206 protein-coding genes and 2 riboswitches (2 of these 208 only partly in view) are annotated in these 230686 nt (G+C 57.8%); of the genes, 177 read left to right on the forward strand and 29 right to left on the reverse strand.

All coding sequences use genetic code 11. From position 1 onward, the window contains the following. From GT003_RS03290 to GT003_RS03300, 3 genes are all read left to right on the forward strand, one after another. On the forward strand, positions 1-99 hold the 3' portion of the coding sequence (locus GT003_RS03290) for a sugar ABC transporter ATP-binding protein (protein WP_161694411.1). The gene continues 1422 nt to the left of window position 1, outside the view; 99 of the gene's 1521 nt are visible here — the last part of the coding sequence; its start codon lies off the left edge, out of view; it ends in the stop codon at positions 97-99. Positions 100-110: 11 nt separating this feature from the next. Next, positions 111-1286 (forward strand): sugar ABC transporter permease, encoded by a 1176-nt coding sequence (locus GT003_RS03295; RefSeq protein ID WP_161694414.1) that lies wholly within the window; start codon positions 111-113, stop codon positions 1284-1286. A gap of 223 nt (positions 1287-1509) precedes the next feature. Then, on the forward strand, positions 1510-3075 hold the full coding sequence (locus GT003_RS03300) for a histidine kinase N-terminal 7TM domain-containing diguanylate cyclase (protein ID WP_161694416.1): 1566 nt from the start codon (positions 1510-1512) through the stop codon (positions 3073-3075). Between the two features lie 81 nt (positions 3076-3156). On the opposite strand, the gene GT003_RS03305 is transcribed toward GT003_RS03300, so the two are convergent. Then, a complete protein-coding gene (locus tag GT003_RS03305; protein ID WP_161694418.1) occupies positions 3157-3615 on the reverse strand; it encodes an Lrp/AsnC family transcriptional regulator in 459 nt (152 codons plus the stop codon). A gap of 295 nt (positions 3616-3910) precedes the next feature. On the opposite strand from GT003_RS03305, the gene GT003_RS03310 reads away from it, so the two are divergent. The 8 genes from GT003_RS03310 to GT003_RS03345 all read left to right on the forward strand — a co-directional run bounded on the left by GT003_RS03310 (position 3911) and on the right by GT003_RS03345 (position 12276). Further along, on the forward strand, positions 3911-5305 hold the full coding sequence (locus tag GT003_RS03310) for an amidohydrolase family protein (RefSeq protein WP_346266554.1): 1395 nt from the start codon (positions 3911-3913) through the stop codon (positions 5303-5305). A gap of 95 nt (positions 5306-5400) precedes the next feature. After that, positions 5401-6399, forward strand: coding sequence for an aromatic ring-hydroxylating dioxygenase subunit alpha (locus GT003_RS03315; protein WP_161694420.1), 999 nt, complete (start codon positions 5401-5403; stop codon positions 6397-6399). A gap of 23 nt (positions 6400-6422) precedes the next feature. Then, entirely contained in the window at positions 6423-7193 is a 771-nt protein-coding gene (locus GT003_RS03320; RefSeq protein WP_161694422.1) for a phytanoyl-CoA dioxygenase family protein, read from the forward strand. Positions 7194-7383: 190 nt separating this feature from the next. After that, positions 7384-7692: a phasin family protein gene (locus GT003_RS03325; protein WP_161694424.1), complete on the forward strand. Its 309-nt coding sequence runs from the start codon at positions 7384-7386 to the stop codon at positions 7690-7692. A gap of 13 nt (positions 7693-7705) precedes the next feature. Then, complete coding sequence (locus tag GT003_RS03330; RefSeq protein ID WP_161694426.1) at positions 7706-9379, forward strand: ABC1 kinase family protein; 1674 nt, start codon at positions 7706-7708, stop codon at positions 9377-9379. A 224-nt stretch (positions 9380-9603) separates the two neighbouring features. After that, positions 9604-10614 carry an ABC transporter substrate-binding protein gene (locus GT003_RS03335; protein WP_161694428.1) on the forward strand — a complete coding sequence of 337 codons (1011 nt, stop codon included), beginning with the start codon at positions 9604-9606 and terminating at the stop codon, positions 10612-10614. 5 nt (positions 10615-10619) lie between these two features. Next, positions 10620-11495 carry an ABC transporter ATP-binding protein gene (locus GT003_RS03340; protein ID WP_161694430.1) on the forward strand — a complete coding sequence of 292 codons (876 nt, stop codon included), beginning with the start codon at positions 10620-10622 and terminating at the stop codon, positions 11493-11495. Then, positions 11476-12276, forward strand: coding sequence for an ABC transporter permease (locus tag GT003_RS03345; RefSeq protein ID WP_239565618.1), 801 nt, complete (start codon positions 11476-11478; stop codon positions 12274-12276). The genes GT003_RS03340 and GT003_RS03345 overlap by 20 nt, the downstream gene beginning before the upstream one ends. Here GT003_RS03345 and GT003_RS03350 read toward each other — a convergent pair. Next, a complete protein-coding gene (locus GT003_RS03350; protein ID WP_170312120.1) occupies positions 12227-13033 on the reverse strand; it encodes a class I SAM-dependent methyltransferase in 807 nt (268 codons plus the stop codon). The genes GT003_RS03345 and GT003_RS03350 overlap by 50 nt on opposite strands. Positions 13034-13265: 232 nt before the next feature. On the opposite strand from GT003_RS03350, the gene GT003_RS03355 reads away from it, so the two are divergent. Further along, positions 13266-13724: a DinB family protein gene (locus GT003_RS03355; protein WP_161694434.1), complete on the forward strand. Its 459-nt coding sequence runs from the start codon at positions 13266-13268 to the stop codon at positions 13722-13724. A 133-nt stretch (positions 13725-13857) separates the two neighbouring features. Here the strand turns inward: GT003_RS03355 and GT003_RS03360 are convergent, their stop codons facing one another. Both GT003_RS03360 and GT003_RS03365 read right to left on the reverse strand, forming a co-directional pair. Further along, entirely contained in the window at positions 13858-14931 is a 1074-nt protein-coding gene (locus GT003_RS03360; RefSeq protein ID WP_161694436.1) for a phosphodiester glycosidase family protein, read from the reverse strand. After that, on the reverse strand, positions 14928-15350 hold the full coding sequence (locus GT003_RS03365) for a hypothetical protein (protein ID WP_239565617.1): 423 nt from the start codon (positions 15348-15350) through the stop codon (positions 14928-14930). The genes GT003_RS03360 and GT003_RS03365 overlap by 4 nt, the downstream gene beginning before the upstream one ends. Positions 15351-15648: 298 nt before the next feature. Here GT003_RS03365 and GT003_RS03370 point away from each other — a divergent pair, with 298 nt between their 5' ends. The 9 genes from GT003_RS03370 (at position 15649) to GT003_RS03410 (ending at position 32684) form a co-directional block, all read left to right on the forward strand. Then, positions 15649-17478 carry a sensor histidine kinase gene (locus GT003_RS03370; protein ID WP_161694438.1) on the forward strand — a complete coding sequence of 610 codons (1830 nt, stop codon included), beginning with the start codon at positions 15649-15651 and terminating at the stop codon, positions 17476-17478. Beyond that, positions 17471-19117 (forward strand): response regulator transcription factor, encoded by a 1647-nt coding sequence (locus tag GT003_RS03375; RefSeq protein ID WP_161694440.1) that lies wholly within the window; start codon positions 17471-17473, stop codon positions 19115-19117. The genes GT003_RS03370 and GT003_RS03375 overlap by 8 nt, the downstream gene beginning before the upstream one ends. Before the next feature lie 145 nt (positions 19118-19262). Further along, positions 19263-20762 carry an ABC transporter substrate-binding protein gene (locus GT003_RS03380; protein ID WP_161694442.1) on the forward strand — a complete coding sequence of 500 codons (1500 nt, stop codon included), beginning with the start codon at positions 19263-19265 and terminating at the stop codon, positions 20760-20762. 131 nt (positions 20763-20893) lie between these two features. Next, positions 20894-21829 carry an ABC transporter permease gene (locus tag GT003_RS03385; protein WP_161694444.1) on the forward strand — a complete coding sequence of 312 codons (936 nt, stop codon included), beginning with the start codon at positions 20894-20896 and terminating at the stop codon, positions 21827-21829. 320 nt (positions 21830-22149) lie between these two features. Continuing rightward, positions 22150-23064 (forward strand): carbohydrate ABC transporter permease, encoded by a 915-nt coding sequence (locus GT003_RS03390; RefSeq protein WP_161694446.1) that lies wholly within the window; start codon positions 22150-22152, stop codon positions 23062-23064. Positions 23065-23102: 38 nt separating this feature from the next. Further along, the gene (locus tag GT003_RS03395) at positions 23103-24428 is read left to right on the forward strand and encodes a glycoside hydrolase family 125 protein (RefSeq protein WP_161694448.1); all 1326 of its coding nucleotides are present in this window, start codon (positions 23103-23105) and stop codon (positions 24426-24428) included. Continuing rightward, complete coding sequence (locus GT003_RS03400; RefSeq protein WP_161694450.1) at positions 24421-27606, forward strand: beta-galactosidase; 3186 nt, start codon at positions 24421-24423, stop codon at positions 27604-27606. The genes GT003_RS03395 and GT003_RS03400 overlap by 8 nt, the downstream gene beginning before the upstream one ends. A gap of 63 nt (positions 27607-27669) precedes the next feature. After that, positions 27670-30468 carry an alpha-mannosidase gene (locus tag GT003_RS03405; protein ID WP_161694452.1) on the forward strand — a complete coding sequence of 933 codons (2799 nt, stop codon included), beginning with the start codon at positions 27670-27672 and terminating at the stop codon, positions 30466-30468. Positions 30469-30920: 452 nt separating this feature from the next. Further along, a complete protein-coding gene (locus GT003_RS03410) occupies positions 30921-32684 on the forward strand; it encodes a putative bifunctional diguanylate cyclase/phosphodiesterase (protein ID WP_161694454.1) in 1764 nt (587 codons plus the stop codon). Positions 32685-32854: 170 nt separating this feature from the next. Here GT003_RS03410 and ytxJ read toward each other — a convergent pair whose 3' ends face one another. The 4 genes from ytxJ to GT003_RS03430 all read right to left on the reverse strand — a co-directional run bounded on the left by ytxJ (position 32855) and on the right by GT003_RS03430 (position 36179). Continuing rightward, positions 32855-33202, reverse strand: coding sequence for a bacillithiol system redox-active protein YtxJ (ytxJ, locus tag GT003_RS03415; protein WP_161694456.1), 348 nt, complete (start codon positions 33200-33202; stop codon positions 32855-32857). A gap of 105 nt (positions 33203-33307) precedes the next feature. Further along, entirely contained in the window at positions 33308-35236 is a 1929-nt protein-coding gene (locus GT003_RS03420) for a glycosyl hydrolase family 18 protein (protein ID WP_170312121.1), read from the reverse strand. Between the two features lie 227 nt (positions 35237-35463). Beyond that, entirely contained in the window at positions 35464-35742 is a 279-nt protein-coding gene (locus GT003_RS03425; protein WP_161694458.1) for a YxcD family protein, read from the reverse strand. A gap of 2 nt (positions 35743-35744) precedes the next feature. Continuing rightward, on the reverse strand, positions 35745-36179 hold the full coding sequence (locus GT003_RS03430) for a hypothetical protein (RefSeq protein ID WP_161694460.1): 435 nt from the start codon (positions 36177-36179) through the stop codon (positions 35745-35747). 131 nt (positions 36180-36310) lie between these two features. On the opposite strand from GT003_RS03430, the gene GT003_RS03435 reads away from it, so the two are divergent. Next, positions 36311-36841 carry a DUF309 domain-containing protein gene (locus tag GT003_RS03435; protein WP_338045844.1) on the forward strand — a complete coding sequence of 177 codons (531 nt, stop codon included), beginning with the start codon at positions 36311-36313 and terminating at the stop codon, positions 36839-36841. Positions 36842-37028: 187 nt separating this feature from the next. Here the strand turns inward: GT003_RS03435 and GT003_RS03440 are convergent, their stop codons facing one another. Further along, on the reverse strand, positions 37029-37592 hold the full coding sequence (locus GT003_RS03440) for a beta-class carbonic anhydrase (RefSeq protein WP_161694462.1): 564 nt from the start codon (positions 37590-37592) through the stop codon (positions 37029-37031). Between the two features lie 70 nt (positions 37593-37662). Continuing rightward, positions 37663-37983 carry an iron-sulfur cluster biosynthesis family protein gene (locus GT003_RS03445; protein WP_161694464.1) on the reverse strand — a complete coding sequence of 107 codons (321 nt, stop codon included), beginning with the start codon at positions 37981-37983 and terminating at the stop codon, positions 37663-37665. A 110-nt stretch (positions 37984-38093) separates the two neighbouring features. Here GT003_RS03445 and GT003_RS03450 point away from each other — a divergent pair, with 110 nt between their 5' ends. After that, entirely contained in the window at positions 38094-39620 is a 1527-nt protein-coding gene (locus tag GT003_RS03450; RefSeq protein ID WP_161694466.1) for a carboxypeptidase M32, read from the forward strand. 106 nt (positions 39621-39726) lie between these two features. Here the strand turns inward: GT003_RS03450 and GT003_RS03455 are convergent, their stop codons facing one another. Further along, positions 39727-40593, reverse strand: a complete 867-nt coding sequence (locus GT003_RS03455; RefSeq protein ID WP_161694468.1) for a helix-turn-helix transcriptional regulator — start codon at positions 40591-40593, stop codon at positions 39727-39729. Positions 40594-40752: 159 nt separating this feature from the next. On the opposite strand from GT003_RS03455, the gene fabF reads away from it, so the two are divergent. The 19 genes from fabF (at position 40753) to GT003_RS03550 (ending at position 64695) form a co-directional block, all read left to right on the forward strand. Beyond that, entirely contained in the window at positions 40753-42000 is a 1248-nt protein-coding gene (gene fabF, locus GT003_RS03460; protein WP_161694470.1) for a beta-ketoacyl-ACP synthase II, read from the forward strand. Positions 42001-42217: 217 nt separating this feature from the next. Beyond that, on the forward strand, positions 42218-43231 hold the full coding sequence (locus tag GT003_RS03465) for an aromatic acid exporter family protein (protein ID WP_338045843.1): 1014 nt from the start codon (positions 42218-42220) through the stop codon (positions 43229-43231). Between the two features lie 136 nt (positions 43232-43367). Next, positions 43368-43922, forward strand: a complete 555-nt coding sequence (locus GT003_RS03470; protein WP_161694472.1) for an outer spore coat protein CotE — start codon at positions 43368-43370, stop codon at positions 43920-43922. A 136-nt stretch (positions 43923-44058) separates the two neighbouring features. Further along, positions 44059-45462 (forward strand): putative amidoligase domain-containing protein, encoded by a 1404-nt coding sequence (locus tag GT003_RS03475; protein WP_161694474.1) that lies wholly within the window; start codon positions 44059-44061, stop codon positions 45460-45462. Positions 45463-45612: 150 nt separating this feature from the next. Continuing rightward, positions 45613-48453, forward strand: a complete 2841-nt coding sequence (mutS, locus tag GT003_RS03480) for a DNA mismatch repair protein MutS (RefSeq protein WP_161694476.1) — start codon at positions 45613-45615, stop codon at positions 48451-48453. A 65-nt stretch (positions 48454-48518) separates the two neighbouring features. Further along, a complete protein-coding gene (mutL, locus tag GT003_RS03485; protein WP_161694478.1) occupies positions 48519-50837 on the forward strand; it encodes a DNA mismatch repair endonuclease MutL in 2319 nt (772 codons plus the stop codon). After that, a complete protein-coding gene (locus GT003_RS03490) occupies positions 50834-51604 on the forward strand; it encodes a class I SAM-dependent methyltransferase (RefSeq protein ID WP_161694480.1) in 771 nt (256 codons plus the stop codon). The genes mutL and GT003_RS03490 overlap by 4 nt, the downstream gene beginning before the upstream one ends. After that, positions 51601-52614 carry a tRNA (adenosine(37)-N6)-dimethylallyltransferase MiaA gene (gene miaA, locus GT003_RS03495; protein ID WP_161694482.1) on the forward strand — a complete coding sequence of 338 codons (1014 nt, stop codon included), beginning with the start codon at positions 51601-51603 and terminating at the stop codon, positions 52612-52614. Before GT003_RS03490 ends, miaA begins: the two co-directional genes overlap by 4 nt. Then, positions 52611-52850 (forward strand): RNA chaperone Hfq, encoded by a 240-nt coding sequence (gene hfq / locus GT003_RS03500; protein ID WP_090635997.1) that lies wholly within the window; start codon positions 52611-52613, stop codon positions 52848-52850. The genes miaA and hfq overlap by 4 nt, the downstream gene beginning before the upstream one ends. A 302-nt stretch (positions 52851-53152) precedes the next feature. Further along, positions 53153-55900: a transglycosylase domain-containing protein gene (locus GT003_RS03505; protein ID WP_161694484.1), complete on the forward strand. Its 2748-nt coding sequence runs from the start codon at positions 53153-53155 to the stop codon at positions 55898-55900. Between the two features lie 50 nt (positions 55901-55950). Beyond that, the gene (locus GT003_RS03510) at positions 55951-56673 is read left to right on the forward strand and encodes a peptidylprolyl isomerase (RefSeq protein ID WP_161694486.1); all 723 of its coding nucleotides are present in this window, start codon (positions 55951-55953) and stop codon (positions 56671-56673) included. Positions 56674-56986: 313 nt separating this feature from the next. Further along, complete coding sequence (locus tag GT003_RS03515) at positions 56987-57541, forward strand: ribonuclease FAU-1 family protein (RefSeq protein ID WP_161694488.1); 555 nt, start codon at positions 56987-56989, stop codon at positions 57539-57541. Then, positions 57538-58227, forward strand: a complete 690-nt coding sequence (locus GT003_RS03520) for a YdcF family protein (RefSeq protein ID WP_338045842.1) — start codon at positions 57538-57540, stop codon at positions 58225-58227. The genes GT003_RS03515 and GT003_RS03520 overlap by 4 nt, the downstream gene beginning before the upstream one ends. Positions 58228-58337: 110 nt before the next feature. After that, complete coding sequence (locus tag GT003_RS03525) at positions 58338-59321, forward strand: AAA family ATPase (RefSeq protein ID WP_161694490.1); 984 nt, start codon at positions 58338-58340, stop codon at positions 59319-59321. 117 nt (positions 59322-59438) lie between these two features. Next, entirely contained in the window at positions 59439-60731 is a 1293-nt protein-coding gene (gene hflX, locus GT003_RS03530) for a GTPase HflX (RefSeq protein ID WP_161694492.1), read from the forward strand. A 56-nt stretch (positions 60732-60787) separates the two neighbouring features. Continuing rightward, positions 60788-62047: a methionine gamma-lyase family protein gene (locus GT003_RS03535; protein ID WP_161695278.1), complete on the forward strand. Its 1260-nt coding sequence runs from the start codon at positions 60788-60790 to the stop codon at positions 62045-62047. A 61-nt stretch (positions 62048-62108) separates the two neighbouring features. Continuing rightward, on the forward strand, positions 62109-62519 hold the full coding sequence (locus GT003_RS03540; RefSeq protein WP_161694494.1) for a MerR family transcriptional regulator: 411 nt from the start codon (positions 62109-62111) through the stop codon (positions 62517-62519). Between the two features lie 57 nt (positions 62520-62576). Continuing rightward, complete coding sequence (glnA, locus tag GT003_RS03545; protein ID WP_161694496.1) at positions 62577-63905, forward strand: type I glutamate--ammonia ligase; 1329 nt, start codon at positions 62577-62579, stop codon at positions 63903-63905. A gap of 328 nt (positions 63906-64233) precedes the next feature. Beyond that, a complete protein-coding gene (locus tag GT003_RS03550; protein WP_161694498.1) occupies positions 64234-64695 on the forward strand; it encodes a hypothetical protein in 462 nt (153 codons plus the stop codon). Positions 64696-64792: 97 nt separating this feature from the next. On the opposite strand, the gene lexA is transcribed toward GT003_RS03550, so the two are convergent. Next, on the reverse strand, positions 64793-65413 hold the full coding sequence (lexA, locus tag GT003_RS03555; RefSeq protein WP_161694504.1) for a transcriptional repressor LexA: 621 nt from the start codon (positions 65411-65413) through the stop codon (positions 64793-64795). Positions 65414-65600: 187 nt separating this feature from the next. On the opposite strand from lexA, the gene GT003_RS03560 reads away from it, so the two are divergent. The 5 genes from GT003_RS03560 (at position 65601) to GT003_RS03580 (ending at position 68787) form a co-directional block, all read left to right on the forward strand. Next, positions 65601-65981, forward strand: a complete 381-nt coding sequence (locus tag GT003_RS03560) for a LysM peptidoglycan-binding domain-containing protein (RefSeq protein ID WP_161694506.1) — start codon at positions 65601-65603, stop codon at positions 65979-65981. Positions 65982-66186: 205 nt separating this feature from the next. Continuing rightward, positions 66187-66384 carry a DUF896 domain-containing protein gene (locus GT003_RS03565; RefSeq protein ID WP_161694508.1) on the forward strand — a complete coding sequence of 66 codons (198 nt, stop codon included), beginning with the start codon at positions 66187-66189 and terminating at the stop codon, positions 66382-66384. Positions 66385-66420: 36 nt separating this feature from the next. Next, positions 66421-67407: an aldo/keto reductase gene (locus tag GT003_RS03570; RefSeq protein WP_161694510.1), complete on the forward strand. Its 987-nt coding sequence runs from the start codon at positions 66421-66423 to the stop codon at positions 67405-67407. A 51-nt stretch (positions 67408-67458) separates the two neighbouring features. Next, positions 67459-67980: a hypothetical protein gene (locus tag GT003_RS03575; RefSeq protein WP_161694512.1), complete on the forward strand. Its 522-nt coding sequence runs from the start codon at positions 67459-67461 to the stop codon at positions 67978-67980. Between the two features lie 21 nt (positions 67981-68001). After that, complete coding sequence (locus GT003_RS03580) at positions 68002-68787, forward strand: HAD family hydrolase (protein ID WP_161694515.1); 786 nt, start codon at positions 68002-68004, stop codon at positions 68785-68787. Between the two features lie 301 nt (positions 68788-69088). Here GT003_RS03580 and GT003_RS03585 read toward each other — a convergent pair whose 3' ends face one another. Beyond that, positions 69089-69625: a 1,2-dihydroxy-3-keto-5-methylthiopentene dioxygenase gene (locus GT003_RS03585; RefSeq protein ID WP_161694517.1), complete on the reverse strand. Its 537-nt coding sequence runs from the start codon at positions 69623-69625 to the stop codon at positions 69089-69091. Positions 69626-69854: 229 nt separating this feature from the next. Here GT003_RS03585 and metH point away from each other — a divergent pair, with 229 nt between their 5' ends. The 18 genes from metH to GT003_RS03675 all read left to right on the forward strand — a co-directional run bounded on the left by metH (position 69855) and on the right by GT003_RS03675 (position 92731). Continuing rightward, the gene (gene metH, locus GT003_RS03590; protein ID WP_161694520.1) at positions 69855-73292 is read left to right on the forward strand and encodes a methionine synthase; all 3438 of its coding nucleotides are present in this window, start codon (positions 69855-69857) and stop codon (positions 73290-73292) included. Between the two features lie 176 nt (positions 73293-73468). Beyond that, a complete protein-coding gene (gene rnz / locus GT003_RS03595; protein WP_161694523.1) occupies positions 73469-74410 on the forward strand; it encodes a ribonuclease Z in 942 nt (313 codons plus the stop codon). Between the two features lie 194 nt (positions 74411-74604). After that, positions 74605-76851 carry a DEAD/DEAH box helicase gene (locus tag GT003_RS03600; RefSeq protein WP_161695280.1) on the forward strand — a complete coding sequence of 749 codons (2247 nt, stop codon included), beginning with the start codon at positions 74605-74607 and terminating at the stop codon, positions 76849-76851. 90 nt (positions 76852-76941) lie between these two features. Beyond that, positions 76942-78441, forward strand: coding sequence for a ribonuclease H-like domain-containing protein (locus GT003_RS03605; RefSeq protein WP_239565615.1), 1500 nt, complete (start codon positions 76942-76944; stop codon positions 78439-78441). 5 nt (positions 78442-78446) lie between these two features. Beyond that, the gene (locus GT003_RS03610) at positions 78447-79271 is read left to right on the forward strand and encodes a TIGR01457 family HAD-type hydrolase (RefSeq protein ID WP_161694525.1); all 825 of its coding nucleotides are present in this window, start codon (positions 78447-78449) and stop codon (positions 79269-79271) included. 19 nt (positions 79272-79290) lie between these two features. After that, positions 79291-80133: an Fpg/Nei family DNA glycosylase gene (locus GT003_RS03615; protein ID WP_161694527.1), complete on the forward strand. Its 843-nt coding sequence runs from the start codon at positions 79291-79293 to the stop codon at positions 80131-80133. A gap of 6 nt (positions 80134-80139) precedes the next feature. After that, a complete protein-coding gene (locus GT003_RS03620; protein WP_161694530.1) occupies positions 80140-80970 on the forward strand; it encodes a deoxyribonuclease IV in 831 nt (276 codons plus the stop codon). Positions 80971-80977: 7 nt separating this feature from the next. After that, positions 80978-81286, forward strand: a complete 309-nt coding sequence (locus tag GT003_RS03625) for a cyclic-phosphate processing receiver domain-containing protein (protein WP_161694533.1) — start codon at positions 80978-80980, stop codon at positions 81284-81286. A 19-nt stretch (positions 81287-81305) separates the two neighbouring features. Then, positions 81306-82088 carry an ABC transporter ATP-binding protein gene (locus GT003_RS03630; protein ID WP_161694535.1) on the forward strand — a complete coding sequence of 261 codons (783 nt, stop codon included), beginning with the start codon at positions 81306-81308 and terminating at the stop codon, positions 82086-82088. Then, positions 82085-83101, forward strand: a complete 1017-nt coding sequence (locus GT003_RS03635; protein ID WP_204798860.1) for an SAM-dependent methyltransferase — start codon at positions 82085-82087, stop codon at positions 83099-83101. The genes GT003_RS03630 and GT003_RS03635 overlap by 4 nt, the downstream gene beginning before the upstream one ends. Positions 83102-83208: 107 nt before the next feature. Beyond that, positions 83209-84897: a serine/threonine-protein kinase gene (locus GT003_RS03640; RefSeq protein WP_161694538.1), complete on the forward strand. Its 1689-nt coding sequence runs from the start codon at positions 83209-83211 to the stop codon at positions 84895-84897. Positions 84898-85093: 196 nt separating this feature from the next. Beyond that, positions 85094-85792, forward strand: coding sequence for a response regulator transcription factor (locus GT003_RS03645; RefSeq protein WP_161694541.1), 699 nt, complete (start codon positions 85094-85096; stop codon positions 85790-85792). Continuing rightward, a complete protein-coding gene (locus GT003_RS03650) occupies positions 85789-87147 on the forward strand; it encodes a HAMP domain-containing sensor histidine kinase (protein WP_161694543.1) in 1359 nt (452 codons plus the stop codon). Before GT003_RS03645 ends, GT003_RS03650 begins: the two co-directional genes overlap by 4 nt. Before the next feature lie 24 nt (positions 87148-87171). Next, entirely contained in the window at positions 87172-88035 is an 864-nt protein-coding gene (locus GT003_RS03655) for a carbon-nitrogen hydrolase family protein (protein WP_161694545.1), read from the forward strand. 37 nt (positions 88036-88072) lie between these two features. Next, positions 88073-88738 (forward strand): GNAT family N-acetyltransferase, encoded by a 666-nt coding sequence (locus GT003_RS03660; protein ID WP_161694548.1) that lies wholly within the window; start codon positions 88073-88075, stop codon positions 88736-88738. A 46-nt stretch (positions 88739-88784) separates the two neighbouring features. Further along, the gene (locus GT003_RS03665) at positions 88785-89453 is read left to right on the forward strand and encodes a GNAT family N-acetyltransferase (protein WP_161694550.1); all 669 of its coding nucleotides are present in this window, start codon (positions 88785-88787) and stop codon (positions 89451-89453) included. 50 nt (positions 89454-89503) lie between these two features. Next, positions 89504-90277 carry an MBL fold metallo-hydrolase gene (locus GT003_RS03670; protein ID WP_161694553.1) on the forward strand — a complete coding sequence of 258 codons (774 nt, stop codon included), beginning with the start codon at positions 89504-89506 and terminating at the stop codon, positions 90275-90277. A 429-nt stretch (positions 90278-90706) separates the two neighbouring features. Beyond that, positions 90707-92731: an endonuclease MutS2 gene (locus GT003_RS03675; RefSeq protein ID WP_161694555.1), complete on the forward strand. Its 2025-nt coding sequence runs from the start codon at positions 90707-90709 to the stop codon at positions 92729-92731. A 78-nt stretch (positions 92732-92809) separates the two neighbouring features. Here the strand turns inward: GT003_RS03675 and GT003_RS03680 are convergent, their stop codons facing one another. Further along, positions 92810-93451, reverse strand: a complete 642-nt coding sequence (locus GT003_RS03680) for a thiamine diphosphokinase (protein WP_161694558.1) — start codon at positions 93449-93451, stop codon at positions 92810-92812. 227 nt (positions 93452-93678) lie between these two features. On the opposite strand from GT003_RS03680, the gene GT003_RS03685 reads away from it, so the two are divergent. Then, the gene (locus GT003_RS03685) at positions 93679-94374 is read left to right on the forward strand and encodes a trimeric intracellular cation channel family protein (protein WP_161695286.1); all 696 of its coding nucleotides are present in this window, start codon (positions 93679-93681) and stop codon (positions 94372-94374) included. Continuing rightward, positions 94371-94853, forward strand: a complete 483-nt coding sequence (locus GT003_RS03690) for a low molecular weight protein-tyrosine-phosphatase (RefSeq protein ID WP_161694561.1) — start codon at positions 94371-94373, stop codon at positions 94851-94853. The genes GT003_RS03685 and GT003_RS03690 overlap by 4 nt, the downstream gene beginning before the upstream one ends. 98 nt (positions 94854-94951) lie before the next feature. Here GT003_RS03690 and GT003_RS03695 read toward each other — a convergent pair whose 3' ends face one another. Beyond that, positions 94952-95692 carry an alpha/beta hydrolase gene (locus GT003_RS03695; RefSeq protein WP_161694563.1) on the reverse strand — a complete coding sequence of 247 codons (741 nt, stop codon included), beginning with the start codon at positions 95690-95692 and terminating at the stop codon, positions 94952-94954. A 281-nt stretch (positions 95693-95973) separates the two neighbouring features. On the opposite strand from GT003_RS03695, the gene pdhA reads away from it, so the two are divergent. The 11 genes from pdhA to GT003_RS03750 all read left to right on the forward strand — a co-directional run bounded on the left by pdhA (position 95974) and on the right by GT003_RS03750 (position 108936). Further along, the gene (pdhA, locus tag GT003_RS03700; protein ID WP_161694565.1) at positions 95974-97041 is read left to right on the forward strand and encodes a pyruvate dehydrogenase (acetyl-transferring) E1 component subunit alpha; all 1068 of its coding nucleotides are present in this window, start codon (positions 95974-95976) and stop codon (positions 97039-97041) included. A gap of 41 nt (positions 97042-97082) precedes the next feature. Further along, entirely contained in the window at positions 97083-98060 is a 978-nt protein-coding gene (locus tag GT003_RS03705) for an alpha-ketoacid dehydrogenase subunit beta (protein WP_161694568.1), read from the forward strand. A 57-nt stretch (positions 98061-98117) separates the two neighbouring features. Next, complete coding sequence (locus GT003_RS03710) at positions 98118-99449, forward strand: 2-oxo acid dehydrogenase subunit E2 (RefSeq protein ID WP_161694571.1); 1332 nt, start codon at positions 98118-98120, stop codon at positions 99447-99449. A 4-nt stretch (positions 99450-99453) separates the two neighbouring features. Next, a complete protein-coding gene (gene lpdA, locus GT003_RS03715; protein WP_161694573.1) occupies positions 99454-100869 on the forward strand; it encodes a dihydrolipoyl dehydrogenase in 1416 nt (471 codons plus the stop codon). A 130-nt stretch (positions 100870-100999) separates the two neighbouring features. After that, positions 101000-101488 carry an acyl-CoA thioesterase gene (locus GT003_RS03720; RefSeq protein WP_161694575.1) on the forward strand — a complete coding sequence of 163 codons (489 nt, stop codon included), beginning with the start codon at positions 101000-101002 and terminating at the stop codon, positions 101486-101488. A 41-nt stretch (positions 101489-101529) separates the two neighbouring features. Continuing rightward, positions 101530-102492 (forward strand): thymidylate synthase, encoded by a 963-nt coding sequence (locus GT003_RS03725; protein ID WP_161694577.1) that lies wholly within the window; start codon positions 101530-101532, stop codon positions 102490-102492. A 42-nt stretch (positions 102493-102534) separates the two neighbouring features. Further along, complete coding sequence (folA, locus tag GT003_RS03730; protein ID WP_161694580.1) at positions 102535-103032, forward strand: type 3 dihydrofolate reductase; 498 nt, start codon at positions 102535-102537, stop codon at positions 103030-103032. Between the two features lie 204 nt (positions 103033-103236). Continuing rightward, on the forward strand, positions 103237-104724 hold the full coding sequence (locus tag GT003_RS03735) for a glutamate synthase subunit beta (protein WP_161694583.1): 1488 nt from the start codon (positions 103237-103239) through the stop codon (positions 104722-104724). A gap of 86 nt (positions 104725-104810) precedes the next feature. Then, positions 104811-105128 (forward strand): hypothetical protein, encoded by a 318-nt coding sequence (locus tag GT003_RS03740; protein ID WP_161694585.1) that lies wholly within the window; start codon positions 104811-104813, stop codon positions 105126-105128. Between the two features lie 55 nt (positions 105129-105183). Further along, positions 105184-106311: a glucosaminidase domain-containing protein gene (locus GT003_RS03745; protein ID WP_161694587.1), complete on the forward strand. Its 1128-nt coding sequence runs from the start codon at positions 105184-105186 to the stop codon at positions 106309-106311. A gap of 150 nt (positions 106312-106461) precedes the next feature. Then, complete coding sequence (locus tag GT003_RS03750; protein WP_161695289.1) at positions 106462-108936, forward strand: type IA DNA topoisomerase; 2475 nt, start codon at positions 106462-106464, stop codon at positions 108934-108936. A gap of 78 nt (positions 108937-109014) precedes the next feature. Here GT003_RS03750 and GT003_RS03755 read toward each other — a convergent pair whose 3' ends face one another. Further along, positions 109015-109755 (reverse strand): HAD family hydrolase, encoded by a 741-nt coding sequence (locus tag GT003_RS03755; RefSeq protein ID WP_161694590.1) that lies wholly within the window; start codon positions 109753-109755, stop codon positions 109015-109017. Between the two features lie 355 nt (positions 109756-110110). After that, positions 110111-110332: a hypothetical protein gene (locus GT003_RS03760; RefSeq protein WP_161694592.1), complete on the reverse strand. Its 222-nt coding sequence runs from the start codon at positions 110330-110332 to the stop codon at positions 110111-110113. A 172-nt stretch (positions 110333-110504) separates the two neighbouring features. On the opposite strand from GT003_RS03760, the gene GT003_RS03765 reads away from it, so the two are divergent. From GT003_RS03765 to GT003_RS03820, 12 genes are all read left to right on the forward strand, one after another. After that, positions 110505-111230 (forward strand): phosphonate ABC transporter ATP-binding protein, encoded by a 726-nt coding sequence (locus tag GT003_RS03765; protein WP_161694594.1) that lies wholly within the window; start codon positions 110505-110507, stop codon positions 111228-111230. Between the two features lie 2 nt (positions 111231-111232). Beyond that, positions 111233-111748, forward strand: coding sequence for a GNAT family N-acetyltransferase (locus tag GT003_RS03770; protein WP_239565681.1), 516 nt, complete (start codon positions 111233-111235; stop codon positions 111746-111748). 76 nt (positions 111749-111824) lie between these two features. Continuing rightward, the gene (locus GT003_RS03775; RefSeq protein WP_161694599.1) at positions 111825-112442 is read left to right on the forward strand and encodes a DUF3298 and DUF4163 domain-containing protein; all 618 of its coding nucleotides are present in this window, start codon (positions 111825-111827) and stop codon (positions 112440-112442) included. Positions 112443-112470: 28 nt separating this feature from the next. Continuing rightward, positions 112471-113049 (forward strand): response regulator, encoded by a 579-nt coding sequence (locus GT003_RS03780; RefSeq protein WP_161694601.1) that lies wholly within the window; start codon positions 112471-112473, stop codon positions 113047-113049. Between the two features lie 157 nt (positions 113050-113206). Beyond that, the gene (locus GT003_RS03785) at positions 113207-114913 is read left to right on the forward strand and encodes an amino acid permease (protein WP_161694603.1); all 1707 of its coding nucleotides are present in this window, start codon (positions 113207-113209) and stop codon (positions 114911-114913) included. Between the two features lie 257 nt (positions 114914-115170). Beyond that, on the forward strand, positions 115171-115830 hold the full coding sequence (locus GT003_RS03790; protein ID WP_161694605.1) for an MOSC domain-containing protein: 660 nt from the start codon (positions 115171-115173) through the stop codon (positions 115828-115830). A 22-nt stretch (positions 115831-115852) separates the two neighbouring features. Then, positions 115853-116881 carry a phosphotransferase gene (locus tag GT003_RS03795; protein WP_161694607.1) on the forward strand — a complete coding sequence of 343 codons (1029 nt, stop codon included), beginning with the start codon at positions 115853-115855 and terminating at the stop codon, positions 116879-116881. 135 nt (positions 116882-117016) lie between these two features. Continuing rightward, positions 117017-117937, forward strand: coding sequence for a polysaccharide deacetylase family protein (locus GT003_RS03800; RefSeq protein WP_161694609.1), 921 nt, complete (start codon positions 117017-117019; stop codon positions 117935-117937). A 218-nt stretch (positions 117938-118155) separates the two neighbouring features. Beyond that, positions 118156-119166 carry a 2-oxoacid:acceptor oxidoreductase family protein gene (locus GT003_RS03805; RefSeq protein ID WP_161694611.1) on the forward strand — a complete coding sequence of 337 codons (1011 nt, stop codon included), beginning with the start codon at positions 118156-118158 and terminating at the stop codon, positions 119164-119166. Positions 119167-119208: 42 nt separating this feature from the next. Continuing rightward, entirely contained in the window at positions 119209-121515 is a 2307-nt protein-coding gene (locus GT003_RS03810) for a thiamine pyrophosphate-dependent enzyme (protein WP_161694613.1), read from the forward strand. Between the two features lie 121 nt (positions 121516-121636). After that, positions 121637-121924 carry a hypothetical protein gene (locus GT003_RS03815; RefSeq protein ID WP_161694615.1) on the forward strand — a complete coding sequence of 96 codons (288 nt, stop codon included), beginning with the start codon at positions 121637-121639 and terminating at the stop codon, positions 121922-121924. A 29-nt stretch (positions 121925-121953) separates the two neighbouring features. Then, on the forward strand, positions 121954-122484 hold the full coding sequence (locus tag GT003_RS03820; protein WP_239565614.1) for a hypothetical protein: 531 nt from the start codon (positions 121954-121956) through the stop codon (positions 122482-122484). An 86-nt stretch (positions 122485-122570) separates the two neighbouring features. Here the strand turns inward: GT003_RS03820 and GT003_RS03825 are convergent, their stop codons facing one another. Beyond that, positions 122571-123566 carry a YpdA family putative bacillithiol disulfide reductase gene (locus GT003_RS03825; protein WP_161695293.1) on the reverse strand — a complete coding sequence of 332 codons (996 nt, stop codon included), beginning with the start codon at positions 123564-123566 and terminating at the stop codon, positions 122571-122573. Between the two features lie 301 nt (positions 123567-123867). Between GT003_RS03825 and GT003_RS03830 the strand changes: the two genes are divergently transcribed. Beyond that, complete coding sequence (locus GT003_RS03830; protein WP_161694617.1) at positions 123868-124401, forward strand: ADP-heptose synthase; 534 nt, start codon at positions 123868-123870, stop codon at positions 124399-124401. 49 nt (positions 124402-124450) lie between these two features. Here the strand turns inward: GT003_RS03830 and GT003_RS03835 are convergent, their stop codons facing one another. Then, positions 124451-124615 (reverse strand): hypothetical protein, encoded by a 165-nt coding sequence (locus GT003_RS03835; RefSeq protein ID WP_161694619.1) that lies wholly within the window; start codon positions 124613-124615, stop codon positions 124451-124453. A gap of 144 nt (positions 124616-124759) precedes the next feature. On the opposite strand from GT003_RS03835, the gene GT003_RS03840 reads away from it, so the two are divergent. From GT003_RS03840 to GT003_RS03930, 19 genes are all read left to right on the forward strand, one after another. Then, entirely contained in the window at positions 124760-126508 is a 1749-nt protein-coding gene (locus GT003_RS03840; protein WP_161694621.1) for an ABC transporter ATP-binding protein, read from the forward strand. Between the two features lie 78 nt (positions 126509-126586). Then, positions 126587-128395, forward strand: coding sequence for an ABC transporter transmembrane domain-containing protein (locus GT003_RS03845; RefSeq protein ID WP_161694623.1), 1809 nt, complete (start codon positions 126587-126589; stop codon positions 128393-128395). Positions 128396-128560: 165 nt separating this feature from the next. Further along, complete coding sequence (locus tag GT003_RS03850) at positions 128561-128833, forward strand: hypothetical protein (RefSeq protein WP_161694625.1); 273 nt, start codon at positions 128561-128563, stop codon at positions 128831-128833. Between the two features lie 297 nt (positions 128834-129130). Beyond that, positions 129131-130414 carry a serine--tRNA ligase gene (gene serS, locus GT003_RS03855; protein ID WP_161694628.1) on the forward strand — a complete coding sequence of 428 codons (1284 nt, stop codon included), beginning with the start codon at positions 129131-129133 and terminating at the stop codon, positions 130412-130414. A 91-nt stretch (positions 130415-130505) separates the two neighbouring features. Next, positions 130506-131471 (forward strand): AAA family ATPase, encoded by a 966-nt coding sequence (locus tag GT003_RS03860; RefSeq protein ID WP_161694630.1) that lies wholly within the window; start codon positions 130506-130508, stop codon positions 131469-131471. Positions 131472-131500: 29 nt separating this feature from the next. Next, a complete protein-coding gene (locus tag GT003_RS03865) occupies positions 131501-132595 on the forward strand; it encodes a DUF58 domain-containing protein (RefSeq protein WP_161694632.1) in 1095 nt (364 codons plus the stop codon). Continuing rightward, positions 132592-133893, forward strand: coding sequence for a DUF4129 domain-containing protein (locus tag GT003_RS03870; protein WP_161694635.1), 1302 nt, complete (start codon positions 132592-132594; stop codon positions 133891-133893). Before GT003_RS03865 ends, GT003_RS03870 begins: the two co-directional genes overlap by 4 nt. An 85-nt stretch (positions 133894-133978) precedes the next feature. Further along, positions 133979-134329, forward strand: coding sequence for a hypothetical protein (locus GT003_RS03875; protein ID WP_161694637.1), 351 nt, complete (start codon positions 133979-133981; stop codon positions 134327-134329). A 225-nt stretch (positions 134330-134554) separates the two neighbouring features. Beyond that, positions 134555-135640, forward strand: a complete 1086-nt coding sequence (locus tag GT003_RS03880; RefSeq protein ID WP_161694639.1) for an XdhC family protein — start codon at positions 134555-134557, stop codon at positions 135638-135640. After that, the gene (locus GT003_RS03885; RefSeq protein WP_161694641.1) at positions 135588-136226 is read left to right on the forward strand and encodes a nucleotidyltransferase family protein; all 639 of its coding nucleotides are present in this window, start codon (positions 135588-135590) and stop codon (positions 136224-136226) included. Before GT003_RS03880 ends, GT003_RS03885 begins: the two co-directional genes overlap by 53 nt. Before the next feature lie 109 nt (positions 136227-136335). After that, complete coding sequence (locus GT003_RS03890; protein WP_161694643.1) at positions 136336-137217, forward strand: FAD binding domain-containing protein; 882 nt, start codon at positions 136336-136338, stop codon at positions 137215-137217. Between the two features lie 51 nt (positions 137218-137268). Then, a complete protein-coding gene (locus GT003_RS03895; protein WP_161694645.1) occupies positions 137269-139731 on the forward strand; it encodes a molybdopterin cofactor-binding domain-containing protein in 2463 nt (820 codons plus the stop codon). Between the two features lie 16 nt (positions 139732-139747). Continuing rightward, positions 139748-140254 carry a (2Fe-2S)-binding protein gene (locus GT003_RS03900; RefSeq protein WP_161694647.1) on the forward strand — a complete coding sequence of 169 codons (507 nt, stop codon included), beginning with the start codon at positions 139748-139750 and terminating at the stop codon, positions 140252-140254. Further along, the gene (locus GT003_RS03905; RefSeq protein ID WP_161694649.1) at positions 140251-140736 is read left to right on the forward strand and encodes a deaminase; all 486 of its coding nucleotides are present in this window, start codon (positions 140251-140253) and stop codon (positions 140734-140736) included. Before GT003_RS03900 ends, GT003_RS03905 begins: the two co-directional genes overlap by 4 nt. Then, on the forward strand, positions 140733-141233 hold the full coding sequence (gene uraD / locus GT003_RS03910) for a 2-oxo-4-hydroxy-4-carboxy-5-ureidoimidazoline decarboxylase (protein WP_161694651.1): 501 nt from the start codon (positions 140733-140735) through the stop codon (positions 141231-141233). The genes GT003_RS03905 and uraD overlap by 4 nt, the downstream gene beginning before the upstream one ends. 22 nt (positions 141234-141255) lie before the next feature. Further along, complete coding sequence (gene pucL, locus GT003_RS03915; RefSeq protein ID WP_161694653.1) at positions 141256-142266, forward strand: factor-independent urate hydroxylase; 1011 nt, start codon at positions 141256-141258, stop codon at positions 142264-142266. Further along, on the forward strand, positions 142263-142610 hold the full coding sequence (gene uraH, locus GT003_RS03920; protein ID WP_161694661.1) for a hydroxyisourate hydrolase: 348 nt from the start codon (positions 142263-142265) through the stop codon (positions 142608-142610). The genes pucL and uraH overlap by 4 nt, the downstream gene beginning before the upstream one ends. Positions 142611-142747: 137 nt before the next feature. Then, positions 142748-142957 carry a hypothetical protein gene (locus GT003_RS03925; protein ID WP_161694663.1) on the forward strand — a complete coding sequence of 70 codons (210 nt, stop codon included), beginning with the start codon at positions 142748-142750 and terminating at the stop codon, positions 142955-142957. Between the two features lie 206 nt (positions 142958-143163). Continuing rightward, positions 143164-144501, forward strand: a complete 1338-nt coding sequence (locus GT003_RS03930; protein WP_161694665.1) for a beta-propeller fold lactonase family protein — start codon at positions 143164-143166, stop codon at positions 144499-144501. Positions 144502-144734: 233 nt separating this feature from the next. Here GT003_RS03930 and GT003_RS03935 read toward each other — a convergent pair whose 3' ends face one another. After that, a complete protein-coding gene (locus GT003_RS03935) occupies positions 144735-145505 on the reverse strand; it encodes an alpha/beta hydrolase (protein WP_161694667.1) in 771 nt (256 codons plus the stop codon). A gap of 137 nt (positions 145506-145642) precedes the next feature. On the opposite strand from GT003_RS03935, the gene GT003_RS03940 reads away from it, so the two are divergent. Together GT003_RS03940 and GT003_RS03945 are read left to right on the forward strand one after the other, a co-directional pair. Further along, entirely contained in the window at positions 145643-146599 is a 957-nt protein-coding gene (locus GT003_RS03940) for a serine hydrolase domain-containing protein (RefSeq protein ID WP_161694669.1), read from the forward strand. A gap of 185 nt (positions 146600-146784) precedes the next feature. Then, positions 146785-148521, forward strand: coding sequence for an ABC transporter ATP-binding protein (locus tag GT003_RS03945; RefSeq protein WP_239565679.1), 1737 nt, complete (start codon positions 146785-146787; stop codon positions 148519-148521). Between the two features lie 114 nt (positions 148522-148635). On the opposite strand, the gene GT003_RS03950 is transcribed toward GT003_RS03945, so the two are convergent. Continuing rightward, positions 148636-148791 carry a DUF1540 domain-containing protein gene (locus GT003_RS03950; protein ID WP_161694673.1) on the reverse strand — a complete coding sequence of 52 codons (156 nt, stop codon included), beginning with the start codon at positions 148789-148791 and terminating at the stop codon, positions 148636-148638. Positions 148792-148953: 162 nt separating this feature from the next. Between GT003_RS03950 and GT003_RS03955 the strand changes: the two genes are divergently transcribed. Then, a complete protein-coding gene (locus tag GT003_RS03955) occupies positions 148954-150228 on the forward strand; it encodes a chloride channel protein (RefSeq protein WP_161694675.1) in 1275 nt (424 codons plus the stop codon). A 140-nt stretch (positions 150229-150368) separates the two neighbouring features. Here GT003_RS03955 and GT003_RS03960 read toward each other — a convergent pair whose 3' ends face one another. Further along, positions 150369-150842 carry a C40 family peptidase gene (locus tag GT003_RS03960; protein WP_161694677.1) on the reverse strand — a complete coding sequence of 158 codons (474 nt, stop codon included), beginning with the start codon at positions 150840-150842 and terminating at the stop codon, positions 150369-150371. A gap of 244 nt (positions 150843-151086) precedes the next feature. Between GT003_RS03960 and GT003_RS03965 the strand changes: the two genes are divergently transcribed. From GT003_RS03965 to GT003_RS04025, 13 genes are all read left to right on the forward strand, one after another. Then, on the forward strand, positions 151087-151626 hold the full coding sequence (locus GT003_RS03965) for a hypothetical protein (RefSeq protein WP_161694679.1): 540 nt from the start codon (positions 151087-151089) through the stop codon (positions 151624-151626). A gap of 61 nt (positions 151627-151687) precedes the next feature. Beyond that, entirely contained in the window at positions 151688-152017 is a 330-nt protein-coding gene (locus GT003_RS03970; RefSeq protein ID WP_161694688.1) for a metal-sensitive transcriptional regulator, read from the forward strand. A gap of 136 nt (positions 152018-152153) precedes the next feature. After that, complete coding sequence (locus tag GT003_RS03975; protein WP_275589125.1) at positions 152154-154361, forward strand: heavy metal translocating P-type ATPase; 2208 nt, start codon at positions 152154-152156, stop codon at positions 154359-154361. Between the two features lie 50 nt (positions 154362-154411). Further along, positions 154412-154612 (forward strand): cation transporter, encoded by a 201-nt coding sequence (locus GT003_RS03980; protein WP_161694692.1) that lies wholly within the window; start codon positions 154412-154414, stop codon positions 154610-154612. A gap of 122 nt (positions 154613-154734) precedes the next feature. Beyond that, positions 154735-156684: a helicase C-terminal domain-containing protein gene (locus tag GT003_RS03985; protein WP_161694694.1), complete on the forward strand. Its 1950-nt coding sequence runs from the start codon at positions 154735-154737 to the stop codon at positions 156682-156684. 59 nt (positions 156685-156743) lie between these two features. Next, on the forward strand, positions 156744-157469 hold the full coding sequence (locus GT003_RS03990) for a DsbA family protein (protein ID WP_161694696.1): 726 nt from the start codon (positions 156744-156746) through the stop codon (positions 157467-157469). After that, positions 157466-157951: a disulfide oxidoreductase gene (locus GT003_RS03995; protein WP_239565613.1), complete on the forward strand. Its 486-nt coding sequence runs from the start codon at positions 157466-157468 to the stop codon at positions 157949-157951. The genes GT003_RS03990 and GT003_RS03995 overlap by 4 nt, the downstream gene beginning before the upstream one ends. Before the next feature lie 257 nt (positions 157952-158208). Further along, positions 158209-161103 carry a 2-oxoglutarate dehydrogenase E1 component gene (locus GT003_RS04000; protein ID WP_161694698.1) on the forward strand — a complete coding sequence of 965 codons (2895 nt, stop codon included), beginning with the start codon at positions 158209-158211 and terminating at the stop codon, positions 161101-161103. Positions 161104-161136: 33 nt separating this feature from the next. Then, complete coding sequence (odhB, locus tag GT003_RS04005) at positions 161137-162423, forward strand: 2-oxoglutarate dehydrogenase complex dihydrolipoyllysine-residue succinyltransferase (protein ID WP_161694700.1); 1287 nt, start codon at positions 161137-161139, stop codon at positions 162421-162423. 222 nt (positions 162424-162645) lie between these two features. Next, the gene (locus GT003_RS04010; RefSeq protein WP_161694702.1) at positions 162646-163962 is read left to right on the forward strand and encodes a deoxyguanosinetriphosphate triphosphohydrolase family protein; all 1317 of its coding nucleotides are present in this window, start codon (positions 162646-162648) and stop codon (positions 163960-163962) included. A gap of 74 nt (positions 163963-164036) precedes the next feature. Next, complete coding sequence (locus GT003_RS04015) at positions 164037-164273, forward strand: hypothetical protein (RefSeq protein WP_161694704.1); 237 nt, start codon at positions 164037-164039, stop codon at positions 164271-164273. A gap of 70 nt (positions 164274-164343) precedes the next feature. Beyond that, positions 164344-165261: a hypothetical protein gene (locus GT003_RS04020; protein ID WP_161694706.1), complete on the forward strand. Its 918-nt coding sequence runs from the start codon at positions 164344-164346 to the stop codon at positions 165259-165261. Positions 165262-165461: 200 nt separating this feature from the next. Next, complete coding sequence (locus tag GT003_RS04025; protein WP_161694708.1) at positions 165462-165980, forward strand: glutathione peroxidase; 519 nt, start codon at positions 165462-165464, stop codon at positions 165978-165980. Between the two features lie 105 nt (positions 165981-166085). Here the strand turns inward: GT003_RS04025 and GT003_RS04030 are convergent, their stop codons facing one another. After that, complete coding sequence (locus GT003_RS04030; RefSeq protein WP_161694710.1) at positions 166086-166841, reverse strand: response regulator; 756 nt, start codon at positions 166839-166841, stop codon at positions 166086-166088. A 177-nt stretch (positions 166842-167018) separates the two neighbouring features. On the opposite strand from GT003_RS04030, the gene GT003_RS04035 reads away from it, so the two are divergent. The 5 genes from GT003_RS04035 (at position 167019) to GT003_RS04055 (ending at position 174213) form a co-directional block, all read left to right on the forward strand. Continuing rightward, the gene (locus GT003_RS04035; RefSeq protein ID WP_161694712.1) at positions 167019-168275 is read left to right on the forward strand and encodes a sensor histidine kinase; all 1257 of its coding nucleotides are present in this window, start codon (positions 167019-167021) and stop codon (positions 168273-168275) included. A gap of 106 nt (positions 168276-168381) precedes the next feature. Further along, a complete protein-coding gene (locus GT003_RS04040) occupies positions 168382-170724 on the forward strand; it encodes a hypothetical protein (RefSeq protein ID WP_161694714.1) in 2343 nt (780 codons plus the stop codon). A 1-nt stretch (position 170725) separates the two neighbouring features. Beyond that, entirely contained in the window at positions 170726-171802 is a 1077-nt protein-coding gene (locus GT003_RS04045) for a DUF6786 family protein (RefSeq protein ID WP_161694716.1), read from the forward strand. A gap of 14 nt (positions 171803-171816) precedes the next feature. Then, positions 171817-172518: a PIG-L deacetylase family protein gene (locus tag GT003_RS04050; protein ID WP_161694718.1), complete on the forward strand. Its 702-nt coding sequence runs from the start codon at positions 171817-171819 to the stop codon at positions 172516-172518. 39 nt (positions 172519-172557) lie between these two features. Next, a complete protein-coding gene (locus GT003_RS04055; protein ID WP_161694720.1) occupies positions 172558-174213 on the forward strand; it encodes a hypothetical protein in 1656 nt (551 codons plus the stop codon). Positions 174214-174223: 10 nt separating this feature from the next. Here GT003_RS04055 and GT003_RS04060 read toward each other — a convergent pair whose 3' ends face one another. Next, positions 174224-175555, reverse strand: a complete 1332-nt coding sequence (locus GT003_RS04060; RefSeq protein WP_161694722.1) for an APC family permease — start codon at positions 175553-175555, stop codon at positions 174224-174226. 67 nt (positions 175556-175622) lie between these two features. Further along, positions 175623-175732: riboswitch (guanidine-I (ykkC/yxkD leader) on the reverse strand. Positions 175733-175844: 112 nt separating this feature from the next. On the opposite strand from GT003_RS04060, the gene GT003_RS04065 reads away from it, so the two are divergent. Further along, positions 175845-176066 (forward strand): cold-inducible protein YdjO-related protein, encoded by a 222-nt coding sequence (locus GT003_RS04065; protein ID WP_161694724.1) that lies wholly within the window; start codon positions 175845-175847, stop codon positions 176064-176066. Between the two features lie 160 nt (positions 176067-176226). Here the strand turns inward: GT003_RS04065 and GT003_RS04070 are convergent, their stop codons facing one another. Continuing rightward, on the reverse strand, positions 176227-177006 hold the full coding sequence (locus GT003_RS04070; RefSeq protein WP_161694726.1) for a DNA-3-methyladenine glycosylase family protein: 780 nt from the start codon (positions 177004-177006) through the stop codon (positions 176227-176229). A 166-nt stretch (positions 177007-177172) separates the two neighbouring features. On the opposite strand from GT003_RS04070, the gene GT003_RS04075 reads away from it, so the two are divergent. From GT003_RS04075 to GT003_RS04125, 11 genes are all read left to right on the forward strand, one after another. Next, positions 177173-177811 (forward strand): bifunctional transcriptional activator/DNA repair enzyme AdaA, encoded by a 639-nt coding sequence (locus GT003_RS04075; RefSeq protein ID WP_204798859.1) that lies wholly within the window; start codon positions 177173-177175, stop codon positions 177809-177811. Continuing rightward, complete coding sequence (locus tag GT003_RS04080; RefSeq protein WP_161694730.1) at positions 177808-178323, forward strand: methylated-DNA--[protein]-cysteine S-methyltransferase; 516 nt, start codon at positions 177808-177810, stop codon at positions 178321-178323. The genes GT003_RS04075 and GT003_RS04080 overlap by 4 nt, the downstream gene beginning before the upstream one ends. Positions 178324-178378: 55 nt before the next feature. Next, positions 178379-178675 (forward strand): DUF6509 family protein, encoded by a 297-nt coding sequence (locus GT003_RS04085; RefSeq protein WP_161694733.1) that lies wholly within the window; start codon positions 178379-178381, stop codon positions 178673-178675. Positions 178676-178806: 131 nt separating this feature from the next. Next, a complete protein-coding gene (locus GT003_RS04090) occupies positions 178807-179133 on the forward strand; it encodes a hypothetical protein (RefSeq protein WP_161694735.1) in 327 nt (108 codons plus the stop codon). Positions 179134-179344: 211 nt separating this feature from the next. Next, positions 179345-180223, forward strand: coding sequence for a radical SAM/SPASM domain-containing protein (locus GT003_RS04095; RefSeq protein WP_161694737.1), 879 nt, complete (start codon positions 179345-179347; stop codon positions 180221-180223). A gap of 24 nt (positions 180224-180247) precedes the next feature. Beyond that, positions 180248-182182, forward strand: a complete 1935-nt coding sequence (locus tag GT003_RS04100) for an LTA synthase family protein (protein ID WP_239565612.1) — start codon at positions 180248-180250, stop codon at positions 182180-182182. Positions 182183-182315: 133 nt separating this feature from the next. Beyond that, positions 182316-182449, forward strand: a riboswitch (guanidine-I (ykkC/yxkD leader). Between the two features lie 52 nt (positions 182450-182501). After that, positions 182502-183224: an urea amidolyase associated protein UAAP1 gene (locus GT003_RS04105; RefSeq protein ID WP_161694739.1), complete on the forward strand. Its 723-nt coding sequence runs from the start codon at positions 182502-182504 to the stop codon at positions 183222-183224. A gap of 128 nt (positions 183225-183352) precedes the next feature. After that, positions 183353-184003: an urea amidolyase associated protein UAAP2 gene (locus GT003_RS04110; protein WP_161694741.1), complete on the forward strand. Its 651-nt coding sequence runs from the start codon at positions 183353-183355 to the stop codon at positions 184001-184003. A 172-nt stretch (positions 184004-184175) separates the two neighbouring features. Beyond that, positions 184176-187829 carry an urea carboxylase gene (uca, locus tag GT003_RS04115; RefSeq protein ID WP_161694743.1) on the forward strand — a complete coding sequence of 1218 codons (3654 nt, stop codon included), beginning with the start codon at positions 184176-184178 and terminating at the stop codon, positions 187827-187829. Then, positions 187826-189634, forward strand: coding sequence for an allophanate hydrolase (atzF, locus tag GT003_RS04120; protein WP_161694745.1), 1809 nt, complete (start codon positions 187826-187828; stop codon positions 189632-189634). Before uca ends, atzF begins: the two co-directional genes overlap by 4 nt. Before the next feature lie 193 nt (positions 189635-189827). Further along, positions 189828-190409: a hypothetical protein gene (locus tag GT003_RS04125; protein WP_161694747.1), complete on the forward strand. Its 582-nt coding sequence runs from the start codon at positions 189828-189830 to the stop codon at positions 190407-190409. 84 nt (positions 190410-190493) lie between these two features. Here the strand turns inward: GT003_RS04125 and GT003_RS04130 are convergent, their stop codons facing one another. Beyond that, positions 190494-191114, reverse strand: coding sequence for a biotin transporter BioY (locus tag GT003_RS04130; RefSeq protein ID WP_161694749.1), 621 nt, complete (start codon positions 191112-191114; stop codon positions 190494-190496). Positions 191115-191206: 92 nt separating this feature from the next. On the opposite strand from GT003_RS04130, the gene GT003_RS04135 reads away from it, so the two are divergent. The 3 genes from GT003_RS04135 (at position 191207) to GT003_RS04145 (ending at position 195885) form a co-directional block, all read left to right on the forward strand. Next, positions 191207-194047 carry an ATP-binding cassette domain-containing protein gene (locus tag GT003_RS04135; protein WP_161694751.1) on the forward strand — a complete coding sequence of 947 codons (2841 nt, stop codon included), beginning with the start codon at positions 191207-191209 and terminating at the stop codon, positions 194045-194047. Positions 194048-194107: 60 nt separating this feature from the next. After that, positions 194108-195172: a M42 family metallopeptidase gene (locus GT003_RS04140; protein WP_204798858.1), complete on the forward strand. Its 1065-nt coding sequence runs from the start codon at positions 194108-194110 to the stop codon at positions 195170-195172. A gap of 71 nt (positions 195173-195243) precedes the next feature. Then, positions 195244-195885, forward strand: a complete 642-nt coding sequence (locus tag GT003_RS04145; RefSeq protein WP_161694753.1) for a hypothetical protein — start codon at positions 195244-195246, stop codon at positions 195883-195885. A gap of 150 nt (positions 195886-196035) precedes the next feature. On the opposite strand, the gene GT003_RS04150 is transcribed toward GT003_RS04145, so the two are convergent. Further along, complete coding sequence (locus GT003_RS04150) at positions 196036-196974, reverse strand: DMT family transporter (RefSeq protein WP_338045841.1); 939 nt, start codon at positions 196972-196974, stop codon at positions 196036-196038. An 89-nt stretch (positions 196975-197063) separates the two neighbouring features. Next, complete coding sequence (locus tag GT003_RS04155) at positions 197064-197843, reverse strand: YheC/YheD family protein (RefSeq protein ID WP_161694755.1); 780 nt, start codon at positions 197841-197843, stop codon at positions 197064-197066. 169 nt (positions 197844-198012) lie between these two features. On the opposite strand from GT003_RS04155, the gene GT003_RS32095 reads away from it, so the two are divergent. From GT003_RS32095 to GT003_RS04235, 17 genes are all read left to right on the forward strand, one after another. Beyond that, positions 198013-198159 carry a hypothetical protein gene (locus GT003_RS32095; RefSeq protein WP_170312125.1) on the forward strand — a complete coding sequence of 49 codons (147 nt, stop codon included), beginning with the start codon at positions 198013-198015 and terminating at the stop codon, positions 198157-198159. Positions 198160-198288: 129 nt separating this feature from the next. Beyond that, a complete protein-coding gene (locus GT003_RS04160; RefSeq protein WP_161694757.1) occupies positions 198289-198717 on the forward strand; it encodes an SRPBCC family protein in 429 nt (142 codons plus the stop codon). A gap of 1 nt (position 198718) precedes the next feature. Further along, positions 198719-199060 carry an ArsR/SmtB family transcription factor gene (locus tag GT003_RS04165; RefSeq protein WP_161694759.1) on the forward strand — a complete coding sequence of 114 codons (342 nt, stop codon included), beginning with the start codon at positions 198719-198721 and terminating at the stop codon, positions 199058-199060. Between the two features lie 80 nt (positions 199061-199140). Beyond that, complete coding sequence (locus tag GT003_RS04170; protein WP_161694761.1) at positions 199141-199953, forward strand: MBL fold metallo-hydrolase; 813 nt, start codon at positions 199141-199143, stop codon at positions 199951-199953. A 60-nt stretch (positions 199954-200013) separates the two neighbouring features. Beyond that, a complete protein-coding gene (locus tag GT003_RS04175) occupies positions 200014-200745 on the forward strand; it encodes an ABC transporter ATP-binding protein (protein WP_161694763.1) in 732 nt (243 codons plus the stop codon). After that, entirely contained in the window at positions 200745-201503 is a 759-nt protein-coding gene (locus tag GT003_RS04180) for an ABC transporter permease (protein WP_161694765.1), read from the forward strand. The genes GT003_RS04175 and GT003_RS04180 overlap by 1 nt, the downstream gene beginning before the upstream one ends. A gap of 52 nt (positions 201504-201555) precedes the next feature. Beyond that, on the forward strand, positions 201556-202476 hold the full coding sequence (locus GT003_RS04185; RefSeq protein WP_161694767.1) for an aldo/keto reductase: 921 nt from the start codon (positions 201556-201558) through the stop codon (positions 202474-202476). Positions 202477-202654: 178 nt separating this feature from the next. Continuing rightward, positions 202655-203929 (forward strand): D-alanyl-D-alanine carboxypeptidase family protein, encoded by a 1275-nt coding sequence (locus tag GT003_RS04190; protein ID WP_161694769.1) that lies wholly within the window; start codon positions 202655-202657, stop codon positions 203927-203929. A gap of 94 nt (positions 203930-204023) precedes the next feature. Continuing rightward, positions 204024-204311 (forward strand): HesB/YadR/YfhF family protein, encoded by a 288-nt coding sequence (locus tag GT003_RS04195; RefSeq protein WP_161694771.1) that lies wholly within the window; start codon positions 204024-204026, stop codon positions 204309-204311. Positions 204312-204344: 33 nt separating this feature from the next. Further along, entirely contained in the window at positions 204345-204860 is a 516-nt protein-coding gene (locus GT003_RS04200; RefSeq protein WP_161694773.1) for a DUF6886 family protein, read from the forward strand. Positions 204861-204947: 87 nt separating this feature from the next. Next, positions 204948-205823, forward strand: a complete 876-nt coding sequence (locus GT003_RS04205; RefSeq protein WP_161694775.1) for a LysR family transcriptional regulator — start codon at positions 204948-204950, stop codon at positions 205821-205823. Positions 205824-206030: 207 nt separating this feature from the next. Continuing rightward, positions 206031-206942 carry an arginase gene (gene rocF / locus GT003_RS04210; protein ID WP_161694777.1) on the forward strand — a complete coding sequence of 304 codons (912 nt, stop codon included), beginning with the start codon at positions 206031-206033 and terminating at the stop codon, positions 206940-206942. A gap of 59 nt (positions 206943-207001) precedes the next feature. Beyond that, on the forward strand, positions 207002-208210 hold the full coding sequence (locus GT003_RS04215; protein ID WP_161694779.1) for an ornithine--oxo-acid transaminase: 1209 nt from the start codon (positions 207002-207004) through the stop codon (positions 208208-208210). Positions 208211-208238: 28 nt separating this feature from the next. Beyond that, positions 208239-209177, forward strand: coding sequence for an arginase (rocF, locus tag GT003_RS04220; RefSeq protein WP_161694781.1), 939 nt, complete (start codon positions 208239-208241; stop codon positions 209175-209177). 310 nt (positions 209178-209487) lie between these two features. Next, positions 209488-210402, forward strand: a complete 915-nt coding sequence (locus GT003_RS04225; protein ID WP_161694783.1) for a proline dehydrogenase family protein — start codon at positions 209488-209490, stop codon at positions 210400-210402. Positions 210403-210428: 26 nt separating this feature from the next. Continuing rightward, positions 210429-212003 (forward strand): L-glutamate gamma-semialdehyde dehydrogenase, encoded by a 1575-nt coding sequence (gene pruA, locus GT003_RS04230; RefSeq protein ID WP_161694785.1) that lies wholly within the window; start codon positions 210429-210431, stop codon positions 212001-212003. Positions 212004-212382: 379 nt separating this feature from the next. Beyond that, complete coding sequence (locus GT003_RS04235) at positions 212383-213786, forward strand: NAD-dependent malic enzyme (RefSeq protein ID WP_161694787.1); 1404 nt, start codon at positions 212383-212385, stop codon at positions 213784-213786. A 124-nt stretch (positions 213787-213910) separates the two neighbouring features. On the opposite strand, the gene GT003_RS32100 is transcribed toward GT003_RS04235, so the two are convergent. Then, positions 213911-214057 carry a hypothetical protein gene (locus GT003_RS32100; RefSeq protein ID WP_170312126.1) on the reverse strand — a complete coding sequence of 49 codons (147 nt, stop codon included), beginning with the start codon at positions 214055-214057 and terminating at the stop codon, positions 213911-213913. A 278-nt stretch (positions 214058-214335) separates the two neighbouring features. Here GT003_RS32100 and GT003_RS04240 point away from each other — a divergent pair, with 278 nt between their 5' ends. From GT003_RS04240 to GT003_RS04305, 14 genes are all read left to right on the forward strand, one after another. Beyond that, positions 214336-215400, forward strand: a complete 1065-nt coding sequence (locus GT003_RS04240) for a Gfo/Idh/MocA family protein (RefSeq protein ID WP_161694789.1) — start codon at positions 214336-214338, stop codon at positions 215398-215400. A gap of 70 nt (positions 215401-215470) precedes the next feature. Beyond that, positions 215471-216577, forward strand: a complete 1107-nt coding sequence (locus GT003_RS04245) for a Gfo/Idh/MocA family oxidoreductase (RefSeq protein WP_161694791.1) — start codon at positions 215471-215473, stop codon at positions 216575-216577. A gap of 163 nt (positions 216578-216740) precedes the next feature. Next, complete coding sequence (locus GT003_RS04250; RefSeq protein ID WP_161694793.1) at positions 216741-217544, forward strand: sugar phosphate isomerase/epimerase family protein; 804 nt, start codon at positions 216741-216743, stop codon at positions 217542-217544. Between the two features lie 22 nt (positions 217545-217566). After that, positions 217567-219006: a sulfatase family protein gene (locus tag GT003_RS04255; RefSeq protein ID WP_161694795.1), complete on the forward strand. Its 1440-nt coding sequence runs from the start codon at positions 217567-217569 to the stop codon at positions 219004-219006. Further along, positions 218999-219997, forward strand: a complete 999-nt coding sequence (locus GT003_RS04260) for a Gfo/Idh/MocA family protein (RefSeq protein WP_161694797.1) — start codon at positions 218999-219001, stop codon at positions 219995-219997. The genes GT003_RS04255 and GT003_RS04260 overlap by 8 nt, the downstream gene beginning before the upstream one ends. A 31-nt stretch (positions 219998-220028) precedes the next feature. Continuing rightward, positions 220029-220589 carry an adenylyl-sulfate kinase gene (gene cysC / locus GT003_RS04265; RefSeq protein WP_161694799.1) on the forward strand — a complete coding sequence of 187 codons (561 nt, stop codon included), beginning with the start codon at positions 220029-220031 and terminating at the stop codon, positions 220587-220589. A 1-nt stretch (position 220590) separates the two neighbouring features. Beyond that, complete coding sequence (locus tag GT003_RS04270) at positions 220591-222015, forward strand: sulfatase family protein (protein ID WP_161694801.1); 1425 nt, start codon at positions 220591-220593, stop codon at positions 222013-222015. 58 nt (positions 222016-222073) lie between these two features. Beyond that, positions 222074-222955, forward strand: a complete 882-nt coding sequence (locus tag GT003_RS32980) for a helix-turn-helix domain-containing protein (protein ID WP_161694803.1) — start codon at positions 222074-222076, stop codon at positions 222953-222955. A gap of 19 nt (positions 222956-222974) precedes the next feature. Next, on the forward strand, positions 222975-224405 hold the full coding sequence (locus GT003_RS04280; protein ID WP_161694805.1) for a sulfatase-like hydrolase/transferase: 1431 nt from the start codon (positions 222975-222977) through the stop codon (positions 224403-224405). Positions 224406-224647: 242 nt separating this feature from the next. Then, entirely contained in the window at positions 224648-225673 is a 1026-nt protein-coding gene (locus tag GT003_RS04285) for a HoxN/HupN/NixA family nickel/cobalt transporter (RefSeq protein WP_161694807.1), read from the forward strand. Between the two features lie 68 nt (positions 225674-225741). After that, positions 225742-226017, forward strand: a complete 276-nt coding sequence (locus GT003_RS04290; RefSeq protein ID WP_161694809.1) for a YqkE family protein — start codon at positions 225742-225744, stop codon at positions 226015-226017. Between the two features lie 658 nt (positions 226018-226675). Further along, positions 226676-228520: a ribosomal protection-like ABC-F family protein gene (abc-f, locus tag GT003_RS04295; protein WP_161694811.1), complete on the forward strand. Its 1845-nt coding sequence runs from the start codon at positions 226676-226678 to the stop codon at positions 228518-228520. A gap of 200 nt (positions 228521-228720) precedes the next feature. Next, positions 228721-229470, forward strand: coding sequence for an alpha/beta hydrolase family protein (locus tag GT003_RS04300; RefSeq protein WP_161694813.1), 750 nt, complete (start codon positions 228721-228723; stop codon positions 229468-229470). 246 nt (positions 229471-229716) lie between these two features. Further along, positions 229717-230686, forward strand: partial view of an ABC transporter substrate-binding protein gene (locus tag GT003_RS04305; RefSeq protein ID WP_161694815.1) — the 5' portion only. The gene runs 383 nt beyond the window's last position; 970 of the gene's 1353 nt are visible here — the first part of the coding sequence; the start codon lies at positions 229717-229719; its stop codon lies off the right edge, out of view.

Genomic DNA, 230686 nt, shown 5'->3' on the forward strand with positions numbered 1-230686 from the left:
AGCGACCGCGTGTACGTCATGGCGGAAGGAAGAATAACGGGCGAGCTGTCCATCGAGGATGCCGACCAAGAGAAGATCATGCATTTTGCAACGCAATAGGGGGAAGACAGATGAATTTATACAAGGAAGCCAGATCATTGATCAAAGTCAACATTCGTGAATACGGGATGTACATCGCGTTATTCGTCATTATGCTTACCTTCTCCATCATGACGGACGGCCTGTTCATGTCTTCGCGGAATATCAGCAATCTGTTGGACGCGACGGGCTATATCGCCGTGCTGGCCGTCGGGATGACGCTCGTCATCGTCATTCGGCATATCGATCTCTCCGTCGGCTTCGCCGCGGGGTTCATGGGCGCCATCGCCGCCATCTTCATGTCGCAGCTCGGCGTTCCGTTCTACTTCACGATTCCGATCATTCTCGTGATGGGCGTCGTGATCGGGATGTTCAACGGATTTCTCGTCGCTCAACTCGGAATTCCGTCGTTCGTCGCCTCGCTGGCCGGCATGCTCATCTTCAGGGGCGCGCTGCTGCGGGTAACGGAGAAGACCGGCACGATCAACGTCGACGACGACCATTTCAACGCCATCGGCAACGGGTACATTCCGTCGCTTGCGACGGTTGGCGGGCTGAACCTGCTCTCCCTGATCTTCGGTGCCGTCGTCATTATCTTCTATCTGTACAGCGAGTTCTCGAAGCGTCGCAACAAGCTGCGCTACAACTTCGAAGTCATCTCCGGCGGCATGTTTGCCGTGAAACTGGTATTCGTCTCTGCCATCATTGCATATATCACGTACATTATCGCGGGATATAACGGCTTCTCGTGGACCGTTATCATCATGCTCCTGATCGTCGTCATCTATCACTTCCTTACGACGCAAACCGTGCTTGGGCGGCATATTTACGCCGTCGGAAGCAACCCGGAAGCGGCGCATCTGAGCGGGATCAGCGTGAAGAAAATCACGTATATCGTATTCGGCTCGATGGGCATGCTGTCCGCATTGTCCGGCATCTTGTTTACGGCCCGGCTGCAATCGGCGACGACGACGGCAGGCACCCTGTTCGAGCTCGATGCGATCGCCGCAGCCTATGTAGGCGGCGTATCCGCGGCCGGCGGCGTCGGCAAAGTGACGGGCTCCATCATCGGCGCGATCGTCATGGCTTCCTTGTCAAGCGGCATGAACCTGCTGGGCGTCGGCATTTCGTACCAGTACATGATCCGCGGCGCGGTGCTCGCGATCGCCGTCATCTTCGACGTCATGACCCGCAAGCAAAGAGCGTAACGCGTTCGTAATACGGCCGGCGACTGTTGCGAAACAGCCGCCGGCCGTTTGCGTTCTAGGGTCGGGCATTGCGAAGTTCCGCATGCACGAATGCCGGCGAGAATAAAGTTGGTCGAAAATCCAAAATAGCTCATGACATCCCCATGCCAGTGTGGTACCATGAAATCGACTTTTTTCGCCTAATAGTTACAAAAATCCACAATGAACTTCATGGGAGCTGACGATGGGGTCTTCACTTACGATGTATATTTCGCTTGTCGCGACCTCGGGCGTATTTACGCTGTTTCTCTGTTTATATGCCTATTTGAAGCGAGAAGAAATGGCCGGCGCAAGGACGTTCATGCTGTATACGACCGCGCAGGCCATTTATATTTTTTCGGTGGCGTTCGGCATGGCAAGCAGTACGCTGCAAGACATTGAGAACTGGAATATCGTCCAGTATGTCGGAATGGCGCCTGCGCCTGCGCTCGGCCTGATCGTCGTGCTGCAATATACCGGCAAGACCGTGTCCCGCAGGATGGCGGCGGCGCTGTTCGCGATCCCGGTCCTGTCCATCGTCATGGTTGCCACGAACGAGTATCATCATTTGTTTTATAAGTCGCTAAGCGTCCGTGCAGGCTCGTCGCTGCCGTTCACAGATATTGTTATCGGCCAATTCTATGTCGTGCACGGCGCGTTCACGTTCGGTTCCATGCTGGCCGGCGTCGTGCTGCTCGTTCGCAAATGGCAGAGCACGAAGAAAGCCTACCGCCTGCAGCTCGTGACGCTGATCGTCGGGCAGTTTCTCCCTATGGCGGGAGCGTTCGTCTATTTGATGGGCATGGTTCCGAACGGGATGGATCCGGTACCGGTCATCCTGTGCGTCACGTCGGCGATGTACATCTGGGCGATCGTTTCCACGCGGATGCTGACGATCGTTCCGATCGCCAAGGAAAGCATCTTCGAGAGCATGGGGGACGGCGTCATCGTGCTTGACAGCGCGGACCGTCTGATCGATTTCAACGGCGCCGCCAGCCGCATGCTGCCAGGACTCGGCGTCGGCCTGATCGGCCGGACTTTGGATGAAGCGTGGATCGCAATGACCGGCTCGCCGTTTCCGCTGAACACGCATGCGGACGTCGAGCAGGAGGCCATGAGGTGGCAGGCTAAGGACGGTTCCTATGCCTTCTACCAAGTTCGTACGTCCGTCGTGCGCGGCCGAGTCGGCGAATCCATCGGCAGTCTCTTGATGCTCATCGACGTGACGGAGCCGCGGAGATTGCAGGAGCAGCTGGAACGGCTGGCTTATCATGACGGCTTGACGAAGCTGCTGAACCGTACGTCGTTCATCTATCGCGGCAAGCAGCTGCTCAGGGAAGCGCAGGAGAGCGGAACTCCGGCATCGGTCGTGCTGTTCGACATCGACTTCTTCAAGCGCATCAACGATACGTACGGGCATGAGACCGGCGACTTCGCGATTCAGCATGTGGCTTCCGTCGTCAATCGGCTGCTTCCCCCGAATGCGTTGTTCGCCAGATACGGCGGGGAGGAGTTCGTTTTCTTCCTTCCCGCGGCAGCGCGATCGGGAGCGGGGGAATTGGCGGACCGAATCCGCGCCGCGCTTGCCGCCGAGCCGCTTCAAGCGGACGGCGAGACGATCGCCATCACGGCAAGCTTCGGGGTATCGCAGTCCGGCAGCGACGGCGCGACGCTGCAGGCGCTGCTGAAGAACGCGGATATGGCGCTGTATGAGGCGAAGCGGGAGGGACGTAACCGCGTTCGCTTGTTCGAGGAAGCGTATCCGGCGTGAAAGCAAGGCAAGGAGAAGGGGGCGGCTGCGGCTGCCTTCTTTTTTCATTGCAGGTTCCGGTGGTGGCTGGAATAACCGGATTCAGAGCTCCAACCCCGTACCCTGCTTGAATCTTCGGATCACCATATGCGTATTGACCCCTACGATCCCCTCCAGCACATAGATCTTCTTGAATAGGAACTGCTCCAGCGCGCGTTCGTCCTGAAGAAGGGCATGCATATGCAGCAAGCTGGGTCCCGTCATCTGATAGATGCTGATCACCTCCGGCTCTCGCGACAGCAGATCTCCCGCCTGCTCCACGAATCTTGGCTCTACCTCCACCTCGAAGAAAGCGGAGACGAACTTTCCTAATCGCGCCGCGTTCAGCCGAACCGTAAAATTCTCGATAATGCCGTCCTCGATCAGCGCATCCACGCGCTTCTGGATCGCAACGCGCGATAGACTCAGCAGCTCGCCGATTTTGGAATAGGACATTCTTCCGTTCTCGTGCAGCAAGCGGATAATATCTTGGTCGATTGCATCCATTTGAGGCAGAAACATAGGCATCACTCCCCGAAAAAATAAAATATTACGTTTTGATAGCTTACGTAATGATTGCGTGAGGTTTAAGTTTCGATTATCTATTTCCTGCGTGAAGAGCGGAATGATTTGTAAACCAAAACGATCGAATTGCTTTATGAATGAGGCGATAATCCGCTATGATGGTTTACAAAACGGATTGACTCAAAGAGGAGATGCCAAATATAATTATGTCAGATAAGATTACATAAATAAATAGAAATATCGTGAAGTCAAGTGATTTTAGCGCCAAACTGGCCTATATCTAACTTAGGATGTGATTTGTTTGGCAAAGACGCTCATTCGAAACGGCACGGTCATGACGATGAACGACGGGCTGGACGTTTTCCCGGGCGGATATGTCTATATTGACGGTTCTCGGATCGCGGAAGTCGGCGTTTGGCCCGGGGATGGCTCCAAAGACGCGCTGCTCGCACTGGCGGATACGGTCATCGATGCCGCCGGCAAAGCGGTTATACCGGGTCTGGTCAACTGTCACACGCATCTGTTTCAAACGTTCATGCGCGGCGTGTCGGACGATCTGCCCTTGGCGCAGTGGCTGCGGCAGATTATATGGCCGGCGTCGCTCGCAATGGAGGAAGAGGATTTCTATCTGGCGGCCATGATCGGCTGCATCGAGAACTTGAAGTCCGGTGCGACGTATGTGATGGATCATCATTACATTCATACGCATCCCGGTAACGACGAAGGCGTGCTGGAAGCGATGCGGCAGTCCGGCATCCGAGGCCATATGGCGAGGGGCGGCGTCGATCTTAGCTATGAGCCAAGACTCCGTGAAAGCGCCGAAGAGATATTCGCCAATACCGATCAACTGCTGGACAAATGGCAGGGCGAGGGGGAAGGCCGAATTGCCATCGCAATGGGACCGCTGAACCTGTACGGCTGTTCGGAGGAGTTCTTAAGACTCGCCGCCAAGTACGGCGAACGAAACGGCTTGATTACGCATATCCACTTGTCGGAGACGAGGGAGCAGATCGAGAACACGCTCGAGCGGTTCGGTTTGCGCAACGTGGAGCTGGCGGAGGAGGTCGGGCTGCTCGGCCGGCAAACGCAAGTGGTGCATGGCGTATGGCTGAACGACGCCGAGCTCGACATTCTCGCAAGGCGCGAAGCGACGGTCGTTCATTGTCCCGTATCCAATATGTATCTAGCCTCGGGGGTCGCCAGGGTGCCGGATATGCTAGAGCGCGGCATCAATGTTGCGCTTGGAACCGATGGTCCCGGGAGCAACAACTGCCAGGATAATCTCGAGGTGCTGAAGTTCGCCGCTTGCCTCCACAAGGTGGACCGGCTGGATTCCACGCTGATGCCGCCGATGGGGGTGCTGCGGATGGGGACGCGTAACGGCGCGAAGGCCGTCGGCAGGGAGGAAGATCTCGGCAGTCTGGAGCCGGGGAAGAAGGCGGATATCGTCGTTATCGAGCTGCAGAAAGCGCATATCGCGCCCGTTCATCGGGTCAGCTCCGCGATCGTGTACAACGCCAACGGCAACGACGTCGATACGGTGCTGGTTAACGGGCGGGTCGTCGTCAGTCATGGCCGATGCACGCTCGTGGACGAGATGGAGATCATCCGCAGAGCGCAGGCGCGCGTCGACGTGCTGCGGAGCAAGCTGGCGCCGTCCTATCCTGTCTTCGGCAGCGTAGAGTAGACGCGCTTAGGGACAGGCACGTCGCGAGTCGCAAGCATCTAAACACAGCCGACACGATCGATACAAGATACAAGATATCCGGGGAGAGTGAGCATATGATGACGGAAACGCTGAAGGATAATGTGCTGGAGAATGAATGGCATCCCGTATGTATCGCGAGCAAGCTGAACGGCGCACCGCTTTCGGTTACGATCCTTGGCGAACGCGTTGCCGTGTTCCGCGCGGCGAGCGGCGGCGTCTATGCGCTTCGCGACCTGTGCGTGCACCGCGGGGCGATGCTGTCGAAGGGAAGGGTGGAAGGAGATAATCTCGTCTGTCCCTACCATGGCTGGAAATACGACGGGAGCGGCGCATGCGTATGCATTCCGGCGCAGGGCAAGTCGGACACGATCCCGCTTCGAGCCCGTGCGGAAAACTATCCTTGCATGGAGAAATACGGCCTTGTATGGGTATGCATCGGCGAACCGTCTGCCCGGCTGCCGGATTTCGAGGAATTCGAAAATCCCGATTACCGCCCATTAGTCTGCGGGCCATATACGGTTCATGCCGCAGGTACGAGGGTCATCGAGAACTTTACGGATTTCGCTCACCTGATGTTCGTGCACGGCGGTCTGCTCGGCCATCCGGATTATGCGGAAGTACCGGACTTCAAGGTCTACAAAGAGCAGGACCGCGTCTATACGAGCGAGGTGCCGATCTTCCAGCCCGTGGCCCACTCCGGCTCCGAGGCGGAGGAAGGAACGACTTACGTCTACGTGAAAGAAGTGTTCCGTCCGCTAGCGGGCCGGTTGTCGAAGCGGGATGCGGCCACGGGAGAGACGCTTTGGATTCTGCTGACGGTGCTGCCTGTGACCGAGAAGGAATGCACGGCGTACATGGCCGTCTCGCGCAACTACGGCTTCGACGTGCCGGATGAACAGTTTATCCGGTTTCAGGATACGGTATTCGAACAGGATGCCTGGATCATCGAGACGCAGAAGCCGGAGCTGCTTCCGCTCGATCTGCAGCAGGAGCTGAACCACAAGGCGGATGTGTTGTCCGTCGCGTATCGGCGCTGGCTGATCGAGCTTGGCGTCAGAATCGGCATGGCCTAATATCCTATAGGGAGGCGGAAGCATTGACTTATCGGGTGACGGACGAGCAAGCGAGATTTTACAAGCGCGAAGGTTTCGTTCAGTTGGACGGCGTACTGACGGAGCAGCAGCTCGAGGAGCTGGCGGCTTGTCTGGAAGAGGTCATGCGCGATCATGCCGATGGCGGAGATAATCCGGAGCTGGAACGCGTGCTGCGAATGAAAATGAATACGTGGCGGGACTCCGGCGGCATGGCGAAATATTCGCTCAGCCCCTATCTGGCTGACATTGCCTTGCAGCTAGCGGAGTCCTCCGGCTTGCGGTTGTTCCATGACCAGGCGTTTTGGAAAATGCCCGGGGATTCCAAAGCGACGCCCTGGCATCAGGACGCGACGTACTTCCCGATGAAGGAATCTGACGTCATGACGATGTGGATTCCGCTCGAAGACGTCAACGAGACGAACGGCTGCCTGTCCTTCGTACCGCGCTCGCATCGGGCGGGCAAGCTGGACAACGTCGATTTCGTCAAACCGGTCGACCTATTCGAGCTGGCGAAGGATACGGCCGCCGCAGGCCATGAACCGGTGGCGGTTCCGCTCAGGCGAGGAAGCTGCACCGTGCATCATGGGCTGACCTTCCATTACGCCTATGCCAATCGGACGGATAAGCCTCGCCGAGTGCTTACGATCGTATACATGCCCGAGCATGCGACGTTCGATGGGAGCAGCAGGCATCCGCTTACGATGGGACTGAACTTGAAGGACGGCGATGCCATTACCGGGAACTTGTTCCCGGTGCTTGCGCGCCGCGGTTGATACGCGAAGCTTGATCGGGTCCGTTCCGGAATGAGGGGATGGGGCGGTCAGGCTTTTTTTCATGTGGCCGGCCATTGGTAAGGGCGGGAATCCGAGGGTATAATGGAAGCATATCTTAGTTACTATCGTCCATCATGTGCAGACCGTAATTGCGTACCACCATTTTAGCTTCGAAGGAGACGTGAATCGGATGAAGGATACGATCGGGAAAGCGATTTCGTTAGGATTGGGACTGGCGCTTGCAGGCAAGGAACAGGTCGAGAAAACGTTCGACGAGCTCGTCAAGAAAGGCGAGGTCAGCAAAGCGGAATCCAAAGCGCTCGTCGAAGAGCTGCTCGCCAAAGGCGATGAGCTGCGCAAGCAGGTAGAGACGATGGCCCGCGAGCGCATGCAAGCGCTGCTCGGCGAGAACAAGCTGGCCACGAAGGAGGATATCGCCCGAATCGAACAGCGCCTGGATGCGCTGGAGCGGGAACGCGTGAATCCTTCCGAGTCATGATCGGGGGCAAGTCATGAATCCGGGGAAACGGCTTCGACAATTGCAGCGATATCGAACGATCGCCTCGGCGCTGGCGCGCAACGGGCTGGGATATGTCTCCCATGAGATGGGACTGACCGATAAGCTGTTTTTCTTTCGCAGCGAGGCGCAGAAGGAGCTTCAGGCCAAAAGCCTGGGAGAACGCATTCGGCTGCTGCTCGAGGAGCTCGGTCCAACCTTCGTCAAGCTGGGACAGATCGCCAGCACGCGGCCCGATCTGATTCCGGCCGACATCGTGACGGAGCTGGAGCGCCTGCAGGACCATGTGCCCGCTTCGCCGTTCGAGGACGTCGCCGCCATCCTCGAAGAGGACTTGGGCGCGCCGATCGATCAGCTGTTCCGGTCCTTCACCGCGGAGCCGCTGGCGGCGGCTTCCATCGGTCAGGTGTACCGCGCTACCCTGCAGGACGGGACGATGGTCGCGATCAAGGTGCAGCGGCCCGCGATCGGGAAGCTGATCGAGACCGACTTGGATATCTTGGCGGACTGGGCACGGCTCGCCGAGAGTACGATGGAATGGGCGCGAATCTACCGGCTCCGCGAGATCGTGGATGAGCTCGGCCACGTGCTGCGCAGAGAGCTGGACTACTCGCTGGAGGCGCGCAATGCGGAACGCTTCATCGCCCAAAGCGAGAGTCAAGAGCATGTTCACGTGCCGGAGATCTTCTGGGATTACTGCTCGAAGCGCGTCCTTACGATGGCTTACGTGGACGGCATCAAGCTGTCCGACCGTCTGCAGCTGGAGCGCGCGGGGCTGGATACCCGCGAGCTGGCCGACCGATTCGCGACGACGATCCTTCATCAGATTCTCGTTGCCGGCTTGTACCACGGCGATCCCCATCCCGGCAACGTCCTGGCGCTCTCGGACGGCCGGCTGGCGCTTCTGGATTTCGGCATGGTCGGCCGGCTTAATCCCAGCATGAAGAAGCAGTTCGTATCGTTCGTCATCGCGCTGCGGAACCAAAGCTCGAAAGGCGTCATGCGGGCCATATCGAGCATGGGCGTCATACCAGAAGACGCGGATATGGAAGCGCTCGGCGCCGACGTCGACGAGATGAGGGAGAAATACTACAAGGTTCCGCTCGAGCGGATCGGTTTCGGCGAGATCGTGAACGATCTGTTCTCGCTGTCGTTCCGCCACCGGATCCGCATTCCCTCCGAGCTCACGCTGCTCGGCAAGGCGCTGCTGACGATGGAAGGCGTCGTTACGGCGCTGGATCCCAATTTCAGCGTGTTCGACGTGGCCGAGCCTCTCGGGCGAAAGCTGTTCCTGGAGCGGATCGACCCGCGCAACATTTGGAGGAATTGGGTCGAGGACGTGCCGGAGATGATCGATTTGATCAGCGACGTGCCGCTGAGCCTGAAGCAGCTGTCCCGCATTATTCGGCAGGGAAAGCTGCGCGTCGAGGTTGCCTCCCCTCAAGTGGACATGCTGACGAAGAAGATGGACCGGATCAGCAACCGTTTGTCGCTCAGCATCGTGCTGCTGTCGCTCAGCATCCTGATGGTCGGACTGATCATTGGCGCCGCGTTGAGCCATACGCAGACGATGATATGGCATATACCGATCATCGATATCGGATTTATCGTCGCGTTGGTCATGTTTCTGTGGCTGATCGCGGCCATGATTCGTTCCGGCAGGATCTGATAAGTGAGGTAGACGTCAGCTAGAGTAACGCGAGCCGATATTTTGGAAATGAAAGGGCATTTGAATACGAACATCGGCCTGGAGCCTTGAATAGGATATTACCTATTCAAGGCTCTTTGCGCGCTGCGGGGGCTTGCGCAGATATACCGGATCCGGGCGGACCGTTGATATAGAGCATGGGTGCGTGCAAGACAGACAATGACGATAGCAAAGGAGAAATCAACATGCGCAAACTGGTTAAACCGACGCTGCTGCTGCTGGCGGTCCTGCTGCTGGCGATGACGGCCGCTTGCGGCAAAAGCTCCAAGTCGGATGAGCTGACGACGGTCAAATTCTCGGAAGTCATCCGTTCGATCTTCTATGCGCCGCATTACGTGGCGATGTCGCAGGGCTTCTTCAAGGAACAAGGCTTGAACGTCGACATGAATACCGCGCAAGGCTCCGACAAAGGCGCTGCCGCGCTTATCGCGGGCACGGCAGACATCTCCATGGTCGGACCGGAGACGACGATCTATATCTACAACCAGAAGGGCGATAAGACGCTGAAGGTGTTCCACCAGCTCACCGCGAAGGACGGTTCGTTCCTGCTCTCGAGGGAAAAGCTGGACAATTTCACGTGGAGCGACCTCTCGGGCAAAACCGTCATCGGCTGGAGACCGGGAAGTTCCCCGCAAATGGTGCTGAACTCGCTGCTCCTGAAGGAGCAGGTTACGGACGCGAACGTCATTACGAACATCGCATCTCCTGCGATGGCCGGCGCGTTCACGAGCGGCCAAGGCGACTTCATCCAAGTGTTCGAGCCTGTCGCTTCGACGTTGGTTAATGCAGGCAAAGCGTATTACGTCGCTTCGCTCGGCGAAGATTTCGGCGCGTATCCGGAGACGTCTTACGTCGCGACTTCCGACTATATCCAGTCGCATGCGGACATTATCAAGAAATTCACGGCCGCCGTTGCCGAAGGCGCGAAGTGGCTGAACGCCGCATCCGACGAAGAAATCGTGGCGGCGCTCAAGCCATTCTTCGACGGTACGACGGATGAGCTTATTCTGCAATCGGTTAACCGTTATAAAGCACAGGATACATGGCCGACGGATCCCGTCCTCACGCAGGAGCAATTCGATATTCTTCAGAACGTGCTCGTGGAGAACGGCGTGCTGAAGGCGGAGGAGAAGGTAACGAAGATGGATGACGTCGTCGACATGAGCTTCGCGAAGCAGCTCGGAAAGTCGGACTAACGCCGATGGCACGCAGGGAGATCGGTGCTTCGGGGCTGGGACGGGAGCAAGGGCAGGGGCAGAAGCAGGAGCAAAAGCAGGAGCAGAAGCAGGAGCAGAAGCAGGAGCATATCCGGCTGGAAGGCGTCGGACTTCGCTATTTTACGCCGAGAGAAGAGACCGAAGCGCTGCGCGGCATCTCGCTTTCGATCGGCCGGGGCGAGTTCATCAGCATCGTAGGGCCGAGCGGCTGCGGCAAGAGCACGCTGCTCTCGCTCATCTCCGGCATGCTGCGGCCGACGCAGGGAACCGTGACGATCGACGGGGCGGAAGTGGCGGGTACTTCGGATAAAGTGGGCTATATGCTGCAGCATGATCATTTGTTCGAATGGCGGGACGTGCTGGGCAACGTGACCGTCGGGGCGGAGATCCGCCGGATGAAGAAGGAGGACGCGAAGCGCAAAGGCGAGGAGCTGCTGAAACGATACGGACTCGGCGATTTCATACACCATGCGCCAGCCCAGCTGTCCGGAGGCATGCGGCAGCGGGTGGCGTTGATCCGCACGCTCGTCGCGGAGCCGGACATCTTGCTGCTCGACGAGCCGTTCTCCGCGCTCGACTACCAGACGCGGCTGACGCTGTCGGAGGAAGTGTTCCGGATCATCAAGGATCAGAACAAAACGGCCGTGCTCGTGACGCACGACCTGTCCGAAGCGATCAGCATGGGGGACCGCGTGCTCGTCATGTCCAAACGCCCGAGCACGATCGCGGCCGCTCATGACATCGTATTCGACGAGGGCGATAACCTGTCCCCGTGGAGCAAGCGGCAGGCTTCCCGGTACCATGACTATTTCAATACCATATGGAAGGAGCTGGATGACCATGACGTCCCCGCTTTATGACCGCTACCTGCGCGCGCAGAAGCGCAGGCAGCGGCTGATCTGGCTTGCGCGGCTTGCGCTTCTGGCGGGTTTCCTTCTGCTATGGGAGTTCGCGGCCAGGTGGAAATGGGTGGATTCCATGCTCACGAGCAAGCCGTCTCAGCTGTGGACGTCGTTTCGCGAGCTCGCGATGGAAGGCAGCTTGTTTCATCACTTGTGGATTACCGGACAGGAGACGCTCGTCGGGATCGCGGTCTCCATGGCGATCGGGTCGCTGGCGGCCGTCTTGTTCTGGTGGTCGACATTCGCGTCGAAGGTGCTCGATCCGTATATGGTCGTATTGAACGCGTTGCCCAAAGTCGCTCTCGGACCGATATTTTTCATCTGGCTTGGCGACCATTATTCGGTGTACGGCATGGCGGTCGCGATCTCCGTGATCGTGACGATCATCATGATCGAGAGCGGCTTCAAGGAGATCAGCCGCACGAAGCTGAAGCTCATGGAGTCGTTCGGCGCCACCAAGCTGCAAATGCTCGGCATGGTGCTGCTGCCGGCGAGCGTTCCGCATTTGATCGCGACGCTAAAGGTGAACGTCGGCTTGACGCTGGTCGGCGTCATCATGGGCGAATTCCTATCCTCGAAAGCCGGCCTCGGTTATTTGATTATTTACGGCGGACAGGTATTTCAGATGAATCTGGTCATGGTCAGCATTGCGCTGCTGGCACTGCTGTCGGTCGCATTGTACGGGCTCGTTAATCTGCTCGAGCGGTATGCGAGGAAGAAGTATCACCATGAGGCTTGATGGCCAGGATGCGCAGCCGCTTGTAATCCACATGCCAGGAGCCGTCCCGGAATAAGGCAGCCCGCGCCTTCGATGCCACGGTGTCGAACAGGGCTTCCTTCTGCCGGGCGGTGAATTCCTTCACGAAATCGTCGGCGAATCCAGCCAGCCAGTGGCGCAAGCCGCCATCGCCGTCCTTCATCATCGTCGGCCGGTCGAAATGAAAGGCGGCCTTCACGGCGAAGCCTTGATCTTCCAGGAGCTTGCTGTACTGCGCGATGCTCGGGAAGTACCAGGGATTCCGCGAAGCGGCATCGATGCCGTAGTCTTCGGCCAACGACTCGGCGAGGGCGGCGATCACCGTCTCGACATTGCCGCGTCCGCCGAATTCGGCGACGAAACGGCCTCCGGCAGCGAGCGCGTTCCACACGCAAGTTACCACTTGCTCGGGCTGCTTCATCCAGTGCAAGGCCGCATTCGAGAATACGGCATCGTACGCGACGTCGGTTGTGAAATCCTCGGCATTGGCGACGCGGAAATCCAGATGCGGATATTTAAGCCGAGCCGCAGCGATCATATTGTCCGATAAATCCATGCCGGTTGCGTTCGCGCCCGATTGGGCGATCGTCTCCGTCAAATCTCCCGTGCCGCAGCCTAAATCGAGAATGCGTTCTCCGCTTACGGGCTGGAGCAGCCCGACGACGCCTTGTCCGAATTGCGATACGAAGCCCAGCTTATCGTCGTATGCGCCTGGATTCCACTCGTTGATAGAAGTCATCTCGATCACCTCATATCGTTGATGAGGCTATTGTCTCATGGACGGCGTTATTCGTGAAATATAAGAAAGAAATGATCTCTATAGATTTGACCTATCAATCGGCTGCTCCAACGGCAGGTAGAGGGGACGGCCGCGCGCGGAAAGATGAAATGCGTCCTTCAGTTCGATATAATGGTAGAGCTGCTGAAAGCAGTCGACGGCACTTTATCCGTAAATCGAAGGAGCGCTTGGAATGACGAACTTGGATGAATTTATCGGCGGATGGCTGAGCCACCGCAAAGTTTTGCATGAGATGCTGAAGGACGTCACCACGGAGCAGCTGCAATTGAAGCCGTACGAGAAAGGCATGTCGCTGTCGGCGCTTGTCCTGCATATCACGGGCGCGATGGGCATGTTTGCCGCGACCGCGAAGAACGGTACATACACGAAGGGCGAGCCTTCGCAGCCGTTTACGACCAGCGACGAGCTGCGCGCGAGCATCCTCGCGGATACCGAGCACACCGAAGCGGTGCTTAGATCGCTGACGCCGGAGCAGTTGAGCGCATCGATCGATTTCTTCGGTCGTTCGTTGTCCGGCGGAGCGTTGCTCCAGAACGGAAAAGAGCATGAAATTCACCATAAAGGACAATTGTTCATCTACCTCCGGATGGCCGGAATCGAACAGCTGCCGTTTTACGTCAGCAAAGGGTAGACGGACAAAGAACCGTGTGTCCTAGCACAACCAAAAGACCACTTCAGCCGAAGTGGTCTTTTGGTTGTGCCGATAAACTGGCAAACGACGGCAATTCACCGATGCCACGATAGTCCGTCCTGACTTGCCCGGCTTATTTAAAGAACAAGAAATGCGTCGGCACTGGACGGAGCCGGCCGTCCGACGGATGATTGACGACGCGGCCGTTGAAGACGAGCGTCGACGAGCCGCCGCCGTCGAGGTTGTAGCCGTCGATCGCGCCGAAACGCTGCAGCAGGATCTGCACTTCTTCGAGCGTCGCGCCGGAGCTGCCGTTCTCGTTGCGGCCGTCGATGACGAGGAAGAGCAGCTGGTTGTCCTTGTAGTTGGCGACGACGGTCCGCGGCGCGCGCAGCGGGCTCGTCTGCCACTTGGACGGAATCGTCGATGTTCTGCCGTTCTGCAGCAGTACCGGCACGAAGGAAGCGCCGAACTTCGGATTCTGCTTGTCCAGCTGCTCGCGGCTCGAATATTTGCCGCCGATCAGCTCGAGGTTGTCGTTCAAGCCGACGAAGAAGAGATCCTTGAACGACGGATCGAAGCCGTTCAAATAGCTGCCGTTCATCACGGTGGTGCTGAGCGGATACCGTTTGCCCCCATCGTCCGCGAAACCGCCGGCATTCACGCCGGCGATTGCGCCATAGCGGCGGGCCGCAGCCAGCGTCGTCTCTGCGCCGCCGTTCTTGTCCTGCCCGAGCACCATCTTCATCGCATCGGGCGTCTTTAACTTTACCTTCAGCGCATAGCCGCTGAAATATTGCGCATGAATCGTGAACAGCTGCGCGCGGATGTTATCGGACTGGATCTGCTGCGCGGGGGATCCGATTTTCAACGTAATACGGCGGTCGTAGATCCGGTAAGGCCTGTCGGCCTGCGAGTCGGACAGCGTGACGATGGCATTCATGCTTCGGCCCGTTGCCGTGTAGAGCGCGATCGATTTCTTGAGCGACTTCGCGGTCACGAGCGCCTTCTGCTTTGCCGAGTCGAGGCCATCCGTGAGTTTACCGGTGTCCGCCGGCACGTTAACGTCCGACAACGCCTGCTTCGGGAAGGCGCTGTCCGGAAGCGTGATCGACAGATCCGCGGCCAGCAGCCAGATTACCAGTCCGATGAACGGCGCGCAGGCCAGCAGGCAGAAGCGGTTGATTCGTTTGACGGTCAACGTCATTTCAACACGTCCAGACTTTTCTGCAGCTCGGCGAGCTTCTTCTGCACTTGGCTCAGCTGCGTAAACAGCTTATTGCTGTTGTCCGTCTTGGAATTCGTGTTATCCTTCGTGAATTCCAGCAGCTCGTTCAGCGCGTCGACTTTGCCTTGAACCTTGGTCAGCTCGCCGGCGAATTGCGTTTGCATCTGCTTCAGCTGCGCGTCGTAGTCCTTCTGCATCGCCGTGATCTGCTGTGAGGTTTGCGCGGCGATATCCTGCGTCATCTTGGCTTTCACTTGACCGGTATACCATATGGTACCGAAGACGCCGCAGCCGATCAGCAGCGCCCATACGGCGAGAAATAACGGGACGGACGGCTTGGACCTGCGGGACGTGCGTTCGGTTGAGCGCTGCGCCGCCGATTGCAAATTCGTTTCCATGTTGTGCTTCACTCCTAATGACCTCAAATTGCGAAATGCGGGTAATCCTGCGTCTTCTGGCAACGTGCCTACCAACGGAAACTATATTCTACCACAAAAATAGTAGAAGAGCAGGCAGCGCGATTGGCGGCGAATCCTCCTGCGATGCGCATGCTCAACGGGCATTCGCGGCCGGCATGCATCTCCCGCGACTGAACAGACGAGAATAAGCGGGAACAGGTTGCGAATAGGCGAGGCTTTCGCTTCATGTTATAATGTCGGAAATCTAACCCCGAATTTCGAGAGAAGGCAGCCCGGATTGCGATTCCAGAAGATTTACCGCAGCTATATTCAGAATAACCTGTTCGTCAAAGTCATCCTCGTCTTCGCGATTATCGTGAATCTGACGATCATTACGCTCTCTTATTTTCTATTTAACCTGATGTCCTCGTCGATCGCGGACAGCGAGCTGAACAACCAGAAGCAGGCGATGGAACGGGTCAACCGCTACATGGAGCAAAAATACGAAAGCGTGCAAAGCATCATGCAGAACGTGTACCGCAACAGCGTGCTGGCGAGCAATACCTCGTATTTCCTCCAGCATCCCTATAACGACTATGCGCAGTATTTGCTCGACCAGAATTATGCGGGCGGCAACGCGAGCGCCATCGATATATTAAGCTATCTGGCGGACAAGCTGGACGCGGATCCGGACATTCAGAACATCCTGCTGTACAGCACGGGGAAACGGCAGCTGTACGCATTCAGCCGTAACGGCTCGCGCAAGCTGTATTCGACCAATCCGACCCGTTCGTACATTCCGGAGATCATGGCGGCGGAGGGGCCGGCGGCAGGTACGCCGAACGTATGGATCCGCACGCTGCTCGGCCAATGGAATGCGCAGCTGTATGCGATGCGCACCCAAGTGAACGATAACAATACGCTGCAATCGATCGGGAAGCTCCTCGTATATTTCGACGCGGGCATGGTGAGCCGCTCGCTCGATCAGAAGCAGACGCCGTTCAAAGGCGAAATCCTGGTGCTTACGCCGGACGGGCAGGTGATGTCCGATTCCTCGAACCGTTATTACGGGAAGCCCTATCCTTACATGAAGCAGCTGGGTTCGCTCAAGACGTCGGACATGCTGGACGAGCCGTCGTACATCTCCACGCTGACGCAGAACAAAGCCGGCTATCTCGTCGTCGGCATCATGCCGAAGCGAACGGTGGCGGAGGCTTACGCGGGAATCAAACGCACGATTATCCTGATCAGCGCCATTTGCATCGTCGTGGCCGTCATCGTCCCGTCGGTGCTGGTCGTCAATATTTCGCGCCGGACGAATCGGATCGTCCATTTCATGCGGAAGGTGGAGGGCGGCGACTTGAGCGCCCGCCTGCAGGATCAGCGGGAAGACGAGCTCGGTCAAATATCCCGCAGCTTCAACGACATGTTGGACGAGCTGGGCCGGCATATCGATCGGGAGTATAAATCGGAGCTGCGCCTGAAGCAGACGGAGCTCGCGGCCCTGCAGGCGCGGGTGAACCCGCATTTCCTGTACAATACGCTGGAGGTCATCCGGATGCGGGCCATGTCGCAGGGCGCGGCGGACGTAGGCGAGATGATCTACAGCCTGGCAGCGCTGTTCCGCAATTCGGTCAGCAGCCGGACGGAGAGCACGCTCGGCGAGGAGCTGGAGATGTGCCGCTTATATTTGGAGCTGTTCCGGATTCGCTACAAGGACAAATTCGCCTACGAAATCGATTGCGCGCAGGAGCTGCTGCCGATCCTCGTGCCGAAGCTGCTGCTGCAGCCGGTCGTGGAGAATTACATCGTGCATGGCATGGATTCGAGGCGCAAGGACAATTTGCTGACGATCGAAGCGGTCCAAGCGGAAGGCATGGTGTTCGTCCAAATCCGCGACAACGGCAAAGGCATTCAACCGGACAAGCTGGCTGGTCTCCGGAAGAAGATCCGAGCGCCCGAAGTCGAAGGACAGGACTCCTTCGGGCTGCGCAGCGTGCACGATCGCATCCTGCTCATGCACGGGCCGGCATACGGATTGCATATCGAAAGCGCGCTAGGGAGCGGGACGTCGGTGATCGCATACTGGCCCGCGGCGCAGAAGAGAGAGGAAGCTGGGGATGTATAAAGTGTTACTCGTGGACGATGAACCGTTCATCACGGAAGGTCTGAGCGACGCGGTGGATTGGTCTGCCTTCGGCCTCGAAGTCGTCGGCAGCGCGGAGGACGGCGAAGAAGCGCTGGAGCGGCTGCGCGAAGTGAACGTGGATCTGCTCATCACGGATATTTCCATGCCCATCATGAACGGCCTTGAACTGATCCGGGCAGCCCGGGAGCTGCAGCCGCAGCTGAAGGTGATTATTCTGAGCGGCTACAACGAGTTTGATTATTTGAAAGAAGGCATGCGGCTCGGCATCGAAAATTACGTGCTGAAGCCGATTCGCTTCGAGGAGCTGGAAGCGACGCTGGAGGGTACGGTGCGCAAGCTGGATGCGGACAAGCCGATGCCTGCCTTCGGCCGGGACGAGATCGGCATTCTGCGGGATAACGTCATGACCCGCTGGGCAAACGGACGGATCGCTTTCCCCGAATTGGCGGAGCGAACGTCGCTGCTCGGCATCGACCTGTCGAAGCCGTACGCGGCGCTGGCGATCATGCGCTTCGGTCCGGTTATGGGCCATGCCGCTGCCTCTTTCCATCCGACCGCCGCTGCGGATTCAAGCGAGGCGGCAGATGCGGGCAACGCCGTCGCGGAGCAGGAGGGTTCAGCCGATCTAGGCAGCCCCTGGGAACGAAACAGCTCCGCCGAACCCATCGCCGACCTCCTGTCTATCTCGTCAGAGGAGCTGTTGGTCATTCCGTTCCATAACGAAGACGGCGACTTGGTCGCGGCCTGCTGCATAGACGGAAGCGAGCAGGCGAAAGCTAAGCTCACGGAAACGCTGGAACGGCTGGCAGCAATCTGGGAGAGCCGGCAATGGCAGCCACGCATCGCCCTGGGCGAGACCGCGCCGATGGTGGATGCTGCCGTCAGCTATGGCCAGGCGCGCAAAGCGCAGCAGTTTTTCCTCGTGCTCCCGGAACGGCAGTTGATCGATTACGCGCGGATATCGGCGGAGACTTCAGCGCTGCCTACGGAATTATTCGAGTGGGAGCCGTATGCGAAGGCGATTACGGCGAAGGACAAGGATGAGCTGACGCGGCGGATCAAACGCGATTTCGCGGTCATCCGGGCACTGGAGGGTCTGCATCCGGCACGGGCGAGAGGCGCTGCCGTCGAGCTCATGATCCTGATGAAGATGGAAGTCGACAAGCTCCGCCGGGCCGACACGGCGGATGTCTTCAAGGAGCTGCTCGACAGCGCGGTCTCCGCGGAGTCGCTCGCCGGCGTGGAGGATGCGCTGGCGACGGCTGCTTTCTTCGCGGCCGACTCCTTCTCCGGCGAAGACATGAGTCCGGTCGTCAAGCAGGCGCTGCGTTATATCCATGAGCATTACGAGGAGCCGCTGACGCTGAAGTCGCTCGGACTGCAGTTTCATATCCATCCCAACTACCTGGGGCAGCTCTTTCACAAGCAGACGAGCGATACGTTCACCGATTATTTGAATAAATACCGCATCGAGCGGGCCAAGGAACTGTTGGCGGACAGCCGGCTGAAGGTCAGCGAGATCGCCAGGCAGGTCGGGTATTGGGAGACCGGTTATTTCTATAAACAATTCAAGAAGCATGTCGGCATGGTGCCTGGCGAATATAAGGAGCTGCTGTGACGCCGATGCGCCGCATGCGGTTCCTTTCTTTAATTTGTACACGGATTCTTTGTTTTCTATTATTTTTGAAACTGGTTTCATCTTCTAAGATGAAGAAGAAGGAAGTTTCGACATGATTCTACACAGACATTAGGGAGGCTATACCATGAGAACGACCCGTAAGAAAGCAGCAATCGGACTGACGTCCGCCATGGCTGCGATGCTTTTGCTAAGCGCATGCGGCAGCAATGGGGGCAATAACGGCAACACGGCCGCCGACAATTCGGCATCTGGCAACGGCGGCGCGGAGCCGGTTGAATTGAACTGGTACACGATCGGCACGCCGCAGAAAGACGTCGACAAAGTCATGGATGCGGTCAGCGCGTACACGAAAGATAAAATCGGCGCCACGGTCAAAATGACGATGATCGACTGGGGCGATTATAACCAGAAGCTGCAAGTCTTGACGGCTTCCGGCGCGGACATGGACATCATGTTCACGGCGGCATGGGCATTCGATTATGTGCAAAATGCGCGCAAAGGCGCTTTTGCCCCGATCGACGATCTGCTGAAGCAATACGGCAAAGGCATCACGGACACGCTGGATCCGGCCTTCCTGGAAGGCTCCAAGGTTGACGGCAAGAACTACGGCATTCCGGCTTACAAAGAGCTTCCTACGGCCGAGGTATGGCGCTTCAACAAAACGCTTCTGGACGAAAACAAGCTGAGCATAACGGGCATCAAGACGCTCGAGAGCCTGGAGCCGCTGCTTAAGACGGTGAAGCAGAACAATCCGGACGTCACGCCGCTGCAAGTGGACAAGAACTACACGCCGTATATTCCGTACGACTACCTGATCGAGAAATTCCCGCTGGCCGTCAAGCTCGGCGACACCGGCTACAAAGTCGTGAACGTCTTCGACACGCCGGAGATGAAGCAAGCGCTCAATACGATGCATAAGTACTACCAAGCCGGCTACATCCCGACCGAAGCCGCGACGCTCGAATCGTCCTCGGACGTGCAAGCAACGGGCAAATGGTTCGCCGATAAAGCGACCACGCAGCCTTTCGCGGACAACGTATGGTCGACGAGCTACGGCTACCCGATCGTTTCGACGCCGATGAGCGATGCCCTGATCTACAACTCGTCGGTCATGGGTTCCATGCAGGCGATCTCCGCGAACTCGAAGCATAAAGAGAAAGCGATGGAGTTCCTGAACCTGCTGAATACGGATCCGGTGCTTCGCAACATGGTCGACTCCGGCATCGAAGGCACGCACTACAAGAAAACCGACGGCGACTACATGGAGAACCTGCCGGAATCCAAGAACTACGACATGCCGACGTTCGCGCTCGGCAACATCATGCTGACGTACTTGAACCCGGGCGATCCTGCCGACAAATGGGCGCAATTCAAAACGTACAACGCGGCAGGCAAACCTGCAGCGCTGCTCGGCTTCAACTTCGATCCGACGAAAGTATCGAGCGAAATCGCAGCCGTGCAGAATGCCAAAGAAGCGTTCTGGGCGCCGCTTATGACGGGAACGGTCGATCCGGTTAAATATTTGCCGCAAGCGATCAAGAAGATGAACGACGCGGGCCTCGGCAAAATCCTGACCGAAGCGCAAACGCAGCTCGACGCTTGGAAAGCCACGCAAGGCAAGTAAGCACTACCTGCACGAAGCAGGCTGTTCTCATACCAAGGAAGGGCGAATGTTCCGCATTCGCCCTTTTTTTGGGAGGAGCACGCGACGCCGCGGCGCCGCGAACCGACTTTGCCAAGAAAGGGTGACCCCCGATGAAAGCCCTAGGGCGTTTCTTCAAAGACATAAACCGCAATAAAGCCTTGCTGTTGATGGTGCTTCCGGCAACCGTCTGGTTTATTTTCTTCTCGTACCTGCCGATGCTCGGCACGATCATTTCGTTTAAGGAATACCGCGTACACGGCGGATTTTTGTCCAGCATCATCCACAGTAAATGGGTCGGCTTCGATAATTTCAAGTTCCTGTTCAGCACGGACGACGCTTACATCATCACGCGCAACACGCTGCTCTACAATATCGTGTTCATTCTGATCGGACTCGTTCTGGCGGTGGCCATGGCCATCGTGCTCTCCGAAATCGCAAACAAACGGCTGGCGAAATGGTACCAGACCGGCATGTTCATGCCGTATTTCTTGTCCTGGGTCATCGTCGGTTATTTCGTATATAGCTTCCTCAGCTTCGATCGGGGCATGATCAACAAGATCGCGGCATCCTTCGGCATGGACGCGACGCAGTGGTATTCGGAGCCGAAATACTGGCCGTTCATCATCGTGATCGTGTTCTTATGGAAATCGCTCGGCTACAACAGCGTCGTGTATCTGGCGGCCATTCTCGGCATCGACAAATCGTTGTACGAGGCCGCGATGATCGACGGCGCGAACAAATGGCAGCAGATTCGCAACATCACGCTGCCGATGCTGGCGCCGCTCATGACCATTCTGACGCTGCTGGCCATCGGACGCATCTTCTATGCCGACTTCGGCTTGTTCTACCAAGTCACGCGCGATTCCGGGACGCTCTACGGCGTTACGAACGTTATCGACACCTATGTATACCGCGGCTTGAAGACGACCGGCGAAATCGGCATGAGCACGGCGGCGGGGCTGTATCAGTCGTTCGTCGGCTTCGTGCTCGTCATTACGTCGAACTACATCGTGCGGAAGTTCAATAAGGACAACGCGCTGTTCTAAAGCTGATTGGTTTGCGTTCTACGACGGAGGTGGGAGAATGCAGCATTCAGCTACTTCGTAAGCATAGGGATTGGTTTGCGTTAACCGACGAGCCAAAGGATTTTCGTGATAAAAATCCGCTTCGAAGGCATGACCTGCGGTCGCTATGGGTCTCCACTCGCTGTTGTATTCCGCATTTCTTTGATTATGTAAGTGAGTAGATGTAGAAATACGGATACAAAGGCGACCGCTGACGCTGTTCCGACTCCATACCGACACTCCGGTCACAAAAATAAACGATAGACCTCTCAACCTACGCTAACCAGAAAGGAGCAACTTTCATGGCTTCCATAAGCAAACCGCAGGATTTCCACCGGCTGTCGCCGTTCTGGAACGTCTTGTTCAATCTCATCGCCGGCATCTTCGCGCTGGCCTGCGTATTCCCGTTTCTGTTCGTCATGATCATCTCGTTCACGGACGAGAAGACGCTCGCCCGGAACGGCTACTCCCTGCTGCCGGAGAAATGGAGCGTCGACGCCTACAGCTATTTGTTCAAGGCAGGCGATCAACTGCTGCGCTCCTACGGCGTTACGATTCTCGTGACGGTCGTCGGCACAGTCATCAGCCTGATCATGATCTCGCTGTTTGCCTACGCCATCTCGCGCAAAGGGTTCAAATACCGTAATTTTTTCTCCTTCCTGGCTTTCTTCACGATGCTCTTCAACGGCGGGCTCGTGCCGAGCTATATCGTGACGACGAGGCTGCTCGGCCTGGAAAACTCGCTCTGGGCGCTCATTCTGCCGCTGGCGGTCAATGCGTTCTACATCATGATCATGCGGACGTTCTTCTCCACGATGATTCCGGACGCGATCGTGGAATCCGGTAAAATCGACGGCGCTGGGGAGTTCGGGATCTTCTTCCGCCTGATCGTGCCGCTCGCGCTGCCGGGCCTGGCCACGATCGCGCTGTTCAGCACGCTCGGGTATTGGAACGACTGGTTCAATGCGCTGCTTTATATCGACGACCCGAATCTGGTTCCGCTGCAATCGATGCTGATGCGGATCGAGAACAGCATGCAGTTCATTCTCGCGAACAGCAACAACACCTCGCTCGGCGTAGGCGTCCTGCAGTCGATGCCGCAGGATACGTCGCGAATGGCGATGGTCGTGCTGGCGACCGGGCCGATCGTGCTCGCCTACCCGTTCTTCCAACGGTACTTCGTCCAAGGTTTGACAGTGGGCGCCGTTAAAGAGTAAGGTCATTGATGGAAAAAACGAGGGAGAGATAACCAGACATGGAACAATTCAGATTACCGAAAATCGACATGCCGGCACTGCCGCTGCCGCAATCCATCCAGGACGTGCTCGCGGAAGCCGAGACGAGACTGGCGCACCGGCCGAAGCTGCTGCAGCTGTTCAAGAACTGTTTCCCGAATACGCTGGAGACGACGACGAAGCTGCTTGAGGATGGAACGACGTTCGTCATCACGGGCGATATTCCGGCGATGTGGCTGCGCGACTCCGTCGAGCAGGTCATGCATTACGTGCCGTTCGCCAAGGAAGACGCCGATCTGCAGCGCATCATCAGCGGGCTGATCAAGCTTCATATGCGCGATATCGTCATCGATCCGTACGCGAACGCGTTCAACGAAATGGCGAACGACTGGCATTGGAACACCGACGACAAGACCGATATGTCGCCATGGGTTTGGGAGCGCAAATTCGAGCTGGATTCCATCTGCTTCTCGATGCGCCTTGCGTTCGCCTATTGGAAAGAAACGGGCCGCGCGGATATCTTCGACGCGGACTTCAAGATCGCGATGCGCACGGCGGTCGATCTGTGGAAGCGGGAGCAGCTGCACTTCGAGCGTTCGCCGTACCGTTTCGAGCGGGACAACGGCATCATGCACGACACGCTCCAGAACGATGGCCGCGGCATGCCGGTCAATTATACGGGCATGGTCTGGTCGGGCTTCCGTCCAAGCGACGACGCCTGCGATTTTCACTACAACATCCCGGATAACATGTTTGCCGTCGTTACCCTCCGCCAAATGCGGGAAATCGCCGAGTTCGTGTTCCGCGACCTGTCGTTCGAGCAAGAAATGGCGAAGCTCGAGCGCGAGATCGACCACGGCATTCAGCTATACGGCATCTACCGTCATCCGGAATTCGGACCGATCTATGCGTACGAGACGGACGGCTTCGGCAGTCATTGCCTGATGGACGATGCGGGAACGCCCGGACTGATCTCGATTCCGTATCTCGGGTACGTAGACGCCAGCGATCCGATTTATAAGAATACCCGCCGTTTTGCCCTCAGCAAAGAAAATCCGTTCTATTACGAAGGCACGGCGGCCCGCGGCATCGGCAGTCCGCATACGCCTCCGGGCTATGTTTGGCACATGGCGTTGTCCATGCAAGGGCTCACGGCTTCCTCGGACGAGGAGAAGCTGGCGATGATCGCGCTGCTCGAAGCGACGGACGCGGACACCGGTTATATGCATGAAGGCTTCCATTCGGACGATCCGGCCGTGTTCACGCGCAAATGGTTCGCTTGGTCCAACAGCTTGTTCTCGCAGCTGGTGTACAAGGCGATGAAAGCGGGGCTGCTCGATGCCTAGATTGACGGTCCGATCGACGCAAGCGGCCCGACTGACGTCTCTACCGGTCGGCAAAACGATTCTCTTCTACGACGGCGCCTTTCCGGGCGCCGCTGTCGTAGATCCGGCAGCATTGGAGCAGCTGCGAGGGATCGGCGACGTATGCACGGCTGATGAGCTGGCGGACCGCTTGCGCGAAGCGGACGGCGGCGTATTTGTCTCGCTGCACGCGCCGTATTTTCCAAGCGCGAGCTGGGAGGCGCTGCTGGATTTCTTGAAGCGCGGCGGAGGCTTGATCAGCGCGGGCGGCGCTCCTTTTCGTCTGCCCGTAAGTAAAGAAGCGGATGCATGGGTGATCGAACCCGAGCAGACCGCTTATCATCGCCAGCTGCGCATTCACGAGCTGCTGCCCGTACAGGCTGCGCCCGTAGCGACGCTCGCGGCGGCGATGGATATTCCGTTGTTCCAAGGCAGCGAGGCGCTGTTCGACCTGTCGGATACGTGGAACCTGGTGCCGCATGTCACGAAGACAAGCGATCTGCCGCATCAGATGGGATCGGCAGGTCCGATGGACGCGCATATTTACCCGCTGCTGAAAGGCATCTCCGCCGAAGGCAGGGAAGTTGCCGCTCCGGTCGTGCTGTGGGAGAACACGAAGGGCGACTTTGCCGGCGGACGCTGGTTGTTCGTCAATCATGCGCTTGGCGCGGAGTTCTTCGCGCGAGGCGGAGCCGCGGCATTGCGGGAGTGGGCGGCATACTGCGCGGCCGGCGTGACCGAACTGTGGCTGAAGCCGAGCTATGCGTCCTACGAGCTGAACGAACGGCCGATGCTGACGCTGCAAGCGCAGAAGCTGAGCCGCGGCGGCGAACATGGCGCCACTCCGGCGCGCAGGACGAGCTGGACGTTTACGGTTCAAGTTCACTATGTGGACGTAGAGCCGGCGGCGTTCCTGGATGTCCATCAAGCGGACGTCGGACGGGCGCTCGAGCTGGTGCGGATTCCGCTCCCGCTTGATCTGCAAGCCGGTTATTACCGCGTAACGTGCACGGCTGTCTCCGCAGAAGGCGAGACGCGAGTGCTGCGCCAAGGCTTCTGGGGAACGGACCACGCGCTGCTTCGCTCGGGCGGCCTGCTGACGCGCGGGCGGGATTATTTCGAGAAGGACGGCCATCCGATGCCTGTCGTCGGCATGACGTACATGACGTCCGACGTTGCGCGCAAGTTCCTGTTCCTGCCGAACGCGGCGGTATGGGACCGCGACATGGCGCAAATGCGCAAAGCCGGCATCAATTGGATTCGGACGGGGATTTGGACGGCGTACCGCAACGTCATGCAGGTCGACGGCCATGCGTCCGAGGAGGTGCTGCGTTCGATCGACGCCTTCTTCATGACGGCGAAGAAGAACGGGCTGCAAGTGACGTTCACGTTCTTCTCGTTCACCCCCGAGGCGTGGGAAGGGGTCAATCCGTATCTGGATCCGCGCAGCGTGGAAGCGCAGAAGCGGTTCATTCAATCCATCGTCAGCCGCCATCGCGACACGACGAACGTCGACTGGGATTTGATCAACGAGCCGTCGATGTTCGATCCGCCGCGGATCTTCTCGGACGGGCCGCGGTCGACCCGCGACCGCTTCGAACGCGAGGCCTATACCGCTTGGCTCGCGGAGCGGCACGGTTCCGTCGCGCGGCTGCGCGAACGCTGGGGGATGACGCCCGGCGAACTGCCGGACTTCGCTTCCGCCGCCATTCCGGAGCCGGAGGACATCAATTTCGACGTGCAGGACATGCACCAAGGCAAGCGGGGAACGCGCTGGCTGGATTACGTCTTGTTCTCCATGGAGATGCATAACCGCTGGGCAAGCGAACTCGTTAATGCCATTAAGGAAAGCAACCCCGATCAGCTGGTCACCGTCGGCCAGGACGAAGGGCTGGGGGCGCAGCGTCCATCGCCGTTCTTCTACGAAGAAGCGGTGGATTATACGACCGTTCATTCCTGGTGGCTGAACGACCATCTGCTGTGGGACGGCATCTTCGCCAAGACGGCGAACAAGCCGAACGTTATTCAAGAAACAGGCATCATGTACGTGGAGACGCCGGCGGGTTTCGCGAAGCGTTCCGAGGAAGAGCTGCGCGCCATGCTGGAACGCAAGTACGCGTACGCTTTTGCAACGGGCGGAGCGGGCGCGGTGCAGTGGATATGGAACACCAATTTCTACATGGACAACGCGAACGAGTCCCATATCGGCGCGCTGCGCGCGGACGGAACGGAGAAGCCTGAAGCGGACGTATCTTACCGGTTCGGCAGCTTCATGGCGGATATCCGCGACCTGTTTCATGAGCGCGAGCTCGAGGACGTGGCCGTCGTATTCCCGTACTCCAACGACTTCTCGAACCGCAAGCTGGCGTTCGACGCGACGACCCGCTTGACGCGCGTGCTGGGCTACGAGCTGAAGATGCCGTTCCGCGGCGTGTCCGAGTATCATCTCGACGCGCTCGAAGCGGCGCCGGCGAAGCTGATCATCGTTCCGTCGGCGCATAACTTCGACGACGAAGCGTTTGCGCAGCTGCTGGACATCGTGGACCGCACGGCGGCGACGCTGCTCTTCACCGGGCCGCTCGGACTCGACGCCTATTGGCGCCGCTCGGATCGGCTCGCGGCAGCGTTCGGCGAACGGAAGCTCGGCAACGTCGTCCGCGAAGAACGGGTGAACATCGGCGAGAAGGCGTACCCGGTATCGTACGGCCAACGGCGAATTGCCGAGGTGCTCAAGGAAGCCGTCGCGAGCGACGGATCCGTTCCCCCAGGGGCGGACGGGATCGTCGAAGCGGCATGCGGCGACGGCCGCTTGATCTGGTGTCCGCTCCCCGTGGAGCTGAACGAGCGCACCGAGCCGATCGCGGCTTTGTACGCGCATGCGCTTGAAGCGGCCGGCTGCCAAGCCGAACTGACTTGGCTTCGAGGCGGCGACTTGCCCGGCGTTTACGGCCGGAGCCTTCGTTTCCGGGACGGCGAGCTCTTCGTCTTCGTATCCGAGTACGCGCATGATGCGCCTATCGAGGTTCGGGCGGCGGGAACCGGCAGGACGTATTCCTTCGTACTGGAGCGGGAGCGGGCAGTGATGTTCGCCGTGGATTCGGACGGCCGCGTCACGTCGGTCTATCGGCCCGATGAAGTAGTCGTGCAGACCCAGGCATAAGTAATAGGCAGCGCGCATGAACTCGGCAATATATAATGCATGGTCAAGCAGCAAATGAGATTTATGCAGGAACGAACGGAATCAGGAAGGGTGACATTCATCTTGGCGAACGCAGAGAACAGAAGAACGGCGCATATCATCTCGCATACCCACTGGGACCGCGAATGGTACCTGCCTTACGAGAAACATCACGTCCGGCTGATCGCGCTGATGGACACGCTGATGGACACGCTGGAGAACGATAAGGAATATCGCAGCTTCTACTTGGACGGACAGACGATTATTATCGAGGATTACCTGCAGGTGCGCCCCGATCAGCGGGGACGGCTGGAGAAATGGATTCGCGAAGGCCGCATCCACATCGGGCCTTGGTACGTGCTGCAGGACGCGTTCCTGACGAGCAGCGAAGCGAACGTGCGCAATCTGCAGATCGGGCATCAGGACGCCGCGCGTTACGATACGATCGCCAAAATCGGATATTTCCCGGACACGTTCGGGAATATCGGCCAAGCGCCGCAGCTTATGCGGCAGGCGGACATCGACAACGCGGTGTTCGGCCGCGGCGTGAAGCCGACGGGCTTCAACAACACGGTATCGGATGCCGCTTACGAATCATCCTTCTCGGAGCTCGTCTGGGAAGGTCCGGACGGCTCGCGCGTACTCGGGATTTTGTTTGCCAACTGGTACAGCAACGGCAACGAGGTGCCCGTCGACGAGGCGGAAGCCAAGGTCTACTGGGACCGCAAGCTTGCGGATGCCGGCAAATACGCCTCGACGGGCCAGCTGCTGTTCATGAACGGGTGCGATCATCAGCCGATTCAGACGGACCTGTCCGAAGCCATTCGCGTGGCGGGCAAGCTGTATCCGGACACGGACTTCGTCCATTCGAACTTCCCCGATTATCTGGCCTCGCTGCGGGCGTCGCTGCACGATAAGGAGCTGTCGGTCGTTCGGGGCGAGCTGCGCAGCCAGCGGACGGACGGCTGGTCGACGCTCGTGAACACGGCTTCGGCCAGAGTGTATTTGAAACAAATGAACCAAGTCGGGCAGACGCTGCTGGAGAAGGTCGCCGAGCCGCTCGCCGCGTTCGCGCATGCAGCCGGCCGGGCGAAGTACCCGCAGCACTTGCTCACGTACGCTTGGAAGACGCTCATGCAGAACCATCCCCACGACAGCATTTGCGGCTGCAGCGTCGATGAAGTGCACCGCGAGATGGTTACCCGGTTCGATAAGAGCCGCCATGTCGCGGAGACGATCGTGGACGACAGCGCGCTTGCGCTTGCCGGCGCCGTCGATACGAGCGCGTTGGCCGCATACGGCCGGGACGCGCTGCCGCTCGTCGTGTTCAATACGACGGGATGGAACCGCAGCGGCGTCGTGGAGGTCGAGCTGGACGTTGCGCGCGTCTATTACCGGGAAGGCATCAGCCCGAACGAAATGATCCGCATGATGAAGGGCATCGCCGTCACCGGGCGCACGCTCGTCGATTCGGACGGCAAGGCCATAGCCTGCACGATGGAAGATCTCGGCTTGCAGTTCGACTACGAGCTGCCGGATGACAAGTTCCGCCAGCCGTACTGGGCGCGCCGCGTGAAGCTGACGTTCGAAGCGGCCGAAGTGCCGGCGCTCGGGTTGAAAACCTTCGCTTGGGTGCTCGATTCGGCCGACGCGGCAGCGGAGACGTCGCTCGTGACCGGAGCCCGCTCGATGAGCAACGGAAATCTAAGCGTCGACATCGCCGAGGACGGCACCTTGACGGTGACGGACTTCGCAAGCGGCCGCACGTACCGCGACCTGTTGATCTATGAAGATGCCGGAGACATCGGCAACGAATACATGTTCAAGCAGCCGGATGCCGAGCCTGCGCTCACGACCAAAGGTTTCGCGGCGGAAATCCGCGTCATCGAGGACAGCGCCTGCCGTGCGGCGTTCGAAATCGTGCATCGCTGGTCCGTTCCGGCATCGGCCGACGAACTGTTCGAGCAGGAGAAGCAGGAAGCGGTCTATTATCCGGAGCGTAAAGCCGGACGCTCGGCAGCGCATGTGCCGTTCACGATCCGTTCCGTCGTCAGCTTGGAGCGTTCCGGGACCGGCGTGGGCGTCAGCGTCTCCTTCGATAACCAAGCCAAAGACCACCGCGTCCGCGCATTGTTCCCGACGGACCTGATTACATCCGTTCACCGGGTCGACGCGATCTTCGAGGCCGCGGTTCGGGACAACGAACCGGCAGCCGAGTGGGAGAATCCTAGCAATGCGCAGCATCAGCAGGCTTTCGCCGATGTCAGCGACGAGAAGCAGGGGCTGACCATCGCCAACAAAGGCTTGAACGAATACGAAGTGCTGCGCGACGGCCGCAACACGATTGCGGTTACGCTGCTTCGTTCCGTTGCCGAACTCGGCGACTGGGGCGTCTTCCCGACGCCGGAAGCGCAGTGCCTCGGCATGCAGACGGCCGAACTGCTGATCCTTCCGCATCAAGGGGATGGCGCGGTATCCGGCGCATTTGCATCGGCATATCAATTCCAGACGCCATGGACTTCCGTGCAGACTGGTGTTCATGGCGGCACGCTCGCGCCCGTTCATGCTTTTATGGCATGGGAAGGCGAAGGCATCGCCTTCTCTTCGGCCAAAATCGCGGAGGCGTCGGGCGATCTCATGCTGCGCTGGTTCAACCTGCGGCCTGAATCGGCAGTGCTTGACGTGCGGCCGAATGTTGGCGTGGCCGCGTCTGCGTATAAGAGCGACGTGCTTGAACGCGCTGGCGAACGCTTCCGGTCGGCGGAGGGCGATGCCGCTGCGGCGTTTACCGCGGAGCTCGGTCCTTGCGAGATTTTCACGGTCGGCATCGTATCGGAGAGATAGCTTAAGGTATAGGTGGAATCTACCACGAGCAGCGATAAACGTTCGCTTGCCGGTTAGAAAGGGGTCAGCTTCGGCTGGCCTTTTTTATTTTGCTTTTTCTTTAGTTGTCATTTCTTTTGCATTTTTATGTATGCGCGCGGAGGAAGGCTTCTCTCGGCCGGAGAAGTTAATAGGTATCATGGGCTGTGATCGTCTTGTAAGGACTTGAGTGCGCCATAGTTGCGTATATCGCGTTAACTTCGCACAAGTTTATTCGAGATGGGGCCGAAGAATTACGGAATTCGACGTAATTCGCTAATTTTGGATACGAATAGTTCCTAAAGACTAGGTAAAGTATTGCGATTTCATTGAAAAATGTCGAATAAAAGGTATAATTTAACACGACGGTCATTTTCCGATCCTTATACGCGTAGTTCGCAGGTCGTGGTACAAATACTGCTGGAGGTGCTCGCTTGATATTCGATGGTCATCTCCTTGTCATACTGGTTCTGCTCGCGGTTCTCCTATTCTTGCCGATCATGATGCATCGCAGAAACCGCTCTCGGAAGGAGAACCGGACGGCGAGGAAGTACGAAGTGCTGTATCAAATGTCGCCGGCGCCGATTCTCATCCTGGACCGGCATGCCCGCATTCATGAAGCGAACGCCAAGGCGGAGGAGATGTTCGGCTTCGCTCAGGAAGCGCTCCGAAACGACGCTTTCGAGACATTCTTCGCTCCGGAAGAGCGTTCATTGTTTCGCGATCTGTATTTTTCGGAGTTCCCGAACATTAGCTGGCAGGGCAGGGAAATGGCGATGCAGGGAGCGGCAGGCGAATTAATCATCGTGCTGATCGACATGGAAACGATGGAGGAGAACGGGGAGTCCTACGCGATCGCGATCATTCGGGATATCACGCTGCGCAAGAGCATCGAGAAACGGTCCGATTATCTCGCGCGCCACGATATGTTGACCGGCTTGCCGAATCGGTTTGCATTCCAGCAGGCGCTGTCCGAAGCGCTTGCCGCCAAGAACGACGCCTCGACGTTCGATGCCGTGCTGCTCGTCGACCTGGATCGGTTTAAGCTCATCAACGATACGCTCGGCCATCAATGCGGCGATGATGTGTTGAAAGTCATCACGGAACGTTTCCGCGGATGTCTGACCGGCCATTCGCTGCTGGCTCGCGCGGGCGGGGACGAATTCATGGTGCTCGTGCGCGGAGCGGCGGAGTTCGATGACATCATCCGTTTGGCGGAGGAGCTGCAGGACGTGCTGGAAGCGCCGGTGTCTCTGCTCGGAAGCGATTATTATATGACGGCGAGCATCGGAATCAGCTTGTTCCCCGGCGACGGCGATACGGTGGATGCGGTCATCAAGAATGCGGATATTGCGATGTACCATGCCAAAACCAGCGGCGGCAGCCAATATCGCTTATTCTCCAAAGAGTTGAATGCGTCGATCAAACGCATGGTCGATATGGAAGCGAGTCTGCGCAAGGCGCTGGACGAGAATGAATTTTATGTGCTGTACCAGCCCCAGACGGATATCGAGAGCGGGGTTATGATCGGGGCGGAAGCGCTGGTGCGCTGGAATTCCAAGGATTACGGCGTCGTTTCGCCGGCGGATTTCATTCCCCTGGCGGAGCAGACCGGGTTGATACTGAAGCTTGGCCAATGGGTGATGCAAGAAGCCTGCCAGGAAGCCAAGCGCTGGGAACGGGCAGGGCGGGCGTCCATGACCGTGTCGGTCAACGTCTCGGCGAAGCAGTTCATGCAGCCGGATTTCGTGGACATGGTCAAGGGCATCCTGAAGGAAACGGGATTGGATGCTCGGAAGCTGTGCATCGAAATTACCGAGAGCGTCGTCATCGACAAGCTGAAGTTTACGCTCAAGATGCTGGATGAACTGGTCGCGCTCGGCGTCGAGATATCCATCGACGATTTCGGGACGGGGTATTCCTCGTTGAGCCTGCTTCGCCAGCTGCCGATATCCGTCATCAAAATCGATCAGTCGTTCATCGCCGAGATGGTCGATGTCCATTCGGTTCGTTCCGTCGTGGCCGCCATGATCACGATGACGCATCATCTCGGCAAGACGGTCGTCGCCGAAGGGATCGAATCGGATCAGCAGATGACCTGGCTGCGGGAAATGGGCTGCGATAAAGGGCAGGGCTATTTCATCGACAAGCCGCTGTCGGCCGATCTCATGCAGACGAGAATGCGCAAAACGTCTTGATCGAACGCGGAATCGAATTGGAATCTGAATTGGTTTGTTAATGTGATTGAACGAATACGGCACGAATACGGAACGAATACGGCATAAAGGAAGCCCCGGCAGCAAGCGTACATACGCTTGTTGACCGGGGCTTCTGGCTTGGAGCTTTGAGCTTGGACTGCTTGCAGCGATTAATTCATAACCGCCTTCATATGCGCTTCCGTGATGGACCAGTGGGAAGCCGTCCAATACTTGGCTTTGTCTTTCACGAGAATGATTTGCGGCGATTCGTGCTTGACCGAGATGTCTTCGGCGATCTGATTGGAGACCGGCCGCGACTCGATGACTTTCACGAGCACGTAGTCCGTATCGCCGGGAGCCTCTTCGCCGTTCAAGTAGTTCGTGAATTCATTGTACGCGTTCGCGCTGACCGGACAAGTCGTGCTATGTTTGAACACGACGAGCGGGCGGGAGGCGGAGCCTTCGAGCGCGGCGTTCCATTCCTCAATGGATTGGATTTCTTTGAATGGCTGGGACATGTCGCATTCTCCTAACTGTTATGAAATGAGTTACAGTACTTCTTGCTCATCATCATACCACAACGGGGAATGCTTCACCACTCTTGAACGAGCGCTCCGCTGCCGCTATTTCTGCCGGAGCAGCATGCTCCACAGATCGGACTGTTCATAGCCGAGCCGCCATGCTGCAACGCCTGCCAAATCATACTTTTGCGCGATGGAGATGCGGGCTTTCATGGTCGCGGGCGTCTCCGCCCAGAACACGTGCGTATAGCCGTCCGCGCCGTTATACCTGTATTTGACCTGTCCGGAAGCAGCGTCGTACGTGCCGGACGCGCCGGTGGTTTGGATCAGCTCGGCGATGCTCTTCATCAAGATGGCTTGGCTGCCGGCAAGCTTGCCGGAGGCGTCGATGCGCCATTCGCGAACATAGAACGGAACGCCGAGCATCAGCTTGGCGCGCGGGACGCCGTAAGCCAGGAACTGCTTCACGCCTTCTTCCGTCCAGGCGAGCTCCGCGACGGAACCTGCCTCGTCGCTTCCCTGCCAATGCTGATCGTAGGCCATGATCATGATCATGTCCACGATGCCGGCCAGCGCGGCTTGATCGTAGGCAGTCTTGGCATCCCATGCGACGTCGCCGCGCGGCAAGTCGACGGAAACCGTCAGTCCGGCTTGATGCGCCGCGGACGCGAGCGAACGAATGAATGCGGTGTACAGCGCGCGGTCGCCGCCGGCGAGCCCTTCGAAGTCGACGTTGACGCCTTCCACGTTCAGCGCCGACAGCTTGGCCACGAGCTTCGTGATGAACCGCGTCTTCGCCGCGGCATCGCGCAGGAACGCGCTGGTCAGCTTGCTGTCGAATTGATTGCTGACCAGCGGCGTCAGCTTGATGCCGGAAGAGCGAAGCGAATCGACGAGCGACGCATCGGAAGCGTCCGTGATGGAGCCGTCGGCTGCGGCGAGCTCGAACCAGGAAGGGGAGTCGATATCCAGTCCCTGCGTCTGGCCGATCTGCTCCAGTACCGTCTGCGTGCGGGAAGAGCCGTTCCAGGCGAGATAGAGCAGCTGCTTGGTGTTGTCCCATACGGTGCGGCTGTCTGCCGTAACGACGATGCTGTCCCTGTATTGCGCCGCATACGGAACGGCGCTCTTCAGCGCGTGGAAGTTCTTGAGCAGCTTGTTGCCTTGGAAGACGGATAAATAAGGCATGTTCGTCCACCAGGGCACGCCGTCCTTCAAGACGGTAGAGCCCGATAACGTTTTGGCATACGCGATCGCGCTATAAATACTAGTGTAAGAGCCCAGCACGGGACCGGACTGGATAACCGTGTAGGAAGGTTCATTGCGATGCACGACTTGATTCGTCGACGTATTGACGACGGTACTGCCGGGATGGCTGGCCGAAGCGCGGATGGCATCCAGCAGGAAGCCGTACGTTTTGGTTACGACCGGTTCGCCGTCCTTCGCCACGCTGTATTTCGGTGCCGCCGCGCGCTGCGCATTCTCCTGGGCGACCGTCAGATTGTCCCATACCCACTGGTTGGCGGCCAGGTCCATGATATGGCTGTTGGCAAAGGACTTGGCAGCCTTCTTCGCCTCGGCAAGGGTCGCGAACGACCAGGAATCGGAGGTTTTGTCGCCTTGGTATAGGCGGAAATTCGGGAATTCGGCTTCAATGAAGCCCGGCGCTTCCAGGTCGCGGATTTGAGCGAATCGTTTGCCGGCGGCGTAGCGTTTCGCTTCCGCCAACGTCGTGAATTCGCGGCCCGGGGAAGAGATGCCGTACTCGTACACCTTGTACCTCGGGAAATTGTCCCACACCCATTGGCGGCCGGTAATTTTCTCGACGTGGGAATAGGAGAATGATTTGGCATAAGTAATGGCGCCGGCGCTCGTCGTGAATTCGCGAAGCGCTTTCTCGTTCTGATAGACGCGATAGTTCTTCGTGCTGTCGGAGGCGGCATTCGCATCCGATGCGGCGAACGTAGTCAAGCCGGCTTGCAAGGCCAAGGAAACGGCGATAACGGAATTCCATTTGATTCGATTCTGCATATGCGTGTACGTTCGCTCCTCTCTCAAACTACGCAGTTAGACGCGATATGTTGGGAGAGGTTGCGATATTGGTTGCGAGATTCGACAATTTTCGAATAGAAAAGGACGGGGAGGCTGTCGAAAAGGCCGTAAGACGATTCCGGCGGCACAAAAAAACGGGGCAGCGTGAGCTGCACCCGTCGGCGATTTTTGCTGTTTGACGTATTCTTGAAGCCTGGCGCGCTGCATCAGTCTTCAATATCCGCCCAAAATTCCTCGTCCGCATCCAGCGTAATCTGGGAGCGGAATTTGCGAAGCTGGTACTGCTTCAGCAAATATTGCTCGATCGCCTCCAGCAGGTTCGCCTCGACCAGATACTGGCTTCGGCCCTTCACCCATACCTCGGCGGTATAGCCGTATTCTTCCTCCCATGACAACTGCACTTCGACATCCGTCGGCGAGACGCCCCTGCGTTCTGCCATATGGAGGCAAACGGCATTAATGATCTCGTCGGTGTAGATCCGCATCCTTAATAAGGTCTCCGATGATCGGGATTCGCGGGCTTATTCCGGTTTCGGAAGTAGCGGACGATACCGAGAATCAGTACGATGCCGACATAGATGGCGAGTATATTGATTAGAAAACCGAATATGTTGCCGAGGAAGCCCATGTTGCCGAACAAGCCGCCGAACATCAAGCCTGCCAGGCCGCCGATCATAAGTCCCTTCATGAAGCCGCCGCCGCTGAAAAATCCGCGGTTCGCGTTCGTCGCCGTACCCGATTTCGTCGTGCCCGAGGTACCCGACGTGCTTTTGTTTACGTTGTCCGCCGGTTTGGACGGCGTCGTGGTGTAGCTCTTCTTCGGCGATTTGAAGCCGCCGCCGCGCGGTCTGGCATCTGCGGATCCGACGCTGACCACGAAGAACAGCGCGAACGCCATCAAAATCATAATCCCCTTCTTCATCTGCAAGTCTCCTCCTGTTTTTCATAAGCTGATAGGCTTATTGCACTTCAGTACAATTACGTCTAATATAATCAAAGGTTTCAGTTTTCATTCCCGTTTCGGAATAATGGCGGAATAAATGGGGGATCCAGGTGGACAATGGACGGTATCCGGACGACTACGAGTCGTATTTATATGAATTTCATGCAACGAGAGACTATTTTGAATGCCATGAGCTGCTCGAGGACTATTGGAAGGCGAATCCCGGCGATGGGTACGGCCATGCTTGGGTCGGCTTGATCCAACTCGCCGTCGGGTCCTATCATCATCGCAGGGACAATCTTCACGGCGCGTCGAAAATGTACCGCCAAGCGTTCCGCCGGCTCGAAGCCGGGCAGCTTAACGAACTCGGCATCGACGGACAAGAGCTGTTGTCCCGAATCGATCGGAGGATCGCCGCGGCGGAGAACGGAGAGACGTTCGCGGATCTGATGATTCCAATCGTCGACGAGGCGCTGCTGGAGCGGCTCCGGGCATCTGCTGAAGCGAACGGCATTGCTTGGGGGGCGCCGAGTTCCGCCGATCAGGCGTTAGTGCACAGGCATATGCTGCGCGACCGCAGCGACGTGATAGCCGCCAGAGCGGCTGCGGCAGCTCAGAGAAGCCGTCCGAGCAGCGGCTGATACTTGCTTGCGGCGGCTGATGCCAACTTGGAGCTGCAGTGCCTCGGGCAGCCCGTTCGTATGGCAATGTGCGGTAAGCGGGCAATACATTCTGCATTGCCATGCATAAGAGAATACGGCAGCATGCAAAAAGCTTAGCGCCGCGAGGAGGTCATCCTTGCGATGCTAAGCTTTTTTGGGATGCATGTTAAGCTTGGTAGCCGTCAACCACGAGATCCAGCTTGCCCGTGGTCGGGTGAATGATCATGCCGTGCACGGGGGTGCCCGGCGGCAGAAGCGGATGGTTCTTGATGATGCCGACGCTTCGTTCCACGCTGTCCTGCACGTTGTCGAAGCCGGTCAGCCAACGCTCCAGGTGAATGCCGGAATTGTTCAACGTATCAATGGTGTTCTCCGAGATTCCGCGTTCCTTCATATGCGAGAGGACCACCTCGGAATCGAGTCCGGTCATGCCGCAATCGTGGTGGCCGATGAGGATGACTTCTTGGGCGCCGAGCTCGTAGACGGCGACCAGGATGCTTCGCATGATATTGCCGAACGGCTGCGTGACGATCGCGCCCGCGTTTTTAATGATTTTGGCGTCGCCGTTGCGCAGGTTCAGCGCCTTAGGCAATAGCTCCGTCAGCCGCGCATCCATGCAGGTGACGATGGCGACTTTTTTATCGGGAAACTTCGTGGTCAAGTATTGCTCGTATTCGCGGTTTTCCACGAATTGTTCATTAAAGGCTAAGATGTTTTGTACAGTGCTCAAGCTGGTTCCTCCTCGCGAAATATCCCGCAGTATGTAGTTATTTTCTCTTTTGGCGCCTCTTGCCCGGTTGTTATTGCTTGATGAAGCGTAAATTCGAGGTATAAATTTGGCTGTCGCTCTTCAGGACGAACGCATTGCGCGCCGCCTGAAAATCGATCTTGAGCTCGGGCTCGAAGAACACCTCGTAGTTGGGCTCGTACCATACGGAATAGGGCGTTCCCTCGCCCAGCGCATCGTTCGGATCCGGCCCGTTGACCATCAGGAGCGTCGGCACGCCGTTCATGACGCAGCCGCAGCCCTCAGTGTCGTACAGAAGCTTCAAGCTCTTGCTGGCGTCCGCAAGCGGTTCGGCCAGTTTCTCCACGGCGCTGGGAGTAAAAGTAAAATGCATGATCAGGACTCCTTTCCGCGAAATGAATGGCAACCTAGGATTAAAGTTGATTATACGGTTTGCAAAAAGTATGATCAAGTAGGAGCGGGAATAACGACGATGGAAAGGTGATGATCGCATTGACGGCAACGCAGGAAAACGAAGCGCTGGGATCGTTTATCGAACGCATCGGATTGATCAAGAGCTATGAAGAAGCGCTGGCGGTACTTTATTGGGATTTGCGCACGGGAGCGCCCCGCAAAGGGATGGACGTACGTTCGGAGGCGATCGGCAACCTGTCCGGCCAAATGTTCAAGCTCTCCACCGCGCCGGAATTAGGCGAATGGCTAAGCGCGCTCGAGAAGCCGGATACATACGAAACGTTGAACGAAGTGCATCGGCGTCTCGTCTCGGAGACGCGCAAGGACTATGACCGCAGCGTCAAGATCCCGCCGAAGCTGTACCAGGACTACGTCGTCCTGACGTCGCAGGCGGAATCGATGTGGGAAGAGGCCAAGACGAACAGCGACTACGCGTCGTTCGAGCCGTTCTTGGACAAAATCATCGCTTATACGAATCAATTCATCGATCTGTGGGGCGTCAAGGGCACGCGCTACGACACGCTGCTCGATGCTTACGAACCGGGCATGACGACGGCCGAGCTCGACCGCGTATTCGGCGGCTTGCGGGAGAAGCTCGTTCCGCTGTCCGCGGCAATCGCGGCATCGCCGCATCAGCCGAAGACCGGATTCCTGCAGCAGAAATACCCGAAGGAAGCGCAGAAGAAATTCAGTCTGTTTATTTTGGAGCAAATGGGCTTCGATTTCGCCGCGGGCCGCCTGGACGAAAGCGCCCATCCGTTCGCTACGGGCCTGAATCCCGGAGACGTTCGAATCACGACGCGCTATCTCGAAGGCGACGTGACCAGCGCGCTGTTCGGCACGATTCACGAAGGCGGGCACGCGCTCTACGAGCAGAATATCCGCAAGGATCTGGTCGGCACGACGCTCGCGACGGGAACGTCGATGGGGATCCATGAATCGCAGTCGCGGTTCTGGGAGAACGTAATCGGCCGTTCGATGAGCTTCTGGAGCCGATATTACGGCGATTTGCAGCAGCATTTCCCGGGCCAGTTGGACGTCTCCATGGAAGAGTTCTACCGTGCGACGAACGTCGTGGAGCCGTCGCTCATTCGGATCGAAGCGGATGAATTGACCTATAATCTGCACATCATTATCCGTTATGAGCTGGAGAAGCTGATCTTCAACGAAGGGGCGAAGGCCTCCGAACTGCCGGCGTTGTGGAACGCCAAATACAAGGAATACCTTGGCATCGAACCGCAGAACGACGGCGAGGGCGTGCTGCAGGACGTGCACTGGTCAGGCGGCGCGTTCGGCTACTTCCCGTCGTACTCGCTCGGCAATATGTACGCCGCTCAGATTACCGATACGCTCGAGCGCGAGCTGCCGGACTTCTGGTCGCTCGTGGAGCAGGGCAACCTGCTACCGATCAAGGAATGGCTGACGGATAGGATTTATCAGTACGGCAAGCTGAGAACCCCATCCGAATTGATCGAGGGCATTACCGGCAAGCCGCTGGATCCGGATTATCTCGTCCGGTACCTGCAGAAGAAGTACGCGGCTATTTATAAACTGTAACGACCGGTTCGCAGCCCGCGAGACCGCTTTCGCCTATGGCGAGGGCGGTCTTTTTTATGGGGAAGGGGCAGTCAGAGTTAATCTGCGAACAGAGCCCGAAGGCTGATCATGGCAGCTCGGGCTCGTGGCCCTGCTGTTCCTTGTCCATGAGCCGTTTGAGCTTCGACTCCGTCGGCGAGTCGGGCGCGGGCGTATAGATGCTGCATCTCAGATCGTTGTTGCCCTGCAGCTGAAGCGAGGTTAGATGGAACAGCATCTTGCCTGCCTTGGCATGACGAAATTCGATCAGCACCTCCGGCGCCGCGCTTACCCGGCTTTTCTCCCAGAGCGGATTAAAGTCCGGGTAGGCGGCGATCATATCTCGCAGGAACGAATCATACCAGTCGTCATCGACGTATTGGCCGTAATAGGCGCGGAAGATGGCGAGGAACCCGCTGACGAAATGCTCCCAGTTGCCGGCGAGGCGGCGGAATTCCTTGCGTTCGAACAGCAGGGCGATCATATTGCGCCGCTGTTCCGGAATCAGCTCGAAATCCATGAACACATGCGCGGCGGCTTCGTTCCAGCCGACGATATGGCAGTGCCTGTCGGAGATGATCGTCGGGCATGTTCGCAGCTCGTCCAGAATCCGGCGCAAAGGCGGATTGATACGGGCGGTTTCTTCGCGGAGCGCGGTGGTGCCGGCGCCTGTTTCGAGCGCGAGGGCGAACAAATATTTGCGTTCGTCGGGATCGAGGCGAAGCGCGGAAGAGACGGCTTCGAGCACGGAAGCGGACACCTTGATGTCGCGGCCCTGCTCCAGCCACGTATACCAGGTCGGGCTGACGCCGGCGAGCTGCGCGACCTCTTCGCGGCGCAGTCCGGGCGTCCTGCGGCGAGGACCGGGCGCCAGTCCCGCTTCTTCCGGCGTCCGCTTGGCGCGCTGAGCCATCAAGAAACTGGAGAGGGCTTTCAATCTCGCATGTTGATTCATGGACAGACTCCTATCATTCGGTATGACGTGCTTATTCGCATGGCTTGCTGCGGATATCGTGGTGGTGTTAGTAATTATACTAGGATAAACGCCAACTTGTAATAGGATAACATGTATGGCAACATAGCACCACAAGGGTAGTTCAAGGAGGAGAAAGAGATGGAGAAGGTTGTCATTACGGGCATGGGCGTCATATCCCCGCTCGGCAACGATGTTCATGCGTACTGGGAGGCTTTGAAGCGGGGAGCATCCGGCGTTGCCGCGATCGATCGTTTCGATGTGTCCAACCAAAAGGCTCGCATTGCGGGGCTCGTCAAGGATTTCGATGCCGAAGCGTTATTTGGCAAGAAGGAAGCAAGGCGCATGGACCGCTTTTGCCAGTATGCGCTTGCGGCGGCCGATCAGGCCTGGACAGATGCCGGTCTCGGCGCTGCGGACATCGATGCCGAGCGCGTCGGCGTCTACGTCGGTTCCGGCATCGGAGGCTTGGAAACGCTGCTCGCGCAAGATGCGGTTCTTGCCGGCAGGGGACCCGACCGCGTCAGTCCGACGCTTGTCCCGATGATGATCGCCAACATGGCTGCGGCGATGATCAGCATCCGATACGGGCTGCACGGCCCGACGCTTGCGCCGGTTACGGCCTGCTCGGTCGGCAATACGGCGATCGGCGAAGCTTACCGCTTGATACGCCATGGTTATGCGGATGTCGTCATCGCCGGCGGGACGGAAGCGGCGGTGAACGAGATTTCGCTCGCCAGCTTCGGGAACGCAACGGCGTTGTCGACGCGCAATGAGGAACCCGCCAAGGCCAGCCGGCCGTTCGACAGCGGGCGCGACGGGTTCGTCATCGCGGAGGGCGCGGGCATTCTGGTGCTGGAGTCCGAGTCGCATGCCCGCAAGCGGAAGGCGCGGATGCACGGCGAAATTATCGGCTACGGCGCGAGCTCCGATGCTTATCATATGGTAGCGACGCATCCCGAGGGCTTCGGACCTTACTTGGCCATGAAGGCGGCATTGAAAGAAGCGGGAATCGGCGAGGATCAAGTGGACGTCATCTTCGCTCATGCGACGAGCACGGAGATCGGCGATCTGTCGGAGACGCGGGCGATCAAGCGGACGTTCGGCGACAAGGCTTCCGGGATTCCGGTAACGGCGGTGAAATCGATGACCGGGCATATGCTCGGCGCCGCAGGCGGCACGCAGGCCGTCGCGCTTGCGAAGAGCCTGCAGGAAGGCATCATTCCTCCGACCATCAATCTTGACCGGCCCGACCCCGAATGCGATCTTGATTACGTGCCGCATGAGGCAAGGCGCGCGGAGCTCTCGATCGGCATAAGCAACTCCTTCGGCTTCGGCGGTCACAACGCGGTTATCGTGGTCAAAGCGGTTGACTCGTCCCAAGCGTGAAGGGTACCATAGAAGAACAAGCCAAAGCCGGAGCGGAATGCTCGCGGCTTTTTCGATCGATGAGCGGGCGGAGGATTCCGCATGTATCCTTTCTATTACAAGAGGCGGGAGCCCGCGGCATCTTCCCCTTTCTAATGAGGCGAAATTCCGCGCTTTTCATTCGACGGCTGGCGTCCTTCGTCCATTTATCATCCGCATCTGTTAAGGAGAGCGCTGCATGTTGGGAATTCGAGTAATCAAGACCGCGATTGCCGCGCTGGGAGCGCTGTATACCGCATATTATCTGGGACTGAATCCGGCGCTGTCGGCCGGACTGCTCGCGATCCTCGGCGTCGAGGTGACTCGGCTGCGGGGGCTGAAGAGCGCGTTCACGCGGTTCATGGCTTCGGTGATCGGCCTCTTCTTCGCTTCGGTCCTGTTCATGACATTCGGCTTTCATCTCTGGACGATTTCCATTTTCATCTTGCTCGCGTTTCCGATTCTCTCCCGCGCCGGCTTGAAGGACGGCATCGCTACGAGCTCCGTCATCGTCTTCCATGTCTACGCCCGGGAAGAAGTGACGCTTTCGCTCATCGGCAATGAGGTCATGCTGCTGCTTACGGGGCTGGGCTGGGCGACCCTCATTAATTTGATCTACATGCCGAAGGATCAGCATATATTGGTAGAGCTCCGGCATAAGACGGAAGAGAATTTCGCCATCATTTTCCGCACGCTCGCAAGAACGCTTCGCGATCCGTCCTTCGTCTGGGGCGGCGAGGAGCTGCTCTTCGCGGGCCGCGCGATCGAAGAAGGCATCCGCCGCGCGGAGATCAGCCGGGAGAACCGGATTTGGCAGCATGGGAACGACTATCGCCGCTACTGGTCCCGCTATTTCGATATGCGGCAGCAGCAGCTGGAAGCGATCGGGACTATGCTGGGTCAGCTCGCCTTCGTCTACGAGAAGCTGCCTCAGGGCGAATTGACCGCCGAGCTGTTCGATCATCTATCCGGCGACGTAAAGTCGGAGGTGTACGAAGGCGGCGTGGAAGAACGGATCAAGACGCTGGAAGGGCGTTTTCGGGCGATGCCGCTTCCGGCGACCCGCGACGAGTTCGAGATGAGAGCCGCTTTGCTGCATCTGCTGCTGGAGCTGAAGCGGTATCTGGCGATCGCCAAACGGCTCAAAAAGCAAAAAGACAGCCTGAAGACTGCCTCCGAACGCGGAATCGTCAAGGCCGATACGAGCGAATAGACGATAGGGGAAGCGGGCAAAAGCCGTTTCTTCCAAAGCGTCTATAAAATTTGTACAGGTCAAAAAGAAATAGTCACCCTAGACGAATGTCCTGCATACACTTTAATTGAATGATTGTATGGAGGAGGTTAGATCGATGGCTTATGCAGATAAACAGCTTAAGGCTAGAGAAATAATTACCAAAGCTGTCTGCGGGAAAGGACGTAAATTTTCCACAGTAACCCACAACGTAACGCCGCCTCATCATCCCACTAGCATACTGGGCGCGTGGATTATCAATCATCAATACGAGGCGGTCCGTTCCGGAGACGGGATCGAGGTTATCGGTACTTACGATATCAACATTTGGTATTCTTACAACAAAAACTCCCAAACCGACGTAGCAAAAGAAACGCTGTCTTACGTTGAGCATGTGCCGCTTTCCTATCTGGATCCGAAGCACCGGGCTTCGACCGAGGAAGTGTCTGCGGAGTCGACGCAAGAGCCAAATTGTATCGAGGCCAACATTTCGTCCAGCGGTTCCGGCGTCGTCCTTCGCGTGGAGCGCGAATTCGCGGTGGAACTGGTAGCCGAGACGAAAATCTGGGTAGCGACGCTGCCTGGCGGCTCCGAAGACGGGAAAGATTACGAGTACGGAGACGACGGCGACTTCGAGGATTTGGATCCGGAGCTGCTCGACGACGAACTGTAATTTTCGCGGGTTACAGGTCTGATGTATCGTATGCGCAAGCAGGGAAAGATTCGAGGGCGAGAGCCCTCTTTTTTTTCCAAAAATATGCGCATGCGGAAGAGGCCGGGAAATCGAACGGGGGACGGAGGGTTGGCTTGTGGCGGGCAGCGTGTGGCTGTGGGATGGAAAAGCGTGCCGGCTGAGCGCCGGCGGAGTCAAGCCGGGAGACGCAGGCGCCGGTCCGGCTGACGGAGATGCCGTCATCATAGCCGGGGAATCTTCACTGGGACGAGTCGATAGCAGCGCTTGCGGCGGCCGCGTTCTGGTCTTGAACGGGGGCGCCGCGGCGTTCAGCGCTTGGACGCGGGACCAAATCGATCGCCGGCTGCGCCGATCCGGCGCTGCCGTGCTTGCGCCGGAACGGAAGGCGATTCGCCGATTCGACGTCTCGATGTTTCATTTGCTGCCCCTTGCGGTGGAGAAGCTGCTGGCCGGGGGACGAGCTCCGGATGCAGCCGGAGGAACTGCCGAACGAGCGGCGGCAATGCCGGAAGAAGACGCGCGCTACAGGCCGATCGTGCGATTGGCTGCGCGAGCCTTGCATGCCTGCGGCCTCGATAACGGCATCGTCGAGATCGCGGACGACGGGAGCGGGAAGTGCTTCGTCGCGGCCGTCCGGCTCCCGTCATCGACCGCGTACCGCGCCGGTATTTGGCGGCAAGCGGCGGCTGCGCTGGCGGCGGAGCTGCATGCAGCCGAGCTTGCAAGAAACGCGGGGTCGGCTCCGGGTATTTTGCTCGGCGCCGACCCCGAGTTCGTGCTGCTCGCGCAGAACGGCCGCATCGTATCCGCCGCGCGCTATTTGGCAGACGGGCACGGAGCCGGCTGCGACGCGGTCCTGGTCGGCGGCGCGGTCAAGCATCCGATCGCGGAGCTGCGTCCGGCGCCTTCGCCGACGCCGGACGGCTTGGCGCGGAATCTGCGCCGGCTGCTGCGGGATGCGGCGCGCCGGATTCCCGACCAGCCGCCGCTTCGCTGGGCGGCGGGCGGAATGCCGGCCGCGGGCTTCGCGCTCGGCGGCCACATTCACTTAAGCGGGGTGCCGCTGACCGGCCGGCTGCTGAGGCAGTTGGACAGCTACGTGGCGTTCCCGCTCGCGATGATCGAGTCGCCGTCCGAGCGGGCAAGGCGCCCTCGCTACGGCGCGCTCGGCGATTTTCGCCTGCAGCCGCACGGAGGCTTCGAATACCGGACGCTGCCGAGCTGGCTGGCGTCGCCGCTGGCCGCGAAAGCGGCTTTCGCGCTGGCGCTGCTCTGCGCGCGCGAGAGCGAGGCGCTCGGGTATTTGCCTTCGGAGGAAGAGCGATATATCGAGGCGTATTACATGGGAGACCGAGAGACGCTTGCCGGGTGTTTGGAACCGTTGGCAGCGTCAATGGCGGCCGTGCCTTCCTATGCGGAACTTGCCCGGTGGATCGAACCGCTTCTGCGGGCGGTCAGGGAGGGACGGATCTGGGATGCAGCCGGCGATTTCCGTGCCAAGTGGCGGGTAGACGCCTAGATCGGTCTATCGTCATGTTTATCCCTATGTTCATCTAGAAGTTTATCGTTCCATCCATAGAATGGCCGAAGCGCTCCATGAGGGGGCGCTTTTCTGCTATAATGGAGCTCTGGTGTTTAACGCACGATCATTAACCATAGGAGGGGCCGCATGTCTGCTTATACCCCGATGATTCAACAATATTTGGCGATCAAGGAGGGCGCGCGTGACGCGATCCTCTTCTTCCGCCTGGGCGACTTTTATGAAATGTTTTTCGATGACGCGATCCATGCGTCGCGCGAGCTGGAGATTACGCTGACCGGACGCGAGGGCGGCGGAGAGAAGAAGATTCCGATGTGCGGCGTGCCCTATCATGCGGCAGAAGGCTACGTCGCAAGGCTGATCGAGAAAGGCTTCAAGGTTGCGATCTGCGAGCAGGTAGAGGATCCTTCGGCGGCCAAAGGCGTCGTCCGGCGCGAAATCATACGCGTCGTGACGCCGGGCACCGTCATGGAGTCGAAGTCGCTAGCCGAGAAGGCGAACAATTTCATCGTGTCTGTATCGGAGCTCGAAGGCGTCTACGGCGTGGCTGCCTGCGATCTGACGACGGGCGAGCTGTACGTCACTTCCTTCGCGGCGGCTGCCGAGTCGCTGGCCGATGAGATCAACGTCTATCATCCGGCGGAAATCGTCGGCGACGCTTCCGTTCTTGGGCTGCTGCGCGAAACTTCGGCGGGCTGGAATCGTCCCGTTCTGTTCACGGACCGCGTACCGATGGCGGAGGAGATGCTCCGGCAGCAGTTCGGCCAATTGGAGCTGGCCGCGCTGGCGCCGGCGCGGCATCGGGCGGTCAGCCTGCTTACGGGCTATCTGGACGAGACGCAGAAGCGTTCGCTCGGCCATGTGCGCCGAATTTCGGTCTACGAGCCGAATCAATTCATGGTGCTGGATCCGTTCACGCGCCGCAACCTGGAATTGACGGAAACGGTGCGGGACCGCAGCAAGAAGGGCACGCTGCTCTGGCTGCTCGACCGGACGCGGACATCGATGGGCGCGCGACTGCTGCGCAGATGGATCGACAAGCCGCTGCTGTCGAAGACGATGATCGACGAACGGCTCGAGGCGGTAGAGAAGCTGTACCTCAGCTTCATTCTCAGGGACGAGCTACGGCGGGAGCTGAACGAAATCTATGACTTGGAGCGGCTTGTCGGCCGAGTCGCTTACGGAAGCGCGAACGGTCGGGATCTTAACGCGCTCAAGACGTCGCTGCAGCATGTGCCGGCGCTCACGGCGTTGTGCGCGGAATCGGATTCGTCCACGCTCCGCAAGCTGGTCGCCGGCGTGGACGGCTGCGCGGACCTGGCGGCGATGATCGAGACGGTCATCGTGGACGAGCCGCCGGTATCCGTTCGCGACGGCGGACTCATCCGCACGGGCTACGATGGTCACCTGGACGAGCTGCGCGAAGCCAGCGTGAACGGGAAGAAATGGCTCGCGGAGCTGGAGCGCAGGGAAAGGGAAGCGACCGGCATCAAGTCGCTCAAGATCGGCTACAACAAAGTGTTCGGTTACTACTTGGAAGTGTCCAAGGCGAACATCGGCAGCCTGCCGGAAGGACGGTACGAACGGAAGCAGACGCTGACGAACGCGGAACGCTACGTCACGCCGGAGCTGAAGGAGAAAGAGGCGCTTATTCTCGAGGCCGAGGAGAAGATGGTCGACCTGGAGTACGGCATTTTCATCGAGCTCCGCGACCATCTGACCGCGCATCTGCATCGCCTGCAGAAGCTGGCCGAAGTCATCGCCGCGCTGGACGTCTATCAATCTCTCGCGACGGTCAGCGGCGAGCAGCGCTACGTGAAGCCGAACGTGACGGAGAGCTATGACTTCGTCGTCGCGGAAGGCCGTCATCCCGTCGTGGAGGCGGTCATGGAGGGGTCGGCGTTCATCGCGAACGAGACGAAGCTCGAGAAGGCCGATTCGTCGATGCTGCTCATCACCGGACCGAACATGGCGGGTAAGAGTACCTATATGCGCCAGGTGGCCCTCATCAGCATCATGGCGCAGATCGGCTGCTTCGTGCCGGCCAAGCAGGCGGAGGTGCCGCTCATCGACCGCATCTTTACGCGCATCGGCGCCGCGGACGATCTCATCGGCGGCCAAAGCACGTTCATGGTGGAGATGAAAGACATTCAGATCATGACGGAGAAGGCGACCGCGCAGAGCCTCGTCATCATTGACGAACTTGGCCGTGGCACGTCGACGGGCGAAGGCATGGCAATCGCGCAGGCGGTCATCGAGTTCGTCCATCACGAGGTGGGCTGCAAGGCGCTCGTATCGACGCATTTCCATGAGCTGGCCCATCTGGGCGATTCGCTCCCGCATCTGGCGAACGCCTGCATGGCCGTTCAAGAGACCGGAGATAACGTCACGTTCCTCCGCAAGCTCGTGCCGGGAGCTGCCGGCAGCAGCTACGGCATCTATTGCGCGCAGCTGGCCGGACTTCCGAGCAGCATCATCGGCCGCGCGTACTCGCTATTGGAAGTGCACGCCCGTCATGAAGCGGCTGCCGCTGCCTCGGAGCTTCCTTTTGCCCCGAGTTCGGCAGGGAAAGATGCGCAGGGAGCGGCATCCGCGTCCGCGGCGAAGCATGCAAGCGAGGGTATCCGATTTGGAACAGCTTATGCCGCCGCCGAGAAGTCGGCTGTCTATGCCGCTCCAGCCGCGGAAGCGCCTGCAGCCGGTTCACCTGCGACGGGTGCCGGACTTACAGGGGAACCTGCCTCGCCTTCAGCTGCTGCAGCGACTGCATCCGAATTCGTGCAGCTGTCGATATTCGAGGAGCCTGCACCCGTCGCCGCGGCTTCGGAATCGGGCAAATTGCGCAAAGCTTCTCCGCGCGCCGAACAACTGGCCGAGCAGCTTCGCAAGCTTGATCTGTTCAACTTGACTCCGATGCAGGCCATGCAATGGATCAATGACATGAAGCTGAAGCTGAGCGAAGAGAAATAAGCACGCTGCTACCCGCGCAGGTGTTCACATAATCCATGGATTGTAAAAAAAGGAGGTTCGGCAACATGAGCAAAATCCGCATATTGGACGAGCAGCTGGCCAACCAAATCGCTGCGGGCGAGGTCGTGGAACGGCCATCCTCCGTCGTGAAGGAGCTGGTCGAGAATGCCGTCGACGCCGGCAGCTCCGCGATCGACATCGTCATCGAGGAAGGCGGTCTGACGCTGATCCGCGTGACGGATAACGGCTCCGGCATCGAAGGCGACGACATCCATACGGCGTTTTACCGCCATGCAACGAGCAAAATCTCGTCCAGCAAAGATTTGTTCCGCATCGCCAGCCTCGGATTCCGCGGCGAAGCGCTGCCGAGTATCGCGGCGGTTGCCAAGGTGGAATGCCTGTCCGCCCCGGACGGCAGCGGACTCGGCCGCAAGCTCGTGATTGAAGGCGGCACGATCATCGCCAACGAAGAGACGAACGCGCCGCAGGGAACGGACATCAGCGTTCGGGAGTTGTTTTACAATACGCCCGCGCGACTGAAATACATGAAGACGATCCAGACGGAACTGGGCCATATCGCCGATTACGTGAACCGGCTTGCCTTGGCGCATCCCGGCATCGCCTTTACGCTCAAGCACAACGGCAGCACGCTGCTGCGCACGCTCGGCAGCGGCGACAGGCTGCAGACGTTCGCCGCCATCTACGGAACCGCTACGGCGAAAGCGATGCTGCCCGTAGAAGGGGAACATCCCGATTACGAGCTGCGCGGCATTATATCGAAGCCGGAGCAGACGCGTTCCAATCGCAACGGCATCACGATTGTCGTGAACGGCCGTTATATCAGGAGCTTCGTCCTGAATCAGGCGATGATGCAGGCGTATCACACGCTGCTGCCGATCAACCGGTTTCCGCTAGCGGTGCTGGAGCTCGGCATGCATCCGTCCCTGCTGGACGTGAACGTGCATCCTTCCAAAATGGAAGTCCGTTTCAGCAAGGAAGCGGAGCTGCGGGAATTCATCGAGGATGCGATCAGGCGCGCGCTCGGCAAGCAGCGGCATATTCCGGGGCCGGCGGCGCCTGCCGAACGCTCGAAGCCGGCTTTTATTCAGGATCGCATCTCGTTCCATCAGCCGGAACCGGAAGCTTCCGCCTACGGTGCTTCAATGACGCCGCCGGTGCCGCCGAGAGACGATCAAACCGTTCTAGGATCATCGGATCCGAGCCGCCCGGCAACCGGGCCGTCCAGTGCCGGGCAATCCATGACGGGCAGCCCAGCAGCGGGTAAAGCTCCTTCAGCTGCACGTCCGGCTTCCGCCCAGGCTATATCGCCCCTCGAAGTTGCAGCCGCGCTGGAGAAGGCGGAGCAGTCGTTCGGCATCCGGGCCGCCGACAAGCCGTGGGCGCCTGCACCGGCGCGAGGGTCATCGCAAGCGCCTTGGGCAGGCAGCGAGAAGACGAAGCCGTCGATTCCCCGCGATGCGACGGAACGGTTATATTCGCCGCCGGCCGCGCAGCGCGATCCATGGCGCGCGCAGGAATCGCCGGCAGCGGGAAGCGGCTACGCTGCTTCCGATGCGGCGTTCGATGCGGCATCTGATGCGGCAACCGCTACTGGCCATTCCGCCGAAATCGCGCGACCGTCAAGTTCTGCTGAACGGAGGGATGCGACCGACATGGATGACCCGGCGCGTAGTATAGACCGCACGCGATTCAATGATCAGGGGGCGGCCGTTGCTTCGCCTGCTGCTTCATACGAGTCCGTATCCGAAGCCGAGCCATCCGCAGCTGCGCACCCCGCATTCCCCGAGCTGTACTGGATCGGACAGCTTCACGGTACCTATATCGTGGCGCAGAACGAAGAAGGTCTCTTCCTTATCGATCAGCATGCCGCGCATGAACGGATCCATTACGAGTATTTCCTGGCCAAATTCGGCCGGCCTGAGCAGGCGAGCCAGCAGCTGCTCGTGCCGCTCACGCTTGAATTTACGGCAGCCGAGGCGGGGGCCCTGCGCGGAAAGCTGCATTTGCTGCAGGAAGCGGGCGTAGAGCTGGAGCCGTTCGGCGCCAACACGTTCCTTGTGCGTTCCTATCCCGAATGGCTTCCGGCGGGTCAAGAAGGCGATGTCATCGGCGAGATGACGGATTGGCTGCTGCAAGAGCGGGGCGCCGTCGATGTCGGCAAGCTGCGGGAGAAGTCGGCGATCATGTGCGCGTGCAAAGCGTCGATCAAAGCGAATGACCGCCTGACGCGCGAAGAAGGGGAAGGGCTGCTCCGGCGGCTGGCCGCGTGCGCGATGCCGTATACATGCCCGCACGGACGGCCGATCGTCGTGCACATGACCACTTACCAGCTGGAGAAAATGTTCAAGCGGGTGATGTCATGATCGTGACGACGGCTCAGAAGCCGACGCCGGAGCAAACTGCCTACGCGCAAGCGATCGCAGCCGAGCTGGAAGGACGCTTCGTGCCTCGCAAGCAGGATTCGCTGCAGCTGCTGGGACGCAAATACGAAGACCCGGTCCTCCTTGTTGCAGACGACCGCGGACTGCGCTATTATGAGGATTCGAAGGAACCGTTGTATTTTCATCCCAGCATGGCGTACGTCCGCGTCAAGCGGATGCGCAAGGGTGAACGGGACCCGTTGATCGCGCTGACCGGCTGCCTCCCGGGCGATTCCGTTATCGACTGTACGGCCGGCCTGGGATCGGATTCGATCGTGTTCTCTTACGGAGTAGGAGCGTCTGGCAAAGTGACGGCGCTCGAGAGCGAGCGCGTATTGTACACGGTCGTGCGAGAAGGACTCCGGTCGTATCGGACGGGGCACGAGGACGTCAACGACGCGCTTCGCCGCATCGGGATGCGCTGCATCGACCATCTGTCGTACTTGAAGCAGCAGGCGGACAAGAGCGCGGACATCGTCTATTTCGACCCGATGTTCCGCCATCCGCTGCACGATTCTTCCGCCCTGGCGCCTCTCAGGGGACTGGCCAACGGCGCGGCGCTCAGCGAAGAATCCGTCAAGCAGGCACTGCGCGTCGCGCGCAAATGCGTCGTATTGAAGGAGCACGGAGACAGCGGGGAATTCGAGCGTCTCGGCTTCGAGAAGCGCCATCGCAACAAAATCGCATACGGAGTGATTATTCCATCATGAGCCCAGCCTCCCAAGAGCAAGCGAATGCGAGACCGAAGCTGCTCGTGCTGATCGGGCCGACGGCAGTCGGCAAGACGCGCATGAGTCTGGACATCGCCAAGGCGTGGAACGCCGAAATTATTTCCGGTGACTCCATCCAGGTTTACGCCGGCATGGACATCGGCACAGCCAAGATCAAGCCGGAAGAACGGGAGGGCATTCCCCACCACTTGATCGACATATGCGATCCTACGCATCCGTTCTCGGTCGCGGAATTCCAGGAGCGCTGCGCCGCGCTTATCCCGGACATTCTTAGCCGCGGCAAGCTGCCGTTCATCGTAGGCGGCACGGGCCTCTACGTAGAATCCGTCGCTTACGGCTATGATTTCGCCGAGGTGGGTTCCGACGATGCCTTTCGCGAGGAGATGAGCCGCTTTGCGCTCGATAACGGCGCCGATGCGCTCCACGACAAGCTGAGGGCCGTCGATCCGGAAGCCGCGGAACGACTGCATCCCAACGACCAGCGCCGGGTGATCCGGGCAATGGAAGTGTTTCATTTAACGGGCACGACATTTACGGAGCAGCAGCAAGGACAGAAAAAGACATCGCCTTACGAACTGTGTATGGTCGGGCTGACGATGGACCGCGCTGTTCTGTATGCCCGCATCAACGAGCGTGTCGAGGCCATGATTGCGGAAGGCTTGATCGAGGAAGTTCAGGGCTTGCTGGACCGAGGCGTACCCGCTGACGCCGTCTCCATGCATGGTTTGGGCTATAAGGAGATCGTGCTTTATTTGCAGGGACATCTTACGCTTGAAGAAGCGGTCGAGCTGCTGAAGCGCGATACGAGGCGGTTTGCCAAGCGGCAGCTGTCCTGGTTTCGGCATATGCCGGATATCCATTGGATCGACGCCTGTGAAAATTTTAACGAGAATTTGCAAGCGATTCATGCTATAATAGCAGGAAAGTTTAGGCTGGAACTCGAATATACTTTTAACCAACCTTTTGACGATGGGGGTAACGCGCAATGAACAAATCTATCAACATTCAGGATACGTTTCTGAACCAACTTCGCAAAGACAGCGTGCCGGTAACCGTGTATCTGACGAACGGTTTCCAAATCCGCGGTGTCATCAAAGCATTCGACAACTTTACGATCGTTATCGACAGCGAAGGCCGCCAGCAAATGGTGTACAAGCATGCCATCTCGACGTTTACCCCGCAGCGCAACGTATCGCTCATGCAGGTTCAAGACAACGAAGCGTAACCAACCGACAAGCATGTTTTGAAACCTTTTTGAAGCATGTTTCGTTTAATTGGATATCGGCACGAAAAAGCAGCCTTGCGACGTGCGGGGCTGCTTTTCTATTGACGGGCGGTTTGGTGCGCCGCGCACGCGCTCGCCGATTGGCAGGAGGGGTGCTTGCACAACCCCGGGGAAGCGCGGCCGCAGCCGCTTTTTTGGGCGGGGACGACCTGTTTCATTCCATCCGTTGCCGTTTACACATATAGGGTATAAATAGAGAGAAGAGGCTGACTCGCGATTCGAATTGGAGGGGACCCTGGCTCATGGCAGAAGGACCACGCAGCATGAAGAACGGCAAGAACGAGAAGAAAGGCAAGACGAAGAAGAAACGCAATAAACGCAAGCTCACCGTATGGCTGTTTTTCGGTGCGGCTATCGCGATCGTATGCGGCATCATCGGATATATGCTCATCATTTTGAACGGCGAACGGATTCTCGCCGACAATCAGGATAAATTGATTCTGCCGGAAGCGTCCACGATTTACGACGGTTCGGGCAAGGAAGTAACGAAGCTGGGCGCGAACCGCGAGAACGTGGAATACGCCGACATGCCCCAACTGATGCGGGATGCCGTCATCGCGACGGAGGATCAACGCTTCGAGAAGCATTTCGGCATCGATCTCTATTCCATCGGGCGCGCGGTCGTGAAGGACGTCGTGGCGCGCAGCGCCGTTGAAGGCGGCAGTACGATCACGCAGCAGCTCGCGAAGAACTTGTTCCTGACGCAGGACAAAACGTTCTTCCGCAAAGCGACGGAAGCCTCCATCGCCGTAGCGATCGAGCACAAGATGACCAAGGACGAGATCATCACGATGTACCTGAACCGGATTTACTTCGGCAAAGGCGCATGGGGCGTGAAAGCGGCGGCGGATTATTACTTTAATACCGATCTGAAAGATTTGAAGCTATGGCAGATCGCGACGCTGGCGGCCATCCCGAAAGCGCCCGCGACGTACAATCCGATCAATCATGCGGATAAATCGAAGGAGCGCCGGGCCGTCGTCCTGCAGCTGATGTACGATCAGAAGTACATCACGAAGGAAGAGATGGATCAAGCCAAAGCCGTCGATTACAAGCCCGTCCAGCATTCGAAAGACACGGAGACGTATCAAGCGTTCGTCGATTATGCCATCGACGAGGCGGAGAAGGTCAGCGGGTTGACCGAGGAAGAGCTTCGAAGCTCCGGCTATAATATCTACACCACGTTGAACACGAAGGCGCAGCTCGCGATGGAGAAAGAGTTCGAGGACGACAGCAACTTCGAGAAGAGCGTCGACGAGCAGCAGGAACAGGCCGCGATGATTATCGTGGATCACCGCACCGGCGAGATCCAAGGAATGGTCGGCGGGCGCGATTACGTCAATAAAGGGCTGAACCGCGTGAACGTTCCTCGGCAGCCGGGCTCGTCGTTCAAGCCGATTACGGTTTACGGGCCCGCGCTCGAGTCGGGAGATTGGTTCCCGTGGTCGACGCTTCAGGACGTGAAGAAATGTTACGGATCGTATTGTCCGTCCGACTCCAACAAAGTGAAGTACGTCGGTAACATCAGCATGCAGCAATCGATCAAAGAATCGCGGAATGCGTCGGCGGTTTGGCTGCTGAACGAAATCGGCGTCAAGGCGGGCTTGAATTTTGCCAAGGACCTCGGCTTTAAGCTGGACAGCTCGAAGGACCGCAACTTGGCGATCGGCCTGGGCGGTTTGACGTACGGGGTGACGCCTTACCAGATGTCGGCCGCATACAGCGCATTCGCCAACGACGGCAAGACCGTCGATCAGCATGCGCTGATCAAGATCACGGACAGCGAAGACGAACCGGTCTATACGTATCGGGCGCCGGACTCCAAGCAAGTCATGAAATCGTCCACGGCCCGCTACATGACCGATATTTTGCAAGGCGTATTAGAGCGGGGCGGTACCGGCGTCAATGCGCGCATCGACCGTCCGGTTGCCGGCAAAACGGGCACGACTCAAAACGGGATTCCGGGTCTTAGCAACGGATATAACCGGGATGCCTGGTTTGCGGGCTATACGCCTGAATGGACAGCGGTCGTCTGGATGGGCTATGATCGTACCGATAAGAATCATATGATCAAGAAGAGCAGCGAGCAGTCGGCTGCCATGTTCGGGAAAGTCATGAAGGAAGCGATGGAAGGCGTTCCGAAAGGCAGCTTCACGAAACCGGCCGACGAAGAACATGAAGAGAAGCCTCCAGTCGGCATCGCGAACTTCAGCGCCGTCTATAACGATCAGAAAGCGGCCGTACAGCTCGCCTGGTCGCCGGTTGATGGCGAAGGGATTCAATATCGCATATTCCGCAAAGCCATCGGCGAGACAGAGTTCTCTAAGAACATGGATTCGCTGACGGCGACTGGAGTTGATGATCTGAACGTTGCGCCAGGCATGAGCTACGAGTATTATGTAGTAGCCTATGATCCGGCGAAAGACATGGAAGGTACGCCGTCGGCAACCGTGAAAGTGGATATTCCGGAAGCCGAGATCACGCCGCCTCCGACGGATCCGGGCAATAATCAGCCGGGCAACGGCAATGACGGCGAAGACGGGAACGGCGGCAATAACGGTGGAGGCAATAACGCCGGAGGCGACAACGGCGGCGATGGGAATACGCCGGGCAACGGCACCGAAGGCCCCGGGAATGGGAATACGCCTCCGGATCAAGGCGGCAATAACGGCGGTCAGACGCCGGGCGATGGCGGTCAAACGCCGGGTAACGGCGGCGGGAATACGGGACAGCCGGGAGGTAATGGCGGCACCGGGAACGATAGCACCGGCGCCGGCGCCGGAACGGATCCAGGAACAGGCAGCGGCGACGGGACGAATACCGGAACCGGCACAGGTACCGGAACCGGTACAGGCACCGGAACCGGAACAGACGGCGGCAGTAATAACGCCGCCGGGGACGGCGCGAATCCTGCAAACGGCAAGAAACTGGCGCCTAAGGGAACCGGCATGAAAACGGACGACGGCGCGGCGAATCTAGATACGCCATAACGCCTTTCACGAATTAAACGGCTAATCAAGACTGCGGAGGTTAATCGAAGATGAATATGAAGAACCGGACGGCGCTCACCGTTGTCCTGTCCGCCATGCTGCTCGTAGCATCGGCATGCGGAACCAAACCAGAAAATGCGGCCCAGAATCAAGGCAGCACGAACACGCAGACGGAAACTTCGGCAAGCGGCGGCACGAACAGCGAGAACGACGCCGACGGCGAAGCAGGCACGTCGAAGCAATGGTCCGAGAAGCCGAAGATGGCCATCGACACGTCCAAATCGTACAGCGCGGTGTTCAAGACGAACAAAGGCGACTTTACGGTAGAGCTGTACGCGAAGGATCGCCCGGAAACGGTCAACAATTTCGTGTTTTTATCGAAGGAGAAGTTTTATGACGGCGTGAAGTTCCACCGGATCATTCAATCCTTCATGATTCAAGGCGGAGACCCGACTGGCACGGGAGGCGGCGGCCCGGGGTATACGATCCCGGACGAACTGGATTCCAAGTATAAGTACGAGGAAGGCGTCCTCGCGATGGCGAAGACGAGCGCTCCGAACTCCGGCGGCAGCCAATTCTTCATCTGCTCCGGTGCGGATGCCGCGGGTTTGAACAATACCCCCGACTATACGATCTTCGGAAAGGTAACCGCGGGCATGGACGTCGTGAAGGCGATCGCTGCAACGCCGGTCGAGATGGATGCCAGCGGGAGAGAAGCGAGCGTGCCGACGGAGGACGTTGTCATTAATACCATTGCGATCGAAGAGAAATAAGGTTGTCTTACGAGGAGAACGGCTGGATGCCGTTCTCTTTTTGTCTCTGCATGGAGCAATCAAGTTCAATACGTTGCATTCGTCCTGTGCTGCGTCGCATAACACTGGAATGGCGCTCGGTGCGCCGTTGAAGAACGAGAATGCCGTGCCGCCTTGTCCTGGGACAAAGCGGGGCTTGGTTTATTTTCGGGGGTCGCTGGAGATGGCCGCTCGATTGTGGTAATCTTTTTTTAATGAGGGAATTCTACCCTGCTGTCTGTATCCATTTCCGCGCAGCAATTGAAGCGAGATCCTAACGGAAAGGTCGTTCCGTATGAAGCGAAAATTTTCTGACCGAGCCAATTGGCGCCGCATTCTGCGTAGAAGCTATACGTGCTTGACCATGGACGGGGATGAGTTTAAAGGATTGGTGACCTTCTATCGGATTCATGAATTGCGTGAACCATTGTGGAAAGAATACAACGGGCGCAAGCTATGCCTGGCCGATCGAGGTTATTTATGGATGCAGCATTTCCCCCGGGGCGAACATTTCGTCGTAACGACGATGTTCGACGATAAGAACCGCGTCGTTCAATGGTATATCGATATTTGCAAGACGCAAGGACTGACCGACCAGCAGGTTCCGTGGTTTGACGATTTGTACCTCGACGTCGTCGTGCTGCCGAGCGGGGAGGTCTTCCTGCTTGACGAGGATGAACTTGAGGAAGCCGTCATGCAGGGAGCCGTAACGAACAAGGATGCCGCATTGGCGCGCAAGACGGCGGGGAGATTGCTCTCCACGATACGAAATGGACGGTTTCGCTACTTCACGCTCAGTTTGAAGCATCGCAAGACGCTTGCCCAGAGCGGGGAACTCAGCGAATCGTGACGCCTGCAGCTCCTCCGAAGCGCTCGCCCAAACGCCCAAAACGCAGCTCCCGCAGACGATTCCGTCCGGTCTTCCTGCTTCTGCGAATCTGCGTTTGGGCCGCTGCCTTGGGCGTGCTTTGGTGCGCATACCTATTATGGCTCATTATGGGCTACGAGCCGCCGAAGACGGTTCCGAAAGCGGATGCGGCCATCGTCTTAGGCGCGGCGTTATGGGCCGATCAGCCAAGCCCCGGCTTGCGGGAACGGCTTGACAGCGGCTTGGCTTTGTACAAGCAGGGCAAGGTGAAGCATTTGATTCTGACCGGCGGACTCGATCGCAACGGATCGAAGCTGACCGAGGCGGAGGGCATGCGCAACTATTTGGCGGCCCATGGCGTGCCGGCTTCCGACATGGTGCTCGAGAATAAGGCCAGGAGCACCTACGAGAATCTGCTCTTCAGCAAGCCGCTCGCCGCCAAACGGGGCTGGAGCAAGCTGTTGATCGTGACGCATGCCTTCCATGCGTCCCGTGCCAAGGATATCGCGGATTATTTGGATTATCCGGCGGATACGGCCGCGGTCGGATACAAATCGAAGGTTCTGCCGATGGCGTTTACTTACACGCGCGAAATACTCGCATTCACCAAATGGAAGCTGGACGAGCAGTTTATGCGGCTCGGATTGCGGCTTCCCGACCCGTTCTGAATCCCCGCGAAGCGCGACTAAAATCTGTTAATATGGCTGTCATCGATAGAATACAATGGATTATGCGCGTCTGGCAGGTGATCCATTGAAGGATAGGTGATGATGCAGATATGGACGATCGAGTCGTAAATTCGGGCGGAAGCGGCAGCGGCCGGCCGGCCCGCCAAATCAATGTAGTCCTTCGCACCAGCGAGCCTTATGCGATCGCGAGCAGTTCCCCTCCTCAGCTGGAGGCCGAGATGGTTCAGGCGGCAAGGCCGCTCACCCCGGGAGATCCGTTCCACGATATTCAGCGCGATCTGGATCCGATGGTCGGGCTCGAGAACGTGAAGCAGCTGGTCTATGAAATTTTTGCGCTGCTCCAAATCAGCCGGATGCGTTCGGATGCCGGTTTATCGGGCGGCTCGCATGTGTACCATATGATATTTACGGGCAATCCCGGTACGGGCAAGACGACGATCGCCCGCATTGTCGCGAAGCTGTTCCAGAAGATGGGCGTCTTGACCAAGGGACATATGATCGAAGTGGAACGCGCGGATCTCGTCGGGGAGTATATCGGCCATACGGCGCAGAAAACGCGCGATCTCGTACGCAAAGCGCTCGGCGGCGTGCTTTTTGTGGACGAAGCGTACAGCCTCGCGCGCGGCGGGGAGAAGGACTTCGGCAAAGAGGCGATCGACACGCTGGTCAAAGCGATGGAGGACTATCGCAATCAATTCGTGTTGATCCTGGCAGGGTATCCGCTGGAAATCGAGCATTTCTTGATGACGAATCCCGGCCTGCCGTCGCGGTTTCCGATTCAAATCGAATTCCCTGATTATTCGGTCGACCAGTTGATCCAGATCGCGGAGCTGATGGCAAAGGAACGGGACTATACGCTGATGCCGCAGTCGATATTCAAGCTTCGCCAGCATTTGATGCAGGAGAAGACGATGTCGATGTTCGCCTTCAGCAACGCGCGGTACGTGCGCAACATTATCGAGAAGGCGTTTCGCCATCAGGCGGTCCGTTTGATGAGTCAATATCCCGCCGGTTCGCCGGGGAAGCAGGAACTGATGTCCGTGCGGCCGGAGGACTTGAAGTGGGAGAAGTGATAGCAAGAAATTTGAAGCCGGGGAAGCAGTCTCGGAAGATTTGAACTGGTGACGTAATAACTGGAAGCTGAAGCGGAAGAAGTAACAGCTGTGACTTGAAGGAGCTGTAAAAGCAGAATGCGGCAAACAACTTACGATACGGAGACGGACGTGCAGGACCGGGCGATTCTCGTCAGTCTGGTTACGCCGAACATCAAACGAGGCTCGGGAGATCCGGAGCATTCGCTGCAAGAGCTCGTCAACCTTGCCGAAACCGCAGGCGTGGAAGTATTGACGTCGATGACGCAAAACAAGGAGAAGATCGATACCAAGTGGTTTATCGGCAAAGGGAAAGTCGAGGAGCTTCGGGCGGCCGCGGAAGAGCTGGGCGCAACGACGGCTATTTTCGATCAGGAGCTGTCGGGCGCGCAGGTGCGTAACCTCGAGGAAGCGCTGGATATGAAAATCATCGACCGTACCCAGCTGATTTTGGATATATTCGCGCAGCGTGCCAAAACTAGAGAGGGCATCATTCAGGTCGAGCTGGCCCAGCTCAGCTACTTGCTGCCCCGGCTGTCCGGCCACGGGAAGAACCTCTCCAGGCTTGGCGGGGGGATCGGGACGCGAGGTCCGGGCGAATCGAAGCTGGAAACCGACCGCCGCCACATCCGCGATCGAATTACGGACTTGAAGCATACGCTGGAGGAGGTCGTCCGCCATCGTACGCTTCATCGCGAGCGCAGACGGAAATCCGGCGTGCAGCAGGTCGCCTTGGTCGGTTATACGAATGCCGGGAAATCCACGCTGCTCCGCGAACTCACCCAAGCGGATGTGTACATAGAGAACCAATTGTTCGCCACGCTCGATCCCACCTCGCGCAATCTGAAGCTGCCGAGCGGCATGGAAGTGATCCTTACGGATACGGTCGGCTTCATCCAGAATCTGCCGCATGACTTGATCGCCGCCTTCAGGGCGACGCTGGAAGAGGTATGCGAGGCGGACTTGGTTCTTCACATTATTGATGGATCCTCCGTGATGCGGGAGGAGCAAATCGCCGTCGTCGAGCGGATATTAGGCGAGCTTGGCGCAGCGGACAAACCGCAGCTGATGATCTACAACAAAATCGATCTCTGCGGGCTGGATGGTCCGCAGCTCCTGCCGGCGAACGGGCCGGGCACGCTTGCGATCAGCGCGTATAACGGCAATGATCTGCAGCGCCTGCTCGAAGCCGTTCAGGAGAAACTGGTAGGCGCTACGCGGACGTTCGCGCTGCCTGCCGATCGCGGCGATCTGATCGCACTCGCCTACCGGACGGGTGAAGTGCTGGGACAAGATGTAGAAGGCGACCACTTGATCTTACGGATACGCCTGAATAAACAGGATTACGAGGTGCACGGGTATAAGCTGGAGGACTATCTCCTGAATCCCTAAGCACGCTGCGAATATGAGGAGAGACTCGGACAGTGAAACGGCAAGGAAGCAACTGGTTGGCTTTGACGAAGCGGGCGGAGGCTGCCGAAGAGCAGGCCGCCCCTGTTTTTCGTTCCATCGACGGCATCGCCGAACGCAATCAATGGAAAGTTATCGATGCGTTCCAGAAACATCGGGTAAGCGATTTTCATTTTAACGGCTCGACCGGGTACGGCTATAACGATACGGGCAGAGAAGTGCTCGATCTCGTCTATGCCGACGTCATGGGAGCGGAAGCCGCGCTCGTGCGGCCTCATTTCGTATCCGGCACCCACACGATCAGCTGCGCGTTGTTCGGGCTTCTTCGTCCCGGAGACGAGCTGTTGTACATTACGGGCCGTCCATACGACACGCTGCATAAGGTGATCGGAAAGCCGGGGGATGGGAAGGGCTCCTTGCAAGACTTCGGGATTACATACTGCGAGGTTGCGCCTCTGGCTGACGGCTCGATCGATTGGGACACGGTCTCGTCCAAAATCACGGAACGAACGCGCGTCATCGGCATTCAACGCTCGCGCGGCTATGACTGGCGCGCCTCTTACACGGTCGCGCAGATTGGCGAGATGACGGAACGGGTAAAAGCTTTGAAGCCGGACGTATACGTCTTCGTGGATAACTGCTACGGAGAGTTTACGGAAGAGCTGGAGCCGACGCAGGTCGGCGTTGATCTGATGGCCGGCTCGCTGATCAAGAACCCTGGCGGCGGAATCGCGCCGACAGGCGGTTATGTCGCCGGTACCAAGCATGCCGTGGAGTTGACGGCATACCGGCTGACGGCGCCGGGAATCGGCGGCGAAGTGGGCGCGACATTGGGAACGCTTCGCGCGATGTATCAAGGACTGTTTCTTGCGCCGCATCTCGTCGGACAAGCGCTCAAGGGCAGCGTCTTCGGCGCGGTCATGTTCGAAATGCTGGGCTTCGAGAGTAACCCGCGCTTCGACGCGCCGCGGACCGATCTGATCCAAGCGATTCGGTTCAAAGACGCCGAGCAGCTCATTGCGTTCGTGCAGGGCGTGCAGCGGGCTTCCGCGGTGGATTCCCATGTCGTGCCCGAGCCGTGGGACATGCCCGGTTACGAGCATCCCGTCATTATGGCCGCGGGCACGTTCATGCAGGGCGGCAGCCTGGAATTATCGGCAGATGCTCCGATACGCGAGCCGTATATCGCTTATATGCAAGGCGGGCTTACGTATGCCCATGTCAAATACGGTGTTCTGAATGCTTTAGCCATGCTAGCCGATCGTGAGTTGGTTGTAATTAAACCTCACACAACTTGACACGTTTTTGGCATGGCGTTACAATGAAAGCATATATCAGACACTGGAAGGTTGATGCGATATGGGTGACGAAATACGCAGAAATATGGCGCTTTTCCCGATCGGCATCGTCATGAAGCTGACCGACTTGACCGCCAGGCAGATCCGTTACTACGAGCAGCATGAATTGATCGTTCCTGCCCGTACTTCCGGCAACCAGCGGTTGTTCTCGTTCAACGACGTGGAGAGGCTGCTAGAGATCAAATCTTTGATCGAGAAGGGCGTCAACATCGCCGGTATCAAACAAGTGATGAATCCGGTTACGAAGGAATCGGAGGACGCAACCGTCGTCAGCGAGCTGTCCGAAGTGAAGCGTCGAGAATTGTCGGACGCGCAGCTCCACCGGCTGCTGAAACAGCAGCTTCTTGAGAAGAGACCGGGCAAGGCCTCGCTCATTCAAGGCCAGCTGTCCCGTTTCTATAACAAGAAATAATGACACCGCAAGTTATCTTTATCCCCATCTAACCACAATACCAGAGGAGCTGATTCCGTGAGCTACACGAAAGATGACATCAGACGCATTACGCAGGAACAAAACGTTCGGTTCATTCGTCTGCAATTTACCGATTTGCTCGGTACGATCAAGAACGTTGAAATTCCCGTCAGTCAGCTTGAGAAGGCGCTTGACAACAAAATGATGTTCGACGGTTCTTCCATCGAAGGTTATGTGCGGATCGAAGAATCCGACATGTACCTCTACCCGGATTTGGATACTTGGGTCGTATTCCCGTGGGTAGCGGAAGATCGCATCGCCCGATTGATATGCGACGTTTACATGCCGGACGGAACGCCTTTCGCCGGCGACCCGCGCGGCATTCTGAAACGCGTCCTTAAAGAAGCGGAAGAGCTGGGCTTCACGTCGATGAACGTCGGTCCGGAGCCGGAGTTCTTCTTGTTCAAGACGGACGCTAACGGCAATCCGACCACGGAGCTGAACGACCAAGGCGGATACTTCGACCTTGCGCCGATGGACCTTGGCGAGAACTGCCGCCGCGAGATCGTGCTGACGCTGGAAGAGATGGGCTTCGAAATCGAAGCTTCTCACCACGAAGTAGCCCCCGGCCAGCACGAAATCGACTTCAAATACGCGGATGCCATCAAAGCGGCCGACCAAATTCAAACGTTCAAGCTCGTCGTCAAAACGATCGCGCGCCAGCATGGCCTGCACGCTTCGTTCATGCCGAAACCGCTGTTCGGCGTAAACGGCTCCGGCATGCACTGTCACCAATCGCTGTTCCGGGGCAACGTGAATGCTTTCTACGACGAGAGCGACAAGCTTGGCCTCAGCCAAATCGCGCGTTACTACATGGCCGGCGTGCTTCGTCACGCGCGTTCATTTGCGGCGATCACGAATCCAACGGTCAATTCGTACAAGCGTCTTGTGCCCGGTTACGAGGCACCTTGCTACGTGGCTTGGTCGGCAAGCAACCGCAGCCCGATGATCCGTATTCCGGCTTCCCGCGGTCTGAGCACCCGGATCGAAGTGCGCAGCCCGGATCCGGCGGCGAACCCGTACCTGGCACTGGCCGTCATGCTGAAGGCAGGATTGGACGGCATCCACAACAAGCTGCCGCTTCCGGCTCCTACGGACCGCAATATCTACGTCATGACCGACGAAGAGCGGATCGACGAAGGCATTCCTAGCTTGCCGGACGATCTGAAGGAAGCGCTCACCGAGCTTCTTCGCAGCCAGGTCATCTGCGATGCGTTGGGCGATCACGCGCTGGCTCACTTCTATGAATTGAAGGAAATCGAGTGGGATATGTACCGCACGCAGATCCACGAGTGGGAACGCGATCAGTATTTGACGCTGTATTAGCATTCAGCAGCCCTTGGCGCCGATAGCGCCAAGGGCTTTTTTGCGTTATTGCCGTGTGTTTGCGTTCTGCTTGGTTGCTTACGTTCTGTACGGGTTGTTGCTTTCTGCTCCGTTATTGTACCGCGATAGGAAGGTTTGACGTACCGCACTTGTGCGTCCGCCGATGCATACAATGCCGCATAGGCATGATTGAAAGGATGTGGCTCATGTGACGGGGAAGGCAAAGGCAAAAACCAAGACGTTTCAGGTCAGCGGATCGGTACTCTCCCGAGTAGCTGCCAGCATGATCCCTTTCTACAGGAAGATTGCAGGCGATAGAGCCTTTGCATTGCGTTGGTCGAAGGCGGTCAGGAAGGCCGATTTGGATGCGCTGCTGGCCATGTTCAAATCAGTCGTCAAGACGGCTAAGCTGAACAGCTTCTCGGTTAACGGCATCGGGTATTTCGTCGACTTCGCATTTGAGGAACCGGTGCTGCAATATACGAACGGAACGACCATTCCGCCCGGTTCCACGCAGTTCACGTTCTCCACGCCTATACATCAAGCGATCGCAAGAGCCGTTCTTCCGTTCTATCGAGCGCTTGCATCATCGAAGTCGTATGCAGCAGCGCTCGCTGCCGCAATCAATGGGAATCATGCCGCGCGCGTTCGCTCTCTCATTCGCCGGAAGGTGCCGACCGCTGCTTTGAAATGCATCCAGATTCGTTTCTCGGGGCTATTCCTTGACTTCGCCTATGCGAGCAGCAAGTTTACTTACCGTAACTTGTTATTCCGAGAGATTACAGGCTAATGCCAGAACTGTACGTGGAAGAAGAGTAGAAGCAAGATAAAAAGGGGCAGTCACGACGCTTGGTTAAGCGGTGACTGCCCCTTCGATTACGATGAATTTAGTGAATGTCGCGGAAGAGACCAATGACTTTACCAAGGATGCTGACGTTACGAAGGCGGATCGGTTCCATGGTGGAATTCTCAGGCTGCAGACGGATATGATCCTTTTCTTTATAGAAGGTTTTGACCGTCGCTTCGTCGTCTTCGGTCATGGCTACGACAATGTCGCCGTTCGATGCATTCTGCTGCTGGCGGACGATGACATAGTCGCCGTCATGGATGCCTGCTTCGATCATGCTCTCGCCGATAACGCTCAGAATGAACACGTTATGGTCGCCCACTTTATCGGCAGGGAGCGGGAAGTATTCTTCGATGTTCTCCGTCGCGGTAATCGGAACGCCGGCGGTAACTTTACCGACGACTGGCACCTTGGCGATCGCAAGCGGGAAGGGGAGCTCGTTGTTGTCTCCATCCAAAATTTCGATTGCGCGCGGCTTCGTCGGGTCGCGGCGGATCAGGCCCTTCTTCTCCAAGCGGTCCAGATGGCCGTGTACGGTAGAACTGGAAGCCAGGCTGACCGCTTCGCCGATCTCGCGAACGGACGGCGGATAGCCCTTCTCCCGAACTTCCGATTTGATGAATTCGAGTATCGCCTGCTGGCGGTTAGAAAGTTTCGACACCGGAATCACTCCAAAAGATTCATTTGTGTCAAATTATAGCACAGAACCGGAGTTCGTACAAACATAAGTTCGAGAAACATAGGTTCGTATTTTCGTGCGAACAAACGTTCTAAAAAGGGTTGACTGCAAACGGATGTTCGTGTTATTCTGAAATCACAAAATAGAACAAACGTTTGGGGTGCTGATCATGATGCAAACAATATCTTCATACTCAACTGCTTATAAAGGAAATGCTGCTCAAGTTCGGAAGGCTGACCGTACAAGAAAGGATCGTTCCGTTGAGCGGGTACTTGTCAGAATCGCAGCTGCATCGTTGCTCTTCGTGCTCTTGTTTGCGGGATTATCATTATTAACGGGACATGCCGACGGCGAGCGTCCCGCCGGACCAAGCGAGGCCGAACAAGTCATTACGGTTGGCTCTGGCGATACGCTTTGGGAGATCGCAAGCAGCATCCGCCACGAAGGCGACGATATTCGACGCATCGTATTCGATTTGCAGAAGCGCAATAACCTCGATTCCAGCGAGCTGAAAGCCGGACAAACGCTCATCATCCCTTTAAGCAGCTAGAATGCTTTCTTACATTATAGGAACGCGTAATCGATACGCATGAAACAGGAGGCCGAACGGGAACGCGTTCAGCCTTTTTTGTTTTTTCATAGCGCTGCTCCGTCAAGGAGGGAGTCAGGCGCGCTTGCCTTGACAATGGGCAATTAAAAATGTCAAAGTAAAGAATGTGATGTTGACCAGTATGACGAGAGGAGCGTTACTAGACATGGAAAAAATCATTGCTCGCATCAACGAGCTTTCCAGAAAGAATAAAGCCATGGGCTTGACACCGGAAGAGCAGGCGGAACGCGACGAGCTTCGCCGCATCTACTTGGATAATTTCAAACGTAACTTCCGCAATCAACTCGATACGATTAAGTACGTGGAAGACGAAGAGGACGGCGGAGATTCGATCAAGCATTAGGAAGAACGGTCCACCTATCGATGAGGAGGGAAACCAATGCAATATCGGCTATTAGGCCGCAGCGGGCTCGCGGTTTCGGAACTATGCCTGGGCACGATGACCTTCGGCAATACGACAAGCGAATCGGATTCCATCGCGATGATGCATGATTTTCTCGACAGGGGCGGGAACTTCCTGGATACCGCCAACGTATATGTACAAGGCCGCTCGGAAACGATCGTGGGCAAAGCGATCAAGAACAGGCGATCGGATGTCGTGCTTGCCACGAAAGTCCGGTTCATGACCGGCGAGCATCCGAACAGCGGCGGCGTCTCGCGCAAGCATATCATGGATGCGGTCGAAGCGAGCCTGAAGCGGCTGGATACCGATTATATCGACCTCTACCAAGTTCATGTATGGGATCATGCAACGCCGATCGAAGAAACGATGCGCGCACTGGATGATCTGATTACGGCAGGGAAAGTGCGATATATCGGCTGTTCGAATTTCTTTGCATGGCAGCTCATGAAGTCGCTTGCTGTCAGCGACCGCAATCATTATGCCCGCTTTATATCCATTCAGCCGCAATACAGCCTTGTCAGCAGGGAAATGGACCGCGAGATGCTGTCTCTCTGCCTCGAGGAAAATGTCGGCATCATTCCATGGGCTCCGCTTGGCGGAGGCTTCCTAACGGGGCGCTATTCCAATGAAGAACCGACAGCCGGACGGTTAACGGCGAAGCAAGGAGAGAGCTCCTGGGCTCTTCGGGCGACGGAGAAGAATTTCGCGATTCTCGAAGCGGTGCGAGCTGCCGCCGAAAGATTGGACAAGACGCCATCGCAAGTGGCATTAGCTTGGCTGCTGCGTCGTGAGGGCATCACCTCTCCGATCTTCGGCGCAAGCACGCTGGCGCAATACGAAGACAATATGGGTGCCATTGGCTGGACAATGCCGGACGAGGTGTGGCAGACGTTGAACGAAGTCAGCGCATTGCCTAGCGAATACCCGAACCGGTTTATCGCGAAGTTCGCCCGGCCGTTTTAACGGAACCATTGCAAGATGAGAAAGGCTTGAGCATGTTAAGGGGGATCAACCGTGTCGAGATCGTGGCAGCGTAAAGTACAGAAAAATCAAGAGCAAATTAACAAGCAGCGCAAGAAACACGGGCAAAGTCCGCTGATGGCGGCAAAATCCAGCAAAGAGGGTCTCGATACGTATCGGGGCCGCAGTTATCTGATGCCGGCCTTTTTGCTGCTCTTCATCTTGTTCTACGTCATCGTAACCGTCACTTCGAAGGAATTCAAGCCGGACGACACGATGTTCTGGGTGACAATCGGGCTGTATATCTTGCTCGCTGGCGTGTTCACGCTGCGCAGGCCGTATCTGTCCGTGGGCCGCGACTTCGTGCGTTCCCGCCGGATGACAGGGGACCGCGACGTGAACGTTTCCAATATTAAGGGGATTACCTCTCAGAAGGGATACGTCATCATCGAGCAGCACAAAGGCGGCAATTGGGTTTACTCCCGCGTCATGAACCGTTACCCGACCGAGGTCATGGCGGTTCGTCTGAAAGCTTTCGCGGAACAGCACGGAATACCGTTTACCGAAAAACAATAAGAGTGGAGTGCACGAGAGACCATGGCTAAACAAGCAGTTCTGTTCGATTTGGATGATACGCTGTTGTGGGATGACCGCAGCGTGCAGGAAGCGTTCGACGCGACCTGCGAGGCGGGCGCCGCTCAAACCGGCGTAGATGCGAAAGCGTTGGAAGAAGCAGTTCGCCGCGAGGCTCGCGGGCTTTATGAATCGTATGAGACTTTCCCGTTCACCAAGATGATCGGCATCAACCCGTTCGAGGGACTGTGGGCGAATTTCCTTGAGGGGGAGCAGGAAGAATTCCGCAAGCTTCAGCAGCTGGCACCCGGTTACCGCAAGGATGCTTGGACGCGCGGGCTGCTGGCTCTCGGCATCGATAACGAAGCGCTGGGTGCGCAGCTGGCCGAGCAATTCCCGGCTGAACGCCGCAAGCGTCCTTACGTTTACGAAGAAACGTTCGCCGTGCTGGACAAGCTCAAGGGCAGCTTCAAGCTGCTGCTGCTGACCAACGGCTCCCCGGATCTGCAGCGCGAGAAGCTGGCCGGCGTTCCTGACATCGTCCCTTACTTCGACCATATCATCATTTCCGGCGAATTCGGGAAAGGCAAGCCATCCGCGGATATCTTCCGTCATGCCTTGGAGAAGCTCGGCATCGAGCCTGAGCACGGCATCATGGTCGGCGACAAGCTGACAACGGATATCCTCGGAGCCAATACGATCGGCATGACGTCGGTGTGGGTGAACCGGCACGGCATGAAGCGTTCCGATGAAATCATTCCTACGCATGAAATCAAGCATTTGGAAGAGCTGTTACCGCTGTTAGCGTAAGCCTTTATGCTGCTATGCTCCCTTGCTGCGGTTGCAAAATTGTTCTATATGCACAGGGGCTAGCTAATCATTACGGATTCAACAACAAATAAAAGGAGACCTATCTAACGACAGGTCTCCTTTTATTTCTGTTTTTTAAAATAGTGAGCGTTAGCGGGAAGTGACCGGAGGTCGGGATGAAGTCGTAGCAGCGTAAGCGGTCGCCTTTGCATCCGAATTTCAACCTTTAATGGTCTTATACAATCAAAGAAATCCGGAGACAACAGCGAGCGAAGACACATTCCGACCGCAGGTCATGCCCTTATGCGAACGAAGGATCCTCGATATTGTTCGCGACCCAACCATCCTTCTCGATAAACAAGCGAACGGCAATGATTTCGCGATTGTCCATCAACGTGAAGAAATGCGCTTTGTTCTCCGGAACGGAGATCACGTCGCCGGCTTCCAGCTCGACGTCGAAGTAACCCGTCTGCTCGTCGCCCTTGATGATGAAGATGCCGCGTCCCGATACGATGCCGCGGATTTCGTCTTCCGTATGCGTATGGATTTGCTCGAATTTCTTCAGCAGGTCTTCGATATTCGGCGTCGCGTCCGACAGGGTAATGACATCCCAGATTTGATAGCCGCGGCGTGCAGCCAAGTCGCGAATCTCGGAGTCGTACGTCGAGAGGACCGTGGCTTTCTCCTCGTCGTTCAGGACGAATTTGTTCTGTAGCTCGGCCGGGAGCTTAGCGGCATCCCAGTGTTCGTACAATACCTCTTGCTTGTCTAGAAACGCGCGGACGTTCTCTTCGCCGGAAATGCGTTCGTTCGTACTGCGAATACGGATTTCTGCCATGTTTATCCCCTGCTTTCAACTTCATTTCGTAATTCCGATAAGAATAATTATAAAACAATTTGGCTGGTCTGTCGACTGAGCGGCCGATGCGGGCCTGCAAGGTTGAAAATGCCTTTTCACAAGGGGCGAATTCTGATAGAGTATAAGGAAATGATTTTTAGCTGAACCTTGAGCGGGCCTTGATAAAGGTTCGGCTTGCGAGCGGCAGCTTCGGAAGGGAAGTGCATCGATGACGAAACCCACAATACAAGAAACGATGGCGAAACGCATATTGATTTTGGACGGCGCAATGGGAACGATGATCCAGCAGCGCGACTTGGGACCGGACGATTTTGGCGGCGAAGAGCTGGAGGGATGCAACGAAATGCTCGTGCTGACCCGGCCGGACGTCATTCAAGATATACATGAGGCGTATTTGGCCGCGGGCGCGGATATTCTCGAGACCAATACGTTCGGCGCAACGGGCGTCGTGCTGGCCGAATACGATATTCCGGAGAAAGCGCGCGAGATCAACCTCGCGGCAGCCAAGCTGGCGCGCGCCGCGGCGGATAAATTCTCGACGCCGGACAAGCCTAGATTCGTGGCGGGCGCGCTCGGTCCGACGACGAAGACGCTGTCCGTTACGGGCGGGGTGACGTTCGATAAGCTCGTGGAAGATTATTACGAGCAGGCACTGGCGCTGATCGAGGGCGGCGTCGATGCCATGCTGCTCGAGACCTCGCAGGATACGCTGAACGTCAAAGCCGGCACGATCGGCATTCACAAGGCATACGAGGAGACGGGCGTTACGCTGCCGCTCATGATCTCGGGAACGATCGAGCCGATGGGCACGACGCTTGCAGGGCAGAACATCGAATCCTTCTACATCTCCCTGGAGCACATGAATCCGATTTCGATCGGTTTGAACTGCGCCACGGGCCCGGAATTCATGCGCGACCACATTCGTTCGTTGTCGGCAATTGCCCGTACGGCGGTCAGCTGTTATCCGAATGCGGGGTTGCCGGACGAGAACGGCAACTATCATGAATCGCCTGCGTCGCTCGCGAAGAAGATCGCCGATTTCGCCGCGAACGGCTGGTTGAACATCGCCGGCGGCTGCTGCGGTACGACGCCGGAGCATATTCGCGCCATGGCCGAGACGCTTGCGAACTATGAGCCCCGTAAGCAGTACGGCGAGCATCCGCCTGCCGTTTCCGGTATCGAGACCGTCTTCATCGAAGAGGACAACCGGCCGATCATGATCGGCGAACGGACGAATATTTCCGGTTCGCGCAAATTCAAGCGGCTGATCAAGGAAGAGAAGTTCGACGAAGCGTCCGAAATCGCCCGCGCCCAGGTAAAGGGCGGCGCGCATGTCATCGATATCAATCTGCAGGATACGGATATCGACGAAGAGTACGCGGTGCACCGGTTCCTGCCTGAAGTCGTGAAGAAGATCAAAGTACCGCTCATGCTCGATTCGACGTACGACCATATCATCGAGCTGGGGCTTAAATATTCGCAGGGCAAGGCGATTATCAACTCGATTAACCTCGAGGATGGCGAATCGAAGTTCGAGAAGATTTTGCCGCTCATTCATCGTTACGGCGCTGCGGTCGTCTGCATTCTTATCGACGAGCGCGGGCAGGCGGTCTCGAGAGAAGCGAAGATGGAAGTGGCGACGCGTTCGTACGAGCTGCTGACGGAGAAGTACGGCATGCAGCCGGAGGATATTATTTTCGATCCGAATATGTTCCCGGTCGGTTCCGGCGATCCGCAATACATCGGCTCCGCGGTAGAGACGATCGAAGGAATCAAGATGATCAAGGCCAAATATCCGCGGGCGAAGACGATCCTCGGCTTGAGCAATATCTCCTTCGGCTTGCCGGATGCGGGCCGCGAAGTGCTGAACTCGGTGTATCTGTACCACACCACGAAAGCCGGTCTCGACTACGCGATCGTCAACACGGAGAAGCTTGAGCGTTATGCGTCCATCCCGGAAGAAGAGCGCCGCTTGGCCGAAGACCTCATCTATAACACGAACGACGAGACGCTTGCGGCGTTCGTCGCCGCTTTCCGCGAGAAGAAGGTCGAGAAGAAGGAGAAGGTATCCTCGCTGACGCTGGAGGAACGTCTCGGCTCGTACGTCGTGGAAGGCACGAAGGAAGGCTTGTATCCCGACCTCGACGAAGCGATGGGCAAGTATTCGCCGCTCGAAATCATTAACGGGCCGCTGATGCGGGGGATGGAAGAAGTCGGCCGGTTGTTCAACAACAACGAGCTGATCGTCGCTGAGGTGCTGCAGAGCGCCGAAGTCATGAAGGCATCGGTAACGTATCTGGAGCCTCATATGGAGAAGACGGAATCCGCGGTCAAAGGAAAAATCATCCTTGCGACCGTCAAAGGCGACGTGCACGATATCGGCAAAAACTTGGTTGAGATCATTTTGTCCAACAACGGCTACAAAATCATCAATCTGGGGATCAAGGTCCCGCCGGAGCAGTTGATCGAAGCCTACCGCAAAGAGCCGGTCGACGCGATCGGCTTGTCCGGACTGCTGGTCAAATCCGCGGCGCAAATGGTCGTGACGGCACAGGACTTGCGCAATGCCGGCATTGACGCGCCGATCATGGTCGGCGGCGCCGCGCTGACGCGGAAGTTCACGAAGACGCGGATCGGCCCCGAATATGACGGACTGGTTCTGTACGCGAAGGACGCGATGGACGGCTTGGATATTGCCAACAAGCTGATGAATCCCGACATGCGCCTCGCGTACGAGGAAGAAATGGCCGCCTTCAAAGCGAACGGCGGCGTGGAAGAAGAAGAGAAGAAGCCGCTTCCCGAACTGACCCGGGCGGTGAAATCGAACGTATCCGCGGATGCGCCGGTATACATTCCGCCGGACCTCGAGCGCCACGTCCTGCGCAGCGTGCCGATTCCGCATATCGTGCCTTACGTGAACATGCAAATGCTGCTTGGCCATCACCTGGGACTGAAGGGCAACGTCGATGCCCTCCTCAAGGAAGGCAACGAGAAAGCAGTCAGTCTCAAAGCAACCGTAGACGCCCTGCTGGATGACGCGGCCAAAGGTGAATTGCAGGCGCATGGCATGTACCGTTTCTTCCCGGCCCAATCGTCGGGCAACGACATCATCGTCTACGATCCGCAGCAGCCGGGCGTGGAGATCAAACGCTTCACGTTCCCGCGGCAGCAGGTGGAGCCGTATCTGTGCCTCGCGGATTTCTTGAAATCCGTTGACAGCGGTATAATGGATTACGTAGGATTCCTCGTCGTAACGGCAGGAGAAGGCGTCCGCGAGAAAGCGAGCGAGCTCAAGGATAAAGGCGACTATTTGCGCTCCCACGCCCTGCAGTCGGTGGCGCTCGAAGTCGCGGAAGCGATGGCCGAACGCGTCCATCATCTCATGCGCGATACTTGGGGCTTCCCGGATCACCCGGAGATGACGATGAAGCAGCGCCACGGTGCCCGTTACCAAGGCATTCGCGTATCGTTCGGCTATCCGGCTTGCCCGAATCTCGAGGACCAAGGACCGTTATTCGAGCTCATGCATCCGGAAGACATCGGCGTGCAGTTAACCGAGGGCTTCATGATGGAACCGGAGGCATCGGTATCCGCAATGGTGTTCTCGCATCCGGAAGCGCAATATTTCAACGTAGAAAAAGCATAAGCCGAAAGTTGGCGTACCCTCCAGAGCATGGTATGAACCGTGCCCTTTGGAGGGTATTGTTATAAGTATTGCAGATCGAGCTTGCCGTATTGATAATCGTGTCAGACGTATGGAACAGCAGTTTTGGAGTATCGAAAATCCGATATCGCAATTCGCATAGGAATGGAGGAGACGACGTGCATCTTACGTTTCTCGGCACCAGCGCAGGCAGGCCGACCAGAACCCGCAACGTCACATCGATCGCCCTGTCGCTGCCCGAACCGCAATGCGCCTTCTGGTTGTTCGATGCCGGCGAGGGCACGCAGCATCGCATGCTCGGCACCAAGCTCAAGCTGAACAAGCTGGAGCGAATCTTCATCACGCACATGCATGGCGATCATATTAATGGCCTGCCGGGCCTGCTCAGCAGCAGGAGCTATTTTGAAGGCGCGGGTCCGCTGGCGATCTATGGCCCGACCGGCCTGAGCAGTTACTTGAACGGCATCTTCGAGTTGACCGGCGTGCATCTGAATTATGAGCTGAACGTCATCGAAATCAGCGCGGGCGAGGTCGTCGCCGACGACCGGTATATCGTGGAAGCCGCAGAGCTTCAGCACCGCATGCCTTGCTTCGGCTACCGGATTACGGAACGGCCGCAGTTCGGTCAGCTCAACTTGCGCCGGCTGGCGGAGTTGAACGTTCCGCCGGGACCTTGGTACGGCAGGCTGAAGCGAGGCGAGGATGTCGCGCTCCAGGATGGGCGGACGATCAGGGCATCCGATGTCGTCGGCGATATGCAGCCGGGGCGCGTCGTTACGATTCTGGGCGACACCCGTCCTTGCGGGAACGCGGTCCTGCTTGCGAAGCAGGCGGATCTGCTCGTTCACGAAGCGACGTTTGCGGGAGGGCTCGAAGAAAAGGCTGCCTCGTACGGCCATTCGACGTTCGCGCAAGCAGCGGAAACCGCCAGGGACGCGGGAGCGAAGCGGATGATCGTGACTCACTTCAGCTCTCGGTACGACGACGAGCAGGTGGCTGAACTGGCGAACGGCGTGAAAGAAATTTTTGCGGGGATCGAGCCTGCCGTGGAAATGATCGATTTTCACGTGTCTAAACCTTCACGAACGTCAGAAGGTTGAGCATTCCGTTACTGGATAGTTGCAGCGCTATGAACCGACTAGGGTTGCGCCCTCGGATAGGAGTCGAAGCCATTCGGCCCGTTCGGGGGCTTTTTTGCGTGCCGGTTCACCGCTGCCGTGCTTTTTTGACTTCTCGCTAGTCAAGCGAACAGATATTCGCTAAAATGGTGCATATAAGAGGTGAGCCGTTTATGTTGAAAAAGAAAATTTTGCCGGAGCTGATCCAAGAGCTGCGCAGTAACGATAATGTCATCCACTGGCATGAAATAGAACCGCGAGAAGCCAAAGCAAGGCCGATACCCGAAAGCGTGGATGCCCGTATTCGGGATGCGCTCGTCCGGCGCGGCATAACGGAGCTGTATACGCATCAGCATTCTGCCTATGAGGCGGTGGACAAGGGCGAGAATATCGTAGCCGTCACGCCGACCGCTTCGGGCAAAACGATGTGCTATAACCTGCCCGTGCTGCAGGCGATCGCCTCCGACGATTCGAGCCGCGCGCTGTATATTTTCCCGACCAAGGCGCTTGCGCAAGACCAGAAGAGCGAATTGAACGAGATCATCGGCGAGATGGGCATCGATATCAAGAGCTACACCTACGATGGGGATACGTCCCCGACCATTCGGCAGGTCGTACGGAAAGCCGGCCATATCGTCATCACGAATCCCGATATGCTGCATTCGGCGATCCTGCCGCATCACACCAAATGGGTGAGCCTGTTCGAGAACCTGAAATTCGTCGTAATCGACGAGCTGCACACGTACCGCGGGGTTTTCGGCAGCCATGTGGCGAACGTGATCCGCAGACTAAGACGGATTTGCAAGTTTTACGGAAGCGACCCCGTCTTCATCTGCACGTCGGCGACGATCGCGAATCCGAGAGCATTGGCCGAGCAGCTAACGGGCTGCCAGATGCGATTGATCGATGACAACGGAGCGCCGAGCGGACGCAAGCATTTTGTATTCTATAACCCGCCGATCGTCAACAAACCGCTCAATATTCGCAAGAGCGCGACGGTCGAGGTCAACCAGCTGGCCCGCGATTTTCTCCGTAACAAAATCCAGACCATCGTTTTCGCGCGGAGCCGGGTGCGCGTCGAATTGATTCTCAGCCATATTCAGGAGCTCGTCCGCAACGAGTTGGGCGCCAAATCGATTCGAGGCTACCGCGGCGGTTATCTGCCGAAGCAGCGGCGGGAGATCGAGCGGGGCCTCAGGGACGGCGAAATCATCGGGGTTGTCAGCACGAACGCTTTGGAGCTCGGCATGGATATCGGGCAGCTGCAGGTATGCATCATGACGGGCTATCCCGGCAGCATCGCGAGCACGTGGCAGCAGGCGGGCAGGGCTGGCAGGAGGCACGGCGAAGCCCTGATCGTCATGGTAGCGAGCTCTACGCCTATCGACCAGTACATCGTCCAGAATCCGGACTATTTCTTCGAACGCACGCCCGAATACGCCCGCATCAATCCGGAAAATCTGCTAATTCTCGTGGATCATCTCAAGTGCGCGGCTTACGAGCTGCCGTTCAAGGAAACGGAGTCCTTCGGCCCGCTCGACGTAGCGGATATCATGGAATATCTGGTTGAAGAACGGGTGCTGAACAAGAACAAGGATACGTTCTACTGGGCGAATCTCGCATTCCCGGCAAGCAATATCAGCCTGAGATCCGCTTCCCAGGAGAACGTCGTCATCATCGATCAATCCGTGACCGGCGACGTCAAGATCATCGGAGAGATGGACCGCTTCAGCGCCATGACGCTGCTGCACGACGAGGCGATCTATCTGCATCAAGGCGTGCAGTTCCAGGTGGAGAAACTGGACTGGGACCATAAGAAAGCCTACGTGCGCGAGGTGGACGTCGAATATTACACGGACGCCAACTTGGCGGTGCACACCAAGGTGCTGGAAATCGACCGGACCAGCGAACGCACGGCGGGCACCATTCATTACGGCGACGTCAGCGTGACGGCGATTCCTACGATTTTCAAGAAAATCCGGCTTTCCAGCGGCGAAAATATCGGCAGCGGGCCCATTCACCTGCCGGAACAGGAGCTGCATACGAGCGGAACGTGGCTGGAGATCCGCGATGTCGATTCCCGGCTCGGGACGAAGACGCTGGAGCAGTTGCTGCTCGGCATCGCAAGCGTATTGAGCCATATCGTTCCGGTGCTGGTCATGTGCGATCGCAGCGACGTGCATGTCGTGGCGCAGATCAAAGCCGATCATACCGGCCTGCCCACGATCTTCATCTATGATCATTATCCCGGCGGCATCGGGCTTGCCGACGACGTGTATAAACGGTTCGACGAGGTAAAAACAGCCGCGGGCGATTTGATTCGGAGATGTCCGTGCGAAGACGGCTGTCCGTCCTGCATCGGCTCGGACATCGAGGGCATGGACGCGAAGAAGAAAAGTTTGCTGTTGTTGGAGGGGTTGTAATATGCGGGATTGTTTATCCATGCTCATTTCACTTCCCGGTCTGGCTCCATGGAGACAGACGCAGACGGCAGCGAAATCGGAGGTAATCGTATGAGCGGCCTAAGAGACCGGCTGCTTCGGCTTCGCAGCACGCAGGCCGCGCAGGCGGAACGGCTCGCGGGCATGCCGGAAAGTCCTGCGGCGTCTTCCATGGAAAATCCGGTGCCGTCATCCATAAACAGTCCGATGCCGTCATCAATGGACAACCCGATCGATACTTCAGCCGTGGTGCCCGGCCCCGATATTGCCGATGGCGTTGCCGTGCATGCTTCGATCGCATTCAACAATGGCGTGCTGCGGACGTCCGCTGGTGACGATAATCGTGCTGCGCACGCAGATCCTAAGCACGTAGATGAAGAGAGCGAACCCCACAAGCAATCGCTCGAGCCGGCGTGGGAAGAGCTTGGCGTTCAGTTGATCGAGTCTGCGGATGGCGATTTCCTCGTTCGGGAGAGCCGCTACCCATTGGCCCATTGGCACGGATCGCATCGGCTCGCCGAGCTGGTGGAGACGCAGCCGGCTTTGGCGGCCTTTAACCGCGCGGACAGCGATGATCATGGCGTTATGAATCTGTTGTTTCTTGACTTAGAAACGACGGGACTCGGCGTCGGCGCCGGCAATGTACCGTTCATGGTCGGGCTGGCCTACATGCTGGACGACATGTTTATCGTCAAGCAAATGCTGATCCGTCATCCCGCCGAGGAACGCGCCATGATCGGCTATTTGCGCGCGCTGCTGCCGAGCTTCACGCATCTCGTCACGTACAACGGCCGCACGTTCGACTGGCCGGTCTTGTATAATCGGTTTATTCTGCACGGGCATCGGTCGTTCGAATGGAATCCGGTTCATATCGACCTGCTGCATCCGTCCCGTTCCGTCTGGCGCAACACCCTCGTTTCCTGCAGGCTCAGCCACGTGGAAGAGGAGCGGCTAGGCATCAAGCGCGAAGACGATGTGCCCGGATCGCTGGCGCCGGCGATTTATTTCCAATATCTCGCCGACGCTAATCCGGAACCGCTGCTTGGCGTCTTCGAGCATAACGAGACGGATATGCTCTCGCTGGCAGCGCTGGCGATTCGTTTCGGCCATTTTCTTGGCGGCGGGATGGGAACTCGTATTCCTCTGCCGGATGAAGCCGAGGAGCTGCTCCGCACGGGGTTGTGGCTGGAGCGGATGGGGAAGGCGGAGCTTGCGGAATCGCTGTATGCCCGCTTTGCCGTGCACGAGCGTCCGTCCGCCAAGTGCCTGTGCCTGTTGGCCGAACGCGACAAGAAATGTGGAAATTGGCATCGGGCTGTGTTATTGTGGCAGAAGGCCGTGCATCTATCGGCCGATTTGACTTGGCCGGACTACGAGGCTCATATCGAGCTGGCCATGTATTACGAGCATCGAACCAAGGAACTTGAGCAGGCGCTGCTCTTGGCGGAGCAGGCGCTTGAGATGGCGGCGCGGCGGCAAGCCGGCCACCGCGTGCAGAGCAAGCGAAGAACCGAGCTGGACTTAATTCGCAAGCGGATCGAACGCTTGCGCTTGAAACGATCGAAGGGGTGAGCAGCATGGGGAACGGGGTCAATCACCTCCGGGGATTGTTGATCGATTTGGATGGGACCTTGTATCACGGAAGCAAGATGATTCCCGGCGCGGACGCGTTGATACACATGCTGCGCAAGGAAGAGATCCGCTATTTGTACGTAACGAATAATTCGTCCGCAACGCCGGAAGCCGTAGCGGATCGGCTGAACGGCATGGGGATTCCGGCGATGCCGGATGACGTATGCACGTCCGCGCAGGCGGCCGCCGCCTATATTGCCGAACGCAGCCCTGGCGCGCGCGTTCATGCGGTCGGCGAAGCCGGGCTTCTTGCCGCGCTTCGGGAAGCGGGCTTGCAGCTGGACGACGAAGCGCCCGAACTGGTCGTGCAGGGCATTGACCGTTCGCTGACCTACGATAAGATCACCGCCGCCGTCCGGCATATCCGGGGCGGCGCGCAGTACATATTGACGAATCCCGATCTGCTGCTGCCGTCGGAGAACGGCTTGATTCCCGGCGCGGGCTCGATTTCCGCTGTCATTCGGGCCGCTTCCGGCGCGGAGCCGGTCGTGATCGGCAAGCCATCCGCGATACAGATGCATTTTGCATTGAAGCGTCTCGGGCTCGAACCGAATGAAACCTGGGTGATTGGGGATAACCCGGCGACCGATATTGCAGCGGGAAATGCTGTAGGTTGTCAATCGGTACTGGTATTAACAGGGGTAGCAACAGGCGACAATTATAAAGAGCTGCTTGCATCGGCAGGATGCGGGGCCGACGAGGTCATCGCGGACCTGCATCGATTGCGGGAATGGCTAGGCAGCCAGCTGACCGATCAAAGGCAGCGCTGATAGGAAGGAAGTTGTTGGTATGCCGGAATATCCGGAAATGGAACATTATCGCAGACTGCTGGCGGGGCGCATCGCCGGCCAGCCCATTACGAAGGTGCTCGTGACGAGACCGAAGTCGATTAACGTTCCCGTCGAAACATTCGAGCAGGAGTTGGTCGGCCGCACCGTGTGGTTCGTGGAGCGGCGCGGCAAAATGATCCTCTTTCACCTCGATAACGGAAAAAGACTGCTGCTGCATCTGATGCTCGGCGGACTGATCCGGTACGAATCGCATACGCTGCTGACGGAGGAGGGGCTTCCGCCCGAGCGGCCGGAGCGCACCGTTCAGGTGACGATCGGGTTCCCGGCCGGCGACTTGTGCTTTATCGGGCTGCGGCTGGGTTATCTTCATCTGCTCACCGTGAAAGAAGCGAACGCTCGGCTCGCAGAACTCGGGCCGGATCCGTTCGATCCAAGGCTGACGCCGGAGGCTTTCAAGGATCGCTTCAAGAGCAAACGAGGTTCGTTCAAAACCGCGTTCGTCGACCAGCATGTCATCGCCGGCATCGGCAATTGCTACGCGGACGAAATCGCGTTCGAAGCCGGTATCCGGCCGGATGCCCGCATCAACGCGATCGAACCGGACTCTTGGGAACGCATATATCGGGCCATGCATGCCGTGCTTAACGATGCCGTCGCGCATGGCGGCTATATGGAGCTTCCGTTGACCGCCGACGATACGGTGACCGGCGGCTACAACGACCATTGCCGCGTGTACGATCGCGGCGGGGAAGCTTGTCCGCGCTGCGGCGCCGAGATCGTTCAAACCGAGCTGAACTCGCGAAAGCTCTTTTATTGCCCATCCTGCCAGAAGGACCGGTAACCGGGCATGCGGGCCGGACTTCATGTTTCCACGCGGGGGGGCTACCGTGAAGCGGCGAGAAGGGCGGCCGCTTGCGGGGCGCAGGCCTATCAGTATTTTCCTAAGAATCCGCGCAGCCTGTCGGTGAAGCCGTTCGATCGCGCCGAGGCGGAACGATGCGCCGAATTCTGTTCCGAGCACGGCCTCGCGTCGATCGCGCATTCTCCCTACCCGACGAATATCGCATCGGAGGATGCGGACCATCGCGCGCGAACCGTATTGTCCTTGTTGAACGACCTGGAGATCGCCGAAGCATGCGGCTCGCTCGGCGTCGTCGTTCATTTCGGCGTCTACAAAGGGCCCGATCCGCTGGAAGGGTATCGGAACGCGGTCGTCACGCTGAGCGCGATTACGCAGCAGTGGAGCGGCAGGGCGAAGCTGCTCATCGAGAACCAAGCGGGCGATCATACGTTCATGGGCACGACGATGGAAGAGCTGGCGCAAATCCGCGGATTGTGCGCCGGTGCCGACAAAATCGGCTTTTGTCTGGACACCTGCCATCTGTTCGCGAGCGGCGTCTGGGATGGAAGTCCCGATGCTCCTTGGATGGACAAAGCCGCGGAGCTCGGTGTCATCGATCATCTCGCGGCCGTTCACTTGAACGACTCCGTCTTCCCTAGCGGAGAGAAGCGGGACAGGCATGCGATCCTTGGGGAAGGCTTCATCGGCAAGCCGGGATTAGCATGGCTGCTTCGGCATCCGCTGCTGGCGGCTGTGCCGTTTATATTGGAAACGCCTTCGGGGAACGACGGCTCGCATAAGGGACAATTGGATCTTATTCGGCAATTGGGAGGCTAATCGCGAGATGATCAACGTCTATTTGGATGATTACAGGCCATGCCCGCAAGGCTTCGTGCTCGCCGTTTCGGCAGCGGAGTGCAACCTGCTGCTCGATCATGAAGAGGTGGACGTGCTTTCATTGGATTTCGAGCTCGGCTGGGGGCAGCCGAACGGCTTGGCGGTGGTGCAGCATATCGTGGACAGCGGACGCTATCCGCGCGAATGCTATTTTCACACCTCAAGCGCGGCCGGACGCATAAGCATGATTCATTTGCTGCAGCAGCATGCGCCGCCGGAAGTCATCATCCATCATGGGCCAATGAAACAGAAATGACCTTGGGAGGGGGATTGGCATGATCTCGTTAACGGACATTACGTTTCGCCGCGGGGATAGACAAATCCTTAATGGCGTTAATTTAACGATGAACAAAGGGGAACACTGGGTCATCCTCGGACGCAACGGCTGCGGCAAGACGACGCTGCTCGAGATGATAACCGGCTACGAATTTCCGACATCGGGGAAAGTCAATGTGCTCGGCTATCCATATGGCGAATGCGACGTGCGCGAGGTTCGCAAAGAAATCGGTTATATCAGCCAATCCGTCATGGAGAAACTGACGCTTCGCGACCCGGTCTGGGAAGTCGTGGCGACGGGCGAATACGCGTTTCTCCGTTTCTACCAGGAGATTGACGAGGCTGTTCGATTGAAGTCGTTGTCGCTGTTGGATGAAGTGGGCCTGGTGCACGTGGCCGAACAGCCGCTCGGCTCGCTGTCGCAGGGCGAACGGAAGAAAGTCATGCTTGCCCGGGCGCTGATGCTGAATCCGAAGCTCCTCATCATGGACGAGCCTTGCGCCGGCCTGGATCTCTATGAACGCGAGAAGCTGTTGATCGATCTAGACCGGCTCGGCTCGCGCGATATGATGGTCGTGTACGTTACGCATCATATGGAAGAAATCGTTCCGCTGTTCACGCATGTCGCGCTTGTGCAGAACGGCGAGATCGTGGCTGCGGGACCGAAGAAAGACGTATTGAGCGCGGAGTGGCTTAGCTCCGCTTACGATTGGCCCGTGGAAGTTCATTGGGCAGACGACCGCCCGTGGATAAGGGCATTACCAGGAGGAAGAACGCAGTGACAGAATGGATTGGAACCGCGAATCACGGCTTTGCCTCGCTTGCGATGGAAGAGCTTCGCAGAATGATTCAGGGCATTAAATTTACACAGCTTATCGCGGGGGAAGTATTTCGGATTGACGTGCCTCTGAACCGCGAGGAAATGCTGGCGAAGCTGCAGGAGAGCGAACCGATATTTCTGCGTCATATCCAGCCGATCGACCGCATCGTGCCGATTCAGGGCAATGCCGACGACCTTCAAGCGCTGTCCGAGCTTGTTCGGCATGCGCGGATGCGCTGGGAGAACGGATCGACGGCGATTCATCTAAGGCGCGTCGAAGGCACGTCGTTTCCCTATTCCGCGGCGGACACGAAAGCGGTATTGGATGCCGTCATCATGGAGCTGGGTGGGGAAACGACGATGCAGTCGCCGGAGCAAATTCTGTCCATCTTCGCAGGACAGAGCGAGCTGTACGTCGGCTGGGGAACGCCTGCCGAGCAGCTGTCGGACTGGCCCGGAGGCGCCATTCGGTTTCAACGCGAGGATGACCAGATTTCGCGAGCGAAGTTTAAGCTGCTGGAAGCGGAACGGGCATTCAAGCTGTATCTGGAAACCTTCCGGGAAGCGCTCGACATCGGCGCGGCACCGGGGGGCTGGACGCAGCTGCTCCTGGAGCGCGGCCTTCGCGTCACATCCGTCGATCCCGCGGAGCTACATCCGAAGCTTGCGGCTTATCCGCGTTTAACGGCATTAAAGAAAAATGCCTCGGACGTTCAGTTTGCGCCGGGCACCTTCGATCTGCTTGTGTGCGACATGAGCTGGAGCCCGATGCAGATGGCCAAGCTGGTGCTGGAGAAAGCGGACGCGCTGCGCGACGGGGCGGCAGCCGTAATTACCGTCAAGCTGATGCACAAGAAGCCGCTGCAGACGATCAGGGACGTCGTATCGAAGCTGGAGACCGTGTTCGAGCTGCGCAAGGCGAAGCAATTGTTCCACAATCGGGACGAAATCACGTTATACTTGGTAAAGCGATAATTAGATCCATCATGATAAAGACACGTACAGGAAAGCATCCTGAACGGGCAGGCCGACGGTCTGTTCATTCAGGATGCTTTTTTGCGTGTACGGGGAGGCATCGCGCGATGGAAAGCATCGGTTGGACATCATTGGAGAACGGCACTTTGATCGGAGATCGTTATCGGATTCACGGACGGATCGGGAAGGGCGGCATGGGCGAGGTATATGCGGCGGAAGATACGCGTCTGCACGGGAAGATTCGCGCCTTGAAAGTCAGCCGGGCGCCTGAAGCTGGTGGACAACGCAGCGCCGAGGAGGCGGGCATGCTGATGCGGCTGGATCACCCGCATTTGCCGCTCATCGTGGACTATTTTCCCGCTGCGGAGAACGGCGGCTATGAAGTGCTGGTCATGGATTATATTGACGGGATGACGCTGCAAACCTATCTGGAACAGCAGGATGGCTGCATACCGGCGTCCAAAGCGATCGATATCGGCATGCAGCTGGCAGAGGCGCTCGCCTACTTGCACGAGAGGCAGCCCGCTATCATTCACCGCGATCTGAAGCCGACGAACGTGATGATCGACCACGGGGGCTTCGTGCGATTGATCGACTTTGGCATCGCCCGCGAATTCAAGCCGGGGCAGACGAAGGATACGGTCACGCTCGGCACGCCTGGATTTGCCGCCCCCGAGCAGGAGGGTAATCAGCAAAGCGACGCGCGAACCGACGTATTCGGACTAGGTGCCCTGCTTCATTACTTGCTGACCGGCGGAGGGAAAGTGGGACGAGGACATCACGGCGGCAACAGAAATGACGGACAAGATAGACCGTATCGGGAAGATAGATGGAATGGTTGGTTGGGTTCTAACGATGAGCGCGGAGCAGGTGCGGGGCATGGATTGCTTGGCGGATCGGCAGCGCTGACGGCTGTCATCGGACGAATGACCGACCCGGTCCCAGCCTGCCGGTATGCCACGATGGAGGAAGCCGGGCTTGCGTTGTCTGCTTGTTCGGTCGAAGGAGGATCAGCAGATGGAATCGTCGTACAATCGCGGCAATCCGTATCGCGCAAGGCAGGCTTGTCGAAATCGCGATCCGTCATTGTAGCCTCGCTTTCGCCGGGAGCGGGCGCTACCTTTACGACTCTGACGCTGGCTCACCTCCTGGATCGGGAAGCTGGGCCTGTCGCCGCCTGCGTCGAACATCCTTCCCTGGAACCGGAATGGCATGCGCTGCTCCCCGTAACCGGCAGACGCCGGTCTTGGACTAGTCCGGTCGCTGACAATCGGTATCGGATTCTTTCTTCGACATTCTCACGACTTCTATGGTGCACGCTTGATCCGTCCGTGTCCGCCGAAGCCGAGCCGGCCGCAGACATGCAATTGAAACATCGGCTCATGCTGCAGGCGTTTCAAGCTTCGGTCTTCATTACTGACGTGTCGAGCCGTTGGCTCGCGCCGGAGATGGAAAGGCAGCTGGCATCCTGCGACGACTTGCTCTTCGTGGCGGATCCTTTCCCGGCCAAATGGACGATCCAGCGTCTGGCTGCGGCGAAGCGCATCTGTTTCGAGCGAGAACGCGAGGGGCGGCCGACCTCCTGGATCGCGAACAAGGACGGGAAATTCGCTGCCCGCGGCGAATGGCTCGCTTCCATGCCGGTCAAACCTTGTTGTTCGATTCCGCAGCTGCCTGCGCTAGAATGGGCCGATGCAGTATGGAAGGGACGTTGGGCGACGGCAAACGCAAGATGGCTTTCGCAGCTGGAGCGCGGGCTGCAGCCCGTATTGAAGAGCATCATCGATTCGCGATAAATCCAAATGCGCCGGTTCTATGCTACAATGATGTCCGTACGCGCATAAACGCGGCGCTTTCAGGCGTCGGTCTCGGTTGCTGCGGGTACTGTTCGGACCCGTCCTAAGCTTGCATTGACGGACATGCTTATTTATGATTATGGGAACGGGCCCTCCGGCCCGCAACAGACTAGAGCAAAGTAGGTGCAGAGACAGTATGAACGAACGCATTCTTGTCATCGAAGACGAAGACGGCATTGCGCGGATTCTTCAGCTCGAGCTGGAGCATGAAGGTTATTTCGTCGGCCGCGCTTCGGACGGCAGGAGCGGTCTGGAGCAAGCGACGAACGGCGAATGGGACATGCTGCTGCTTGACGTGATGCTGCCCGAGCTGAACGGGATCGAAGTGCTTCGGCGAATCCGGCAGGCCGGCAATCCGATTCCGATTATTCTATTAACGGCGCGCGATACGATCCCGGACAAAGTCAGCGGATTCGAGCATGGCGCGAATGATTATATAACGAAGCCGTTTGCGATGGAGGAGCTGCTCGCGCGCGTGCGCAATCTGCTTCGTATCTTCCAAGCGCAGCCGAAAGAACCGGAGAGCCCCGACGTATTGAAAGCCGCCGATCTCTCGATCGAGCTTCGCACGCGCAAAGTGTTCCGCAAGGATCTGCCGATCGAGCTTACCCCAAGGGAATTCGAACTGCTCGTTTATTTGGCGGAGCACCGGAACGAAGAGAAATCCCGCGAAGATATTTTGTCGGAAGTATGGGGCTACGATTTTATCGGGGAGACGAACCTGGTGGATGTCTATATTCGGTATTTGCGGCAGAAGGTGGACAAGGGGTATCGCCATAAGCTTATTCATACCGTCCGCGGCGTCGGATACATGCTGAAGGAGCCAGATGCATGACGCTTCGCCGGCGATTTACGTTTTTCACGATTTTTTGGCTTATTTTTATTTTGATCTTGTTTAATATTTTTGTTTATTTGTTCGTCATCAAGATTACGATTCGCAGCGAGGATCAGCTGTTGACGAACAAGGTGAACATATTGCTCGAGGACCCGCGGATCAACGATCCCCATCAGCTGGCCAATCCGGATCTGCTTCGGGATTATTATAACGTCAACGAATTGATGCGCGTCATCGACAGCAGCGGCAAAGCGGTGAACACGCAGGGCTCCGATCCGGAACTGCTCGCGCTTAAGCCCGACTTCTCCAAACGGCATGATACCGGCATGTTCTTCATCGAGGGACGGCGCGTGCTTTATATGAAGGTGCCTTTGTTCCATAACAATGAAATTATCGGTACGCTCGAGATGTACAGGAAGCTTACGCTGCTGGACAGTTATTTGAAAGTCCTGGTCATCGCCTTGACGATTACGAGTATCGGGGCTATTTTGTTCGCGATTTTCGGTACCTATTGGTTTACGTCTCGGCTTACCTCGCCGATTCAGCATATGGTGCAGACGATGAGGGAGATCGACCGGAGCGGGAAGCTGCGCAAGATCGAGCTGGCCCAGCGCGACCAGTCCGCGGAGCTGCTGCAGCTCGCCAGAGCGTTCAATCAGATGATCGAACGGCTGGACCGGACCTTCGAGCGGCAGAAGCAGTTCGTCGCGGACGCTTCCCATGAGCTCAAGACGCCTCTTACGGTCATTAGCAGTTATGCCGGCATGCTGAAGCGCTGGGGCAGAGACGATGCCAACATCCGCGACGAAGCTATCGAAGCGATCAGCAAAGAATCGCAGCGACTGCAAAATTTGACCAAGTCGATGCTCCAGCTGGCGCAGGCCGAAACGGAAGACTGGCTGAAGCTGGAAACGTTCAATCTCGTGCAGCTGGCCGACGAGACCGCGGATATGCTCCATATGACGTTCCAACGGATGATACGCGTTCATACGACGAACAAGCAGGATATCCGGCTTAGCGCGGACAAGGAAAAGATCCGCCAGCTGCTCGTTATTTTGATCGATAATGCCATTAAATACAGCAAAGAACCGATTGATATCAGTCTGTCGATGCACAAGAACGTCGTCCGATTCTCCGTGGCCGATAAAGGAATCGGGATACCCGAGGACGAAATGCCGTATTTGTTCGAACGCTTCTATCGGGTGGACGGCGCGAGAAGCCGCACCACCGGCGGCGTCGGCCTCGGCCTGTCCATCGCCAAGCGGATCGTCGATTTGCACGAAGGCCAAATCGACGTCTTCAGCAAGCCGGAGCAGGGAACGACCATATCGATCGCGATTCCGCAAAAAAAATAAAGCAGCAGCCAAGGGGATAGGGCCATGACCGGAATACGCGTATGCGCGGTTCAATATAAACTGGAAGATATCGACAGCTTTGACCAATTTGCGTTTCAAGTCAGGCACTACGTTCGGAATGCGTCCGAATACGAGGTGCAGGTGATTTTATTTCCGGAGTTTTTCACGACGCAGCTGCTCTCGATCGGGGATGCGGCCGGTGCGGCGCTGACCATTGATCGGCTTCCGTCGTTTACGGATGCTTACGTGGAACTCTTTCAAGCGCTGGCTGCGGAATACGACGTCCATATTATCGGCGGTACACATGTCATCGCACTGGAAGACGGCAAGCTCAATAACGCCGCGCATCTGTTCTATCCGGACGGCCGCGTGGAGAAGCAACCGAAATTACATATGACGCCGACGGAGCGCGAGGAATGGAATATGTCGCCGGGCGATGGCCTGGAGGTATTCGACACGCCGTTCGGAACGATTGCGATGCTGACCTGCTACGATATCGAATTTCCGGAAATCGTTCGCATGGCGCGGGCCAAAGGAGCGGATATCATCTTCTGCCCATCCTGTACCGATGACCGCCATGGCTTCTATCGCGTTCGTTACTGCTGCCATGCAAGAGCCGTGGAGAACCAGGTGTATATCGTGACGACCGGAACGGTGGGCTCGCTGCGCAAAGTCGATTTCATGCGCGCGAATTATGGGCAGGCAGCGGTAATTTCGCCGAACGACATCCCGTTTCCGCCGGCCGGCATCATGACGGAAGGGGTCATCAACGACGACATGCTCGTCGTTGCGGATCTCGACGTGCGCTTGCTGCATGACGTCCGGGCAGCCGGATCCGTGACGACATGGCGCGACCGACGCATCGATTTGTACGGGGACTGGTCTTGATCGGCTAGGCGATTGAACCAAGGAGGAAGGCCTCGCCATGAACAAGCAAATGATGGTGTACCTCGACGGAAAACCGATCGAAATCGTCATTCGAAATTATACGCATGCCGATTTCGCCAACATGATCGATATCCAGCGACAATGCTTCCCGCCTCCGTTTCCATCCGAGCTTTGGTGGAACGAAGCGCAGCTGAAGGAACACGTGACGCGATTTCCCGACGGTGCGTTGTGCGCCGAACTGGACGGACGGCTGATCGGCTCGATTACCGGGCTCAAGGTTGACGATGAACAGCTCCACGGAGCTCACAGCTGGGAGTCGATCACGGACGGAGGTTATATTCGCAATCACGCGCCGCACGGCGACACGCTGTACATCGTCGACATTTGCGTCGTTCCGGATATGCGCAAAGCGGGAATCGGCAAATGGCTCATGCAGAGCATGTACGAGACGGTCGTGCATCTACGATTGAAGCGGCTGCTGGGCGGAGGAAGGATGCCGGGGTACCATCGCTGCGCGGATACCATTTCGCCAGATGAGTACTTGTCCGGCGTAGTCTCAGGTCGCTTCAATGATCCGGTCATCTCCTTCCTGCTGCGCTGCGGCCGCATGCCGGTCGGAACGGCAGCCGATTATTTGGAGGACGAGGAGTCCCGCAATTATGCCGCTCTTATGGAGTGGAAGAACCCTTTTCATGAATCGTGAATGAAAAAATGAATGAATGAAGCAGCTAATCAGAGGAGCGAGAAACTTGGACTACGTACGCATTCAATCCATTGACCATCCGTTGTTCGCGAAGATGCACGAGTTGATGAAAACCGTCTTTCCGCCTGAGGAAGTACTGGCATTCGAGAAGTGGCAGGCGCCGCTTGAGGACGAGGGCATTCATGTCTATGTCGCCGTTCATGAAGGAGAAGTCGTCGGTACGACGGAATACCGTTATTACCCCGCGCTGCGAGTCGCGATGACGGACTTTACGATCATTGGCCGTCCCGGTCTCGGAATCGGCCGTTTTCTCTTGCGCAATCGGTCGCGCGATTTGCAGCGGCTGGCAGAGCAAAGCGGAACGGAGTCGATCGGCATGTTCGCCGAAATTTACGATCCCGTTCAATCCACCTATGAATTCGGCGGCATCTATCCGATGAGTCCTTACGTCCGCCGTGAGGTGCTGTCCCATATCGGTTATATGCGTCTGGATTTCCCGTATGTACACCCGTCATGGGAAGAGGATGGCTCGGCTGTCCGCGGACTTAACTTAAGCTTCTTGCCGGCGGATGAAGACCGTACGGAGCTGGACGCATCGCTCGTCACCGCTTTTCTCGCGCACTATTACTCGGCGCTTCCGAACAAGCCGGATGAGTGGTACGCCATGATGGAGCAGCTGAAAGGCCAAGACAAGCTTACGCTTCTGCCGCTGTAAAGTGGATTGACATAATCAGTTCGTCAGGAGCTGAAAGGAGACGGCAGTAAATGAATATTACCTTTTGGGGAACCGGCGATGCGATGGGCGTGCCGCGCGTGTATTGCTCGTGCGCCGTCTGCGAGGAGGCGAGGGCCGGAGGGGAGAATCGGCGGTTTCGTTCGCTTATCCAGCTCGATGATGCATCGTTCGGCACGCTGCTGATCGATTGCGGTCCGGATTGGCGCGCCGGGATGGAGGCGGCCGGCCTGCGGGATAACGTGACCCTGCTCATCACGCATGCGCATTTCGATCATATCGCCGGGCTTCCGGAATATGCGGATATGTGCAGATGGCTTGGACGCAAAGGCAAGGCTTACGCGATGCCGGACACGATTCACGAGATATTGGCGCGGTTTCCTTGGCTCGGTTCTCAGATCGTATTTATTCCGATCCAGGAGCCGCTTACGTTCGGGGATTGGGATGTTCGATGCTGGAAGGTGAATCACGGCAAGAACGGACATGCTTACGCGTACCGGTTCTCTAACGCTTCGACGGGCCGCAGCTTCGCGTATTGTTCCGACTCGATCGCCTTGGAGGGCGAGGAGCTTGAGCCGCTGGGCGGTCTGGACGTGCTGATCCTGGGAACGAGCTTCTATGAGGAGCCTTATCCGTTCGAGACCCGTTCCGTCTACGATGTACGGGAAGGCTTGCGGTTGATCGATCAATTGAAGCCGGGCAAAACATGGTTCACCCATATGTCGCACGATATCGATGTTGCCCGCGATTATGGTCTGCCCGCGGGAACGGCCTTTGCGCGCACCGGATTAACGATTTCGGTGTAGGCGGCTGTCCCCTTGACTTTTCCGGGGGCCAGCGGCTATGATAAATGTAACTTTATGCAGCAAGGGGAAATTTTGATGCGTGTCGGTGTTCTTAACTTCTAATTGGATATCACCTGGAGCCTGAAGTGCTTCCAGGAACGGAACTGAATCCGCTTGACGCAAGTCGGCTTGCCCAGATGGCGCAGGTTTATCTTGTTATCGGCGAATTCGGATTCCGTTGCCAATGAGTTAAGAACATGACCCATTTCCGCCTGCTGGACGGTAAATGAGCGTGCTCTTCGAGCACGCTTTTTTTCATGCTATCGATGGTTCGCCCGCGAAGGGGGAGTCCGTCTTGGCGTGACCGTCATCCCAAACAGGAATGGAATGCGTTTATGCGCTTTCCGTTCCTGTTTTTTTATTTTACTTCGAAAAGGATGGTTGCCGAAAATGAATCAAAGGACCTTAACGACGCTGGAATTTTATAAAATCAAAGCCATGCTCGTGGAATACACCGTATCCGACGCGGGCAAGGCGCTTGCTGAACGTCTGGAGCCGAGTACTCGGCTCGGTCAAGTGAAGGCATGGCTGAACGAAACGGAGGAGGCGGCTGCTCTCTTGGCGGCAGGCGCGAGCGTGCCCCTCTCCGCCATGGAGGGGATCGAGCCGTTCATGGCGCTGCTCGGGAAAGGAAAGATCTACACTGAGCAGGAACTTGGCCATCTGGCCGCCTGGCTGACTGCCGTGGCGCAAATGAAGCGTTATATGGACGGCAAGCGAACGGCGGCCCCGACAGTCAGCGCGTATGCAGACTCGATGCGGGATTGCCCGGAATTGGCGAAGGAGCTCGCGCGCTGCATTCGGCATGGCCGAATAACCGACCAAGCCAGTCCGGAGCTTGCCGACATCAGGCGCCATATCGCGGCTGCCGAGGATCGGATCGAGCGCCGAATCAACCAGCTGCTAAGCAAATACAAGAACGCGCTTCAAGAGCAGCTGGTCAGCAAACGGAACGGCCGTTTCGTCATCCCCGTCAAGCGCGAACTGCGCAGGCAGGTGCCCGGCACCGTATGGGATGAATCGGCCAGCGGTCAAACCTTGTTCGTCGAGCCGGCCGACGTATCCGATTTGCAAGGGGAGCTGCAGCTGTGGAAGAGCGAGGAAGAACGCGAGCGCACGCAAATCTTGTCGCGCCTGTCGGACTTTGCCGAGACGCATGGCGAGGAGTTCCGCTGGAACGTGGAAGCGATGGCGACGTTTGATTTTATTTTCGCCCGGGGCAAGCTCGCCCGAACGTACAACGGCATAGCGCCGGCTGTCGTGGATCGGCCGTATGTCCGGTTGACCGAAGCTAGGCATCCGCTGCTCGGGGAGAAGGCCGTGCCGCTTACGGTCGAGATCGGTGCCCACTGGCGCCAATTGATCATCACGGGTCCGAACACGGGCGGCAAAACCGTCGCGCTCAAGACGATCGGTCTCTTCGCCCTCATGTGCCAATCGGGTCTGCTGCTGCCCGCAGGCAAAGGAACGGAGCTTGGCATGTTCGAGACCATTCTGGCTGACGTCGGCGACGGACAGAGCATCGAGCAGTCGCTCAGCACCTTCTCCGCGCATATGGATTGCTTGAGCGGCATGCTTCGTTCGGCGAATGGACGGTCGTTGCTGCTGCTCGACGAGCTGGCGGCGGGGACGGATCCCGGCGAAGGCATCGCCTTGTCGATCGCGGTGCTAGAGGAACTGCTCGAGCGCGGGTCCTTGGTTGCGGCGACCACGCATTTTAACGAGATTAAACGTTTTGCGGCCGCGACGGCTGCCTGCACGAATGCACGGATGGCTTTCGATCCCGAGACGCTGAAGCCGACCTATACGCTGGAAGTCGGCGAAGCCGGCGACAGTTACGCATTCGCGATTGCCAGGCGCTTCGGGCTGCCTGAACGCGTCGTGCAGCGAGCGGAGCAGCGTGTCGGGCAGGAGGGGCCGAAACGATCCGAAATCGAAGCCGAAGCCGAAACTGGCATAGGCGCCGCTCATTCCGGAGAATCCGGGAAGCCATCCGCGATGACGGAGCGGAAGAAGAGACAGCGTCCTTCGAAAAGCGGCAATTCTACCTCGATAAACGATCAAAGTAGCGGGGAAGAGTCCGAGCAGCCAGAGGCAGCGGTCGTGGGGAACAAGAAACGTCCGTTCGAAATCGGGGATTGCGTGTGGATTTATCCGCTCAAGCGAACGGGCATCGTATACCGTGCAGCAGACGAACGAGGAGACATTATCGTGCAGGTGCAGAAGACCAAGATGAGCTTCAACCGAAAGCGGCTGTCGCTCTATATCCCGAGCGCCGAGTTGTATCCGGGAGGCGATTACGATCTGGATATCGTGTTCGAGTCGAAAGAGAACAGGAAGAAACGCAAGCTGATGGGGAGGAAATACGCCCCCGGCGTAACGATCGTTACGCCGGCGGAGGAGAAGGACAGTTAAAGCTGCTCCTGCTGGCAGTGGCTAAGACTAGGATCTGATGCAGGAATTATGGTCGGGCTGCAGTCCATTGGCGCTGCTTCAGTCCCGGCTTTCAATGACGAGCAGCAAACCGCCGTCGATTTCGATCAGCCCCTCATGCTCTTGCAGACGATTGCTGATGCCGATGGATTGACCGATCTCGATCGTCGCTTCATGAAGCGGGTATTGGAAGCCGGACAGCGTAATGCCGGTCACCGTCTCCGAGAGCGGGAGCAGCGAGATGTAGGAGAAACCGTGATCCGCTATCCGCAGCTTCCTGGTTACGAGGCGAATGCGGTTGTGCTCGTCCATCAGGCAAGCAGGAACATTCGCGCGCGCGGCAAGGCGGAGCAGATGCACGTTTGCCAGCGTATGGTCGAACCGCGTTCCGAGTGCGCCGACCATGACGATCTCCCGCGGGTTCTTGTCCACGGCCAGGCGCCAGGCAAGCTCGGTATCCGTGTAGTCCTTATCGATGGGGTCGTAGTCATGCGTTTCGCCGCTGAACCGGCGGATCTGATCCAGTTCCTCCGCGGTTACGGAATCGAAGTCGCCGAGCGCGATATCAGGCCGGATGCCGTGCCGCACGAGAAATAACGCGCCGGCGTCCGCGCCGATAATATAGTCGTCCGGTCCGATGATAGGAATGGCCCATTCCCCCAATCTTCCGCCGGTCACGATTATGATGCGTCTATCTTTCATGGCTGTCGATGCCGCCTTTCCGATCTGTACGATGATTGCTTTAGCCAGTATACTTCCGATAGGCGCGGTTGACCATACATCTTAACCATGCAGGTCTCGCAGGGGGCGTATGGTCGTCTCTTGCAAACTTACCCTTGATCAATGCGTCGGCCACGGCTAAAATGAGTAAGGATTTAAGAATAGTGCGGAACTGGCGGAGGCAACATGAGATGAATGCTGCGGTGGATATGGACATTTTTACGGTTTTCAGCATTATCGGCACCATCGCGTTCGCAATGAGCGGCGCGATCGTCGCGATGGAAGAAGAGTACGACATTCTGGGCGTGTACGTGCTTGGACTCGTAACGGCCTTCGGAGGCGGCGTCATACGCAACTTGCTGATCGGCGTCCCGATTCCGACGATATGGACGCAGGGCATGCTGCTGAAGACGGCAGTCATTGCGATGACCGTCGCATTCGTGCTTCCGCTGAAATGGATTCACACGTGGAAGAAGAGCGAGGCGTTCTTCGATGCCATCGGCTTGTCGGCGTTCGCGATTCAAGGCGCGCTGTACGCAACGGGCAAATACCCGCTAAGCGCGGTCATGGTGGCCGCGATGCTGACGGGTATCGGCGGAGGCATGATCAGGGACGTGCTTGCGGGGCGGAAGCCGCTCGTGCTGCGCGACGAGATCTATGCGGTGTGGGCATTAAGCGCGGGGGCCGCAATCGGACTCAGCTGGTTCAAAACGCCGGTCGAATTGCTGGTCTTGTTCGCGATCGTCATCTTATTCCGCATGCTGTCGGTCCATTACGGCTGGCGGCTGCCGCGCAGGTCGCTCAAGTACGCGCTTTCGCAATCGGTCTTCGAGGATGAGAACCGGGCGGCCGCGGCTGCGAAGAAGAACGAGCAATTAGAGTTAAAGGAAGGAGAACGGCAATGATTCGAGTATTGTTTGTTTGTCTCGGCAATATATGCCGTTCGCCGATGGCGGAAGCGGTGTTTCGCGATCGTTTGAAGGCGTTGGGACTGGAAGAGCGGATCGAGACGGATTCCGCGGGAACGGGAGATTGGCATCTGTGCAAGCCGCCGCATGAGGGGACTCGGGCGCTGCTGGACCATCATGGCATTTCCTATGAAGGCATTCGCGCGCGGCAAGTGCTGCTGGACGATTTTAGCCGATTCGATTATATCGTATGCATGGACAGAAACAACGAGCGCGACGTCAGGCAGGTGTTCGGGAGCAAGGCCGACAACAACGCGAAAGTATTCAAGTTCATGGATTTGCTGCCGGCGCACGAGAGCGACGACGTGCCCGATCCGTATTACACCGGTAACTTCGAAGAGGTATATGGACTCGTCTCCGAAGGCTGCGACAGGCTGCTGGACCGAATCCGGGAAGAGCATCCCGACCAATTCTAACGGCTCCATGCCAAAGAAAGAAAAAGCAGCGTGCTTCCCGCGGGAGGCTGCGCTGCTTTTTTCGTATGATTTGATTCCGATTAATCGTTTGCTCTCGCTCAGCTCTCCGACTGCAGAAAGCTGCGCAGCGCTTCGGGAATGTACGGCTGCCAGAAGCCCCAGACATGGTCGCCGTCATGCTCGCCATAGATCGTCGACGCGCCTTTGCGTTCCAGAATGGCGCGCATGTCCCGGTTCATCTCGACGAAATCGTAGACGCCGTGGTCGGATTTAAACGCCGTCTCCTGGAGACCGACGATCATATAGAGAACCAGCGCGCTCAAATCGCCTGTTTCTTCGGCGATTTTGCGGGTTGCGGGATAATAGGCCCCCGACAAGGAAATAATTTGATGGAATAAATTGGGGAAAGCCAAGGCGATAAGGAAGCTGACGGAGCCTCCGAGCGAGTCGCCGGCCAGAATCCGCGATTCCGATTCGCGGCGAATCGGATACTTATCTTCAATAAACGGTATCAGTTCTTCGCCGAAGAAGGATACATACGCCTGATGCCGGTCGCCGTTAGGCGCATATTCGCTCGTGCGATGCTGAAGATCGACATCGACGCCGACGATGATGAAGGGCTCGATGCCCTCGTCCAGTATAAGTTGGTTCGCAGTCGTGGCAATACGGCCGAAGTTGAAAAACTGCTCGCCGTCCTGGCAGTAAACGACAGGATAGCTTAGCAGCTCGTTGTAACCCGGCGGCAAATAAACGCGCAGGTTTCGCGAGCCTTCCGGCAAATATCGGCTCGATACGACTTCTTTCACGATCGTCCTTTTCAAATAGCGTTCATCCGTCATGAGGGAAATCTCCTTTCACTTGCATGGATTAGGAATGGATTGGGTAAACAAAAGGGAGGCTAGTTCGGCATGGCCGCGGGTTTTCCGTGCTGTTGTATTATGCTGTACTAGTAATGGATAATATCTGTTACATATACAATTTAGCAGGATTATAGAGAAAAGATTGCCGAGTTCAGCGGTTTTTGATGCATTATGCTTTGACCATTACGGTTAAACAGGTTTATAATCATTCTATAACAGAGCTACTCGTTTTTTCAAATATTCAACTGAGGTGAACAATAATGAGCAAGCTGCCTTACGAAGTTCATTCGGAACCGGTAACCCCGCTTTCCGTTTTGTCTCCTGAAGGAGAAGTCGTAAATGAGGCTTACATGCCGAATTTGACGGACGATCAATTAAAAGAAATTATGTACCGCATGGTCTTTACGCGCACATGGGATGAGCGCGCAGTAAATTTGGGCCGCCAAGGCCGCCTTGGTTTCTATGCGCCGGTATCCGGCCAGGAAGCTTCGATGGTCGGCAGCGAATACGCCTTGAACAAGGACGATTTCGTATGCCCGGGTTACCGCGACATGCCGCAAATCGTTTGGCACGGGCTGCCTTTGTACCAAGCATTCCTTTATTCCCGCGGTCACCAGCACGGCGGACAAATCCCGGAAGGCGTTCACGTTCTCATGCCGCAAATCATTATCGGCGCTCAAATCCTGCACGCGACCGGCGTAGCGATGGCCTTTAAGAAAAAAGGCGAGAAACGCGTCGCGATTACGTATACGGGAGACGGCGGTTCCTCCGAAGGCGATTTCTACGAAGGCTTGAACTTCGCGGGCGCATTCAAACTCCCTGTCATCTATGTCGTGCAAAACAACGGCTATGCGATTACGACGCCGTTCGCCAAGCAAACGGCCGCGCAATCCATTGCGCATAAAGCGCTGGCTGCGGGCGTGCGCGGCGTACAAGTCGACGGCATGGACGTACTGGCTGTCATCAAAGCGGTATCCGAAGCAGCTGAACGCGGCCGCAATGGCGAAGGCGCCACTTTGATCGAGATGATCACGTACCGTTTCCGTCCGCACTCCATGGCGGATGACACGTCGAAATACCGTACGAAGGACGAAGAGGGCGAATGGTCCGTGAAAGATCCGATCACGCGCTTCGCCAAGTTCCTCGAGAAGAAAGGCCTGTGGACGGACGAAGACACGGCCCGCGTGAAAGAGGAAGCGAAAGCAACGGTTAACGAACATATCAAAAAAGCGGAAGCGACGGACAAAATGACGGTCAGCGGTTTGATCGACTCCATGTTCGAGACGACGCCAGCTTATTTGGAAGCGCAAAAAGCCGATTTTCAATAATGGGATGCATATAGATGCAAGCTAAGGAGGAACTCGCGACAATGGCTCAAATGAATATGAAAGAAGCGATCCGCGATGCAATGCGCGTGGAGCTTAAAAACGATCCGAACGTAATCGTCTTCGGAGAAGACGTCGGTAAAGTCGGCGGTGTATTCCGCGCAACGGAAGGACTGCAGGGCGAATTCGGCGAAGAGCGCGTATTTGATACGCCGCTCGCGGAATCCGCGATTGCGGGCATGGCCGTCGGCATGGGCCTTCAAGGCTTCCGTCCGGTAGCGGAAATCCAATTCGTCGGTTTTATCTATGAAGCACTCGACCAAATGTTCGTACAAGCCGCGCGCATGCGTTACCGTTCCGGCGGCCGCTACAACTCGCCGATCGTATTCCGTACGCCTTTCGGAGGCGGCGTCAAAGCAGCCGAGCTGCATACGGACTCCCTTGAAGGCTTGGCGATCCAAACGCCGGGCATCAAGGTCATCGTGCCTTCGAATCCGTATGATGCCAAAGGCCTTCTGGTATCTGCGATCCGCGATAACGATCCGGTGTTCTTCATGGAACACTTGAACCTGTACCACGCTTTCCGCCAAGACGTGCCCGAAGAGGCCTACACCGTTGAAATCGGAAAAGCAAACATCGTTCGCGAAGGCGCCGACGTCACGATCATCGCATACGGCTTGATGGTTCACACGGCGATGAAGGCGGCCGAAGAGCTCGAGAAGAACGGTGTTAAAGCCGAAGTCATCGATTTGCGCACGCTTCTTCCGCTCGACATCGAGACGATCGTCGCGTCCATTCAGAAGACGAACCGCGCGATCGTCGTTCAAGAAGCGCAGAAAACGTCCGGTGCCGCTGCCGAGATCATCGCGCAAATCAACGAGTATGCCATCCTTCACCTGGAAGCGCCGGTACTTCGCGTTACGGGCCCGGATACGGTTTACCCTTACGCTCAAATCGAAGACAGCTGGCTTCCGAACGTGGACCGCATCGTGAAGGCCGCTAACCAAGTCATTAACTTTTAATTGCATCGCTGGACGACAATAGGGCAGGTCGTGAGACCTGGAAGGAGGTCACGGGACGTGGCAAAGTTTGAGTATCGTTTCCCGGAGCTGGGCGAAGGCTTGCATGAAGGCGAAATCGTTAAAATGCATATCAAGCCCGGCGATACGGTAACGGATGAAGATATCATCATGGAAGTGCAGAACGACAAGGCGATCGTCGAGGTTCCTTGTCCTGTGAACGGCAAAGTGCTCGAAGTGCTTGTGAAAGACGGACAGGTTTGCCACGTGGGCGATATCGTCGCAGTCATCGATGCCGAAGGCGAAGTGCCTGAGCAGGCAGCGCCGGCAGGCGGCGGTCACAGTGCGCCGGCACCGGCTGCCGAAGCTCCGAAAGTCGTTGAAGCCCCTAAGGCCGAAGCTCCTAAAGCAGAAGCGGCACCGGCGGCAGCGCCTGCACCGGCTTCGAAGCCGGCAGGCGGACTTGTGCTGGCTACGCCTAGCGTTCGCAAGTTCTCTCGCGAGCAAGGCGTCGACATTGCGACCGTAACGGGCTCCGGCAAGAACGGACGCATTACGCGAGAAGACATTTCGGCATTCGCATCGGGCGGCGGCGCGGCTGCAGCCGGCGCATCTGCCGGCCAAGCGCCGGAAACGGCGGCTAGCGAAGCCAAAGCTGCTCCTTCAGCGGCAGCGGCACCCGTCGGCGACCGCGCGGAAGAGCGCGTGCCGTTCAAGGGCATTCGAAAAGCGATCGCTAACGCGATGGTTAAATCCGTTTACACGGCGCCTCATGTTACGATCATGGACGAAGTGGACGTTACGGCGCTCGTCGAGCTTCGTACCAAAGCGAAGCCGTTGGCCGAGAAGAAAGGCGTCAAGCTGACTTATCTGCCGTTTATCGTGAAAGCACTCGTAGCGGCTTGCCGCCAGTTCCCGATCATGAACGCGATGCTCGACGAAGAGAAGCAAGAAATCGTCTACAAGAAGTACTACAATATCGGCATCGCCACGGATACGGACAACGGCTTGGTCGTTCCGGTTATTCCGGACGCGGACCGCAAGAACGTGTGGATGGTCGCTGACGCTATTCGCGACCTCGCAGTCAAAGCACGCGACGGCAAGCTGAGCGCGCAAGAGATGAGAGGCAGCACCATCAGCATCACGAACATCGGTTCCGCAGGCGGCATGTTCTTCACGCCGGTCATCAACTTCCCTGAAGTCGCAATTCTCGGCACGGGCCGGATCTCCGAAAAGCCGGTCGTCAAGAACGGCGAGATCGTTGCAGGCCATGTCATGGCCCTGTCCCTAAGCTTTGACCACCGTCTGATTGACGGCGCGACAGCTCAAAACTTCATGAACTACATCAAACAGCTGCTTGCTGATCCGCAATTACTTGTAATGGAGGTCTAAAACTATGGTCGTAGGCGACGCTTCACTCGATATTGATTTGCTAGTCATCGGTGCGGGACCGGGGGGTTACGTTGCAGCTATTCGCGCAGCGCAGCTTGGTCAAAACGTACTCGTCGTGGATAAACAATACGTAGGCGGCGTGTGCTTGAACGTGGGTTGTATCCCGTCCAAAGCGCTCATCTCCGCATCTCATCAATATGAATCCATCAGCCATGCGTCGGAATTCGGTATCACGGCTTCCGACGTGAAGGTGGAATGGAGCAAGGTACAGGAGTTCAAGAACGGCGTCGTCAAGAAATTGACGGGCGGGGTAGCTTCGCTTCTGAAAGCGAACAAGATCCAATATTTCGCCGGCGAAGTCATGTTCATCAACGAGAACGAAGCGCGGGTCTTCAATGACCAAGAAGCGCCTCGTTACCGCTTCAAGAATTGCATCATCGCTACGGGTTCCCGTCCGATCGAATTGAAGGCATTCCCTTACGGCGGACGCATCGTTTCTTCCACGGGCGCGTTGTCGCTGCCTGAAATTCCGAAGAGCCTCGTCGTTATCGGCGGCGGATACATCGGTATCGAGCTTGGTCAAATGTATTCGAAATTCGGCACGCAAGTGACGATTATCGAAGGCTCCGACAGCATTCTGCCGGGCTTCGATTCCGACATGTCCTCGCTCGTGGCGAAGAAGCTGAAAGCGGCGAAAGCCGAAATCGTAACCGGTGCCCAAGCGAAGAGCGCGGAGCAAACGGACAAAGACGTCACGGTCACGTATACCGTTGGCGGCGAAGACAAGCAAGTGACTGCCGACTACCTGCTCGTTACGGTAGGACGTCGTCCGAATACGGACGGCGAGCTTGGCCTTGACCTGATCAACATGAAGGTATCGGACCGCGGTCTGATCGAAGTCGACGAGCAATGCCGTACGAGCATTCCGCATATCTATGCGATCGGCGACATCATCGCGGGACCTGCGCTCGCGCACAAAGCGATGTACGAAGGCCGCGTCGCGGCTGAAGTTATTGCCGGTCAACCTAGCACGATCGACTACAAATGCATTCCGCTCGTCGTCTTCTCCGATCCTGAATGCTCCAGCGTGGGTTACAGCGAGAAGGAAGCGAAAGAAAAGGGCCACAACGTTAAAGTGGGCAAATTCCCGTTCAACATCAATGGACGCGCGTTGTCGCTTGGCGTAAAAGAAGGCTTCGTTAAGATCGTCGCAGACGCAGACAACGGTCTGGTGCTCGGCGCGCAAATCGCCGGTATCGAAGCGTCCAACATGATCGCGGAGCTGGGTCTTGCCATCGAGATGGGCGCGACGCTCGAAGATATCGCGCTGACGATCCATGCTCATCCGACGCTCGGCGAGATCGTTCTGGATGCGGTCGAGATGGCGCTTGGCCACCCGATCCATGCCATCGCGAAATAATTTTGCAGAAATGAATAGGATATTATAAATACGAGCGAGAGGTCACGCCGCAGCAGTTCTGCAGGCGGGCCTCTTTTTACATCGCTCAAGCTTTTCTCATAGGCATACATAACGCAGGAGGTGAACGGCAATGTCCGAGAACGGCAAATCAACCCACGAGTCCCGTTCTTCCATGATGCAGCTTATCTTTCCGTCGGATACGAATTATCACGGCACGATGTTCGGCGGCAAGGTCATGGAATACATGGATAAGATCGCGGCGATAACGAGCATGCGGCACGCGCGCGGTCCCGTGGTGACGGCATCGACGGACAGCCTGGATTTCGTAGCTCCGATTCGGGTCGGCGATATGATCGACGTGGAAGCATTCGTGACATGGACGCACCGAAGCTCCATGGAAATCTATGTGAAAGTAGAGACGGAGAATGTCTACACGGGGGAACGGAGGACGGCGGTAACCGCCTTCTTCTCCTTCGTCGCGCTGGACGAGAACAACAAACCGAGGCCGGTCGCGCCCATCATTCCCCAAACGCCGGAAGAAGAAGCGCTGCACAGCTCGGCACCTGCCCGTTATGAACTTCGCATGCAGCGAAAGCAGGACAGAATCGACAAGAAGTGATAAACTAAGAGTTACTATGCGGCTGGCAGGAGTGAAACAAATTGAGCACGAACGAAGAGCAATATTTGAATTTGCTTCGGCATGTTTTGGCTAACGGCTCGAAGAAGGAAGACCGGACCGGAACGGGAACATTGTCGGTTTTCGGTTACCAGATGCGCTTTGACCTGCAGGCGGGATTTCCGCTCTTGACGACCAAACGGGTGCCGATGAAACTGATCGCGAGCGAACTGCTGTGGTTCATGAAAGGCGACACGAACATTCGCTACCTGCTGCAGCACAAGAACAACATTTGGAACGAGTGGGCGTTTAAGAAATGGGTAGAAAGCGATGCCTATGACGGTCCCGACATGACGAATTTCGGACTGCGTTCACAGCAAGACGAAGCTTTCAACGCGCAATACCAGGAACAGGAGGAGCGCTTCGTCGATCGTATTCTGAACGACGAACGGTTTGCCGCCGAATACGGCGATCTCGGCAACGTGTACGGGAAGCAATGGCGCAGGTGGGAAACGTCGCAAGGGGAGACGATCGACCAACTGAAAAACGTCATCGCGGAGATCAAGAAGAATCCGGATTCCAGGCGATTGATCGTGACGGCGTGGTCGCCGGAAGACGCAACGCCGCAGCGGTCCGCGCTGCCGCCGTGCCATACGCTGTTCCAATTCTACGTGGCGGACAATAAGCTGTCCTGCCAGCTTTATCAGCGCAGCGGAGATATCTTCCTCGGCATTCCGTTCAATATCGCCAGTTATGCGCTGCTTACCCATATGATCGCGCAGGAATGCCGTCTCGAGGTCGGAGATTTCGTGCATACGATCGGGGATGCGCATATTTATTTGAACCATCTGGAGCAAATCGATCTGCAGCTGAGCCGCGAGCAGAAAGACTTGCCGAAGCTGAAGCTGAATCCGGACGTTGCATCCGTGTTCGATTTCGAGGTCGGAGATATCGGCTTGGAAGGCTATGCGCCGCATCCTTCGATTAAAGCGCCAGTGGCGGTATGAGCATCCAAGCGCCTAACTGATGAAAGGGAGCGTGACACGGATATGAAAATTACGCTGATCGCCGCGATGGCTCAGGACCGCATCATCGGCATCGATAACGGAATGCCCTGGCATCTGCCGGCCGAGATGGCGCATTTTCGGCGCTCCACGACGGGCAAGACGGTCCTCATGGGCAGGAAAACGTTTGAGTCGTTCGGCGGTCCGCTGAAGAACAGGCGGAACGTCGTGTTGACGCGCAGCGCCGAGTATAAGCCCGAAGGCGCCGAGACGGTGCATTCCGTCGACGAGGCGATCGCTGCCTTGGGCGGGGAAGACGAGCTGATGATTATCGGCGGAGCTGAGATCTACGCACAGTTTCTCCCGCTGGCGGACAAGCTCCTGCTGACCGAAGTGGATGCGAAGGTCGAAGGCGACGCAGCATTCCCGATGTTCGATAACGAGCAGTGGCATGTCGAGCGCCGAGAATTCCATGCGAAAGACGAGAAAAATGCATATGATTTTACGATCCTTACTTACGTCCGCATAAAGCCGCAGAGCTGATTCGCATTTAGGGCAAAAGACGAATATCATGTCACAAAGTGCAAATGATTGTACGGAAAATCCATTTAACGAAGATGACCTTATTGCTACTATATTGTAAATAGTTATGGGAAAGTTTGATATTGAATAATCATGGTATTCTCGATATAGTTTTAGAGAGATTACGTGCATTCGGCAATGGGATAATGGATGGAGGAAGCAATCATGTCTACACCTACTGGATTTATGGACTACAAACGTGAATTGCCAGCTGATCGTGATCCGCTCGAACGGATTAAGGATTGGAATGAATTTCATAAACATTTCAACGAAGATCAACTAAGAACGCAAGGCGCACGCTGCATGGATTGCGGCACGCCATACTGCCATACAGGTATTGAAATGACTGGCGGCACATCGGGCTGCCCGGTCAACAACCTGATCCCGGAATGGAATAATCTGATCTATCGCGGATTGTGGCGCGAAGCGCTTGATCGTTTGCACAAAACGAACAATTTCCCGGAATTCACCGGACGCGTATGCCCGGCGCCTTGCGAAGGCTCTTGTACCGTCGGTTTGATCGGCGATGCCGTGACGATCAAGACGATCGAATCCGCCATTATCGATAAGGGCTTCGAAGAAGGCTGGGTCGTACCGCAGCCGCCTCTCATGCGCACGGGCAAGAAGGTTGCCGTCGTCGGTTCCGGACCTGCTGGTCTTGCTGCCGCGGCGCAGCTTAATAAAGCCGGTCACACGGTAACCGTATATGAACGCGCCGACCGTATCGGCGGACTGCTTACGTACGGCATTCCGACGATGAAGCTGGAGAAACACGTCGTTCAGCGCCGCGTCGATCTGCTGGAAGCGGAAGGCATTACGTTCGTAACGAATGCGGAAGTCGGCACGAACGTTCCCGCGGAGCAATTGATGAACGAGTTTGATGCCGTCGTGCTTTGCGGCGGCGCCACGAAAGCGCGCGACGTTGAAATCGAAGGCCGCGATCTGAAGGGCGTTCACATGGCCATGGATTATTTGAACGGCACGATCAAGAGCTACCTCGATTCCAATCTGACGGATGGCAATTACATCAACGCAGAAGGCAAGGACGTCATCGTTATCGGCGGCGGCGACACGGGTACGGACTGCGTTGCGACGGCGCTTCGTCATGGCTGTAAGTCCATCACGCAATTCGGCACGCATGCCAAAGCGCCGTTGAAGCGAGACAACGACAAGAATCCATGGCCGCAATTCCCGAACGTTTATACGCTCGATTATGCGCAAGAAGAGGCGCGCGCGTTGTACGGCGAGGATCCGCGTGCATTCTCCGTGCTCACGAAGAAATTCGTAGGCGACAGCGAAGGCAACTTGAAAGAGCTGCATACGGTTCAGATCGAACGTACAGTGGACGAAACCGGCCGTAAGGTTTACAAGGAAATTCCGGGCACGGAGAAAGTATGGCCGGCTGATCTCGTCATGATCGCGGTCGGATTCGAAGGACCCGAGAATACGCTGATTCAGAAGCTCGGCTTGGAACAAGACCGCCGTTCCAACGTCAAAGCGGCTTATGGCAAGTATCAAACAAGCGTTGAGAAAGTTTTCGCAGCCGGAGATATGCGCCGCGGACAAAGCTTGGTCGTCTGGGCGATCAATGAAGGCCGCGAGGCGGCGCGTGAAGTGGACCGTTACCTGATGGGCACTTCGATGCTTCCGTAAACAGATTCTTCGCCATATTAATTATCAAAGCGCCTTCGGGCGCTTTTTGTTTCGTTAGCAGTCCGAAGCGAGGAGAGGTTTCATTCATGATACAATATGGTTCCGATACGATCACGCAGTTAACGTTCGTCTCCTTCCGGCCTCGAATGGAGCGGCGCGACAACCAGTGGATCGACATCGAGCTTGCAATCGAAGTCAACGAGACCACGCCGGTGCCCATGGAGCTGACCGATTTGACGGTGCTCGTGATTTGCACCCATGGCGGTGCCATCGCGCAGATTGTTCCGCTCGATGAAGGCACGGATTGCGAGTTTCAATTTACGAGCGACGAGAAGGAGCAAATTCGAACGTATATCGAAAGTGAAACCATGCAAGCGGCCATCGCAAATCTAGCGGCCCAATAAGAGACTGGCTGTGGTAAAATGTTCCTGATAGCTTTGGTGTTCAGGAGGCGATGTCTTGTACAGCCATGCAGCAGGCGTCTTAACGAGGGCCGAGATTCATAAAATCCGTCATTATGTCCAGCATAAACACGCTGACCTGCCGAAGGAGCGGCGAGCCGAAATCTTGGCGGATGCGATGCAGCGTATCGTGCTACGTCAATTGCCCGAGCTTCCGTTGGAACTAAAGCAGCAGGTCATGCGTGCGCTGCTGCGGGATGTCGTCGCCGCGAGGGGAATGCCCGTAAGCAAATCCCATATTTTCGAAGCATGCATGAAGCTGGATGCCGTACGGCCGGAAGTGCTGACCCCCCTACATAAATGGGCTGAAAAAGTTTTGGAAGCCGATATCGACCTCCGGTTATTTCGCGAAGCCGTCGAAGAAGGGCGGCGAATTGCCGTTGCCCCCGGGCTTGGCGTATCCGCTTGGGACGCGCTTATCGGCGCAGTCGGATCGCGCGAGGGCGCCGGGAGAGAAGGGCGAAGCTGGAGAATGACGTCCAACCGGGCGAAGAGACATCCGGTCAAACAGCGTCGCTTAAGCATAGCTGTTTACTTGGGCATGTCTCTCGTATTGTCAGGGGCAACGCTTATTTACGGTTGGCAGCTCCTGCATCCCAAGCCGGCTGCGAACGTACCGCTTGCTCCCACGACGATCCAACGGCCTATGCCGGTTCCCTCGCTGATGAAGCAGAAGAATGCGCTGCCGGAGCAATTGCGTTTTGTAGAAGTCGACCGCAGCCGGCTCGTTCGTTATTTGCGCGTCAAATCGTCGCTGTTGGCCGAAGAACCTTACTTAAGCGCCATTATCAAGGCTGCCAAGGAGCATGACATCCATCCGCTGCTGCTCTTTGCCATTACGGGTCAAGAACAGGGCTTCGTTCCGAGAACGGCCAAGAATGCCCGGAAGATCGCCAATAATCCGTTTAATGTGTTCTATAGTTGGAAAGCGTTCAATACGAACATAGACGAGTCGGCGCGCATCGCAGGCAATACGATTAACCGCCTAAGCTTTGAACGACCGGCCGGCGTAGACGCGGTACAATGGATCAACCGCGAATACGCGGAGGACGTAAACTGGTCGACCGGCGTGAACAGCATCCTGAAATCGATGGCTGCGCAAATTATGACGGACAAGAAACAGTAAAACATAAATATCAAGAAACAAACACCATGAACGAACAGCAGTGAACGAACAGCAGTAGAGAAAAAAGCAATGAAAAATCAGTAAAGAATCAAACGATCAGCAACAACCAGAAATAAAAACAGCAAAGACCGGAAAAGAAGAGGGATGGTCCTGAAAACTTTAATCATTGCGGAAAAACCCGATATGGGCCGGACGATCGCTGCCGTTGTGGAGCCTCGGGCACAGAACAAACGAACCTACCTCGAGGGCGAGAATTATATTATTACCTGGGCGATCGGGCATTTGGTCAGCTTGGCAGAACCGGATCAATACGATCCGAAGTACAAACGCTGGAATGCAGCCGATCTGCCGATTATCCCCGATCGGTTCAAGCTGTGGCCCAATGCGAGAACGAAGGACCAATTGTCGATGATCGGCGAGCTTTCCAAGCGATGCGGCCGGCTGGTCAATGCATGCGATGCCGGGCGAGAAGGCCAGCTGATTTTCCATCTGATCAGGCAGTATTTGAAGCTGCCGCAGCCGACGGACCGGCTGTGGATCTCGGACCTGACGCCCGAGACGATCCGCCGCGGCTTCGAAGGCCTGCGTAGCGATACGGATTACGATGCTTTAACGCGTGCTGCGCGCGCTAGAAGCGAAGCGGACTGGCTGGTCGGCATGAATGCCTCGCGCGCGTTTACGATCCGTCACAAAGCGCTCTTGTCCGTCGGACGCGTGCAAACGCCGGTACTTGCGCTGCTGTATGATCGTCACAAGGAAATCACGGCCTTTGACAGCGAGACCTTCTTTATCGTGCAGGCGGCATTCAGCCAGCTGGATTTCGGATACAAGGGGATTTGGCAGGGAGATCGGATCACCAAGCGCGAAGAAGCGGAGAAGCTGGCAGCCAAATTGAACGACGAGCCGGGCCGGATTCTAAGCTACGACGTGAACGAATCCAAGGAATATCCCTACCGGTTATACGATTTGACGCTGCTGCAGCGCGAGGCGAACGGCAGATACGGCTATCCGGCCAAGAAGACGCTGGATATCGCGCAGGCGCTGTACGAGAAGCATAAAGTCATTACGTACCCGCGTACGAGCTCCAACTACGTGACGGAGGAGAATATTCCCGTCATGGGCAGCGTGCTGCAAATGCTGAAAGGCACTTCATACGCGGATCTTGCCAACGGTGCGGACCGCGGCCGCGTCCATAAGGGAAACCGCGCGGTATGCAATCCCGCCAAGGTCGAGGATCATCATGCCATCCTGCCGACGCCGAAGAAGCCTGGCGCGCTGAGCACGGAAGAACAGAACATTTACGATATGATCGTGCGGCGCTTCCTGTCGCATTATTATCCGCCTGCGGTCTACAACAACCACGAAGTCATCACGGAGGTGGAGGGCGAGCAGTTTCGGACGCGAGCCAAGGAACAGCTGGAGATCGGCTGGCGCATCGTGCTGGATAATGCCGACAACGGCGCGTCGAAAGCAAAAGGGAAAGGCAAGAAGCCGTCCGCGGACGCTTCGTCTTCGGATGAGGGAGAGGACGACTTGGTCGAGACCGACCGGCCGTTCTTCGTGGATGCCGAGCTGCCGGTTCATTGCGATTCCGCCGCCGCGATCGAGAAAGAAACGAAGCCGCCGAAACCGTATACGGAAGGAACGCTCCTGAAGGCGATGGAGAGCGCGGGCAAGGCGATCGAGGACGAGGAATTGCGCGATGCGATGAAGCAGACCGGCCTCGGAACGCCGGCGACACGCGCGGCTACCATCGAACGACTGAAGCAGGTCGGCTATATTACGTCGGCCGGCAAGCGGCTGGACATTACGATCAAGGGCTGCACGGCGATCGAGCTGATACGGGGCGCGGGCGTAGAGCTTCTGGCTTCGCCGGAAATGACCGGCCGATGGGAGCAGCGCCTCCACCAAATCTCGAAAGGCGAGGCTTCGGACGAACAATTTATCGCCAAGGTGAAGCAGTTTGCCGAGATGATCGTCGACAAAGTGAAACAGCAGCAGCCGGCGGCAGCCAATCTATTCGACGAGCCGGAGCGCTCCGGCAAAGGCGCGGCGAAAGGCAAAGGGCGCGGAGCCAAGTCCTCGACGACCAAGGAAGGCGCTGCAGCCGGACGAGGCGGGGGACGCAGCCGGACTGCCGATAAATCGAGCGCATCGACGGCCTCGAGAGGGAGCCGTTCCGCGAGCGCTTCAACAAAAGCCGCGAGCGTTAGAGGAACGAAGCGTTCGGAGAGCAGTCCCGTCAATGCCGCCGCGCGAACCGCTGCATCGTCCGCAGCCAAGGCTTCGACGATTATGGCTGAACGTCCGATTCCGAAGCCGGCTTCGGGCGAAGCGGCAGCCGCGAGAGGCGCGATTGCAGCCTGCCCGCGACCAGGCTGCGGCGGTCAAATCGTTGAGGGCAAACGGGGTTACGGCTGTCTGCGATTCAGAGAAGGCTGCAGCTTCGTCATCTGGAAGGAACAGCAGGGAAAAGCCATCACGTCTACCATGGCGAAGGCTTTGGCACAGAACGGCGAAACGCGCAAATCGACGCTCAAGCTGGAGAACGGCACGACAGTCTCAGGTAAGTGGCGGTTGACGAATGCCGCCACCGGGGCGGTTGCCTTTCAGCCGGAAACGTAACGAACGTCAAAACAGGCTTGACTCTGGGAAGCGCGATGCGCTCTTTCAGCAGTCAAGCCTGTTTTAGGTTTATTCGATTTATTGCGGTCGCTGCGTGACATAATTCCGGATGCTCTCCGGAATCTCGGAGAGCTGATTCAACGTCAGGAACGCGCCCTTCGGTTCAACGTCGATGCCGACAATGTTGTAGATCCATTCCGAGTCGGTCTTCATGTGAATGGCGTTGATGCCTGTCGTCAATGCGGGAATGACATCCGTACGGAGCGAGTTGCCGATCATCCACGTCGTGGGCCGGTGGAATTTGCCTTCCTGCAAAATCCCCTCCATCGCTTCCGTGTTCTTCTTGGAGCGAACATAGATGCGCGGACCGAAATAACGCTCCAGCTGCATATGTTGAATTTTCTTGGTTTGGATAAGCAGCTCGCCGCCCGTATAGAGATGCAGCTCATGGCCCTGGTCGGCCAGCTCGAATAAGGTTTCCTCCATAAATGGATAAGGCTCCGCATCGAATTCATAGACGCTGCGTCCGAGCTTCCACAGAAAATCCTCCTCCACGACAGAAGGGGAGCGTCCGAATAGATTGGAGAAATGGCGATAGGTTTCAACGAACGACTGCGGAAAATGGTCGCTCTTGAACCCGTCGATATGAACGCCGGCTATGTCGATTTCGGTCTGTTTGTCGGTGATCTCCATTCTCGTTATTCCATAGCCGTTGAACCAGTCCATCATGCTGTCCGAGAACTGTTCAATGACGAAGAAGAAGTACTTGTTGCAGTAAATAAGCGTATCATCGAGATCGAATAGAATGGTTTGTTTCATCTTAGGCACGGCTCCTTCCCCAGATGATTTCGCTGTAGCTACAATCTACCTCATCTTGGGATTCGCAGTCAAATCGTATACAGCTGGCGCGGTTTACAAATACTGTAACCGGAGGTGGTGAGCGAATGGCGATGAACAAAAACAGCAAACGGAATCGCGCTAACGGTTCCGAGGCAAAGGGAAATGACGGGAGTCTCAAGCCGGAGAAAGAGGCGAACAGACCGGCAAGCTTAAACGGCATTAATAAACAGCCGTAGGACGGCCCAATAGTAAAACGAAGAAAGGTCTCTATGATGGCGCCGCAGTTCCGGAGAAATGCGGCCGCCTTATAGAGACGCCGGGGGACATAGCATGATTAAGCATATTTATTCATCTTGGCTGCAAGATCTTGTTTAATGAATGCGAGTCTCCGTTTGACGTAGAAATCGTAGCTTGCGCCTTTCAATTCTCGGGGGCTGATGACCGTATCCGCACTGTTGTCGATAATGGTCAGCGAGCCGTTGGAATAGAACTTGAAGGTCAAATCCCGGAATGGTCGATGCGTCTCAATAAATCGGTAGTTTTCACAGTTTGTCATGATGGTCAGCCTCCTTACGGTCAGCGAGAGATTAGAACGTTTGTTCTTGTTTTTATTATAGCAAACATTTGTTCGTATGGAAACTATTATTTTTTTCCCTTACACTAGATTGATAGGGATTTCATCCCCAGGTTGCGAAGTAGAACGTCTAAGCGGATAAGGAGCCCCAGTCATGATCAGAGTAACGCAATTGTCAAAACAAATTCCGGGCGGACCCAAGGTCCTCTCCGACGTGAGCTTCACTATAGAACCGGGCGAATTCATCGCCATCAAGGGCGCGAGCGGAAGCGGCAAATCCATGCTGCTGAAATGTCTGGCGCTGCGCGAGAAATGGACCGAGGGCAAATACATCGTGGACGGCGTCGATATCTTCGCCAAGGGCATCTCCGGCCGTTTGAAGGTACGCCGCGAGATTGCTTATTTGGAAGAGAAGCCGACGCTGTACGGCAACAAGACGGCGCTGAAGAACGTTATCATCGGAGCGGTCGGACAGACGCCGTTATGGCGAAGGGTAACCGGAATGATGCGCAACGACGATTACATGGGCGCGATGGATATGATCGAGAAAATGGGACTGTTGGACAAAGCCCATCAGAAGGGCGACAAGCTGAGCGGCGGCGAGAAGCAGCGGATCGGAATGGCGAGGGCGCTGGCGCACGGCGCCAAGACGCTGCTGGCGGATGAGCCGGTATCGGGCCTTGATCCGCATGCCGCCGAGCAGGTGCTCTCCGACTTGAAGCGGATGTGCCGGATCCAGGGCGTCTCCGTCGTGGCGGTCATGCATCAGGGAGATTGGGCGGAGCGTTTCGCGGACCGCATCATCGGGCTGAATAACGGCGCGGTCGTGCTCGATATCAAGGGCAGAAGAATGACGGAGCGGGAGAAGAACCTGCTGTGAAGATGAATGAATCCGGTTACCCGTACGAGCTCCGCATGATTCGCTCGGACGAGCTTCAGACCGCCCATGAGCTGGAGCTGGCTTGTTATCCGCTCGAAGCGGCGGCGACCCGGGAAGCGTTTACGTTCCGTCAGCAGCATTTCCCGGGCTATTTTTGGTCCGCTTGGCGGAACGGGGAATTGATCGGTCTCGCCTGCGGCGTGCGCACGGCGGACAGCAGCTGCGGGTCCGACGAGGTGAAGAGCGCGCACGGCTCCGATCCGAACGGTCGGCATCTGTGCGTGCTGTCCGTGGCCGTCGCCCGGCAGCATCGAGGGCATGGCGTCGGGGGAGCTCTTATGGAAGCCTTGATCGGCCAAGCAAGCGCCGCCGGACTCGAGCTGGTCGTTCTGATGTGCGAGGAGCATTTGATCGAATTCTATGAACGGCTCGGTTTCGAGTGCGAGGGACTTTCGGCGTCGGAGCATGGCGGCCTGCAATGGCATGAGATGAAGCTGCGGTTGAATGAACCGGGGTGACGGTTAAAACCGATAGCAATGGAAACGTACCTGCGGCATAGAATGGAGCATCAACCTAAATAGGCAGGTGTTCCGTATGGCTTTCCATTTTCAAAGTCCGGCCGTCATTCAAAGTTCGCGCGTGACGTTCCCGAAAGCCGAACTGTACGTTCCGGTCGTCGGCGGACTTCAGAATGCGTCGGCGCGCAGCGCCATCAACGATAAAATCCGCCAAACCGAACGCAGCCTCGTCCATGACCAAGGCTCGCTTTCCGACCCGAGAGCGGAAATGATCGGCTATTTCGAGACGAAAACGAACGAGAAGAACGTACTCAGTCTTTCGGTCTTCAACTATGCGTATACGGGCGGCGCGCATGGGCTGACCCTGCAGGAGTCCCTCACCTTCGACATGAAGACGGGCAAATCGTACACGCTCGCGGAGCTGTTCAAGCCAGGCAGCGATTACATGAAGCGGCTCTCGGATCTGGTGCGCGCCCAAATCGCGGCCAGACAGATCGAGACGTTCGAGCCGTTCAAGTCGATCCGTCCCGATCAGCCGTTCTATATTGCCGACCGTTCGCTCGTCCTGTATTTCGCGCTGTACGAGATTACGCCTTATGCTTTCGGTTTTCCGTACTTTCCGATATCCGTTTACGAGCTGAGCGATATCGTGAATCCGGGCGGACCGCTCGGCCGAATGGACGTGAACGACTAACCCACCCATCGTCATAAAGGAGTCAGCCATGATTTATGCGCTTATACTGCTGCTCGTTTGCGCGGCTATCCTCATCGTCGTCAAGCGGCGGCAGCGAGAGAAGAATAAGCCGTCCATCGTCATGCACGCCGCTATACCGCCAAAGCAGCACGGGCCGGATAACGTACTAACGTCGACCGGTCAGCATGCAAAGGCTGAACGCGCAGCGGAAGCGGCAGCCGGATATACCGTGTTAATCGCGGATGACCAACCCTTGATCCGTGCGATGCTGAGCGAGATGCTCCAGCAGGACGGAATTCTGGTCATCGAAGCCGCGAACGGCATCGATGCCGTTACGGCCGTACAAGAGCACTCCATCGATCTTGTGCTGTTGGACATGAATATGCCGGGCTTGAACGGCATGGAGGCGCTTAAATCGATCCGATCGCTTAACGCGCGCGTAGAGGTTGCGTTCATGACCGGATCCGTCGAGCCCGGCTTGAGGGCAATGGCCGAGCATTTCGGGGCCGGGACGTTTTTTACGAAGCCGTTCGATCTGGAAATCGTGAAAGCGCATGTTATAAACTGCCGGGATACGGTGAAATACAAGAATAGCGAAGGTTCATGATTGCAGTCGTCTAGGAGAATCTTGTGATCCGCTGGCTGAGAACTTGCCGGCGGATTTTTTGCTTTTCGAACGCTCGGGCAGTATTCGGCCGCGTGGACAGCTTGCTTGTGCTGACGGGAACGAAGGCTTCATAAAGTCAAGTGTGGGGGGTGCTGGCATGGTTTGGCTGTGGATCGGATGCGCGATATTTGCCGCCGTTTGCGCATTGTCGCTCTTATTGGCCAGGGAGGCGGAGCGCAACGCGATGCTCTCGCTGCATCAACCGCTGCGCCAGCATACGGCTTATGTACGCTATATGCGAGACAAGCATGATTTGAACGGGTTCGGCTTCGCGCAGCAGCTGACCCGTCATATGGGCGGGTTATCGACGTTCGGATTATCGTTTTCGTCCTTGCCGTTGATCGGAGGCGCTATTTTCCTGCTCGGTCCGGCGGTTGCGGCCGGGGGACCAGCGGTCATTGGCATCGGATGGCCGATTCTCGGGCTGTTCGGCCTCTTGACGGCCTGCTCCGTGGCTGCGTTCGCTTCGGCGATTCCGACGGCGGGAGGCTGCTACCACTGGTCGCTTGCGACGGGAGGCAGGCGGTCCGGCTTATGGTCCGGCTGGCTTCATGCGGCCGGCTCGGTGCTCCTGCTGGCAACGACGAACATCTGGCTCGCGGACTGGTTCTGCCGGACGCTTCAGCGGCTATGGGGCTATACCGGAAGCTCGGGCTTTTTTTATCTTGTGCTGGTCACGCTGTTCATCACGCAGGCAGCGGCCAATGCCAGGACCGGTCGTGTTTTGGGCCGGCTGATGTCCTGGTCGGCAGGGTTTCAGGTGGCGCTTCTGGCCGCGATCCTCGTGATCCTTGTGACAATCGCATGGCCGGGGCTGTATCCGTTTCAGATTCTGGGTTATACAGCGGACTTTTGGAATTCGGTGAATGGCGCAGGCGGAGGGGAGACGTCCGCGGTTCTGGGACTGCTGCTCCTGCAGCGGCTGTTCCTCGGCATCGGCGACGCGGCTCAGGCCGGGGAAGAGACGAGAGATCCGCGCATCGCGCTGCCGTGGTCGATTTATTTGTCCACTGCCGGGCTTTCGATTCTCGGCTTCGTCCTGTTCGCGTTCATCCTGCTGCATGCGCGCGTCGGATCGGAAGGCTTGCGCGCTCTTCCCGCGCTCGGCGATTGGCTGGTGGACGTCTGGGGGCGATGGGGAGACGCAAGCACGCTGTGCTTCTTCCTGCTCGCGATCGTTCCCGTATGGATGAACGGTTCGTCGACGATGGCAGCCGGATCGCGGACGCTCTTCGCGATGGCGCGCGACGAATCGATTCCGTTCGCGGGCAAGCTGTCCGTCGTCTCAGTTGATTATCGCGTGCCAATCCGGGCTGTGCTTGCCTTGGCAGCGGCAGCCGGCGTGATCGCGACGTTCTTCGTTATGACCGTACCCGCATCTTCGCTGCTTACAATGGTCATGCAGCTCGTGCTGCTAAGCGTCATCGCTATGCACGCCGCCTTGGCGATTCCGATCGCCGGGAGACTGCGGGAAACGCTTCAGGAATCAGACGCCCGGAAGGCGAGCTCCGGGATTCGAAAACGTTCGAAGCTGAGAGGACCCTGGGAGCTTGGGAAATACGCCTCGGCCGTCGATGCCGTCGTCGTGTGCTGGCTGACCGGCAGCGCTTTGCTTGCCTTGTGGCTGCTGAAACCGGCTGCGCTTCTGATCGCAGCGGGTTGTCTATTAGCGGGAGCCTGGTGCATCGAACGAAAACAGCGCAGCCTGCGCCGCAAGACGCCGGTCAAAATCGTCGGATCCTTACGCTTCGGCAGGCGGTCGATGGACGAATGTATCAGAATTGAGAGAAAATTTCCGCAATAGCAATTATTCGAGCTTCCCAAAATAGTCGTTCGGACGCGGGAAATGTTTGCCTCTAAAAGGGGAAATAATGAGTCGCAATCCAAAATCATTTCCCGGGTAAACGCAGGAAATAACAGAATCAGCGCGCTTTCGACACGGACTGTAACATCCTGCCTACGGCTTCGCTGCCGAAGTCCCGCTAAATCGCATGAAAGTTTGCCAGCCAACAGGCGGATCACGTATAATCTCGGTAATAACGGCTGCAGGAGGATCGGGAAATGGAACTCGGAAAGCTGGTTTCGCTTAATGTTTCCTTAGTGGAACTCATACCGTTCGGCAAGAAGGAAGTGGCGACGGGAATCAACAAGAAGCCGTTTGCAGGCGCGCTGCGCCTTGGCCGACTTGGACTGCCTGGCGATGCCCAGGGCGACACCGTTCATCACGGAGGGGCGGATAAGGCCGTTTGCGTCTATACGGAGGTGCATTTTCCCTATTGGACGGAGAAATGGGGACGTCCCGCGATTGCCGCCTCATTCGGCGAAAATTTCACCGTCTCCGCGCTGACGGAGCAATCCGTCTGCATCGGCGACGTGGTGTCGGTCGGACATGCGCTGCTGCAGGTGAGCCAGCCGCGCCAGCCATGCTTCAAACTCGGCATGAAGCACGGGCTGCCGAGCCTTCAACAGGATGTCGAGGAAACCGGCTTTACCGGATTCTATTTTCGCGTGCTGGAAGAGGGACTAGTAGCGCAGGGCGATACCTTAATACTTCGCAAGCGGCATGAAGCCGGCATCACGGTAGCTGAAGCCAACCGGGTCATGCATCAGGACAAGCGAGGGCGCGACGGGATCGCGAAGCTGCTGACCGTCGATGCGCTGTCGGAGAGTTGGCAGCATACGCTGCGCAGACGGTTGGCCGCGCTGGACAGCGAAGCCTAAATCGGAAGGACGACGAGTCACCATGGCGAAGAGGGCAGACGACGTATTTTCCGCAATCGTCAAGCGGTATCCGCTTCGGGAGCCGCTGCGGATCGAGCGCGAAGAAAGCGGCATGAACAATACGACCCGGATGATCTATGCCGCGAACGGGCGATTTGTGCTGCGCATATACGATAACCACAGAGACAGCGCGATCGCAGGCATCGAACACGCGATATTGTCGACGCTGCAAGAAGAAGGCCTGTCCTTCAAAGTCCCTAACCCGGCAGTCAACAGGGAAGGCATGACGATTACGAAAGGGCCGGATGCCAAGCTTGCGGCGGTATTCCGCTATATTGCAGGCGATCGGCCGACGGCAGAGATTCCGTCCCATATCGAAGGTTTGGGACGAGCAGCGGGCGAGCTGGTCCATTGTTTGGCCAAGCTGGATACGCTCGGTGCCTTGCAGCCGTTGTACAAGCCTTATTACGAATTTCAAGAGACGCATGCGGCGATGGACGACGACGCAATCCGGACCCTAAGCGCGAAGCTGCCGCTGACATCGGAACAGCGGGATAACGTGGACTGCCTGCTGCTCGTGAAGCGGCGATTAACGTCATTAATCGATCGAATCAGGGCGCTGCCGCATCAATGGGTTCACGGCGACATCGTATTCTCGAATGCGCTCGCCGACGGCGATTTCATCGTCGGCCTGCTGGACTTCGAGTTTTGCACCGTCGATGTCAGAGCGATGGAGGCAGCTGTCATGATCGCGGAATTTCCGAGCGCGGACGATGCCCAGGCGCTGGAGCGAATCTCGCTCCTCTGCCGCGGATTCGGCGAGAAGCAGCGGCTCGGCAGCGACGAGATCGGACTGCTGCCGGATTTGATCCAGCTGCGCATGATGGATGTTTGGCTCCATTTTGCGGGGAGGCTGTCGGAAGGGCTTGATTCCGCAGACGTGTGGCTTCATCAGATTGACCGGGTATCGTTCGTCTGCGAATGGGTGGAACGAAAACGCGCGGAATTGTATATGGCGTTTCGAGTTATGGAGGCGCGGCCGCTTGACTAGGGGCCGCGGGCCGAGCCCGGCGAATCATTCTTTGCGCGCAAAGAATGATTCGCCGGGCTTTTGTCATATAAATCTATGCAGGATGTTGACACGATTCTTTCGCGTCCGCAGGCGCAGCAGGAGGGGAACGAACGGATGAAAAGCACGGCCGAGCAGCTCGGTTACGGTCCGAACGAGCGCCTATTGATTATTAACGCAGACGATTTTGGCGTGTGCCATTCGACCAATCGGGCCATTCAATCGTTGTTGGACGCGCGCGCGGTTGCTTCCGCCACGATCATGATGCCCTGCGCCTGGGCAAGGGAAGCGGCGCTGTGGAGCGCGTCGCGCCGTCATTTGGATGTCGGGGTCCATTTGACGTTCACGAGCGAATGGGATGCCATGAAGTGGGGACCGGTATACCGCGGCGGCGCGACAATGTCGTTCACGACCGCGGAAGGCTATTTTCATAAAGACGCCAAAGCATTCGAACGCCGCGCCGATGCCGGGCAGGTCAGGCAGGAAATGATCGCTCAGATCGAGATGGCGCTCGCGATCGGCATCGACGTTACGCATGCCGACAACCATATGGGCAGCTTATACGGCTTGCAGACGGGGCGGGATTTTCTAGGGGACGTGTTCGACGTCTGCGCGCAATACGGCCTGCCGTTTCGCCTGCCTCGCTATTTGTTGTTGGAAAGCGGGATGCCGGCACCTCCGGAGCTTGCGGGCTTGGCGCTTAAGCAGGCGGAGGCGGCAGCCCGCAAAGGCGTCGTCGTACTGGATTATCTCGTCGGGCTGCCTTTCCGCGCAACGCCGCCCGAAACGTACGTGCAGTTCAAATCGCATATGATCGCGCTTCTGAAGCGGCTGAAGCCGGGCGTAACGGAGCTTGTCCTGCACCCCTCCTTCGTAACGGACGAACTGAAGGCCTTTCACGGCGAACCGGCGAGGCGAGGCATGGAACTGGATATATTCCGTGATCCGGAGATTCAAGATACGCTGCGCAAGGAAGGGATTCTCCAAATCGGCTGGCGGGAACTTCGGCAGCATCAACGCAAGCATAGAATTCCATAATCGGCGATCGGTCACCGGCAAGGCGGGAGAAACTGTTCCAGCCTTGTTCCTTGCAAGCGGACGAGCTGTACTATCACAGGCGGGCGGACAAAAAGCTGTATTACCGTTTCCGAGGGGCTGTTATGGAAATAAACGCTATTCGCCATCGTTTTCTAATGATATACTGACTGTTGTGAAAATAAAAAGTTTTCAGTTAATTCGGGAAGGGAGTGGAGCAAGTGGCAATACTTCCAAAGCAGAATGAGCTTGGATTCTTTGAAATTCGACTGGAATCGATCGGCGGTCTCGGTGCGAATCTAGCGGGAAAAATGCTCGCCGAGGCGGGCGTAGTTGGAAGCGGTTTCAATGGCGTGAGCTTCTCTTCTTACGGTTCGGAGAAAAAAGGTTCGCCGGTTAAGGCGCATATCCGTTTCTGCGATTTGGAGACGAATATCCGCGATACGACGCCTGTCGAACGCCCGCATATCGTCGGCGTGTTCCACGAGAACCTGTCCAAGACGGTTAACGTCATCAGCGGGATCTACGAAGACACCGTCGTCCTGGTCAACTCCTCCAAAACATCGGAGCAGTTGAAGGATAAGATGAAACTTTCCGCCGGTACGCTTGCCGTCGTCGATGCAACAGGGATTGCGCTCGAAGAAAACAACCGCGTCAACATGGCGATGCTGGGAGGCTTGTTCCGGCTTTGCGACTTCCTGGATTTCGAACATATGAAAGGCATTATCCGCAAATCGCTGGAGAAGAAGTATCCGCAGGCCGTCGATCCTGCGCTTCGCACGTTCCAGCGCGGCTACGACGAAGTCCGATTCCAGACGTTCGCGCTTCCCGAAGGAATCGCGATGCCGCAGCCGACGCGCTGGGATGTCCCGTCCCTCGGGTACCTGACGCAGCCGCTCGGCGGCATGATCGTCAATCCGGGCAACAGCGTCCTGAAGGACATCAGCATCTCGAGGCAAGGCATGATGCCGCACTTCGACGAAGAGAAGTGCATCCATTGCGCGGCCTGCGATACGGCTTGCCCGGACTTTTGCTTCGTATGGGAGGAACAGCCGGACAAGAAGGGACGTCCGCAGATGTTCCTGCAGGGCATCGATTATCAATATTGCAAAGGCTGCTTGAAATGCGTCGTCGCCTGTCCGACAGAAGCGCTCGCGTCCGAGCGCGAAACGGACGGCTACGGCGAAGAGCACCGCGTACCTCATAAGTTTAATTGGGCAGCAGCGAATTAACGTCGTCGTGTTTGACCGCACACGAAAGAGAGGAGCTTTCACATGGCCATCGAAATTAACAAAGAAGTGAGCACGGGCACGGTCGAGCAGCGGATGGTATACGAATCGGGCAACGAAATGGCGGCCTACGCCGCGCATCAAATCAACTATCACGTCATGGGCTATTTTCCGATATCGCCGTCTACGGAGGTCGCGCAATTCCTCGATCTCATGAAAGCGAACGGCCAGCACGACATCAAGCTGATTCCCGCTGACGGGGAGCATGGCTCCGCGGGCATCTGTTACGGAGCTTCCGCCGCCGGCGGCCGCGTATTCAACGCGACGAGCTCGAACGGTTATCTCTATATGCTGGAGCAAATGCCGGTCCAATCGGGCACGCGTTTCCCGATGGTCATGAATTTGGTCTGCCGCTCCGTATCGGGTCCGCTCGATATTCACGGCGACCATTCCGACTTGTATTTCGCCCTGAATACGGGATGGCCGATTCTCATGTGCCGCGATCCGCAGGCGGTGTACGACATGAACATTATCGCGCTGAAGCTCGCGGAGGACCCGGAGGTCCGGCTGCCGGTGCTTGTCGCTTCCGACGGGTACTTCACGTCCCATCAGAAACGCCGCGTGCAGACGTTCGCCCACCGGGCCGACGTGCATGCGTTCGTCGGCGAGCATTCGCCGGAAGGGTTCAAGCATGTGCTGGACCGCAACAATCCGATTACAGTCGGGCCGTACATGAACGAGCCCGATTACATTAATAACTGTTATCAGCAGTCGGTGGCAATGTACAATGCATCGGAAGTGTTCGACCGCATCCGCCAGGAGTACGCCGCATTGACGGGAAGGGACTACCAGATTCTCGACCAATACCGGATGGACGACGCGGAGGTTGCCGTGTTCCTGATGAACTCGGCATCCGAGATCATCAAGGACGTCGTCGACCAGCTGCGCGCCAAGGGCATCAAGGCCGGCTCCGTTGCGCCGAATATGATTCGTCCGTTTCCGGCCAAGCAAATTGCCGAAGCGCTTCGCAGCGTTAAAGCCGTCACGGTCGGGGATCGCGCCGATTCCTACGGCGGTCACGGCGGCAATATGACGAACGAGATCAAGGCGGCGCTGTTTACGCACGGCGTCAAGGATACGCTCGTCATCAGCCGGATTTACGGGCTCGGCGGCAAAGACTTCTACGCCGAGGACGGCCATCACTTGTTCGAACTGGCGATCGAGGCGGCGAGCACGGGCAAGGTCGACGTGCCGTTCGACTATTGGGGCCATTCGCCGGGCGACCCCGACAAAGCGCCGAAGCGCGTGCTGGAACCGCTGAAGTACGAGGATCTCAAGACGGGGCTCATTACCGTTGACCGCGATGAGGTTAGCGGCAAGCTGAAGGTGAAGGTGCCTCCGGTACGGCAGCTGACGAAGAAACCGAAGCGGCTGGCTCCGGGACACGGAGCATGTCCGGGCTGCGGTATTTTCTCCGGGCTGGAGCTGTTCTTCAAGGGCATCGAGGGAGACATCGTGGCCTTGTACCAAACCGGCTGCGCGATGGTCGTGACGACGGGCTTCCCGTATTCCTCGCATAAAGCGACGTACATTCACAATCTGTTCCAGAACGGAGCGGCCACGCTTTCGGGCGTCGTTGAAATGTTCTGGGAACGCAAGCGCCGCGGCGAGCTGGATCAATACGGCTTGAAGGACGACTTCACGTTCGTCATGATCACGGGCGACGGCGGCATGGATATCGGCATGGGGCCGGCAATCGGCAGCGCGCTGCGCAACCACAAGATGATCATTCTCGAGTACGATAACGAAGGTTACATGAACACGGGCGCGCAGCTGTCGTACTCGACGCCGCTCGGCCACCGTACCTCGACGTCGAACGTCGGGAAGCATCAAGGCGGCAAGCTCTTCCATCATAAGGATACCGCGCAAATCATGGCGGCCACGAACATTCCGTACGTCTTCACCGGATCGGAATCGCTGCCGCAGGATTTGCTGCGCAAGGCCGCGAAAGCGCAGTATTACGCGCAAAACGTCGGGCTGGTTTACGGCAAGATTCTTATTACCTGTCCGCTCAACTGGCTGTCCGAGGAGAAAATCGGCCAGACGCTGATCGACGAAGCCGTCAACAGCTGCTTCTTCCCGCTCTACGACGTGGAGGAAGGCATAACGACGATTACGTACAATCCGGAAGAGAAGGGCAAGCGGATACCGCTCGGCGACTGGCTCAAAAACATGGGCAAGACGAAGCATATGACGCGACCGGAGTATGCCGATGCGCTCAAAAGCTTCGAGGACGAAGTCGATCGGCGCTGGCAGCGTCTCAAGGCGAAGCACGAAAACATGTATCTGTAATTCGTTTTCTTCGTATTCTCTGTCCTCAAACAAAGGCGCGGCGTCGAAAGTGCCGGGTCTTTGTTTGCTTTCGGCAGGTAGCGGAGGATCCTGACGATTCTGGCTGAAAGGGGCATGATGGATGCCGATCGTATTGCGTCACCGCGATTCCGGGGAAATCGCGTGCGGCACGCTGAAGAACGTCTATGATTTTGCATATTATGGCGCGCTGTGGTGGGAGGATAACGAGACGGCGGAGCGGCAGGCGAGCGAGTCGCTGGCGCTTGCCGGCTACGAGAACGACGGCGGCTGGGACCTGCTCGAGGTCAAGGAAGAGCGGCTGAAGCTGTTCAACGTTAAGCTGAACAACGATGGCAGGCGCAGGCTGCAGCTGCGGCCGGACGGCATGATCGCCGTCGTCAAAGGCTAGATCTCGATGCGCGGGAGGGGCAAGCTCAAATGAATGAGACAAGCGTGGACAATTATTTCGCCCAGTTGAAGGAGCTGCGGACCGGCAGCGATCTGGAAGCGTTCGGCGAGTCAATGCGGCAAGCGGGATTCACGCCGATGCGGAAGTTTCTGGACGAATTCCGGGTCTATCTCCGCGCATACGAGGACGCGGAGTGCGGCGCGGCCGCGGAGCTGCTGCGCCGAGCGATGAAGGCCGTGCCGGAGCCCGGGCGCATGAGTCCGTCCTGGACGTACATATGGCGCGAGTATGACGGCATTGTTCGCACCAAAGCCCAGATCTTCCGGGATATTCCGGCATCGAGCCGGGATGGGGAGTGGCAGGTGCTGCTGGACAATCCGTTCTCCAATCAGAATATCGCCGTATATCCGGGTTTGACGTTTATCGAGGCGGCTTATATGTTCGCGTATTTCCGCACGGAGCTCGCGAACAACGAATATATTCGCCTGCAGAAAATCGCGACCGTCATCACGGTCTCGGGCGCCGATTCGGATGGCCTGCAGCCGATTGCGAGTCTCTGATTCGGTCCGTAATAAAAGGCTTTGATCCCGTGCAGTCGATTGGCTGCCGGAATCAAAGCCTTTTATGCTGCCGCCATTCGCGCGGTTTAGCTGCCGGCGCGGATGATGCCGTTTTGTATCAAGTGCGCGGCGATTTTGCGGCCATGGAAGCGACCGGATTCGATGAAGATCTCGTTCGCCTGGTGCCTCGAGGCGACGACGCCGGCCAAGTAGACGCCCGGCACGTTGCTTTCCATCGTCTCGTCGTTAAAGGTCGGGTAGCCTTCGTCTTCCATGGAGACGCCGGTTGCGTTCAGAAATGCCCGATCGGGATGGAAGCCCGTTAGCGCGAGCACGAAATCGTTCGCTAGCTCCTCGCGGTCGCCTGCATGCTCGATCGTTACGGTTCGAGGCCCGATCGCAACGACGCGCGAAGCGAAACGAATGCCGATGCGCCCTTTGCCGACAAGCCCTTCGAAGATCGGACGCACCCATGGCTTAATGCTGGGCGAGTATGTCTCGCCTCGATAAACGACGGTCACGCTGGCGCCGACGCGTTCCAGCTCCAGCGCCGCGTCGATCGCGGAATTGCTGCCGCCGATGATCGCGACGTTCATGCCCGTGTAGGGATGGGCTTCGCGGAAGAAATGGGTGACCTTGTCCATGTCTTCGCCGGGAATGCCGAGCACGTTCGGATGATCGAAATAACCCGTCGCGACGATAACCGCCTGAGCGCGATACTGCCGTGCTTCCCCGTAACGATCGGAGCTGCGGAGCACAAATCCGCCTTCCGCCTGCGGTTCGACGGCGGATACGCTCTCGTAGGCGTGAATGCGAACGTTCCGCCGAAGCGCGACCGTGCGGTAATAGTTGAGCGCTTCCAGCCGCGAAGGCTTCTCGCTCGCTGTCGTGAACGGGATATCCGCGATTTCCAGGTTGGCCGGCGTGCTGAAGAAGTGCATGTACGTCGGATATTGGGAGATGGAATGGACGACGTTTCGTTTCTCGATGATGAGCGGCGCGAACCCGGCTGCCTGCAATTCTATGGCGGCGGCGAGTCCGCACGGGCCGGCACCGATAATAATTATTTGTTCGTCTGGCATAAACATAATCATGATCAACTCCAATGCGCATAGGAAGGCTGAACAGCAATACTAGTTATTCTATCATAATCGCGCGCATGACGCGCGTTCGGAAGGCGGGAACGAAGGTGGGGAGATCTCGCAGCGAGCGGGGCTTCGGGAAGGCACTGAAGCCGTTCCGACCAAGTCGCTACGTTAGCGGCAACCGCCGTTCCGAAAGCATCCGGTGGATGCCTGCCTTGCGGAATCGAGCATTTGGCTCTGTGTCGCAGGAACAATATGTTGTATAATAAGCTCACACTGCTTTGAAGGGGGAGATAGAATGCGACGGCGATTCGTTATTGAAGCCGTAATGGTTGCTACCTATGGTCAATTGCTCGTGCCAAGCCGGCCGGTCGATTTTGTCTTGCCATATTCGACGATCATGGAGCTTTACGATATGAAAGATGGTTCGGAACCCGTCATGGACGATCCGGAGGACGATAAGCACGTGAAAGGCAAGATCCAAGAACTGATCGCGTTCTTCGAGGATCCGTTCAACCGCAAGAAAATCGAGCGCTCGCTGCAGATGCCTTGGCGCGAAAGCTCGCCGCTGCTGCTTAACGACCTGGTCCAATTCACGGTCGTGTACGCGGTGGACAATGCGCAATACGGCGAATATTTCGACCCGATCGAGACGGAGCTCCTGCTGACGTCCATGAAGCTTAGCGTGCCGCTTCTGTCGGACCAATTCGAATTCCAGGATAAGCTGCTGGAAGCCGAAGTTCCCGTTCAAGTGTACGATATCGAAGATTACGAATTCGCGGTCGAGCAAGGCATAACGGCCTCCGATTTCGAATCGATGCGCGATCTGTAAGCCTTGGGCGCGGCCAGCGCCGCGGCTACGGTCAGCGATTATGCTGCCTTTATGAAATAATTAATTTCGGCGGAGCCTCTTGCGCGCTGCTGGAAGTGATGATAAGATTTGGATGTTCAGGCGAATAATAACAATAAAAAGGAGGGCGATGGATATGATTTTCTTCTTCGTGAATGACGCGCAGGCGCGGACGACCAAGCTGAATCCAGTCCATCGGCCCGACTTCTTACGCATGAGACAGCTGTAGCCAGCTGCCCTATTACGTGCGCGTAAGGAGACTTTGAGCCATGAGGCTCGAGGTCTCCTTTTTTGTTGCCGTTCGCCGTGACCCGTTTTTGATAAAGGAGGAATACAGGCCATGAACATGATGCTTCGCTTGCTGAAGTATTTGCGGCCCAGTCGGAAATGGGTCGTCATCTCGGTGCTGCTGCTGGTTTTCGGCACGATCGTCGACCTGACGGCGCCTTGGCTGCTCAAAGAAGTGTTCGATAAGGGGATCGCCGACAAAAACGTAAAAATGGTTTTGGGCTTTACGCTTGCGCTGGCGGGCATCCAGGTGGCAAAAAGCATCGCGATGTTCGTGCAGGGCCGCTCGCAGGAGCTTGTCGGCCAGAACGTCATCTTCAAACTGCGCGAGGAGATGTACGCGCATTTGCAGCGGCTCTCCTTCAGCTATTACGACAAAGCGCAGACCGGGCAGCTCATGTCGCGGATGACCGGGGACATCGAGTCCGTGAAGAACTTCATCGGCTTCGGCGCGATGGCGATGTTTACGGGCGCCTTGACGTTCGTCGGCACGATCGGATTCATGCTGTTCATGAATTGGCAGGTCACCCTGCTCAGCATGGCGACCATTCCGCTGCTGATGTATGCCGTGTTCCGATTCAATAAGAAGGTCGGCCCGGCATGGGGGCAGGTCAGGGAACAGATGGGCAAGTTAACGACGACGCTTCAGGAGAATATATCGGGCATTCGGGTCGTCAAGGCATTTGCGCGCGAGACGGTGGAGCAGCGCAAATTCGAAGCGCGCAACGAGGATAACTTCGCGACCAACATGGATCGGGCGAAGATGGAAGCGGCCGCCTTCCCGCTGATGAACTTCTACGGCGGCATCGTGTTCGTGACGATGGTCTGGTTCGGCGCGTTGTACGTCGCGAACGACAAGATGTCTTTCGGCACGTTCATGGCTTTCCAGTGGTACACATGGGGCATTATCTGGCCGCTGAACATGCTCGGCTGGCAGATCAACATCATGCAGCAAGCGATGAAGGCGGCGCCCCGCGTATTCGAAGTGCTGGATACGCCGGTCGATATCGCAGCGGATGCGGGCGGCAGCCGGGACGTGAAGCGAATCGAGGGCAACGTGGAGTTCAACGACGTGGCATTCCATTTCGCCGATCAAGATCCGGATAAGGAAGCCGGCGTGCTCGAAGATATCTCGCTGAGCGTGCGGCAAGGGGAAGTGATCGCCGTGCTCGGCGCCACCGGCTCCGGCAAAAGCAGCTTGATCGCGCTCATGTCGCGTTTCTACGACGTCAGCCGCGGCGCGCTCCTGATCGACGGCGTCGACGTCAAGGATTACGAGCTCGAAGGACTGCGGAGGAAGATCGGCATCGTGCCGCAGGAGACGTTCCTGTTCTCCGCGACGATTCGCGAGAATATCGCTTACGGCGTGCCCGAAGCGACGCAGGAGCAGATCGAATGGGCGGCAAGCAAGGCGCAGATCCATTCGTTCATCGAAGGGATGCCGTTCGGTTATGACACGCTCATCGGCGAACGCGGGGTAGGGCTGTCCGGCGGACAGCGGCAGCGCGTCGCGCTGGCACGCGCGATCCTGATGGACCCGCCGATTCTCGTCTTGGACGAAGCGACGGCGAGCGTGGATACGGCAACGGAGTCCGCCATTCACGAGGAACTGCTTGAAGTCATGAAGGGACGCACGACGTTCATCATCGCGCAGCGCTTGTCTTCCGTGAAGCGGGCCGACCGCATCGTCGTGCTGGATCGCGGACGGATCGTTCAGCAAGGGACGCACCGGGAACTGTTCGCGCAGGAAGGATTCTTCCGCAGCCTGTTCCAGATGCAGGAGGCTGCCGCTTCGCGGTAAGATCCAAGGCCGGCGGCGGACGGATCGGGCCTACAGTACGACCGGTTCGCATATTCGGAGATTCAGGAGGGGATAGACGTGAGTCAAGTGGAATGGGATTCCGGCGAAGAGATCGAAGAGAAGCCGTTTAACCGCGCGTATCTGAAGCGGCTCTTCCGCTATGTGCTTCCCTATCGCAAAGTATTAACGTTCGTCATTATGATCGTGCTTATCAATATGGCGCTCAGTCTGGCCGAACCGCTGCTTGTCAGATATATAATCGATAACGGCATCATGGATAAAGATTTTATGATCATCAACATCCTCGGCGCCATCCTGCTCGGCTCCAAAGCCATCGGCTGGCTGCTGGGTTACCTGCATACGAAGATGATCAATTTCACGGGGCAGCGCATCCTGTTCGACTTGCGCCAGCAGCTGTTCAATCACTTGCAGAGCTTGTCGTTCCGGTTCTTCGACGGCAGGCCGGCGGGGAAGATCATGTCGCGGATTACGAACGACACGAACGCCATCGGCGAGCTCATCAACGGCGGGTTGATCACGATGGTCATGGAATTCACGCATCTGGTCGGCATCATTGCGATCCTGTTATGGATGGACTGGAAGCTGGCGCTGCTGTCCTTCGTTACGCTGCCGCTTCTCTACATCATCGTGGGCTTGATGCAGCCGAAGATCGAAGGCTCCTGGTCGCATTCCCGCAAGACGATGTCGGCCATCAACGGCAACTTGAACGAAACGATCCAAGGGATTCGCGTCATTCAAGCGTTCTCCCGGCAAAAGGAGAACAATCGACGCTTCGAACAGCTGAACACGCGTAACAAGAATGCATTCATGCGCGCGATTACGCTGGAATCGATGGTGTGGCCTTCAGTCGAGATGATCGGGATGATCGGTACGTGCATCGTGCTGTGGTTCGGCGCGCGCGAAGTCATGAACGGGGAGCTGACGCTCGGTTTCATCATGGCTTTCATCAACTACCTGTGGCGTTTCTGGGGACCGCTCAGCGCGCTGTCCAAAGTCTACAGCCAGCTGTTGTCGGCGATGGCCTCGGCCGAACGGATCTTCGAGATTCTCGATACCGAACCGGAAGTGAAGGATCGCCGGGATGCCAAGCCGATGAAACAAATTCAAGGCGAAGTCGTCTTCGACAACGTATCCTTCCGGTATGCGGAAGATAAGCCGGACGTGCTGCGGAACGTGAATCTGCGTATCAAGCCGGGGCAGCGCGTCGCGCTCGTCGGCCCTACCGGCGCCGGCAAGAGCACGATCGTCAATTTGCTCATGCGGTTCTACGATGCGACGGACGGGCGGATCCTGATCGACGGCCAGGACGTGTCCTCCGTGAAGCTGGAGTCGCTGCGCAGGCAGATGGGCATCGTGCTGCAGGATTCGTTTATCTTCTCGGGCACGATCGAAGACAATCTTCGTTACGGCAACGAGGAAGCATCCGACGAAGCGCTTCGCCAGGCGGCGGAAAGCGTCCGCATCGATAAGTTCGCCTCGCAGTTCGCGGACGGCTTCCAGACGCAGGTCGAGGAGCGCGGCTCCAAGCTGTCCGTCGGACAGCGCCAGCTGCTGGCCTTCGGCCGGGTGCTGCTGTCGGATCCGCGCATTCTCATTCTCGACGAGGCGACGTCGAGCGTCGATACCGAGACGGAGCAGCATATCCAGGCCGCGCTTCAGACGGTGCTGGAGGGACGTACGGCCTTCATCATTGCGCACCGGCTGTCGACCATTCGGGATGCGGACGTCATTCTCGTCGTACAGGACGGCCGGATATCGGAGCAGGGCTCGCATGACGAACTCATCAAGCAGGGCGGTTTGTACAAGAAGCTGTATATGACCCAATTCGAGATGCAGCAGTCCCTTGCCATGCAGACGGGCGCCTAGCGGGGCCCAAGCCGGGGCAGTTTTCTTCTAGTAGGAAGAGAGCTGCCTCTTTGCATGGTTGAGAGGCTCGCAATTGGGATAGACTAGATAAATAAATTGACATTCAGACGCAAATTTAATAAGCTTACAAGGAATTTTCAAATCTACAAAAACAGGAGATCGATTATGAAATTCAACATTAAATTTAAAGATTTTGCAGCGGCTGATGTGAATCCGGCAGCAGGTCTATATCATTTCGTCGTAACGATGTCCGACAATACGCAAATCCGGCTCATTTTCTCGAAGAATCCAGATTGGAAGCTGATCGGCGTCAATCGCCTACTGACGGTGCCTTGCCCGATCTGCAGAAGAGACTACTACTGCAACTGCATGTCCAAGTATGCCGAAGAACTCGAGCGCGAAGTATTGGATAACGAGCTCATTTCTTCCGTTCTTTAATTCGCGGCACCGAATCGGGGCAATGCCGGTTGCGGACCGGCGGATGCTCTGCTATACTTCTTGCAATAAGCTAACAGGCCGATGAAGAGTATCCAACTCGGAGGCGTTGCGTACGGAACGGGCATGATCATGCTTCGTTCTCCAAGCAGTCCGGCACCGCGCCGTTACCCGCGGAACCGAGAGAGTCAATCCTGGATTGACTAATTTGGGTGGCACCGCGAACGCGTTCTTCGTCCCATGACAGTGGGATCGGAGCGCGTTTTTTGTTTACCCAAAACCAATCGAGGAGTGTTCAACATGTTAGAAATTCAGGTGATTCGAGAACGGGCGGAGGACATTCAAACGGCGGCGAATCGAAAGGGCATCGCGATCGATATCGCCGAGCTGCTGAAGGTCGATGATCGGCGGCGCGCCGTGCGGCGGGAGACGGAAGAGCTGCGCGCGGCACGCAATCGCGGCTCGAAGACGGTGGAGCTGCTGCTTAGGGGCGGTCGCTTGGACGAGGCCGGGCGCGCGAAGCGGGAGACGGCGGGGCTGCTGGCTGCGCTCAAGCGATCGGAGGAGAAGCATCGGGAGCTGGAGCGGCAGTTCCAAGCGATGATGCTTCAGGTGCCGAATTTCATCTCGCCCGATACGCCGGTCGGGGCAAGCGACCGGGATAATGCGGAGGTAAGGCGGGCAGGACAGCTCCCCGTATTCGAATTCGAGGCGAGAAGCCACGTGCAGCTCGGCGATATGCTGGACATCATCGATATTCCGCGCGGCGTCAAAGTCGGCGGAACCCGCCAATACGTGCTGAAGAACGGCGGGTTGATGCTCCACCGCGCCGTACAGCAGCTGGCGCTGGACCTGTTGATCGGCAAAGGGTTCGATATCTTGGACGTTCCGGTCATGGTCAAAGAGGAGACGATGATCGCGACGGGCTTCTTCCCCGGCAACCGCGACCAGAGCTATGCCATCCAAGGCGAAGACAAATGGCTCGCCGGCACGTCGGAAGTGCCGCTGATCTCGTATTATGGCGGGGAAATCGTCGATCTCCAAGAACCCAAACTGCTTGGCGCGGTCAGCGCGTGTTATCGCAGCGAGGTCGGCTCGGCGGGGAGGGACGTCCAGGGACTCTACCGCGTGCATCAGTTTGCGAAGGTCGAGCAGGTGGTCATCTGCCAAGCGAACCTGCCGGAGGCGCTGGCCAGGCTGGAAGAGCTGACGGCGAACAGCGAGGAGCTGCTGCGGCTGCTCGAGCTGCCGTACCGCGTCGTCGCGGTCTGTACCGGCGATCTGTCGCAGAAGAATTATAAGCAGTACGACATCGAGACCTGGATGCCGAGCCGCGGCAACTACGGGGAGACGCATTCGGCCTCGCTGCTGCTCGATTTTCAGGCAAGACGCTCGAACATTCGGTACCGGGACGAGAACGGCAAGCTCAAGCATGCGTATACGCTGAACAATACGATGGCCGCGACGCCGCGCCTCCTGATTCCGCTCCTCGAGAACCATCAGCGGGAGGATGGCTCGGTCTACATCCCGCCGGCGCTGCGGCCTTACATGCAGGGCATGGAAGCACTTTCCACGGCGCGATAACCCGTTCAAAAGGTAGCCCATCGAGAGAATTGCAGGTATACTACTAGAGTATGTACTGCCATTCGCTGGAAAACGAGAGGAGCTCAGCAAGATGAACGTGGGGAATATTGCGCAAACCGCCGATGCCATTCGCGCAAACGTAAGCAAAGTCATCGTCGGCAAGGAAGACATTGTGGATCAACTGATTATTGCGATTCTGACTTCGGGTCATGTTCTGCTCGAAGACGTGCCCGGCACGGGGAAGACGCTGCTCGCGAAAGCGGTCGCGAAGTCGATCAGCGGCGCATTCAAACGGATTCAATTCACGCCTGACCTCTTGCCGTCGGACTTGACGGGGATCCATTTCTATAATCAGAAGCTGGGTGAATTCGAGTTCCGGCCCGGACCTCTGTTCGCCAATATCGTGCTCGCCGACGAAATCAACCGGGCGACGCCGCGGACGCAGTCCAGCCTGCTGGAATGCATGGAAGAGCGCCAGGTGAGCATCGACGGCACGACGCATGAGCTGGGACGGCCGTTTCTCGTTATCGCGACGCAGAATCCGGTCGAGCAGCAAGGTACCTTCCCGCTGCCGGAGGCGCAGCTCGATCGGTTTCTGTTCAAGCTGAAGATGGGGTACCCGACGACCGAGGAAGGCATCGCCATCATGAAACGCTTCATGGCGAACAGTCCGCTCGAGCATCTGGCACCCGTGGTCGATACGGTTCAGATCGAAGAAGCGAAGCAGCAGTATACGGGCGTTGAAGTCAGCGAAGAGCTGCTCTCCTATATGCTCGCGATCGTGGAAGCGACGCGCAAGCATCCCGATGCGGCGCTGGGCGCGAGTCCGCGAAGCAGCCAGGCGTTCCTGCGCGCCTGCCAGGCTCGTGCCGCCATCCAAGGCAGAAGCCACGTGCTTCCCGACGACGTGAAGGCCATGGCGGTGCCCGTGCTTGCGCACAGAATCTCGCTCAGGAGCGTGCAGCGGATGCGCGCGGACGCGGCGGAGCATATCGTTCAAAGCATTTTGGCGGCCATTCCGGTGCCTGCCGACGCGCCGCTCATCAGCCGCGCCTAGCCGGCGCCATTGCAGAGGGGAGGCCAAACATGGGCATACATTGGTACATCATCAGTGCCGTGATCGTTATCGTATTGCAGCGTTATTTGTTTCGGTATTTCGGCATGCGCAAGGTCGGCTACACCCGTTCGTTCAGCGTTAGCACGTGCTTCGAAGGGGATGACGTCGAGATGGTAGAGAAGCTTGTCAACGACAAATGGCTTCCCGTACCGTGGCTTCGGGTGGAATCGCAGCTGCATGCGGGGCTTCGGTTCCAAAGCGACGCCAACTTCGCCGTCAGCAACGGGGAATATTTTCAAAATCACCGCAGCTTGTTCAGCTTGATGGGCAATAAACAGCTGACGCGGCGCCATGCCGTCCAAGCGAGCCAGCGCGGCTGTTATCGAATCAAGAGCGCCTCGCTCACGTTCGGCGATCTGTTCGGTTTGTTCAGCACCTGGAAATCCGTGCCGCTGCAGGTCGAGCTGCTCGTATATCCGCTGCCTGCGGATCGCGACTTGATCCAGCTGCCTTCCAGGAGCTGGCAAGGGGATATCGCCGTGCGAAGATGGATCGTGGAGGATCCGTTCGCCATCAGCGGCGTTCGCGAATACCGTCCGGGCGACCCGCTTAAAATGATCAACTGGAGCGCGACCGCCCGCACCGGCGGGCTGCAGGTTCACCGTCGCGACTACACCGCGGATTTTCGTCTCATCGTCCTCTTGAACGTTGAGGATCACGCCGGCATGTGGCATGCCGTTAATGACACGACGGTCATCGAGCACGGCATTCGGCTTGCCGCAGGCATATTGCAATTGGCGACCGAGCAGGGACTTGAAACCGCTTTCGCTTGCAACGGACATGAGTTGGATAATCCGGCCAGCATCATGAAGACGGAGCGGGGAGGCGGGCATGAGCATTTGAATTATCTGTTCGGCCAGCTGTCGAAGCTCGTGATCGCCCGCACGCTTCCGTTCGATGCGATGCTGGAACAGCTTGCGCCGGAGTGGGGCGAACGGAGCGACATCGTCGTCATCTCCGCGTTCATGAGCGAACGCATCGGCGACATGATGGCGAAGCTGAGGAAGGACGGTCACGCCGTCGATTGGCTTCCGATTGCGGCAGAGGAGGCGGAAGCGGTATGAATACGCAGCTAAGGCGCATTGGCGGCAGTCTGATCTTGGGCTCCTTGCTTGAGCTCATGCTTTTCTTCCCGATCGTGCTAGGCGCATACGTTCTGAAGCCGCCAGGTACGACGGAGCTCGCGCTCGTCTGCTTGCTGCTGCTTGCCGTCTATTGGATCGGTTACGGCCTGAATGCATGGTTCAAGTTCGTGCATCCTTTTCCGAAAATCCTGTTGAGCCTTATCCTGGCCGCGGCTTGCGGAATCCCTCTTCTGGGCGTGACGGCGGGAAGCATCGTGCTCATGGCAATCGCCGTATTCTTCGTCTATCGCGGCAGCAAGCTTCCGGGATTGCCGCTCGGCGCCCGGTTGACGTCACAGGACTTTATCGTCGGCGTCTTTCTTTATTTCGTCGGTTCACTCGTCGACGCGGTCAACGGTACGTTCGACGGTTACCGCGCGCTCTATCTCCTGGCAGGGATGGCGGCGCTGTTCATCTCGCTATACTTGACGAACCGGAACATGGTCGGACGCGAGACGCTCTCCGGTGCGGCGAGCCCGACGGTCGAGCCTTCCGTCCGTCGCAACAATCGAATCTTCGTCGGGATCGCGATCGGCGTCGCCGTATTGATCTCGCTGGCTTTCCAGCAGCAGCATCTGATCGGCCAAGCGTGGCATGCGTTCGCGGATTGGCTGACCGGTCTGTTCAGCGGCGGCGGAGGCCAGCAGGAACCGCCTCCAGCCCAAGATATGACGCCGCCGACTTCGATGCTGCCGCCGGCGGAAGAATCCAAGAAGCTGCCGGCATGGGCGAATTACATCATGTACGGCATCGTAGCGTTATTCGCGCTCGTCATCTTATTCTTGATCGGCCGGCGGCTGAACCGTCTGCCAGGCTGGCTCGATGAGCTTCGCCGAAAGTTCGCGGGGCTGTTCCAACGGGATCATGCCGCTACGGCGCGCGGCTACGTGGATGAGGTCGAGCGGATCAAGAAGACGGAGCGGTCGCTTCGCCAGCGTTTCGGAAGAAGCAAGGAAGATCGGCTCAAGTGGAAGGATCTGACGGACAATGAAACGCGCATCCGTTACCTGTACAGACGCTGGGTGGGAAATGCAGTCAAGAAGGGCTTCCCGCATCAGCCGCATCTGACGCCGCGGGAAATTCAAGCCGAGTTGAGCGCGAAGGGGCTCGAGACCGTTCCCGGAGCTGCCTCCGACGCGCTCCTGCAGCAGTATCAGCAGGTCCGATACGCGGGCGGGAAGCTGAGCGACGAGCAGGTCCAAGCGTTGGCGGTCAAGCTGGGACAGATCAAGCCGTGACTGTCCGAAGGCCGGCATACATAATTATCCATGGTCGGGGCAAGCTAATTCGGAAGAAACCGATGCACACCGAGGAGGCACGTCCATGAATAACGATCTGTCGGGACAACCAGTCAACAGTCAGCAGCTATCGTATGAGCAGTTTCAGGAGCAGGTGAAATTAAGACAGGAGCAAGAGCAGCTGAAGGCAAAGGAAGCGCTGAAGGGCGCGGGTCTAGACCCCAAGTCGCAGCATTTGCAGTCCATCGCCCAAGCGCTCTACAGCGTCGAGAGCGAGCTGAAGCTGGCGGAAAACCAAATTCAGATGCAGATGGACGCCCAAAGGCGTCAAATCCAGCTGGTTCAACAAAAGATCCATCAAGCGATGGCTCAAGTGCAAGGCTCCTTGCCGAATGCGGGAAGCGGACAGTCAATAACGCAAAACTACATGCAGTAATTGAAATAGGGAACGAAATCATCCTTCTTGCCGCCCCGTCCGGGGTAGGCAGGGAGGATTTTTTTGTCTATTCATCAAATAACCTAACTCGAACATTACACAGACGTTCACGAATGGGTTTTCATGTAATATAATATAACATAAGATAACACGCCAGAGCCGGAAACCATGCACGGCCGCAAGCCGCGCCGCATTCAGACCGTCGATACCGAGGAGGAGAACGCGATGGATATGGCAGCTTTGTTGAACGTTTCCCTCGATCATGCGGAGGGCGGCGCGCCGGTACTGGCGACGGTCGTCCGCGTCAGAGGCCACGCTTATCGGAAAGAGGGCGCATCGATGCTGTTTCTGCCCTGCGGCAGACGATTCGGAAGCATCAGCGGAGGCTGCCTGGAAGAGGATCTTCAGGCGAGAACCGAAGCGATCTCGGCGGCAGGGAAGCATGAATGCATTACCTATAACATGAGATCGCAAGAAGATGCCATATGGGGCGAGGCGATGGGCTGCGGCGGCGAACTGACGATTCTGTTGGAGCCCGTAACCGGCGAACTGCTCCATCTGCTCCGCTTTACGCAGTACCGCTTGGCGCAAGGCTCGGGAGCATTGCTGATACGGGAATGGGACGATGATTCGATTGCCTATACGTTGACCTGCGTTGATGATGCATTACTTGCGGGGGTTCGTGAACCATCGGGCAAGGCAAGCGGAGCGATGGGAAGCGTGCAGTCGAAAGTGAAAGTAGACGCATCGCCGCGGAAAGCTGAAGCGTCTGCGCGGAATAGCGGATATATAGCCGTTCGGATTCTGCCTAAGCCAAGATTGATCTTATTCGGCGATGGCCAGGACGCTAGAGCGGTTGCCGGGTTGGCGGAAGGCATCGGTTTTCGAGTCATCATAGCCGATTGGCGGGAAGGACGGGGAGAAGGCGAGCGCGTAATCGGAACGGCTGCTCGCATTGCAGCTGCGCTGCAGATGCACGGCGGGGATTATTTGCTGCTATGCAGCCATCAGCTGCAGCGTGAACGCGAGCTTCTGGAGCTGGTGCTTCCGCTCGGCCTGCGGTACATCGGGGTGCTCGGGTCGCGGGCGCGGATCGAGCAGCTGTTCGACGGACTCGAACGACCGTCGAACGTCCATGCGCCGGTGGGGATCCCGATCGGAGCGGACGGACCGCAGGAGATTGCGATCAGCATTGCAGCGCAGCTGATCGCGGTTCGCGGCGCAAGGGAGAGCGAAGGGAAGAGGAGGGCGGTGCCTGATGAGAATCGGAGCGATCTATTTGGCGGCCGGTTTCAGCCGGCGGATGGGTGAGGCGAAGCTGCCGCTCGAGCTTGCTCCCGGCATTACGGTCGGCAGCCGCGGACTTCTTGCGCTTCGCGGCTGCGGATTCCAGCCGATCGTAGTCGTGGTCCGTCTTGGAGATCCGCTGCTCTGGCTGTATGACAAAGCAGGGAACTTCGGCAGCCTGCCGAAGTTCCGCATCATCCCCTGCAAGGATGCGCGGGAGGGGATGTCGCGTTCGATCCGTTCGGGCATGGAGGCCCTCTTGCCGGAAGAGTTGGACGCCGTGCTTATCACGCTGGCGGATCAGCCTTTTATATCCGTCATGCAGCTGCAACGATTGATAGCGGTGTACAAGGAAGATCCGATGGTCGATTTCGTCGCCAGCGGGAACGGCAAGATTTCGGCGCCTCCGGTTATTTTCAGCAAGTCCCTTTTTTCGCGGCTGTGCCAGCTCGAGGGGGATGCAGGGGCTCGGGGGATTCTGCAGTCGCCGGATTATCGGGGGAAGGTCGTTCGTTATGCGTCGGAATGGTCGTTCGTAGATGTCGATACGAAGGAGCAGCTTGATAAAGCGAGACTGATCTGGTCGCAGGTGCAAGCGCGAGCAAAGTGAACGAATGTGAACGGGATGTGCGCCATGCATGTCATGTACGTCAAGTACGTCAAGTACGTGTGATATAAGTTTACAGATAGGAATCCAACGGACAGAAAGGTGAGCGCCCATGAGCGTGATTTGGCACCCGCAAGATGCGGCGGAAGCCATCCGGCTGAAAGAAACTTTCGGTGCGGAAGGCCGATTTATTTCCGGAGGCACGTGGCTCTCGGTGCAATGGGAGAACGGCGCGCCGAGACCCGGCCATTTGATTGACGTCTCGGCCATCCCGGCGATGAGAGGCATCGCCGTCCAATCCAAGGCTTTGACGCTGGGCGCGATGACGCCGCTGTCCGTGGCCCGCAGAGATCCGCTGATCGGGAAGTCGTTCCCTCTGCTGCGCGAGGCGGCCAGGAGCATTGCCGCTCCTTCCATTCGGAATCTAGGAACGATCGGGGGAAACATCGCCTGCAAGACGGGCGACTTGCTTCCTGCGCTGCTCGTCTGCGACGCCGAGCTGAATTGGCATGACGGCCATCGTTTAATTACAGAATCGGCGTCCGATTGGCTGAACGGCACTCGCGGCGAAACGAAACCTCCGGACGGCTTGCTGCTCCAGGTCAAGCTGGCATTGAAGGAGACGCCCATGTTCGAAGGAGCAGCGGAACGAGTCATTGAAGGCTATCACAAAATCGGCCGGCGGGAGGCATTCACGCCATCGGTCGTCACCGCGGCATACCGCGCCGTACTATCTCCGGAAGGCGTCGTTCAATCGATTCGTCTCGCGGCCGGCGGCGGACTGATGATTCCCCAGCGGCTTACGGAATCGGAATCGCTGCTGATAGGCCGAATGATGAGTCCAAAGCTGATGGAGCGGCTCTACGAAGTGATTTTGCGGGAAGTGCAGCCAAGGCAGGATGCTTTCGTATCGTGCGAGTACCGCAAGCAAACGACGGCGGCCGTCATGTCCGCCGGCTTGTGGCAAACTTATCGCGAGGCGGCATCCGCTTAGAGGGCTGCAAGCAGCGGTACGTAGATGCCGACCGGCGAAGGAGGGATGAACATGCTGTTAAACCGTCAATCCAGCGGCGAACGCTGGCGCGCCAGACCGGACGGTCCCGGCAAAGTGACCGGTGCGCTTGCCTATCTTACCGACAGGACCGCGCCTGACATGCTCATCGGCCGGGTGCTTCGGAGTCCGCATCCCCATGCGGCAATACTCGCCATTCATGCCGAAAAGGCGCGTGCGCTGCCAGGCGTGCATGCCGTGCTGACGTATCGGGACGTTCCCGGCTTGAACGGTTACGGTATCGCGGTTCAGGATCAGCCGGTGTTATGCGTCGATCGGGTACGGTATGTCGGAGACGCCGTCGCGGCGGTCGCCGCGGATACGGATGCGATCGCGGATCAGGCGCTTAGCCTGATCGAGGTGGAATATCGGCTGCTCCCGATCGTCGAGAGTCCCGCAGCCGCGCTTGCGGACGGTGCGCCGCTGCTGCACGGGGACGGCAACATCCTGCACCGGACCGACTATAAGCGCGGGGATGTCGATGTGGCTTTCGCGTCGTGTACGCACATTGTCGAAGAGGTCTACGATTCTCCGCGGCAGATGCACACCTACATGGAAACGGAAGGCGGCTTGTTCGTTCCCGAGAAGGACGGCCGGCTGACGGTGCATTCGCCGACGCAGCACGGATTCATGGATCGGCTGCAGTTGTCGCGGATTACGGGAATGCCGGAAGAGCGGATTCGCATTCTGTCCAGTCCGATCGGCGGTTCCTTCGGAGGCAAGGATGAGCTTAATGTCCAGCCATACGGCGCGCTGCTCGCGCTGAAGACGAATCGCCCCGTCAAAATCCACAATTCCCGGAAAGAATCGGTCAGGGCCGGCTTGAAGCGGCACCCCATGGTCATCGCCATGAAAACCGGCATCGACGCGAACGGCGCGATTCTCGCTCATCAAGTGAAGATTACGGCAGATACAGGTCCGTACGCGACGCTCGGCGCGGAAGTGCTGAACTTCGCAACGGAGCATGCGCTCGGTCCGTACCGGTACGGCAGCGTTGAAGTGGACAGCGTGTCGGTCTACACGAACAACGGCATGTCCGGCGAATTCCGGGGCTTCGGGGGCAACCAAGCCATCTTCGCGCTGGAGGGGCAGATGGACCGATTGGCTGACGCATGCGGCATGGACCCTTGGGACTTCCGTCTTCGCAATATGCGGGAATCCGATGCGCCCGGCCCGTTCGGGCAGCCGATCGCGCCGACGAATGGCGCCAAGCAAGCGTGGGATGCGCTTGAGGCCTCGTCGTTATGGCAAGAGAGAAGGCAGAACGAGTCGGCGGCAACGGTACTCCGTTCCGAGAGCTCGGGCGGCATGAAGGCGCCGTGGCTCAAAACCGGCATCGGCGCGGCATTTATCATGCACGGCTCCGGTCTCGGCGTCGGCATCCCCGACCCGGGCGGGGGGCGGATCAAGCTGGCGCCGGACGGCAAAATCGAAGTCCAGTTCGGTTATGAGGAATGCGGGCAAGGGCTGCTCGCCTCGCTGGAGCTGATGTTGATCGAGCAGTTCGGATTCGCCCCGGAGGATCTTCGTCTCGTCATCGGCGACACGGATGTCGTACCGAACAGCGGTTCAACGACGGCCTCCAGAGCGACGACGATGATGTGGAAATCGCTGCAGCGGCTGCGGCCTGGATTTCAGAAAGAGCTGCTTGCAGCCGCGGCCGCTTTGCTGGGCCTGCCGGAGGAGCTGCTGCGTCTTGGCCGTGGCGGTATATGGAACAGCCGTGCAATCGGCGAAAATCGCGGCAATCGGGGAAGGGAAGCAGACGTCGAATATGCCGATCTCGCCGCGGCAGCCGGCGACATGGCCGGCATCGACATTTCAGGCATCGCCGATACAGGCAGCGGCAATGCCGCCTGTAAACATGGAGCCGACGTTGATGTGACCGAAGACACCGAAGAGCGGCTGCTGCTCACTTATCGGGCGCTTGCCGGCAAGACTCCGCGGCCGATAGTCGCCGAGACATCTTTCGCTTTTCCCGCCTCGCCCTTCCCGAGAACCGGCGCGCACTATCTGTATACGTTCGCTGCAGTAGCCGTCAAAGCCGAGGTCAACACGCTGACCGGGCGCGTCCGGGTGCTGGAACAGTACCATGCCGTGGCCGCCGGACCGGTCGTGAATCCGCAAGGGTATCTTGGCCAGATCGAGGGCGGCAGCATCATGGCGCTCGGTTACGCGTTGACGGAGGAAGCGCTTATGCAGCAGGGGCAGTACGCAACGTCGAATCTGGACACGTATTTGATCCCGACCATCGCCGATGCGGCAGGGGAGATGGCCATCGAGCCGATCGAAGAATTGCCGGAGGGCGACAATTACGGTCCGCGGGGCATCGGCGAGATCGGTTCCGTCGGACTCGCGCCCGCTATCTTGGCCGCCGTTCACGATGCGACGGGCAAACGGCTGAACAGGCTGCCGATCGATCCGCTCCAGCTTGCCGAGCGGCCTGCGTTTACCTAGAAGGGAGGAAGGACCGATGAAAAAGCAATCCGACCTGCAGCCAGCCCCATCATCCGTCTTTCACTGCACGGTAAACGGCGAAGACGTTCAGCTCCGCCTGCCGGCCGATAAACGGCTGCTGGCGATCATTCGCGAGGATATGGAGCTGACCGGGACGAAGCGATCCTGCGAAATCGGCCGCTGCGGCGCCTGCATGGTACTGATCGACGGCAAGCCGGTCAATGCCTGCCTGACGATGGCGTATCAATGCAGCGGCAAGGCCATTACGACGATCGAGGGGTTGGCGCGGCCGGAATCCCTGCACCCCGTGCAGCAAGCTTTTCTGGATGAAGGCGGCTATCAGTGCGGATATTGCACGCCGGGCATGATCATTTCCGTGACCGCGCTGCTGGAAGACATTCCGAATCCGAGCGAAGGCGAGATCGAGGAGGCGCTCTCCGGCAATCTTTGCCGGTGCACGGGTTACGGCGGTATCGTCCGCGCCGTGAAGCGCGCCATTGACCAAAGGAGGGAACGACCGTGAAACATCGCGAACGACATATCGATCATTTACGCAGAAGCATCGAGGTATCGAGAAAGGCCAGAGCATCGGGGAACACGCCGTTCGGAGCCGTTCTCGTCGATGCCGGGGGCAGCGTCGTGCTGGAGCAGGGCAATATCGAGGTGACGGAGCGCGACTGCACGGGGCACGCCGAAGCCGCATTGATGGCGGCAGCGTCCAAGCGCTTCACCAGAGACGAGCTATGGACTTTCACGATATACACGTCGACGGAGCCCTGCGCGATGTGCGCCGGCGCGATTTATTGGGGCAACGTCGGAACGGTCGTCTACGCGATGGCGGAGGAGCGGCTTTCCTCGATGACCAGCGACGATGCGCGCAACCTCACGCTTCGGCTGCCCTGCAGGGACGTCTTCGGCCGCGGACGCAAGCCAATCGAAGTGATCGGTCCGTTCCCGGAGCTGGAGCTCGAAGCCGAATCCGTGCACGAGGGGTACTGGCGATGAACATCCAATTGTGGCAGTTGAACACGCTCGGCCGGGAGTTGTTCGTCCGTCAGCTCGGTTCCGTATTCGAGCATTCGCCTTGGGTGGCGGAGAACGCATGGAAGCGCCGTCCGTTCCATTCCGTCAGCTGGCTCCTCGAATCGATGATGCAGGCGGTAAAAGAAGCGCCGGAAGAACGGATCCTCGCCCTCCTTCGCGCCCACCCGGATTTGGCCTCGCGCGTCAGCATGACGGCGGATTCGTCCCTGGAACAGCAATCTGCCGGTCTGGACATGTTAACGCCGTATGAATTCGAACGGTTTGCCGAGCTGAATGCCGCATATACGGAAAAGCACGGGTTTCCGTTCATCATCGCCGTTCGCGGGAAGACGAAAGCGGAAATTTTGGACGCGATGGCCGAGCGCCTGAACCATACGAGGCTGCAAGAACGCGGGCAGGCGCTGCTGGAAGTGCAGCGGATTGCCGAGCTGCGGCTGCGAGACCGCATTGAAGAATAACGACGACGAAGGGGATGAGGGCATGCTGCGATTAAACAACGGCCGAACTTTATACTATGGCAAAGGCGACGTGCTGACTTATCGTACTTATGCAGCTCCGCTTGAAGTAAGTCCGATTCCCGAGTCCGCTTTCACGGGAGACGACAATGTCGTGTTCGCGCATAATATTACCTTCGCCGTCAGCAGCGAGCAGCTGATGACATCGTTCAGCGAAGGCGATAACAGCCGCATCGTGGCGACGGACTCGATGAAAAATTTTATTTTGCGCCGCGCGGCGGATTATGAGGGGAGTACGACGGAAGGCTTCCTCGCCTTCATCGGCGAGGCCTTCTTCGAGAAATACGGGCATATGACGGCCATCGAAATCCGCGGCGACCGGATACCGTTCCTATCGCTGCTCGTCCGGGGCCCCGGCGGCCTGCAGGAGAGCGAACTCGTCTATCGCCGTTCTCATAATGATCATGCTTTTGCGGCGATGACGCTGCGGCGCGCGGAGGAAGGCGCCGAGGTCCTGGACCATTGGAGCGGGTTGTCCGACCTGCAGCTGATCAAGGTCAGCGGGAGCTCCTTCTACGGCTTCGTACGGGACGAATATACGACGCTGCCCGAGAGCTATGACCGGCCCTTATATATTTTTCTCAACATTCATTGGCGATATCGCGATGTCGAGGATGCACGGGACAGCGAACGGGGCGGCTACGTCCCGGCCGAACAAATACGCGATCTGGCTCAGCAGGCGTTCCATGCGTATTCGTCGCCGTCGATTCAATATCTGATCACCCGCATCGGGCTGCATATGCTGGACCGATTCCCGCAGCTATCCGAGCTGCGTTTCGAATCCAACAACCGGACCTGGGAAACGATCGTGGACAAAGATGCCGTCACCTCGGCCGGCGTATATACGGAGCCTCGTCCGCCGTTCGGCTTCCAAGGCTTCACGATGACGCGCGAGGACCTGTCCGATCCGCAATTCGGCTTCGACGCCAACGGATTATATCCAGTGCGCGAGGCGAAGGGAGTCGCTCAGTCATGAGCAAGGGCGGCAGAGTGACGACGCATGTGCTGGATACGTCGCGGGGGATTCCCGCTGCGGGACTGCGAATTCGGCTGTTGGTCCATTCTGCGCTTGGCGAAGAACCGATCGTGGTCGCGGATGTAATGACAAACGAGGATGGACGCGTCGATCGGCCGCTGCTCGCGGGTGAAGAATTGCAAGCCGGCGTGCATGAACTTATGTTCGACGTAGGCGGGTATTTCGGCGATCGCGCTTTTCTGGATTGGGTACCGATTCGGTTTACCGTCCATGATCCGGGCGTTCATTACCACGTGCCGCTTCTCGTGGCGCCGTTCGGGTACAGCACGTACCGGGGGAGCTAGGGCGGGATGCGGAGTTAGAGGGAAAAGTAGAGAACGGTGCATCAAATGCAGCAGCGTCAGGATAGTGCGGCTTTACATGCTTCGGGTTGAAATGCTAGAGTATGTCTAAGCATCTGGCCAAGGAGGAGAAGACACCCGTGAGCGACACGCCTTCAACGCACGTACATCCCTTTTATCAGCATGCGGAAGACGCTTTCCGGCTGCTTCCGAGCGCGATCGGGGAGCTCGAGCGGCTGCGTGAAGCATTCCGCAAAGCCGACGAGGATTTCCTCGCCGTCGAGCTGAGAACGATGATTGCCCGGCTGGACGAGGTCCGCGCGCTGCTGGCAGAAGGCCCGCAGGGCTGAAGACTGAAGACATGAAGAGGCATTCCTGATTCGCTTGGGAATGTCTCTTTTTTATTTCATGCCATTAAACATCCTGACGCCGGCGACTGCCGGCTGCTGTCGGCCGCCATTGCAATCTACCAATCGGTCCCGGTAGGAAGGCCCGCTCCATTCGCGCCATTCAATCATAGAATAGAGGAATGGAAGAGTAGAGGAGGCGTCCACCTTTGCCGGTATTGGACACGGGCTTGCTGTTTAATCGGGAGAAGCGGCGTGCTGCCAGCTTGAGTATAAGTCTATTGAACCGGGGCAGGCAGCAGGCGAGAGCGGTCGTTCAGCTGTATACGGTAACGAGCGGCGAAGGAGGCGAGGAGGCGGAGGCAGGGATAGAGACGGGATACGGATCAGTTCGTACGGAAACGCTCGCGAATATTATGCTGGGCGCCGCCGGACGTCCGAGGAGTCAGTATTCGGTTACGCGCGCCGTTCGTTTGCCGGCCCTGTACGGGATTCGAGTGACGGTCAGCGGCATGTGCGCCGGCGAAGTGTCGGCCTCGCTGGCGGAGCTGAGCGATTCCGGCTTCGTCATCGATCAGCGCGTACTGGAACCGCAGTCGTCAAGCACGGACGACCTGCTGCATGCCTATGTCGCCAACCATACCCATCATTCTCTTACGGTCATTCAGACCGATACGAACGCTAGAGTCGCGACGATCAAGCTCCCGGCCGGGTGCAGCCCGCGAATGCTGGATTTTACGCCTGACGGAAGAGAGGTGTACGTGACCTGCCAAGGGGATAAGACCGTCAAAATCATCGATACGCTCACCCATGAGGCGGTTGGCGAGCTGACCTTTCCGGAAGGGGCCGTTCCGTTTGCGCTGGCCTTATCGCCAACGGGCGCCAAAGCTTTCGTGACGACGATGATCCAGGATTACGTCGCCGTGTTCGACACGGATGCCAGGTCGCTCATCAAGCTCCTGCCGCTTCCGAAGGGAAGCGACCCTGCTTCGATCGTGTTCTCGCCGGACGGAAAGAAGGCCTACTGCGGTCTCATAAACCATGCGGCCATTGCGGTTATCGATACGGAATCGCTAGCCATCGAGGCGACCGTCATGCTGCCGGCCGATGCGCATCCCTCCGCGGTCGCGATTACGCCCGATGGCGCGTTCGCATACATTACCGATGTTCGACATGATCGCCTCTATTGCATGCAGACCTCGAAACATGCCTTGGCCGCAACCATCCAGCTCGATGCCGGAAGCGAGCCGCAGCAAGTCATCGTGACGCCGGACGGCGCGCTCGCGTATGTGGTTTGCCGCGGTACGGACGAAATCGCAGCCGTGAATATTACCCGCAACGAAATCCTGACCAAGATCGAGCTGCCTAAAGGAAGCAATGCGAGCGATATCGCAGTCACCGCGGACGGATTGAAAATCTACGTCACCATCCTGACATTCGGCTATGTGGCCGCCATCGAAGTTGCCAGCCAACTGCCGATCGCGATATTGCCGACGGGAAGCTTCCCTTCCGGGATCGCGATTTCGCCGATTTTGCTGCATGGCTGACGCGAACAAGTCCGCCTAATGAAACAAAACCCGCCTAAAGAAACAAAGCCCGCCTACTGAAACAAAACCCGTCCAACAATACAAAGCTATCATAATGAAAAAGCCACGGAGCAAGGCTGATGCTTGCTGCCGTGGCTTTTTTGTTTTCGCTCCAAGTATCATGCTTGCTGCTTTACATCATGCTTTTACATAAATGCCTTTTACATGCTGCCCGCCATAAATGCTGTCGGCGGTTAGCGGCCGAGTGGCAGCCACTTGAGCACTTGCTGGATATGCTCGTCCCAGTACTCCCAGCTGTGGTCGCCTGGCCCTTCCATGTATGTAAGCGGGAGACCCAACTCCTCCGCATGCTTGCGGAAATTGACGTTGTCTTCGTACAAGAAGTCCTCGGTACCGCAAACTTGAAATAAGCTTGGCATCGGCTTGCCGGAATCCTTGAGCTCTTGCGCGGCAAGGAACAGATTGTTCGGCAGCTGCATCGCCAGCTCTTTCGTGCCATAAATCCGTTTGAAGTCTTCGGGCATCCGCCAATCGAGCGTCGAGACGTCGAGCGCGCCGGACAAGCTGGCTGCCGCCGCGAACTGGTCGGGTTTATTGAGCGCCAGCTTGAATGCGCCGTAGCCGCCCATGGACAAGCCGGCGACGAAGTTATCTTCCGGGCGGTCGGACAACGGGAAGAAGGAGCGTGCCAGCGCGGGCAGCTCCTCGCTGATGAACGTCCAATAATCGGCGCCGCCGACCATATTCGAATAGAAGCTGCGATTCGCGGCCGGCATGACGACAGCCAGGCCGAGCGGCGCTGCATACCGTTCAATGGACGTGCGGCGGAGCCAAATGGTATGATCGTCGGACAACCCGTGGAGCAGAAACAGCGTCTTATGCTTCGTTTGCTCCGCCTTCGACGACATGCCGATTTGCGATTGCGCGTTTTGCGGCAGAATAACGTACATCGAGCTGGAAATGCCGAGAGCATCGGAGTAGAAGTCGCATTGGATAAAGGCCATGTCTGGTAGAACCTCCTCGTTAAATGTGCAGCGAACGCGGTGCCGCAGCAATCGGCTGACGGACGCGCCCCTCTCTATTGTACACTTTCGCACTGGAACATAAAGGCATAATTCATGTATTAAAGGAGTGTTCGATTATGAGTACATATACGGTGTCGCGGCAGCCATCCTTCGTTACGGACGAGCTTCTAGGCAAGCTGCGGGAATGGAGCATCAAGGACGTCGTCGTCCTGCGGGACGGCGAACCGTTATGGATCTGGCACGAGAAGGGCGGCGACCGGCTTGGCGCGGTCTATTCCGCCACGAAGAGTTTCGTGTCGGCGCTGATCGGAATCGCGATCGACCGGGGAGATTTGCCAAGCATCGATGAGCCCGCCTCCACTTATTTTCCGGCGCTTGCCGAAGCGGCGGATGAGCGATACGGCCGAATAACGCTGCGGCATCTGCTGACGATGACTTCGGGTCTCGATTGGCCGGATTTCGATAAGCCATACTGGCAGATGAGACGGTGCGACGATTGGATCGGGTTTATTTTAGCCCAGCCGATGGCGCATGAGCCCGGCGGCGCGTTCGCGTACAATTCGGGGGGCTCGCACTTGCTATCGGCGATTCTGGCTCAGGTGACGGGCGGAACGACGTATGCGTATGCGCAAGAGATGCTGTTCGGCAAGCTGGGCTTCAAGAAACCGAGATGGAACAGCTCGCAAGGGATTCACGAAGGCGGAACCGGTTTGCATCTGACGGTCAGCGATATGGCCAAATTCGGCCAATTATACATGCAAGGCGGCGAGTGGGAAGGCAATCGCATCGTCAGCCAAGCATGGGTACGGGCATCGACGACGACGCATCATAAAGGGCTTCAGCATTACGATCCGCCCATCTTCGGTACGTACGGGTACCATTGGTGGGTATCCAATGCGGCGCATAACGGCACGGTGGACTGCTATTTTGCCGAAGGTTACGGCGGGCAATTCATCTTCGTCGTTCCGACGCTCTCGCTGGTCGCCGCGATTCGCAAAGAACCGGAAGGCAAGCCGAGCGCCATGTACGCGAAGCGACTGCTGTTCGAGCACATTGTGCCGTTCTGTTCATAATCCGTTCAAAATCCATTGGTAAGCTTGGTTCAAGGAGCCGAACAAACCGACTTGGATGGACGAAGGAAGGAATGAATCGAATGGATGATTCACGCTATACGCAACAGACCGATCATCGAATAAAGGATAAACAAGAAAACCGCCCGCGCGGATTCGAACAACCCGAGTCCAAAGGCAGCTGGAAGATGTTCCTGAAGCTGCTGCGACGGACGAAGCCGTCCAAGAGCTTGATCATTACCGCGGTCGCCATGAGTCTTGCCGGCACGCTGATCTCGCTCGTGATTCCGCTGTTCACGAAGAAGCTCGTCGACGGTTTCGATATCAGCAGCTTATCGTTTCGGCAAATTGCATCGTTCGGCGGGGTATTCATTCTACAGGCAGTCGTCAGCGGACTATCGATGTACATGCTGAATCTGGCCGGCCAGCGGCTCGTGGCTAATCTTCGGGACCAGCTGTGGAGAAAGCTGCTGAAGCTGCCGGTGTCGTACTACGACAATAACCGGACCGGCGAGACGATCAGCCGCATGACGAACGATACGGGCGTCGTCAAACAGCTCATCGCCGAGAATTTCACGGGATTTCTTACCGGAACGATCTCCGTCGTCGGTTCCATCGTGGTGCTCTTCTATATGGATTGGCAGATGACGACCGTCATGCTGGCGGTCATTCCCGTCGCGGCGCTGTTCATGGTGCCGCTCGGCAGGCAGATGTATCTGGTGTCCAAAGGGCTGCAAGCCGAGACGGCTTCCTTTACATCGACCTTGACGCAGGTGCTCTCCGAGATTCGGCTGGTCAAGTCGATGAATGCCGAACCTCGGGAATACGAGGCGGGCGGGAAAGGCATTGCCGGCTTGTTCCGCTTCGGTCGCCGCGAGGCGAAGATTCAAGCGCTGATAGCGCCGCTCATGTTCTTCGTCATGATGATGCTGCTTGTCGTCATCGTCGGGTATGGCGGGATGCGGGTATCGTCGGGCGCCCTGACGGCCGGCGAACTGGTCGCGTTTATTCTGTATCTGATGCAAATCGTCATGCCGATGTCGCAAATCTCGACCTTCTTCACGCAATTCAAGAAAACGATCGGCGCGACGGAGCGCATCATTCACATTCTGGATTCGCCGGAGGAAAATCACGACGTCGGCAAGCCGGCGGAAGCGGCGGATCAAGCGATTCGCTTCGAGCAGCTGAGCTTCGGCTACAACGACAGCGAGCCGGTGCTCAAAGGATTGAGCTTCGACGTGGCGCCGGGCACGGTATCGGCCATCGTCGGACCAAGCGGCGGCGGCAAAACGACGCTGTTCTCGCTGCTGGAACGGTATTACGAGCCGACCGAAGGAACCATCAAGCTCGGCGCCGACGATATTGAGGCTTTTTCCTTGTCCTCCTGGCGCAAGCAGATCGGTTATGTCTCGCAGGAAAGCCCGCTGATCGCAGGCACGATCCGCGAGAACATTTGCTACGGCATCGACCACGAGGTCAGCCAGGAAACGCTGGAGCGCGCGGCGGAAATGGCGTACGCGCATCTCTTCATCAGCGAGCTTCCGAACGGTTACGAGACGGAGGTCGGAGAACGCGGCATCAAGCTGTCGGGCGGCCAGCGGCAGCGGATCGCGATTGCCAGGGCGCTGCTGCGCGATCCCAAGATTCTGATGCTGGACGAAGCCACGTCGAGTCTGGACAGCAAATCGGAGGTCGTCGTCCAAGAGGCGCTTAAAAATCTGATGGCGGGCAGAACGACGCTCGTGATCGCGCATCGCCTGTCTACGGTCGTGGATGCGGATCAGATCGTCTTCGTGGAGAAGGGCCGCGTAACGGGGAAAGGGACGCATGAAGAGCTGCTCGGCAGCCATGAGATGTACCGCGAGTTCGCGACGCAGCAGCTGCGGCTGCAGGAACAGGATATCGCCGCCGCGGAATCGCATTGATTTTCGAACATTTCGTTCTCACTGATAATTATTATCACCATTGGCTATACTGGTGGTGAGGCGATGAAAACGGGCCGCCTTCCAGGAAAAGGCGGCCCGCAGCTCTGCGTGAGTTTAGATTTTCGGTTCGAACGTCTTGCAGTCCGTCTCTTCGGAATTATGCGCTTCCTTGCCGCGGTTGCTGACCACATAGATCGAGGATGCGTTGCAATTGTTGCCTGCCCCCCAGTACTTGCAGGAGTTTACTTCGCACAGTACGTCTTTTGCCATGGCTGGTTTCACCTCCGTCCTTTTATTTAGGATGGGCGTATTTGCGTGCCTTTTATACCCTTGCGCCGTAGAATTGTTGCCGGATTGCGGGCAAAGCCGCTATCATAGAGAAAACAACGGAGAGCGATGAGCGGGAACCGGGCATTGGCTTATGAGGGGATTATGGGGAAAATTATTCGATGGACCGTGCTGAGCTTGCTCATGGGCGGACTGACCGGAACAGCTTCGGCGGTATTTCTGGCAGGGTTGGACCGATTGACGGATACGAGGCTGGAACATCCGTGGCTGCTGTGGCTGCTCCCGCCGGGCGGGGCGCTCGTCAGCTTGATGTATAAGAAGTACGGCGCGAGTGCCGGCAAAGGCAACAACCTGATCGTGGAGCAAATCCGCCGCGACGACGAAGCTGCCGGAACGTTCGAGCCGGTGCCTGCCATTATGGCGCCGTTCGTGCTGCTGGGAACGTGGGCGACGCATTTGTTCGGCGGTTCAGCTGGCCGGGAAGGAACGGCGGTCCAGATGGGCGGCAGCCTCGGGGACGTTCTGGGCAGGCTGGTTCGTTCCGAGGGCGGCGAAAGACGCATGCTGCTGATCGCCGGCATCAGCGGAGGGTTCGCCTCCGTGTTCGGTACGCCGCTGGCAGGCGCCGTGTTTGCTTTGGAAGTCGTCACGATGGGGAGATGGGTGGCGCTGCGCATGGTCGTGCCTTCCGCCATCGCTGCCTTCACGGGCGATTACGTGACGCGAGCGTGGGGGATCCATCACCTGCATTATGCTTGGGGCGGCATTCCGGCCTTCTCGCTGTTCGTAATGCTGAAGGTGCTGACGGCGGCGCTGGCGTTCGGCCTCATGAGCCTGCTGTTCACGCTCGGCGTACAATATGTCAAACAAGGCATGGGCGCTATCGTCGCGCACGCCGGCTGGAGGAGCTTTATCGGCGGGTTTGTCGTCATCGGTCTTGTCTATGCCGCCGGGACGCGCGACTATTTGGGCCTTAGCCTCCCGCTGCTGCAGCGAGCCTTCGACGAACCGCTGTCGTCGTTCGCCTTTCTATGGAAGACGATCTTCACGGTCGTTACGCTAGGCTCGGGTTATATGGGAGGCGAAGTGACGCCGTTGTTCGTCATCGGAGGAACGCTCGGCAACGCGTTGTCGCCGCTGCTGCAGCTCGGAGTTCCCTTCTTGGCCGGACTTGGCTTGCTTGGCGTGTTCAGCGGCGCGGCCAACGCGCCTGCCGCATGCTTCTGCCTAGGCTTGGAGCTGTTCGGCTTCCACGGGGCGGGCTATATGGCTGTCGTTTGCCTCGTCAGCTTCATGTTTTCCGGTCATGCCGGCATCTACGGTGCGCAGTTGGCAGGCGTCGAGCGTCCGCGATACTTTGTCCGAGTTCCTGGATTAACGCCGATTCGCAGCAGGCGAAGGAAGCAGCGCCGCGAATGACGGGCATGCCGATGTCCGGCGTCCACGCAAATGATCGTTTGGACGATAAACGCAAAGAAGGAGCGCCGTTCGCATGGGAACGGCGCTCCTTCTGATTAAACGAGCATGAGTGCGGGTATGATTAAGGATAAGTTATACGGCTAGGAAACGCGGCGCGCGAAAGCGTAGTGCGACTTCCACCAGCCGGAGTTGATCGTGTCGATCGTAACGCCCGGTTTGCCGTACGTGTGGATGATTTTGCCGCCGCCGATGTAGATGCCGACGTGATGAACGGGTTTATAGAAGAAGACCAGATCGCCCGGCTTCAGATTGGACTTGCTTACGGATTTGCCGACTTTGGATTGGGCCTTGGAAGAACGCGGAAGCTTCACGCCGTGCAGCGCGAATACTTTCTTCGTGAACGAAGAGCAGTCGAAATAACGCGTCGTCGACGTGGAAGCGTCGAATTTGTACGGCTTGCCCAAATATTTTTTGGCGGACGAGATAACGTCCGATGCTTTGGAAGCGAAAATGGCGTGAGCCGGCTGCGCTTGAAGTACTGCCGTGCCGCCCATGAGCAGCGAGAAGCTGACCGATACGCTCAATACTAATTTACCGAATTTGTTTTTCAACATGTGAAGTTCCCCCTTGGTGTAGGTGATTGATTTGTCTTTCGCTTACATGACGGTAGGACTTTTAACCTAGGACAACTATACCACATCTTTTTCTTCCAGCATTTACTTGAAACCTTTTGAATACATGCGTGGTAAGGCTTTCATGCGTTCTATGAGAAATAGATTAGAAAATCCTCATGGCGCGAATATTGACAGCGCTTTACGAATACGATTCATAGATAGACGGTTGAAGGGAGCCGGGATCATGAACGTGTTCTATCTCGCGAGCCTGGCGGTCGTGACGGGCTTGTCCGGCCGTTCGATCTACAGCGCCTACCGGAGACGCCCGGCGATCAGCTGCATGGCGGGCATGATGATTGCGATGACCATCGGGATGATGCAAAGCCTTGCGGCGGGCACGATCGCGGGCATATTGCTCCCGAGCGATCTTGCGGTTCCGACGGCCGGTGCGGTGCTTCTAGGCATCGTATGCGGTTATTTGGCAGGTAAACCGATTAGCACGATGGCGGCACTCGACGGGATGCTCGCGGGGATTATGGGCGGCATGATGGGGGCGATGCTTGGCGTGATGATCGGACGCCATGCCGTTATGACGGTCCTGTTCGTCGACGTTATTTTCGTGTTTATACATATTGTATTGCATCAGCTGATCAACGAAGAAACTGCGGCGCCAAGCGCCGCGGAGAAGACGGAGACCGGCCAAGCCGGGACGGTGCTGCTTCATCCGTACGTGTTCGGACTCGGGATCTTCATATTAGCTGCCGTGTTTCTGTATCAAGGTTGACAGCGCATTGTATACCCCCCTTAGGTATGATATAGTGGAAGCAATAGGGGAGGGCGAAGAGATGGACCACACCTGCCACGACGCGGCGACCGCGGATGAAGGTCATGCGGCGCACCGCACGAGCTCGCACAGCCAGGAGACGAAGAACAAGCTGATTGCCAGGCTGAACCGGATCGAAGGACAAATCCGCGGAATTAAAGGCTTGATTGATAAAGACACGTATTGCGACGACGTGCTGAACCAGATTGCTGCCGCCCAATCGGCGTTGAACAGCGTAGGAAAGCTTCTATTGGAGCATCATATGAACAGCTGCGTGATCGATCGCATACAGCAGGGCGACCATGAGGTCGTGAAGGAATTGATGATTACGATGAACAAGTTGATGAAATAACGAAAAGGCCGGCAGCGTATAGGAGTGCAAGGTCTTTTTTTTGTCTATTGAAATACCCCTATGGGGTATGTTATAGTGGGATTGAGACAGCATATACCCCATGGAGGTATATAGACCGGGAAAGGATTTGACGACGATGACGATGGAAAACACGACCCTTCGCATCAGCGGGATGACTTGCGCGGCTTGTTCGTCCCGAATCGAGAAAGGGCTTAATCGAATAGATGGCGTCGCGAATGCAGCCGTTAATTTGACGATGGAAACCGCGCGGGTGGAATACGACGGCAGCGTTACCGATCCGGCGGCAATGGTGGACCGGATCGAGGCGCTTGGTTACCGGGCGGAGCCGTATACGGAGACCGCTCCGCCAGGGAAGTCGGCAGAGCTGAAGCGGCTTCGCATGCGCTTCTGCATCGCGGCGATTCTGTCCCTGCCGCTGCTTGCGGCGATGGCGGGCCATTTCCCATTCCTTTCGTTCCTGACGCTGCCGGAATGGCTGATGAATCCCTGGTTCCAGCTGGCTTTGGCCACGCCGGTGCAATTCTGGATCGGCGGTCCGTTCTACGTCGGCGCTTATAAAGCGCTGAGGAATCGCAGCGCCAACATGGACGTGCTGGTCGCGATGGGCACGTCGGCCGCTTATTTCTACAGCCTCTACGAGACGGCGGCATCGCTCGGGAACGGCGCGCATAGGTTGGAACTGTATTATGAAACGAGCGCGCTCTTGATTAGCTTCTTGCTGCTCGGCAAGCTGCTGGAGACGCTGGCCAAAGGGCGCACCTCGCAGGCGATCGGGGCATTGATGGGACTCCAGGCCAAGCATGCCACCGTTATCCGCGATGGCCTAGAGCTGAAGCTGGCGCTCGAGGACGTCGCGGCGGGCGATCTCGTTCTCGTCAAGCCCGGGGAGAAAATCCCCGTCGACGGCACGGTCGTCCGCGGCAGCTCTTACGTGGACGAATCCATGCTGACGGGCGAGAGCGTGCCGGTGAGCAAGGAGGCCGAAGACCGCGTCATCGGCGCTACGATGAACGGCAAAGGAGCGCTCACGATTCGCGCGGTCGGCGTCGGCAGGAACTCCGTCCTTGCTCAGATCGTCCGGGTCGTCGAGGAAGCGCAAGGTTCCAAGGCGCCGATTCAGCGAATCGCGGACGTGATTTCGGGAATCTTCGTGCCGATCGTCATCGGCCTTGCGGTCGCGGTGTTTCTGCTCTGGTACTTCGCATTCAGTCCCGGCGTATTCACGGATGCGCTTCGCACGGCGATCGCGGTGCTGGTCATCGCTTGTCCCTGCGCGCTGGGATTGGCTACGCCGACCTCTATCATGGCAGGCTCGGGGCGGGCTGCCGAGCTCGGCATCTTGTTCAAGGGCGGCGAGCATCTCGAGCGCGCCCACGGCTTGGATGTCATCGTGCTGGATAAGACGGGCACGGTGACGGAAGGCAAGCCTCGCCTGACCGACTTGGAACTTGAGCCCGGATTCGAGTCCGAGCAGCTGGTCGGCTGGATCATGGCAGCCGAGAGCAGTTCGGAGCATCCGCTTGCGGAAGCGATCGTGGCCGGACTGCGGGATCGCGGCCATGCGCCGTCCGATGGCTTGCAGCGCTTCGCTGCCGTCCCGGGTTTCGGCATCGAAGCGCATGTCGACGGCCGCGAGATCATCATTGGCACCGGACGCTTTCTGTCCCAGCGCGGGGTCGTTCTAAGCGAAGCCCGGATGCAGCGCCTCGCGGAGCTCGAGGAGAGCGCGAAGACCGTCATGCTGGCTGCGGTCGACGGCAGCATCGCGGCAAGCCTGGCCGTGGCGGATACGATCAAGCCGACATCTCATGCTGCGGTTACCGCATTGAAGGCGCTCGGCTTGGAGGTTATGATGGTAACAGGCGATAATCAGGCGACCGCGCATGCGGTAGCCCGGCAGGCCGGGATCGACCATGTGCTTGCCGAAGTGCTGCCCGAGGGCAAGGCGCAGGAGATCAAGAAGCTCCAGGCGCAGGGCAAGAAGGTCGCCATGGTCGGGGACGGCATCAATGATGCTCCGGCGCTGGCCACGGCGGATATCGGCATCGCCATGGGCACGGGCACCGATATCGCGATGGAAGCAGCCGACATCACGCTGATGCGCGGCGACTTGAACAGCCTTGCCGATGCAATGGACCTGAGCCGCAGGACGATGGCGAATATCAAGCAAAATTTATTTTGGGCGTTGGCGTACAATGCGATCGGCATCCCCATCGCGGCCGCCGGACTGCTGGCGCCATGGGTAGCGGGCGCGGCGATGGCGCTGAGCTCCGTATCGGTCGTGCTCAGCGCGCTGCGGCTGCAGCGGTATCGGCCGCGTTAAGACGGCATTTAGGGATCATACGTTTATTTATAGAAGGAGATGGATGAGGAATGACGAGCGTGATTGAAGTAAAAGGCATGTCGTGCCAGCATTGCGTGAACAGCATCGAAGGCGCTTTGAAGAAGAAGGGCGTATCCGCGAAGGTAGATCTTGCGGCCAATCGCGTCACGGTTAATTATGAAGAGAAGACGATCACGATCGCCCAGATCAAGTCGACGATCGAGGATCAAGGCTTCGACGTCGTATCCTGATTCATGTCCGGAACGAAAGCGAAGCAGGGCTGGGCCAGTTTCAAGGCTAATCCGCAAAAACGGGTTAGCCTTTTCTTGCGCGGTCATGCTATGATTGATGTTTGATTGGAGGCTCTCGAGACGTGAACAATTATCCGTTTGAATTTGACCCGAAAACGCCGTTCATTCAGCAAGCCAGCGACTGGATCGCCGACGTGTTCTATGAGCGGCTCCCCGAGGCGGGCTTCGAGCTGCGGGATGAACAGATTTACATGGCGTTCCAGCTGGAGCGCGCTTACAACGAGAAACGGACGATCTTTGCCGAAGCCGGCGTCGGTACGGGGAAGACGTTCGTCTATTTACTTTATGCCATTAATTATGCGCGGTATACGCGCAAGCCGGCGATTATCGCCTGCGCGGACGAGTCGCTGATCGAGCAGCTGGTCAAGCCGGAAGGCGATATCGCGAAGCTGGCGCGTTACCTGGATTTGACGATTGACGCGCGGCTCGGCAAATCGATGGATCAATACATTTGCCTGAATAAGCTGGACGACGCGCGCGGCGGCACGGAAGATTTGGAAGCTTTCGGAGGCGTCCATGCTTCGCTGCCGGATTTCGTGAATAATCCCGGCACGATGCAGGCTTTTCAGCCTTATGGCAATCGGAAGGACTATCCCCATCTGACGGACGAGCAGTGGAATGCCATATCCTGGGACGTGTTTCAGGATTGCCTCGTCTGCAGCAGGCGCCACCGGTGCGGACAGACGCTCTCGCGGGAGCATTACCGCAAAGCGGCGGATATTATCATCTGCTCGCATGATTTCTATATGGAGCATGTGTGGACGTACGAAGCGCGCAGGCGCGAAGGTCAGCTGCCCCTGCTGCCGGAGCACAGCTCGATCGTCTTCGACGAAGGCCATTTGCTCGAGACGGCCGCGCAGAGCGCCTTGACCTATAAATTCAAGCACAGCGTATTCGAATCGATCATTACGCGCTTGCTGCAGGGCGAAATCCGCGAGACGCTTGCCGTGGTCATCGACGAAGCCATCGAACAGAGCGAGAAGCTGTTCGACATGCTCGCCGCGGGAAGCATTGCCGTCGAAGCGTCCGATCGCAGGGAGGTTCCGCTGACCGACGAACTGCTTCGCGAGCTGGATCGATTCGGCGCGCTGCTGTCCGGGATCGAGGAGGAGCTGGTCTTCGAGAGCGGCATGTTTACGATCGATGCGTACCAGCTCACGATCGTCGAAGAGCATATCGAGATGCTGCAGCTCGCGCTCCGGTTGTTCAAGCAGCCGCAAGGGCTGATCTCTTGGGTGGAGGCCGACAAAGACGGCACGACGCTTGTCATCATGCCGAAGCTGGTCAAAGAAGTGCTGAAAGAGCGCGTGTTCTCCAAGCAGATGCCGGTCGTCTTCTCGTCGGCGACGCTCTCCGTGGACGGTTCGTTCCAGTACACGGCGGACAGCCTCGGCATCGAGGATGCCTTATCCTTCTCGGTCGCATCGCCATACGATTACGAGAACCGAATGAAGGCGGTCGTATCGAGCGAATCCGACCGGGCGTTGAAGCTGGATATGGCGCTGGATCGTCTGCGGCAATCGCGAGGAAGAGCGCTTGTCCTATTCCCGTCCATGGAGGAGCTGCGCTGGTTCCAAGGCGAAATTTCGGGCAAAGCAGGCTTCACGGAATTCCGCTTCTTGTTCGAGGGAACCGCGGAGATCAGCCATCTCATCGCGGAATTCCAGAACGACGAGTCCAGCGTTCTATGCGCGGTCACCTTGTGGGAAGGACTGGATATTCCTGGACCGTCGCTATCGCATGTCCTGATGTGGGCACTGCCGTTTCCTCCGCATGATCCGGTCTTCGCGGCGAGACGCAGGGAATCCGCCGATCCGTTCTGGCAGGTGGACATGCCGTACATGCTGCTTCGTCTTCGCCAAGGAATCGGCCGCCTGATTCGCAAACGCGACGACGAGGGCATCGTGACGATCTTCGGACGCGAGCTGGAGGAAGAAGCCATTCTGGCGCGCGCGAAAGCCGTTCTCCCGGCTGGCGTTACGCCAGAAAGCCTTTTCTGGGCGGCGAATTGACATCTATCTTAGCGGCTCTTACAATTTAAATAGTTTGATAGAAAAGGAAGGGGAATGAGATGACGCAGCCGGTGAAGAAGTCTACGTATAAAAGCCAGCGCAGAGCCGAACAGGAGAAGCTGGAGAAGCAGCGCAAAACGACGAGGAAGCTGATCTGGATCACGGCGGCCGTCGTCGTGCTCGGCATCATCGCGGCCGTTATTTTCACGCCGAGATCCAATCCGACCGATTTCGATTACGCCAAGCTTCCCGTGCTTGGCAAGGCCGACGCGCCTGTCAAAATCGTCGAGTTCGGCGATTACAAATGCCCGTCCTGCCAAGTTTTCAGCCAGCAGGTGAAGCCGCTCTTGGAGAAGGATTACATCGACACGGGGAAGGTCGCGCTTTACTTCAAGGATTTCGCGTTCATCGGACCGGACTCCTTCACGGCCGCCGGGGCGGCGCATTCCGTATTCCATCAGAGCAACGACGCCTTCTGGAAGTATTATGACGCGCTTTACAAGAACCAGCCCGACGAGAAGACGCTGTGGGCGACCTCGGATTATCTCGTGCAGCTGGCGAAGGACAACGACATCGGCGTCGACCTTGATCAGCTGAAGAAGGACATCGACGGCAAGACCTACGAAAAAGATGTGAAGAAGAGCAATTCCGACGCGAACAAAGCGCATGTGCAATCGACGCCGACGCTGTTCATTAACGGCAAGGAATTCACCGGCAGCTTCGCAAGCTACGCGCAGCTGAAGCAAGCGATCGATAAAGAGCTGGCGGCAGGGCAAGCCGAATGACGACGGGATCGCCGATCATGGCGTTTTTCCGCCGGTACGCCCTCTATCTGGCCTGGGTCGTATCCATCGTCGCGGTCGCGAGCAGTTTATATTTAAGCGAAATCATGAAATTCATTCCCTGTAATCTTTGCTGGTATCAACGGATCTTCATGTATCCGATCGTTATTCTGCTCGGCATTGCTTGTTACGCCCAGGACCGCGGTATTATTCGCTACGTGCTGCCCTTGTCCGTCCTCGGCGGCTGCATCTCCTTGTATCATTATTTGGAGCAGCAGATTCCGGCGCTGGCACGGGCGCTGCCTTGCACGGTCGGCGTGCCGTGCAGCGAAGACTACTTGGATTGGTTCGGCGGCTACGTCACGATACCGTTCCTGGCCTTGATCGCGTTCATCCTGATTACCGCGCTCCTCGTGAACGGCTTGAAGAAGGAAGCGGAAGACGGCGAGGAAGAAGAGGAAACCGAGCTGCTTCAGGCGCATTGATGCATCGTTTCATAAGGCTGCCGCAGCGTCTTCCTAGGACGCCGGCAGCTTTTTTTGCGTTTTTTTCCAAAGATGTCGCATGAAGGAACCGATATAAGTAGAAGTAACGTTTAAATATGAAGATTATGAGGACATTCGCCACATGATTTGTTCCTCCCAATCAGTTCTGTTATCATGTATGGATGAACGTTACAATGGGGTAATGGAAGATGACAGTCGCAATTCCGTTGTACAATTAGTGATGGAGGTAGCCGTTAATGACAGCAGACAGCAATCAACACAAGTCGCCCTGGGAGCTCTATTACGGCCCGAACTTGGGTTACATCGAAGAAATGTACGAACGATTCCTGCTCGATCCGAAAGACGTAGATCCCGCCGTAAGAGAATCCTTCGAGAAGTGGGGACCGCCGCCGTCCGCGTCGGCAGGCGCGAACGTGAACGTCAGTCCTCCGCTCAAGGTTACGACGGACGGTTCCAATAGCATTAAGACAGTCGACCCGGCGTATTTGAAGAAAATCGTCGACGCCGGCAAGCTGGTCCGCAACCTTCGCACGTTCGGACATCTCGCTGCAGATAACGATCCCCTCGGCTTGACGCCGCTGCCGGATACCCGCTTGCTGGAGCCGTCGACGTTCAAGCTGACCGACGAAGACCTGGAAGCGATCCCGGCGTCGCTGATTTGGGAAGAAGCGCCCGGCACGATCAGCAACGGCAAGCAAGCCATTAACCATTTGAAGGACGTCTATACGAAGTCGTTCGGCTTCGAATTCGCGCATATTCACGAGCAGGACGAGCGCCTGTGGCTGCGCCGCCAAGTCGAAGTCGGCATGGCCAGCAAGCCGATGAGCGCCAAAGAACGCATCGCGCTGCTTCAGCGCCTGATCGACGTCGAACAATTCGAAACGTTCCTGCACCGCTCTTTCGTCGGACAGAAACGATTCTCGATCGAAGGAACCGATACCTTAGTACCGATGCTGGACGAAGTCGTGAGAGAAGTCGCTCATGACGGCGCACGGCATATTCTGATGGGCATGGCGCACCGTGGGCGTCTGAACGTACTGACGCATGTCCTCGGCAAGTCGTACTCGGCCATCTTCTCCGAATTCCATCATTCGCCGAACAAGGAAAAATCCGAAGGCGCGATGGGCGTCACCATCGGCTGGACCGGGGACGTGAAATATCACCTCGGCGCGCACCGTTCGGTCAAAGAAGGCGAAACGGTCGAGACGCGCATTACGCTCGCGAACAATCCGAGCCACTTGGAATACGTCAATCCGATCGTCGAAGGCTTTACGCGCGCGGCGCAGGACGACCGTTCCAAAGCGGGCTATCCGGTCGCGGACTTCGGCAGCGCGGCGGCGATTCTGATTCACGGGGACGCGGCGTTCGCCGGAGAAGGCATCGTGGCGGAAACGCTCAACTTCAAGAAGCTTCGGGGCTACGAGAACGGCGGCACGATCCATATCATCAGCAACAACCGTCTCGGCTTCACGACCGAGAGCAAGGATTCCCGTTCGACGTACTACGCGAGCGACTTGGCGAAAGGGTATGAAATTCCGATCGTGCACGTCAGCGCCGACGATCCGGAAGCCTGCATCGCCGCGGTTCGCATGGCCTGCGAGTACCGCCAGAAATTCCATAAGGACTTTCTGATCGACATGGTGGGCTACCGCCGTCACGGCCATAACGAAACGGACGATCCGGAGACGACCCAGCCGCTGCTGTACCAGAAGCTTCGCAAGCATCCGGTCGTAAGCCGCATCTACAGCGAGAAGCTGAAAGAGAAAGGCCTGCTGAACGAAGAGCAAGTCGAAGAACTGCGCCAACAGGGGCTCGCGAAACTGCAAGCCGCGCTGGATGAAGTAAAGGGAAATGATAAAAGCTATAAACAACCTAAGGTGGACGATGCCGGCAGCAAACGCCGCAAGAAAGACATCGTGACGGCGGTTCCGCTGAAGAAGCTCTCCGCCATCAACGCCGAGCTGCTGAAGTGGCCGGAAGGTTTCAAGGTGTACGAGAAGCTCGAACGCATCCTGAAGCGCCGCGCCAACACGCTCGAGCCGGGCGGCAAGGTCGACTGGGGCCAAGCGGAGGCGCTCGCGTTCGCGACGATCCTGTCCGACGGCACGCCGATCCGTCTGAGCGGACAAGATTCGGAGCGCGCGACGTTCGCCTTCAGAAACATCGTGCTGCACGACGTGGAAAACAACAGCACGTTCTCGCCGATGCACACGCTGCCGCAGGCGAATGCTTCGTTCGGAGTTTACAACAGCCCGCTCGCCGAGGCATCCGTGCTCGGCTTCGATTATGGCTACAACGTGTTCTCGCCCGAGACGCTCGTCATTTGGGAAGCCCAATACGGAGATTTCGCGAACTGCGCGCAGGTCATCATCGACCAATTCATAACGGCTGGCCGCGTGAAATGGTCGGAGAAATCCGGTCTTGTCATGCTGCTTCCGCACGGCTACGAAGGAAACGGTCCCGAGCACTCCAGCGCGAAGCTCGAGCGGTTCCTGCTCCTCGCGGCAGAAGATAACGTGACGATCGTCAACATGACGTCGGCCGCTCAATACTTCCACTTGCTGCGCCGACAAGCGGCGACCTTGAATACCGAGGAAGCGCGTCCGCTTATCGTCATGGCGCCGAAGAGCTTGATCCGGAACCCGAGCGTCGCATCGGATCCTTCCGAGCTTAGCGAAGGCTCCTTCAAGCTCGTGCTGGAGCAGCCGGGCCTAGGCAAGAAGGCGGACAAGGTGGAACGCCTGATCTTCTGCACGGGCAAAATGGCCATCGATCTCGAAGCCGCGCTCGAACTGAAGGACGGCCAGGCAGCCGACGCATGGGACTGGCTGCATATCGTTCGCGTAGAGCAGCTTTATCCGTTCCCTAAGACGGACGTGGAGCAAATCATCGCGCGTTACCCGAATGTGAAGGAAGTGCTGTGGGTCCAGGAAGAGCCGCAAAACATGGGCGCTTGGAACTACATCGAACCGCGGATCCGCGCGCGCGTTACGGAAGGCACGACGGTGCGTTACATCGGCCGTCCGAAACGCTCCAGCCCGGCGACCGGCTTCCATTACATCCATAACATAGAGCAGCAGCGCATCGTGTCCGTAGCGTTGACTGCGACAAGCAAAGTCAAAGTCCGTTAGATATCCATTAGATCCGGCAAGGAGAGAACAGCGATGAGTGATATTAAAGTACCCGAGATGGGCGAATCGATCGTAGAAGGCACCATTTCCAAATGGCATGTTAAAACCGGCGACAGCGTGAATATCGGCGACGTATTGGCCGAGCTGGAAACGGACAAGGTGAACATCGAAATCAGCGCGGAGCAGGCAGGCACGGTCGAATCCCTGCTGCGCTCCGAAGGCGACACGGTCGCCGTAGGCGAAACGATCGGCGTAATCGGCAGCGGTGCCGGCGCCGCTGCGCCGGCTGCAAGCCAGCCTGCAGCGACCGCGGCTCCCGTGAGCCAGCCGGCTGCCGAAGAACCGGAGATGAAACCGGCAACGCCGGCATCGCCTCCTGTCGCGGCTTCCGCTCCCGCAGCCGACCCGAATGCATCGATCTCCTCGGCAACGCCGGCTGCCCGCAAGCTCGCAAGAGAGCGCGGCATCGACTTGACGCAAGTCCAGTCGCTCGATCCGCTCGGCCGCATCCGTCAATCGGATATCGAATCGCACGGCACGGCGAAGCCGGTCGCGGTAACTGCTCCGGCGCCCGCGACAGCAGCGCCTTCTTCGGCTCCGGCTGCTGCAGAGCCAGGCAAACCGGCAGAACGCCGCAAAATGTCCCGCCGCCGCATCACGATCGCGAAACGTCTCGTCGAAGCGCAGCACACGGCTGCTATGCTGACAACGTTCAACGAAGTCGACATGACGGCGATCCTCGACGTCAGAAAACGCCGGAAGCAGGCGTTCCTCGACAAGCACGAGGTCGGTCTTGGCTTTATGTCCTTCTTCACGAAAGCCGTTATCGGCGCGCTGAAGGCTTTCCCGCTGTTGAATGCGGAAATTCAGGGCGATGAAATCCTCGTGAAGCAATACTACGATATCGGCATCGCGGTTTCCGCGAAGGAAGGTCTCGTCGTTCCGGTCGTTCGCGACGCCGATCGCCTGGGCTTTGCCCAAATCGAGAAGCAAATCGGCGAACTGGCCGGCAAAGCGCGCGCCAATACGCTGTCGCTGAACGATCTGCAGGGCGGAACGTTCACGATCACGAACGGCGGCGTCTTCGGATCGCTGCTGTCCACGCCGATTCTGAATGCCCCGCAGGTCGGCATTCTCGGCATGCACAAAATCCAAATCCGTCCGGTCGCGATCAACGCGACGGAGATGGAGAACCGTCCGATGATGTACATCGCGCTCTCGTACGATCACCGGATCGTAGACGGCTCGGAAGCGGTACGCTTCCTCGTCACGGTCAAGGAACTGCTGGAAGATCCGGAATCCCTCTTGCTGGAAGGCTAAGAAGGACGATTCGAACCTCATGACGACTGAAACCTCACAATTTGACGTCAGGGCATCTGCCCCGTATCGTCAACTTGTGGGGTTTTTATTTAAATATAAGAAAGCATCCGTTTTTGCTATACTATTCTTATATTTCTAAGGATTGCTAAGGGAAGAAACATACCATGCAGCCTGAGGCGGAGTCATCCGGCTCAATCAACGAGAGAAACGGAGGCGGATGAGATGAACGTACGTAAAATGCGCTTGTTTGATTTCGAGAACATCCACTCCAGCGAAGATCGGGACGAATACGAGAAGGATTACGCGCGATTGATCCAATCGCCGGCATTTCGCCGGCTGCAAGGCAAGTCGCAGGTTTTCGGAGCGGGCTCCGGCGACTATTACCGCACGCGATTAACGCATTCGCTGGAAGTATCGCAGATCGCCCGCGAAGTAGCGCGGAAGCTGGTCAAGACGAATCCGTTCCTGGCCAAACGGGAGCACCCGGGCCTTATGATGGACCCCGAGGTCGTGGAATGCGCCTCCCTGGCCCATGATTTGGGCCATCCCCCGTTCGGGCACAAAGGGGAAGAAGTGCTGAACGAAATCTTGCTCGAAGAATGCGGGCTCAAGTACGAAGGCAACGCCCAAAACTTCCGCATCCTGATGTTCTTGGAGAAACGCGCTGGCAGCGACAGCGGTCTCGATCTGACGGCCGCCGTGCTGCTGGCGATCAATAAATACCCGTACTGCCTGGACGATCCCGGACGGCTGAAGGGCGTCTACGGCATGGAATGGGAAGGGATCAGCTCGCTCCGCAATGCGTGGGGCATGCCGGAAGGCTGCGCGACGCTGGAAGCGCAGCTGATGGATCTATGCGACGATATCGCTTACTCGACGCATGATATCGAGGACGGCATCCGCGCCGGCAAAATCCAGATGAATCCGAGCCTGTTCGAGGACGACCGCCTCGTCGCCAACGTCATGCAGGAGATCATCGACGATCCCGGCAATGCCGTCATGCATTGGGAGCAGGTCGACATGAAGCAAATGGTGAAGCAGGCGCTTCTGCATTACTTGCAGCAGTGGGAGAGCATCTACGTGGAATGCGGCCGCGAACCGTCCCGGACGAGACGCGAGATGAAGGCGCGCTGGGTGCGCAAGTTCGTCAGCGGCGTCGGCATCATCGACGATCCGGTTACGGGCTGGAAACGGGTGACCTTTATCCGCGACGGCGTGCAGGATCTCGAGCTTCTGCGGACGATGGAAATATTGAAGAAGCTGGCCTGGGTGACGTTAATCAAGGACTTCCGCGTGCAGCGCTTGCACAAGCGAAGCGAAATCATGATTAAACGGCTCTGGGACAGCTTCAAGGTGCAGGACACCGGCAGGCTGATCATTCCCCCGGATTGGCTCGAAAGCTACGAGAGACAGCGCAGCAAGTGGCCCTGGGAGCGGATGGTGGCCGATTATATCGCCGGTATGACGGATGCCTATGCCGAGAAGGTGTACGCGGAGTTCTATGCCAGCCGTTCCGGTTCGATCTACGAACGCGATTAACGGAGCACAGGCGTAATTAAGAAGACGATCGGCTTAGTCCGGTCGTCTTCTTCGGTACGAAGGAGGGAAGGGGAATGAAGGAGCATGCATCCTCCGAAGGCGGAAGCAGCTGCTCGATCCAACGGGAAGGACACGTTATATCCGTGGAGTCAGACGGGGTACTCGCCGAGATTAACGGCAAGACGCTGCGGATCGCGAAAGAGAAGGTAACGGAGGATGTTCAAGCCGGAGACGCGATCATTTGGACCGGCAAAATTTGGCGCGCTTCAAACGGCGGCGATACGGGTACATCAAACATGAGAAAAGCTTAATGGCCGCGGCACCCTATAAAGGGGCTGCCGATCCGAATCCTTCATAAATAAGGGGAGGATGATGACACTCATGGAAGTATTGGATATGAAACGATGCCTGTTCTGCGAATCGCTCGTACAGGTGAAACATAAAGGCGGCAGCGAATGGTTCATGAACTGCCTCTGCTCGCCAAGCGGCGCTTACGGTTTGAAGGACGACAGCTATGAACCGTTTCGGCAGCTATCGTACGCGGATAAGAGGAGCGTATTCCCGATTCTGTCTGCCTATATACGGGAGATGAGCGACCGCGAGGAGATCGTGGTCATCTCGTTCGACGAGCGGGAAGCGATCCTGCAATCGCCGCTTATTCCGCTGACGACGGAGGAGAAAGGGCTTCGTTTGCTTCGGTATTTGCACCGGCATGCGGACGGTCCGAATGAACCGGTCGTCATCAATCAGTTTTCGCAAAGCTTTAATTTGACCTATTCGTTGAATCTGCAGGAGCTTGTCTATATCGCGGAGAAGCTGAAGGAAGACGGCATGATCGAGCGGATCGGCTCTACGTTCCGGCTGACGGAAAAAGGCTGGCTGGAGGCGGACTCCAACGCGTCGGGCAAGTCGTACAAGCCTTGCTTCGTTCTGCTGCCCGTCGGCGAAGACGGAATGGCGCAGGATTGGACGGAGACGGTCTTCCCGCGGCTGCTGCAGCTCGGTTATGCGCCCAAGCTGTTCAGCTATGGCGGACCGCGCAGCGTGGCGGATACGCCCGTTCAGGAAGCGATGCAGGAGATGCTGAAATGCCAGCTGGTCATCGCCGACATCACGGCTCCCGAAGCCGAGACGTGGATGTATGCCGGCTATGCGATCGGGAACGAAATTCCGGTTGCCTGGACATGCCGTTCCAAATCGTCGGCGGACAGCCAGCCTGCCGGCGTGAGGCCGATCGTTTGGGACGATGCGGAGCAGCTGGCCGGTCAATTGCAGTTTGCGATCGGACGGGAAGCGTAGCAAGAGGTGTTGGATTCGGAGTCTTGAAGCTTGATTGGATAGGAAAGTCAGGAAGAGCAGCAAAGTCAGGAAGAGCAGCAAAGTCAGGATGAGCAGGGAATAGAAGAAATTTGCTCCGTGATCAGGTATTCGTTTATAATGATTTTATGCAATTTAATTAAATGAAATCCACTATGGGCCGATCACGGGAGGAACGAAGCATGAGCATTTACGATTTCAAAGTAACGACGATCGACGGCAAGGAGCAGACGCTTGCCCCGTACGAAGGCAAAATCCTGCTGATCGTCAACACCGCCAGCGCCTGCGGCTTGACGCCGCATTACAAAGGCTTGCAGCAGATTTACGACCAATTCAAGGACGAGGGCGTCGTCGTGCTTGGATTCCCTTGCGATCAGTTCAAAGGGCAGGAGCCCGGCACGAACGAAGAGATCGCGCAATTTTGCGAATTGAACTATTCGGTCACGTTCCCGATGTTCGCCAAGATCGATGTCAAAGGCGAGAATGCCGATCCGCTCTATAAGTATCTCGTCGACGCCGTGCCTGCGCCGTACCACACGGGCGACATCGACTGGAACTTCGCTAAATTCCTGGTCGACTGCAAGGGCAATGTCGTGAAGCAGTATCCTGCGCCAACCGATCCGGCGGCCATCGAGCCGGATTTGCGCAGCTTGATCGAGACGGGCAGCCTCGGCGCGGCGTCGAATACCGTGAACGATTAATCCGCTAACTATCATCGCATGATGAAGAAGCGCAAAAAAGACATCCCCTCTCGGAGGAGATGTCTTTTTGCGTTTGCTTGAATTGCATCTATTCATCCGCAAACTTCAACCCCGCTGTTTCGCCAGCCATTGCTGCCTGTACTGCTGAGGCGTGACGCCTTCCTGCCGTTTAAACGTTTGTCCGAGATGGCTGGCATCGTAGAAGCCGGTCTCTTCGGCGATTCTTCCTAGCGTAAAGTCGGTCTGCCCCAGAAGCATTTTGGCGCGTTCCAGCCGATGCTCGGTCAGAAACTGCATGATCGGCAGGCGGTGAACCGCCTTGAAGGCGCGATTCATGTATTGATGGCTGCGGTTGAGCTCGCGCTCGAGCGTATCCAGCGATAGGGGCTCAGCATAATGCTCGCGTACATACCGAGCGATCTCGCGCGCAAGCCGGATTTGCTGCGGACCGGCGGCAGGGACTTGTTCTTCGGCGCGGGCTGCCGGCTGGACGCGGAGGATCGCTTCCTCGATGATTCGGATGATCTCGCTTTTCTCGATCGGCTTGAGCAGGAAATAGTCGAGCCGGATATCGATTGCCCGCTTGGCGTAAGCGAATTCGTCGAAAGCCGTGACGATCGCGATTATCGCGCCGGGATTCGATTGCTGGATGAGCGCGGCCGCGTCCAAACCGTTCATGCCGGGCATCCGAATATCCATGAATATCAGATCGGGCCTCAGCTCTTCGGCGAGCGGGATTGCCTCGCTTCCGGACGTGGCTCCGCCCGCTACCACTGCCGGAAGCTCGCTGTCCGCGATGATTTTCTCGATGACCTTTCGCTCGATCGGCTCATCGTCGGCGATTAGGATGCGCAGGACCATGAAGATACCTCCGAATTGCGCCGGCAAGGCGCTTTTAGATTAATTGTAACAGAATGGCTTCCGCGGCGGCTTCCTAAAATGTTCAAGCTCCCGACAGGCGCTTCATGAACGGAAAATGCGCTGATTTCGCGAGACAAGATCGAATTCGGCTATATAATAAGGGAAAGGGAGGCGCCTATGGAAGAATACGTGAAACAGTGGGTGGAAGAACTGCATGCGCGCCGGCAGCGGGACGAATCTTCCCGCGGCGGGGGACAAGAGGGGCTGCAGCCTTATTACCGGCTGCTTGATATGTTCATGAAGACGACCGGATTGAACGGCAGCATCCTAAAGCTGAACGGCGAACAGCTGCTGCCGCTCGCCGAATTGCAAACCGGCCATCCCGATTTCTGCAAGCTGATCCAGGAAAGCGAAGTCGGACGCCAACGCTGTTTTGCCTCGGATTGCTTTACGACCCGGGAAGCCATCGCGCAAGAGAAGGCGGTTATCTGCAGATGCCATGCGGGTCTGTACGACAGCGCGATCCCGATCATGCTTCACGGCTCTCACGTCGGCGCCTTCATTACGGGCCAGATGTTGTTCGAGGCTCCGACGGACGAGACCGTGGACGAGATCTTGGAGCTGGTCTCGGATTTGCCTGCCGATCGGGAGGATGTACGCCGCGCGATCGCCGAGGTGCCCGTCGTGCCGGAGACGCAGGTTACGGCGATTACCGCGTTCATGCAGGTGCTTGCCGCTTCCGTCTCCTCGAGCCTGCGCGAGACGGAGGCGGTGCGCCGCGAAGCGGAGCTGAACAGGCTGCTGCGCGACACCGAGCTGAAGATGGTGCAGGCGAAGCTGCAGCCGCATTTTCTATTTAACGTGCTTAATTTAATTGCAGGCCAGGCGATGCTGGAAGACGCGCCGCGAACGAACGACGCCGTCATCAGGCTGTCCCGCCTGCTGCGCGACATGGTCAAATCCCGGCAGCCGGTCGTAACGCTTCGGGACGAGCTTCGGTTTCTCGAGACCTACATGCAGCTGCATTGCCTGCGCTTCGAGGACAGACTGCGTTACGAGGTCGACGTCGCGGATGCGGCGCTGTACGACGCTCCGATTCCGAGCTTGACGCTGCAGCTCCTCGCGGAGAATGCGGTCAAGCACGGCATCGAACCCAAGGATGGCCCGTGCGCAGTCCGCGTGAAGGCATGGCGGGATGGCGCGAACATAAACATTCTTATGGAAGACGACGGTGTCGGCATGCGACCGGAGATCGTCGAAGGCCTGGGGCTCGAGAATGCCGGAAGCGCCGTCCCGCTCTCGGGGATAACGATGCTTTGCCGGCGAATGGCGATCTATTACGGGGATGCGTTCGCGTTCGACATCCTTTCGAGCGAAGGGAAGGGCACGGCGGTAACGCTTGCCTATCCGATCGACGAAGGTTTTCCCGGCTGAGGATGCGCATTCTCCTACATTTGGCGAATTTCTTCCGATGCCGGCTTCGGATGGACTGCGATATAGTGAGGGTGAATAGGATCTTCGACGAAATGGGGATGACCGCGTGACGGAACAGGACAAGGACGCCATCATCGGATTATGGCCGAGAACGAGAAGCAAGCGCGTGTTCCTCCATCGCCCCCTGGACGCGATGCTGGTGGAAGCCAGGCCGGACATGACCGTGCTGCTCAAGGACGCATGGGGGCGGAAGGGAGATTGGCGCGCCGGCTTCGGCTTCGCCTTCGCAGCGGAGGGCGAGCGTCCCGCCATGCTTCCGCACGAGCAGGCCGAACAACGCTTGCCGATCCCGAAGGTACCGGTTTACGAATGCCGAATTCACCAAGGCGGGGCCGAGCATCGACTGACCGCGCTCGTAACCGAAGACCAAGAAGGCAACGGACGCCTTCATCTCTATCTGCGCGTTCGCAACCGGCATCCCAAGCGCATCTTGAAGGGCGACTGGTACTTCATTCGCGCGGAAGGACCGTTCAGCCGTTTCTATGTGCATCCGAACGAGGATTACGTGCCGTATATGTCGTCGGAACGTCTCTGGCCGACGGCCGAAGCGTTGGCGCTCGACACTGCCGACGGATGCTCCGGAGCCTTGCGGAATGCCGAAGGGCGCGCGTCGGCGCGTTATCGGGTCAGCCGGGAGGCGGGGATAGAGGTTATCGCCGACGGTAAGCCATTCCAAGGCGCCGTTCGGATGGGGTTACGGCTTGAACCCGGCGAAAGCGCTGTCATGGAATGGGAAATACCGTATCCGATCCTAGACTCGGGCAAGTCCGCCGCATCGAAAGCTGCAAATGCCGTTCAACCCGGCGACGGGCCGATGCTGGATATGGAAGAGGCGATGGCCCGCTGCCGTCGGATATGGGATGAGGCGATGTCCGGAGGCATGACAATCGCGGTGCCCGATCCGCTCGTGCAGCAGGTGTTCGATACGACGACGATGAATCACTTTCAACTGCTCGCGCAGAAGGACGGCGCTTCGCCGGTACTGCCCGGGCAAGGCGGCTTTAACGATTATTCCGTCGTCTATTCCTGGGAAGCGGTGCATTATATCCGCGCGCTTGACCGGCTCGGCTATGGCGCGACCGTCGAACGCGTGCTCGACTATTTTCTGTCTACCCAGGATGGCAGCGCCGGTCCGGAAGGCGACATCTCGTCCGCGGAAGGTTCGTTCCGGCCGCATATCCATTGGATGTGCGAGACCGGCGTCGTGCTGGGCATGCTGGCCGGCCATTATTGGATGACCCGGGACGCGTCGTGGCTGGCGCGCGTCGCGGAATGCGCCGTTCGCGCCTGCGAATGGGTCACGCGCGAACGGGCGGCGGCCAAAGCCGCAGCCGGAGATTCGCGCCCGAAGCATTACGGTCTTCTGCCTCCGGGACGCGTCCACGATTGGCCGGACAAAGGTTATTTCTTCTTCTCCGATGCGCAGACATGGAGGGGGCTGCACGATATGGCGAGGGCGCTGAACCATATCGGCCGGCCCGAGGGGCAGCGATACCTCGAAGAAGCGGAGGATTATCGCGCGTGCATCCTGCGCGCAGTCGATAACGCGACGCATGTGCTGGCGGACGGCATGAGCTGGGTAGCCAACGAAGTCTACGCCAAGCCGGGCGATCAAGTCGGCGTGTATGCGCTGGACGGACCGATCTCGCTCGTCGATACCGGACTGTGGAGCGTCGATGATCCGCGGCTGGAAGAGCTGGAGCAGCTGCTTCGCGATCGCGGAAGCTTGAACGACCTGTTCGGCAGCAAGCTGCCCGAAATGGAGGACGCGCAGCTGGGGCTGCTGCAGCAGGGCTTCGCGAACGGCCCCGTCGATTTGTACTATGTCAACACCGTCGAGCGCGTCTGGCATCGCATTTGGAGGAAGAGGGGCAGAAGGGAAGACGCGCTGCGCTACTTCTGGAGCATGATGGGCTATTCGACGACGCTGGATACCGGCCACACCCATGAGCGTTATTGCCCGCAGCTGCCTTGGCTGTCGCCTTGGCAGCCGAACGGAAGCGCGAACGGCCGCCTGTTCGACATGATCGCGGACAGCCTGTTCGAAGCTTCGGACGAAGGACTTCATCTGCTGCCATGCGTCCCTGCATCGTGGCTTGAGAGGGGCAAAACGATCGAGGTCGAGCGGGCATCTACGCCATTCGGGCCGGTCGCGTTCCGGGTCGCGCGCGAGTCCGACCGGATCTTGGCGGTCGAATTGGAGGCATCGGAGGAGCTGGGGCTTATTCGGGTAACCGTTCCTGCCGCCGCCGGGACGATCGTGGCTGTCTCTGTCGAGGACGCGGGCGGCAACGTGGCGCACTCGAAGGTCGAGCAGGACGGCGAGACCGTCAGCTTCTCGAATCCGAATCGCCGCGTCCGGATCGCGTTCGAGCTTGGAGGCGATTGAGATGAGCGGCGGGCGCAATCTGACGCAGTTACGCGATCTATTTCATGGGCGAGAACTGGCTTACCGGCTTCTGACCGGCGAATCCGGCGGAAGCATCCTGCTGCTGGAACGGGGAGGGCGCGTGATCTCGCTGCTGACGGGGGACGAAGCCGAGTCGCCGCTCTGGTTCAATGCCGCCGGTCTCGGAGAAGCAGGCTGGAATTGCGGCGGCGATCGGACATGGGTCAGCCCGGAGATCGATTATATGTCTGCCGGCGTTCCGGCCGCGCTGGATCCGGGGACGTACCGCTTCATCGACAGCCCGCCGAACGCGGCAGCGGTGGAGCAATCCGTGCGCCTTCCGTATCGACAGCAAGGGCAGGAAGCTTCGTTCGTCCTTCGCAAAACGTACCGGCCTGCGTCGGATCCGACCCTAGCGGGCACGGCGCTGAGAGGGATAACGGATCCGACGGGCGCTGCTTCGGCTTCCGCGGGAGATCGACGGCGAGTCTCGTTCGTCGGCTATGAATGCGAGACGACGCTTATCGCGTCCAACGATGAAGGCCGGCATGCCGGCAAGACCTCCTTCCCGCGCATCAACCTCTGGAGCATCATGCAGGTCAAGACGGGCGGCGTCGTCGTCATGCCGTCGCTCGGACGGTCCGAACCGATGACGATGTTCGGCGAGCCGCCCGCGGGCAGCGTGCGTTCGGGACGCGAGCGATGCGAAGTGCGTTTCGGAGGCGGCTCCATGTTCAAGCTGTCGTTCCATGTGCGGCAGTGCGGGGGCCGGATCGGATATATACGGCGCGAGGATATCGGCTTGGACAGCCTGATCGTGCGCAGCTTCGGCGTTGATCCCTCCGGACATTATCCGGACTACCCGCCGGACCGCCGCGACTACACGGGCTCCTGCGTTCAGCTCTATGACGACGGCGGAAGGCTCGGCGGCTTCGGAGAGCTGGAGTACCACACGCCTTCGGTCGTATGCCGGAGCGGGGAAACGATCACGGACCGGTCGACGGTCTGGCATTACACGGGCGAGCCGTCCGACATCGCTCGGATCAGCGAGGCGCTGCTCGGACAATCAATCATCTGACGGAGGCGGTTCTAATGAGAATATTAGCCATCGGGGCACACCCCGACGATATCGAAATCTTGTGCGGCGGCACACTCGCGAAGTACGCCGCTCGCGGCGATCGGGTTACGTTGATGATCGCCACGAACGGCAATGTCGGGTCGGCCACGCTGACCCGGGAGGAAATCGCGGCGGTGCGCAAGCGGGAGGCCGAACGTTCGGCGGCCGTTATCGGCGCCGAACTGATTTGGATGGACTTCGACGACGAGTTTTTATTTCACGACCGTCCGACGCGTATGGCATTCATCAACGCGATTCGTCGAGCCAATCCCGATATCATGTTCGTGCATGGGCCGAACGACTATCACCCCGATCACCGCATATGCGGCGAAATCGCCGCCGACTGCCGGATTCCCGTCACCGTGCCGCTCATCGAGACCGAATATCCGCCGATGGACAAGGTGCCGCATGTGTTTCTGATGGACAACATCGGCGGAGTCGGCTTCGAACCCGAAGCCTACGTGGACGTCAGCGATACGATGGACGTGCGCAACCAAATGCTGAAATGCCATGCCAGTCAAGATGCGTGGCTGCAATATGTCTATGGCATCGACTGCATCGAATTTTCGAGCAAGCTGCCGGTCATGCGGGGCATGGCGATCGGCGCCGCGTACGCGGAGGCGTTCCGCAGCCTGCCGATGTATCCCGTGAGCGGCGGGCCTCATCTGCTCCCGTAGAAGCATTCGTTTGCTCATATCAGAGAGAGGGGAAACGGCATGCATATCCATTATTCACTCGAAGCGGCCGTCATTAATGACGCGGACCGTTGGCCGGAATTATCGCGGCTGCTGCGCGATGCGGGAGTCGACACGATATGGCTGTACGGGTATTTCTACGGGAAATTCTGGTCGTCGATGGAGGAGATGAAGCAAGCGCGCGAAACGCTGCAGCGTTGCGGCTTCGAGGTCGGCGTCATTCAGCTGCCTGTCGGTCATCCCGGTAATTCCTTGAATCCCGACGACGATACGCTCGAGCTGCAGTTGCCGATGCACTGGCGGTACCGGATCGACGGCGAAGGGCTGCCGGCGTATTACTGCGCGGACATCGAGGAAGCGATGATCGCCGACAATGCCGAAGCGGCCAGACAACTGCGGGACGCCGGCTTTACGCGCCTGTTCATGGACGATGATCTGCGGCTTGGGAATTGGGGGCAGCGTATCGAAGGCTGCTTCTGCGACGGCTGCCTTCAGGCATTCCGAGAAGCTTATCCGCATGACCGGGATCGGGCGGCATTGCGCGATGCGCTCGATCGCCGTTCGGACGACGCGCTCGTTCGGGCATGGATCGATTTTATAGGTTCGCGCGTAACGAGGCTGATGACGGAGACGCGTCTTCCCGGCATGGAGATGGGAATCATGGTCATGCATCTGGGCGACGAGCGGCATGGAATCGACGTCGCGGCCATTCGGGACCGGATTCCGGAATGCCGATTTCGAGTCGGCGAAGCGCATTTCGGCGACGGCGATTTCGGCGTTCCCGCAGGCAAGGCGAGCGAGCTGTTCGGCGTCTTGTTCCATCTCGGCCAGATGGGAACGGAGCGGGCATACAGCGAAACGACGGTTTTCCCCGCAAGAGCGCTAAGCAGCGCCAATTTTGCCTGCAAAGCGCAAATGGCAGTCGCGGCCGGCGTGCCCGACGTGTTTCACATGAGCGGCACTTGGCTGATCGATGCGGATTATTGGCAAGCCTTCGCGAAACAGCTGCCGACTTTGGAAGGTTTGGAGCGAGATGGCGCCGGCAGGCGGAGCTATCCGGTCCACATCGCGTATGGAACGAAAGGCCGCGGCGAATCGGTTGCGCCGGCGCTTGTGCCGCTGCTTGCCGGATTGCCGGCACGGCCGGTCCGAGGCGGGGATCCGGATTTGCATTCGGATCTGGTTCTGGATTCGGTTTTTGGTCTGGAATCGAATTTGAGTCCGGATTCGGATCTTGAGCTGCAATTGGATCGGGAACTGGACTCGAGGGATACGCGCGGAGTGCTGCTCTTCTTCGGCGAGCAGGAGCTAACGGACGAATGGGAACGCCGGCTTGGCGAGTACGCTTGCGTCGTGTTTGATCAAGCCGCCGCCGAACGCAACCGAACCCGGCTGCCGGTGATCGCGGCGAGCCGGGTTCGGTCATGGCCGTTCAAAGCTGCCGAATCTCCCGAACGTACGGCGAGCATGCTTCGCCAACTGCTGGCGGAGGAAGGCGCCGAATTTCCTTATGTCGCCGAAGGGATCGATACGGCGCTGATATGGACGCCGGAACGCGAAGGCGTATTTCTTCTCAACCTGCGCGAAGAAACAAGCGTCGGTTTACTTGCATGCGGGGAGCGGCGGCAACCGTTCAGCCTGGCGCCGCTCGAAATCACATTCGTGCCATTGGGCTGATAGCCGCAGCTCAGCCATGCCTGCTGGACTGCATTTTGTTCCGCGTAAGCAGCTGTTTGGCAAACGGCGTGTTCCTGGCGTGGAAGAGAATGCCCGCAAGAAGCCATAACAATCCCATGATTAACGCATCCTTGCTAAGAAGCATGAACAACCAGCCGATAATGCCGGCGCCGACGGCCGGAAGCGCAAGGTAGAGCAGCGTCCCCTTCAAGGAGCGGCGCCGCTCTCGTGCGTAATAGTGGCTGATGACGGAAATATTAACGAAGAAGAAGGCGGTCAGCGCGCCGAAATTCACGAATTTGACGGCCATATCCAGCTGGATGACGAGAGCGAGCATGGAGACGATCGCGACCATGAGAATATTAACGACGGGCGTCTTCCACTTCGGATGAACGTAAGCAAAGTAACGCGGAGGCAGTATCGATTCGCGGCCCATCACATACATGAGGCGGGAGACGCTCGATACGGAGGATATGCCCTGCGTGAAGATCGCAAACAGCAGCACGACAATGAATACGGTGCTGAGCGCGGCTCCGCCGACCATCTTGACGATCTCGAGACCTGCGGAATCGATGTTCAGGAACGCGATCGCCTTCGGAAAAACGAGTTGGGTCAGATATGATGGTGTGACATATAAGATGCTGGCGATTATAATAATAAAGCCGATTGCACGAGGGATGTTCTTCTTCGCGTTTTTGGTTTCTTCGGCCATCGTCGTGATGGAATCGAAGCCTAGAAACGAGAAGCAGATCACGGAAGCGCCGGTCAGAATCGTCGAGAAAGGGATGTCCGTTTGCAGCAAAGGCGCCAAAGGGTCGCTGTGCGCCGGCGAATGTCGGACAAGCAGCGCGCAAAACAGCCCGATGAAGCCCATTTGAAGCAGAACGAACCATTTGCTTAAATTCGCCGAGAAGGAAGCGCCTTTGATATTCGCGAGCGTGATCGCCACATTGATCCCGATCATCCAAGCGTAAGCGGGGACGACCGGAAACTGCGCATGCATGTAGATGCCGAAGGTCAAGCATGCAATGATGGGGGAGAACAAATAGTCGAGCAGCAGCGCCCAGCCGACAAGGAAGCCGAGATAAGGGTGGAGAGCTTTTTTGACATAGGTATAGGCAGAGCCCGACGTCGGGTGGGCGATCGACATCAGACCGTAGCTGTACGCGGTGAACATAATGGCGATAAAGGCAGCTAAGTAGGCTTGCGTCAGCATTCCTGACGAAGATTCGTAGGCAATGCCGTAGATCGAGAAATAAATCATCGGCGTCATCCAGGCAAGCCCGAGGAATACGACTTGAAACAGCGTCAGCGTCTGTTGAAGCTTGATCGGTTCTCTCATGCGCAGCAACCCTTTCAATGATGGCTAAAATAAAAAAAGCGCGGGGAGATATCAATGGTTGCTGATATCCTCCCGGGCTTTTATCCCTCCGTGTACACAGCGGCCGCCGTGCGTTTTCTCTCGGACCAGACCGGAAGACAGCAATGCTGCCACCACGGAACCCTAGAAAACGATATGGTAGTTTTTATATGTTTTTCTTGTTAGATAATATAACATGAAGAACAAAAGCGTCAATGCAAAGTTTTATTACACCACGAATTAGGGTTATGGATGGAAAGGATGCTTACAAGTGGCAACGACCGAAGAAGAGAAACCGAAGCTATTACCGACGAAGATCTGGAAATGCAAAAACGCGGAGTGCAAAGCGTGGGTACGCGAGGAATTCGCCGAGAGCGAGCAAAGCTGTCCGATCTGCAAAGGCCCCATGCACCGAAGCATGAGGCATCTGCCGGCCGTACAAAATAAAATTAAACGACAACCCAAAAAACCGAAATCGGAATTCGATATCTAAACCGCACTGGAATTCGATATCTAACCTCATTCGCATATTCAGCCGCCCTTCGGGCGGCTTTTCTTCTGCCGAAAATGCAAAGCATATTCAATAAACCAGTAATACCGTTAATAAAAACCAGGCGCACGATCAATAAATCCCAACAAACCAGCCTTTAACGTCAATAGAGCAGACGCCACAAGTAGAACGTCGCATAAGCTTTCCAGTCCTTCCATTCCGCGGACAGCTCCTTGATCTCGGCGATGGAAGGTTTCGTGTCACGGCCTAGCACCAGCTTCAGGGCATTATGCAGGCCGACGTCTTCGATCGGGAACGCCGCGGGCATGCGCAGGCAGCGCATCAGCACGTAGTTCGCCGTCCAAGGCCCGATGCCGCGAATCCGGGTCAACTCGGCTTGGTCGAGGGCGGCGATGACGTCCGGCTCCGGAAAGGCGAAGTATCGACGGCCTTCCCATTCGACGGAGGCGCCGAATCGCTCCACGAACCGGCGTTTGAGCGTATAAGCGAAGGCAAGGTTGATCTGCTGTCCCATGATTCCCCAGCAAATGGCTTCGAACAATTCGGCGATGCCGACGATGCGGAGCCCGTTGAACTGCCTGACCGGCTCGGCCAACACGGGGTCTTGCAGCGCAAGCGCGAGGAAGGGCTCGAGGTCTCGATCCATATCGAACCAGTCCCGGACGTAATCGGAAATGGCAGCCGACAGCGCGGCGTCCGGCGGTTCCGTAAGGGAGGGAAGCGCAATGGACAGCGAGCCATCCGGCAACGAGGCGACACGGATCAAGATCGGCGGGCCCAGAACGGTTATCAGCTTCGTGACGGTCTCGCCGTCCACGCGATACAAGCATTCGTTGCTCGAACGGGCCAGATAGCCAAGAATATGATGGAAGTCGAACGCCTTCGGGGGCGTCATCGTGATCGTGATTGGATTAGGTGACATGCGAAAACCTCCTGATTCGACTGTAACGAGCGCCGCGATAAACGCGGGCGATGCTCTCCTAGTTGTACCATAAGTAACGGAGCGAGGCTGTCGTAATCTTGCTTTTCCATTCCGGGCGGCTTACATGCGGACCTCGAAGCGGGTATACTTTGCCTTGGAGGTGAGGATGATAGTGACCGACGAGAACTGGAATGCCATCGTGGACTGCGATGCCGAACAGGACGGACGATTCTATTACAGCGTGAGCACGACGGGCATCTTCTGCCGGCCGTCCTGCAAGTCAAGAACGCCGCGGCGCGAGCATGTGCGGATCTTCGCTTCGTCCGCGGAAGCGCTGGGGGCCGGCTTCCGGCCATGCAAGCGCTGCAAGCCGGACGGACTGAAACTGCCGGACGAAGAATGGACGGACGCGGTCGCCGAAGCGATCCGCAAGCAATACGGCGACCGCCTTACGCTGAATGCCTTGGCCGAACAGCAGCATGTCAGCCCTTATCATCTGCAGCGCACGTTCAAACGGCTTCGACGCATATCTCCAGCCGCATATCTGCTTCAAGTCCGGATCGAGGCGGCCAAGACGCTTCTTCGCGCGACGGCGCTTTCGGTTGCCGAGATCGGCGATGAAGTCGGCATTTCGAATCCGGCCCATTTCGCTGCCGTATTTCATAAAGCGGCCGGCGTCACGCCTTCCCAATATAGAAGAGATCATCGGCCCGTCAACGAGCTGGGCGACTCCGGTGCAGCTTCCGATACCCAACAATTCCGAAATGACAAGCTTACCCAAAAAGAAAGCAGGCGAAACCCATGAAGAAAATCTATTGGACGCTTCTAGATCACGAATCGTGGAAGCTGTGCCTGGCGGCTACGGACGCCGGCTTATGTTACGTCGGTTCGCCGAACGCTCCGTTCGCGGAGTTGGAGGCATGGACGAAGAAGCGGTTTCCGGCGTCGGAGCTTATTCAAGCCGATGCGCGCATGGAACGTTACGCCGAGGCGATACGCAATTACCTGCGAGGCAGCCGAAGCGGCTTCGATATCCCGCTCGATATGAACGGAACCGCATTTCAGCAATCCGTATGGCGGGAGCTGCTTCGCATTCCGCATGGGACGACTTGCGCGTATTCGGATATCGCGGATCGCATCGGCAGAACTTCCGCGGTGCGCGCGGTCGGAACGGCAATCGGCGCCAATCCCGTGCTGATCGCGGTTCCCTGTCATCGCGTCGTCGGGAAGAACGGCAAGCTGACCGGCTACCGCGGCGGCATGAAGGCGAAGGAAGCGCTGCTGAAGCTCGAGGGGATCCTCGCCGCCGACTCGTAAGATGGCCCCGATCGGGTTATAATGGAGTCTACGACGATTGGAAGGATGAGGCAAGTTGGTCGAGATCGAGGCATACGAGGTTGAGAAAGTGAAAGATCCGTTCGGCATTTTGACGGGCGAGCGGTATGAATTCAAGCTGGAGATCGAGGTCGCCGAGGACGATGAGCTGTATGTCGAAGGCGGTCTATACATACGGGTGATTTATCGCGTTGACGGCGAGGACGGCAAGATCGTGAGATACGCGCTGCATGAGCGGATCAACGACAAATTCGTGGATGCGGAGCTGGAGGACGAAGAAGAACGCATGCTGGAATCGTTCTGCGGCGAGCATTTCTCCGAGGCGGAAGAATAGAATAAAAGCGTGCGCCCGGTCCTGAATCCGGATCGTTTCGAATGGAGGTTTCATATCGACTTGCCCCGTGTAATAAGGAGTACGGCAAGCGGATATGCGGGCCGAAACAAAGCGAAGAGGCGGTGAATGACATGACAGTCCATTATCTGTTGAACTGTTACAACAATCAAATCCTGGTGAAGCAGGTGGACGGCGAAGCCGATGCCTTCCATGTCAACATCCAAAGCAACAGTAATCCTCTCAGTTTCGGCAATACGTTATATACGGCTTCGAACAAAGACCAGGCCGTACGGATTGCCAACCAGCTTTGCGCCTTCTACTCCATGGCCAGAGCGAACGGGTACCACCTGGAAGGCAGCACTTTCCGCAATGGAAGCAAGTCCGACATTACCGTCGAGCATGTACTCAAGGTGGAGCGCACGAAGGATGAAATGCACAATCTGCTGCAGAGAGCGTAACGTTCATGAATGCGTTTGCAAGAGCAATGGGTTGAGATGGAAACCACACACGCACAGGACCTGCATGCCGAGGTCCTGTTTCTTTGTTTGCCGGGAAATGGAGGAAGCGCTGGCGCCGAAAGTGGACAGGCTTTGCGCTGCCGTTTTATAATGGAGGGTATGGTATCGCGATCCGGCTCCGGCCGAACGAAAGAAACGAGGCTTAAGCGGCATGAAGAAATTCAAGAAATTTTATATCGAAATTACGAGCATTTGCAATTTGGCCTGCTCGTTCTGCCCGCCGACGAATCGTGCGAAAGGCTTTATCGGCATCGAGGATTTCACGAAAACGCTGGACGAAATCAGGCCGCATACGGATCATATTTATTTTCACGTCAAAGGCGAGCCCCTGCTGCATCCCAAAATCGACGTGCTGCTCGACTTGAGCCACGAACGCGGCTTCAAGGTCAACTTGACCTCGAACGGCACGCTGCTTCATAAAGCCGGACCCAAGATCATCGGCAAGCCGGCGCTGCGCCAAATCAATTTCTCGCTGCACAGCTTCGATGGCCATGAAGGTTCCGTAGACAAAGAAGGGTATGTCGGCAGCGTGCTGGCATTTGCCAAAGCGGCCGTCGCGCAGTCGGATATTCTCATCTCCCTGCGCCTGTGGAATCTGACCGAAGACAACGCGACGAACGTCGATCGGCAGCGCAACCAGGTCATTCTCGATCAACTCGAACGGGAATTCGAGCTGGACTTCCGCATACAGGACCGGTTCCAACGGGGGAAAGGGATCAAATTGGCGGATCGCATCTACCTGAACCACGATCACGAATTCAAATGGCCGGACCTGAAAGAGAAGGAAGACGAGGGTCGCGGCTTCTGCCATGGTCTTCGCAACCAGGCCGGCGTTCTCGTGGACGGCACGGTCATTCCATGCTGCTTGGACGGCGAAGGCGTGATCGATTTGGGCAACATTCACCGGACTCCTTTCTCGGAAATCATCGAAGGGGAACGCGCGAATCGCCTGTACGACGGCTTCTCCCGCCGCGAAGTGGTAGAAGAGCTCTGCCGCAAATGCGGGTACAGACAGCGATTCAGCATGTAAGGAAAGAAGGTTTTGTAATCTCTTATGTCTCATTACACCTCTAGATCCAACGAAACGGCGTTTCGCATGAAGGGGGACCGCGGGTTCCGCGTGCCGCTCTTCTACGCGGCTGTCGTTATTCTGCTTACGAAGCTGGCGCTGCTGCGCTATTTTTTATTCGGGGACATCAAGTGGCCAAGGCTTGCCGCCGACGCGTCGGCGCTCCTCGTGCTTGTATGCGCGGTGGAGCTGTTGACGCCGGCCAGAGTCAAGGTCTGGGCTTACGGCGCTTTGAACGTGATCGTCTCGCTGCTGTTATTCTCGTCGGCCGTTTATTTCGAGCATTTCGGTAACGTGCCGACGTATACGGCGCTGTACGAGCTGCATCAAGTGACCAAGATCAAAGACAGCGTCGAGTCCACGATCCAGTGGAGCCATTATTGGTTCTTCCCGGATATCGTTATCGCAATCGGAGTCTGGGTCTATGCCGCCGCTTCATCCAGACGAGGCGGAGGCTACGGCCGTAGAAGAACGGCTTCCGCGTCGCCGATGTACCGCGTCGTGCTGAGCGTTCTGTTGATCGTCGGCATCGTCGTCTCGACGCGGTTCATTCAATTGGGCATGCCGATCGAGAACGAGCTCGTGGAAGCGGAGGACGAAGGGTTCCTGAACTATCAGGTGTCTTCCGCGATCAAGGCGGCAAAGGATAACAGCATCGCGGCCGAGGGCAATACGTCGGAGTTCGTCCAGCAAGCAGTCGATCTGCAGGCGACGTATCCGTATCGGGACAAGCCCGGCAGCGCGCCGGCTTACTTCGGGAACGCGAAAGGAAAGAACGTCATCGTCATCCAGATGGAGGCGTTTCAGAATTTCCCGATCCATCTGAAGCTGGGCGGACAGGAGATTACGCCGGTGCTGAACCGGCTTGCCGGCGGCAGCCTGTACTTTCCGCATATCTTTCAACAAATCGGCCAGGGAAACACGTCGGACGCGGAATTCATGTCCAATACGTCGATCTATCCGACGGCGCAGATCGCCATGTCGACCGGCTACGGCGACCGGAACCTGCCCAGCCTGCCGAGAGCGCTGCAGCAGAACGGCTACGTCGCGGACACGTTCCACGTCAACGATGTGACGTTCTGGGACCGGAACAAGCTTTATGCGGCGCTCAATTTCGACCATTACTACGACAAGCCGTATTATAAGAACGACAAGTTCAACAGTTTCGGCGCCTCCGATGAGGAATTGTATCGCGTCGCCGTCGACAAGCTGAGCGAAGCCGGCAAAAGCAAGCAGCCGTTCTACGGCCAGCTCATTACGGTATCCAGCCACTTCCCGTTCGAGGTGCCGAAGGACCGCATGAAAATGACGCTGCCGGACAATCTGCAAGGCACGCAGCTGGGCAATTATCTCCTGGCGGTCAATTATACGGATTACGCCATCGGCACGTTGATCGACCGGCTGAAGTCGGCGGGACTGTGGGACGATACCGTACTCGTCTTGTACGGGGATCATTTCGGCTTGCAGCCGAACGACAACGATCCTGCGCAGGTCAGCCAAGCGCTCGGCATCCCTTACGACCCGAAGGTATCGCGCTTCAACATTCCGCTGATCATCCACTTGCCGGGCGAACGGCAGGGCAAAGTAGTGGACCGGACGGGCGGTCAGCTGGACATCATGCCGACGGTCGCCAATCTGCTCGGCGTCAAGCTGGCGGATGCGGGCGTCACGGCATTCGGCCATGACCTGCTCAACATCGATCATAATGTCGTCGGATCTCGGTACTATATGCCGACGGGATCGTTTATCAACGACGATGTCCTATTCGTGCCGGGCAAAGGTTTCGACGATGGTACCGCCGTTGATATTCGAACGCTGAAGCCGGTGAAGGATTTGACTCCGTACCGAAAGGATTACGATTATATCTTGAAGCTGATGGAGCTGTCCGACCGTTACGTTCGTTCGCTTCCGAAGCGTTAAAACCATGAGAATCGATAAGTGATGTAATAAAACCTGACATTACTGTTGACATATCGGTGCATGCGCACCTATAATCAGTAGCAATAGCAGGTTTTAACAATTGCATATCGGTTCTCATGTTAGCATTGAGGACAAAAAAGCTATCTAGGGTTCCGTTGGCGGCAGGTAACTGCCCATCAAGTCTGGTCCGAGAGATAGTGTGCGGAAGCTGCTCGTACCCGGTACGAAGGAGCCTGCATAACACGGAAGGATAAAAGCCTGGGAGGTCGCGCTCTCAGGCTTTTTTGTTTTTACCGCGACCATCGAAGGAGGGTTTCCAATGACAAATTTGTGGAGCAAAACCATCGCGCCCGGCGACAAATGGTCCGGCGTGATCGCGAAAGGCCGCCTGCTCACGTTCACGGCGCTGAAGGATGACGCGAATGCGGCCGTCATGCTGTACAACGCTCATGATCTGACGGAGCGCTATAATATGCCGGATACGCTGAAGGCGCAGTATACCGCGCATCTCACCCGCGGCAACGTGCTGATGAGCGATAACGGGCGGGTGCTGGCGAGTATCGTCGAGGACGGCCTCGGCTGGCATGACACGATCAGCGGGCTTACGACGCGCGAAAGCACGGATGCCAAATACGGCGCAACGAATTACCAGACGCTGCGAAATGACTGGCTGCGAAGCGGCTACGAAAATTTTGCCGTCGAGCTCGTGCGCTGCGGCCTGGGCGTCCGCGACCTCGGCCCGGTCGTTAATTTGTTCGCCAAGGTCGCCTGCGACGAAGAAGGCGCGATGGTTTATGACGGCTCGCATTGCAAAGAAGGCAGCACGGTCACGCTTCGCACGGACATGGACGTCCTGATCGTCATCTCCAATACGCCGAACCCCTTGAATCCGAGCACGGTTTACCCGGAGGCGGCAGTCAAGCTCGACGTGTCGCTCGCGCCCGAATTCCGGCCGGAAACGGATTACTGCTATCATTTCCGCGGCGAGAACCGCCGCGCGTTCGAGAATACGGCGGAGTATCATTTGCTGGCTAGACCGTAAGACGCGCCGAAGCGGATCGACATCCGACTTTTATCCGAATAACCCGGAAGAACCCGGCAGCATTCGGCCGCAAACTTAAGATGCAACTGCAGGTTGCGAAAAATTTGAGACTTTGAGGAGGGCATCGCATGAGCGCTTTTATCCGCACGGAAAGCAGCTTGAGGGAAGAAGAAGCGATCGTCGACGAGATCGTATTGGCCGGCGACGGCTGGATGAAGGTGCTGGAACCGGGGCAAGTGCTCCGCATCGTGGACCTGGAAGGCAATCAAGCGGCGGATACGCTGTTCTTCGACGCCGACAGCAAGGAAGACCACTACAGCGCGGTCGCAACCATCGCCGCGCAAGGAAACATCTACCTGACGACGGGCTCCGTTCTCCGCGCGGAATCGGGCAAGCCGCTCGTGAAGATCGTCGCGGATACCTGCGGCAGGCACGATACCGTCGGAGGTTCCTGTTCCGCGCAAAGCAATACGGTGCGCTATTCGCACGACAAGCTTCACATGCACAACTGCCGCGATACGTTCATGCTGCAGCTGGCCAAGCACGACGGCGGCTATTCGAAGCGGGATTTGGCGCCGAACGTCAATTTCTTCATGAACGTGCCGGTCACGCCGGATGGCGGACTTCGTTTCGCGGACGGCGTCTCGGCTCCGGGCTGCTACGTCGAGATGGAATCGATCGCGCGCACGGCGGTGCTGATCAGCAATTGCCCGCAGCTCAACAATCCGTGCAACGCCTATAATCCGACGCCGATCCGCGTCCTGATCTGGAACGCCTAGCTTGACCGGAACTTATAGATGATCGAATAAATAATTCGTTTGCAACGAAAGCCTGGCAACGATACGCCAAACAAGAAGCTTCTAGTATATAGCTTCTAACTGAAGCTTCTTGTTTGGCGCTTAGCATGCGGAACTTCTAAATAGAGATACAGTTAACCGGGAGGGAAAAGCCATGTTCACGAAAGTTCTCATAGCCAACCGCGGCGCGATCGCCGTTCGAATCGAACGTACGCTTCGCAAGCTTGGCATTCAATCCGTTGCCGTGTATACCGGCGCCGACCAGGACAGCCTGCATGTGGACGGGGCCGACGAGGCCGTCCTTATCGGGGCCGGTCCGGCCAAAGAAAGCTACCTCGACGCCGATCGCATACTTCGCACCGCGATCGACGCAGGCGCGCAGGCCATCCATCCGGGCTACGGATTTCTGAGCGAGAACGCTGCGTTCGCCCGCGCTTGCCGCGAGCATGGCATCGTCTTCATCGGCCCGACGCCGGAGCAGATGGAGATGTTCGGCTTGAAGCATTCCGCGCGGGAGATCGCCGAGCGCGCCGGCGTTCCGATGCTGCCGGGCACGGCGCTGATCAGCGAGCTGGACGAAGCGCTGACGGAAGCGGAAGCGATTGGCTATCCCGTGATGCTCAAGAGCACGGCGGGCGGCGGAGGCATCGGCATGCGCGTCTGCCACGACGAGCGCGCGCTGCGCGAAGCGTTCGACGGCGTCCGTCATTTGGCGGAGACGAACTTCAAGAACGGGGGCATCTTCCTCGAGAAATATATCGCGAAGGCACGCCATGTCGAGGTGCAGATCTTCGGCAACCGGTTCGGCGAAGTAGCGGCGCTCGGCGAGCGGGACTGCTCGATACAGCGGCGCAATCAGAAGGTGATCGAGGAGAGTCCCGCCCCGAGCCTGACGGACGGCGTGCGCCAAGAGATGTTCGCATCGGCGAAGCGGCTTGCTGCCGAGGTCGGCTACCGCAGTGCCGGCACGATCGAATATTTGTACGACCCGGAAGCCTGCCGCTTTTACTTCCTCGAGGTGAATACGCGGCTGCAGGTGGAGCATGGCGTAACGGAAGAGGTGCTCGGCGTCGATCTCGTGGAATGGATGGTATTGGAGGCGGCGGACGAACTGCGCGATATCGAATCCCGCGTTGCCCGTCCGGCGGGCCACAGCATCCAAGCGCGTATCTATGCGGAAGACTGCCTGCATCAGTTCCGTCCGAGCGCCGGCAAGCTGGATCAAGTGAAATTCGCGGAGAACGCCCGCGTGGAAACGTGGGTGCGCGACGGAATTACGGTGACGACGCTGTATGATCCGATGCTGGCCAAGATTATCGTAAGAGGCGAGAACCGCGAAGATGCCATCGCCAAACTCGGCGCAGCGCTGGAAGAGACGCGGCTGTACGGCATTACGACCAATCTGCAGTACGTGCGAGCGCTCCTAAGCGAAGAAGCGTTCGTGACCGGCAGCGTATACACGCAGCTGCTGAGCGGATTCGAGCCATCGGAGCATGCCATCGAAGTCGTCGATGGCGGCGTGCAGTCCACGGTGCAGGACTGGCCGGGCCGGACGGGCTATTGGGCTGTCGGCGTTCCGCCGTGCGGACCGATGGACCCGCTGTCGTTCCGCATCGGCAATAAGCTGCTTGGCAATCCGGATGGCGCATCGGGCTTAGAACTGACGCTGCGCGGCGGCGCTTACCGTTTCCGCGGGGAGATGGTGATTTGTTTGACTGGCGCAGACATGGGGGCGCTGCTGGACGACGAAGCGATTGCGACGTATCAGCCGATACGGGTCCGCCAAGGCCAGGTGCTCAGCTTCGGCGAAGCGGCAGTCGGAATGAGAAGCTATTTGCTGGTCGGCGGCGGCTTCGACATGCCGAAGATTCTCGGCAGCTCCGCGACCTTCACGCTCGGCGGCTTCGGCGGCCACGGCGGACGCGCGCTGCGCGCAGGCGACGTGCTTGGGGTGTGCCGAGACGGCCACGTTGGAAGAACGGATGCTTCGGTTTTGCGACTGGCAGCGCCCGATCGGCCCGAACTGACGCGCGAATGGACGATCGGCGTCATTCCCGGCCCTCACTGCACGGAAGAGTATTTGAAGCCCAGCTATCTGGAGGAGCTTGCCGGCACGGCGTTCGAGGTTCATTTCAACAGCTCGCGCACCGGCGTTCGCCTCATCGGTCCGGCGCCTCATTGGGCACGGGAGGACGGGGGTCAGGCTGGACTGCATCCGTCCAACATTCATGACAACGCCTATGCGGTCGGAACGCTGGATTTGACGGGAGACATGCCGATTCTGCTAGGTCCGGACGGTCCCAGCCTCGGCGGCTTCGTTTGCCCGGTAACGACGGCCTCGGCGGAATTTTGGAAGCTGGGTCAGCTGCACGCCGGCGATACGGTGCGGTTCCAACTGTTGACGCTGGAGGAAGCGGATCATCTGCGCCGGCTTCAAGAATCGAACCTGCAGGCCATCGGCGAGGACGCCCGGGAGGCACTGGTTCCGGCCGGACTGCCGGAGCCGCAAACCGGGATCAAGCCGGCCTATCCGCTGCTGCACCAAGAGACGGACAACCGACGCTTCCCGATCACGATCCGCTGCAGCGGCGACGAGAACATTTTAGTGGAATACGGGGAGATGGAACTGGATCTGCTTCTGCGCTTCCAAGTGCACGCCTTGATGGAAGCCATCGTAAGCGACGGCACCATTCCGGTTCAAGATCTGACCCCTGGCATTCGTTCGCTGCAAATCCATATCGATCCGAAAGCGACTACGGTGCAGGCAGCCTGCCGACGTATTCTGGAGCTCGACCAGAATTTGCCGCCGCTCGAAGAGATCGAAGTGCCATCGCGGATCGTGCGTCTTCCGTTGTCGTGGGATGATCCTGCCACGCAGCTGGCGATCGACCGTTATCAGCAGAACGTCCGTCCGGACGCGCCATGGTGTCCGAGCAACCTGGAATTCATCCGACGCGTGAATGGGTTGGACAGCATCGATGACGTGTATCGTATCGTTCACGAAGCCAACTACCTCGTGCTCGGCCTCGGCGACGTGTACTTAGGCGCGCCGGTCGCGACCCCGGTCGATCCGCGCCATCGGCTCGTGACGACGAAGTATAACCCGGCGCGGACGTGGACGCCGGAGAATGCCGTCGGCATCGGCGGCGCGTACATGTGCATTTACGGCATGGAAGGACCTGGCGGCTATCAATTCGTGGGCCGCACGATTCAGATGTGGAATCACTTGAACCGCGAGACGGCGAGCTTTCATTCGGGCAAGCCATGGCTGCTTCGGTTCTTCGATCAGATTCAATTTTATCCGGTCAGCGCCGATGAGCTGCTGCAGCTGAGAGAAGATTTCATGCGCGGACGGTTCGAGGCGGACATTACGGAGACGACGTTCAAGCTGGGCGATTATCTGACCTTCTTGGCATCGATCGAAGAAAGCACGGAAGCCTTCGCGGACGTCCAGCAAGCGGCGTTCCAAGCAGAACGCGAGCGTTGGAAAGAAATGGGCTTGGCCGAATACGTATCCGAGAGCGAAGCGCCGAAGGCCGCGGAAGAAGACGAGCTTCCGGCGGAAGCGGTCGGCGTACGATGCACCATGCCGGGCAGCGTATGGAAGGTGCTGGTGGAGCCGGGCCGCGAGGTGAAGAAGGGCGATACGCTCATCATCGAAGAGAGTATGAAGATGGAGTTCTCCCAGACGGCGCCATGCGACGGCTTCGTTTCTTCCGTCTTCGTGAAGCCGGGCGACGAGGTGCATACGGGGCAGCTGATCGTCAGTCTCGTGAAGGAGAACATAAGAGAGGTGACGATTGCATGACGAATGTCCAATTTCCCGAGAAGCTGACTGCCGCCTGGCTGCGGGAGCGGTATGCAAGCAAGGAACTGACTCCCGGGGCGGTCGTGCACGAGATTATCCGCCGTTCCTTGCGGGACGAAGCGATGAATATTTGGATTACGCCTCCGTCGCTCGAACGGATTGCGCCGTATGTGGATCGTTTAGCCGAGAAGGATCCCGAAAGCTCGCCGCTGTGGGGCATTCCGTTCGCCATCAAGGACAATATCGATTGGGCCGGCGTGCCGACGACCGCGGCCTGTCCGGATTTCGCCTACGTGCCGGAAGCGAGCGCCGTCGTCGTGCGGCGGCTGATCGAGGCAGGGGCGATTCCCATCGGCAAAACAAACCTCGATCAATTCGCCACCGGTCTCGTCGGCACGCGCAGCCCGTACGGCGAAACGCATAACGCGCTGCGGCCGGAGCTCATCAGCGGCGGCTCCAGCTCCGGCTCCGCCGTCGCGGTGGCGCGCGGGCAAGCCGTGTTCGCCCTCGGGACGGACACGGCGGGCTCGGGCCGCGTGCCGGCGGCGTTGAACGGCCTCGTCGGCTACAAGCCGAGCCTCGGCGCATGGCCGACGGAGGGCGTCGTACCGGCTTGCGCCAGCCTCGATTGCGTGACCGTGTTCGCGCACGGCTTGGACGATGCGCTGGCCGTTGACGGAATCGCCCGCGGCTTGGAGCCGACTGATCCGTGGTCGAAGTCGATCCCGCATCCGAAGAAGAACCGTCTGCCGTCCGCGCTCTGCCTGCCGGACGAAACGCCGGTCTTCTTCGGCCCCTATGCGGAGCAGTACCGTGCCGCATGGGAGGAAGCCGTCGCGACGGTCGTGTCGCTCGGCATTCCCGTCATCCCGGTGGGGATGGATTTGTTCGCGGAAGCGGCGTCGATCCTCTATGGCGGCCCTTGGGTGGCCGAGCGCTGGGCGGATCTGGGCGGCTTCGTTGACGGTCATCCCGGCTCGGTATTTCCCGTGACGGAGCAGGTGCTGCGAACGGGAGATTCGCCGGCATACACGGCAGCATCGGTGTTTCAGGCCATGCATAAGCTGCAGGCGTATAAACGGGAAGCAAGCGGGCTGTTGGAGGGCGCGGCGCTGATGCTGCCGACCTGCGGCGGCACGTGGACGCGGGATGACGTTCGCAAGGCGCCGATCGAAACGAACAACGGCATGGGGCTGTATACGAACCATTGCAACCTGCTCGACCTCTGCGCCGTTGCGGTGCAGGCGGGCGAAGCTTCGGATCGGCTGCCGTTCGGCGTGACGTTCTTCGCTTCGGCGCAGAGCGAATCGCTGATCTGCGGGATCGCCGAGGCGTTCTCTTCGGCAAGCGAACAGGCAGAATCTGCCGTATCAAGGGCGTCGAAGCCGGCGCAACCGGATGCGTCCGGGATCGGAACCAAACCCGAAACGACGCTCGTCGCCGTTTGCGGCCTCCATATGCGCGGTTTCCCGCTGGAGAAGCAGATGCTGGCCTGCGGAGCCGTCTTCGTCCGCGAGACGCAGAGCGCGCCGAAGTATCGTCTCGTGAAGCTGCCGACGGTTCCCGCGAAGCCGGGCATGATCCGTCAGGAGCAGGGCGGAGCGCCGATCACGCTGGAGGTCTGGGAGATGCCGCTGCATGCATTCGGCGGCTTCGTCGCAGGCATTCCCGCGCCGCTCGGCATCGGCAAGGTCGAGCTGAGCGACGGCAGCGAAGTGCCGGGCTTCACCTGCGAAGCTTATGCAGCGAGCGGCTCGGAGGATATTACGGCTGCCGGTTCGTGGCGCAATGTTGTGCTTTTATGAGCAACCGTGAATGATCGCAAGCCGCGTCCTGCCAGGGCGCGGCTTGCTTACGTTATGTCGGCGTTCATTTCTCGTCCGCCGGTGCCCCAGAACCGTCTTGACGGAGCTGACGAACTGCCGCTGCTTCGCTCCGCAGACTGGAAGGTGAAGAGAGAGGAGGCGTATAATAGTTGAAAGCCGGAGGTGTATGAGCGTGTTGAAGAAAGGTTTGATCGGACTCGCTATTTTACTTGTGCTCATCGTTGCTCTAGGCTTAGCCGCCATATGGTACGTCCAACCTTCGGAAGAGCTGGATCTCCGATACAGCCCGGTTCCATTGGAGGACCGAGCCGTCGACATGGCGAAGAATCTCAGCACGTCGATGTCGCTCTCGGAGGCGGACGTCAACAATATCGCGAAAGCGTACATCGCGGACAATCCGCAGTACGGCACGAATGTAACGATTACCGGCGCGCGGTTCGGATTCGAGGACGGCCGCATCGCCGCGCATTATAATTTGAAAGTCAAGGATCGGATACCGGTTGGCATTATCGTCTACTACCGCGTGATGTGGAGCGAACCGAATTTAGTGGCCGAGGTGGATGAAGCGAAGCTGAGAAGCAGGCCCTTGCCGAATGATTATTTCGATGACATCGTCATCCCGCTCGGAAGCTACTTGCCGAAGCCGATTCGTATTCAAGCGGTGAAGCTGAGCGGCGATCGTCTGGTCGTGACCGTCAAAAAGCCCACCTTGTCCGACCTCGCTCAATTGTTGAGAAGGGAGCTCGGACTCTAGGCGGGCCGGAAGAACGGATTGCGATTCGCATGAAGCTTGGAAGGTGACCGTTCGCGAGGAACGTGAAGTTAGGCAGGCACAGGCTTAACGCAGCCTTGCGAGCAGCGGGCGAAGCGTTCCGATCAATACGGCCGCGACGGCGGCTTTGGCAAAGTCGCCGATCAGGAACGGATAGCAGCCGAATTTCATGGCATCGCTGAACGACAACTTTGCTTTGAAGGCATACCATGGCACGCCGCCGACGTAAGCCAGCACGACGCTGAACAGCACGAGGCCGATGACCAGCATCGCCATGCCGCCTCGATTCAGCCTGCTCGCGCGGGCGAACAGCCGGTCGCTGACGAAGCCGATCAGCAGCGCGGAAAGCGGGAACATCCATATGTATCCGCCGGAGGGGCCGAAGACGACGCCGAGTCCGCCGCTGCCGCCCAGCAGGGGGAGTCCCGCGGTCGTCAACAGAACCACGATCAGGATGCTGAGGAAGCCGTAATAAGCGCCGAGCAGTCCGCCCGCGAGCATGACGGCGAGCGTCTGGAGCGTAATCGGGATCGCCGAGTACCAGAGCGGGATTCGGACGAAGCTGAAGGCGACGAAGAGGGCGGCGAACAAGGCCGTGAAGACGGCACCCCGAATCCATGAAGCGGAATTCGTGCGCTCGGAGGCCGAGATCGATGTTTGCGTCGTGCCGATTGGCGTAGTTTCCATTGTAAATTCTCCTCTCTAATGTTAACCTTGTTATCTATGAGTGGTTAACAATTAGCATCTTATCACGGGAGTAAACTTTTGGGAAGAGGGAAATGGAATTGGTCGACAACTTACATAGAACGCTTGTCCTGCAAGGCGTCAAGATAGAGAGAAGGCTTGAAACGGGCGAGGAGATGCCGCGGCTGGGCGGCGTTGATTTCGAGCTGAAGCCTGGCGAATGGGTCAACCTTGTCGGCGTCAACGGCAGCGGAAAGTCTTCCTTGGCCCGTCTCTTGGCGGGACTCATGATCGACGGCGTCGAAGGGACTTGGGACCGCGGCTTCGCAGGCACGATCCCTTCCCCCTATGTCATGCAGCAGCCGGATGCCCAGCTGTTCGCCGAGACGCCGCGGGAAGAAATCCGATTCGCGCTCGAATGGCGCGGACTGGCGCCGGAGGCGATTAGAGGGAAATCGGAGGAGATTCTGCGCGAGACCGGTTTGCAAGCCATCGGCGATTTGACCTGGGATCAGCTGTCCGGCGGCCAGCGTCAGCTGACGGCCGTCGCGGCGGCCTCGGCGGCGAAGCTGCCCTTGATCGTTTTCGACGAGGCGACGTCGATGCTCGACGAGCAATCGAGAGAGAGCGTGCGCGGCATCGCGGCGAAGCTGAACCGCGAAGGGACGGCCGTCGTCTGGGTGACGCAGCGTTTGCAAGAGATCGGCGATGCGGAAAGAACGGTCGCCATGTCATCGGGCAGGATCTTCTTCGACGGAAACGGCGGCCAATTTTTATATGGGATGGATTACCCGCAGGCTATTACGGTAGAAGCGCCGCCTTGCTTGGCTTGCGGATTGCGATTGCCGTATGCGTCGAGGCTCGCGCTTCAGCTTGGACGCGAGGGGAGGCTGCAGCCTCCTTTTCCGCGAGCCGCGGAAGCATGGGAATCGATTCTCCCTGTTATTGCCGGAGAAGAGACTGCGCGGCAATCAAACAACGCTGCCCACGAGTCGCGCGCGATGCAACAGACGGAGCAGCGGCGGGTAGGAACGAAAGGCTCGGCGCTCACGATAACGGGCATTCGCCAGACGGAAGCCGGAGCCAGTCAGCTGCCGGACGGTAGGGGGACGGATGGTTCTACCCTTCAATTGCATACAGGCCAAATCACTGTGCTGATGGGCGCGAACGGGGCGGGCAAAACGCATCTGATGGAACGAATCGCGGGTCTGCGGAATGCGGATGGCTTGGCAGTCTATTATGGCGACGAGCCGCTGCAAGTACGCAGGCGAATGTCGATACGGAACAAATTCAAGCCGAACAGCAAAGCGATGCTCGCTTATTCGTACAGCTGCCAGTCCCCGGAAGAACAGTTGTTCCTGCGTTCCGTCCGGGAAGAGCTTCGTTATTCGCTGCGGCCGTATACGGCGTTGACGGAGCAGGAACGGACCGCTCGAATCGAAGAAGCGCTGCGCGCGGTCAGCTGGAATTCCGACTGGCTGGAGCGGGATCCGTACGAGATGAGCGGGGGCGAGCGGAGACGAACGGCCCTGGCCTGTTTGTTCGCCCCTCCGGCCGAATGGCTGCTGCTGGATGAGCCGACGGCGGGACTGGACGCAGACGGCCATGAGCTGCTGGCGGCTAAGCTGCGGCAGTGCGCGGCGGGCGGGCAGGGCATTCTGCTGATCTCGCATGAAAGCGACTGGGTTTGCGAGCTGGCGGACCGCTTCCTCCTCCTGCGCGCGGATGGCAGCGTCCGCTCCTGCGACAGCATGGAATTGGTATCCCATCCGCATTGGCTGACGGAGGCGGGAATGGACGTGCCGGATTGGCTGCGGATTGCGCATCGGTCCATCCGTCTGGGGGTTGCTCCGGAGCAGGTATGGGAGCCGGGAATATTGGCGTCCGCGTTAGCGGGTCGTCCGAGGGAACCGCATTCATCAGAACTCCCGGCGATCCCGGCTGCACCAACAGCACATGCAGCTGCCCTTGCAGCTTCAACTCCAACTGCCTTAGACAACGTGCATGCAGACATTGCTAACTTGACTACAACGCATCAAGCAGCTGCCGGAACCGAAGCCGGTGCCGCTTCGGGAGGGCATTCCCTGGAGCCGGAGTCGATGTGGAATCCGGAGACGTTACCTCGCTCATCGCAATTACCCAGCCCGGCAGTTGCGCCTGCACAAGCAAGAACGCCGTTCGCCAAGCGGGCGAATGCGGCACGGCCTTCGCCGATCGCGGCCTTCGACGCGCGGGCGGTTTGGCTGTCGTACATCGTGCTTTCATTGTTCATTCTTCAACTGACGGGCTGGCGGGGCATCCTGCTCTCGCTCGCGTTCGTCGCCGGAGCGATTTATTGGGGACGGATTCCGCTCCGCCGCTGGCGTGGCGCGATCAAGACGATTACGGCGTTCACGATCGTCATCTCCGTGTTCGCCGGGATCGATTGGCAGCTAAGCGGAGACTTCTGGGACGGCCAAGCGGCGATGATTTCCTTGAAATCGCTTATCAGGCCGTGGATCGTTATGCTGCTTGGCTTCGGCCTCCCGATCGCGGTGACGCCGCTTCGGCTGCGGCGCTCGCTCGAGCAGCTGTTCGTCAAGTTCGGCCGCGTGCCGGCATGGGCGACGAAGCTGCTGCTGACGATCACGCTCCTGCTTCGGTTCGTGCCCGTGCTGCTGGCGGAATGGGAACGTTTCTCCCGTATTGCCGCCGCTCGCGGCAAGAAAGCATCGAGTACCTTGCGGAATGCCGCCTCCAGAATCCGGGAAACGGCGCTTCCGTTCATGCTGTCGCTGTTCCGGCTTGGCGATCAAGTCACGGACGCGCTCGAGAGCCGGGGGGTCGGGTCCCGGAATCGCAGAGCCGTGCTCGTAACCGAGCAATGGAAGACGCGAGACGCATTTCTTCTCCTTGCTTGCGTCGCGGGCGGATTGCTGCTCCATGCGATCGAATAGGTTTTTCGTCCGAAATGGGCTATGATAGTACATGATTCAGGAAAGGAGCGTGGAAGGAATATGACGCAGCCGCTGCACCCGCAGCTTGACCGCACTTATATGATCGCTTTTCTAGAACGCCTGCTGGCGACGCCAAGTCCGAGCGGCTATTGCTCGGCGATCATGAAGCTCATCCAGGAAGAAGCCGCGAAGCTCGGCCTGGTCCTCGAGATGACGCCTAAAGGTAACGGCATGATCACGATTCCAGGATCGCATCCGGATCCCCGCGACGTGATCGCGCTGACGGCCCATGTCGACACGCTCGGCGCCATGGTACGCTCCGTCAAGCCGACCGGTACGCTTCGGTTTACGCCGATCGGCGGCTATGCCATGCATACGGTAGAGAGCGAATATTGCCTCGTACATACGCGTGACGGCCGGACTTACGAAGGGACGGTTCTAACCACGAAGCCTTCCGTCCACGTCTATTCCGACGCCCGCGACTTCAAGCGCGAGGAAGCCAATATGGAGATCCGCATCGACGAGCCGGTAAAGTCCAAGGACGACGTGCTCAAGCTCGGCATCGGCGTCGGCGACTATGTGTCGTGGGATCCTCGCACGAAGGTGCTCCCGAACGGTCTGATCAAATCCCGTCATCTCGACGACAAAGCAAGCGTCGCCGCGCTGTTTACGCTGCTCGAGTGGATGAAGCGGGAAGGCAGGACGCCGGAACGCACGGTGAAGATCATCATTTCGACCTACGAGGAAGTCGGCCACGGCAGCTCCTTCATCCCCGCGGACATTACGGAGATGATCGCCGTCGACATGGGCGCGATCGGCGACGATCTCCAGACGACGGAAAACGACGTTTCCATCTGTGCCAAGGATTCTTCCGGGCCTTACGATTACGGCATGACATCGGCGCTCATCTCGCTGGCGAAGCGCGAGGGCATCCCGCACGCGGTCGATATTTATCCTTACTACGGCTCGGACGCCTCGGCTGCCCTTCGGGGCGGCAGCAATATTCGCGCGGCCCTAATCGGACCCGGCGTGCACGCCTCCCACAGCATGGAGCGCACGCACGCGGATGCCGTCGCCAATACGGCGGCGCTGCTCGCGGCCTATCTGTTCGAGGACCGCGCCTGAGACTTGCTGGAAAAATTACAAGTGGACAAGTGCAAAACAGACATTATATGATAAATAGTGGGTGATTCGACATGACGACAGAGAATAACGTATCCAATTCCAATGATACGCAGGAACAAGGAAATGTCTCGGAAGCCGAATTCCGGCAGGTCGTTCAAGCGCTGCACGAGAATGGCTTGAAGGCGCTCCGTTTCAAGTTCGAAGACGAGCAAGTGGATGGACAAGTGTTGAACCACGAGGTTTATGGACCGATTTTCACTTTTAAAGTAGAAACAAGAGACGGCGGCAAATACGCCACGGGCTTCTTCATGCGCGAGCTGCTGCATACGTTCCAAACCAATGAAGATCCCGCGCTGTGGATGTCTTCGTTCTTCTTCGATCTGATGGACGGCAACGAGGGCGCGGACAAGCTGCTGCCTAAGCCTCCGCAGTCGGAAGACGAAGCGAAGGCGTTGATCGATAACGTCATCGTGCCTTACTGCGCTCAGACGGTCCGCAATGAATTCCCGAACGAGCAAGTGTACGTGGATCTGGACCTTCACGAAGAGCACGGACCCGTTCTGGAAGCCGGCTTTACGTCTATTACGGACGGCAACAATATCTGCGCGCTGCCTTTGCATGTGCTGATTGCGCATTTCCTGCTGAACCGCGATCCTGCCGATCCGATCGTGCAGGGATTGTACCGGATTCGCGAGGAACACGGGTTGGAATAGGCGCTGCCTATCAACCGAGTAAACAAGCAGATAAACCAAAGCGGATAACGAATAAAAAGCCTGAGCAATCAGGCTTTTTTCGTTATCCGCTTTTTTGTTATCCGCTTTGCGTTACCCGCCATCTGGTTATCCGCCTATTCGAGAACATGACTATTCAATGACGGCTGCAGGCAGCGGATCGACCGGTATTGTAGCTGCGGCCGTCTGCTTCTCCGCGCGCATATACAGGACGAGGCCGGCGATGATGAACATGCCGCCGATCAGCTGGAAGCCCGTGACCATCTCGCGGAACAGCAGCATGCCGAGGATGCTGGCGCCGACCGGCTCCGCAAGCACCGTCATCGAGATCGTGGTCGGCTTGACGTATTTCAACAACCAATTGAAGATCATATGGCCGAACACGGTCGGCACGATGGCAAGCAGCACGAACACGAGCCATTCTCTGCCGGGATAACCCGTCATCGGGATGCCCATGGCGACGTTATAGACGCAGAAGCACGCCGCCGTAACGCCGAACACGATGAAGCTGTAGAGGAACGAAGACACGCGGCGCATGATTTGCTTGGCGATGAGCATATTGACGGCCACGGCGAGGGCGCCGAGAAACGACAGCGTATCGCCGAAGAATGCGCGCTGCGACAAGCCGATATCGCCCGAACCGATGCCGACAGCCCCCACGAGAGCCGTCAGCATGCCGACGATGGCCCATCTGCCGGGCCGGTCCTTGAACAGGAAATAGGCGCCGACCATGACGAATACCGGTTCCAGGGCAAGCAGAATCGTCGAGCTGGCGATGGAGGTGTACGTGAGCGAAGCCATCCAGAGCAGGAAATGAAGGGCGAGAAAGAAGCCGGCTGCCAGCAGCAGAAGCCAGTCTTTCCGGCTGATCGTATGTAATTCCCGCAGCTGCCTGCCTCCGAAGGGGAGCATGACCAAGAACGTGAAGAGCAGGCGATACATGCCCTGCACGGATACGGGCGCGTCGGAAGAACGGACGAGAATGGGGGCGAAGGAGATCGCCAGCATCCCGATCAGGAGCGGAATGGCCGGAGACAAGGGAGGTTTAGCAGTCCCAGATGATGCTTGCACGATGATGTTCCTTTCTGCGATGGGCTAATAATAGACGTTCGGCATCCCTCATTATGCACGTCCGGGCTTGTCCAGGCAAGAGAGAGGCGCTATTTGGCAGAGCGCCGCCCATAGGATCTTGCAAAGGTCATCATTCGTCTATACGTCGGCGGATCCGAGATGGCGAGCGGGTGAAACTGCGGATGGTTGGAGTTGACTTCCAAAATCCACGTCCTGCCGCTGCGGTCGTAGGCGAAATCTATGCCGATCTCATGCATGCCGGCCCGCTTGCTCCCCAGCCAATTCGCGGTTCGAACCGAAATCCGTTTCAGCCTGCCGTATTTGCGATCGCTGGCCGCGGCCGTCAAGCCTTCGGCGCGGTGAAGACGGCGTATGGTCCACAAGCGTCCGCCTTGACTGTAATTCGTGACGATTTTGCCTTTCCTGGCGATGCGGGCGAACGAGCCGGTAAACGTCCATTTGCCTCGCGGCTTGCGCTGCACCATCATGCGGATATCGTACGGTCTTCCAGCAACCTCGGCGAGCGCGATCGATTTTTGGACGATCATCGTGCCCTTGCCGACGCGCTTCAAATGGCGGTAGAGCGATCCGATCGAAGCGAAATGGCTCGTATACTGCTTGCGTCCTTTAATCTCCGCCAGCCTGTATCCGCCTCGTACGGCCGTCGCTTTGCATACGCCGATGCCGAGCGACCCGACATCGGGCTTGATATATACGCTTCGGTAAGAAGCGAGCATCGTCGATAAATTCGCAGCAGAGAGCAGCATAGTTCGAGGAACGTAACGTTTCAACCTTGCGTTCGACGAGAGCATGGCGCAGACGCGCTTCTTGCCTCGGATCGCCGAGCTTTTGTAGGATTTCTTGGCCATGGCGAATCACCTCATCGTACCCTATGTCCCGGGCGGCGGCGCGAACTGTGCCTTTGGGCAATTTTTTCGCCATAATGTTGTCATTTGTCGCCCGGGAAGAAAACTGTTATGATTTTTCTGAAAACATGGCGGTTCCGAACATGGGGCCTGCCGAAGGAGTGACGAACAGATGGGCGTTCCGACAGGGGTTTGGGTCTCGGCGGCAATCATCGCGGTGATTGTCACGTGGATGACGATTTGGGTGACCAATAAAGCATATTCCCGCAGATGGGAAGACCACGGCATGAAGAAGGACAAGAATGATTCATCGAAGTGAATCGGTTGACATGAAACCGATAGGTGTCCTATACTGAAAAGCGAAACCGAAAGGGTTCGCTTTTTTGTTTGTTGACCGATAGATCAACGCAAGTAGAAAATTCACTTATCTCTTTCGCAGAGGAGCTGCATGAAAATGGAAACTCAGAACACGCTGCCGCCAATTGAGCAGACGCAGCTTTTTAACGCGCCGATCGAGAAAGTATGGGCCGCGATTTCGACTTCCGAGGGGCTGAGCGCCTGGTTCATGCCGAATAATTTCGAGCCGGTCGTCGGCCGCGAATTCAACATCGATGCCGGAGCATTCGGCGTCCAGCCCTGCGTCGTGAATGAAATCGAAGCGCCGAAACGCATCTCGTTCCAATGGGGCAAGGAGTGGACGATTACGATCGTGCTGGAAGACCAAGGCGATAATCGGACGCAATGCACCTTGATCCATGCCGGCTGGCGGGCGGATGGCGTAACGGAATTCAATATGCCGCAAAGCGTCGTGCGCGATACGATGGGCAAGGGCTGGGTCGGCATCGTCGCCAAGCTCGGCTCGTACGTCGAGGCCTGATATGTCGGCGCTGCCGTCCGGCAAGCACGACGTGTTCCAGGCGATCGCGGACCCGACGCGGCGGGAAGTGCTCAAGCTGCTGGTCGACCAAGAGATGCCCGTGAACGTCATCAGCGGCCACTTTCCGATTTCGAGGACCGCGGTATCCAAGCATCTGCGCATCTTGTCGGAGGCCGGGCTCGTCACGGAGCGGAAGGTCGGGCGCGAGACCCGCTACAAGCTGGAAACCCAGCCGTTGCAGGAGCTGCGCAATTGGCTGCACTATTACGAGCGTTATTGGGAGAATAAAATGTCCGCCCTGCAGCGCTTGGTGGAATCGGACAGCAAGAAGGAAGACGAATAACGCATGGCAGGAGACCAAACCCGCGGTTTATAATCGCGGGTTTTTCTGTTACGCTTTAGTCATGAGAGGAGAGATTATCCATGTCGTTATTATCCGCCGCCATTCAATACATCGGGCAAGTCGGCGTCATTATTCGCCGCAACGGCTTCAAGCTTGCCGTCGATCCGTACTTAACGTACTCCGTCGACCGTTTGACGGGACCGCCCGAAGGCTTCTGGACGCGCAATTACGCGCCGCCCGTCGAAGCCTCGGCATTGACAGACTTGAATCTGGTCCTCATCACGCATGAGCATCTGGATCATTTGGATCCGGAGACGCTGCTCCAGATCGCCGATGCTTCGCCGTCCTGCAAGTTCGCCGGACCCGGCGTCTGCGCGGCGATTCTGAAGGAAATCGGCATTGCCGAAGAACGGGTGGAGACGCTTCAATTCGGACAAGCGTACGATTGCGAAGGCGGACTTGCGATTCATCCGATCCCGGCATGGCATGAGACGCGGATGACGGATGACGAGGGAAGGGACCGCTTCCTTGGCTACATGCTGGATTGGGACGGCATTACGATCTATCATGCCGGCGATACGCTCGTCCAAGAGGAGCTGATCGCGATTCTGAAACAATACCGGATCGACGTCGGCATGCTCCCGATCAACGGCAGGGATATCTTCCGTCATCGCCTCGGCATCGATGGCAACATGAACGCGCGGGAAGCGGCCGCACTGGCTGCCGATACGGAGATGGGAGTCGTCGTACCGCTGCATTTCGATCTCTACCCGAACAACAGCGAAGGCATTGCCGGCTTCGTCAGCGAGCTGTATGAACGGCATCGCGGACAACGGTATCATATCTTCCAACCGGGCGAAATCTGGGTCTACGTCAAAACGGACGAGATTTAAGCGCGGTCCGATTCTTTCCAGCCATCTTCGGAAATGCTAGGCCAATAAGGAGGCGTTCGCATGGGCATCCTGGCGTTCGCGAATCTATCCAAAACGCTGCCCGGCGGCAGAACCTTGTTCTCGTCTATTTCCGCCGCGATCGACGAACCGGAATCCGTGGCGCTGCTCGCGCCCTCGGGACATGGCAAAAGCACGCTGCTGCGCATCCTCGCGCTGCTCGATACGGCAAGCGGCGGAGAGGTTCTGCTGGAAAGCAAGGCTTCGAGCGGATGGCATCCGCAGGCTTGGCGCAAGAAGGCGTCTTACGTCGCCCAGCAGTCCGTCATGCTGCCCGGAACGGTAGCGGACAACCTGCATACGTTCAGCCGTCTTCACGAGACGCCGTTCGACGAAGCCGAGGCCACGAGGCTGATGAAGGCGGCAGGCCTCTCGTCGATGGATTGGGCGAAGGAAGCGGAGACGCTGTCGGGAGGCGAGAAGCAGCGCGTCGCGCTCGTCCGATCGCTGCTCGCGAAGCCGTCCGTTCTGCTGCTCGACGAGGTGACCGCTTCTCTCGACGAGCACAGCAAGGAAGCGGTGGAGAAGCTGCTGCTGACCGTCGGCAGCGAGGCCAAGCCGGCGCTCGTCTGGGTGACGCATGATATGGAGCAGGCCAGGCGCGTAAGCACGCGCACTTGGTTCATGGCGGACGGCGCATTCACCGCATGCGAGACGGCATTGTTCTTTCGCCGTCCTCCGACGGAAGCGGCGGAGCGTTTTCTCCAGCGGCAGGCATCGGAGGCGGGGCCGTAATGTCGCTTACCGCGGTCGCGTTTACGCTTCTCTTCGTTGGGATTACGGTGTTCGTCTCCATGCGTCAGAAGCTTGGGCTGGAGCGCGATATCATCATCGGCACGATTCGCGCCGCCGTGCAGCTGATGGCCGTCGGACTCGTGCTGCAGGCTGTATTTCGCACGGAGCATCTCGCCGTGCTGCTGCCGATCATCATCGCGATGATTGCGGTCGCGGCCTGGCATGCGGCGGGGCGCGGCAAAGGCTTGAGCGGCATCGCATGGCGGATCGGCATTGCCATCGCCGCTACCGAGGCGATGATCATGCTGCTGCTGCTTGGCTTACATATCATTGCGAGCACGCCGCAATACGTGATCTCGATCAGCGGGATGACGATCGGCAACGCGATGGTCGTCGCGGGGTTATTCTTGAATCAGATGAAACGCGACGTCGAGTCGTCGCGCGGGGAGATCGAGACGCTGCTTGCGCTCGGCGCAAGCGTGAGGCAAGCAATCCAGCTCTGCATGAAGCGGGCGGTGAAAGCAAGCTTGATTCCGACGATCGACGGCATGAAGACGGTCGGCATCGTTCAACTGCCGGGCATGATGACGGGCATGATCATCGCCGGCGCGGATCCGATGCAGGCGGTTCGCTACCAGATCTTGATCGTATTCGCCTTTACGTCCTCGGCGGCCGTGACGAGCATTATTCTCAGTCTGCTCAGCTATAAGCTGTGGTTTACGGAAGCGATGCAGCTTCGCCGATTGGGTAATGAGTAACAGCACGGACAGGCATCGCCTGTCCGCGTCAATCGAAGGGAGAGAAAGGAACATGAAATATCGCAGACTTGGACGGACGGGACTCGAGGTTTCCGTCATCGGCGTCGGCACATGGCAGTTCGGCGGCGAGTGGGGACAGCAATTCACGCAGGACGAAGCCGATGCGATTCTGGACCGGGCAGCCGAGCTCGGCATTAATCTGATCGATACGGCGGAGTGTTATGGCGATCACCTGTCCGAATCGCTGATCGGCGATTACTTGTCCCGCCGCAAACGCGAGGATTGGATCGTAGCGACGAAGTTCGGCCATCACTTTCATGAACGGTTCACGCGTACCGACAGCTTCTCGGCCGACGATGTCGTGAAGCAGCTGGACGCTTCCCTGCGGGCGCTCAAGACAGACCATGTCGATCTTTATCAATTCCATTCGGGTCCCGATGCGGTGTTCGACAACGATGAGCTCTGGTCCGTCTTGAACGAGCAGGTCAAAGCCGGCAAAATCAAGCACCTGGGCACGTCCATCGGCAGCAACGCCAACGTCCATCAAGTGGATGCGTCTTCGAAGGTCGGCTCCGAGGTCATTCAGGTCGTCTACAACCGGCTCGATCAAGTGCCGGAATCGGACGTGTTCCCGTCCTGCATCCGTCAAGACCTGGGCGTACTGGCACGCGTTCCGCTCGCGAGCGGCTACTTGAGCGGCAAATACAAACCGGATGCGGTATTCGACCAGACCGACGTCCGCCATCGTCATGACCGCGAGAGCACGGTGCAGAAGCTGCAGGAAGTACAGCGCATCGCGGCGGAAGAAGTGCCAGCCGGCGTGGATATGGCAGCTTGGGCGCTGGCATGGTGCTTGAAGCACCCGGCCGTGACGGCCGTCATTCCGGGCTGCAAGAGCCCCGCGCAGGTCAGCTCCAATGCAAGCGTCGCGGCGCTTATTACGGAGCCTCACCCGCAGGACGTGCAGCGGTAACGCGATCGCGATATAGCAAGGAGAAGCCTTGAGCCGAGCTCAAGGCTTTTCTGCCGTTGCACGCGGACGAAGCGAGCCTGCATTCCCGCAAAATAATAATTGCTGACCTGTCGATTCTAGTGGTACGTTAATAGAATCTAAGCCTTTGGAAATCGACGCGGGAGGTCGACAAGGATTCATGACAGTGCTTACACGGGTTCGTTGGCTTGCCATGCTGCTCATTCTGATCGTACTGACTGCCGCCGGCTCGGCCTATGCGGACACGCCGGAGCAGGGTGAATTGAATCAGACGGATCAGACGGATCGGACACCGCCTAATTTGGCTTCCGATTCGGCCATTCTGATCGACGCGAAGACGGGAACGGTGCTCTATGCGCGCAACGCGGAGAAAGAGCAGTTTCCGGCCAGCATTACGAAGATCATTACCGGCATTATTGCCATCGAGAGCGGACTGGACCTGGACAGCATCGTGACGACGTCCAAGGAAGCGCGCAACGAAGACGGAACGCGCATTTATCTGGAGGAAGGCGAGCAGCAGACGCTGATCAACCTGTTATACGGTATGCTGCTGAACTCCGGAAACGATGCTGCCACCGCCATCGCCGAATTCGTCGACGGCTCCAAAGCGGCGTTCGCCGAGCGGATGAACCGGTTTGTGCGGGAGAAAGCCGGAGCGGCGCATACGCATTTCACGAATCCGAGCGGGCTGCCGGATGCCGCGCAATATACGACGGCGCTCGATATGGCGAAGATCTCCAGGTACGCCATGCGGAACGACCTCTTCAGAACGATCGTCGGCACGAAGAAGATGGCATGGGACGGATTAACGTGGAAGACGACGCTGATTAACCATAATGAACTGCTCGGCAACTATGAAGGCGTAACCGGCATCAAGAACGGCTACACCGGCGATTCGGGCTTTACGCTCGTTACCTCGGCGAAGCGGGACGGGCTGGAGCTGATCGGCGTGCTGCTGAAATCCCCGACCAAGTCCGTGCTATACAAGGACATGACGAAGCTGCTCGATTACGGATTCCGGTACTTTGACATGCAGCAGGTGTCGACGGCGAATGCGGCGTATCCGCTGGCCGGCAGCGACGAACCTTCGTTCGCTCCGAAGGAGCCGCTGATGGCCGTCGTGCCAAGAGGCGAGAAGCCGATCATTACCGTCTCTGCCGCGGGCGATGTGCTGGTCCAGACTTCGCTTGGCATCGAAACGGCCGGCCGGCTGCAGCCGGTATCGCCGAATCTAGGCGCTATCGCGAAGTTGTATTCGGAGCAATCGGAATCGGTTGAACGCGCGGCGTCCAAGAGCGCCGGCGGCGCGTCGGAACCCTCGATGGGGAATAAGCTCCGCATCTTCTTCGTTTGGATCGGGCTGCTGTTGTACTTATTCCTGTTCGCCTTCGTTCGCGTCAAGCGCCGAAGACTGGGGCGGGGAAGCAGCTACTAGCTCCTTTGCGATTTTCGCGAATCAAAGAGGTAAATCACTAACCGGCGGCGTATATATATCATGTAACCGTATCCAAAACGAGGAGATGGAAACGATGAAGCTTTCGGTGGAACAGACGGCTGCACAGTGGTACATCAGAGAATTGGAATTGTCGGATGGCGATCATTTGCGCATTTTCGTTAGACTAGGCGGCAGCGGCAGCGTTCAACCCGGTTACTCGCTCGGCATCATGAAGGATATCCCCCGAAACCCGGGCCTGAAGGACGTCGTGGAAGGCATCACGTTCTATATGGAGTCGGATAACTTGTGGTTCTTGGATAACAAGCAGCTGCTCATCCGGTTCAATGCGGCAGAAGACGATATCTCGATGGATATCGAATAATCGAACCCCTAACGCGGAAATGGAGCGAAGCGCTTGCGATTGTATCATTTCAGTGAAAATCCGAATATCCGCACGTTCCGTCCGCGCCAGCTGCCCTATCGGATGAATGAGTCGGCAATGGTGTGGGCGATTAACGAATGGCATGCTTATCATTACTACTTCCCGAGGGACTGCCCTCGGGTTTGTTTTTGGGCAAAGCAAGATACGAGCGATTCCGACCGGGAACGTTTCTTCGGCTTCTCGGGCACGGAGCGGATCGTCGCGGTCGAGAGCGGCTGGCTGGACCGTTTCCGCGACACGCCCGTATACAGGTACGAGTTCGACGCCGGGCAGTTCGAGCTTTATTCGGAGGATGCAGGATACTACATCAGCCGGGAAGAAGCGGCGCCGATCGGCGTTCACCGCATCGACGATTGCCTTGGCGCACTGGCGGAGGCCGGAATAGAGGTTCGGATTACGCCTTCCTTGCAACTGCTTCGGGCTGCGATTCCTTCTTCGACGGTGCAATTCTCGATGATTCGCATGGGCAACGCCAGAACGGCGGAATGACCGTTCCGACGGGATGTACCCGGCTTGCCCCTTGCGGGCATTCCCGACTATAATGAGTCCATGAAGTCGGCAAGGACGTGAGCGTGGATGGATTTTAAGAAATACAAGACATTCCAGGTCGTCGCGGACACGCTAAATTTGACGCGGGCCGCCGATCTGCTCGGTTATTCGCAACCGACGATTACGCTGCAGCTCCAGTCGCTCGAGAGCGAGCTGGGCGTTGCGCTGCTGGGGCGGAGCGGGAAACGAACCTACCTGACCCCCGCAGGCAAGCTCGTCAAGCAATACGTGGATAAGACGCTCGCGCTTATGGAAGAGATGGAGGCCGAGCTGCGCAAGCTCGAGAATCCGCATGGCCTGCTGACCGTCGCGGCGCCCGAATTCTACTGCACGCAGTATCTGTCGCTCATTCTTCATTCGTATATCGTCGAGAATCCCAGCGTCAAGCTGCAGCTGTTCTCATGCGACAGCAACGACGCCATGCGGAAAGTATCCGCGAACGAAGCGGACCTGGCGATCATCGCCGGCCCGTGCGATTCGCCGCAGATGGAGACGATGCCGCTCGGCAAGGAAGATCTCGTCCTCGTCACGACAAGCGAGCTGCTCGCGCAGCATGAGCTGGCGGAGCTGCTGGAAACCTATCCGTTCATAACGTACAAGTCGGGATCCAACATTCAACGCCTCGTGAACGACTGCCTCAAGGAATACGGCATCGCGCCGGACAAATACATCGAATGCGTCTCCGACGAGACGATCAAGCGGACGGTCATGTATCATACCGGCACCGCGCTGCTGGGCGCCGCGCTGGTCGAAGACGAGCTTCGCAAGGGAACGCTGGCCGAGATTCACCGTTTTCCGGGCAAGATCGAGACCAACATGGTCATCCTGCGGAAACGGGCCGCGGAGCAGAATATCCATTCCTTCGCGGAAATCGTCAAGCGGATCTGGAAGGAATGGGATTGACGAAAGTACGATCTCGAAATTGCGGCAACGCAGTACGCAATGCAGCTATCCTCCGGCGGCTTAGGCAGCCGGGGGTTTTTCGGCTTCAACGGAAAAAAGCGGTAACATTGGTTTTCTTAATCGTAACGATTGGATAATTCAATTTTTTCAACAAAAACCGCTATGCTACAATAAGGATAACGGAAAGTCTAGGAAGAGGTGCAGCATATGGATGCGGTGAAGAACAAGAACATCACGATTATCGGCGTACCGCTTCATTATGGCGCAGACCGGAAGGGCGTTGATCTGGGTCCCGATGCGATTCGGGGCGCGAACCTGCATGAACGGTTACAAGCGCTTGGCTATTCGCTCGAGGATCTGGGCGATCTGAACGTACGGAGGAGCTTGCAGCCGCCCGCTCCCGGCGAGAAGCTGAAGTATCTCGGCGAGATCGCCAGAGTGAACCAAGACCTGTGCGAGACGGTCAGCGCGGAGATGGGGAAAGGCAGATTCCCGCTCGTATTGGGCGGCGACCACAGCATCGCGATCGGCACCATCAAGGGCGTCCTGCAGCGGGTCAAGCGGCTGGGCGTTATTTGGTTTGATGCGCACAGCGACGTCAACACGCATCTAACGACGGGCTCGGGCAACATCCACGGGATGTCGCTCGCGGCGGCGCTCGGCTACGGTCATCCCGATCTGATCTCGATCGGCGGCGCCGGCCTTAAGCTGCAGCCGGAGAATGTCGTCATCATCGGCGCGCGGTCGATCGATCCCGGAGAGCGCGAGTTTCTTAAAGCAAAGGGCATTAAAGTTTTCACGATGCACGATATCGACCGTTACGGGATGAAGCAGGTCATGGAGGATGCGATGGACATCGTTTCGAACGGCACGGACGGCGTTCATTTGAGTTTGGACCTGGACGGCATGGACCCTTGGGATGCGCCGGGCGTGGGTACGCCCGTGTCCGGAGGCATGTCGTACCGGGAGAGCCATTTTGCGATGGAGCTGCTGTTCGAACGGAATTTGCTCGTGTCCGCCGAATTCGTGGAGGTTAATCCGATGCTTGACCGGCATAATAAAACGGCCGTCGCGGCCGTGGAATTGATCGGCTCTGCGTTCGGCGAACGGATTCTGTAGACGGCGCGTCCGACGATGAGCGTAGACAACGAGGATGATGACAGAGGGAGTGTGTCCGCATGGCAGAACCATCTAGCTCGTCCCGGCAGATCATCGAACAGACCGAGCGGTTCGGCGCGCATAATTATCATCCGCTGCCGATCGTGATCGCGAAGGCCGAGGGCGTATGGGTCGAGGACCCCGAAGGGAATCGGTTTATGGATATGCTGAGCGCTTACTCCGCGCTCAATCATGGGCATCGCCACCCGCGCATCGTCGCCGCGCTCAAGGAACAGGCGGACAAAGTAACGCTGACCTCGCGCGCGTTCCATAACGAACGTTTGGGCGAATTCTACGAGAAGCTGGCGAAGCTGACGGGCAAAGGCATGATTCTGCCGATGAACACGGGCGCGGAAGCAGTGGAGACGGCGCTGAAGGCGGCACGGCGCTGGGCGTACGGCGTGAAGAAGGTACCAGAGGACCAAGCGGAGATCATCGTCTGCGAAGGGAATTTCCACGGTAGGACGATTACCGTGACGTCGTTCTCGTCCGATGAGGCTTACCGCGCGGGCTTCGGTCCGTTCACGCCAGGCTTCCGCATCATTCCATACGGCGATATCGATGCGTTGAAGGCGGCCATAACGCCGAATACGGCTGCGTTCCTCGTGGAGCCGATTCAGGGCGAAGCCGGAATCGTGCTGCCGCCGGATGGCTTCCTGAAGGCTGCGAGCGAGCTGTGCAAGCAGGAACGCGTACTGCTCGCGGCGGACGAGATTCAAACCGGCTTCGGACGTACCGGCAAGCTGTTCGCAAGCGAGTGGGAGGGCGTCGTGCCCGACATTTATATCATGGGCAAAGCACTGGGCGGAGGCGTATATCCGATTTCGGGAGTGGCGGCGGACGAGGAGATCCTGGGCGTCTTCGAACCCGGCTCGCACGGCTCGACGTTCGGCGGCAATCCGCTGGGCTGCGCGGTCGCGATCGCGGCGCTGGACGTGCTCGAGGACGAAGGGCTGGTTGACCGTTCGCTTGCGCTGGGTACGTATTTCATCGAGCAGCTTCGCGGATTGCAAAGCGCCGCAATCAAGGAAGTTCGCGGTCGCGGCTTGTTTATCGGCGCGGAGCTGACGGTTCAGGCGCGCCCGTATTGCGAGAAGCTGAAGGACCTCGGCATCCTATGCAAGGAAACCCACGAGACGACGATTCGATTCGCGCCTCCGCTCACGATCACGAACGATGAGCTCGATTGGGCATTCGAACGGATCCGACAGTTGTTTGAAACCGACTAAAACCTTGTGGAAGGTGGATCGATCCGATATGGCAGATAAGCATCCAGCAGCGAACGCGGCTAAGCACGTACATCTCGTTCAAGTGCCCTTCGGTCTAGGAGCGGGCAGGCCAGGCAACGAGGCAGGACCGGAATCGATGATGCAGGCAGGTCTGCTTCGGCAGCTGCGCAAGACCGCTTACGAAGTCGCCGGGGAATCGAAAGTAACGGGCTTATTCCAGCGCTCCCATTCGCCGTCCAAGGATGGGCACGTCAGGCATTTGCCCGAGGTCGTGGAGATGGGCGGCCGCGTGGCGGATCTCGTCTCGCAGGCCGTCGGCCGCGGCGAGCTGCCGCTCGTGCTGGGAGGCGATCGCAGCGTCACGATCGGCGCGTTAGCCGGTCTCGCCGGGCAGGCCGGGAAGCGATACGGCGTTATTTACTTCGATGCGCACGCCGGCTTCCATACGGAAGCTAACAGCCCGTCCGGCAGCATCGGGGGCATGTCGCTTGCGGTGGCGCTCGGCTATGCAAAGCTGAGCTTGTCGGAGATGACGGGAGGCGAAGAGAGCCGCGCGATCGACAAGCGCAGCGTCGTGTTGATCGGCGTGCGCGACGTCGAGCCGGAAGAGCGCGAGCTGATATTGGCGGAAGGCATTACGGTATTCACGATGCACGAAATCGACCGGATGGGCGTCGAAGCGGTCATGCGCCGGGCGCTCGAAATCGCGGGCGACGGCACGGACGGCATTCACGTCAGCTTCTCCGCGGATTGCTTGGATCCGCTTGAAGCGCCCGGCGTCGGCATGCAGGTCCCGGGCGGCTTGACCTACCGGGAAGCGCATTTTGCCTGCGAGCTGATCGCGGAATCCGGGCGCGTCTCGTCCATCGACATGGTAGAGGTGAATGCCATGCTGGACGACAGCAGGCGCACGGCACGTCTCGCGATCGGGCTCATCGCATCGCTTCTGGGCAAGCGGATTCTGTAATCGGCCATGCGTGAATACGGTTATGAAGACAGCGGCGAAGACGCAGCAATGAACGATCATGATCAATGAATCAGTCCCGATAACAGCCGCCTTATGTTCCGCCATCCACCGATCGCGAGCTGCGGGCGGCTGTTGCTATTCTCCTCTCGTCCGCAATCGATTCCCGCCCAATATTGAACCTTATTCTAGGTCCCCGCATCTATGTAATCGTATGGCGTTCTCATTGGATGATTGTTCATTTTCTTGAACAAATTGTATAATATATTCAGACAATTTGTTTTCAAGGCACAAATTGCGGGAGGCATTCGATATGGAACTGCTCCTGAAAGGCGTGTTTCAAGCACTCGGCAAAAGCACCTTCGCGCACCGCATGGCAAAGAAATACGGCCTTCGCCTCGGCGCTGCGCGATTCGTTGCAGGCGAAACGATCCGCCAATCGATCGATGCCGTCGGCAGGCTGAACGCGGACGGCAGGATGGCGACGCTCGATCATCTGGGCGAATTCGTCACTAGCGGGGAAGAGGCCGAGCGTTCGGCGGACATGTGTTTGCAGACGCTCGACGCCATCGCGGAGTCGGGCGTGCTGTCGAATCTGTCGCTGAAGCTCTCTTCGCTCGGGCTCGATATCGATCGCGAACTTTGCGCGCGGAACATGAAGCGGATTCTGGATCGCGCGCGCGAGCACGGTAATTTCGTCCGCATCGACATGGAGGATTCGGCGCACTGTCAGCCTGCGCTCGATATTTACCGGTCGCTTCGCCGCGAATACGACAATGTGGGCATCGTCCTGCAAGCGTATTTGTTCCGAACGGAGGAGGACGTGAAGGAGATGCATGCGCTGAAGGCCAATCTACGGCTTGTCAAAGGCGCTTACAAAGAACCGCCCGGCATCGCTTTCGCGTCGAAGAAGGACGTGGACGACAATTTGAAGCGCATCATCTGCCTGCATCTCTTGAACGGCAATTACACAGCAGTCGCGAGTCACGACGAAGCGATCATCGACTATACGAAGCGGCTCGTGAGCGAAGAAGGCATAAGCCGAGAGGCGTTCGAGTTCCAAATGCTGTACGGCATCTGCGAAGACTTGCAAAAGCGGCTCGTCCGGGAGGGTTACCGCGTTCGTATCTATGTACCGTTCGGCATCGATTGGTTCGGTTACTTCATGCGGCGCTTGGCCGAGCGGCCCGCCAACGTTTGGTTCGTCCTGAGAAACCTGCTGAACTAAGCCCCATCCGGGAGAGGAGAATGGCCATGACGACAATTCCTTTCAATGAGATGAAGCCTTACGCGAATGAACCGTTCACCGATTTCAGCCTGGCAGAGAACAAAGCGGCGATGGAAGCTGCCATCGCGAAAGCGAAATCCGAATTCGGCCGCGCCTACCCGCTCAAGATCGGCGGTCAAATGATCGAGACCGAAGCGAAAATCACGTCCATCAATCCGGGCAACGTTACCGAGGTCATCGGCTTGGTCAGCCGTGCGAACCAAGAATTGGCGGAGCAGGCCATGCAGGCGGCTTTGAACGCGTTCGAAACCTGGAGCAAGGTCCCGGCCAGCCAAAGGGCGGGCTATCTGTTCAAGGCGGCGAAGCTGATGCGCGAGCGCAAGCATGAATTCTCCGCGCTGATGCTGCTGGAGTCCGGCAAGAATTACGCGGAGGCTGACGTGGATACGGCGGAGGCCATCGATTTCTTGGAATTCTACGGGCGCGAGATGCTTCGTCTGAGCGCCATCAACGAGACGCAGCCGCTGGCGTCGATCCCGGGCGAGGTCAATCGTTTGACTTATACGCCGCTCGGCGTCGGCGTTATTATTCCGCCGTGGAATTTTCCGCTCGCGATCTGCGTCGGCATGACGGCTGCCGCAGTCGTATCGGGCAATACCGTGCTGCTCAAGCCGGCCTCGACGACGCCGGTCATCGCGCATCAATTCGTCGCGCTGATGGAGGAAGCCGGGCTGCCCGCCGGGGTCATCAACTACATTCCGGGCAGCGGCGCGGAAATCGGAGATTACCTGACGGCGCATCCGAAGACGCGATTCGTCAGCTTCACGGGCTCCAAGGAGGTCGGCCTGCGCATCAATAAGCTCGCCGCGGAGACGGCGCCGGGTCAAATCTGGATCAAGCGCGTCATCGCGGAGATGGGCGGCAAGGACGGGATCGTCGTCGACGAGACGGCCGATCTCGAGGCGGCAGCCGCGGCGATCGTCGCTTCCGCTTTCGGCTTCCAGGGTCAGAAGTGCTCGGCCGGTTCGCGCGCGATTATCGTCCAAGAGGTGTACGACGAGGTCGCCGGATACGTCGTGGCGCTGGCCGAGAAGCTTCAGATCGGCTTGCCGGAGCTGAATTGCGCCGTCGGTCCCGTGATCGATCAAATCTCCTATGCACGCATTCTGGACTATATCGATGTGGGCAGGGAGGAAGGCGCGCTGCTCATAGGCGGTGCCAAAGCCTCGGGGAACGGCTACTACATTCAACCGACCATCTTCGGCGAGGTCGATCCCAAGGCGCGCATCATGCAGGAGGAAATATTCGGACCCGTGCTCGCGCTGGCCAAAGCGAAGGACTGGCGCGATGCGATCGCCATCTTCAACGACACGGAATACGGGTTGACGGGATCGTTCTTCTCCACCGACGAAGACCGGATCGCGGAAGCGTTGGATACGATCCACTGCGGCAACCTGTACGTCAACCGCAAATGCACCGGCGCGCTCGTCGGGGTGCATCCGTTCGGCGGCTTCAACATGTCGGGCACGGACTCCAAAGCCGGCGGACCCGATTACCTGCTGCTGTTCACGCAAGCGAAGCTTACTTCCCGCAAGGTCTAATAGCATGCTGCGGTCCTCTGCCTTCTTCGGGGCAGGGGACCAATGCGTAAGAAGGAACAGGTACGAAGCATGAAGCATGAAGCATGAAGCATGAAGCACGAATCATGAAGCATGGATCATGAAGCATGAATTATGAAGCATGGATCATGAAGCATGCAGTATAAAGCATGAATTATGAACTGCAGGTCCGTCGCGCATGATTATGGCCTTGATTGGCTATGATGGAATCTATCTGGCAATGCCGCCTAACCTGAACCTGATTGCGTCCGAACGGGAAAGGGTACTACATAATCGAAGAGCCGGGCAGCTTTGGTGCCGGTGAGAGGCTTGGACAATAACGGGCGGAACGTACGTCCGGAGGAGAGGCTGTGAGCTTACAATGGCGCAAACGAGCATCATTTTTCGGCTGGAGCTGGACCATAAGAAAGTAAGCTTCGGCGACGTGGCGGCGACGATCAGCAAGGCCGGGGGAGACATTACGTCGATCGACGTCATTCGCCCGGGATCCGATACGTCGACTAGAGACATTACGGTCGATCTTCAGGACAACAAGGAAACAGCCGTCGTCGAGGCGCTTCGGGCGCTTGACGGCATCAAGGTCGTCAACGTATCCGACCGCACGTTCCTCGTCCATCTCGGGGGCAAAATCACCATTCAGCCGACGCTGCCGATCAAGAACCGGGACGACTTGTCCAAAGTGTACACGCCGGGCGTCGCCAAAGTATGCCGAGCGATCGCGGAGGACCCGGGCAAGGCGTATTCGCTGACCATCAAGCGCAATACGGTCGCCGTCGTGACGGACGGAACTGCCGTGCTCGGTCTCGGAGATATCGGACCGCATGCCGCGGCGCCGGTCATGGAGGGGAAGGCGATGCTGTTCAAGCAGCTCGCCGGCGTGGACGCGTTCCCCATCTGTCTCGACACGAAGGACACGGAAGAGATCATCCGGACGATCAAGACGATCAGCCCGATTTTTGGCGGCATTAATTTAGAGGATATCGGCTCTCCGCGCTGCTTCGAGATCGAACGGCGGCTGGCGGCCGAATTGGACATCCCCGTCTTCCACGACGATCAGCACGGCACCGCGGTCGTCACGATCGCCGGCCTGATCAACGCACTCAAGGTCGTCGGCAAGCGGATGGAGAACATTCGCGTCGTCGTGAACGGCATCGGGGCGGCAGGCGTGTCGATCTGCAAAATGCTGCTCGGCGCCGGCGTAAGGCATCTCGTCCCGATCGATCGGGAGGGAGCCCTCGTGCGCGGTCAATCGTACCCGTATCCGATGTGGCAGTGGCTGGCGGAACAGCCGCAGGTCGAAGCCAACGCCGGGACGCTCAAGGAACTCATCGCGGACGCCGACGTCTTCATCGGCGTCTCGCGGGCGCGCGTGCTGAACGAAGAGGACGTCAAAAGGATGAAGCCCGGCGCGATCGTGTTCGCCATGGCGAATCCCGAGCCGGAGATTTCGCCGGAGGAAGCGCTGCCGCATGTGGCCGTCTTCGCGACGGGGAGGAGCGATTACCCGAATCAAATCAACAACGTGCTCGTCTTTCCGGGGTTGTTCCGAGGGGCGTTGGACTGCCGCGCCAGGCATATCAACGAGCCGATGAAGCTTGCGGCCGCGCGCGCCATCGCCTCCGTCGTAACGCCCGACGAACTCAATGAGCTGTACATCATCCCGAGCATTTTTAACGAGAAGGTCGTTACGCTCGTGAGGAAAGCCGTCATCGAAGCCGCAATCCTGACGAATTCCGCGCGCCGGACGCCGCCGGACTTCAGGTAACCGCGCAGCATCAGCATAGCTGCCTCAATCATCGCCATAACGATAACGCAAGATAGAAGAAAGGCCGTCATCCCCATCCGTGAGAAGGGGGTGGCGGCCTTTTCTGCGTGCCAAGAGCCGGATGCTAGCCAGTCGACGGACTATTCGGCACATGGCCTTTCTGATTGCGATTACGGTCCGTGGAGGCTGCGACGTCGTTCTCAGCTTGACTGTCCTTTGCCCGCATGCCCTTCATCTTTCCGGGAATCCCTTGATTCTCATGGCGCCCCATGTCGATCCCTCCTTACGCTGCCTAAATTAACCCGCATGCGATCGATGCAGGCCTCCTTAGACTGCCCTAGGACATGGAGACGGCATGCAATTGGGAGCCAAAACCGCCAAAACGGTCCAAATCGGAGAATCCTTTGTCCCGATCAGCCATGAAACGAAGCGTTTTGACGGCTATGATGGGGATAGTAAGCGTTTTCTCATGGATGAAACGTTCACTGCAGCCATGAAATGACATCCGTTTCATCTCTTGTAAGCCAAAATTGATGGTGGAGGCTGAATATGAACGATACGATCGGCGTTGGAATTTTGGGCTTTGCTCATGGCCATGTCAACGCCTATTGCGAGGAATGGAAGCAGGCGGATCTGGGCGTGCGCGTCGTCGCAGGCTGGGATCACGCTCCGGAAAGGCTTGAAGCTGCCGTCAATGCTTACGGGTTAGAAGGCTGCGACAGCGCGGAGACGCTGCTCGCGCGGGAAGACGTGCAGGCCGTCGTCATCGCCTCGGAAACGTCAAGGCATGCAGACCTGGTACAGCTCGCGGCAGCGGCCGGCAAGGCGATCATCCTGCAGAAGCCGATTGCGCTGACCATGGCCGAAGCGGACAAGATCGTCGCCGCCGTCGAGCGGCACGGCGTGCCGTTCACGCTCGCCTGGCAGATGCGGGTCGACCCGCAGAACGTTCAAATGAAAGCATGGCTGCAGGGCGGCGAGCTTGGCCAAGTGTTCATGGTTCGGCGGCGCCACGGCTTGAACGCCGGGCTGAATGCCGACTTCGCGAACACCTGGCACGTCGATCCGGCCAGCAACCGGGATATTTGGGCGGACGACAGCTCGCATCCCGCCGATTTTATCCATTGGCTGCTGGGAGAGCCGGAGAGCGTAACCGCGGAGCTTGCATCGCTCTTCAATCCGCGTATTCCCAACGATAACGGCATTGCGATTTATAGATATGCGGCTGGACCGATCGCCGAGGTGAGCTGCTCCTTCACTTGCCACGCGATTCAGAACACGACGGAAATCATCGGAGAGCGCGGAACGATCGTTCAGAATTACGGCGACGCTCCGAGCGCGAACGCGCCAAGGCCGGACGCCGGCGCGGGTCTTCGCCGGTTTGACGCGGCGGCGAATGCCTGGGTGGACAGCGATATCGCGTCTCCGCCGAACCATTACGAGCGGATTCGCGGACTGGCCGTGCCGCTGGCTGCCTTCCTGCGAGGAGAACGCGAGCCGCTCGCTACGGCGGAGGAAGGACGTACATCGCTGCGCATGGTGCTGGCAACCTACGTTTCGTCGAGGGAAGGCCGGCGCGTGTCGCTGAACGATCCAGCCGTCAACGACGTCTAGTCGAGATGGGGTTTGAATAACCGCTAGATCCACATAGCTTCGCCAAAATACGTATTCGGGAGTGATACTCGTGGCAGTAAAGATCGGGTTGGTCGGTTTGAACGGAATCGGGAATTTGCATGCAGCCTGCTATCAGGAAGAAGAATTGGCGGATTTGGTCGCCGTTTGCGACGTCGTCAAGGAACGCGCGGACGCGACCGCGGAGAAATACGGCGTGAAGGCGTATTACAGCCTGAAAGACATGATCGAGAACGAGCCCGACATCGAAGTCATCGATATCACGACGGGCGGAATCGATAACGGCAGCTGGCATTTCGAGCCGGCAATGGAAGCCATCAGCTACGGCAAGCACGTGCTCGTCGAGAAGCCGCTCTGCCATGACATCCGCGAAGCGAGAGAGCTGGTCGCTTTCGCCGAGAAGAAGAAAGTGTACCTCGGCTGCAACCTGAACCATTATTTCACCGAGCCGGCGGCGAAAGCGAAGCAGTACGTCGACAACGGCGAGATCGGCGAGCTGGTGTACTGTTTGGCCAAGATGGGCTTTAACGGCGGCGAGGCGAACTACGGCTTGGCCGGCAGCCCGAAAGTGAAAGGCCATCCATACTTCCATATGAAAGCCTTCCTGACGCATCCGTTCAGCGTCATGCGCCACTTCTGCGGCGACATCACGCATATCCAAACGTTCTCCGACCGTCCGGGCTTCCGCCGCAACGCGGGCGACGTGATGGCCTCGATCAACAGCATCCACATGCGTTTCGCCAATGGCGGTGTCGGTTACCTGCTGAGCCAGCGCGGCGATGCCGTATACGGCCTCGGCGGCTGGTGGAGCCTCGAGATGGCGGGCTCCAAGGGCACGTTCTGCATCGAGAACTGCGTGGAGAAAGTGTCGTACTGGAAAGCGGAGAAAGGCGTGCCGGCGATCAGCACGCCGATCGTGCCGGAAGTCACGGACTATGGCACGACGAACTTCGACCGCACGTTCAACAATCGCCTTCACGCGTTCCTGGAAGACGTATCCGCGAAAGTGCCGTTCGAGCAGCTGCGCGCCAACGGCCGCGATGCGCTTGCCGTTCTGGAGTACACGTTCGCGGTCATCGAATCGTACGAACGCGGCGGGGAGCTGGTTCGCCCGAATCCGCTGCCTCCGCTTCACGGCGATCCTATGACCATGAGATAACAAGCCGTCATGAGTTAGCTCTGAGCTGACAAGCGAATTTGCCAATATCACATGCGCGGAGCAAGTCGCAGCCCTGCTATAATACGCGCCTTGCTTCGCCTGAGCGGCCTTGCCGAACTGCTTGCTTTCTACTTTTCCCCCACTTATAGGAGGTTTATCATTCATGATATCATTAGGCGTTAACTCGGTCTTGTTCAAGAACTACGATTTTGCCCAAGCGGCCCGCCTTATCGCGGCCTGCGGTTTCGACGGCGTCGAAATCTCCGCCATCCAAGGCATGTGCGAGCATTTGGATCTCGCCCGCTGGGAGGAGCAGAAGGAAGAACTGCAGGCGATCGCGAAGGAGCATGGCTTGAAATTTCTCTCCATGGAAGTCGCTTCGCTCGCCGACGAGCGTTTGATACCGGCCTTCCAAGCTGCCGCGGCGATCGGCATTCCGGTCATCAACGTCGGCCCCGGCGGCAAGTCGGGCGTCGAAGAAGATTTGGAGCGTTCGATCTCGGAGCTTGCCCGTTTGTCCGACATCGCGGCTTCGTACGGCGTGACGCTGTGCGTGAAAGCGCATGTCGGCAACGCGATTTACAATACGCCCACGACGCTTGCCGCGATGGATAAGATCGCATCGCCTGCGTTCGGCATCGACATGGATCCGAGCCACGTTCACCGCTCCGGCGAGAATGCGGAAGAAGCGCTGCCGGCCGTGCTCAGCCGCGTCAAGCATATCCATATTCGCGATTGCAAAGGCCGTGCGCAAGGTCCGGGACCGATCGAGCTTCAAGCGTGCGGACGCGGCGACATCGATCTGTTCGGCTACTGTGCCGCCATGGTGGAAGGCGGATACGACGGTCCCGTCGTGCTGGAAGTGATCGGCGCATCGCCGGAGCACGGCATCGAGCAAGTTACCGCCGTCGCGGCCGAGTCCTACGGTTACCTCAACGCCTGCCTCAAAAAATTAGGAGCGCGCTAATCGCCGCCAAGGAGGAACTTCCATGTCCGCCAAAAAACCGAATTTGATTTTGTTCGGCATCGACAGCCTGCGCCGCGACCATATGAGCGGTTACGGCTACGGCAAGCTGACGACGCCTTATATCGATCGACTCGCCTCCGAAGGCGTGCTGTTCGAACAGCATTTCAGCCCGAGCATTCCGACGACGCCCGCGTACGCGTCCATGCTGACCGGCCATGACGTGTTCGGAACCGATGTCGTGGCGCTGCGCCACGAAGGTCCGCTCGGCAGCCACGTGAAGACGCTGCCCGAAGTGCTCGAGGAAAACGGCTATAACACGACTTGCGTGGGCTTCACGGGCAACCCGTCGTCCCGCGGCTTCCAGACGTATCTGAATTTCGAATCGTGGCTGCCGGACGAGAAGACGGGCAGAACGCCGAAAGCGGAGAATTTGAACGACGTTGCCGTTCCCGAGCTGGAGAGGCTCGCCGCGGACGATAAGCCGTTCTTCCTGTTCCTGCGCCATATGGACCCGCATTCGCCGTACTTGCCTCCGCAGCCTTTCGACCGGATGTTCTACGGCAAGGACGAGAAGGATCCGTCCAATACATCGATGGAGCCGGTCTATAATTTCAGGCCGTTCGGCGATTTCTTGAAGTCCTGGATCGGGGAAGAAGTAACCGACCAAGAATACGTGACCGCGCAGTACGACGGCTCCGTGGCGTATATGGACATCTGCATGCAGACGATCTTCACCAAGCTGGCGGACATGGGCATCGAGGACGAGACGCTGATCGTCATCACGGCGGATCACGGCGAGACGCTCTACGAGCATGATTGCTTCTTCGATCACCACGGCCTGTACGACAATACGCTCGTCGTGCCGCTGATCTTCAAATTCCCGGGCCGCGTCCCTGCCGGCAAGCGCGTCGAGAGCGTCAGCGTCATCGCCGACATCATGCCGACCGTGCTCAGCCTGCTGGATATCGACAACGGCCAATCGTTCGACGGACGCAATCTGGTGCCGTTCATGAACGGTCAATCCCAACCGTCGGATGAGAAGACCGAGCTGTACATCACGGAATGCACCTGGATGCGCAAGCATGGCTGGCGCACGCCGGAGTGGAAGCTCATCGTCGCGCTGGAGCCGGATTTCCACGGCAAGCCGGAGATCGAGCTGTACAACTTGATCCGCGATCCGGAAGAGAACGTCAACTTGGCCGAGCAAGAGCCGGGCGTCGTGGAATTGCTGCGCGGCCGCATGCTGGACTACATCGCCAAGCGCGAAGGCCAAGTGAACCGGACGAATCCGATCTATACGAACACGAACTGGAACGGCCAGAACCGATTCTTCGAATCGTCGGAGGATGCTTATAATTCGCTTTATATCGGTTCCATCGTCAACGCCCGCTCGCTGCAGGCGAAGGACAAAGCGAAGGAGCAGGAAGCGGAGCAAGAGAAAGAAACGGTCGGCAATGATTAGGGTTGCGGTCGTCGGCGTCAACAATATCGGCAAGATTCACTGCCTGGCTTATAAACGCAATCCCGACACGGAGCTTGTCGCGGTATGCGATCTGATGCCCGAGCGGGCGGAAGCGGCGGGGCGCCTGCACGGCGTCCCCGCTTACGCGGATCTGCGGGAGCTGCTGGCCAGCGAGAACGTCGATGCGGTCATCGTGGCGACGGCCGGCGTTGAGAAGGGCAGCCATCACTACGAGCCGGTCATGATCGCGCTGGAAGCGGGCAAGGCGGTATTCGTCGAGAAGCCGATCTCGAACAACATCGAGGAAGCGCGGCGGATGGTTGCGTTCGCGCGGGAGAAGAACCTTGTGCTTGCCTGCAACCTCAACCACAGGTTTACGCCTGCGGCGTACCGGGCGAAGGAGCTTGTCGACGGTGGCAAGCTCGGCGATCTGCTCTTCCTCAATATGCGGCTCACGATCCAGAATCCGCAGGAGGATACGGAATGGCTGCATATGCGCGCGCTGCATCCGCATTCCATTGACGTCATGCGGTATTTCGCGGGCGACATCAAACGGGTGCAGGCGTTCATGACCAAAGGGCCCGGCCGTACGTCATGGTCGACGGTATCGGTTAACATGGAATTCGCATCCGGCGCGGTCGGCCATCTGACCGGCAGCTACGATATGTCGATGCGTCATCCCATCGAATATTGCGAGGTCGCAGGACATCAAGGCCGGCTCGTCGTAGATAATGTATATGAGAACATGACGTATTATCCGCATCACTCCGACGAGCTTACGGTCGTGCGCAATTCGATCTTCGGAGGGATGAACGGGTTCGACGATACGTTCGGGCAGCGGATCGGCAAATTTATCGAAGAGCTCAAAAACGGCGTGAAACCAGAAGAGATTACCGCATCGGGAGCGGACGCGCTGGCAGCCCAGGAAGTGATCGAGGCGGCCATTCAGTCGCATCGGTCCGGGGGAGCTCCGGTTACAGTCCCTTCGTAGGGATGCTGCGGGAGATGGAGGAGAAATCATAATGAACAACAGTCAGGGCTCGGTACTTTGGTTCACCGGCTTGTCGGGCGCCGGCAAGACGACGACGGCGACTGCCGTCCTTCAGAAGCTGCGCGAGCGAGGGCGCCGCGTGGAACTTCTTGACGGCGACGAGCTGCGGACCGTCATCTGCAAAGGGCTCGGCTTCAGCATGGAAGACCGTTTCGAGAACGTGAGACGGATTGCCTATATCGCCAATCTGCTGTCACGCAACGGCGTCGACGTGCTGATCTCAGCCATTAGTCCGTACCGGGCAATGCGGGAATATGCGAAACAACAAATTCCGGGCTGCGTTGAAATTTTCGTCCATTGTCCGCTGCATGTATGCGAGATGAGGGATGTCAAAGGCTTGTACGCGAAAGCGCGATCCGGGGAGATCAAAAATTTCACCGGCATCTCGGATCCGTACGAGGAACCGCTGCAGCCGGCGGTCACGCTGGATTCGGCCGCCGCTTCGCTTGAAGAGAACGTGCAGGCCGTCTTGACGTACCTGGACCAGAAGATCCACCGCTTCCACCATATGCCCGGGAAGGATGCGATCTAGGATGAAAATCATTCTGATCTCGCTCGATACGCTCCGGGCATCCAGGCTAAGCGGTTACGGATACGGGAAGCGGACCAGTCCGCATATGGACCAGATCGCGCGGGACGGCGTGCTGTTCGAGCGCGCCTACGCGGCGGACATTCCGACGGAGGTAGCCCACACGGGCGTCTTCACGGGCAAAATCGGTCTCACCACGGGCGTCGTCTCCCACGGCTCCGATTTGACGAACCTGCCGAAATCGGTGGAATGGCTGCCGAACCTGCTGCGCAGCGCGGGGTTCACGACGGGAGCGGTCGACAATCTCTACCAGCTCAAGGAATGGTTCGCGCGCGGGTATAACTATTACCTCAACACCGTCGGCGGCAACCGCTGGATCGACGGCAGCAAGATCAACGACATGGCGTTTCCCTGGATCGAACAGCATAAGGACGAATCGTTCTTCCTGTTCCTGCATTACTGGGATGCGCATACGCCGTATTTGCCGCCGGACTCGTACGTTCCCGAATTTTACGATGCGGCGAAAGATCCGTTCGACCCTGCGAACAAGAGCATGGAGCCGGCTTATAACCATACGGCGTATCCGTTCTTCAAGCACCATCATTACGATCTGGTCGGCCAGGTGACCGACACGGACTATTACGATGCGCTTTACGATGCCGAGATTCGTTATTTGGACGATCGCTTGAAGGAGCTCGACGATCATTTGGCGAAGCTGGGCATCCAGGAAGAGACGCTTCTTGTGCTGTTCGGCGATCATGGCGAGAGCCTGACGGAGCATGACATTTACTGGGATCACTGCGGTCTATACGAGCCGACGGTCCATGTGCCGCTTATCCTGCGGTGGCCTGGGCGCCTGCCTGCCGGAAGAAGAGTACCGGGACTGGTTCAGCAGGCCGATATCCTGCCGACGCTGCTCGAAGCCGTCAGACGCGAAGCGCCGGATGGAATCGCGACCGGCAAGCTTGCCGATCCGGCAGGCTTGGATGGCCGAAGCTTATGGAAAGCGATCGAGGGTCGGGCCGACGGCACCCGGGAGACGCTTTACTTGAGCGAATGCGCCTGGCAGGCCGCGCGCGCCATACGGAACGATCGCTACAAGCTGATCGTCACGTACGATTCCGGTCCGTTCCGCAGACCGCCCCGCGAACTGTACGATCTGGCCTCGGATCCGCTCGAAACGGTCAACCTGGCCGAGTTGCGGCCGGATATCGCGGATGCGCTGGAAGGCCAATTGAACGCGTTCGTGGCGGAGAAGCTGGACGGCGATCCCGATCCGATGAAGGAGCAGCTGGCCCGCAGGGGCTTGCCGTTCCGCAGGCGCATCGAACAGATATTGAACGCTGCAGGACTCACGTGGGAGCAGTGGCAGCGCAATCCGGACCGCAAGATTTTCGACAAGGCCACATCGGATGTACAAAGTCATTAACCGAAATTCGCGTTGGAGGCGGTACCGCTAGTCAGATTCAAATCAGGGGTGGACGCGCATGAGAGACATTCTGACCAGCAACAATTACATGAAATCGGAATTTCCGTTCTGGATTACCCGCACGAGCCAAGGCAACATCAACGAGCACGGCCATGAATTCGTGGAGCTGGTCTACGTCGTTCGAGGCAGCGGCTACCATCTGTTCCAAGGGTCGCGCTACGAGCTTCAAGCCGGCGACGTCTTCATCATCAACCCGGGGGAGACGCATGCGTACGAGGTGGAGCCGGGCGGTCAGATGGAGATCGTCAACTGCTTGTTCATGCCTTCGTTCATCCCGGACGCGCTGCTGGCCGAGCTGGAAATCACGGATTCGATGGATTACTTCTACGTGCATCCTTTCCTGACGCATGACATGCGGTTCAATCACCATTTGAATCTGCATGGACAGGACGCATCGCATGTGCTGACGCTGCTCGAGAGCATGATTCGCGAGATCAATGTCCGCCCGTCCGGGCATAAGACGATTATTCGGCTGCAGCTCATCGAGCTGCTCATCCTGCTCTCGCGTTACTACACGCTCATGCAGCAGCAGCGTTCGCATCCTTCGCCGCGGCAGTTGGACCGCGAGCTGACGGCTAGGCGGATTTACGGCTACCTGGAGCGGAATTACGAGAAGAAGATCACGCTGCAATCGTTGTCGACGCTGTTCAACTCCAGCATCCGGCAGCTCAATCGCCTCATGCGCGAAGAATACGACCGCAGCGTCTTCGAGGCGCTCCACGAAGTGCGCATCGAGCGGGCGAAGCATCTGCTGCTGGAGACGGACGAGAAGGTGATCGTCGTGGCCACGATGGTCGGTTACGAGGATCAGTCGTTCTTCAATCGCCTGTTCGTGCGCCATGTCGGGTGCTCGCCCAGCCAATTCCGTTCAACGGGCTAAAGAAAGGGGACCTGTGTCAGTGAGCGATCGAAAGCCCAATATCCTGCTCATCACCGCCGATCAGCTGCGCTACGACTGTATCGGCAGCAGCGGCAAATATCCCGTGCATACGCCTCATCTGGACCGGCTTGCGGAACAAGGTTTCTTGTTCTCGCAAGCCTATTCTCATATTCCGGTCTGCTGTCCGGCAAGGCAGTCGCTGCTGCACGGCCAGCGGCCGGAGACGTTCGGGGCGCTGTGGAATTATAACGCGTTCCTGCCGGTCGGTTACCTGACGCCGGACAAGTACACATGGACGACGGAGCTCGCGCAGCATGGTTACAAATCCGCCTTCCTCGGCAAATGGGGCGTTAATCCGGAGCATGACCCGACCGCATTCGGCTTCGAATCGTATATCGGCGAAGGAGACTATTCGGCATTCCGGAAGAGCCGTTACCCGGAGGTCGCGTATACGAACGGCTTCATGGGCGAGAGGAATCCGATACCGGTGGAAGATTCGGAGACGCATTGGTTTGCCGCGCGCGCGATCGAGTCGATGGAGAAGCTGAATGCCGGCGGGGGACCTTGGCATATGGCGCTGCATTTCTCGGAGCCGCATCTGCCGTGCCGGCCGGCGGGACGCTTCGCGGATATGTACGATCCTGCGGAAGTCCCGGAATGGGACGGCTTCCGCGAGACGTTCCGGAACAAGCCGTATATCCAGCAGCAGCAGCTGTACAGCTGGGGCATTCAGGACTACGGGTGGAAGGACTGGGCGCCTGTCGTCGCCCGCTACTACGGCATCATCAGCCAGCTGGACGAAGCGATCGGCCGGGTGCTGGAAGCGCTGGAGAGGACCGGAGCCGCAGCGGATACGGTCGTTATCTTCACGGCGGACCATGGCGATATGTGCGGCTCCCATCGGATGATGGATAAGCACTATATTCTCTACGACGATGTGGTGCATGTGCCGCTCATGATTCGATTGCCGGAGCATATGCGGAAGGCAGCTGGCGCGGTATCCTCGCAAATGGTCTACAATTTGCTGGATATGGGTCCGACCGTCCTTGAACTGGCCGGGATCGAAGCCAATGCAGATCGGTTTCACGGAAAGTCGCTGCTTCCGCTGCTTGACGGCGCTGCGAAGACTCCGGATGACGAAGCGGAGTGGCGCGATTCTGTCGTTGCTTCGTACAACGGCCAGCAATTCGGCTTGTTCACGCAGCGCATGATTCGCACGTCGGCTTGGAAATACGTGTGGAATCTAACGGATCTGGACGAGCTGTACGATATGGAGAACGATCCTGCCGAGCTGGACAATTTGATCGGACAGCCGGAGCACGCGGAACGAACGAAAGAGCTTCGCAAGCGATTATATGCGCAATTACGGCAGGATAGGGACCCGGCAGTAGCGAACGAATGGACGAAGCGCCAGCTGCTGGCAGGCGGCATAAGCGATACGCGGCTGTAAGGCGAAAGGGCCTGAACGGTCGACGCTGCGCGATCCGCCGCCATTTGCTGGCGAAGCCGAGTCGCACGACGCGAACGCAATTCTTTATGCATGAAGGCCGCCTTGAACAGGCGGCTTTTTTACATGGTGAGGGGGCACTGCGAATCCGCGGATTGGACATCACGTCTAGCTTTTTCCAAACGTTGCTTATATAATGAACTGGCATATGTTAGCTTATATAACACGGAAAGTAGGGGACTGCCATGCTCAGACAGCTGTGGACAAGCAGGAAATCTTGGTCGGGATATGTAATCGTCGTGCTCCTCCTTCACGTACTGGGCTTAATCGGCCTTATTGCCGCTGCCAGGAACGACATGGCCTTCTGGAGCTTGGGCGTGCTGGCGTATACGCTTGGCATGCGGCATGCCTTCGACGTGGACCATATCGCAGCCATCGACAATACGGTGCGCAAGCTCGTGCAGCAGAAGCGCAGTCCGCTCGGCGTCGGTTTCTATTTCTCGCTCGGCCATTCTTCCGTCGTCTTTCTGATGGTGCTCGCCATCGCCTGCTCCGTGAAATGGATCCAAACCGAGATGCCCGCGCTGCAGGAAACCGGCAGTCTGATCGGCACTTCGGTATCCGGCGTCTTTTTGATCTTGATCGGCATCTTGAATTTGATCATTCTCGTCAATCTGTTCCAAATCTTCCGACGGATGCGGGCAGGAGGGCACAGCGACGAAGAGCTGGATCGGCTGCTGGAAGCGAGAGGCTTGTTCGCGCGCTTGTTCAAGCCGTTGTTCCGCTTCATCAATCGCAGCTGGCACGTGTATCCGCTCGGCTTCCTCTTCGGGCTCGGATTCGACACGGCAACGGAGGTCGGGCTTCTCGCGCTGTCCGCCGGAGCCGCGAAGAGCTCGGTATCGGTTCTCGGCATTCTCTCGCTGCCGCTCCTGTTCGCCGCAGGCATGAGCTTGCTCGATACGGCCGATGGCATGTTCATGACGAAGGCCTACCGATGGGCGTTCCATACGCCGCTCCGGAAAATGTATTATAACGTCACCGTCACGACGGTGTCCGTCGTCTCCGCGCTGCTGATCGGCGCCGTGGAACTGATCCAGATCATGTCCGAGCGGCTGCATTGGACAGGGCCAGCCATTCAGTGGGTGAACGGGGTAGAGCTGGGAGATCTCGGGTATATTCTCGTCGGCTTGTTCGTTGCCGCATGGTTGATCTCGTTCTTAATCTGGAAGACGATGAAAATCGACGAACGGACCGAATTATCCGGTTGACGGAGGCTCATGCTTGGCACGCGGGGGTGCGCTTGCTATAATGATGACATTCTAATCGAGGTGATCGTATGGCAAAGAAAGACAGACAGCGCGGAGCGGCGGCTCCATCGAGCGCGCAGCCGAAGGAAGAGAAAGCGGCTACGCTCAAGGATCTGCTGCGTCCAGACGTGCTGGATAAGCTGAAAGCAGCGGCACAGGATCTGAAATCCGCGGAAGAGAAGCGCAAGGAAGACCTCCGGAAGCAGGAAGAGGACGCCCGCAAGGCGGAACAGAAGCGGCTGGACAATGATTTCGAATATTTGCTGAACAACAGCAAAATGGATTGGAAGTCGAATAAGAGCTAAGAACCGATGAGTGGGTTGACTGATTCCGCTATCGGGGATGACGGTCCATTAAACGCCATAAGAGCCCTATTCCGAACGCGGAATGGGGCTTTTTTGCATGCTTGTCCATGCGGCATTTGCAGCCGCCGGCGCAGCTGCAGCGACGAGGATTGCAGCAACGGAATCGGCTTCGAAATCGACATCGAGACAATTGGCCCTTGCTTTTTCAAGGCGACCCTGTGTTATAATGAGGCCAATTGAAAGTATTGGAGGTATCCATTTAGACATCATGTGGACTTAATTCCCTTTCGTTCATGATTTTCGAATAGGACGAACAGAGATGCTTTGCCTGTGCGCGAAGCGGAATTGGTTACGTGTGTCTGGATGAGAATACTCCCGCTGCCAGAGCGCTTATGAAGCGTTCGCTCGCTAAGCCGCTGTTTGCCGTACTCATTGGCGAACCGTCGTTTTGTCGAAGCAGTCGTATTGTCGTCTACCCAATTTCGTTCATTTGCGAGCCGCGGGCACTGCCTGCGGCTCTTTTTGCTGCGCTGCGCGGTTAGGATATCACCATACGGTCGATCTTCGACCGGCCGCCCGGCCAGGCAATGCGCTGCATCGTATTCGATTATCATCGCCCTTGTCGATTAGTTAACTACAAATTGGAGTGGTGATGAATATGACATTGCTTACGATACGAAACGTGAAAAAACAGTTCGGCGATCTTACCGTTCTGGAGAACATCAATATGGATATCGCCGGTGGCGAACGGATCGGCCTCGTCGGCATGAACGGCGCAGGCAAGACGACGCTCGCCGAGCTGATCTTCGGTTCCGCGCAGCCGGACGGCGGCGCCTTGACTTATCATGCGGCGGGACTTCGCATCGGATATCTGCGCCAATCGACTTCTTACTCCGTGCATGCCTTTAGCGGCCTGATGAAGTCGGAGCAATCGGAGGGAGATCAACGGCGTTTCCTGGAAGTATCGAGCCGTCTCGGCCTGCGGGGCGTGAAGGAGTGGGAAGAATCCCGCTTCGCGGGACTCAGCGGCGGGGAGCGCACGAAGCTCGCTATCGCGCATATCTGGGCGTCGAAACCGGATATCCTGTTGCTCGACGAACCGACGAACCATCTGGATTATCAAGGCGTCGACTGGCTGATCGGCGAGCTTCGGAGCTTCGGAGGCACGACGATCATCATCTCCCACGATCGCTATTTCCTGGATGAGGCGGTTGACCGGATCGTCGAGCTTCAGGACGGCAGCTCGGTCGATTACCCGGGCAACTATACGTATTACCGGGAGGAGAAAGCTCGCCGCTACGCCAGTCAGCTTCGCCATTACGAGGAACGGCATAAGTACGAGCGGAAGATCGAAGCCGAGATCAATCGGCTCAAGAATTGGTCCGACAAGGCTCACCGGGATTCCATCAAGACGGCCGCCACGAAAGGGGGCATGAAGGAATTCTACCGCAGCAAGGCCAAGAGCATGGATAAACAAATCAAATCGCGCATCCACCGGCTGGAGAAAATCGACGTCGAAGGCGTGAAGAAGCCGAAGGAAGAGGCAAAGGTCGCGTTCGGTTGGGATCATCCAGGCAAACGGGGACGCCGAATCGTCGAAGCTTCCCGGATCGGCAAGCGATATGGAGCCAGGCAGCTGTTCCGCGACAGCTCCTTCTACGTCCAGCGGGGCGAGAAAGTGGGGCTCATCGGGCCGAACGGCGCAGGCAAGACGACCTTGCTCGAGATGCTCATGCATCGGCAAGCTGCGGATGACGGCGTACTGTGGATCAGTCCGACGGCGCGAATCGCTTATCTGACGCAGGACGTATCGGATCTGCGGGAGGATCAATCCGCGCTGGAACTGCTGCAGCTGACGTTCGAGCTGAGGGACGACATCGGCAAAGCCAGGACGCTGCTTGCGAACATGGGCTTCGACGAGCCGATGCTCGGGAAGCCGATCCGGCAGCTGAGTCTCGGCGAACGAACCCGAATCAAGCTGGCTCAGCTGATCCTGCAGGAGCAGGACGTGCTCATCCTGGACGAACCGACGAATCATTTGGACCTGGCCAGCCGCGAACAGCTCGAGCAGACGCTCGAATCGTACGCAGGGACGCTGATTATCGTGTCGCATGACCGGTACTTGATCGAGAAGCTCTGCGATAAGCTGCTCGTCATCGAAGACGGTACCGTGCGCCGCTGGGAGAACGGGTTCCGGGATTACGCGTTGAAGCAGGCGGCAGACAACGATGATGACGATCGCGAAGTCGTTCATAAAGACGGAGATGAGGACGACGGCGGAGCTAATCGTCCACGTCCGCAGGAGAATGCCGCGAACGCAGAAGGGTCGAAAGCGGGCAAACGCGAGCAGAAGCGGCAGCGGGAAGAAGAACTGCTGCTCGTGACGACGCGAATTGCTTATCTCATCGGCGAATTGAGCCTGGTTAAGCCAACGGACGCAAGATATGCGGCGATCGACGAAGAGCTGAAAGGCGAAATCGCGAAGAAGAAGACGCTGAACTAGCATTGAAGACGCAGCCGTTTTTCGCCTTAATCCGAACAAATGCTTGGCCCGATTTTGAAGAAATTGTAAACGGACGCGCTGCATCGCGAATACGATGTAGCAACCGTTTGCAAACGTGAATGTCGGCGCATTCTCTGCCGCATACTAGCAGAGGGGGACGCCGGCGGAGCATTCGGCGCAAGAAAGGCGGTGTTGGCCGTATGCAGATCGAGTTGACAGCAGCCACTGCGGCAGAAGCCGAAGGGACATTCGATTGGGATATTTATTTGTTGGCAGGCGTCGGATCGTCGCGCACGATCTTCGCCGAATGCATGAAGGAGCTTCAGCGCCGCTATGCGGAATCCGGCTTCTTCCCGCGCATTCGCGAACTTTTTCCTTACGGCGACCATACGCGCAATTTTTATATGCAGCTCCTTAAGGTGCGAAGGGATATATCGCGGCTGCCCAAATCCGCGCAATCCGGAGCGAAAACGGTCGCGAAGCAGATTCGGAAACTGTCTTCCGGCAGGCCGGTCTTGTTCATCGGTCACAGCGGCGGAGGCGTAGCGGCCTATCAGGCGGCGGTCATGCTCAGCAGGGGAGGCATCATCCCGGATTGGCGCGTCATCCAGATCGGTTCGCCGAAGCTGCCGATCCACGGGCAGCATGCGGATAAAGTGCATTTCGTCGTCTCGGTCGACGAGAAGGGCGACTGCACGGATTTCGTAACCAGCCTCGGAAGCTGGGGAGGATTCAGCCTCAGCCGCAGGGGACTGCCGTTCTGGAACCGTTCCAAATACGCGCCGAAACATATTATTCCGGTTCCGATGATCGGCGGCCATAAGCATTATTTCCGCAAGGAAGATCCTTTCGTTCATCCGGAACGGGGCTCTAATCTCGGGATGATTACCGATACGATCTGGGAACGGATCGCGAGGGAGCTCTGCATGGGCGCTTCGCGATTCCTATAGGGGCCGCAGCCTTCGCGCTGCGGCTCTTTAAGTTTTCCTAAAGAAACCATTGCGCGCTGAACGGAGAAGGAAAACGCCGCCCTTCGGACGAATCATTGGGAGCATGGGGTAAAGAAATGAGCGCGCGTCGAGCAGAATCGGGTCATTTGAAAGCGCTGTCAGCAGTGCTAGGATGAAGGTATGGAATCGGAAACGCCATTCCAATCCAAACGATTCAATCCAAACGAAAAGGGGAGGGTTTCAGGGATGAGGAAGTCTTGGTTTACCATGATCGCGCTTTCGCTCATCGTCTCGACAGCGCTTGTCGGCTGCTCGGAGCGTTCCGGAGGCAGCGCCAACAACAATTCCGGAGGCAATGCGGCTTCCAACGAGGACGGCAGCGGCAATGCGCCGAAGACCGACGATACGGCAAATGCGCCCAAGCCGGACAACGGCGAGAAGGTCCGTCTTACGGTATACAGCACGATCGGAGAATTGAAGAACCAGGATATGATGAAATCGATCGCCGCCGACTTTACGAAGGAAAATCCGAACATTCAAGTCGAATTCCAGTTCCCCGGCGCGGAGTACGAGAATATTTTGAAGGTCAAGATGGCCGCGAACGATCTTCCCGACGTGTTCGACACGCATGGCTGGGCCGTCATCCGTTACGACAAATATTTGGCTGACCTGAAGGACGAGACTTGGGCGCCCAATCTGACCGATACGATTAAACCCGTGGTCACGAACAAGAGCGGCAAAGTCGAAGCGCTCGTGCTCAGCGAGGCGAAGGACGGAATCTCCTATAATGCCGGCCTGCTCGAGAAGTACGGCATTACGCCGCCATCCACGTTCGCCGAACTGATGGAAGCAGCCGACAAATTGAAAACGGAAAGCAACGGGGACGTGACGCCTTTCTTCATGTCGGGCATCGACAACGGCATGATCGGCGGCTTCCTTGATCTATACGCGACCTCGCAATACATCAGTCCGTCCGCGAACGATGCGGCGACGCTGCTGGACGGCTCGTTCGATTGGAAGAAATGGACGCCGCTTGCCCAGAAGCTGCTCGACATGCAGAAGAAGGGCTACATCAACAAAGACGTCCTGACCGCGAAATACACCGATATGCCGCAGCGCTTCGCGCAAGGGAAGATCGCCTTCGTCTTCGGCGCTCCCTCATTCGCGGACGAAGTGTATAAGGTGAACAAGGACGTGAAGATCGGCATCATGCCGC

It is taken from the genome of Paenibacillus sacheonensis, assembly GCF_009909195.1.
In the GTDB taxonomy this organism is placed as follows: Bacteria; Bacillota; Bacilli; order Paenibacillales; family Paenibacillaceae; genus Paenibacillus_Z; species Paenibacillus_Z sacheonensis.

What these genes read in the sequence shown, in the direction of transcription:
- GT003_RS03295 (WP_161694414.1), top strand. Translation starts at nt 111, where the DNA reads ATGAATTTATACAAGGAAGCCAGATCATTGATCAAAGTCAACATTCGT.
- GT003_RS03300 (WP_161694416.1), top strand. Translation starts at nt 1,510, where the DNA reads ATGGGGTCTTCACTTACGATGTATATTTCGCTTGTCGCGACCTCGGGC.
- GT003_RS03305 (WP_161694418.1), bottom strand. Translation starts at nt 3,615, where the DNA reads ATGTTTCTGCCTCAAATGGATGCAATCGACCAAGATATTATCCGCTTG.
- GT003_RS03315 (WP_161694420.1), top strand. Translation starts at nt 5,401, where the DNA reads ATGATGACGGAAACGCTGAAGGATAATGTGCTGGAGAATGAATGGCAT.
- GT003_RS03325 (WP_161694424.1), top strand. Translation starts at nt 7,384, where the DNA reads ATGAAGGATACGATCGGGAAAGCGATTTCGTTAGGATTGGGACTGGCG.
- GT003_RS03330 (WP_161694426.1), top strand. Translation starts at nt 7,706, where the DNA reads ATGAATCCGGGGAAACGGCTTCGACAATTGCAGCGATATCGAACGATC.
- GT003_RS03335 (WP_161694428.1), top strand. Translation starts at nt 9,604, where the DNA reads ATGCGCAAACTGGTTAAACCGACGCTGCTGCTGCTGGCGGTCCTGCTG.
- GT003_RS03340 (WP_161694430.1), top strand. Translation starts at nt 10,620, where the DNA reads ATGGCACGCAGGGAGATCGGTGCTTCGGGGCTGGGACGGGAGCAAGGG.
- GT003_RS03345 (WP_239565618.1), top strand. Translation starts at nt 11,476, where the DNA reads ATGACGTCCCCGCTTTATGACCGCTACCTGCGCGCGCAGAAGCGCAGG.
- GT003_RS03350 (WP_170312120.1), bottom strand. Translation starts at nt 13,033, where the DNA reads ATGACTTCTATCAACGAGTGGAATCCAGGCGCATACGACGATAAGCTG.
- GT003_RS03355 (WP_161694434.1), top strand. Translation starts at nt 13,266, where the DNA reads ATGACGAACTTGGATGAATTTATCGGCGGATGGCTGAGCCACCGCAAA.
- GT003_RS03360 (WP_161694436.1), bottom strand. Translation starts at nt 14,931, where the DNA reads ATGACGTTGACCGTCAAACGAATCAACCGCTTCTGCCTGCTGGCCTGC.
- GT003_RS03365 (WP_239565617.1), bottom strand. Translation starts at nt 15,350, where the DNA reads ATGGAAACGAATTTGCAATCGGCGGCGCAGCGCTCAACCGAACGCACG.
- GT003_RS03375 (WP_161694440.1), top strand. Translation starts at nt 17,471, where the DNA reads ATGTATAAAGTGTTACTCGTGGACGATGAACCGTTCATCACGGAAGGT.
- GT003_RS03380 (WP_161694442.1), top strand. Translation starts at nt 19,263, where the DNA reads ATGAGAACGACCCGTAAGAAAGCAGCAATCGGACTGACGTCCGCCATG.
- GT003_RS03385 (WP_161694444.1), top strand. Translation starts at nt 20,894, where the DNA reads ATGAAAGCCCTAGGGCGTTTCTTCAAAGACATAAACCGCAATAAAGCC.
- GT003_RS03390 (WP_161694446.1), top strand. Translation starts at nt 22,150, where the DNA reads ATGGCTTCCATAAGCAAACCGCAGGATTTCCACCGGCTGTCGCCGTTC.
- GT003_RS03395 (WP_161694448.1), top strand. Translation starts at nt 23,103, where the DNA reads ATGGAACAATTCAGATTACCGAAAATCGACATGCCGGCACTGCCGCTG.
- GT003_RS03400 (WP_161694450.1), top strand. Translation starts at nt 24,421, where the DNA reads ATGCCTAGATTGACGGTCCGATCGACGCAAGCGGCCCGACTGACGTCT.
- GT003_RS03405 (WP_161694452.1), top strand. Translation starts at nt 27,670, where the DNA reads ATGCAGGAACGAACGGAATCAGGAAGGGTGACATTCATCTTGGCGAAC.
- ytxJ (WP_161694456.1), bottom strand. Translation starts at nt 33,202, where the DNA reads ATGTCCCAGCCATTCAAAGAAATCCAATCCATTGAGGAATGGAACGCC.
- GT003_RS03420 (WP_170312121.1), bottom strand. Translation starts at nt 35,236, where the DNA reads ATGCAGAATCGAATCAAATGGAATTCCGTTATCGCCGTTTCCTTGGCC.
- GT003_RS03425 (WP_161694458.1), bottom strand. Translation starts at nt 35,742, where the DNA reads ATGCGGATCTACACCGACGAGATCATTAATGCCGTTTGCCTCCATATG.
- GT003_RS03430 (WP_161694460.1), bottom strand. Translation starts at nt 36,179, where the DNA reads ATGAAGAAGGGGATTATGATTTTGATGGCGTTCGCGCTGTTCTTCGTG.
- GT003_RS03445 (WP_161694464.1), bottom strand. Translation starts at nt 37,983, where the DNA reads ATGCATTTTACTTTTACTCCCAGCGCCGTGGAGAAACTGGCCGAACCG.
- GT003_RS03450 (WP_161694466.1), top strand. Translation starts at nt 38,094, where the DNA reads ATGATCGCATTGACGGCAACGCAGGAAAACGAAGCGCTGGGATCGTTT.
- GT003_RS03455 (WP_161694468.1), bottom strand. Translation starts at nt 40,593, where the DNA reads ATGAATCAACATGCGAGATTGAAAGCCCTCTCCAGTTTCTTGATGGCT.
- fabF (WP_161694470.1), top strand. Translation starts at nt 40,753, where the DNA reads ATGGAGAAGGTTGTCATTACGGGCATGGGCGTCATATCCCCGCTCGGC.
- GT003_RS03465 (WP_338045843.1), top strand. Translation starts at nt 42,218, where the DNA reads ATGTTGGGAATTCGAGTAATCAAGACCGCGATTGCCGCGCTGGGAGCG.
- GT003_RS03470 (WP_161694472.1), top strand. Translation starts at nt 43,368, where the DNA reads ATGGCTTATGCAGATAAACAGCTTAAGGCTAGAGAAATAATTACCAAA.
- mutS (WP_161694476.1), top strand. Translation starts at nt 45,613, where the DNA reads ATGTCTGCTTATACCCCGATGATTCAACAATATTTGGCGATCAAGGAG.
- mutL (WP_161694478.1), top strand. Translation starts at nt 48,519, where the DNA reads ATGAGCAAAATCCGCATATTGGACGAGCAGCTGGCCAACCAAATCGCT.
- GT003_RS03490 (WP_161694480.1), top strand. Translation starts at nt 50,834, where the DNA reads ATGATCGTGACGACGGCTCAGAAGCCGACGCCGGAGCAAACTGCCTAC.
- miaA (WP_161694482.1), top strand. Translation starts at nt 51,601, where the DNA reads ATGAGCCCAGCCTCCCAAGAGCAAGCGAATGCGAGACCGAAGCTGCTC.
- hfq (WP_090635997.1), top strand. Translation starts at nt 52,611, where the DNA reads ATGAACAAATCTATCAACATTCAGGATACGTTTCTGAACCAACTTCGC.
- GT003_RS03505 (WP_161694484.1), top strand. Translation starts at nt 53,153, where the DNA reads ATGGCAGAAGGACCACGCAGCATGAAGAACGGCAAGAACGAGAAGAAA.
- GT003_RS03510 (WP_161694486.1), top strand. Translation starts at nt 55,951, where the DNA reads ATGAATATGAAGAACCGGACGGCGCTCACCGTTGTCCTGTCCGCCATG.
- GT003_RS03515 (WP_161694488.1), top strand. Translation starts at nt 56,987, where the DNA reads ATGAAGCGAAAATTTTCTGACCGAGCCAATTGGCGCCGCATTCTGCGT.
- GT003_RS03525 (WP_161694490.1), top strand. Translation starts at nt 58,338, where the DNA reads ATGGACGATCGAGTCGTAAATTCGGGCGGAAGCGGCAGCGGCCGGCCG.
- hflX (WP_161694492.1), top strand. Translation starts at nt 59,439, where the DNA reads ATGCGGCAAACAACTTACGATACGGAGACGGACGTGCAGGACCGGGCG.
- GT003_RS03540 (WP_161694494.1), top strand. Translation starts at nt 62,109, where the DNA reads ATGGGTGACGAAATACGCAGAAATATGGCGCTTTTCCCGATCGGCATC.
- GT003_RS03560 (WP_161694506.1), top strand. Translation starts at nt 65,601, where the DNA reads ATGATGCAAACAATATCTTCATACTCAACTGCTTATAAAGGAAATGCT.
- GT003_RS03565 (WP_161694508.1), top strand. Translation starts at nt 66,187, where the DNA reads ATGGAAAAAATCATTGCTCGCATCAACGAGCTTTCCAGAAAGAATAAA.
- GT003_RS03570 (WP_161694510.1), top strand. Translation starts at nt 66,421, where the DNA reads ATGCAATATCGGCTATTAGGCCGCAGCGGGCTCGCGGTTTCGGAACTA.
- GT003_RS03580 (WP_161694515.1), top strand. Translation starts at nt 68,002, where the DNA reads ATGGCTAAACAAGCAGTTCTGTTCGATTTGGATGATACGCTGTTGTGG.
- GT003_RS03585 (WP_161694517.1), bottom strand. Translation starts at nt 69,625, where the DNA reads ATGGCAGAAATCCGTATTCGCAGTACGAACGAACGCATTTCCGGCGAA.
- metH (WP_161694520.1), top strand. Translation starts at nt 69,855, where the DNA reads ATGACGAAACCCACAATACAAGAAACGATGGCGAAACGCATATTGATT.
- GT003_RS03605 (WP_239565615.1), top strand. Translation starts at nt 76,942, where the DNA reads ATGAGCGGCCTAAGAGACCGGCTGCTTCGGCTTCGCAGCACGCAGGCC.
- GT003_RS03610 (WP_161694525.1), top strand. Translation starts at nt 78,447, where the DNA reads ATGGGGAACGGGGTCAATCACCTCCGGGGATTGTTGATCGATTTGGAT.
- GT003_RS03615 (WP_161694527.1), top strand. Translation starts at nt 79,291, where the DNA reads ATGCCGGAATATCCGGAAATGGAACATTATCGCAGACTGCTGGCGGGG.
- GT003_RS03620 (WP_161694530.1), top strand. Translation starts at nt 80,140, where the DNA reads ATGCGGGCCGGACTTCATGTTTCCACGCGGGGGGGCTACCGTGAAGCG.
- GT003_RS03625 (WP_161694533.1), top strand. Translation starts at nt 80,978, where the DNA reads ATGATCAACGTCTATTTGGATGATTACAGGCCATGCCCGCAAGGCTTC.
- GT003_RS03630 (WP_161694535.1), top strand. Translation starts at nt 81,306, where the DNA reads ATGATCTCGTTAACGGACATTACGTTTCGCCGCGGGGATAGACAAATC.
- GT003_RS03640 (WP_161694538.1), top strand. Translation starts at nt 83,209, where the DNA reads ATGGAAAGCATCGGTTGGACATCATTGGAGAACGGCACTTTGATCGGA.
- GT003_RS03645 (WP_161694541.1), top strand. Translation starts at nt 85,094, where the DNA reads ATGAACGAACGCATTCTTGTCATCGAAGACGAAGACGGCATTGCGCGG.
- GT003_RS03650 (WP_161694543.1), top strand. Translation starts at nt 85,789, where the DNA reads ATGACGCTTCGCCGGCGATTTACGTTTTTCACGATTTTTTGGCTTATT.
- GT003_RS03655 (WP_161694545.1), top strand. Translation starts at nt 87,172, where the DNA reads ATGACCGGAATACGCGTATGCGCGGTTCAATATAAACTGGAAGATATC.
- GT003_RS03660 (WP_161694548.1), top strand. Translation starts at nt 88,073, where the DNA reads ATGAACAAGCAAATGATGGTGTACCTCGACGGAAAACCGATCGAAATC.
- GT003_RS03670 (WP_161694553.1), top strand. Translation starts at nt 89,504, where the DNA reads ATGAATATTACCTTTTGGGGAACCGGCGATGCGATGGGCGTGCCGCGC.
- GT003_RS03675 (WP_161694555.1), top strand. Translation starts at nt 90,707, where the DNA reads ATGAATCAAAGGACCTTAACGACGCTGGAATTTTATAAAATCAAAGCC.
- GT003_RS03680 (WP_161694558.1), bottom strand. Translation starts at nt 93,451, where the DNA reads ATGAAAGATAGACGCATCATAATCGTGACCGGCGGAAGATTGGGGGAA.
- GT003_RS03685 (WP_161695286.1), top strand. Translation starts at nt 93,679, where the DNA reads ATGGACATTTTTACGGTTTTCAGCATTATCGGCACCATCGCGTTCGCA.
- GT003_RS03690 (WP_161694561.1), top strand. Translation starts at nt 94,371, where the DNA reads ATGATTCGAGTATTGTTTGTTTGTCTCGGCAATATATGCCGTTCGCCG.
- GT003_RS03695 (WP_161694563.1), bottom strand. Translation starts at nt 95,692, where the DNA reads ATGACGGATGAACGCTATTTGAAAAGGACGATCGTGAAAGAAGTCGTA.
- pdhA (WP_161694565.1), top strand. Translation starts at nt 95,974, where the DNA reads ATGAGCAAGCTGCCTTACGAAGTTCATTCGGAACCGGTAACCCCGCTT.
- GT003_RS03705 (WP_161694568.1), top strand. Translation starts at nt 97,083, where the DNA reads ATGGCTCAAATGAATATGAAAGAAGCGATCCGCGATGCAATGCGCGTG.
- lpdA (WP_161694573.1), top strand. Translation starts at nt 99,454, where the DNA reads ATGGTCGTAGGCGACGCTTCACTCGATATTGATTTGCTAGTCATCGGT.
- GT003_RS03720 (WP_161694575.1), top strand. Translation starts at nt 101,000, where the DNA reads ATGTCCGAGAACGGCAAATCAACCCACGAGTCCCGTTCTTCCATGATG.
- folA (WP_161694580.1), top strand. Translation starts at nt 102,535, where the DNA reads ATGAAAATTACGCTGATCGCCGCGATGGCTCAGGACCGCATCATCGGC.
- GT003_RS03735 (WP_161694583.1), top strand. Translation starts at nt 103,237, where the DNA reads ATGTCTACACCTACTGGATTTATGGACTACAAACGTGAATTGCCAGCT.
- GT003_RS03740 (WP_161694585.1), top strand. Translation starts at nt 104,811, where the DNA reads ATGATACAATATGGTTCCGATACGATCACGCAGTTAACGTTCGTCTCC.
- GT003_RS03755 (WP_161694590.1), bottom strand. Translation starts at nt 109,755, where the DNA reads ATGAAACAAACCATTCTATTCGATCTCGATGATACGCTTATTTACTGC.
- GT003_RS03760 (WP_161694592.1), bottom strand. Translation starts at nt 110,332, where the DNA reads ATGACAAACTGTGAAAACTACCGATTTATTGAGACGCATCGACCATTC.
- GT003_RS03765 (WP_161694594.1), top strand. Translation starts at nt 110,505, where the DNA reads ATGATCAGAGTAACGCAATTGTCAAAACAAATTCCGGGCGGACCCAAG.
- GT003_RS03770 (WP_239565681.1), top strand. Translation starts at nt 111,233, where the DNA reads ATGAATGAATCCGGTTACCCGTACGAGCTCCGCATGATTCGCTCGGAC.
- GT003_RS03775 (WP_161694599.1), top strand. Translation starts at nt 111,825, where the DNA reads ATGGCTTTCCATTTTCAAAGTCCGGCCGTCATTCAAAGTTCGCGCGTG.
- GT003_RS03780 (WP_161694601.1), top strand. Translation starts at nt 112,471, where the DNA reads ATGATTTATGCGCTTATACTGCTGCTCGTTTGCGCGGCTATCCTCATC.
- GT003_RS03785 (WP_161694603.1), top strand. Translation starts at nt 113,207, where the DNA reads ATGGTTTGGCTGTGGATCGGATGCGCGATATTTGCCGCCGTTTGCGCA.
- GT003_RS03790 (WP_161694605.1), top strand. Translation starts at nt 115,171, where the DNA reads ATGGAACTCGGAAAGCTGGTTTCGCTTAATGTTTCCTTAGTGGAACTC.
- GT003_RS03795 (WP_161694607.1), top strand. Translation starts at nt 115,853, where the DNA reads ATGGCGAAGAGGGCAGACGACGTATTTTCCGCAATCGTCAAGCGGTAT.
- GT003_RS03800 (WP_161694609.1), top strand. Translation starts at nt 117,017, where the DNA reads ATGAAAAGCACGGCCGAGCAGCTCGGTTACGGTCCGAACGAGCGCCTA.
- GT003_RS03810 (WP_161694613.1), top strand. Translation starts at nt 119,209, where the DNA reads ATGGCCATCGAAATTAACAAAGAAGTGAGCACGGGCACGGTCGAGCAG.
- GT003_RS03815 (WP_161694615.1), top strand. Translation starts at nt 121,637, where the DNA reads ATGCCGATCGTATTGCGTCACCGCGATTCCGGGGAAATCGCGTGCGGC.
- GT003_RS03820 (WP_239565614.1), top strand. Translation starts at nt 121,954, where the DNA reads ATGAATGAGACAAGCGTGGACAATTATTTCGCCCAGTTGAAGGAGCTG.
- GT003_RS03825 (WP_161695293.1), bottom strand. Translation starts at nt 123,566, where the DNA reads ATGCCAGACGAACAAATAATTATTATCGGTGCCGGCCCGTGCGGACTC.
- GT003_RS03830 (WP_161694617.1), top strand. Translation starts at nt 123,868, where the DNA reads ATGCGACGGCGATTCGTTATTGAAGCCGTAATGGTTGCTACCTATGGT.
- GT003_RS03835 (WP_161694619.1), bottom strand. Translation starts at nt 124,615, where the DNA reads ATGGACTGGATTCAGCTTGGTCGTCCGCGCCTGCGCGTCATTCACGAA.
- GT003_RS03840 (WP_161694621.1), top strand. Translation starts at nt 124,760, where the DNA reads ATGAACATGATGCTTCGCTTGCTGAAGTATTTGCGGCCCAGTCGGAAA.
- GT003_RS03850 (WP_161694625.1), top strand. Translation starts at nt 128,561, where the DNA reads ATGAAATTCAACATTAAATTTAAAGATTTTGCAGCGGCTGATGTGAAT.
- serS (WP_161694628.1), top strand. Translation starts at nt 129,131, where the DNA reads ATGTTAGAAATTCAGGTGATTCGAGAACGGGCGGAGGACATTCAAACG.
- GT003_RS03860 (WP_161694630.1), top strand. Translation starts at nt 130,506, where the DNA reads ATGAACGTGGGGAATATTGCGCAAACCGCCGATGCCATTCGCGCAAAC.
- GT003_RS03865 (WP_161694632.1), top strand. Translation starts at nt 131,501, where the DNA reads ATGGGCATACATTGGTACATCATCAGTGCCGTGATCGTTATCGTATTG.
- GT003_RS03870 (WP_161694635.1), top strand. Translation starts at nt 132,592, where the DNA reads ATGAATACGCAGCTAAGGCGCATTGGCGGCAGTCTGATCTTGGGCTCC.
- GT003_RS03875 (WP_161694637.1), top strand. Translation starts at nt 133,979, where the DNA reads ATGAATAACGATCTGTCGGGACAACCAGTCAACAGTCAGCAGCTATCG.
- GT003_RS03880 (WP_161694639.1), top strand. Translation starts at nt 134,555, where the DNA reads ATGGATATGGCAGCTTTGTTGAACGTTTCCCTCGATCATGCGGAGGGC.
- GT003_RS03885 (WP_161694641.1), top strand. Translation starts at nt 135,588, where the DNA reads ATGAGAATCGGAGCGATCTATTTGGCGGCCGGTTTCAGCCGGCGGATG.
- GT003_RS03890 (WP_161694643.1), top strand. Translation starts at nt 136,336, where the DNA reads ATGAGCGTGATTTGGCACCCGCAAGATGCGGCGGAAGCCATCCGGCTG.
- GT003_RS03895 (WP_161694645.1), top strand. Translation starts at nt 137,269, where the DNA reads ATGCTGTTAAACCGTCAATCCAGCGGCGAACGCTGGCGCGCCAGACCG.
- GT003_RS03900 (WP_161694647.1), top strand. Translation starts at nt 139,748, where the DNA reads ATGAAAAAGCAATCCGACCTGCAGCCAGCCCCATCATCCGTCTTTCAC.
- uraD (WP_161694651.1), top strand. Translation starts at nt 140,733, where the DNA reads ATGAACATCCAATTGTGGCAGTTGAACACGCTCGGCCGGGAGTTGTTC.
- pucL (WP_161694653.1), top strand. Translation starts at nt 141,256, where the DNA reads ATGCTGCGATTAAACAACGGCCGAACTTTATACTATGGCAAAGGCGAC.
- uraH (WP_161694661.1), top strand. Translation starts at nt 142,263, where the DNA reads ATGAGCAAGGGCGGCAGAGTGACGACGCATGTGCTGGATACGTCGCGG.
- GT003_RS03935 (WP_161694667.1), bottom strand. Translation starts at nt 145,505, where the DNA reads ATGGCCTTTATCCAATGCGACTTCTACTCCGATGCTCTCGGCATTTCC.
- GT003_RS03940 (WP_161694669.1), top strand. Translation starts at nt 145,643, where the DNA reads ATGAGTACATATACGGTGTCGCGGCAGCCATCCTTCGTTACGGACGAG.
- GT003_RS03945 (WP_239565679.1), top strand. Translation starts at nt 146,785, where the DNA reads ATGTTCCTGAAGCTGCTGCGACGGACGAAGCCGTCCAAGAGCTTGATC.
- GT003_RS03950 (WP_161694673.1), bottom strand. Translation starts at nt 148,791, where the DNA reads ATGGCAAAAGACGTACTGTGCGAAGTAAACTCCTGCAAGTACTGGGGG.
- GT003_RS03955 (WP_161694675.1), top strand. Translation starts at nt 148,954, where the DNA reads ATGGGGAAAATTATTCGATGGACCGTGCTGAGCTTGCTCATGGGCGGA.
- GT003_RS03960 (WP_161694677.1), bottom strand. Translation starts at nt 150,842, where the DNA reads ATGTTGAAAAACAAATTCGGTAAATTAGTATTGAGCGTATCGGTCAGC.
- GT003_RS03965 (WP_161694679.1), top strand. Translation starts at nt 151,087, where the DNA reads ATGAACGTGTTCTATCTCGCGAGCCTGGCGGTCGTGACGGGCTTGTCC.
- GT003_RS03970 (WP_161694688.1), top strand. Translation starts at nt 151,688, where the DNA reads ATGGACCACACCTGCCACGACGCGGCGACCGCGGATGAAGGTCATGCG.
- GT003_RS03975 (WP_275589125.1), top strand. Translation starts at nt 152,154, where the DNA reads ATGACGATGGAAAACACGACCCTTCGCATCAGCGGGATGACTTGCGCG.
- GT003_RS03980 (WP_161694692.1), top strand. Translation starts at nt 154,412, where the DNA reads ATGACGAGCGTGATTGAAGTAAAAGGCATGTCGTGCCAGCATTGCGTG.
- GT003_RS03990 (WP_161694696.1), top strand. Translation starts at nt 156,744, where the DNA reads ATGACGCAGCCGGTGAAGAAGTCTACGTATAAAAGCCAGCGCAGAGCC.
- GT003_RS03995 (WP_239565613.1), top strand. Translation starts at nt 157,466, where the DNA reads ATGACGACGGGATCGCCGATCATGGCGTTTTTCCGCCGGTACGCCCTC.
- GT003_RS04000 (WP_161694698.1), top strand. Translation starts at nt 158,209, where the DNA reads ATGACAGCAGACAGCAATCAACACAAGTCGCCCTGGGAGCTCTATTAC.
- odhB (WP_161694700.1), top strand. Translation starts at nt 161,137, where the DNA reads ATGAGTGATATTAAAGTACCCGAGATGGGCGAATCGATCGTAGAAGGC.
- GT003_RS04010 (WP_161694702.1), top strand. Translation starts at nt 162,646, where the DNA reads ATGAACGTACGTAAAATGCGCTTGTTTGATTTCGAGAACATCCACTCC.
- GT003_RS04015 (WP_161694704.1), top strand. Translation starts at nt 164,037, where the DNA reads ATGAAGGAGCATGCATCCTCCGAAGGCGGAAGCAGCTGCTCGATCCAA.
- GT003_RS04020 (WP_161694706.1), top strand. Translation starts at nt 164,344, where the DNA reads ATGGAAGTATTGGATATGAAACGATGCCTGTTCTGCGAATCGCTCGTA.
- GT003_RS04025 (WP_161694708.1), top strand. Translation starts at nt 165,462, where the DNA reads ATGAGCATTTACGATTTCAAAGTAACGACGATCGACGGCAAGGAGCAG.
- GT003_RS04030 (WP_161694710.1), bottom strand. Translation starts at nt 166,841, where the DNA reads ATGGTCCTGCGCATCCTAATCGCCGACGATGAGCCGATCGAGCGAAAG.
- GT003_RS04035 (WP_161694712.1), top strand. Translation starts at nt 167,019, where the DNA reads ATGGAAGAATACGTGAAACAGTGGGTGGAAGAACTGCATGCGCGCCGG.
- GT003_RS04045 (WP_161694716.1), top strand. Translation starts at nt 170,726, where the DNA reads ATGAGCGGCGGGCGCAATCTGACGCAGTTACGCGATCTATTTCATGGG.
- GT003_RS04050 (WP_161694718.1), top strand. Translation starts at nt 171,817, where the DNA reads ATGAGAATATTAGCCATCGGGGCACACCCCGACGATATCGAAATCTTG.
- GT003_RS04055 (WP_161694720.1), top strand. Translation starts at nt 172,558, where the DNA reads ATGCATATCCATTATTCACTCGAAGCGGCCGTCATTAATGACGCGGAC.
- GT003_RS04060 (WP_161694722.1), bottom strand. Translation starts at nt 175,555, where the DNA reads ATGAGAGAACCGATCAAGCTTCAACAGACGCTGACGCTGTTTCAAGTC.
- GT003_RS04070 (WP_161694726.1), bottom strand. Translation starts at nt 177,006, where the DNA reads ATGTCACCTAATCCAATCACGATCACGATGACGCCCCCGAAGGCGTTC.
- GT003_RS04075 (WP_204798859.1), top strand. Translation starts at nt 177,173, where the DNA reads ATGATAGTGACCGACGAGAACTGGAATGCCATCGTGGACTGCGATGCC.
- GT003_RS04080 (WP_161694730.1), top strand. Translation starts at nt 177,808, where the DNA reads ATGAAGAAAATCTATTGGACGCTTCTAGATCACGAATCGTGGAAGCTG.
- GT003_RS04090 (WP_161694735.1), top strand. Translation starts at nt 178,807, where the DNA reads ATGACAGTCCATTATCTGTTGAACTGTTACAACAATCAAATCCTGGTG.
- GT003_RS04095 (WP_161694737.1), top strand. Translation starts at nt 179,345, where the DNA reads ATGAAGAAATTCAAGAAATTTTATATCGAAATTACGAGCATTTGCAAT.
- GT003_RS04100 (WP_239565612.1), top strand. Translation starts at nt 180,248, where the DNA reads ATGTCTCATTACACCTCTAGATCCAACGAAACGGCGTTTCGCATGAAG.
- GT003_RS04105 (WP_161694739.1), top strand. Translation starts at nt 182,502, where the DNA reads ATGACAAATTTGTGGAGCAAAACCATCGCGCCCGGCGACAAATGGTCC.
- GT003_RS04110 (WP_161694741.1), top strand. Translation starts at nt 183,353, where the DNA reads ATGAGCGCTTTTATCCGCACGGAAAGCAGCTTGAGGGAAGAAGAAGCG.
- uca (WP_161694743.1), top strand. Translation starts at nt 184,176, where the DNA reads ATGTTCACGAAAGTTCTCATAGCCAACCGCGGCGCGATCGCCGTTCGA.
- atzF (WP_161694745.1), top strand. Translation starts at nt 187,826, where the DNA reads ATGACGAATGTCCAATTTCCCGAGAAGCTGACTGCCGCCTGGCTGCGG.
- GT003_RS04130 (WP_161694749.1), bottom strand. Translation starts at nt 191,114, where the DNA reads ATGGAAACTACGCCAATCGGCACGACGCAAACATCGATCTCGGCCTCC.
- GT003_RS04135 (WP_161694751.1), top strand. Translation starts at nt 191,207, where the DNA reads ATGGAATTGGTCGACAACTTACATAGAACGCTTGTCCTGCAAGGCGTC.
- GT003_RS04140 (WP_204798858.1), top strand. Translation starts at nt 194,108, where the DNA reads ATGACGCAGCCGCTGCACCCGCAGCTTGACCGCACTTATATGATCGCT.
- GT003_RS04145 (WP_161694753.1), top strand. Translation starts at nt 195,244, where the DNA reads ATGACGACAGAGAATAACGTATCCAATTCCAATGATACGCAGGAACAA.
- GT003_RS04155 (WP_161694755.1), bottom strand. Translation starts at nt 197,843, where the DNA reads ATGGCCAAGAAATCCTACAAAAGCTCGGCGATCCGAGGCAAGAAGCGC.
- GT003_RS32095 (WP_170312125.1), top strand. Translation starts at nt 198,013, where the DNA reads ATGGGCGTTCCGACAGGGGTTTGGGTCTCGGCGGCAATCATCGCGGTG.
- GT003_RS04160 (WP_161694757.1), top strand. Translation starts at nt 198,289, where the DNA reads ATGAAAATGGAAACTCAGAACACGCTGCCGCCAATTGAGCAGACGCAG.
- GT003_RS04165 (WP_161694759.1), top strand. Translation starts at nt 198,719, where the DNA reads ATGTCGGCGCTGCCGTCCGGCAAGCACGACGTGTTCCAGGCGATCGCG.
- GT003_RS04170 (WP_161694761.1), top strand. Translation starts at nt 199,141, where the DNA reads ATGTCGTTATTATCCGCCGCCATTCAATACATCGGGCAAGTCGGCGTC.
- GT003_RS04175 (WP_161694763.1), top strand. Translation starts at nt 200,014, where the DNA reads ATGGGCATCCTGGCGTTCGCGAATCTATCCAAAACGCTGCCCGGCGGC.
- GT003_RS04180 (WP_161694765.1), top strand. Translation starts at nt 200,745, where the DNA reads ATGTCGCTTACCGCGGTCGCGTTTACGCTTCTCTTCGTTGGGATTACG.
- GT003_RS04185 (WP_161694767.1), top strand. Translation starts at nt 201,556, where the DNA reads ATGAAATATCGCAGACTTGGACGGACGGGACTCGAGGTTTCCGTCATC.
- GT003_RS04190 (WP_161694769.1), top strand. Translation starts at nt 202,655, where the DNA reads ATGACAGTGCTTACACGGGTTCGTTGGCTTGCCATGCTGCTCATTCTG.
- GT003_RS04195 (WP_161694771.1), top strand. Translation starts at nt 204,024, where the DNA reads ATGAAGCTTTCGGTGGAACAGACGGCTGCACAGTGGTACATCAGAGAA.
- GT003_RS04205 (WP_161694775.1), top strand. Translation starts at nt 204,948, where the DNA reads ATGGATTTTAAGAAATACAAGACATTCCAGGTCGTCGCGGACACGCTA.
- rocF (WP_161694777.1), top strand. Translation starts at nt 206,031, where the DNA reads ATGGATGCGGTGAAGAACAAGAACATCACGATTATCGGCGTACCGCTT.
- GT003_RS04215 (WP_161694779.1), top strand. Translation starts at nt 207,002, where the DNA reads ATGGCAGAACCATCTAGCTCGTCCCGGCAGATCATCGAACAGACCGAG.
- rocF (WP_161694781.1), top strand. Translation starts at nt 208,239, where the DNA reads ATGGCAGATAAGCATCCAGCAGCGAACGCGGCTAAGCACGTACATCTC.
- GT003_RS04225 (WP_161694783.1), top strand. Translation starts at nt 209,488, where the DNA reads ATGGAACTGCTCCTGAAAGGCGTGTTTCAAGCACTCGGCAAAAGCACC.
- pruA (WP_161694785.1), top strand. Translation starts at nt 210,429, where the DNA reads ATGACGACAATTCCTTTCAATGAGATGAAGCCTTACGCGAATGAACCG.
- GT003_RS04235 (WP_161694787.1), top strand. Translation starts at nt 212,383, where the DNA reads ATGGCGCAAACGAGCATCATTTTTCGGCTGGAGCTGGACCATAAGAAA.
- GT003_RS32100 (WP_170312126.1), bottom strand. Translation starts at nt 214,057, where the DNA reads ATGGGGCGCCATGAGAATCAAGGGATTCCCGGAAAGATGAAGGGCATG.
- GT003_RS04240 (WP_161694789.1), top strand. Translation starts at nt 214,336, where the DNA reads ATGAACGATACGATCGGCGTTGGAATTTTGGGCTTTGCTCATGGCCAT.
- GT003_RS04250 (WP_161694793.1), top strand. Translation starts at nt 216,741, where the DNA reads ATGATATCATTAGGCGTTAACTCGGTCTTGTTCAAGAACTACGATTTT.
- GT003_RS04255 (WP_161694795.1), top strand. Translation starts at nt 217,567, where the DNA reads ATGTCCGCCAAAAAACCGAATTTGATTTTGTTCGGCATCGACAGCCTG.
- GT003_RS04260 (WP_161694797.1), top strand. Translation starts at nt 218,999, where the DNA reads ATGATTAGGGTTGCGGTCGTCGGCGTCAACAATATCGGCAAGATTCAC.
- cysC (WP_161694799.1), top strand. Translation starts at nt 220,029, where the DNA reads ATGAACAACAGTCAGGGCTCGGTACTTTGGTTCACCGGCTTGTCGGGC.
- GT003_RS04270 (WP_161694801.1), top strand. Translation starts at nt 220,591, where the DNA reads ATGAAAATCATTCTGATCTCGCTCGATACGCTCCGGGCATCCAGGCTA.
- GT003_RS32980 (WP_161694803.1), top strand. Translation starts at nt 222,074, where the DNA reads ATGAGAGACATTCTGACCAGCAACAATTACATGAAATCGGAATTTCCG.
- GT003_RS04285 (WP_161694807.1), top strand. Translation starts at nt 224,648, where the DNA reads ATGCTCAGACAGCTGTGGACAAGCAGGAAATCTTGGTCGGGATATGTA.
- GT003_RS04290 (WP_161694809.1), top strand. Translation starts at nt 225,742, where the DNA reads ATGGCAAAGAAAGACAGACAGCGCGGAGCGGCGGCTCCATCGAGCGCG.
- abc-f (WP_161694811.1), top strand. Translation starts at nt 226,676, where the DNA reads ATGACATTGCTTACGATACGAAACGTGAAAAAACAGTTCGGCGATCTT.
- GT003_RS04300 (WP_161694813.1), top strand. Translation starts at nt 228,721, where the DNA reads ATGCAGATCGAGTTGACAGCAGCCACTGCGGCAGAAGCCGAAGGGACA.